This is a genomic window from Acinetobacter genomosp. 15BJ (assembly GCF_000400715.1).
GTDB lineage: Bacteria > Pseudomonadota > Gammaproteobacteria > Pseudomonadales > Moraxellaceae > Acinetobacter.
This window is the reverse complement of the sequence record NZ_KE007345.1, coordinates 72,351-303,036: the sequence shown is the minus strand read 5'-3', so window position 1 is coordinate 303,036 and position 230,686 is coordinate 72,351. Positions and strand designations below refer to the sequence as shown.

The 230,686-nt window shown below is 41.7% G+C and carries 215 protein-coding genes, 6 tRNA genes and 4 pseudogenes (1 of these 225 running past the window's edge); 153 read left to right on the top strand and 72 right to left on the bottom strand.

Annotated features, from left to right (window positions below):
- From F896_RS17855 to F896_RS17870, 4 genes are all read left to right on the top strand, one after another.
- Nucleotides 1-1,959: the 3' portion of a Tex family protein gene (locus tag F896_RS17855; protein ID WP_016162337.1), read on the top strand. The gene continues 396 nt to the left of window position 1, outside the view; only the last 1,959 of its 2,355 coding nucleotides appear in the window; its start codon lies off the left edge, out of view; it ends in the stop codon at nucleotides 1,957-1,959.
- A gap of 240 nt (nucleotides 1,960-2,199) precedes the next feature.
- Nucleotides 2,200-3,030: an AraC family transcriptional regulator gene (locus tag F896_RS17860; RefSeq protein ID WP_016162336.1), complete on the top strand. Its 831-nt coding sequence runs from the start codon at nucleotides 2,200-2,202 to the stop codon at nucleotides 3,028-3,030.
- A gap of 77 nt (nucleotides 3,031-3,107) precedes the next feature.
- Nucleotides 3,108-3,821 (top strand): AzlC family ABC transporter permease, encoded by a 714-nt coding sequence (locus F896_RS17865; RefSeq protein ID WP_016162335.1) that lies wholly within the window; start codon nucleotides 3,108-3,110, stop codon nucleotides 3,819-3,821.
- Nucleotides 3,818-4,135, top strand: a complete 318-nt coding sequence (locus F896_RS17870; protein ID WP_016162334.1) for an AzlD domain-containing protein — start codon at nucleotides 3,818-3,820, stop codon at nucleotides 4,133-4,135. Before F896_RS17865 ends, F896_RS17870 begins: the two co-directional genes overlap by 4 nt.
- 49 nt (nucleotides 4,136-4,184) lie before the next feature.
- Here the strand turns inward: F896_RS17870 and F896_RS17875 are convergent, their stop codons facing one another.
- Entirely contained in the window at nucleotides 4,185-4,940 is a 756-nt protein-coding gene (locus F896_RS17875; RefSeq protein ID WP_016162333.1) for an SDR family oxidoreductase, read from the bottom strand.
- A 108-nt stretch (nucleotides 4,941-5,048) separates the two neighbouring features.
- Here F896_RS17875 and F896_RS17880 point away from each other — a divergent pair, with 108 nt between their 5' ends.
- The gene (locus F896_RS17880; RefSeq protein WP_016162332.1) at nucleotides 5,049-5,933 is read left to right on the top strand and encodes a LysR family transcriptional regulator; all 885 of its coding nucleotides are present in this window, start codon (nucleotides 5,049-5,051) and stop codon (nucleotides 5,931-5,933) included.
- 89 nt (nucleotides 5,934-6,022) lie between these two features.
- Here F896_RS17880 and F896_RS17885 read toward each other — a convergent pair whose 3' ends face one another.
- A complete protein-coding gene (locus F896_RS17885; protein ID WP_016162331.1) occupies nucleotides 6,023-7,330 on the bottom strand; it encodes a CitMHS family transporter in 1,308 nt (435 codons plus the stop codon).
- Nucleotides 7,331-7,674: 344 nt separating this feature from the next.
- Between F896_RS17885 and F896_RS17890 the strand changes: the two genes are divergently transcribed.
- The gene (locus F896_RS17890) at nucleotides 7,675-8,451 is read left to right on the top strand and encodes an HD domain-containing protein (RefSeq protein ID WP_016162330.1); all 777 of its coding nucleotides are present in this window, start codon (nucleotides 7,675-7,677) and stop codon (nucleotides 8,449-8,451) included.
- Nucleotides 8,452-8,503: 52 nt separating this feature from the next.
- Here F896_RS17890 and F896_RS17895 read toward each other — a convergent pair whose 3' ends face one another.
- The gene (locus F896_RS17895) at nucleotides 8,504-9,796 is read right to left on the bottom strand and encodes an MFS transporter (protein WP_016162329.1); all 1,293 of its coding nucleotides are present in this window, start codon (nucleotides 9,794-9,796) and stop codon (nucleotides 8,504-8,506) included.
- A gap of 538 nt (nucleotides 9,797-10,334) precedes the next feature.
- Between F896_RS17895 and F896_RS17900 the strand changes: the two genes are divergently transcribed.
- Together F896_RS17900 and F896_RS17905 are read left to right on the top strand one after the other, a co-directional pair.
- The gene (locus F896_RS17900; RefSeq protein WP_016162328.1) at nucleotides 10,335-11,879 is read left to right on the top strand and encodes an esterase-like activity of phytase family protein; all 1,545 of its coding nucleotides are present in this window, start codon (nucleotides 10,335-10,337) and stop codon (nucleotides 11,877-11,879) included.
- 63 nt (nucleotides 11,880-11,942) lie between these two features.
- The gene (locus F896_RS17905) at nucleotides 11,943-12,824 is read left to right on the top strand and encodes a hypothetical protein (RefSeq protein WP_016162327.1); all 882 of its coding nucleotides are present in this window, start codon (nucleotides 11,943-11,945) and stop codon (nucleotides 12,822-12,824) included.
- Nucleotides 12,825-12,871: 47 nt separating this feature from the next.
- Here the strand turns inward: F896_RS17905 and F896_RS17910 are convergent, their stop codons facing one another.
- Both F896_RS17910 and F896_RS17915 read right to left on the bottom strand, forming a co-directional pair.
- Nucleotides 12,872-13,759, bottom strand: coding sequence for an SDR family NAD(P)-dependent oxidoreductase (locus F896_RS17910; protein ID WP_004803857.1), 888 nt, complete (start codon nucleotides 13,757-13,759; stop codon nucleotides 12,872-12,874).
- Between the two features lie 249 nt (nucleotides 13,760-14,008).
- A complete protein-coding gene (locus F896_RS17915) occupies nucleotides 14,009-15,286 on the bottom strand; it encodes an O-acetylhomoserine aminocarboxypropyltransferase/cysteine synthase family protein (RefSeq protein WP_016162326.1) in 1,278 nt (425 codons plus the stop codon).
- A 298-nt stretch (nucleotides 15,287-15,584) separates the two neighbouring features.
- On the opposite strand from F896_RS17915, the gene ettA reads away from it, so the two are divergent.
- Nucleotides 15,585-17,246 (top strand): energy-dependent translational throttle protein EttA, encoded by a 1,662-nt coding sequence (gene ettA / locus F896_RS17920; protein ID WP_016162325.1) that lies wholly within the window; start codon nucleotides 15,585-15,587, stop codon nucleotides 17,244-17,246.
- A 45-nt stretch (nucleotides 17,247-17,291) separates the two neighbouring features.
- Here the strand turns inward: ettA and F896_RS17925 are convergent, their stop codons facing one another.
- Complete coding sequence (locus F896_RS17925) at nucleotides 17,292-17,669, bottom strand: tetratricopeptide repeat protein (protein ID WP_004803862.1); 378 nt, start codon at nucleotides 17,667-17,669, stop codon at nucleotides 17,292-17,294.
- Nucleotides 17,670-17,842: 173 nt separating this feature from the next.
- On the bottom strand, nucleotides 17,843-18,529 hold the full coding sequence (locus F896_RS17930; RefSeq protein ID WP_016162324.1) for a YidX family protein: 687 nt from the start codon (nucleotides 18,527-18,529) through the stop codon (nucleotides 17,843-17,845).
- Nucleotides 18,530-18,682: 153 nt separating this feature from the next.
- Between F896_RS17930 and F896_RS17935 the strand changes: the two genes are divergently transcribed.
- The 5 genes from F896_RS17935 to F896_RS17955 all read left to right on the top strand — a co-directional run bounded on the left by F896_RS17935 (nucleotide 18,683) and on the right by F896_RS17955 (nucleotide 26,011).
- Nucleotides 18,683-19,078, top strand: coding sequence for a cation efflux protein, CzcI-like (locus F896_RS17935; RefSeq protein ID WP_212750003.1), 396 nt, complete (start codon nucleotides 18,683-18,685; stop codon nucleotides 19,076-19,078).
- 54 nt (nucleotides 19,079-19,132) lie between these two features.
- A complete protein-coding gene (locus F896_RS17940; RefSeq protein ID WP_005156647.1) occupies nucleotides 19,133-20,551 on the top strand; it encodes a TolC family protein in 1,419 nt (472 codons plus the stop codon).
- A complete protein-coding gene (locus F896_RS17945; RefSeq protein WP_005156646.1) occupies nucleotides 20,551-21,783 on the top strand; it encodes an efflux RND transporter periplasmic adaptor subunit in 1,233 nt (410 codons plus the stop codon). Before F896_RS17940 ends, F896_RS17945 begins: the two co-directional genes overlap by 1 nt.
- The gene (locus tag F896_RS17950) at nucleotides 21,773-24,940 is read left to right on the top strand and encodes an efflux RND transporter permease subunit (protein ID WP_016162322.1); all 3,168 of its coding nucleotides are present in this window, start codon (nucleotides 21,773-21,775) and stop codon (nucleotides 24,938-24,940) included. Before F896_RS17945 ends, F896_RS17950 begins: the two co-directional genes overlap by 11 nt.
- A 126-nt stretch (nucleotides 24,941-25,066) precedes the next feature.
- Nucleotides 25,067-26,011 (top strand): cation diffusion facilitator family transporter, encoded by a 945-nt coding sequence (locus tag F896_RS17955; protein WP_016162321.1) that lies wholly within the window; start codon nucleotides 25,067-25,069, stop codon nucleotides 26,009-26,011.
- Nucleotides 26,012-26,038: 27 nt separating this feature from the next.
- Here the strand turns inward: F896_RS17955 and F896_RS17960 are convergent, their stop codons facing one another.
- Entirely contained in the window at nucleotides 26,039-26,377 is a 339-nt protein-coding gene (locus F896_RS17960; protein WP_016162320.1) for a hypothetical protein, read from the bottom strand.
- Nucleotides 26,378-26,605: 228 nt separating this feature from the next.
- Here F896_RS17960 and F896_RS17965 point away from each other — a divergent pair, with 228 nt between their 5' ends.
- Nucleotides 26,606-28,216, top strand: coding sequence for a hypothetical protein (locus tag F896_RS17965; protein WP_016162319.1), 1,611 nt, complete (start codon nucleotides 26,606-26,608; stop codon nucleotides 28,214-28,216).
- A gap of 179 nt (nucleotides 28,217-28,395) precedes the next feature.
- Entirely contained in the window at nucleotides 28,396-29,331 is a 936-nt protein-coding gene (locus F896_RS17970) for a hypothetical protein (protein ID WP_005201368.1), read from the top strand.
- 43 nt (nucleotides 29,332-29,374) lie between these two features.
- On the opposite strand, the gene F896_RS17975 is transcribed toward F896_RS17970, so the two are convergent.
- The 7 genes from F896_RS17975 to F896_RS18005 form a co-directional block, all read right to left on the bottom strand.
- A tRNA-Glu gene (locus tag F896_RS17975) sits at nucleotides 29,375-29,450 on the bottom strand.
- A gap of 105 nt (nucleotides 29,451-29,555) precedes the next feature.
- Nucleotides 29,556-29,631 (bottom strand) — tRNA-Glu (locus tag F896_RS17980).
- 211 nt (nucleotides 29,632-29,842) lie between these two features.
- Nucleotides 29,843-31,249 (bottom strand): amino acid permease, encoded by a 1,407-nt coding sequence (locus F896_RS17985; protein ID WP_016162318.1) that lies wholly within the window; start codon nucleotides 31,247-31,249, stop codon nucleotides 29,843-29,845.
- Nucleotides 31,250-31,359: 110 nt separating this feature from the next.
- Nucleotides 31,360-31,435, bottom strand: a tRNA-Glu gene (locus F896_RS17990).
- Nucleotides 31,436-31,504: 69 nt separating this feature from the next.
- Nucleotides 31,505-31,580, bottom strand: a tRNA-Ala gene (locus F896_RS17995).
- A 58-nt stretch (nucleotides 31,581-31,638) separates the two neighbouring features.
- The gene (gltX, locus tag F896_RS18000; protein ID WP_016162317.1) at nucleotides 31,639-33,147 is read right to left on the bottom strand and encodes a glutamate--tRNA ligase; all 1,509 of its coding nucleotides are present in this window, start codon (nucleotides 33,145-33,147) and stop codon (nucleotides 31,639-31,641) included.
- A 107-nt stretch (nucleotides 33,148-33,254) separates the two neighbouring features.
- Nucleotides 33,255-33,497 carry a DUF4179 domain-containing protein gene (locus tag F896_RS18005; protein ID WP_374755504.1) on the bottom strand — a complete coding sequence of 81 codons (243 nt, stop codon included), beginning with the start codon at nucleotides 33,495-33,497 and terminating at the stop codon, nucleotides 33,255-33,257.
- 472 nt (nucleotides 33,498-33,969) lie between these two features.
- On the opposite strand from F896_RS18005, the gene F896_RS18010 reads away from it, so the two are divergent.
- The 8 genes and pseudogenes from F896_RS18010 (at nucleotide 33,970) to F896_RS18045 (ending at nucleotide 43,188) form a co-directional block, all read left to right on the top strand.
- On the top strand, nucleotides 33,970-34,965 hold the full coding sequence (locus F896_RS18010; protein WP_016162316.1) for a sulfate ABC transporter substrate-binding protein: 996 nt from the start codon (nucleotides 33,970-33,972) through the stop codon (nucleotides 34,963-34,965).
- Between the two features lie 197 nt (nucleotides 34,966-35,162).
- Entirely contained in the window at nucleotides 35,163-36,083 is a 921-nt protein-coding gene (gene rsmH, locus F896_RS18015; protein WP_016162315.1) for a 16S rRNA (cytosine(1402)-N(4))-methyltransferase RsmH, read from the top strand.
- Nucleotides 36,084-36,085: 2 nt separating this feature from the next.
- Nucleotides 36,086-36,424, top strand: a complete 339-nt coding sequence (locus tag F896_RS18020; RefSeq protein WP_004803889.1) for a cell division protein FtsL — start codon at nucleotides 36,086-36,088, stop codon at nucleotides 36,422-36,424.
- Between the two features lie 10 nt (nucleotides 36,425-36,434).
- Nucleotides 36,435-38,268: pseudogene (gene ftsI, locus F896_RS18025) on the top strand (penicillin-binding protein PBP3).
- Nucleotides 38,269-38,271: 3 nt separating this feature from the next.
- Nucleotides 38,272-39,771 (top strand): UDP-N-acetylmuramoyl-L-alanyl-D-glutamate--2,6-diaminopimelate ligase, encoded by a 1,500-nt coding sequence (locus tag F896_RS18030; RefSeq protein ID WP_016162313.1) that lies wholly within the window; start codon nucleotides 38,272-38,274, stop codon nucleotides 39,769-39,771.
- 22 nt (nucleotides 39,772-39,793) lie between these two features.
- The gene (locus F896_RS18035) at nucleotides 39,794-41,191 is read left to right on the top strand and encodes a UDP-N-acetylmuramoyl-tripeptide--D-alanyl-D-alanine ligase (RefSeq protein ID WP_016162312.1); all 1,398 of its coding nucleotides are present in this window, start codon (nucleotides 39,794-39,796) and stop codon (nucleotides 41,189-41,191) included.
- On the top strand, nucleotides 41,192-42,310 hold the full coding sequence (gene mraY, locus F896_RS18040) for a phospho-N-acetylmuramoyl-pentapeptide-transferase (RefSeq protein ID WP_016162311.1): 1,119 nt from the start codon (nucleotides 41,192-41,194) through the stop codon (nucleotides 42,308-42,310).
- Between the two features lie 59 nt (nucleotides 42,311-42,369).
- On the top strand, nucleotides 42,370-43,188 hold the full coding sequence (locus F896_RS18045; RefSeq protein ID WP_016162310.1) for a putative RNA methyltransferase: 819 nt from the start codon (nucleotides 42,370-42,372) through the stop codon (nucleotides 43,186-43,188).
- Between the two features lie 15 nt (nucleotides 43,189-43,203).
- Here F896_RS18045 and ponA read toward each other — a convergent pair whose 3' ends face one another.
- Nucleotides 43,204-45,798 (bottom strand): penicillin-binding protein PBP1a, encoded by a 2,595-nt coding sequence (gene ponA, locus F896_RS18050; RefSeq protein WP_016162309.1) that lies wholly within the window; start codon nucleotides 45,796-45,798, stop codon nucleotides 43,204-43,206.
- A gap of 162 nt (nucleotides 45,799-45,960) precedes the next feature.
- Here ponA and F896_RS18055 point away from each other — a divergent pair, with 162 nt between their 5' ends.
- The 20 genes from F896_RS18055 to F896_RS18150 all read left to right on the top strand — a co-directional run bounded on the left by F896_RS18055 (nucleotide 45,961) and on the right by F896_RS18150 (nucleotide 71,110).
- Nucleotides 45,961-47,019, top strand: coding sequence for a pilus assembly protein PilM (locus F896_RS18055; RefSeq protein ID WP_016162308.1), 1,059 nt, complete (start codon nucleotides 45,961-45,963; stop codon nucleotides 47,017-47,019).
- The gene (locus F896_RS18060; protein WP_016162307.1) at nucleotides 47,019-47,669 is read left to right on the top strand and encodes a PilN domain-containing protein; all 651 of its coding nucleotides are present in this window, start codon (nucleotides 47,019-47,021) and stop codon (nucleotides 47,667-47,669) included. The genes F896_RS18055 and F896_RS18060 overlap by 1 nt, the downstream gene beginning before the upstream one ends.
- Nucleotides 47,666-48,409: a type IV pilus inner membrane component PilO gene (locus tag F896_RS18065; RefSeq protein ID WP_016162306.1), complete on the top strand. Its 744-nt coding sequence runs from the start codon at nucleotides 47,666-47,668 to the stop codon at nucleotides 48,407-48,409. Before F896_RS18060 ends, F896_RS18065 begins: the two co-directional genes overlap by 4 nt.
- Nucleotides 48,410-48,411: 2 nt before the next feature.
- Nucleotides 48,412-48,939 carry a pilus assembly protein PilP gene (locus tag F896_RS18070; protein ID WP_016162305.1) on the top strand — a complete coding sequence of 176 codons (528 nt, stop codon included), beginning with the start codon at nucleotides 48,412-48,414 and terminating at the stop codon, nucleotides 48,937-48,939.
- A gap of 61 nt (nucleotides 48,940-49,000) precedes the next feature.
- Entirely contained in the window at nucleotides 49,001-51,130 is a 2,130-nt protein-coding gene (gene pilQ, locus F896_RS18075; protein WP_171069635.1) for a type IV pilus secretin PilQ, read from the top strand.
- A 10-nt stretch (nucleotides 51,131-51,140) separates the two neighbouring features.
- Entirely contained in the window at nucleotides 51,141-51,710 is a 570-nt protein-coding gene (aroK, locus tag F896_RS18080; RefSeq protein WP_155765771.1) for a shikimate kinase AroK, read from the top strand.
- Nucleotides 51,711-51,730: 20 nt separating this feature from the next.
- Nucleotides 51,731-52,813: a 3-dehydroquinate synthase gene (gene aroB / locus F896_RS18085; RefSeq protein ID WP_016162302.1), complete on the top strand. Its 1,083-nt coding sequence runs from the start codon at nucleotides 51,731-51,733 to the stop codon at nucleotides 52,811-52,813.
- Nucleotides 52,814-52,832: 19 nt separating this feature from the next.
- Entirely contained in the window at nucleotides 52,833-53,696 is an 864-nt protein-coding gene (locus F896_RS18090; RefSeq protein WP_016162301.1) for a hypothetical protein, read from the top strand.
- 453 nt (nucleotides 53,697-54,149) lie between these two features.
- Nucleotides 54,150-58,628, top strand: a complete 4,479-nt coding sequence (gene gltB / locus F896_RS18095; protein WP_171069631.1) for a glutamate synthase large subunit — start codon at nucleotides 54,150-54,152, stop codon at nucleotides 58,626-58,628.
- Between the two features lie 71 nt (nucleotides 58,629-58,699).
- The gene (locus F896_RS18100) at nucleotides 58,700-60,121 is read left to right on the top strand and encodes a glutamate synthase subunit beta (RefSeq protein WP_005185515.1); all 1,422 of its coding nucleotides are present in this window, start codon (nucleotides 58,700-58,702) and stop codon (nucleotides 60,119-60,121) included.
- A gap of 181 nt (nucleotides 60,122-60,302) precedes the next feature.
- Complete coding sequence (locus F896_RS18105; protein ID WP_016162299.1) at nucleotides 60,303-61,697, top strand: MFS transporter; 1,395 nt, start codon at nucleotides 60,303-60,305, stop codon at nucleotides 61,695-61,697.
- A 129-nt stretch (nucleotides 61,698-61,826) separates the two neighbouring features.
- The gene (locus tag F896_RS18110) at nucleotides 61,827-62,717 is read left to right on the top strand and encodes a metal-dependent hydrolase (RefSeq protein ID WP_032882013.1); all 891 of its coding nucleotides are present in this window, start codon (nucleotides 61,827-61,829) and stop codon (nucleotides 62,715-62,717) included.
- 177 nt (nucleotides 62,718-62,894) lie between these two features.
- Entirely contained in the window at nucleotides 62,895-63,485 is a 591-nt protein-coding gene (locus F896_RS18115; RefSeq protein WP_016162297.1) for a LemA family protein, read from the top strand.
- Nucleotides 63,486-63,521: 36 nt separating this feature from the next.
- Nucleotides 63,522-64,592, top strand: a complete 1,071-nt coding sequence (locus tag F896_RS18120; protein ID WP_016162296.1) for a TPM domain-containing protein — start codon at nucleotides 63,522-63,524, stop codon at nucleotides 64,590-64,592.
- The gene (locus F896_RS18125; protein ID WP_016162295.1) at nucleotides 64,586-65,146 is read left to right on the top strand and encodes a TPM domain-containing protein; all 561 of its coding nucleotides are present in this window, start codon (nucleotides 64,586-64,588) and stop codon (nucleotides 65,144-65,146) included. The genes F896_RS18120 and F896_RS18125 overlap by 7 nt, the downstream gene beginning before the upstream one ends.
- A 422-nt stretch (nucleotides 65,147-65,568) precedes the next feature.
- Nucleotides 65,569-66,099, top strand: coding sequence for a pilin (locus F896_RS18130; protein WP_416201940.1), 531 nt, complete (start codon nucleotides 65,569-65,571; stop codon nucleotides 66,097-66,099).
- 104 nt (nucleotides 66,100-66,203) lie between these two features.
- Entirely contained in the window at nucleotides 66,204-67,892 is a 1,689-nt protein-coding gene (locus F896_RS18135; RefSeq protein ID WP_016162293.1) for an O-antigen ligase family protein, read from the top strand.
- Nucleotides 67,893-68,108: 216 nt separating this feature from the next.
- Nucleotides 68,109-68,621 carry a pilin gene (locus F896_RS18140; protein WP_016162292.1) on the top strand — a complete coding sequence of 171 codons (513 nt, stop codon included), beginning with the start codon at nucleotides 68,109-68,111 and terminating at the stop codon, nucleotides 68,619-68,621.
- Between the two features lie 34 nt (nucleotides 68,622-68,655).
- On the top strand, nucleotides 68,656-69,387 hold the full coding sequence (gene tfpZ, locus F896_RS18145; RefSeq protein ID WP_016162291.1) for a TfpX/TfpZ family type IV pilin accessory protein: 732 nt from the start codon (nucleotides 68,656-68,658) through the stop codon (nucleotides 69,385-69,387).
- Nucleotides 69,388-69,469: 82 nt separating this feature from the next.
- Nucleotides 69,470-71,110, top strand: coding sequence for a PglL family O-oligosaccharyltransferase (locus F896_RS18150; RefSeq protein WP_016162290.1), 1,641 nt, complete (start codon nucleotides 69,470-69,472; stop codon nucleotides 71,108-71,110).
- A 69-nt stretch (nucleotides 71,111-71,179) separates the two neighbouring features.
- On the opposite strand, the gene bfr is transcribed toward F896_RS18150, so the two are convergent.
- The 6 genes from bfr to gmk all read right to left on the bottom strand — a co-directional run bounded on the left by bfr (nucleotide 71,180) and on the right by gmk (nucleotide 76,242).
- Complete coding sequence (gene bfr / locus F896_RS18155) at nucleotides 71,180-71,644, bottom strand: heteropolymeric bacterioferritin subunit Bfr (RefSeq protein WP_004803950.1); 465 nt, start codon at nucleotides 71,642-71,644, stop codon at nucleotides 71,180-71,182.
- 245 nt (nucleotides 71,645-71,889) lie between these two features.
- On the bottom strand, nucleotides 71,890-72,084 hold the full coding sequence (locus F896_RS18160) for a bacterioferritin-associated ferredoxin (RefSeq protein WP_004776027.1): 195 nt from the start codon (nucleotides 72,082-72,084) through the stop codon (nucleotides 71,890-71,892).
- Nucleotides 72,085-72,267: 183 nt separating this feature from the next.
- The gene (locus tag F896_RS18165; protein ID WP_004657462.1) at nucleotides 72,268-72,648 is read right to left on the bottom strand and encodes a RidA family protein; all 381 of its coding nucleotides are present in this window, start codon (nucleotides 72,646-72,648) and stop codon (nucleotides 72,268-72,270) included.
- A gap of 166 nt (nucleotides 72,649-72,814) precedes the next feature.
- Entirely contained in the window at nucleotides 72,815-74,932 is a 2,118-nt protein-coding gene (locus tag F896_RS18170) for a RelA/SpoT family protein (protein ID WP_016162289.1), read from the bottom strand.
- A gap of 337 nt (nucleotides 74,933-75,269) precedes the next feature.
- Entirely contained in the window at nucleotides 75,270-75,548 is a 279-nt protein-coding gene (gene rpoZ, locus F896_RS18175) for a DNA-directed RNA polymerase subunit omega (protein ID WP_004803954.1), read from the bottom strand.
- 70 nt (nucleotides 75,549-75,618) lie between these two features.
- Nucleotides 75,619-76,242: a guanylate kinase gene (gmk, locus tag F896_RS18180; protein ID WP_004803956.1), complete on the bottom strand. Its 624-nt coding sequence runs from the start codon at nucleotides 76,240-76,242 to the stop codon at nucleotides 75,619-75,621.
- A gap of 103 nt (nucleotides 76,243-76,345) precedes the next feature.
- On the opposite strand from gmk, the gene ispH reads away from it, so the two are divergent.
- The 29 genes from ispH to madM all read left to right on the top strand — a co-directional run bounded on the left by ispH (nucleotide 76,346) and on the right by madM (nucleotide 105,473).
- Nucleotides 76,346-77,296 (top strand): 4-hydroxy-3-methylbut-2-enyl diphosphate reductase, encoded by a 951-nt coding sequence (ispH, locus tag F896_RS18185; protein WP_005317749.1) that lies wholly within the window; start codon nucleotides 76,346-76,348, stop codon nucleotides 77,294-77,296.
- Between the two features lie 140 nt (nucleotides 77,297-77,436).
- Nucleotides 77,437-78,000, top strand: coding sequence for a pilus assembly FimT family protein (locus F896_RS18190; RefSeq protein WP_016162288.1), 564 nt, complete (start codon nucleotides 77,437-77,439; stop codon nucleotides 77,998-78,000).
- The gene (gene pilV, locus F896_RS18195; protein ID WP_016162287.1) at nucleotides 78,000-78,542 is read left to right on the top strand and encodes a type IV pilus modification protein PilV; all 543 of its coding nucleotides are present in this window, start codon (nucleotides 78,000-78,002) and stop codon (nucleotides 78,540-78,542) included. Before F896_RS18190 ends, pilV (F896_RS18195) begins: the two co-directional genes overlap by 1 nt.
- A gap of 1 nt (nucleotide 78,543) precedes the next feature.
- Entirely contained in the window at nucleotides 78,544-79,524 is a 981-nt protein-coding gene (locus F896_RS18200; protein ID WP_016162286.1) for a PilW family protein, read from the top strand.
- A gap of 11 nt (nucleotides 79,525-79,535) precedes the next feature.
- Entirely contained in the window at nucleotides 79,536-80,291 is a 756-nt protein-coding gene (locus F896_RS18205) for a pilus assembly PilX family protein (RefSeq protein WP_016162285.1), read from the top strand.
- 11 nt (nucleotides 80,292-80,302) lie between these two features.
- A complete protein-coding gene (locus F896_RS18210) occupies nucleotides 80,303-84,457 on the top strand; it encodes a vWA domain-containing protein (protein WP_016162284.1) in 4,155 nt (1,384 codons plus the stop codon).
- A 1-nt stretch (nucleotide 84,458) separates the two neighbouring features.
- Nucleotides 84,459-85,031, top strand: coding sequence for a type IV pilin protein (locus tag F896_RS18215; protein ID WP_016162283.1), 573 nt, complete (start codon nucleotides 84,459-84,461; stop codon nucleotides 85,029-85,031).
- Entirely contained in the window at nucleotides 85,031-85,465 is a 435-nt protein-coding gene (locus F896_RS18220; protein WP_016162282.1) for a type IV pilin protein, read from the top strand. The genes F896_RS18215 and F896_RS18220 overlap by 1 nt, the downstream gene beginning before the upstream one ends.
- A 374-nt stretch (nucleotides 85,466-85,839) precedes the next feature.
- The gene (locus F896_RS18225; protein WP_016162281.1) at nucleotides 85,840-86,487 is read left to right on the top strand and encodes a GspH/FimT family pseudopilin; all 648 of its coding nucleotides are present in this window, start codon (nucleotides 85,840-85,842) and stop codon (nucleotides 86,485-86,487) included.
- Nucleotides 86,484-86,972 (top strand): type IV pilus modification protein PilV, encoded by a 489-nt coding sequence (gene pilV / locus F896_RS18230; protein WP_016162280.1) that lies wholly within the window; start codon nucleotides 86,484-86,486, stop codon nucleotides 86,970-86,972. Before F896_RS18225 ends, pilV (F896_RS18230) begins: the two co-directional genes overlap by 4 nt.
- Before the next feature lies 1 nt (nucleotide 86,973).
- Nucleotides 86,974-87,999 carry a PilW family protein gene (locus F896_RS18235; RefSeq protein WP_016162279.1) on the top strand — a complete coding sequence of 342 codons (1,026 nt, stop codon included), beginning with the start codon at nucleotides 86,974-86,976 and terminating at the stop codon, nucleotides 87,997-87,999.
- On the top strand, nucleotides 87,996-88,748 hold the full coding sequence (locus F896_RS18240) for a pilus assembly PilX family protein (protein WP_016162278.1): 753 nt from the start codon (nucleotides 87,996-87,998) through the stop codon (nucleotides 88,746-88,748). The genes F896_RS18235 and F896_RS18240 overlap by 4 nt, the downstream gene beginning before the upstream one ends.
- A gap of 12 nt (nucleotides 88,749-88,760) precedes the next feature.
- Complete coding sequence (locus tag F896_RS18245) at nucleotides 88,761-93,269, top strand: pilus assembly protein (RefSeq protein WP_016162277.1); 4,509 nt, start codon at nucleotides 88,761-88,763, stop codon at nucleotides 93,267-93,269.
- A 124-nt stretch (nucleotides 93,270-93,393) separates the two neighbouring features.
- Nucleotides 93,394-93,828, top strand: a complete 435-nt coding sequence (locus F896_RS18250) for a type IV pilin protein (RefSeq protein ID WP_241333868.1) — start codon at nucleotides 93,394-93,396, stop codon at nucleotides 93,826-93,828.
- A gap of 163 nt (nucleotides 93,829-93,991) precedes the next feature.
- On the top strand, nucleotides 93,992-94,249 hold the full coding sequence (gene rpsP, locus F896_RS18255; protein ID WP_004660208.1) for a 30S ribosomal protein S16: 258 nt from the start codon (nucleotides 93,992-93,994) through the stop codon (nucleotides 94,247-94,249).
- Between the two features lie 16 nt (nucleotides 94,250-94,265).
- Nucleotides 94,266-94,814, top strand: a complete 549-nt coding sequence (gene rimM, locus F896_RS18260; RefSeq protein ID WP_016162275.1) for a ribosome maturation factor RimM — start codon at nucleotides 94,266-94,268, stop codon at nucleotides 94,812-94,814.
- A 45-nt stretch (nucleotides 94,815-94,859) separates the two neighbouring features.
- A complete protein-coding gene (gene trmD / locus F896_RS18265; protein WP_016162274.1) occupies nucleotides 94,860-95,600 on the top strand; it encodes a tRNA (guanosine(37)-N1)-methyltransferase TrmD in 741 nt (246 codons plus the stop codon).
- 194 nt (nucleotides 95,601-95,794) lie between these two features.
- Entirely contained in the window at nucleotides 95,795-96,166 is a 372-nt protein-coding gene (gene rplS, locus F896_RS18270) for a 50S ribosomal protein L19 (RefSeq protein WP_004803988.1), read from the top strand.
- 137 nt (nucleotides 96,167-96,303) lie between these two features.
- Complete coding sequence (truB, locus tag F896_RS18275) at nucleotides 96,304-97,197, top strand: tRNA pseudouridine(55) synthase TruB (protein ID WP_016162273.1); 894 nt, start codon at nucleotides 96,304-96,306, stop codon at nucleotides 97,195-97,197.
- 11 nt (nucleotides 97,198-97,208) lie between these two features.
- On the top strand, nucleotides 97,209-97,982 hold the full coding sequence (locus F896_RS18280) for a sulfite exporter TauE/SafE family protein (protein WP_016162272.1): 774 nt from the start codon (nucleotides 97,209-97,211) through the stop codon (nucleotides 97,980-97,982).
- A gap of 157 nt (nucleotides 97,983-98,139) precedes the next feature.
- Nucleotides 98,140-99,819, top strand: a complete 1,680-nt coding sequence (mdcA, locus tag F896_RS18285; protein ID WP_016162271.1) for a malonate decarboxylase subunit alpha — start codon at nucleotides 98,140-98,142, stop codon at nucleotides 99,817-99,819.
- The gene (locus F896_RS18290; RefSeq protein ID WP_016162270.1) at nucleotides 99,819-100,703 is read left to right on the top strand and encodes a triphosphoribosyl-dephospho-CoA synthase; all 885 of its coding nucleotides are present in this window, start codon (nucleotides 99,819-99,821) and stop codon (nucleotides 100,701-100,703) included. The genes mdcA and F896_RS18290 overlap by 1 nt, the downstream gene beginning before the upstream one ends.
- A gap of 2 nt (nucleotides 100,704-100,705) precedes the next feature.
- On the top strand, nucleotides 100,706-101,005 hold the full coding sequence (locus F896_RS18295) for a malonate decarboxylase subunit delta (protein WP_016162269.1): 300 nt from the start codon (nucleotides 100,706-100,708) through the stop codon (nucleotides 101,003-101,005).
- Nucleotides 100,998-101,849, top strand: coding sequence for a biotin-independent malonate decarboxylase subunit beta (locus tag F896_RS18300; protein ID WP_016162268.1), 852 nt, complete (start codon nucleotides 100,998-101,000; stop codon nucleotides 101,847-101,849). The genes F896_RS18295 and F896_RS18300 overlap by 8 nt, the downstream gene beginning before the upstream one ends.
- Nucleotides 101,846-102,673 (top strand): biotin-independent malonate decarboxylase subunit gamma, encoded by an 828-nt coding sequence (gene mdcE, locus F896_RS18305; protein ID WP_016162267.1) that lies wholly within the window; start codon nucleotides 101,846-101,848, stop codon nucleotides 102,671-102,673. Before F896_RS18300 ends, mdcE begins: the two co-directional genes overlap by 4 nt.
- Nucleotides 102,664-103,272, top strand: coding sequence for a malonate decarboxylase holo-ACP synthase (locus F896_RS18310; RefSeq protein WP_155765770.1), 609 nt, complete (start codon nucleotides 102,664-102,666; stop codon nucleotides 103,270-103,272). The genes mdcE and F896_RS18310 overlap by 10 nt, the downstream gene beginning before the upstream one ends.
- Nucleotides 103,273-103,284: 12 nt before the next feature.
- Nucleotides 103,285-104,229: a malonate decarboxylase subunit epsilon gene (mdcH, locus tag F896_RS18315; protein WP_016162265.1), complete on the top strand. Its 945-nt coding sequence runs from the start codon at nucleotides 103,285-103,287 to the stop codon at nucleotides 104,227-104,229.
- 41 nt (nucleotides 104,230-104,270) lie between these two features.
- A complete protein-coding gene (madL, locus tag F896_RS18320; RefSeq protein ID WP_005317825.1) occupies nucleotides 104,271-104,672 on the top strand; it encodes a malonate transporter subunit MadL in 402 nt (133 codons plus the stop codon).
- Between the two features lie 39 nt (nucleotides 104,673-104,711).
- Nucleotides 104,712-105,473, top strand: coding sequence for a malonate transporter subunit MadM (madM, locus tag F896_RS18325; protein WP_016162264.1), 762 nt, complete (start codon nucleotides 104,712-104,714; stop codon nucleotides 105,471-105,473).
- Between the two features lie 54 nt (nucleotides 105,474-105,527).
- On the opposite strand, the gene F896_RS18330 is transcribed toward madM, so the two are convergent.
- The 4 genes from F896_RS18330 to serA form a co-directional block, all read right to left on the bottom strand.
- On the bottom strand, nucleotides 105,528-106,445 hold the full coding sequence (locus F896_RS18330) for a LysR family transcriptional regulator (RefSeq protein ID WP_016162263.1): 918 nt from the start codon (nucleotides 106,443-106,445) through the stop codon (nucleotides 105,528-105,530).
- Between the two features lie 36 nt (nucleotides 106,446-106,481).
- A complete protein-coding gene (locus F896_RS18335; protein ID WP_005317836.1) occupies nucleotides 106,482-107,339 on the bottom strand; it encodes an EamA family transporter in 858 nt (285 codons plus the stop codon).
- 53 nt (nucleotides 107,340-107,392) lie between these two features.
- Nucleotides 107,393-108,274 carry an EamA family transporter gene (locus F896_RS18340; protein ID WP_016162262.1) on the bottom strand — a complete coding sequence of 294 codons (882 nt, stop codon included), beginning with the start codon at nucleotides 108,272-108,274 and terminating at the stop codon, nucleotides 107,393-107,395.
- A gap of 104 nt (nucleotides 108,275-108,378) precedes the next feature.
- Nucleotides 108,379-109,611, bottom strand: coding sequence for a phosphoglycerate dehydrogenase (gene serA / locus F896_RS18345; RefSeq protein WP_004803998.1), 1,233 nt, complete (start codon nucleotides 109,609-109,611; stop codon nucleotides 108,379-108,381).
- Nucleotides 109,612-109,958: 347 nt separating this feature from the next.
- Here serA and F896_RS18350 point away from each other — a divergent pair, with 347 nt between their 5' ends.
- Together F896_RS18350 and F896_RS0119580 are read left to right on the top strand one after the other, a co-directional pair.
- Complete coding sequence (locus F896_RS18350) at nucleotides 109,959-111,368, top strand: FAD-binding oxidoreductase (RefSeq protein WP_016162261.1); 1,410 nt, start codon at nucleotides 109,959-109,961, stop codon at nucleotides 111,366-111,368.
- Between the two features lie 74 nt (nucleotides 111,369-111,442).
- Entirely contained in the window at nucleotides 111,443-111,670 is a 228-nt protein-coding gene (locus F896_RS0119580; protein WP_016162260.1) for a hypothetical protein, read from the top strand.
- Nucleotides 111,671-111,774: 104 nt separating this feature from the next.
- On the opposite strand, the gene F896_RS18355 is transcribed toward F896_RS0119580, so the two are convergent.
- Entirely contained in the window at nucleotides 111,775-112,563 is a 789-nt protein-coding gene (locus tag F896_RS18355) for a hypothetical protein (protein WP_016162259.1), read from the bottom strand.
- Nucleotides 112,564-112,699: 136 nt separating this feature from the next.
- On the opposite strand from F896_RS18355, the gene F896_RS18360 reads away from it, so the two are divergent.
- Nucleotides 112,700-113,464, top strand: coding sequence for a nucleotidyltransferase domain-containing protein (locus F896_RS18360; RefSeq protein WP_032882009.1), 765 nt, complete (start codon nucleotides 112,700-112,702; stop codon nucleotides 113,462-113,464).
- An 86-nt stretch (nucleotides 113,465-113,550) separates the two neighbouring features.
- Here F896_RS18360 and F896_RS18365 read toward each other — a convergent pair whose 3' ends face one another.
- From F896_RS18365 to F896_RS18375, 3 genes are all read right to left on the bottom strand, one after another.
- Nucleotides 113,551-113,865, bottom strand: a complete 315-nt coding sequence (locus tag F896_RS18365) for a putative quinol monooxygenase (protein WP_016162257.1) — start codon at nucleotides 113,863-113,865, stop codon at nucleotides 113,551-113,553.
- Nucleotides 113,866-113,878: 13 nt separating this feature from the next.
- Nucleotides 113,879-114,469 (bottom strand): NAD(P)H-dependent oxidoreductase, encoded by a 591-nt coding sequence (locus F896_RS18370; protein ID WP_004657552.1) that lies wholly within the window; start codon nucleotides 114,467-114,469, stop codon nucleotides 113,879-113,881.
- A 112-nt stretch (nucleotides 114,470-114,581) separates the two neighbouring features.
- On the bottom strand, nucleotides 114,582-115,457 hold the full coding sequence (locus tag F896_RS18375) for a DUF4349 domain-containing protein (RefSeq protein ID WP_016162256.1): 876 nt from the start codon (nucleotides 115,455-115,457) through the stop codon (nucleotides 114,582-114,584).
- A gap of 181 nt (nucleotides 115,458-115,638) precedes the next feature.
- Between F896_RS18375 and F896_RS18380 the strand changes: the two genes are divergently transcribed.
- Both F896_RS18380 and F896_RS18385 read left to right on the top strand, forming a co-directional pair.
- A complete protein-coding gene (locus tag F896_RS18380; RefSeq protein ID WP_016162255.1) occupies nucleotides 115,639-116,010 on the top strand; it encodes a hypothetical protein in 372 nt (123 codons plus the stop codon).
- Nucleotides 116,011-116,371: 361 nt separating this feature from the next.
- On the top strand, nucleotides 116,372-117,607 hold the full coding sequence (locus tag F896_RS18385; RefSeq protein ID WP_416201939.1) for a chloramphenicol efflux MFS transporter CraA: 1,236 nt from the start codon (nucleotides 116,372-116,374) through the stop codon (nucleotides 117,605-117,607).
- 20 nt (nucleotides 117,608-117,627) lie between these two features.
- Here F896_RS18385 and yccS read toward each other — a convergent pair whose 3' ends face one another.
- The 4 genes from yccS to F896_RS18405 all read right to left on the bottom strand — a co-directional run bounded on the left by yccS (nucleotide 117,628) and on the right by F896_RS18405 (nucleotide 122,575).
- Nucleotides 117,628-119,778, bottom strand: coding sequence for a YccS family putative transporter (gene yccS / locus F896_RS18390; RefSeq protein WP_016162253.1), 2,151 nt, complete (start codon nucleotides 119,776-119,778; stop codon nucleotides 117,628-117,630).
- A gap of 244 nt (nucleotides 119,779-120,022) precedes the next feature.
- The gene (gene sodC, locus F896_RS18395) at nucleotides 120,023-120,604 is read right to left on the bottom strand and encodes a superoxide dismutase family protein (RefSeq protein WP_016162252.1); all 582 of its coding nucleotides are present in this window, start codon (nucleotides 120,602-120,604) and stop codon (nucleotides 120,023-120,025) included.
- Between the two features lie 108 nt (nucleotides 120,605-120,712).
- Complete coding sequence (locus tag F896_RS18400) at nucleotides 120,713-121,807, bottom strand: AI-2E family transporter (RefSeq protein WP_016162251.1); 1,095 nt, start codon at nucleotides 121,805-121,807, stop codon at nucleotides 120,713-120,715.
- A gap of 123 nt (nucleotides 121,808-121,930) precedes the next feature.
- Nucleotides 121,931-122,575 (bottom strand): ParA family protein, encoded by a 645-nt coding sequence (locus F896_RS18405; RefSeq protein WP_004657565.1) that lies wholly within the window; start codon nucleotides 122,573-122,575, stop codon nucleotides 121,931-121,933.
- A 130-nt stretch (nucleotides 122,576-122,705) separates the two neighbouring features.
- On the opposite strand from F896_RS18405, the gene F896_RS18410 reads away from it, so the two are divergent.
- A complete protein-coding gene (locus F896_RS18410) occupies nucleotides 122,706-123,176 on the top strand; it encodes a Holliday junction resolvase-like protein (RefSeq protein ID WP_005317883.1) in 471 nt (156 codons plus the stop codon).
- Here F896_RS18410 and F896_RS18415 read toward each other — a convergent pair.
- Nucleotides 123,170-123,805 (bottom strand): class I SAM-dependent methyltransferase, encoded by a 636-nt coding sequence (locus F896_RS18415; protein WP_016162250.1) that lies wholly within the window; start codon nucleotides 123,803-123,805, stop codon nucleotides 123,170-123,172. The two genes, F896_RS18410 and F896_RS18415, sit on opposite strands and share 7 nt — an antisense overlap.
- 162 nt (nucleotides 123,806-123,967) lie before the next feature.
- Here F896_RS18415 and F896_RS18420 point away from each other — a divergent pair, with 162 nt between their 5' ends.
- On the top strand, nucleotides 123,968-124,531 hold the full coding sequence (locus F896_RS18420) for a hypothetical protein (protein WP_016162249.1): 564 nt from the start codon (nucleotides 123,968-123,970) through the stop codon (nucleotides 124,529-124,531).
- Nucleotides 124,532-124,589: 58 nt separating this feature from the next.
- On the opposite strand, the gene F896_RS18425 is transcribed toward F896_RS18420, so the two are convergent.
- The gene (locus tag F896_RS18425) at nucleotides 124,590-125,153 is read right to left on the bottom strand and encodes a hypothetical protein (RefSeq protein ID WP_016162248.1); all 564 of its coding nucleotides are present in this window, start codon (nucleotides 125,151-125,153) and stop codon (nucleotides 124,590-124,592) included.
- Nucleotides 125,154-125,172: 19 nt separating this feature from the next.
- Complete coding sequence (locus F896_RS18430; RefSeq protein ID WP_016162247.1) at nucleotides 125,173-125,952, bottom strand: class I SAM-dependent methyltransferase; 780 nt, start codon at nucleotides 125,950-125,952, stop codon at nucleotides 125,173-125,175.
- Between the two features lie 121 nt (nucleotides 125,953-126,073).
- Between F896_RS18430 and F896_RS18435 the strand changes: the two genes are divergently transcribed.
- Complete coding sequence (locus F896_RS18435; RefSeq protein ID WP_016162246.1) at nucleotides 126,074-127,345, top strand: hypothetical protein; 1,272 nt, start codon at nucleotides 126,074-126,076, stop codon at nucleotides 127,343-127,345.
- A gap of 65 nt (nucleotides 127,346-127,410) precedes the next feature.
- On the opposite strand, the gene F896_RS18440 is transcribed toward F896_RS18435, so the two are convergent.
- Entirely contained in the window at nucleotides 127,411-128,019 is a 609-nt protein-coding gene (locus F896_RS18440) for a hypothetical protein (protein ID WP_016162245.1), read from the bottom strand.
- Nucleotides 128,020-128,431: 412 nt separating this feature from the next.
- Here F896_RS18440 and F896_RS18445 point away from each other — a divergent pair, with 412 nt between their 5' ends.
- From F896_RS18445 to F896_RS18455, 3 genes are all read left to right on the top strand, one after another.
- Nucleotides 128,432-129,400: an IS30 family transposase gene (locus F896_RS18445; RefSeq protein WP_014538385.1), complete on the top strand. Its 969-nt coding sequence runs from the start codon at nucleotides 128,432-128,434 to the stop codon at nucleotides 129,398-129,400.
- A gap of 325 nt (nucleotides 129,401-129,725) precedes the next feature.
- Nucleotides 129,726-130,037, top strand: coding sequence for a hypothetical protein (locus tag F896_RS18450; RefSeq protein ID WP_016162244.1), 312 nt, complete (start codon nucleotides 129,726-129,728; stop codon nucleotides 130,035-130,037).
- A 76-nt stretch (nucleotides 130,038-130,113) separates the two neighbouring features.
- On the top strand, nucleotides 130,114-131,469 hold the full coding sequence (locus tag F896_RS18455; protein ID WP_016162243.1) for a S8 family serine peptidase: 1,356 nt from the start codon (nucleotides 130,114-130,116) through the stop codon (nucleotides 131,467-131,469).
- A 94-nt stretch (nucleotides 131,470-131,563) separates the two neighbouring features.
- Here F896_RS18455 and F896_RS18460 read toward each other — a convergent pair whose 3' ends face one another.
- The 5 genes from F896_RS18460 to glyQ all read right to left on the bottom strand — a co-directional run bounded on the left by F896_RS18460 (nucleotide 131,564) and on the right by glyQ (nucleotide 136,455).
- Complete coding sequence (locus F896_RS18460; RefSeq protein WP_016162242.1) at nucleotides 131,564-131,974, bottom strand: hypothetical protein; 411 nt, start codon at nucleotides 131,972-131,974, stop codon at nucleotides 131,564-131,566.
- A 223-nt stretch (nucleotides 131,975-132,197) separates the two neighbouring features.
- Nucleotides 132,198-132,620, bottom strand: a complete 423-nt coding sequence (locus F896_RS18465; protein ID WP_016162241.1) for a hypothetical protein — start codon at nucleotides 132,618-132,620, stop codon at nucleotides 132,198-132,200.
- Nucleotides 132,621-132,909: 289 nt separating this feature from the next.
- Entirely contained in the window at nucleotides 132,910-133,320 is a 411-nt protein-coding gene (locus F896_RS18470) for a hypothetical protein (RefSeq protein WP_016162240.1), read from the bottom strand.
- Nucleotides 133,321-133,396: 76 nt separating this feature from the next.
- Complete coding sequence (gene glyS, locus F896_RS18475) at nucleotides 133,397-135,466, bottom strand: glycine--tRNA ligase subunit beta (RefSeq protein WP_016162239.1); 2,070 nt, start codon at nucleotides 135,464-135,466, stop codon at nucleotides 133,397-133,399.
- Nucleotides 135,466-136,455: a glycine--tRNA ligase subunit alpha gene (gene glyQ, locus F896_RS18480; protein WP_004775941.1), complete on the bottom strand. Its 990-nt coding sequence runs from the start codon at nucleotides 136,453-136,455 to the stop codon at nucleotides 135,466-135,468. The genes glyS and glyQ overlap by 1 nt, the downstream gene beginning before the upstream one ends.
- A 784-nt stretch (nucleotides 136,456-137,239) precedes the next feature.
- On the opposite strand from glyQ, the gene F896_RS18485 reads away from it, so the two are divergent.
- Nucleotides 137,240-138,502, top strand: coding sequence for a putative DNA modification/repair radical SAM protein (locus tag F896_RS18485; RefSeq protein WP_016162238.1), 1,263 nt, complete (start codon nucleotides 137,240-137,242; stop codon nucleotides 138,500-138,502).
- A gap of 2 nt (nucleotides 138,503-138,504) precedes the next feature.
- A complete protein-coding gene (locus tag F896_RS18490; protein ID WP_016162237.1) occupies nucleotides 138,505-139,296 on the top strand; it encodes a TIGR03915 family putative DNA repair protein in 792 nt (263 codons plus the stop codon).
- A gap of 50 nt (nucleotides 139,297-139,346) precedes the next feature.
- On the opposite strand, the gene F896_RS18495 is transcribed toward F896_RS18490, so the two are convergent.
- The gene (locus tag F896_RS18495; protein ID WP_016162236.1) at nucleotides 139,347-140,759 is read right to left on the bottom strand and encodes a DASS family sodium-coupled anion symporter; all 1,413 of its coding nucleotides are present in this window, start codon (nucleotides 140,757-140,759) and stop codon (nucleotides 139,347-139,349) included.
- A 519-nt stretch (nucleotides 140,760-141,278) separates the two neighbouring features.
- Between F896_RS18495 and F896_RS0119570 the strand changes: the two genes are divergently transcribed.
- The 3 genes from F896_RS0119570 (at nucleotide 141,279) to F896_RS18505 (ending at nucleotide 143,313) form a co-directional block, all read left to right on the top strand.
- Nucleotides 141,279-141,479 carry a hypothetical protein gene (locus F896_RS0119570; protein ID WP_032881983.1) on the top strand — a complete coding sequence of 67 codons (201 nt, stop codon included), beginning with the start codon at nucleotides 141,279-141,281 and terminating at the stop codon, nucleotides 141,477-141,479.
- Nucleotides 141,480-141,675: 196 nt separating this feature from the next.
- Nucleotides 141,676-142,092, top strand: coding sequence for a lysozyme inhibitor LprI family protein (locus tag F896_RS18500; RefSeq protein WP_016162235.1), 417 nt, complete (start codon nucleotides 141,676-141,678; stop codon nucleotides 142,090-142,092).
- 120 nt (nucleotides 142,093-142,212) lie between these two features.
- On the top strand, nucleotides 142,213-143,313 hold the full coding sequence (locus F896_RS18505; RefSeq protein WP_016162234.1) for an HPP family protein: 1,101 nt from the start codon (nucleotides 142,213-142,215) through the stop codon (nucleotides 143,311-143,313).
- A 73-nt stretch (nucleotides 143,314-143,386) separates the two neighbouring features.
- Here F896_RS18505 and F896_RS18510 read toward each other — a convergent pair whose 3' ends face one another.
- Nucleotides 143,387-143,656 (bottom strand): PspC domain-containing protein, encoded by a 270-nt coding sequence (locus tag F896_RS18510; protein WP_004804053.1) that lies wholly within the window; start codon nucleotides 143,654-143,656, stop codon nucleotides 143,387-143,389.
- A 345-nt stretch (nucleotides 143,657-144,001) separates the two neighbouring features.
- On the opposite strand from F896_RS18510, the gene F896_RS18515 reads away from it, so the two are divergent.
- Nucleotides 144,002-144,673 (top strand): hypothetical protein, encoded by a 672-nt coding sequence (locus tag F896_RS18515; RefSeq protein WP_016162233.1) that lies wholly within the window; start codon nucleotides 144,002-144,004, stop codon nucleotides 144,671-144,673.
- 66 nt (nucleotides 144,674-144,739) lie between these two features.
- On the opposite strand, the gene F896_RS18520 is transcribed toward F896_RS18515, so the two are convergent.
- A complete protein-coding gene (locus tag F896_RS18520) occupies nucleotides 144,740-146,563 on the bottom strand; it encodes an acyl-CoA dehydrogenase C-terminal domain-containing protein (protein ID WP_016162232.1) in 1,824 nt (607 codons plus the stop codon).
- Nucleotides 146,564-146,801: 238 nt separating this feature from the next.
- Here F896_RS18520 and F896_RS18525 point away from each other — a divergent pair, with 238 nt between their 5' ends.
- The gene (locus F896_RS18525) at nucleotides 146,802-149,129 is read left to right on the top strand and encodes a hypothetical protein (protein ID WP_016162231.1); all 2,328 of its coding nucleotides are present in this window, start codon (nucleotides 146,802-146,804) and stop codon (nucleotides 149,127-149,129) included.
- A gap of 62 nt (nucleotides 149,130-149,191) precedes the next feature.
- Here F896_RS18525 and aroE read toward each other — a convergent pair whose 3' ends face one another.
- Nucleotides 149,192-149,980 (bottom strand): shikimate dehydrogenase, encoded by a 789-nt coding sequence (aroE, locus tag F896_RS18530; RefSeq protein WP_016162230.1) that lies wholly within the window; start codon nucleotides 149,978-149,980, stop codon nucleotides 149,192-149,194.
- Between the two features lie 58 nt (nucleotides 149,981-150,038).
- Entirely contained in the window at nucleotides 150,039-151,520 is a 1,482-nt protein-coding gene (locus F896_RS18535) for a MocR-like pyridoxine biosynthesis transcription factor PdxR (RefSeq protein ID WP_016162229.1), read from the bottom strand.
- A gap of 114 nt (nucleotides 151,521-151,634) precedes the next feature.
- Here F896_RS18535 and F896_RS18540 point away from each other — a divergent pair, with 114 nt between their 5' ends.
- Nucleotides 151,635-152,090 carry a GNAT family N-acetyltransferase gene (locus tag F896_RS18540; RefSeq protein ID WP_016162228.1) on the top strand — a complete coding sequence of 152 codons (456 nt, stop codon included), beginning with the start codon at nucleotides 151,635-151,637 and terminating at the stop codon, nucleotides 152,088-152,090.
- Nucleotides 152,091-152,131: 41 nt separating this feature from the next.
- On the opposite strand, the gene hemF is transcribed toward F896_RS18540, so the two are convergent.
- Together hemF and ribA are read right to left on the bottom strand one after the other, a co-directional pair.
- On the bottom strand, nucleotides 152,132-153,073 hold the full coding sequence (gene hemF, locus F896_RS18545) for an oxygen-dependent coproporphyrinogen oxidase (RefSeq protein WP_016162227.1): 942 nt from the start codon (nucleotides 153,071-153,073) through the stop codon (nucleotides 152,132-152,134).
- 131 nt (nucleotides 153,074-153,204) lie between these two features.
- Nucleotides 153,205-153,807: a GTP cyclohydrolase II gene (gene ribA / locus F896_RS18550; RefSeq protein WP_016162226.1), complete on the bottom strand. Its 603-nt coding sequence runs from the start codon at nucleotides 153,805-153,807 to the stop codon at nucleotides 153,205-153,207.
- A gap of 306 nt (nucleotides 153,808-154,113) precedes the next feature.
- Between ribA and dxs the strand changes: the two genes are divergently transcribed.
- The 9 genes from dxs (at nucleotide 154,114) to F896_RS18595 (ending at nucleotide 163,698) form a co-directional block, all read left to right on the top strand.
- Nucleotides 154,114-156,009 (top strand): 1-deoxy-D-xylulose-5-phosphate synthase, encoded by a 1,896-nt coding sequence (gene dxs / locus F896_RS18555; protein WP_016162225.1) that lies wholly within the window; start codon nucleotides 154,114-154,116, stop codon nucleotides 156,007-156,009.
- Nucleotides 156,010-156,142: 133 nt separating this feature from the next.
- Nucleotides 156,143-156,973: an inositol monophosphatase family protein gene (locus F896_RS18560; RefSeq protein WP_016162224.1), complete on the top strand. Its 831-nt coding sequence runs from the start codon at nucleotides 156,143-156,145 to the stop codon at nucleotides 156,971-156,973.
- Nucleotides 156,974-157,047: 74 nt separating this feature from the next.
- Entirely contained in the window at nucleotides 157,048-157,617 is a 570-nt protein-coding gene (locus F896_RS18565; protein WP_016162223.1) for a shikimate kinase, read from the top strand.
- A gap of 480 nt (nucleotides 157,618-158,097) precedes the next feature.
- The gene (locus F896_RS18570) at nucleotides 158,098-160,056 is read left to right on the top strand and encodes a DEAD/DEAH box helicase (RefSeq protein ID WP_016162222.1); all 1,959 of its coding nucleotides are present in this window, start codon (nucleotides 158,098-158,100) and stop codon (nucleotides 160,054-160,056) included.
- Between the two features lie 419 nt (nucleotides 160,057-160,475).
- Nucleotides 160,476-161,294: an ABC transporter ATP-binding protein gene (locus tag F896_RS18575; protein ID WP_016162221.1), complete on the top strand. Its 819-nt coding sequence runs from the start codon at nucleotides 160,476-160,478 to the stop codon at nucleotides 161,292-161,294.
- Nucleotides 161,291-162,070, top strand: a complete 780-nt coding sequence (mlaE, locus tag F896_RS18580) for a lipid asymmetry maintenance ABC transporter permease subunit MlaE (protein WP_005201238.1) — start codon at nucleotides 161,291-161,293, stop codon at nucleotides 162,068-162,070. The genes F896_RS18575 and mlaE overlap by 4 nt, the downstream gene beginning before the upstream one ends.
- Nucleotides 162,070-162,747 carry an outer membrane lipid asymmetry maintenance protein MlaD gene (locus F896_RS18585; RefSeq protein WP_016162220.1) on the top strand — a complete coding sequence of 226 codons (678 nt, stop codon included), beginning with the start codon at nucleotides 162,070-162,072 and terminating at the stop codon, nucleotides 162,745-162,747. Before mlaE ends, F896_RS18585 begins: the two co-directional genes overlap by 1 nt.
- Nucleotides 162,748-162,766: 19 nt before the next feature.
- Complete coding sequence (locus F896_RS18590; protein ID WP_004804079.1) at nucleotides 162,767-163,399, top strand: MlaC/ttg2D family ABC transporter substrate-binding protein; 633 nt, start codon at nucleotides 162,767-162,769, stop codon at nucleotides 163,397-163,399.
- A gap of 11 nt (nucleotides 163,400-163,410) precedes the next feature.
- Complete coding sequence (locus F896_RS18595; RefSeq protein ID WP_016162219.1) at nucleotides 163,411-163,698, top strand: STAS domain-containing protein; 288 nt, start codon at nucleotides 163,411-163,413, stop codon at nucleotides 163,696-163,698.
- Between the two features lie 46 nt (nucleotides 163,699-163,744).
- On the opposite strand, the gene F896_RS18600 is transcribed toward F896_RS18595, so the two are convergent.
- The gene (locus F896_RS18600; RefSeq protein ID WP_032882008.1) at nucleotides 163,745-164,761 is read right to left on the bottom strand and encodes a CorA family divalent cation transporter; all 1,017 of its coding nucleotides are present in this window, start codon (nucleotides 164,759-164,761) and stop codon (nucleotides 163,745-163,747) included.
- Between the two features lie 168 nt (nucleotides 164,762-164,929).
- Here F896_RS18600 and F896_RS18605 point away from each other — a divergent pair, with 168 nt between their 5' ends.
- Nucleotides 164,930-165,514 (top strand): LOG family protein, encoded by a 585-nt coding sequence (locus F896_RS18605; RefSeq protein WP_005317951.1) that lies wholly within the window; start codon nucleotides 164,930-164,932, stop codon nucleotides 165,512-165,514.
- Between the two features lie 10 nt (nucleotides 165,515-165,524).
- Nucleotides 165,525-165,920 carry an NUDIX hydrolase gene (locus F896_RS18610; RefSeq protein WP_016162217.1) on the top strand — a complete coding sequence of 132 codons (396 nt, stop codon included), beginning with the start codon at nucleotides 165,525-165,527 and terminating at the stop codon, nucleotides 165,918-165,920.
- Here the strand turns inward: F896_RS18610 and F896_RS18615 are convergent.
- Together F896_RS18615 and recG are read right to left on the bottom strand one after the other, a co-directional pair.
- On the bottom strand, nucleotides 165,874-166,557 hold the full coding sequence (locus F896_RS18615) for a ComF family protein (RefSeq protein ID WP_032881982.1): 684 nt from the start codon (nucleotides 166,555-166,557) through the stop codon (nucleotides 165,874-165,876). The genes F896_RS18610 and F896_RS18615 overlap by 47 nt on opposite strands.
- Entirely contained in the window at nucleotides 166,550-168,595 is a 2,046-nt protein-coding gene (recG, locus tag F896_RS18620) for an ATP-dependent DNA helicase RecG (RefSeq protein WP_016162215.1), read from the bottom strand. The genes F896_RS18615 and recG overlap by 8 nt, the downstream gene beginning before the upstream one ends.
- An 18-nt stretch (nucleotides 168,596-168,613) precedes the next feature.
- Here recG and F896_RS20975 point away from each other — a divergent pair.
- The 4 genes and pseudogenes from F896_RS20975 to F896_RS18635 form a co-directional block, all read left to right on the top strand.
- Nucleotides 168,614-168,709, top strand: a pseudogene (locus tag F896_RS20975) (SDR family NAD(P)-dependent oxidoreductase); the annotation flags it as partial.
- 346 nt (nucleotides 168,710-169,055) lie between these two features.
- A complete protein-coding gene (locus F896_RS18625; protein ID WP_016162213.1) occupies nucleotides 169,056-170,699 on the top strand; it encodes a hypothetical protein in 1,644 nt (547 codons plus the stop codon).
- Nucleotides 170,700-170,755: 56 nt separating this feature from the next.
- Nucleotides 170,756-173,533 carry a type VI secretion system Vgr family protein gene (locus F896_RS18630; protein ID WP_016162212.1) on the top strand — a complete coding sequence of 926 codons (2,778 nt, stop codon included), beginning with the start codon at nucleotides 170,756-170,758 and terminating at the stop codon, nucleotides 173,531-173,533.
- Nucleotides 173,534-173,539: 6 nt separating this feature from the next.
- Complete coding sequence (locus F896_RS18635) at nucleotides 173,540-176,482, top strand: hypothetical protein (protein ID WP_016162211.1); 2,943 nt, start codon at nucleotides 173,540-173,542, stop codon at nucleotides 176,480-176,482.
- A 57-nt stretch (nucleotides 176,483-176,539) separates the two neighbouring features.
- Here F896_RS18635 and F896_RS18640 read toward each other — a convergent pair whose 3' ends face one another.
- A complete protein-coding gene (locus F896_RS18640) occupies nucleotides 176,540-177,505 on the bottom strand; it encodes a formylglycine-generating enzyme family protein (protein WP_016162210.1) in 966 nt (321 codons plus the stop codon).
- A gap of 154 nt (nucleotides 177,506-177,659) precedes the next feature.
- Complete coding sequence (locus F896_RS18645; protein ID WP_171069630.1) at nucleotides 177,660-178,637, bottom strand: formylglycine-generating enzyme family protein; 978 nt, start codon at nucleotides 178,635-178,637, stop codon at nucleotides 177,660-177,662.
- A 188-nt stretch (nucleotides 178,638-178,825) separates the two neighbouring features.
- On the opposite strand from F896_RS18645, the gene F896_RS18650 reads away from it, so the two are divergent.
- Both F896_RS18650 and F896_RS18655 read left to right on the top strand, forming a co-directional pair.
- A complete protein-coding gene (locus F896_RS18650; protein WP_016162208.1) occupies nucleotides 178,826-179,644 on the top strand; it encodes an NAD-dependent epimerase/dehydratase family protein in 819 nt (272 codons plus the stop codon).
- 125 nt (nucleotides 179,645-179,769) lie between these two features.
- Nucleotides 179,770-180,747 (top strand): putative solute-binding protein, encoded by a 978-nt coding sequence (locus F896_RS18655; protein WP_016162207.1) that lies wholly within the window; start codon nucleotides 179,770-179,772, stop codon nucleotides 180,745-180,747.
- Nucleotides 180,748-180,785: 38 nt separating this feature from the next.
- Here F896_RS18655 and plsB read toward each other — a convergent pair whose 3' ends face one another.
- Nucleotides 180,786-183,332 carry a glycerol-3-phosphate 1-O-acyltransferase PlsB gene (gene plsB, locus F896_RS18660; RefSeq protein ID WP_016162206.1) on the bottom strand — a complete coding sequence of 849 codons (2,547 nt, stop codon included), beginning with the start codon at nucleotides 183,330-183,332 and terminating at the stop codon, nucleotides 180,786-180,788.
- A 298-nt stretch (nucleotides 183,333-183,630) separates the two neighbouring features.
- Between plsB and F896_RS18665 the strand changes: the two genes are divergently transcribed.
- Together F896_RS18665 and F896_RS18670 are read left to right on the top strand one after the other, a co-directional pair.
- Nucleotides 183,631-184,503, top strand: coding sequence for an acyl-CoA thioesterase (locus F896_RS18665; protein WP_004804100.1), 873 nt, complete (start codon nucleotides 183,631-183,633; stop codon nucleotides 184,501-184,503).
- A gap of 129 nt (nucleotides 184,504-184,632) precedes the next feature.
- Entirely contained in the window at nucleotides 184,633-185,874 is a 1,242-nt protein-coding gene (locus F896_RS18670; protein WP_016162205.1) for a dicarboxylate/amino acid:cation symporter, read from the top strand.
- A gap of 61 nt (nucleotides 185,875-185,935) precedes the next feature.
- Here the strand turns inward: F896_RS18670 and F896_RS18675 are convergent, their stop codons facing one another.
- The 6 genes from F896_RS18675 to F896_RS18700 all read right to left on the bottom strand — a co-directional run bounded on the left by F896_RS18675 (nucleotide 185,936) and on the right by F896_RS18700 (nucleotide 192,518).
- The gene (locus F896_RS18675; RefSeq protein ID WP_016162204.1) at nucleotides 185,936-186,880 is read right to left on the bottom strand and encodes a metal-dependent hydrolase; all 945 of its coding nucleotides are present in this window, start codon (nucleotides 186,878-186,880) and stop codon (nucleotides 185,936-185,938) included.
- 129 nt (nucleotides 186,881-187,009) lie between these two features.
- The gene (gene yihA, locus F896_RS18680) at nucleotides 187,010-187,786 is read right to left on the bottom strand and encodes a ribosome biogenesis GTP-binding protein YihA/YsxC (protein ID WP_005201214.1); all 777 of its coding nucleotides are present in this window, start codon (nucleotides 187,784-187,786) and stop codon (nucleotides 187,010-187,012) included.
- An 83-nt stretch (nucleotides 187,787-187,869) separates the two neighbouring features.
- Nucleotides 187,870-188,322, bottom strand: a complete 453-nt coding sequence (locus F896_RS18685; protein WP_005147145.1) for an RrF2 family transcriptional regulator — start codon at nucleotides 188,320-188,322, stop codon at nucleotides 187,870-187,872.
- 79 nt (nucleotides 188,323-188,401) lie between these two features.
- Nucleotides 188,402-189,613 (bottom strand): NO-inducible flavohemoprotein, encoded by a 1,212-nt coding sequence (gene hmpA, locus F896_RS18690; protein WP_016162203.1) that lies wholly within the window; start codon nucleotides 189,611-189,613, stop codon nucleotides 188,402-188,404.
- Nucleotides 189,614-189,757: 144 nt separating this feature from the next.
- Nucleotides 189,758-191,305: a helicase HerA-like domain-containing protein gene (locus F896_RS18695; RefSeq protein ID WP_016162202.1), complete on the bottom strand. Its 1,548-nt coding sequence runs from the start codon at nucleotides 191,303-191,305 to the stop codon at nucleotides 189,758-189,760.
- 19 nt (nucleotides 191,306-191,324) lie between these two features.
- Entirely contained in the window at nucleotides 191,325-192,518 is a 1,194-nt protein-coding gene (locus F896_RS18700) for a PLP-dependent transferase (protein WP_016162201.1), read from the bottom strand.
- A 169-nt stretch (nucleotides 192,519-192,687) separates the two neighbouring features.
- On the opposite strand from F896_RS18700, the gene F896_RS18705 reads away from it, so the two are divergent.
- The 32 genes and pseudogenes from F896_RS18705 to F896_RS18855 all read left to right on the top strand — a co-directional run bounded on the left by F896_RS18705 (nucleotide 192,688) and on the right by F896_RS18855 (nucleotide 210,316).
- Nucleotides 192,688-193,416 carry a type 1 glutamine amidotransferase gene (locus F896_RS18705; protein WP_004804112.1) on the top strand — a complete coding sequence of 243 codons (729 nt, stop codon included), beginning with the start codon at nucleotides 192,688-192,690 and terminating at the stop codon, nucleotides 193,414-193,416.
- Between the two features lie 227 nt (nucleotides 193,417-193,643).
- The gene (gene rpsJ / locus F896_RS18710; protein ID WP_000070912.1) at nucleotides 193,644-193,955 is read left to right on the top strand and encodes a 30S ribosomal protein S10; all 312 of its coding nucleotides are present in this window, start codon (nucleotides 193,644-193,646) and stop codon (nucleotides 193,953-193,955) included.
- A gap of 59 nt (nucleotides 193,956-194,014) precedes the next feature.
- A complete protein-coding gene (rplC, locus tag F896_RS18715) occupies nucleotides 194,015-194,653 on the top strand; it encodes a 50S ribosomal protein L3 (RefSeq protein WP_004775888.1) in 639 nt (212 codons plus the stop codon).
- Between the two features lie 11 nt (nucleotides 194,654-194,664).
- Nucleotides 194,665-195,267, top strand: coding sequence for a 50S ribosomal protein L4 (gene rplD / locus F896_RS18720; protein WP_004804113.1), 603 nt, complete (start codon nucleotides 194,665-194,667; stop codon nucleotides 195,265-195,267).
- A complete protein-coding gene (gene rplW, locus F896_RS18725; protein ID WP_004641070.1) occupies nucleotides 195,264-195,584 on the top strand; it encodes a 50S ribosomal protein L23 in 321 nt (106 codons plus the stop codon). Before rplD ends, rplW begins: the two co-directional genes overlap by 4 nt.
- An 11-nt stretch (nucleotides 195,585-195,595) precedes the next feature.
- A complete protein-coding gene (gene rplB / locus F896_RS18730) occupies nucleotides 195,596-196,420 on the top strand; it encodes a 50S ribosomal protein L2 (RefSeq protein WP_004804114.1) in 825 nt (274 codons plus the stop codon).
- A 13-nt stretch (nucleotides 196,421-196,433) separates the two neighbouring features.
- Nucleotides 196,434-196,709, top strand: a complete 276-nt coding sequence (rpsS, locus tag F896_RS18735; protein ID WP_004641066.1) for a 30S ribosomal protein S19 — start codon at nucleotides 196,434-196,436, stop codon at nucleotides 196,707-196,709.
- Between the two features lie 11 nt (nucleotides 196,710-196,720).
- Nucleotides 196,721-197,050 (top strand): 50S ribosomal protein L22, encoded by a 330-nt coding sequence (rplV, locus tag F896_RS18740; protein WP_004657676.1) that lies wholly within the window; start codon nucleotides 196,721-196,723, stop codon nucleotides 197,048-197,050.
- 1 nt (nucleotide 197,051) lies between these two features.
- A pseudogene (rpsC, locus tag F896_RS18745) lies at nucleotides 197,052-197,868 on the top strand (30S ribosomal protein S3).
- On the top strand, nucleotides 197,808-198,221 hold the full coding sequence (gene rplP, locus F896_RS18750; protein WP_004657678.1) for a 50S ribosomal protein L16: 414 nt from the start codon (nucleotides 197,808-197,810) through the stop codon (nucleotides 198,219-198,221). The pseudogene rpsC and the gene rplP overlap by 61 nt, the downstream one beginning before the upstream one ends.
- Nucleotides 198,221-198,418 (top strand): 50S ribosomal protein L29, encoded by a 198-nt coding sequence (gene rpmC / locus F896_RS18755; RefSeq protein ID WP_000849927.1) that lies wholly within the window; start codon nucleotides 198,221-198,223, stop codon nucleotides 198,416-198,418. The genes rplP and rpmC overlap by 1 nt, the downstream gene beginning before the upstream one ends.
- Nucleotides 198,415-198,672: a 30S ribosomal protein S17 gene (rpsQ, locus tag F896_RS18760; protein ID WP_004657679.1), complete on the top strand. Its 258-nt coding sequence runs from the start codon at nucleotides 198,415-198,417 to the stop codon at nucleotides 198,670-198,672. Before rpmC ends, rpsQ begins: the two co-directional genes overlap by 4 nt.
- A gap of 92 nt (nucleotides 198,673-198,764) precedes the next feature.
- The gene (rplN, locus tag F896_RS18765) at nucleotides 198,765-199,133 is read left to right on the top strand and encodes a 50S ribosomal protein L14 (protein ID WP_004657680.1); all 369 of its coding nucleotides are present in this window, start codon (nucleotides 198,765-198,767) and stop codon (nucleotides 199,131-199,133) included.
- Between the two features lie 9 nt (nucleotides 199,134-199,142).
- Nucleotides 199,143-199,460 (top strand): 50S ribosomal protein L24, encoded by a 318-nt coding sequence (rplX, locus tag F896_RS18770; protein WP_004804115.1) that lies wholly within the window; start codon nucleotides 199,143-199,145, stop codon nucleotides 199,458-199,460.
- A 15-nt stretch (nucleotides 199,461-199,475) separates the two neighbouring features.
- Nucleotides 199,476-200,012, top strand: coding sequence for a 50S ribosomal protein L5 (rplE, locus tag F896_RS18775; protein ID WP_004804116.1), 537 nt, complete (start codon nucleotides 199,476-199,478; stop codon nucleotides 200,010-200,012).
- 9 nt (nucleotides 200,013-200,021) lie between these two features.
- A complete protein-coding gene (rpsN, locus tag F896_RS18780; protein WP_004641050.1) occupies nucleotides 200,022-200,327 on the top strand; it encodes a 30S ribosomal protein S14 in 306 nt (101 codons plus the stop codon).
- A gap of 11 nt (nucleotides 200,328-200,338) precedes the next feature.
- Nucleotides 200,339-200,734 carry a 30S ribosomal protein S8 gene (rpsH, locus tag F896_RS18785; protein WP_016162200.1) on the top strand — a complete coding sequence of 132 codons (396 nt, stop codon included), beginning with the start codon at nucleotides 200,339-200,341 and terminating at the stop codon, nucleotides 200,732-200,734.
- 13 nt (nucleotides 200,735-200,747) lie between these two features.
- Nucleotides 200,748-201,281 (top strand): 50S ribosomal protein L6, encoded by a 534-nt coding sequence (gene rplF, locus F896_RS18790; RefSeq protein WP_004804118.1) that lies wholly within the window; start codon nucleotides 200,748-200,750, stop codon nucleotides 201,279-201,281.
- A gap of 14 nt (nucleotides 201,282-201,295) precedes the next feature.
- The gene (gene rplR / locus F896_RS18795) at nucleotides 201,296-201,646 is read left to right on the top strand and encodes a 50S ribosomal protein L18 (RefSeq protein ID WP_004775881.1); all 351 of its coding nucleotides are present in this window, start codon (nucleotides 201,296-201,298) and stop codon (nucleotides 201,644-201,646) included.
- Between the two features lie 2 nt (nucleotides 201,647-201,648).
- Complete coding sequence (rpsE, locus tag F896_RS18800) at nucleotides 201,649-202,146, top strand: 30S ribosomal protein S5 (RefSeq protein WP_004657688.1); 498 nt, start codon at nucleotides 201,649-201,651, stop codon at nucleotides 202,144-202,146.
- A 6-nt stretch (nucleotides 202,147-202,152) separates the two neighbouring features.
- Complete coding sequence (rpmD, locus tag F896_RS18805; protein ID WP_004804119.1) at nucleotides 202,153-202,329, top strand: 50S ribosomal protein L30; 177 nt, start codon at nucleotides 202,153-202,155, stop codon at nucleotides 202,327-202,329.
- A 3-nt stretch (nucleotides 202,330-202,332) separates the two neighbouring features.
- Nucleotides 202,333-202,773, top strand: coding sequence for a 50S ribosomal protein L15 (rplO, locus tag F896_RS18810; RefSeq protein WP_004804120.1), 441 nt, complete (start codon nucleotides 202,333-202,335; stop codon nucleotides 202,771-202,773).
- Nucleotides 202,774-202,818: 45 nt separating this feature from the next.
- Nucleotides 202,819-204,138 (top strand): preprotein translocase subunit SecY, encoded by a 1,320-nt coding sequence (secY, locus tag F896_RS18815; protein ID WP_171061115.1) that lies wholly within the window; start codon nucleotides 202,819-202,821, stop codon nucleotides 204,136-204,138.
- Nucleotides 204,139-204,159: 21 nt separating this feature from the next.
- The gene (gene rpmJ, locus F896_RS20260; protein WP_000867907.1) at nucleotides 204,160-204,276 is read left to right on the top strand and encodes a 50S ribosomal protein L36; all 117 of its coding nucleotides are present in this window, start codon (nucleotides 204,160-204,162) and stop codon (nucleotides 204,274-204,276) included.
- Nucleotides 204,277-204,383: 107 nt separating this feature from the next.
- Complete coding sequence (gene rpsM, locus F896_RS18820; RefSeq protein ID WP_004804122.1) at nucleotides 204,384-204,740, top strand: 30S ribosomal protein S13; 357 nt, start codon at nucleotides 204,384-204,386, stop codon at nucleotides 204,738-204,740.
- 19 nt (nucleotides 204,741-204,759) lie between these two features.
- The gene (gene rpsK / locus F896_RS18825; protein ID WP_004281491.1) at nucleotides 204,760-205,146 is read left to right on the top strand and encodes a 30S ribosomal protein S11; all 387 of its coding nucleotides are present in this window, start codon (nucleotides 204,760-204,762) and stop codon (nucleotides 205,144-205,146) included.
- Between the two features lie 12 nt (nucleotides 205,147-205,158).
- Nucleotides 205,159-205,785 carry a 30S ribosomal protein S4 gene (gene rpsD, locus F896_RS18830; protein ID WP_004657698.1) on the top strand — a complete coding sequence of 209 codons (627 nt, stop codon included), beginning with the start codon at nucleotides 205,159-205,161 and terminating at the stop codon, nucleotides 205,783-205,785.
- 18 nt (nucleotides 205,786-205,803) lie between these two features.
- Entirely contained in the window at nucleotides 205,804-206,811 is a 1,008-nt protein-coding gene (locus F896_RS18835) for a DNA-directed RNA polymerase subunit alpha (protein WP_004804125.1), read from the top strand.
- Nucleotides 206,812-206,829: 18 nt separating this feature from the next.
- Nucleotides 206,830-207,195 carry a 50S ribosomal protein L17 gene (gene rplQ / locus F896_RS18840; protein WP_004641032.1) on the top strand — a complete coding sequence of 122 codons (366 nt, stop codon included), beginning with the start codon at nucleotides 206,830-206,832 and terminating at the stop codon, nucleotides 207,193-207,195.
- 154 nt (nucleotides 207,196-207,349) lie between these two features.
- Entirely contained in the window at nucleotides 207,350-207,847 is a 498-nt protein-coding gene (locus F896_RS18845; protein ID WP_016162199.1) for a GNAT family N-acetyltransferase, read from the top strand.
- A 350-nt stretch (nucleotides 207,848-208,197) separates the two neighbouring features.
- On the top strand, nucleotides 208,198-209,688 hold the full coding sequence (locus tag F896_RS18850) for a flavin-containing monooxygenase (RefSeq protein ID WP_016162198.1): 1,491 nt from the start codon (nucleotides 208,198-208,200) through the stop codon (nucleotides 209,686-209,688).
- A 127-nt stretch (nucleotides 209,689-209,815) separates the two neighbouring features.
- Nucleotides 209,816-210,316, top strand: coding sequence for a DUF2059 domain-containing protein (locus tag F896_RS18855; protein WP_016162197.1), 501 nt, complete (start codon nucleotides 209,816-209,818; stop codon nucleotides 210,314-210,316).
- A 49-nt stretch (nucleotides 210,317-210,365) separates the two neighbouring features.
- On the opposite strand, the gene F896_RS18860 is transcribed toward F896_RS18855, so the two are convergent.
- A complete protein-coding gene (locus F896_RS18860) occupies nucleotides 210,366-211,538 on the bottom strand; it encodes an acyl-CoA dehydrogenase family protein (RefSeq protein WP_005209075.1) in 1,173 nt (390 codons plus the stop codon).
- Between the two features lie 187 nt (nucleotides 211,539-211,725).
- On the opposite strand from F896_RS18860, the gene F896_RS18865 reads away from it, so the two are divergent.
- The 7 genes from F896_RS18865 (at nucleotide 211,726) to F896_RS18895 (ending at nucleotide 219,981) form a co-directional block, all read left to right on the top strand.
- Nucleotides 211,726-211,983, top strand: coding sequence for an FAD assembly factor SdhE (locus F896_RS18865; protein WP_004804137.1), 258 nt, complete (start codon nucleotides 211,726-211,728; stop codon nucleotides 211,981-211,983).
- Nucleotides 211,976-212,365, top strand: coding sequence for a hypothetical protein (locus tag F896_RS18870; protein ID WP_016162196.1), 390 nt, complete (start codon nucleotides 211,976-211,978; stop codon nucleotides 212,363-212,365). The genes F896_RS18865 and F896_RS18870 overlap by 8 nt, the downstream gene beginning before the upstream one ends.
- 207 nt (nucleotides 212,366-212,572) lie before the next feature.
- Entirely contained in the window at nucleotides 212,573-212,779 is a 207-nt protein-coding gene (locus F896_RS18875) for a hypothetical protein (protein WP_016162195.1), read from the top strand.
- 359 nt (nucleotides 212,780-213,138) lie between these two features.
- Nucleotides 213,139-214,254 (top strand): hypothetical protein, encoded by a 1,116-nt coding sequence (locus F896_RS18880; RefSeq protein WP_016162194.1) that lies wholly within the window; start codon nucleotides 213,139-213,141, stop codon nucleotides 214,252-214,254.
- A 76-nt stretch (nucleotides 214,255-214,330) separates the two neighbouring features.
- Nucleotides 214,331-214,909: a rhombosortase gene (rrtA, locus tag F896_RS18885; protein ID WP_016162193.1), complete on the top strand. Its 579-nt coding sequence runs from the start codon at nucleotides 214,331-214,333 to the stop codon at nucleotides 214,907-214,909.
- Nucleotides 214,910-215,055: 146 nt separating this feature from the next.
- Entirely contained in the window at nucleotides 215,056-217,266 is a 2,211-nt protein-coding gene (locus F896_RS18890; protein WP_016162192.1) for a TRAP transporter large permease subunit, read from the top strand.
- A gap of 510 nt (nucleotides 217,267-217,776) precedes the next feature.
- Complete coding sequence (locus tag F896_RS18895) at nucleotides 217,777-219,981, top strand: TRAP transporter large permease subunit (protein WP_016162191.1); 2,205 nt, start codon at nucleotides 217,777-217,779, stop codon at nucleotides 219,979-219,981.
- A 75-nt stretch (nucleotides 219,982-220,056) separates the two neighbouring features.
- Here the strand turns inward: F896_RS18895 and F896_RS18900 are convergent, their stop codons facing one another.
- From F896_RS18900 to F896_RS18910, 3 genes are all read right to left on the bottom strand, one after another.
- A complete protein-coding gene (locus tag F896_RS18900) occupies nucleotides 220,057-220,599 on the bottom strand; it encodes a hypothetical protein (RefSeq protein WP_016162190.1) in 543 nt (180 codons plus the stop codon).
- A gap of 102 nt (nucleotides 220,600-220,701) precedes the next feature.
- Entirely contained in the window at nucleotides 220,702-221,580 is an 879-nt protein-coding gene (locus F896_RS18905) for a DMT family transporter (protein ID WP_016162189.1), read from the bottom strand.
- Between the two features lie 89 nt (nucleotides 221,581-221,669).
- Complete coding sequence (locus tag F896_RS18910) at nucleotides 221,670-222,440, bottom strand: AraC family transcriptional regulator (RefSeq protein ID WP_016162188.1); 771 nt, start codon at nucleotides 222,438-222,440, stop codon at nucleotides 221,670-221,672.
- Between the two features lie 117 nt (nucleotides 222,441-222,557).
- On the opposite strand from F896_RS18910, the gene F896_RS18915 reads away from it, so the two are divergent.
- Nucleotides 222,558-223,472: a DMT family transporter gene (locus F896_RS18915; RefSeq protein ID WP_016162187.1), complete on the top strand. Its 915-nt coding sequence runs from the start codon at nucleotides 222,558-222,560 to the stop codon at nucleotides 223,470-223,472.
- Nucleotides 223,473-223,520: 48 nt separating this feature from the next.
- On the opposite strand, the gene F896_RS18920 is transcribed toward F896_RS18915, so the two are convergent.
- The 5 genes from F896_RS18920 to rnr form a co-directional block, all read right to left on the bottom strand.
- Nucleotides 223,521-223,976, bottom strand: coding sequence for a hypothetical protein (locus F896_RS18920; protein ID WP_016162186.1), 456 nt, complete (start codon nucleotides 223,974-223,976; stop codon nucleotides 223,521-223,523).
- Nucleotides 223,977-223,986: 10 nt separating this feature from the next.
- On the bottom strand, nucleotides 223,987-224,193 hold the full coding sequence (locus F896_RS18925; protein ID WP_016162185.1) for a YheV family putative metal-binding protein: 207 nt from the start codon (nucleotides 224,191-224,193) through the stop codon (nucleotides 223,987-223,989).
- Nucleotides 224,194-224,231: 38 nt separating this feature from the next.
- Nucleotides 224,232-226,271 carry a M3 family metallopeptidase gene (locus F896_RS18930; RefSeq protein ID WP_032882006.1) on the bottom strand — a complete coding sequence of 680 codons (2,040 nt, stop codon included), beginning with the start codon at nucleotides 226,269-226,271 and terminating at the stop codon, nucleotides 224,232-224,234.
- A 76-nt stretch (nucleotides 226,272-226,347) separates the two neighbouring features.
- The gene (locus tag F896_RS18935; protein WP_016162183.1) at nucleotides 226,348-226,935 is read right to left on the bottom strand and encodes a hypothetical protein; all 588 of its coding nucleotides are present in this window, start codon (nucleotides 226,933-226,935) and stop codon (nucleotides 226,348-226,350) included.
- Between the two features lie 87 nt (nucleotides 226,936-227,022).
- The gene (gene rnr, locus F896_RS18940; protein WP_016162182.1) at nucleotides 227,023-229,443 is read right to left on the bottom strand and encodes a ribonuclease R; all 2,421 of its coding nucleotides are present in this window, start codon (nucleotides 229,441-229,443) and stop codon (nucleotides 227,023-227,025) included.
- Between the two features lie 260 nt (nucleotides 229,444-229,703).
- Between rnr and F896_RS18945 the strand changes: the two genes are divergently transcribed.
- Together F896_RS18945 and F896_RS18950 are read left to right on the top strand one after the other, a co-directional pair.
- Nucleotides 229,704-229,793 (top strand) — tRNA-Ser (locus tag F896_RS18945).
- An 11-nt stretch (nucleotides 229,794-229,804) separates the two neighbouring features.
- A tRNA-Arg gene (locus tag F896_RS18950) sits at nucleotides 229,805-229,881 on the top strand.
- 121 nt (nucleotides 229,882-230,002) lie between these two features.
- Here F896_RS18950 and F896_RS18955 read toward each other — a convergent pair.
- Nucleotides 230,003-230,686: pseudogene (locus F896_RS18955) on the bottom strand (agmatine deiminase); the annotation flags it as partial.

Sequence of the window (230,686 nt, the reverse complement as noted above, 5' to 3'; positions counted from 1 at the left end):
GTTGATCCAACTGAGGCATTGGCTGGTTTTAGTCATGAAGACTACCCAGATGCCGAAAGTCAGCTTGATGCGATTCAGCATATCTTGATTGATGATTGGGCACAAAATATTGCATTAACCACTGAATTAAAACAAACTTTTGCTAAAACTGCGGTATTGAAAAGTGCGGTTGCTTCTGAAGAGAAAAAAGAAGTTGGCAAAAAATTCCGTGATTATTTCGAGTTCTCTGAAAACTTTAATAAAGTCCCTTCACATCGTTTATTGGCGATGCTGCGTGGTCGTCAAGAAAATGTATTGGGTTTGAAAGTGGATGGTGAAGATGATGCACCATTGGCTCGTATTGAAACTGAATACAATCTTGAACAAATTCAACCACAAACGCGTCAAGATTATTTAAAGCAAACGGCTAAACTGTTTTGGCTAGGCAAGATTCGTCCACAAATCGAACATTCTTTATTAACCGATAAACGTTTGGCTGCTGAAGCTGAAGCTATGGATGTGTTTGCTGAAAACTTACGCCATTTATTACTTTCTGCACCTGCTGGTGGCCGTACGACTTTGGGTGTTGACCCTGGTATTCGTACAGGTGTGAAGCTTGCAGTGGTGAGTAATGCGGGTGATGTTCTTGCTCATAGCACGATTTATCCATTTGCACCGAAAGAAGACAAAGAGGGTTCTATTGCGGAACTTGCTCGTTTATGTCGAGAGTTCCACGTGGAACTTATTGCGATTGGTAATGGTACTGCAAGCCGTGAAACTGAAGCGGTTGTTGCTGAAATGATGGCGGCCAATACTGATCTGCAATTGACACGTATCACCGTAAGTGAAGCGGGTGCTTCTGTTTACTCTGCAAGTGAGTTGGCTTCACAAGAGTTACCTGAGTTGGATGTGTCAATTCGTGGTGCGGTTTCAATTGCACGCCGTTTACAAGATCCGTTGGCTGAGTTAGTAAAAATTGACCCTAAATCGATTGGTGTAGGTCAATATCAACATGATGTGAATCAAGCTGGTTTGGCAAAAACATTAGATGCCGTGGTTGAAGACTGTGTGAATGCTGTAGGTGTGGATGTGAACACCGCTTCTCCGGCGATTCTGGCTTATATTGCTGGACTAAATAAAGCAATTGCACAACAAATTGTTGAATACCGTAAAGAAAATGGTCGTTTTGATAACCGTCAAGCTTTGAAAAAAGTGCCGCGTTTGGGCGAACGTACCTTTGAACAATCTGCAGGTTTCTTACGTGTTCAAGATGGTTCTGAACCATTAGATGCATCGGCAGTTCACCCTGAAAGCTATGGCTTGGTGGAAAAAATTGTTGCGGCAAAAGCAACCACGGTAAAAGACATTATTGGTAACACTGAAATCATTCGCCAAGTGAAGGCAGATGAGTTTGTGGATGACAAATTTGGTTTACCGACTATTCAGGACGTTTTAGCTGAATTGGAAAAACCAGGTCGTGATCCACGTCCTGAGTTCCGTACTGCGAAATTCCGTGAAGATATTACCGAAGTTGCACAATTGACTGAAGGCATGCAACTTGAAGGCGTTGTCACTAACGTAACCAATTTCGGTGCCTTCGTGGATGTTGGTGTACACCAAGATGGTTTAGTGCATATTTCTGAACTTGCCAATGAATTTGTTTCTGATCCACATAAAGTTGTGAAACCAGGTCAAATTGTGCAAGTACGTGTGATGCAAGTGGACGTGGAACGTAATCGTGTTAACTTGAGTATGCGTGCTGAAGGTTCTGCACCAGCGAAAGCACCACGCCAACAACGTCCACAACAAGATCGTACTGAACGTTCAGAACGTAAACCACAAGGTCAACGTCCTCCGCGTAAAGAGGGTGACTTTAAGCGTCCGCAAAATAACAAGCCAAAAACTGAAAAACCACAAGAGCAAAAAATTGGTGGTTTAGGTGCCTTGTTGTTACAAGCAGGGATTAAAGGTTCTAAGTAATTAATTTAATAAATAAAAGCCTCTTCGGAGGCTTTTATTTTGAGCGTGTTATTGTGCCTTGTTCTAAGCGTGGAGATTTGTATGTCACTTCGCGCAATCATCGATATTAATTAAATCATTCTTTATAAATTAAGAAATATGTAAGAATTCAGATAAAATCAACAAACAGCAATTTTGTTCTATAAATCTATCTAAATCGCGTTAACCTGACACAATGCAAAGAATTCAAAGGAGGTCTTGATGTCGCGAAGACCTCGTGAACAAGTCGATTACTTACATCTAGAAGAACTAGGTGGTCTGGAAATGCTGAAAGCAAGCTACTATCAGCAGGAATTCTCACGGCATGTTCATGAAGGATTTTGTATTGGTGTAATTGAAGAAGGGGCACAACGTTTCTATCGTACAGGGGGCAATCATGTTGCACCACAGGGCGATATTATTTTGGTCAATGCCGATGAGGTTCATACAGGATCTTCTGCTGTAGAAACGGGATGGCGCTATCGTGCAATCTATCCAACCCCAGAAGTATTTCATGAATTGACAAGAGACCTCACGACCACACATGGCACAGCACCGTGGTTTAGAGAGGCGGTACTCCATGATGAAGGCTTAGCTCAACAATTTCGATTACTGTTCGATTTATTGGAACAGCCGAATAATACCTTGCTCAAACAGACTCTATTTTTATCCACCATTGCTTGGCTCGTGTCCAAGTACAGTCAGGTCAGGCCACAAGCAGTGGATTTAAGTAGTGCCAAACAGCGGATCCTCAATATCAAGGATTTTATGGCAAGTATGCCTGAGCAAGAGTTTTCATTAGCCACACTTGCAGAAATGGCCAATCTCAGCCAATGGCATTTCTTACGCCAATTTAAAAAACACGTCGGGCTATCGCCGCATGCATGGTTGGTACAAGCTCGGTTGCAAAAGTCACAAAAATTGTTAAGACAAGGGCTTAATTTATCTGAGGTTTCACAGCAATGTGGTTTTTCGGATCAGAGTCATTTTAGTCGTCATTTTCGTCAGACTTTCGGTATTACCCCTGGTGGTTATATTTCTTACCTCAAATAAAACAGCAATTTTATACAATTCTCTCTTATCAAATTTTGGCATAGTCATAAGGTCTTTTATGAGCAATTGTGATTTTGATGTTAAGTGAAAGCATAACCGATGATATACCAATGACGGTGTCACGGGCATTTCTAAATGGGGTGATTAAAATACTGCCGTTGTGTTTTGCAGTATTGCCTTGGGGGCTATTGGCAGGCTCGATGGCGATACAAGCAGGGTTGAGTACTGGACAAGCGATTGGCATGTCGGCTTTAGTCTTTGCAGGCGCAGCGCAGTTGATGACCTTAGGTTTAGTCATGGCAGGAACGCCTGCATTTACCATCATCATTTCAGTATTTCTGATTACCACACAGCATTATTTATATGCGCTGTATCTGCGGGAAGATATTTCCAAACAGCCTTTAAAACATCGTTTGCTGTTGGGCTTTTTGCTGACGGATGAATTGTTTGCGGTGAGTATTAAAAAACAGCAACACTATATTTATTATTTATTGGGTGCTGGAAGCTGTTTTTATCTGTGCTGGGTCTTGTTTAGCATTTGCGGGGTGCTGCTTGCCTCATCGGTGCCGAATCTTGATCAATATCATTTGGACTTTTCTATTGTTGCGACTTTTATTGCCATCGTGATTCCGTTTATTAAAAACATAAATACTTTGGTCGGTGTGTTGGTATCCGTGCTGTTGACCTTGGTTTTTCTGAGTCTAGGCATTAAAAGTGCCGCGATCTTGGCAGGAGTGATCGGTATGTTGACCGCGACTTGTTTACAGAATCTACGGGAGCGTGTGGCATGACTTGGTTCCTTTTGATTCTTCTGGCTGTGGTGGTGTTTATGAACCGCTATATTTTGCTAGAACCGAATATCCCGTTGCGATTACCGAAATGGTTTCAACAATCCTTACAGTATTCTGCCCCGTGTTTATTGACAGCGATTGCAACGCCGATTGTGTTTATGGATGAACATGGCGCATTTCGTTCGACTTTATTGAATCCGTATTTTTTGGCCACAATTTTAACCGTCATCATTGCATATAAGGTTAAACATACCTTATTGACCATTATCCTCAGTTTGGTGTGTTTCTATGCTTTGGTGTTTTTCTTGCCTTAGCGGGTTTGGGCATTGCGGTGTAATGCCCAAACCGTTGTCAGTATCGGACTTAACGGGTGGTATAACCGCCATTGGCAAAAATGGTTTGTCCAGTAATCCACCAGCCATCCGTAACCAAGAAGCGAACCAAGGGTTCAATATCTTCGATCTTGGTTAAGCCACCTAAAGCAGATGCTGATTTATGATAGGCCACGGCTTCTGGCGCTTCTTGACCGTAGAAAAAAGGCGTATCCATTGGGCCTGGTGCGACCGCAGTAACCGAAATGCCACGTTCACCAAACTCTTTGGATGCCGCACGGGTATAATGCTCGACGGGTGCTTTTAAGCCTTCATAGGTCGAATACAGCCCTGTATAAGCTGCAAGTAAACTGGTCACAATAGTACAGATTTTTCCATTGTCATTCAGATGACGACCTGCTGATTGAATAAAGAAATAGGCAATTTTGTTGTTGATATCATTCATACCATCGAACTCTTGTTCGGTGGTGTCTAAATAGGGTTTTTTCAGCACACGGCCCACAGTATTAATTGCAATATCGATTCCACCAAAGTTTTCTTTGGCGGCGATAAACAGCTGCTCAATATTTTGAATATCGGATAAATCAGCTTGTACCAAAACCGCTTTTGCACCGAGTGCCTGTACGTCTTTTAAGGTTTGTTCGGCATCGGCTTGGGTGGCAGCACTGTTGTAGTGAATCAATAAATTTGCACCTTGTTCAGCGAACTTACGTGAAATCAAACCGCCTAAGTTTTTTGCGCCACCTGTAATCAGTACGGTTTTTCCATTTAAATGATGCTGTGACATGGGGTTTTCCTTGGGTTGTTTTTGTATAAAAATGATCCTAATTGAATTTATTTGTTTGAAATAGTTGTTAGTATTGAATTGATTGTGCAAAAAAGTTGAACAATAAAAATGGATAAGATTGATCGTTTAAAAATCTTCTGTTTGGTGGCAGAGAAGCAGTCTTTTGCACAAGCCGCGCTGCAATTGGGTTTGCCACGCTCCAATGTGACTTATGCGATTCAAACACTTGAAAAAGAATATGAGGTATTACTGTTTTATCGCACCACACGTAAGGTGGCTTTAACTCATGAAGGTAGTTTGTTTTACGATGAAGCCATACGTTTGGTGACACAGTTAAAAGAGTTGAACCGTTTTAACACCCATGTGCGTAGTCAGGAAGGGAAGGTCAGTATTGGTATGCCGAAACGCTTAGCCACACAAGTTCTGATTCCTCATTTATCCGCGTTTTATCAGCACTATCCCAAGGTCAAAGTATTGATTAATGGCAGTGATGATTTCTCTAATTTGATTGAACAGCAATTGGATTGTGTCGTGCGTGTTGGGCAGGTGAAGGATGAATATTTACTGATCAGACCGATTACCCAAACCCAAATCTGGACTCTTGCATCCCCGCAATATTTGGCAGAATTTGGTGAACCGAGTCATTTTGATGAGCTGCAACAGCACTTCGCCGTGGATTACCATGTCGCTAAACATTATCGAGAGTGGAGTGAGCTTTTATTCCAAGCGCATCGGGTCAAAATGCCTTATCGTTTATTGGTCGAGAATACTGAGGCCTATATTCAGGCAGGTTTAGCAGGCATTGGCATGATTCAAATTCCTGAATTTGATGCAGCGCCTTATGTACAGCAAGGGCAGTTACAGCGATTATTTACCGATATTCCAAGCTTACAGTTACCCGTCAGTCTGTTGCTAACCGACCGCCAATACCGTCCTAAATATTTTCAGGACTTTATTGACTGGTTAGATGCATTGTTAAAAACCAAACTGTAATCGGAAAGCGAATGCTCGATTTAGGTGGGTGACGCATGCAGGCAATAAAAAAAGCATACCCGAGTATGCTTTTTTTATTTTGGCAAGAATTAATATAGGCCCAGCAAGAAACCAGCGCCTAAGGTGAAGAAGCTAAATAGCCAAATCCAGCCAAATGAATAGCGCAAATGGCGTCCCATATCAGTGCCTGTCAGTCCGACTGCAAGCCAAGTTGCCGGTGAGAATGGACTCACAAATGTTCCTGCATTGTTGCCAATCGCCATGGCGTACACGACCGAGTCAGCATTTACTCCAGCGGTAGCGGTAACCTCTTGCACAATCGGTAATAGCGCAAAGTAATAGGCATCGGTACTGGTAAAGATGTCCATCGGTACACCTAAGATCCCGACTAGAATATGTAAACTCCCGATCCAAGTGCTTGGTAGAATTTTAATTAAATCCAAGGCAATCGATTGCAACATACCTGACTCAGACAAGATCCCGAGAAATGCACCTGCAGCAAAAATAATGGCAACCATGCTCAATGCTTGTGGTGCATGACGACCAATCACTTCAATCTGTGTTTTCGGCTGTGGGAAGTTGACGATCAAGACCAATGCAAGGGCGATCATAAACACATAAGGCGCAGAGAATAGACCAAACGCCAAGCAAATGATTGCGGCAACGATCAGACCGAGGTTGAACCATAGATGCTTTGGTTTGGCATCTTCCTGAATATCTTCGGCAAGGTCTTTGGCCATGCAGTCTTGCTCAAATGGTGTGGTACCGAGAGCTTGTGCTGCGAGAATGCGTTTTTTCTCACGTAATCCCATAAATACGGCAAATACCATCATCCCTGCAACACCCACCACTTGAACGGGAATCAGACTATGCCAGAGTGTGGCAGCATCTAAACCTGTCGCGGCGGAAGCACGTCCCAAAGGTCCGCCCCATGGCACCATATTCATTACGCCCATACTACCCGCCATCAGCAATAGCATCAGATAGGGACTCATACCGAGCTTACGGTACAGGGGAAGTAAGGCAGGAATAATAATCAGGAAGGTTGCAGCACCAGAACCATCCAGATGCACAATTGCGGCAATCACAGTGGTCATCACGGCAACAATCACCACATTGCCACGCGTCATTTGCACCATGCGTTTAATCATCGGGTCAAAGACATGTAATTCTTTTAATATACTGAAAAATAAAATAGCGAATAAAAACATCGTCGCTACTTTGGTCACTTTGGCTAGACCAGCTTCAAAGAAGCCAGAAATCTCGCTAATCGAAAAACCAGCAATGAGGGCGCCAATAAGAGGAACAATCGACATGGCTACAATCGGACTGGTTTTTCCAGACATCAGTAGCACGACAATCGTCACAATAATTAAAATACCGATCAGCGTCAGCATTATTTACTCCCTTAAGTTGTAACCTCTTGTCATTGGAAAAGTGTTAAAAAATACACCAAAAATAAAAAAATAAAGCGCCGTCCATTATGCATAAAAACTTAATTAATTCTTATAAGTATGAATAAAAACTATGCAAAAAGCGGATTAAATGAACAAAATGTTTAATTTTAGCCAATAATATGACTAAAGTTACTTTCTGAATCATGTGATAGGTATGATAAAAATGTCTGTTAAATACAGATGTCGCGATGAGAAACGAGAAAACTGATCGCTATAATTTTGACTTTCGTAATTCTTTTGAGTAAAAATTAGAGTAATTGCTCTAATTTTAGAGAGGAACGAAAATGCAAATTGGTCGACAAGCTTGGATGGCTCAAACCTCAGGTGATTTATTCTTAAAAGATCGTATGCTGCTGTTGAGTCATAGCCTTTTTCCTGTGTTAAAACAAAGTATAAAAATGTATAGTTTGGCGAAGCGCAGCAGACCGAATGCCCAGCATGAATTGCATCTGGATGATCTTATCTTGCCTGATAGTGTAGATGTGCAGCGGGCTTTAGAGGAGATGCAGTCCTGTAGCTCAGCGTCTCTGCAAAATCATTGTCTTCGTACATGGTGTTATGCCATTGCTTTTGCCAAGATGCAAAACATGCAATGTGATGATGAATTATTAGCAGTTTCATGCTTATTGCATGATTTAGGTATGACAGAACCACATTATCAGCATCATCAAGATTGTCGTTGTTTCGCTGGACAAGGGGCGTATGCAGCAAAAGATTGGTCGCTTGAACAGGGTTGGCAACCACCCCGAGCGGATCAACTTTTTGATGTGATCAGTATGCACATGAATCCTTATGTTGGTCTCGATGAGGGGATAGAAGCGCATTTGCTGCAACAAGCGGCCAGTTGCGATGTGATTGGTAGTCGTGGTTTTGAGTTTTCTCATCAGTTCAGACAACAATTACAGCAGCAGTATCCTCGTTTGAATTTTAATCAAGCCATGATTGAATTTACGCAGCAGGAAGCACATGAACGACCAAAATCTCGTACCGCAATGTTAGTGAACAGCGGTTTCAAACAGTTAGTGAATTTAAATCCGTATGTAAAAGAATACCGTAAATAAAAAAACCACCTTTGCTTTTACAAAAGTGGTTTAGGTTTAGGACACAATTTATTTAGTGATCATGTTCCAGATATTCTGGTTTTTTCGGTAAGGCTAAGCTACAGAAGAAACAGATAATCAGCATGATAATCACGTAGACGAAGAAGGTATTTTCAATGCCCGCATCTTTAAATAATAACGCCACGGATGGCGCAGAACCACCAAAGAGCGCATTACCCACTGCATAGGAAAAACCGACACCTAACGCACGGACATGCGGGGGGAACATTTCAGCTTTGACTAGACCGCTGATTGAGGTATAGAAGCTCAGCAACATCATCAAGAAAATCAGTAACAGGGTGATAATGACAGGGGAATCAGCAAAGCTGCGCATACCTGTGACCATCACTGGATAAATAAAGATTGCGCTGAGTAAACTGAATGCCAACATGGAAGCACGACGACCAATGCGATCTGACAACATGCCAAACAACGGTTGCGCCAACATGAATACAAATAGCGCAGTGGTCATGATAAAGCCAACGGTTTTGCCATCCATACCAATATTGGTGAGGTAGGTTTTTGAATAAACCGTGACAACATAGAAGGTCAGTGAACCTGCTGATGTATAGCCGACAACCAATAGGAAGGTTTTCCAATGCTGTTTGAGCAGGGCAACTAAGCTACCTGATTCTTCGCGGTCAGCATCTTCATGTGACAAGGTTTCTTCTAAACGACTACGCGCAAGTAAAGAAAATAATGCAGCAATACCGCCGATGACGAAAGGAATACGCCAGCCACCATCATTCAATTGCTGTTCAGTCATAAAGCCCAGCAAGATCACCCCGAGTAAGCTTGCAAGTAACTGACCACCTGAAAGGGTGACGTACTGGAATGATGCAAAGAAGCCTCGTTGCCCTTTTAAGCCGAGTTCACTCATATAGGTCGCAACTGCACCATACTCACCACCAACGGAGAGACCTTGCAGTAATCGAACCATTAACAGTAAAAAGGGTGCCCACATTCCGACTTGATCATAAGTAGGTAAGGCTGCAAACAGAAATGAACTGAGTGCCATTAAGCAGATGGAAATGACCATAGACTGCTTACGGCCTTGACGGTCAGCAATACGTCCGAATAACCAACTCCCGATTGGGCGCATGAAAAAGCTAGCACCAAACACTCCCCAAACATAAATGGCTTTGGTGGTTGGTTCCATATCTGGAGCGGTCAATGCATGGGTAAAATAGGCAGCAAAAACGGCATAAATATAGAAATCGAACCACTCAACTAAATTCCCTGATGCCGCACCGACAATACCTTTGATACGACTTCTTTTTTCTTCCTTGCTATATGTCTGACTCATATATGTTCCTTTTCAACCAAGCAAGATTCTGTAACTGAATCTTTACAGAATGTTATATACCGCTAAAAAAGCATGAAAATGACACTATTTTGTATGTTTTTTATGAATGCATTTTTAGATAGAGAGAATAATGCTGGTTTTTAGCTAAATCATTGACAGATAAAGAATGTCAAAATGGTCAATATTGAGAATTTAATGTTTTTAAAAGCAATTAATTGGGTTATATAAGCGGACAATTCTATTTTTTGAATCATCTGATGTTGTGTAAAAGGATTGTAATGCAAGCAGATGGGGAAGCTTGATCCCTTTATTCTCATTCACGTTTTGGTAGGATCCATCTCACTTAAAATAAAGGAGCCAGAAAATTTTCTTGTGGAGAAATTAGCAGGCAGCATTGCTGATAAATGCAACAAAGCTGTGGATAAGTCTTAGTTTATACACACGTCTGATTGGTGCAATTTAATGATTGTTTTTTCATCGGTTTGTCATTTTTACTTTTTAGCATAAAGCCATCTTTTGATAATGATATTGAAAAACAATGAAAAAAACATCGCTTGCGTTAATACTCTTGGCAACAACTTTTATAACTGCCTGCTCAGATGGTGATGATGGTCAAAATGGCTTAAATAGCTTGGTGATGCAAACCCCATTGGCTTTAGGTAACGATGCGTGTTGGAGTGCAGGGACACGTTTTGACAGTGGGCTGGATAAAAATAGAAATAGTCAGTTGGATGCAGATGAAATCCAGCAAAGTTCAGTACAGTGCGGCTCGAACATCTTTGCCCAAGGCAGTGTTCTACCTTATCAAGTGTTGGCCCACTATCAGGCAAACGGTACAACCATCGATAGCCCCTTCTCTATTCGACAAGGTGGTTTCGGTTCAGATGTTGCCGCACATCCAAGCAATAAAAAACAGTTCTATGCGCTGACTGATCGTGGTCCAAATGCGGATTATGATGATGGAGTACATGGTGCAGGCAAGATTTTTCCGCTTCCCGATTATGTACCTAAAATTGGTTTGTTCGAGGTACAGGATGACGGTTCCGTGAAATTGCTGAAAACCATTTTGTTAAAAGATCGGAATGGTAAAAATATTAGTGGTTTGCCGAATACCGCTGCACTTGGCGGTACGGGTGAAACACCGTATGACATCAATGGTCGGGTGATTACCGTTGATCCAAATAAGCCTTACGACCCTGTAACCAATCCAATCAAACTGGATGATTATGGTCTTGATAGTGAAGGGCTGGCTGCTTTAAAAGACGGTACCTTCTGGGTCAGTGACGAATATGGGCCGCATATTGTGCATTATGACGCCAATGGGAAAGAGATCGGGCGAATTAATCCCTTCCCGAATGATGCACGTAATAATTTCACCTTACCGCAAGAGTTTAGCTATCGTCGTGCCAATCGTGGTATGGAAGGTTTAACCATTACTCCTGATCAGAAGACATTGGTCGGTATAATGCAGTCGACGATGGATTTACCGACAAAAGCTGTGAATAAGTCGACACTGACACGTATTGTGACCATTCAACTGGAAACAGGAAAAATTGGACAATATCTCTATCGTCAAGAGATTGAGGCTAATTCAAATTCTGCGATCGTGGCCATCAATGATCATGAGTTCTTGGTGCTTGAGCGTGATGGCGCTTTCTTAAAAGATGAGCCCAATATTATGAAGCATGTCTATCGTATCGATTTACGCAATGCGACCAATTTGGAAAGTGTGGTTGCACAGGGAGATCTTCTACAAGATCCAAAACTCGGTTTGACCATAGCAGGAAAAACACTGGAACAGTATGTCTTGGCTCAAGGGTGGGACAAACTCCAAGCTTTGAATATTCAGCCTGTAAGCAAAACATTGGTACTCGATATGGCGAAACGTGTCAGCTATGCACATGACAAAATGGAAGGCTTGTGGCTGATTGACCAACATCATCTCGGTGTCGTCAATGACGATGACATGGGAGTATGGAAAAACAGCAAGGGTCTGGAAGCAAAATATTTAGATCAGGCACGAACACGTATTGATGCATCGACATTGTATGTGATCGACAAACTGAATCTTTTTAATCCATAAGCTCCAACCACAAGATGCAAGTTTTGGCGGCTTTTTTGATATTATTTTAATGGAGGAATAAAAATGAAAATCAATCCATGTATGTTTGGGTTTCTGATCAGTGTAGTGATTTTGCCGAGTATCAGTCATGCAGCACCGAAAGTGACGACTCGTGAATATAAACTGCTTTTAGACCCGAATAACTTTAGCTATGCAACAGAAGCGGGCAACATCAACAGCTATTTTGCTCAGGCAAAAACGGCAATTGAAAACAAGATTGGTCGTGCCGTGACGGGAAATATGAGCTTAGATGCACAGCGTGAAATCCGTTTTTATGATACGCAGGGCAGTTGTCCCTTAAACAGCATGGGGTATAGTCTGAGAGAGCGGATTGAAACGGGTACGAAAGAAGTCACGCTGAAATACCGCGGCTATGATCATTATATTACCGATTTTGAAGATCTCAGCAGCAGTGTGGCAGGTGCGAAAACCAAATTTGAAGATGATATTACCCGTAAAGATAATTTGGGTTTTTTGGTGGTTGCAAGTAAGTCTACCACTGTGCCGACCACACGCACGATCAATGATTTTGAGGATATTAATACCTTATTTTCAGGTTTTAAAAATAACTACAGTTATAGCAATAGTCAGGCATTGCAAGTGGTGAGTGGCTTAACCATTTATGAACGTAAATATGCCGGCGCAACGATTGATTTGGGTGAGTTTGATGCAGATATGGAGCTCAGCTTATGGTATACGCAAATACCTTATACTGGGCTAAAACCAGCGGTGGCAGAAGTTTCATTTAAATATGCAGATTCCAACGCAAATTACACCAAGAAAGTGGTATCACGCGCAGCCTTAAGTTTCAGTGCCTTAAAAGCGCTGACGCAATTTAATGCACCCAGCTCAACTGCGACTAAAACACAATTCGTCTATGATTATCAGCCCAATTTCTGTCAATAGCACAAAAAAAACCTCCCCATTAGGGAGGTTTTTTTTGTCTGATTTATTTACCAGTGCTCGCCAGGGAACAAACGCGCATAAGCACGTTGGATTAGGTTCAACTTCTCTTGTTCACCGACAGAGGCGGTAGAGCTTGGGAATAAGTTGAAACCAATCGACATTAAAATGTTGTTAATGTCTGGTGCAATTGCATAAGTAATCGATGCAAGTCGACCTAAGTTAGTCGCAATCTTTTTCGGACGCTTCACGATCGCATAAGCAATTAAATCAGCTGCTTCTTCAGGTGAAAGCGTCGGTACATATTTATAAATTTTGGTTGGTGCAATCATTGGTGTGCGGACCAAAGGCATATAAATAGAGGTAATCGCAATTTTGTGTGAGTGAACTTCCGCAGATAAACAACGACTAAATGCATCCAATGCAGCTTTAGACGCAACGTAAGCAGAAAAGCGAGTTGCGTTGGCAAGAACACCAATCGAGCTGATGTTAATAATTTGACCGTCTTTACGCTGCATCATGTGCGGTAAAACATTCAAGACTAAACGTACTGCACCAAAGTAATTTAACTGCATGGTACGTTCGAAGTCATGGAAACGATCAACCGACTCATGTACCGCACGACGGATTGAACGTCCCGCGTTATTTACAAGAATATCAATGTGATCTACTGCGGCTAAGATTTCTTTTGAAACTGCATCAATAGATTCCATATCATTGAGATCACATGGAAATACCGTCGCTTTTCCACCTTCAGCCTCGATCTCAGCTTTGACCTCATCTAACTTCTCTTTAGTACGAGCGAGCAATAAGACATGGGCACCTGCTTGAGCAAGGTATTTTGAAACCGTTAAACCAATACCACTTGATGCTCCTGTGACAATGATTGTTTTACCGTCGACTTTTTGCTGAAAAAGTTTTTTGAGTTTTGCATTCATGTAAGTTACCTACATTAATCACGCTGTTGTTTGCAATGCCTTCTTATTACGATTAAACACTGCACTTTATTTTGGTGTAATATTAACCGATATTTTTTGTTTGTCTAGTGTAAATGTTTGAAAAATAATGTCTTTTTTAGAGTAAATGCTCTAAAACAAGATCTTGTAATAGTTGAAAAAGCAATTATATTTTTTAGCTTTTGCACAAAAAATAAGCCCCTGATGAGGGGCTTATTGATTTCATTAAAATTAAACTTGTGCAAGGGCCTGTTCTAGGTCTGCAATCAGATCATCGACATGCTCAATCCCAATAGATAAACGCACTAAGTCTTCACTGACACCTGCTGATTTGAGCTCTTCTGCATTGAGTTGGCGGTGGGTTGTTGTGGCAGGGTGACACGCCAAACTTTTGGCATCTCCGATATTCACCAGACGGGTAAATAGCTGTAATGCATCAATAAAGCGGGTACCGCCTGCTAGACCATCCTGAACACCAAAGGAAAGGATTGCAGAAGGTTTACCTTTCACATACTTTTGTGCCAAATGATGCTGCGGATGGTCTTTTAGACCTGCATAATTTACCCACTTCACTTTTGTATGTTGTTTTAAATATTCGGCAACTTTGATGGCATTTTCGGTATGACGCTCCATCCGTAGATTTAAGGTTTCGAGCCCTTGTAGGATCAAGAATACGCTTAATGGACTAATTGCTGCACCGGTATTACGTAATGGCACCACGCGCGCACGCGCAATAAAAGCAGCTTCACCCAATACTTCGACATAATTCACGCCATGATAGCTTGGGTCAGGTGTATTTAAAGCTTTAAAGCGTTCAGGATATTTACCCCAAGGAAACTTACCACTATCGACAATCACGCCACCGATGCTATTGCCATGTCCGCCGATATACTTGGTCAAAGAATGTACAATAATGTCGGCGCCAAATTCAAATGGCTTCAATAGGGCAGGTGTTGCTACGGTATTATCAACAATCACAGGGACGCCGTACTCATGGGCGATCTTGGCAATCGCTTCAAGGTCGATGATATTGCCAAGAGGATTCCCAATCGATTCAACAAAGACTAGTTTGGTCTTTTCATCAATAATCTGGCGTAATGCTTCAGGATTTTGATAATCGAAGAAACGGACTTCAATGCCTTGCTTTGGGAGTGTGTGGGCAAATAAATTATAAGTTCCGCCATATAAGGTAGACACTGACGCAATATTGTCGCCTGCTTCGGCAATGGTTTGAATCGCGTAAGTAATTGCTGCCATACCGGATGCCAAAGCCAGTGCTCCAATGCCACCTTCGAGAGCAGCTATACGCTGTTCAAGTACGGCAGTGGTTGGGTTCATAATACGGGTATAGATATTGCCTTGAACTTTGAGATCAAACAAATCTGCCCCATGTTGTGTATTATCAAAGGCATAAGATGTGGTTTGATAAATCGGCACCGCTACTGCTTTGGTGGTTGCTTCTGGTGAATATCCCGCATGAATGGCCAACGTTTCATCTTTATAGGTCATGATTACATCATCTACGTGTGTTAAATATTGATCGAGTCTAGCGCATATTTTATCCAAAATGGTGCATATTTTTTGCGCTTGATAGTGATTTTAGTGATATAGCGTGTCTTTAGCAGTTGCAATTATTTTTGAAAATGACGAAATAATTCAAACCTGTAATGTCTTGCAAAAGAAAATCCTTTGATCCAGACAAACAAATGTCATCTTAACTTCAAGTCAATTGGGTTTTCAGCGTATAATACTCCGATTATTTTATTCGCTATTTTGCGATGTATTCGTTTTTCTTGAGGAGTCCTGCGTGGCCCAATATATTTATACGATGAATCGAGTGTCGAAAATGGTTCCGCCGAAGCGCGAAATCTTGAAAGACATCTCTTTATCATTTTTCCCAGGCGCAAAAATTGGTGTGCTTGGTTTGAACGGTGCTGGTAAGTCAACCTTACTCCGTATTATGGCTGGCGTAGATAAAGATTTCTCAGGTGAAGCTCGTGCACAACCAGGAATCAAGATCGGCTACTTAGAACAAGAACCGCCACTCGATCCAACCAAAGACGTTCGTGGTAACGTTGAAGATGGTGTACGTGAAGCACTTGATGCTTTAGCTCGTCTTGATCAAGTTTTTGCTGAATATGCTGAGCCTGATGCAGATTTTGATGCGCTTGCAAAAGAGCAGGAAAAATTAGAATCAATCATCCATGCTTGGGATGCGCATAACCTGAATAACCAGCTTGAAATTGCTGCTGATGCATTGAACCTTCCAGCTTGGGATGCAGATGTATCATTGCTTTCAGGTGGTGAGCGCCGTCGTGTTGCATTATGTCGTTTATTGCTTTCTAAGCCAGATATGTTGCTTCTTGATGAACCGACGAACCATTTAGATGCTGAATCAGTATCTTGGTTAGAGCGTTTCTTGAAAGACTTCCCAGGCACAATCGTTGCGATTACGCATGACCGTTATTTCTTGGATAACGTCGCTGAGTGGATTCTTGAACTTGACCGTGGCATGGGTATTCCTTATCAAGGTAACTATTCTTCTTGGTTAGAACAAAAGAATGCGCGTTTAGAGCAAGAAAACAAGCAAGAAGAATCTTTTGCCAAGGCATTGAAAAAAGAACTGGAATGGGTTCGTTCAAATGCCAAAGGTCAGCAAAAGAAAAACAAAGCGCGTATGGAGCGTTTTGAAGAACTTAACTCACGTGAGTTCCAACAGCGTAACGAAACTTCTGAAATTTATATTCCACCTGGTCCACGCCTAGGAAATAAAGTTGTAGAAGTTGAAGGGATCAGCAAATCATTTGATGGTCGTCTATTGTATAAAGACTTAACCTTCACAATACCACCAACTGCGATTGTTGGTATTGTCGGTCCGAACGGTGCGGGTAAAACCACGCTATTCCGTATGATGACTGGCGAACAGCAACCAGATACGGGTACTGTGACTTTAGGTGAGTCAGTTAAAGTGGCTTACGTGGGTCAGATCCGTGATACTTTGGATAATAATAAAACTGTTTGGGAAGAAGTTTCTGGCGGTTTGGATATCCTAAGAATCGGCGAATACGAAATTGCATCTCGTGCTTATATTGGTCGCTTTAACTTTAAAGGCCAAGATCAGCAAAAACGTGTAGGTGAATTATCAGGTGGTGAGCGTAACCGTTTACAACTTGCGAAAATCTTACAGTTGGGTGCAAACGTGATCTTACTGGATGAGCCATCAAACGACTTGGATATCGAAACTTTACGTGCACTTGAGGATGCAATTCTTGTATTCCCAGGTACAGTTATGGTGGTATCGCATGACCGTTGGTTCCTTGACCGTATTGCAACGCATATCTTGTCATTTGAAAACGAACAGCCTGAGTTCTACGAAGGTAACTATGCTGAATATGAAGCATACCGTCAGTCGCGTTTAGGTGATACAGCGGTCGCGAAACGTTCTAAATATAAAAAGATTACAGGTTAATTCCTGTCAATAAAAAAACCAGCTTCCGAGCTGGTTTTTTTATGCTTATGAAAAAGCTAATTCACTGAATGCACTATATAAATAGGCTTTCGCTTCAGGATGCCCTAAATGGGCTGCGCGTTCTAACCAATATTGAGCTTTGCCATAATTTTTGTCTAAACCTAACTCGCCATGCAAATAGCTTTCGCCTAGTTTAAAAGCGGCATCTGCATTGCCACGTAAGGCTGCACGAAGGAAATACCAAACCGCATTGCGGTCATTGGCTGAGATAAAAGGGTGGCTGTCTTGCTCGTGTTCATGATGTGCCAATGTTTGAAAAAACTCAGCTTTATGAATTTCTCGTTCAGACTCAGAGATGATGTTCTGTTGAACCAAACCAGAACAATAGGAATGCAACCGCTGTTTGATACTTGCAATATTCATCATGCAACTCCTTGAGCTAAGTTTTTCATTATTATGTTTTTAATATATGTTTTTTCTTTGCAGCTATTGTTCTATTTGTGTATTCCACAGCAGTGAAAAATGCGATAAGAAATAAGCCAATACCTGATTGTTTAGGTCATTGGCTTATCTAACGTGTAGCAATTTATTTGTGTCTATTTATTAAAATCACCTCGTAGATCCGACCACATCAGTAGCGGTGCAACAGTGACCACATCGAAGACCATCGCCAAAGGATAGAGCACCATACGGGTTGCTCGTTTGACTGGATGTTTGGTCGTGATAGTGGTCTCTTGTTGTAAGGTAATTGGATAGGGTTGCGCCAATTTTTGTTGGATTTTTTGCTGATCAAGTGCTTGATACAGCTGCCCTTTAAAAAACACATTGATATAAGGATAAGGCGCAGTTTCTTGATTCTGAATCAAGTCAAAATTTTGTCTAAAACCTAAGGATTTCAATAATTCTTTTTGCTTTGGATTGAGATCGACCATACGGGTGTGATAGCGAATTTGTAATACGCCGCGAAAATGATTCGGGTCATCCATGGTCAGTACCAGTGGGCTAGGATGACTAAAGCTGCGTTGTTCTGCTGGAATGGCATGCAAAAGTTTTAGGAGTTCAGTACTACCATCGGTCATTAAGTAATTGAAATCTTGTCCAATAAATACCAGACCTTGGCTTTTTTCATTTTGAATGGCTTGTCCGAGAGCCACAATCTGATCGGTTTTCAGAGTGGTGGTTTGAACCTGAGTGCTTTCATTGGGTAAGGCAGTGGAAAGTAGGTTGGTTGCACATCCACTTAAGGCCATGGCTAAGACCCAAAGAGAGAAGATTTTATACATAAAATACCCGCAAGAGAGAACATTATTATCATGAATGAGAATCAAAAAACGTTTTAAATCAGTGAGAAATTGACTGAAAATCGTTTTGTAATTTTATTACATTGGCATAGCCTGCTATAGTGCCTTTGTGCAATTTACTGTAAGGGTGTGCTGTTGCAACGCTCAACTGTTTTCGTGACCGTCTTGCTGAGTTTGTTCATGTTCCAAAGTTTCTGGAATGTGGCGGCAGCTTTTTGCGCGCATGAAACGGTCAGTGAATACAGCACATTGAATCATTTAGGGCATCATGTTGCTGAAAAGAAACACAGTTCTGAACAAGGCGCTGTCTTCGAAAAAGTCGCAGCAGATTTACCAATGCCATTAAACTTGCAAGATCATCATGACCATCTTCCATCTTGTTTTCATGTGGTGGTGGCTGAAGTTCAGCAACGTATAAATGAACCAATGTTGCACAGTCAGGATGTAGAACAAAAATATTACTGGTCCAACTCCTACCAGTCTCCACATCTTTCAGGGCTAAATCCGCCGCCTTTATTAACCCCGCTATAGGTGGGGTAGCCGAAAAATAGCCCACCGTAATCTTATTACTTTGCGGGGCTTTATATGTCTTCTAGTTTAAATCAGCGTATTCATGCAGTTGAGCAGCATACGCGAAAAAATCGTACTCAATTGTCATTGAAGTGGTCAGTGTTGGCACTTGCCTTAAGCACTGCCATTTTGAGTCCATCCATTGCCGCAGAATCTTTACTTGATGCAAATCAGCCTGCAACCAAGGCTGCACAACGTAATCTGAATTTTGAGCAAATTTTGCAGGATGTGAAACAATATCAGGCAGGCACAGGGGTGTGGCAAACCCAGCAAGGGATCGCTGAGGCCAATGTGAAACAAGCTGGGTTGTGGTCGAATCCAAGTATTTCTATTCAGCAAACCGACTTTAGGTCAGGTAAAGACAAAGAGCTGGAATTTGGTGTTTCACAAAAATTAGACATTTTTGGTCAACGCCGTGCTGCGGTTAAGCTTGCCGATGTACAAGCATCTCAAGTGGGGCTTAATCAGGAGCTCTACAATGCGCAACTTGAGTTAGCAGTTAAATATCTGTGGTCGCAAGTGGTGGTGCTAGAGCTGGAACATGATGTGGTTCAGGCACAGTTAAAAACCAGTCAGGATACTTTGGATGCAACGCGCTTAAGACTCAAAGCGGGCAGCATTGCGCAGGTTGATTTAGATCGTACCTTGATGGCGCATATTGAAAATCAACGGTTATTTCAACAAACCGAACTCTCTTTAGCCACTGCAAAGCGTCAATTGGCAAATCTGTGGGGTAGTACCGATAACCGTTTCTCTACTCAGGCAAGCAATGTCTGGCCACAACAAAATGATTTGCAAGATTATTTGCAGAACAATTTATTTGAGCGTGCTATTCAACTCGATATTGTACGCCAAAAAGCCAATATCGATTATTTAAAAGTTTCTAATCGACCGAATCCGACGGTCAATTTAGGTATGGTGCAAAGTAAAAGCGCTGATACAAACTCGACCGATAACAAATTCAGAGTGGGCATCGATATCCCTTTGAATATTTTTAATCGTCAGCAGTATTCATTACGAATTGCCAATGCCAAACAAGATTTATTGGTCAAACAGCAACAGTTTTACAAACAGCAAAACTTAAATGCCATTCAGACCTTAACTGCAGAGTTGGCTGGGTTGAAACAACAGTTCGATTTAGTCAATCAACGACAAATTCCATTGTCTGAAACGGTGCAAGAAAAAATGTTGCTCGGTTTCAAAGTCGGTAAATATGCCATTACCGATGTGCAGCAAGCCACCATGCAATTGCAAGATCAACGTTTAAATAAAGTGCAGTTACTCAAGAGTGCATGGCAAAAGCAAATTGATGCAGAGAGTTTAGCACTGGGAATTGAGCCGAGTATGGTGAGTTCAAGTGATGCTTTAAACCAGATTAATCAAACCCTTTGGAAAGATACCAATAACCTTCCCACTGTAGTAGGAGCAGAATAATGTCGACAAATAAATCTAAAAAACAGTGGTTTTGGGTCATTCTGGTTGTTGCCATTGGCTTAGTTCTCAGCGCGTTATTATTTTTCACTGGCAAGAACAAAGCCAGCGGTGATGCAACTGCGGCTGATAGTCATGCTGAAGGTGAGGAAGGACATACAGAAGGTGAAGCTGGGCAGGGTCAGGAAAGTGAGGAAGGTAGCTTAAACCTAAGCCCAAAGCAGATGACTGAATATGGTGTTAAATTGGCTCAAGTCGGTGTAGGTGAAGTCGGACAGCAATTTGCTTACCCAGCAAAATTGGTGACCAATACCGATCAGCAAGCGCATGTTTCAGCCACCTTTGCTGGACGAGTGGAAAGTGTCAATGCCGTACTGGGTCAGCAAGTAAAAAAAGGGCAAGTTTTAGCGACCTTATTTATTCCAGATTTGGTTGATCAGCAAGCCAATTTAAGTATTGCACAAGAAGCTTTAACCCTTGCACAGCAAGACTATCAACGTGAAAAACAACTTTGGGAACAAGGTGTTTCCGCACGTCAGGATTATCAACGTGCCTATAATGCTTATCGTCAGGCACAGATTCAGGTACAAGCCGCGCGTAGCCGTTTATCTGCCTTGGGTGCATCCAGTGGCAGTCAGGGTCGTTATGTGTTGACCGCACCTTTAAGTGGTGTGGTGAGTTTGAAAGATATTGTGGTGGGTGAGCAGATTACCGCAGATAAGCAGTTATTTGTGATCGATCAATTGGATCAACTGTGGATTGAGTTTATTTTACCGAGCGTCAATAACATCAATGTCCAACCGGATCAGCAGATCGAGTTTAAATCGCTACAAACCAATAATAGCTTTAAAGCGAAAATCCAGACCTTAACTACAGCGGCAGATACGCAGACTGGTCGTTTGCAGGTTCGTGCCAAAGTGTTAACCCCAGCCAAAGAATTACGACCTAATTTGATGGTGAATGTGCTGTTAGATGGTACGGATAAGAAGCCTGTGCTACGTGTTGCCAAAGCGGCCATTCAGCAGATCGAAGGCAAAGCCACGGTTTTTGTCGCTAAGCAAGAGAAAGACCAAATGCATTTCACTCCAACACCTGTACAACTGGGTAGCTACTCAAGTGATGGACTGTGGGTGGAAATCCAATCTGGTCTGACTGAAAAGCAACAATATGTCAGTCAAGGCAGTTTCCTTTTGAAATCTGAGATCGAGAAGGGAGAGGCTGAGCATGGACACTAAAGATAAGTTAGAGCTTCCTCCCGCGGAAGGCCTATTTGACCGGATTATTCAATTTTCCATTCGCAACGCGATTTGGGTCATGCTGTTTGTCGTCGCATGGATCGGGGTCGGCATTTATAGCTATCAAAAGCTTTCGATTGATGCCGTGCCTGACATTACCAACGTACAGGTACAAATTAACAGTCAGGCGGGGGGATTTACCGCACCTGAGGTTGAACAGCGAATTACCTATCCGATTGAAAATGCCATGTCGGGTATTCCGAACTTGGAGCAAACCCGTTCGATCTCCCGTTACGGCTTATCCCAAGTCACGGTGATCTTTAAAGATGGTACCGATATCTATTGGGCGCGTCAGCTGATTAACCAGCGTTTACAGGAAGCCAAGAGTGCTTTGCCTGATGATATTGATCCACAAATGTCACCGATTTCAACTGGTCTGGGTGAGATCTATCAATGGGTAATCAAGGCTGAACCGAATGCCAAAAAGGCCGATGGTACACCTTATGAAGCCATGGATCTTCGTGAAATTCAGGACTGGATTGTTCGTCCTCAATTACAGCGTGTGCCGGGTGTTGCAGAAATCAACACCATTGGTGGCTATAACAAGACCTATGTGGTTTCTCCTGATCTGAAACGTTTACAGCAACTGCAAATTCCGTTAACCGATTTGCAGACTGTACTCACTGAAAATAATGAAAACCGCGGTGCGGGTTTTATTGAAGAAAATGGTCAGCAGCTTACGGTGCGTATTCCAGGTATGCTGAAAACCGTACAAGATATTGAGAATGTCACGGTCAGTACCAAGAATGGTTTGCCGATCCGTGTTGCCGATGTTGCAACGGTTTCGATTGGACATGATCTGAGAACAGGTGGTGCCACCTATAACGGTGAAGAAACTGTACTGGGTATCGCGATGATGATGATGGGTGAGAACAGTAAATCCATCGCTCAAGCGTTAGACAGTAAAATGCAGGAAATCAAGCGTTCATTACCTGAAGGGGTGGTGGTCGAAACGGTCTATAACCGTAGTAATTTGGTTGATAAAGCCATTAAAACAGTGGCCAAGAACCTGATCGAAGGTGCAATCTTGGTGATTGTGATCCTGTTTGTATTCTTGGGTAACTTCCGTGCGGCATTGATTACCGCCTGTATTATTCCCTTATCAATGCTGTTTACCCTGACAGGGATGGCGGAGCAGAAAATCAGTGCCAACCTGATGAGTTTAGGGGCATTGGACTTCGGGATTATTGTCGATGGTGCGGTGGTGATTGTCGAAAACTGTATCCGACGGCTGGCAGAGGCACAGCATCATAAAGGTCGACTCCTGACCCGTTCAGAACGTTTTACCGAAGTCTTCTTGGCTGCAAAACAGGCACGACGTCCGCTGATTTTTGGACAAATCATTATTATGGTGGTGTATTTGCCAATCTTTGCACTGGCAGGTGTAGAAGCGAAAATGTTCCACCCAATGGCAATGACTGTGGTCTTGGCCTTGATTGGTGCCATTATTTTATCCGTTACTTTCGTCCCTGCTGCGGTGGCGTTATTTGTTACAGGTGAGGTCAAAGAGAAAGAAAGTCGTTGGATGGCTGCATTAAAAAGCGGTTATGAAGCCTTGCTGGATAAAGCCTATGCTTTCCGCTATGTGGTAGTGGCTGGTGCGGTGACTATTTTGATACTCACAGCTGCGATTGGTTCGCGTGTCGGTAGTGAGTTTGCGCCACAACTGAGTGAAGGTGACTTTGCTTTACAGTTGATGCGTGCACCAAGTACAGGAATTGAAGAATCACTGAAGATTCAAGAAAGTGTTGAGAAGCAATTACTCGCAGAGTTTCCAGAAATCAAAGCGATCTTTGCCCGTACAGGTACGGCCGAAGTGGCAACTGATGTGATGCCTCCCAATATTTCTGATGCAATCATTTTGTTAAAGCCGCGTGATCAATGGCCCGATAAATCGGAAACCATTGACGAGCTTAGAACCAAAATGTTGGCCTATGTTGAGAAAATTCCAGGCAACAACAGTGAGTTTTCTCAACCGATTGAATTACGTTTCAACGAACTGATTTCAGGCGTACGTAGTGATATTGGGGTGAAAATTTTTGGTGATGATATGCAAGTATTGAATCAAGAAGCAGAAAAAGTTGCCCAAACCCTGAGAACCATCACAGGTTCAAGTGAAGTGAAGGTTGAGCAAACGGATGGTTTACCGTTACTCAATGTCGATATTGATCATGCGCTGGCTGCACAATATGGTTTATCCGTGAAATCCATTCAGGACTTGGTTGCTGCAAGTATTGGTGGACAAAGTGTTGGGCAGATTTTACAGGGCGACCGTCGTTTTGATTTTGTAGTGCGTTTGGACGATGTGATGCGTACGCCTCAGCAATTGGCCATGCTGCCGATTCAACTGCCGAATGGTGGCTTGATCAAACTGCAAGACGTGGCAAAAGTGGAGAATATTTTAGGCTTGGCACAAGTCAGCCGTGAAAATGGCAAGCGCCGTGTTGTGGTCACCACCAACGTACGAGACCGTGATTTGGGCTCATTTGTGGGTGAGATGCAGCAGAAATTATCTCAGCAAAAATTACCAAGCGGTTATTGGCTTGGTTATGGCGGTCAGTTTGAAAATCTGGCCTCGGCAAAAGCCAGAATGCAGATTGTGGTGCCATTGGCATTGCTGATGATCTTCGTTCTGTTGATGGCGGTGTTTAGTAACTTTAAAGAAAGCTTGCTGGTATTTAGTGGCGTGCCATTTGCCCTATCGGGCGGTTTGGTGGCGCTGTGGCTGCGCGATATTCCATTGTCGATGTCTGCGGGTGTCGGTTTTATTGCGCTCTCTGGCGTGGCGGTGCTGAATGGTCTGGTGATGTTGAGTTTTATCAAAGAGCTGCGAGAGCAATATGATGTTCACTATGCCACCTGGCATGGTGCCGTATTACGCTTACGTCCTGTCTTGATGACCGCTTTTGTTGCATCGCTTGGCTTTATTCCAATGGCAATTGCCACGGGTACAGGGGCAGAAGTACAGCGCCCACTGGCAACTGTGGTGATTGGTGGGATTATTTCATCTACTTTACTGACCTTGCTGATCTTGCCGGTGGTGTATCGTTGGATGAATGAAGCCAAACAGAACAAACGTCAGGAAAGTGCAATTTAATCTGTTTATGCTATCTTCTTAATGAAGCACTTTATTAAGAAGAATCTGAACCAGCCAAAGCAATTTTCGCTTTGGCTGACTTTAAGACTGCAACAGGTCTTATTCAATTATGATAAGGAGTCCAACATGGGTGGACATCAAGGGCATGACCATAGTCATGCAGCGGTCACTGAAGGTAATATCAAAAAACTCACCATTGCGCTGATACTGACTTCAACCTTCTTAGTGGTTGAAGTGGTTGCGGGTTTAATCACCCAGAGTTTGGCGTTACTGTCCGATGCAGCACATATGTTTACCGATGCGGCTGCATTGGCGATTGCTTTAGTGGCAATTAAAATTGCCAAACGTCCAGCAGATAACAAGCGTACGTTTGGCTATCAGCGCTTTGAAATTCTAGCAGCCTTGTTTAATGCGTCAATGTTGTTCTTTGTGGCAATGTACATTCTGTACGAAGCTTATCAGCGCTTTACGCAACCACCTGAAATTCAAAGTGTCGGTATGCTGATTGTGGCGAGCTTGGGTCTGATTATTAATTTAATTTCTATGAAATTGTTAATGTCCAGTGCTGCTGAAAGCCTGAATATGAAAGGCGCATATTTAGAAGTGCTGAGTGACGCATTGGGTTCAGTCGCTGTTATTGTAGGTGCTGTGGTGATCTATTTCACCAATTGGTATTGGGTCGATACCATTCTTGCGGTTGCGATTGGTTTTTGGGTATTGCCGAGAACATGGATTCTGCTCAAGCAAAGTATCAATATCTTATTGGAAGGTGTTCCAGAAGAAGTTGATATTGAAAAGCTGCGTAATGATTTACTTGCGCTAGAGGGTGTTGAAAGTATCCATCAATTGAAGGTGTGGGCAATTACCTCGAAAAATATTCATCTGACTGTACATTTATTTGCACCGCAGGCCGATCGCAATCAGTTGCATCGTGTTGCAACGGAAATGTTGTCACATGAGCATGGGATTGCTGAGGTGACCTTGCAGATTGAAGATGATGAAGAAATGAATTGTAAGCATACCCATCAACCTGCTGAAACAGAGCAACAAGAGCATTCACATCAGCATTAAGCTGATGTGAATATCTATTTTTTTATATTAGTTCTGCCACTCATTATTACAGTCACGGCATTTCCAATATTTTTGTGCTTGCATAAAGGCTTGCATTGAAATCTTAAAATCAGGTAGATCACGCCAGAACAGAACCCCTGCAATCACACAGATCGCAAATACGACAACCGTTGCGATTTGGAGACCTTGACCCTCACCATTGCCAAAAATCCACATTGCAACGCTAATCAACACCAAAATTAATAAAATAAAAATGGCAGGAACCAGAAGCACTAAACTTTTTGGTACGTTAGGACGAGGGCTGTTAGCACCCTGACTGACAGGCATAATTTTCACGCTTTGACATTTAGGGCAACGGTATTGCATAAAGGATTCCTATTGTGTTTTGCCCATTTTAGCGAAAATTATGCAAAAGCAAAAATCTTGAGCCTTTCAAATACATAAATTTACTTATTTTGTTGTTTATGATGTCACAAAGCCGACTCTTATATTTGCTCAAAAGCCTTGCTACAGCTCGTCTAAAGCCATTCGCAAAAGTCAGGGCAGTCTGCTAAGTTGCAATATGAGTGGGTTGAATAATGCGAAAGGAAACGCATGTTAAGCACCAAGATTCTAAAATTGCGTTTATCTCGTATTCAGAAGGGCAAAGAACATCTCTCCAGCCAAGATAAGTTGATGTTGGTGACGATGGAAAGCCCTGACCTCAGTGCGCATTTCCTGCTGCGTTTATTTAAGGTGACTTTACCCAAGCAATGGCAATTCAGGCATGAGAATGATGAAGACATTCTCTATGCCAGCCAATTGATTCAGTTGGTTGAGGATGAACTGCTGAGCGCTTATGAGTCACATGCGCGTAAATATGCATGGTATGAGCAGTGTTTGGTTTATCGTCTGAATTTCATTGTGAAACAGCCGAATCAGCAACACATCAATGGCTATCTACGTCAGTTGGATCGCTGTCTAGATCAACAACCGAAAATTGATCTTTTGCATTATTTCCAGCAACATTATCCAAGTGCGCAACATGCCATCGCACTGGCCAAAGCCTATGCAGGGGCGACACAATATAACCAAGCAATTGAATACTATGAATGGGCGGCACAACAATCACAGCAGCGTAATGAAACTGCCTTTTATACTTATATTGATTGTTTGTTGAGTCGCAATCAGCCTGAATATCAGCCACAGTTGAGTGATGTTGAATATGCGCTGCATCTGTTGCTACATCATCTGAAACCGATTGACCAGAAAAACCAGATCCAACGATTACAGCGTGCGGTCAGCTTATTATTACCCGAGTCGATACGGTGGACACGAGCTTCAAATACCAATCTATTGGCAGATATGGGACGTGGCCTAAATTCACTGGGGAAATCCTTAAATGGCATTTTTGGCGCTAAGCAATCGCATATCCCTTTTAGTCAGGACGTGATTGCAACTGCACCACAGCTTTTAACAGTGCAGCGTGTGCTCACAAGCTTGGTTCAGCAGAACACGATGCAAGCTGCATGGTCACGTCTTCTGGAGCCGGATACGGCCAGTACAGGGCAGGCCGATCTACCGCTTGCTTGTTTATGGCAGACCATCCAGCAGAATGCAGAGATTTTGCGTCTATTACAGCAACCTGTCCACTATGAGGAATTGCTTACTCAACTGACTCCAATTGAATCGAAGCCAAAACCTGATTTTGATCTGGGGCATATTCAGATGATCTTGGAACAAGGGCTGATGGCGTATTTAGGTGACATCCGTTTGAATAAACAACATCCCGAACGGAGTGTACTCTATGTGCAACGCGATATGGTTGTTCAGGATATGGTTGCTTTTGCCGTCTGGTTCAATCAGGAGGTTTTAGCTCCATATTTGCAACAACAACGTCAGCAGTTTGAGCAAGTGCGAAACGGATTGAGATTATTGGATGCATCCGCCTTAAGCAGTGGATTATTTGCCTTGCAGTTTGAAATGCAAAAATGTGGGCAGGATCTGTCTGATTGGATGACTCTAAAACTGCTAAAAGGCAGTGAGTTTGAGCAGATGCAAGCCGCATGGGTGGCATTACGTGAATTACCCAATTTTGGCATTGGACAAGAGAAAGTACAGCAGCTTGAATCGGCATTAGCACAATATAAAGCACTGCGTTGGAGTCAGATGCAGACGCTGAGCGCCGAAGATGGGCAGGCACCTATTCAAGCTGATGAGTCATAGAATTTTATGTAAAAGCGATGTTGGTCCGAAGCAACAAATAATTTGAAGCGATGCAACAAAAATAAGCAAATTGCTGTGCAGAGCATGCTAATCTACAGAAAAACGTCTAATAAGTTCAGAAAGCAGATCGACGCTCATAAGAAAAATGAGCCAGTAGCAAAGGGAAGAGGGAGAGCATCTTGAATCGACAAGATGATAAAAAGGCGATGTTTGATATTATGCCAGCAGATGTATCTTCATCTGATGATAAACCATCATTATCACGTCGACTAATTAATAAAACATTGCAACATGCACAAGATGCGGTTGAATTTGCCAGCGATACTTCTCGTAACATTGCAGGTGTGGCAGATGCGGCTCTAGACGCCTTAGATCATGTCACACACCAGACCAAGCGCGGTGTTGAAGGGGTGCGTAATACGGTACGCGATATGGTGTCAGAAACCAGCGAGGTCGCACGTCAGGTTGCTCTGGCGATGGCAAGAACATCTTTGGGGAAAAGCAGTCTCACCTTATATTTACCTGAAATGCTGCTGAATAATCAAATTCGAAAAAGAATGGATCGCAGCGAAATTGATGATATTAAAATTGAATGTGGTAATGATCGGTTCCATATTGAACTCGATGGGCACTATCGTCGTTTTCTGTATCGTCTTTCGCTTGAATTTAATGTCTTAGAGTGTCGTATTGGGCAGGAAAAGTATTTACGTCTGCGCCAAGTCGATGAGCATCTTGATCTACAAATTCGACATGGTGGCACCTTAACTAATTGGGCGGCACGTCGTGTTGGTAATGTGAGCTTCGAGTTAATTAATTCTTTGCCGATTCCGTTTTTGATCAATCATCTGATTCGTGATGTGCCAGGCATTCAAAAAGAAGGGCATCGCTTGTGGTATATCGATTTAGAAGAAGCGGGCTTTATTGATTTCATTAATAACCGTTCGTGGATGGTAGATAAGTTATTAAACCTGACTGATTTTAGTATTTTGCCAGGTTTGAATATCTTGCAGGAAAGTCGCGAGTTGGTACAACAGCTGGTTGATCAATTCGAGATCCGTGGCCTACGTGTGCAGTCTGGACGACTAGAAGTTCAGGTCGGGATTGGAACTGAATAGGCAATAAAAAAGCCACTGTCAATGCAGTGGCTTTTTCAGAATTTGGCGTCCCTACGGGGATTCGAACCCCGGTTACCGCCGTGAAAGGGCGATGTCCTAGGCCTCTAGACGATAGGGACATATCTGAGGAAATTTACCTGAGGATCGTATGTAAAACATATTGATCGCTAGGCCTAAATTCTCGGCAAAGATAAATTATAACCTTTGCTTTTCCTCGAATTTAGTGGCGTCCCTACGGGGATTCGAACCCCGGTTACCGCCGTGAAAGGGCGATGTCCTAGGCCTCTAGACGATAGGGACGTTTCAGAGGTGGGCGTATATTAGGGTGAATTAGATAGGGTGTCAAACACTTTTCTGAATAAAATCTAAAAAAAGTGGATAAGTGTCTAAAAATAAAACATGTTGCAGAATAAATAATCAAAAATAAGCAGTTAAGCAAAAAATATCGAGAAAATGCTGTTTTTAACAGACATAAAAAAATGCAGTCTGAGCTGCATTTTTTGCGTTTTGCTTATTTACGATGACGATAAAAAACGTAATGGCTTAAATAGCAGGCTGCGATAAACAATAAGCAGCCAATAAAGCCCGCTTGCATTTCAGGGTCTGCTGCCATACTTAAACCTGTAATAAAACAGAAGATAAAGCCTAGGATTGGTACGATAGGATAAAGCGGTGCAGCAAATTTTAAATCTTTTGCTGTATGGCCCGCTTTGTACCATTGGCGTCTAAAGTTAAATTGACTCCAGCAAATACTCATCCACACGATGACCATGGTAAATGCGGCAACACCCAGCAAATTCTTGAAAATCGTTTCAGGCGCAAAGTGCTCTGATAACAGCCCCGGAATCGCACCAAACATGGTCACGACCAGCGCAATAATCGGTGTGCCACTTTTTGATAAGCGTGAAAATACACTTGGTAACTGACGCTGATCAGACAAAGACCACATCATACGTGATGCAGCATAAAGACCCGAGTTTGCAGCAGAGAGTAGTGCAGTAATAATTACGAAACGGATAATATCATCGGCATAAGGAATACCAATGTAGTTAAATACCGTCACGAAAGGACTGCTACTCACCCCTTCACCACCTAAGCCCGCGACTTGGAATGGAAGTAAAGCACTGATCACCACGATTGTGCCGACAAAGAAAATCAATAAACGCCAGATGGCTGCATTGATTGCCTTTGGAACATTCTCAGCAGGGTCTTTGGTTTCACCTGCAGCGACACCAATCAATTCTGTGCCAGAAAAGGCAAAGTTAACAATCAACATCGTGGTAAAGATTGGTATAAGCCCTTGCGGGAACCAACCGTGTGCAGTCAAATTATGAAATAGCGGTGCTGATTCATAACCTTGGAATGGAATGAAACCAAAAATAGCCATCAAGCCTAGAATGATAAAGGCAATGACAGTGACCACTTTAACTAAGGCCAACCAGAATTCGGATTCGGCAAACATTCGGGTTGAGGTGAGATTTAAACCCAAAATGGTGACAGCAAAGATAATGGTCCAAATCCACATCGAAATGTGTGGAAACCATTCCTGCATCAGTAAGGCTGCAGCTGTAAATTCTGTACCTAAAGTTGCGGTCCACGTGAGCCAGTAGACCCAAGAAATCATATAACCTGTGCCTGGACCAATATATTTTTGAGCGTATGCACCAAAAGATCCAGCAACAGGCATGTGTACTGCAAGCTCACCTAAGCAGAGCATGACCATATAAGCAATTAAACCACCTAAAACATAGGCAATAATTGCACCCACAGGGCCGGTTTGAGCGATAACTTCGCCAGAACCTAAAAACAAGCCTGTACCAATCGCGCCGCCTAAAGAAAGCATGACTAAATGGCGAGTGCTCATGGCACGCTTTAGCGTTGTTGGTTCTGAATTCGCATTTGAGTTGGAAGATTGCATACGACAATTTGTCCAAGCATAGAGAAGCGGCTATTTTATGGAAAATTCGAAAATGTGCAATCTGATTGAGAAAGATTGTGAGAAAAATATAATTATTATATTTGAGAATATGGCGTCCCTACGGGGATTCGAACCCCGGTTACCGCCGTGAAAGGGCGATGTCCTAGGCCTCTAGACGATAGGGACAGATGAGGCAATACATAAATGACTGAAAATCTAGCGTCATCTCGGAAAAGCATTGCGATTTCGAGAATCTGGTGGAGCCAAGCAGGATCGAACTGCTGACCTCTACAATGCCATTGTAGCGCTCTACCAACTGAGCTATGACCCCAGAATGTGTGAGCGCAATATTAGGGGGAATGCGCTCACACGTCAATCATTAAACTGAATTAACTCTCACTATTTGCATCATTTTTCGGCAATTTTAGTGATTCATTTAGCTTTTCCCAAACTTTCAGCTCTTTCTTGCTTGGTCCACCCACAAGTTCTAGGGCATGACGTAAACGTGCAAAGGTCAAGTCTGGACCCAAAGTCACCATCGCTTGCATGACAGGCGTTGAACTGGTTGAGCCGGCAATTGCAATAAAGAAGGCTGGCATGAAATCACGTAATTTGATTTCCATCTGATTAGCCAAGTCCATCAAGGTCTGGCTGACAGTGTCATTATTCCAAGTAAACTGACTTTCTAAACGCCAAATTGCAAATTGTAAGCTTTGACGAACCTGTTCTTCGGTCAATTTTTTGCTTTCAAACTGCTCTTTGCTGATTTGTGGCATATGGTTGAAGTAAAAACCAGCCCAATTTACGGCTTCAGAGAGTAAATTGATACGCGGTTGAATTGCTGCTGCGATGTCTTCAAGCGTTTGACGATCACTTTTCCATGCCAATAAACGATCTAAAAGCTGTCCAGGCGTCAATCCTTTGATCCACTGACCATTGAGCCAGTTGAGTTTTTCAACGTCAAAGATTGGTCCACCCAGCGAAACACGTTGTACATCAAAGTTTTTAATCATGTCTTCTAGAGTGAATACTTCACGCTCATCAGGCATTGACCAGCCCATACGACCTAAATAATTTAATAACGCTTCTGGCAGAACACCGATATCACGATAGTAATTGATTGAGGTTGGGTTTTTACGTTTAGACAGTTTTGATTTGTCTGGGTTACGCAATAATGGCATGTGGCACAACGTCGGCATGTCCCAACCGAAATATTGATACAGCAATTGATGCTTCGGTGCAGATGGTAACCACTCCTCACCACGTAACACGTGTGTAATTTCCATTAAATGGTCATCCACCACATTGGCAAGGTGGTAGGTTGGTAAGCCATCTGTTTTTAACAGCACTTGCATATCGACTTGTGCCCATGGAATCTCAACTTCACCACGGAGTAAGTCATTAATTTTACAAATGCCTTCCTCTGGTACTTTCATACGGATGACATGGGGTTCACCCGCAGCAAGGCGATGTTGTACTTCTTCTTGTGATAATTTTAAGCCACGACCATCGTATTTTGGTGTTTCGCCGCGTGCTTGTTGTTCTGCACGCATTTGATCAAGTTCTTCTGCGGTTGCAAAACAATAAAAAGCGTGACCTTTTTCAACTAATTCAAGCGCGTATTGCTTATAAATACCCATACGTTCTGATTGGCGATAAGGGGCATGTGGGCCACCCACATCTGGACCTTCTGACCAGTTCAGGCCTAACCAGCGCAAAGAATCTAAAATCATTTTTTCAGATTCAGGCGTTGAGCGAAGTTGATCCGTATCTTCAATACGTAAAATAAACTCACCGCCATGCTGTTTGGCAAAACATAGATTAAATAACGCAATATAAGCTGTGCCTACATGTGGAAAACCTGTAGGAGAAGGCGCAATACGGGTACGAACTTTCATAAATTATCGAAGCTTAAATTTAAATTGAAACTATTATAACGAAAAAGCCTAGTCACAGCATGACTAGGCTTGATTTAAACATGTGAAGGGGCACATATTTAAAAATATTAAGAAGTATGTGGCTGGAATATGGTTTGAACGAAACGTGAAAAACGTTCATGTTGGCTGGCAAAGAAGGTCTGTGTTGGTGTGGTACGAATCGTATTCAACATTTTTAACTCATCGTCTGACGATGGTAATAAACCCGTATTACGTTTTTGCTGGTCAAGCGCTTTGACAATTAAGCTTGAAGATGATTTATCAATTGTTTTTATGTTATTGCTTTCTTTAATTGCTGCCGCATGCCCCATTTGAACAGAAGCTGCTAAAAATAAGCTTAAGCATAGTGCTTTTTTCAATTTTAATGCTCGCATTGCTCACATCCCCTTCATGATTTTGAGTCTACAAGACTAACCAAACAACTATAGTATTGCTTTAATAATACGATTTAAACATAAATCTTAATAAAAAAGTATAACTACGTCACACTTTTTACAAAAATCTTAAAATTTGACACATCTTGATATGTATTTATAGCAAAATGCCTACTTTGTGTGCAAGTTGAATTTAGCAAGCAAATGTGTAGAAAAAGTGGAGAATGATAATTTTTCTCATTTTGTCATAAAAATAAAAGGCTGGGTATTGTTTTAATACAAAAAATACGGGCTAGGGCTATATCTTAAAAATAGAATAGCAATAAATTTATTGATATAACTATATGATTGTAAATTCTTTTTAAAGAAATATAGTGGTGACAAACGGGGCGAAATGAGTAAACAATAAATGAAAACTGTCATCGCAGCAGCATTGTTGGCGTTGGGCTTAAATGGTGTAGCACAAGCGGCAACTACTTTTTTAAACGTGTCTTATGATCCAACACGTGAGTTTTATCAAGAATATAATCAAGCATTTGGTCAGTACTGGAAGAAGAGAATAGGACAAGATGTTGACTTCAAACAGTCGCATGGTGGCTCGGGTAAACAGGCGCGTTCAGTAATAGATGGCTTACAGGCAGACGTTGTAACGCTCGCATTGGCCAATGATATTGACGAAATTGCCAATGCCGGTTTGATTCGTAAAGATTGGCAAAAACAATTCAAGGATAATTCTGCACCTTATACCTCAACCGTGGTATTTCTAGTGCGTAAGGGCAATCCAAAGAATATTCGTGATTGGAATGACTTGACCAAGTCAGGCGTGGAAATCATCACTCCAAACCCAAAAACGGGTGGTGCACCGCGTTGGATTTATTTATCTGCTTGGGGGTATGCATTGAAACAGCCAGGTGGTAATGATGCCAAGGCACGTGAGTTGGTGAAAAAGCTTTATCAAAATGTCAAAGTCTTAGACTCAGGTGCGCGTGGTTCACTTACCACTTTTGCTGAACGTGGCATTGGCGATGTATTGTTGTCTTGGGAAAATGAAGCGTTATTGGCAACTCAAGGCTTAGGGAAAGATAAATTTGAAATTGTGTATCCTTCAATTTCGATTTTGGCTGAACCTTCTGTGGCAATCGTTGATAAAACCGTAGATAAAAATGGCAACCGACAATTGGCGCGTGGTTACTTAAATTTCCTTTATTCACCTTTGGGGCAAGAGCTGGCTGCGAAATATTATTTCCGTCCGCGGAACCCGCAAGTTGCTGCTAAATATGCTCAGCAATTTCCAAAGATTAAACTCTTCAAGATTGATGATGTGTTTGGTGGCTGGGCAAAAGCACAAAAAACACATTTTGTGAATGGTGCGATTTTTGACCAAATTTATGCGGAAAAACCATAAATTCAGTTCATACTGAGATTAAAGTGAACGATCGAAAAGCAAATACTGAAGGTGTTTGCTTTTTTATTGAGTGAAAAATGATAAGAAAACGGTTTTATCTATGAAAAGTTAAGAATTCTCTACAAAAAGTCGTTTGGTGCTGGCATAAAACAAGGTGATAATGTGCAGTTACATTTTCAGCTGTTGATTCATTTCTTATGTCGCATATTTCTGTCTTACTTCATGAAACCGTTGATGGCGTATTGGCAGGTCGCGATACTGGTGTTTTTGTCGACGCGACTTTTGGTCGTGGTGGACATACCAAGTTATTACTTTCAAAATTAGACCAAAATGCACGTGTTTATGCCTTCGATAAAGACCCACAAGCCCTTGAAGTTGCAGCACAATTAGAACAAGAAGATCCACGTTTTAAAATTATTCATGCCAGTTTTGCAGATATTCAATCCGAGTTAGCTCAAATTGGTCTGACTGAAGTTGATGGCATTATGGCTGACTTAGGTGTGTCATCACCACAATTGGACCAAGCTGAACGTGGTTTTAGTTTTATGCAAAATGGGCCGTTGGATATGCGAATGGATAATTCGCAAGGTTTAACAGCAGCAGAGTGGCTGCTTAAAATTGAAGAAGAAAAACTCGCAAACATTATTTACCAATATGGCGAAGAACGTTATAGCCGTCGGATTGCCAAAGCCATTAAACTGGCAGGTGAAATGACAACGACTGCTCAACTGGCAGAAGTGGTTAAAACCGCACATCCAAAATGGGAAAAGCATAAGCATCCTGCAACGCGTACGTTTCAGGCGATTCGTATTGCCATTAACAAAGAACTCGATGATATCGAGACATTTTTACCGCAAGCTGTCACATTATTAAAACCAACTGCGCAGCTGGCAGTGATTAGCTTTCATTCTTTGGAAGATCGTTTAATCAAGCAGTTTATTCAAAAAGAATCGAGTTTGGCTGAAGACACGAGCTGGGGTATGCCTCAAGCACAGGTCGATACTCGACGTTTAAAGAAAGTTTCTCGTATTCGTGCGAGCGAAGCAGAAGTAAAAGCAAATCCTCGTTCGCGTAGTGCATGGCTACGTGTGGCTGAGCGTTTAGAGCAAAAAGGCTGAGAATGAACAACAAGAATGATGACGACGTTAAACCAAGCAGCAGAAAAGGACTGAAAAAGGTTGTTGTGTATGCTGTACTCGTTGCATTGGTGTTTACAAGTGCGATGATGGTGGTGTTCCAAGTGTTTGAATACCGTCATGATTATCGCGACTTGAGTGCATATATGCGTGAAAGAGATGATTTAAACGCTGAATGGGGGCGTTTATTGATTGAACAGCAAACCTTTGGTGCAACCGCACAGATCGGTTCTCGCGCAGTTACACAACTACGTATGTTCTCACCTCCAGCAACGCAGACGGTTGTGATTTCTTTACCTATGACTTCAAAGCAAGATAAATAAGGCATGCTGTATGGCAGATAAGCGAAGTAAACCAATACGAAAAAAACAGCAGTCTATTTCTGAAAGACCGACCCTTGCTTTGGATATGTGGCGCTTTTATCTGCTTTGGGGAACGGTACTCCTTTGTTTTGTTGTGTTGATTGCACGTGCGTTCTACGTACAAGTGGTCAATAAGGACTTTTTGCAAAATAAGGCCAATGCCAATATTTTAAGGACTGAGCGTTTAGAGGCGATGCGTGGTGTGATTAGTGATCGCCATGGTGTACCTTTGGCGATTAGTACTCCGATCATGAAAATTGTGATGGACCCAAGAGATTATTGGGAAACCAAACAGCAATTTGATGACATCACGGCAGAACTCAAAAAAGACCCAAATAATCGTAAATTAAAACGTCAATTGCCTGATAAAAACTTGAACCTAGATGAATTGGCAGATGCAGTTGGTGTAGATCGTGCAGATTTAAAGAAACAAATGCAGGCACGTCCACGTTCACGTTATTTAGTTTTGCAAAAAGAAATTCCACCACAACAAGCTGATTTGATTACCAAGCGTAATTTCCAAGGCGTTTATGCCGAGAAAAGTTATAAACGCTACTACCCACAGCCGCAGCCGAATGCACAGATTATTGGTTTGACCAATAGTGAAGGGGTGGGGATTGAAGGTTTGGAAATGCAACTGAATAAGCAGTTGTCAGGCATGGATGGTGAACAGAAAATTATCCGTGATAAAAAGGGTAATCGTCTGAAAGTTTCAGAAGTGATCAAAGAAGTTGAATCAGGTGAAAATGTCACCCTGAGTATCGACTCACGTTTGCAATATATTATGTACCGTGAACTGACTGCTGCTGGTGTCGCCAACAATGCACGTTCAGCAACTGCGATTGCGGTTGATGTTAAAACGGGTGAAATTTTGGCGATGACCAGTTGGCCGTCGTATAACCCGAACGATAAGAAGGGTCTCAGCAATAAAGATGCGATGCGTAACCGTGGCGCGATTGATATGTTTGAACCAGGTTCAACCATGAAGCCATTTACAGTGGCTGCTGCCTTGGAAAGCGGTAAATACACGCCGAATACGATTGTAAATACTTCACCAGGATCGATGCGTTTAGGTTGGCATACCATTCGAGATACACATAACTATGGTGCTTTAACCGTTTCTGGAGTGATTATCAAATCCTCAAACGTCGGTTCGGCTAAAATCGCCCTGTCTTTACCAAAAGATACCGTCCCGTCTTTTTTTAGACGTGCAGGTTTTGGTCATCGTTCAGCGGTGAAATTTCCAGGTGAAAGTTCTGGTTTGCTCTATTCAGGTGATAAGCTCAATCCATCGCAGTTGGGAACGATGGCTTATGGTTATGGTTTGAATGCGACAATTTTACAAGTTGCACAAGGCTATGCCATGTTGGCAAATCATGGCGTACAAATGCCATTGAGTTTGCGAAAATTGGATAAGGCCCCAGAAGGCACACAGGTGTTGAGTCCTAAAATTGCGGATCAAGTACTGACTATGCTTGAGCAAGTGACCATGCCAGGCGGAACCGCGAAACAAGCGGTGATTCCAGGTTATCGCGTTGGCGGTAAAACGGGGACGGCACATAAGTTGCGTGCAGACCGTAAAGGTTACTCAAACAGTGAGTATCGTGCTTTATTTGCAGGTGTTGCGCCGATTAGTGATCCGCGTTTAGCCATGATTGTGGTGGTTGAAAACCCACAAGGTCGTTATTACGGTGGCTTGGTTGCTGCACCTGTATTTGCGCGTATCATGCAAGAGTCTTTGCGTCTTTTGAATGTGCCTTTAGATAAACCACTTGATACTTCTATAAAATCCAATCCGTAGGTAAATTATGTCGATTCGTTTTCAACAGATACACCCGATCAGCATAGATGCGGCTTGGTATACCCAACCTTTTCAGGGTTTTTCTTTGGATAGTCGTAAGGTTGAGAAAGGGCAAATTTTTATTGCTTTAAATAGCTATAGCCAACCTGAAAAAACACGCCAGTTTGCGCAAAATGCTTTGGATGCAGGTGCATTGGCCGTGATCAGTGAGGCACCATTGGGTCTCGAAAATGAATGGGTTTGTGCTGATGTCCGTTATCAAATGGGCGAATGGCAAAGGCAGTATTTACAAGCGACTGTTCCTGTTCAACCCTTGCGTGGTATTGCGGTGACAGGAACCAATGGAAAAACTACGATTTCACGCCTCATTGCGGAGCTGATTAGTTCACAAGGTAAAGGCTGTGCGGTGATGGGGACGACAGGTAACGGTATTCTGCCAAATTTAACGCCATCTACACATACCACCTTGGATGCACTGCAACTACAGCATGCGTTACATGATTATGCCAAACAAGGCGCAAGTTTTGTCGCACTGGAAGCCAGTTCACATGGTTTGGAGCAAGGGCGTCTTAATGGTTGTGAGCTTGAAATTGCAGTGTACAGTAATTTAAGTCGTGACCATCTGGATTATCACGGTACTTTGGAAGCTTATGCTGAAGCCAAAGCCTTATTGTTTAAATTTACAACTTTAAAAGCCGTAGTGATTAACTTGGATGATGCACATGCACATCTGATGTTGGATGCTGCGAAGGCTAATCCAGCACAACCTAAAATTCTGACTTATTCTTTAACTCAGACGACAGCGGATTATTATATTGCGGATTTGCAATATCGCTTGAGTGGAGCAAGTTTTACATTAATCGCTCCGACAGGTCACTATGTGGTGCAAAGTCCATTACTTGGACAGTTCAATGTTGAGAACTTATTGGCAAGTTTGATTGCAGCAGAGTCGGCAGGTTTTGCCTTGGCGGATTTGGTCCAGTTTGTTCCACAACTGAAAGGCGCACCAGGCCGTATGCAGGTTATTCAAGATGCTGATCGTCTATTTGTGGTTGATTATGCGCATACACCAGATGCCTTGATCCAAGTGCTGACGACATTGAAACGTCATGTGACTGGACAATTATGGGCTGTGTTTGGTTGTGGTGGCGATCGTGATCGTGGCAAACGTCCACTTATGACTCAAGCTGCACTTGATCATGCTAATCCCGTTGTGCTTACTTCGGATAATCCGCGAACTGAAAATCCTGAACAGATTTTTGCGGATATGAAGCACAGCATCAGTTTCGCAGAACATGAGATGCATGAAATTCATGATCGTCGTGAAGCGATTAAATTTGTGGTGGCGCAGGCCCAAGCTGGTGATATTGTAGTGATCGCGGGCAAAGGACATGAAAACTATCAGGAAATTGATGGGGTTCGCCATTGGTTTGATGATGTGGTTGAGGTGCAGTCTGCGATTGATGCACAGCCACATCCTGTCGATTCAGCCTATCCTGCGCAATAAGGTTAAAAGGTAAATAAAGCGTATGCATACTTCAACGACCAGTACTGTTCCATTACAACCTTGGACCGCAGAACAATTACAACAAGCGACACAAGGGCAGTGGCATAAACAGAAGCTTCCGCAAGGTGAAATTAAACGTATTTTAACTGATTCACGTCATGCGGAAGCAGGCGATGCTTTCCTTGCCTTAAAGGGCGAACGTTTTGATGCGCATAGTTTTGTCGCACAAGTAGCTACACAAGGGTGCCAAATAGCGATTGTTGATCATCCTGTCGATGCTGATATTGCGCAGTTGGTTGTCAAGGATACGCGTTTGGCTTTGGGGCAGTTGGGGGCTTATCGTCGCCAACACAACCCACAATTGAAGGTGATTGCTTTAACAGGCAGCAGTGGCAAAACCACCACCAAAGAAATGTTGGGCAGTATTTTATCTCGCTTGGCGCCGACCTTAATTACCCGTGGCAACCTGAATAATGATCTCGGTGTCCCAATGATGTTATTGGAATTACGTCCAGAGCATCAATATGCCGTGATGGAGTTAGGGGCAAGTCATCAGGGTGAAATTGATTACACTTCGGATCTAGTGCAGCCGCATGTGGCAGGGATTTTAAATATTGGTACAGCACACTTGGGGGAGTTTGGTGGACGCGAAGGCATTTGTCGCGCTAAATCAGAAATCTATGCGCATATTTTGCCTCAAGGTACTGCAATCGTTCCTGCACAAGATGATTTCTCTGAAACGATTCGTGAGAATGCGCAAACACATTCAATGCTGAGTTTTGGTGAGGGTGGTGATATTTTTGCTACAGATATTCAGCTTCATCCTCAATCGGCACAGTTCAACTTGCATACACCACAAGGTGTTCGTGCAGTAAACTTGCCATTTGCTGGTGCGCATAATGTACAGAATGCCACTGCAGCGACTGCATTTGCTTTAGCGATTGGTATTGCATTGGATGATATTGTGCAAGGCTTAGAGCAAGCACAAGGTGCCAAAGGTCGTTTGAACTTTATTCAACACCAACATCATTTGTTTATTGATGATACCTATAATGCCAATCCGACTTCGATGCGTGCAGCGGCACAGGTATTGCTGCAACAGCAGGGCTTAAAAGTCATGGTGATGGGAGATATTGGTGAGCTGGGTGACAGTAGCTGGCAAGAGCATCATGATCTCGGCCGAGACTTGGCACCGTTACCGTTACAGTATCTGGTTGTGGTCGGTGAATTCGCTGAAGCAGCGCAACAAGGTTCATCTCATTCAGAAAAGTTACATGCCTTTGCAACACAGGCAGAAGCATTACCGTTTTTAATTAATTTAGTCCAAACACATCAACCCCAGTCAATGAGTTTCCTATTCAAAGGGTCTCGTTATACCCACATGGAAACGTTGATGGCTGACTTGATGGAGAAAATTTAAATGTTGTTATGGTTATTTGAGCAATTGGCGGACTATAACAGTTCGTTTCAGGTTGTTCGTTATTTAACATTGCGCTCTTTGTTGAGCTTACTGACGGCCTTGACGATCGGACTGGTTTTAGGGCCAGTGATGATTCGTAAATTACAAGCATTAAAATATGGTCAGGCTGTGAGTTCTTTTGCGCCTGAAAACCATGCAAAAAAAATGGGAACCCCAACCATGGGCGGGATTCTTATTTTACTCTCCATTGGGATTAGTACCTTGCTTTGGGCTGATTTATCTAATCCATATGTTTGGATTGTGCTCGGTGTCATGGTGGTATTTGGTGCAGTGGGTTGGGCGGATGACTGGATTAAAGTCCGTTATAAAGACAATGCAGGTTTGCCAGCACGTAAGAAATTTTTCTGGACTTCGGTGGCGTCTTTGGGCGCAGGTATTGCCTTGTATGTCATTGCGAAACAACAAGATAGTGTTCAGCATACGGCAGATATGCTGGATCTGCTGCTCCCATTCTTTAAGAATCTGTCCATTCCGCTTTCGGCTGTGCCATTAGGTTTAGCATTTATCGGCTTCACTTATCTGGTGATTAATGGTGCATCCAATGCGGTCAACTTGACCGATGGTTTGGACGGTTTGGCTATTATGCCGATTGTGATGGTGGCTGCCGGTTTAGGGGTATTTGCTTATTTGTCAGGCGACATTCGTTTTGCTGAATATCTGCATATTCCTTATGTAAAATATACCTCGGAACTGGTGGTAATTTGCTCTGCTATGGTCGGTGCTGGTTTAGCCTTCCTCTGGTACAATGCGCATCCAGCCCAAGTCTTCATGGGCGATGTGGGTGCATTGGCGCTTGGCGCTATGCTTGGTACGATTGCGGTAATGGTTCGTCAGGAAATCGTATTTGCCATTATGGGCGGTGTTTTTGTAATGGAAGCAATTTCGGTCTTCTTGCAAATCGGTTCATTACGGATGCGGAATAAGCGCGTATTCTTGATGGCACCTTTACATCACCATTATGAAAAGCAAGGCTGGAAAGAAACTCAGGTTGTGATTCGTTTCTGGATTATCACGATTTTCCTCGTCGTGTTAGGCTTAATGACCTTAAAATTACGTTAAACCAAGATTCAAGAAAGAAGCTGGTATTGACCAGCTTTTTTTATGTTTGGAGAAAATAGATGAGTTTGTTGATGTGTCCTGTTTGTCGCCAATCCTTGAATTTGGTTGAGAATTCTTGGCGTTGCGAGAAAGGACATCACTATGATGTAGCGAAACAGGGCTATGTTAATTTACACGTGGTGCAGCATAAGCATAGTAAAAGTCCAGGGGATACCCCTGAGTCAGTGCTGGCACGTCGTGAATTTTTGCAAGCAGGTTTTTATCAGCCTTTACAACAGGCTGTGGTTGAGATTCTACAGCAACTTAAACCTCAAGCCATTTTAGATATTGGTTGTGGTGAAGGCTATTACACCAGCGCCATGCAAGCACATACCCAGCAGTGTATCGGTGTGGATATTGCCAAAACAGCCGTACAGCGCGCAGCAAAGTTAAATGCAGAGGTTGTATGGGTGGTTGGAACAGGTGCAACCTTGCCCGTACAAAATCATTCTATTGACATTTGTACCAGTCTATTTAGTCCGATTCCACAAGATGAAATCGTGAGAGTCTTGCGGGATGATGGTTATTTAATTGTGGTAACGCCTGCACCTAAACATCTCTTTGATTTGCGTGAAGCGTTATTTGAGCAAGTGAATTTGCATGAACCTCAAAAATTTGTAGAACAGCTAGATGCTCAGTTTGAGTTAAAGCAAGCACACCTTGTTGAAGCGCCACTGCAATTGGATCAAGTTGCCTTGAAGAATTTAATCGCGATGACGCCTTATGCTTATAAAGCGAATCTTGAACGACGCAAAGGACTTGAGCAAGCGCAGCAATTTACAGTGACTGCCGCCTTTCAGATTTATCTATTCCAAAAAAGAAAGAAGCCATCAATGTGATGGCTTCTTTTTTATTTACTGGATTTGATTGATCAAATGTTCAATCCCATCCTTTTCTTTTGGCGGTGGGTTCTGTGAATTTGAACCCATTGCAGGCGGTTGCTTTTTCGCTGGGACAATAGGCTGCTCGTCAGTCACTGGTGTTGTTCCAGGGAGGTCTGAGAAATCATTTTGTGTTGAGCGAACGGGTGCAGGTGGTGCAGGGCGATAAAGTGGGCGCGCCAATGGAGGAGAGGCGCGATACTCTTTTTTATCTTCGCTTTGCTGGATTTGTAATTTATCACGAGAGATTGGATCTTTCGCTTCTTTATCCAAACGTACCCAAGCTGATGGCGTATCTTTTAAAGATTTACCCATAAAATTGGTCCAGATTGGAAGTGCAGCAACGCCACCATATTCACGACGACCCAGTGTACGTGGTTGGTCAAAACCGACCCAAGCAATTGCAACCAAGTTACCATTAAAGCCTGCGAACCAAGCATCTTTAGCATCATTGGTTGTTCCTGTTTTACCACCGAGGTCATCACGACCAATTTTAAGTGCAGCACGACCAGTACCATGTTGGATTACATCCCGTAAGATGTTGGCCATGTCATAAGCGGAACTTGATTTTAAAATACGTTGTGCTTGACGATAATCACTATTGGCTTTTGCTGTTTGTGCCGTATCAGCAGGCGTTATTTGTGCTTCAGAGGCTGCGAATGCTTCATCTAAAGTTTGGTTGCTAATTTCTGTCACCTTGTCTTTAGATTCATCAGCTTTCACTGTTTGCTGTTGGTTATTCGTATTTGGATTGCTGATACATGGAATGCACGCGTACTCAGGCTTTGCTTCATAAATCACTTTGCCAGCCGCATCTTCGATACGTGTAATGAAGTGCGGTTGAATACGATAACCACCATTGGCAAAAGTTGCATAACCTGTTGCCATCTGAATTGGCAGTACCTGCGGTGTACCTAATGCAATGGTATAGTTACGTGGAATCTGATCTTCTTGTAAACCAAAATCCATAAATAGTTGACGGGTACGTTCAATCCCTACGTTTTGTAATAAACGCACTGAAACGGTGTTACGGGATAAATAAAGCGCACGACGTAAAGGGATCATACCCAAATAGCGACCATCAGAGTTTCTTGGAGACCACTTACCAATGGTGATGGGACTGTCATTGACCATGCTGTATGGGGTCATGCCGCGTTCCAAAGCCAATGCGTAGACAAAGGGCTTAATGGTAGAGCCAGGTTGTCTCCAACCTTGTACGGCACGGTTAAATTTAGATTGATAAAAGTTATAACCACCGACAACGGCTTCAATTGCGCCATCATTGGGGTTAATGGCAATCAATTGTCCTTGGACTTTTGGAACTTGAACCAAAGACCAAACCGTTTTGCCTTCATTTGGACGTAGACGAATAATATCTTTGACTTTGACAATTTGTGAGGCGTTCGAAGGCGCTCCACCGACGCTATTGGCATTGCGGTACGGGCGAACCCATGACATCCCAGACCAGTTGACCGTTACTGTTGAACCATCTTGCATTAAGGCATCAAAAGAATTGTTGTTGACCTTGATGACTTGGGCTGGGTAAGTGTTTGCATAAGCAATAAATTGTTTGAGTGGTTTGTCATGTGCTTCAGGACCACGCCAGCCATGACGACGGTCATAAGCCTCTAAGCCATCTTGAATGGATTGTTCTGCATAACGTTGACGGTTGCTGTCAACTGTCGTGTATACCTTATAACCTGAGTCAACAGCTTGTTCACCAAAATGTTCAACCAGTTCTGAACGAACCATTTCACCAACATAGGGGAATACGTTGCTGACCGAGCGATCAATCATATTTAAGTTGATGGGCTCTGCAACAGCTTGTTGGTATTGATTTTGGTTGATATAGCCCAGTTGTAACATACGTCCTAAAATCCAGTTACGACGTTCAAGTGCACGCTCAGGATTAACCACTGGATTATATTTTGAAGGTGCCTTAGGTAGACCTGCAATCATTGCCATTTGTGCTGTGGTCAGCTCGCCAATATTTTTGTTGTAATAGACACGTGCCGCAGCAGCAATACCATAGGCATTTTTACCTAAGAAAATTTTATTCACATAAGCCGCTAAGATTTCTTGTTTTGTTAAGTTTTGCTCGATTTTTCGCGCCAAAAACACTTCAGTTAGTTTGCGTCGAAGAGTTCGGTCTGGGCTTAAATAATAGTTCTTTGCCACCTGCATGGTAATGGTTGAGCCCCCAGTTTGGACATCAGACCCTGTAACAGATTCAGTAAGCGCTCGCCCAAGCCCTTTAAAACTAATACCATTATGTTCAAAAAAAGATGAGTCTTCCGCTGCTAAAAAAGCATGAATAAAGGTTGGAGGAATCTGCTCATACTTAACTGGAATGGATAATTTTCCGCCATATTCTGCAATTAACTGATTATCTGCCGTGTAAACTTGCAATGGTTTTAGTAAAGGCGCTTTTTTAAGTGAACTCATATCTGGCAGTGAAGGTGCGAGATAGAGATACATGCCATAAAATCCCATTGGAAGTGAGACTAAGATAATAATAATGATCAAAAAAAATGGGCGAACAATACCAGAACTGGATAGCTTTTTCATAATAAGTAAGTTTTAATAAGAGCGAATGGCAAACTAATTGTGGTCAGTATATCCTTTAGACATGCGGATTGTTAGATGAGTTATTGTATCCGTATCAATTAAAGACCAAAACAAATTAGTGTGTTGTATTTTTGGGGATAAAAAAATAAATAGGAAAGTACTGTGCTCAGGTTATATCGTAAACCAAATAAGGGGTTAACGGGTGTCGATATTAGTTCGACAACTGTTAAATTATTGGAGCTCTCTGTAAAGAACGGTAGATATTGGGTTGAAAGTTATGCAGTGATGCCATTGCCTGAAAGCAGCGTGGTTGAAAAAAGCATACTGAATCCAGAGGCGGTAGGGGATGCGCTTGAGAGAGTGGTAAACCTTGCAAATCCTCACACCATGAATGTTGCGATTGCAGTACCGACATCGATGGTCATTAATAAGATCATCGAGATGGATGCTGACATGACGGATGAAGAACGAGAAGTTCAAATTCGTATGGATGCTGAGCAATACATTCCGTTCCCATTAGATGAAGTGAGCCTAGATTTTGAAGTTTTACCTGATCGTTTGGCCAATCCAAACCGGGTAAATGTGCTCTTGGTTGCAACGCGCACCGAGAATGTAGACACGCGTGTAGAAGTGCTTGAACTGGCGGGTTTAACTGCAAAAATTGCAGAAGTTGAAAGCTATGCTATGGAACGTGCGTTCAGTGTGTTTGCAGATACGCTACCAATGGGCGCAAATACGGTAGGTATTTTGGATATTGGTCATACAATGACCACTTTATCTGTCATGCAAAAAGGCAAGATCATCTATACACGTGAGCAAGTGTTTGGTGGTCGCCAATTGACCCAAGATGTTCAGAGTCGCTATGGCCTTTCTTTTGAAGAAGCTGGTCGTGCTAAAAAAGAAAGAAGCTTGCCAGATGATTATGACACAGAAGTCCTTGAACCCTTCTTGGATGCTGTCGTACAACAAGCCGCGCGTTCACTCCAATTTTTCTTTTCATCTTCTCAATTTAATGAAATTGATCATATTTTACTGGCTGGTGGGAATGCCAATATTCCAGGTCTAGCTAAGCTATTACAACAAAAACTCGGTTATCGCGTCACCATTGCCAATCCATTTCTACAAATGGGTTTTTCTCCCCAAATTGATATTAAAAAAATTGAAAACGATGCTTCCTCTTTGATGGTTGCATGTGGTTTGGCATTGAGGAGTTTTGATTAATGGCAAAGATTAACTTACTCCCTTGGCGTGATGAGCTAAGAGAACAAAGAAAGAAACAGTTTGTCGCATTTTGTGTTGGGGTTGCTGCATTAGGGGTTGTATCAGTTTTTTCGGGGTGGATGTATTTCGATCACAAACTGAATGATCAGGAACAAGCCAACCAACTGATTGTGAGTACCAACCAGAATTTAGATACCCAATTAAAAGCATTGGATGGCTTACAAGAACGACGTAATGCGATTATTGAACGCATGAAACTGATTCAAGGCTTACAAGGACAACGTCCTGTTACCGTACGTTTGGTCGATGAATTGGTACGCGTCACTCCTCCAACTATGTACTTAACCAAGTTTAGTCGTACAGGGGATAAATTCACGATTGAAGGAAAAGCTGAAAGTCCAAATACGGTGGCTGAACTTCTACGTAATCTAGAAGCTTCTCCTTGGTATCGCAATGCCTTTATGAATTCCTTCCTTGCCGTGGATGAAAACAAAAATAAAGACAAAACAGCAAGTTCTTTGGTGCCTCGTGTTGAGGAAAATTATGGAAGCTTTGTTGTCACTGTAGATTTAGGTGAAATCGGGACAACTGCTGAGGCTGCACCAACGTCAGACGTTGCAGCATCAGGGGCAGTAGAGGTGACAAAATGAAGTTAGATAAATCGGATGATTTAAATCAAGACACCGTTGCTGTAAAGAAAAAGAAAATGACGGTCGACCAATTCTTCCAGCAATTTAATACGCTGGATATGAATAACTATGGCAGTTGGCCATTATCGGTCAAAATTACCTGCTGGATTTTTGTTTTCTTGGCGGTTGCAGCATTGGGTTATTTTGTGGTGATTAAGTCTCAGCTTGAATCGATTGCAAATGCCGAAGCTCAAGAGCAAAGCTTGTTGAATGAGTTTAAAGAAAAAGATTCAAAATTGCGTAATCTGCAACAATATCAAGCGCAACTGCAAGAAATGGAAGCTAACTTTAACCAACAGTTAGAGCAATTGCCTAAAGAGACTGAAATTCCAAGCTTGGTTGAGGATATAAACTTAACCGGTGTGAACTCAGGGTTGAAATTTAAAAATATTCGTCTTGAGAGTGAAGTGAAGCAAGAGTTCTTTATTGAACAGCCCATCAGTATTGATGCGACGGGTGATTATCATGCTTTTGGTGCCTTTGTGACAGGCATTGCCGCTTTGCCGCGTATCGTGACCTTGCATGATTTTACGGTTGAAGCAAAAGAAGATACACAGAAAAAATCTGATATTCCTGTTGTCAATTATACGGTTAAAGCAAAAACATATCGTTATGTTGGGGCGGATGAGCAAACAAATAATGCTGCGGGCGCAGCTACGGCTCAAACAACAGCTACTCCACCTGCGCAAGGAGGAAAATAGTAGTGAATAATTATAAATTATTACTGGGTTTATTAATTGGGGCGACTTTGGTGGGATGTGATTCACGTATTGATGCGGTGAATCAGAAGATGGCAGACATTCGTAATCAGCCACCTTTGCCGATTGAGCCAGCACCAGTTTTTACCCCTGTGCCATTGTTTAACTATTCAGCTCATCAGCTTAAAAGCCCATTTATGCCAAGCTCATTGGCTGCTGAATTGAAGATTATGGCGGGGAAACGGGTTTATCCGAATTTTAATCGCCAGCCACAGCCTTTAGAGAGTTATGCGTTGGAATCGTTGAATATGAAGGGCAGTATGCGCGGTAAAACCAGCAATACCATTGCCCTGATTCAGACACCAGACGGTCAAATTGAACGTGTGCAAGTCGGAAGTTATTTGGGTATGAATCAAGGGCGTATTATTAAAATTAGCCCAACCCAAATCGATTTGGTGGAGATTGTACCTGATGGTCGAGAAGGCTATGTCGAGAGACCTCGTACACTCGTTTTAATTGGACCAGCGCCGTAAGATTAAGGGAATAAAAATGAAAAAACAGTTTAAAGATTCTTTATTTGGGGAAGCGAAGACCATGAATCATGCATTCCGTCAATTTTCTATGGGTGCGATTGCGATTGCGGTGATGCAAGTGGCATCAGCGCAAGTGAGTATGACCAATATCGTACCAATGAGTTTGGGTGATCAGGGCACGGAAATTCGTGTGATGTTTAATGGCCTTCCACCACAACCGCAAGCTTATCAACTTGAACAACCTGCTCGTTTAATTCTGGACTTTGATAAGTCACAACAAGGTCTAAAGCAAAACTCGATTCCAGTATCAACCGCTGAAGCGAGTTCGATTGAGGTTGCATCGGATGATCAGCGTTCACGTGTGATTGTGAATTTAAAAGATGCGGGTGCATTCACAACACGTGTTGAAGGCAATACCTTTGTTCTTAAAATTAACTCAGCCAAACCTGCTGCGATAAATACACCTGCTGCCGCTGTGCGTCAGGTACAGCAAGGCATTTCCAATATTGGTTTCCAACGAGGGAGTCAGGGCGAAGGTTTGGTTGTGATTGATTTGCTGGGTAATAACACCCCTGTGGATGTACAACAACAAGGTAGTAAAATTGTGGTGCGTACAGCAGGGAATAAAATTCCGACACATTTAGCCCGTCGTTTAAATACCAATGATTTTGCAACACCTGTGGCCAGTATTGATGCTTATAATGATAAAGGCAATGGTGTGATTACCATTCAATCTGCTGGAAGCTATGAGTATATGGCTTACCAAGCAGAGAATAAGCTCACTATTAGTCTGAAACGCCCTATAGATAATTCTCCGGCCAAAGCCAAGGCACAAACTTATACCGGCAATAAAATTTCTTTAGATTTCCAAGATATTGAAGTACGCCGAGTATTGCAGTTATTAGCTGATTTTACTGGTATTAATATGGTAGCTGCGGATACGGTACAGGGTAATATTACTTTACGCCTTAAAGACGTACCATGGGATCAGGCACTTGATATTGTGTTAAAAACTAAAAATCTAGATAAGCGTCGTAATGGTAATGTGATCTGGATTGCACCTGTTTCTGAGTTGATTAAGGCAGAAGAGGAAGAAGCCAAAGCCATTGCACAAAGTGTAAAATTAGCACCACTACAGACTGAGTATATTCAGTTGAATTATGCTAAAGCCACGGATATTGAAAAATTAATTACTCAGGGTAAGAGTAGTAATAGCAATAATAATGTCTCAGGTTTAGGTGGCAGTGATGCATTAGTTGGAGGTTTATTAAGCCCACGAGGAACAGTATCAATTGATCCACGAACCAATACTTTAATTGTGAATGATACTTCACAAAAAATTGATCAGATTCGCAAGATGGTTGATTTACTGGATGTTTCAGTTAAGCAAGTGATGATTGAAGCGCGTATTGTCAGTGCCAGTACTGATTTTACCAAAGAGATGGGCGTAAAATGGGGTATTTTATCGCAAGGGATTACCAATAATAATGATCTATTGGTAGGGGGGAGTGATACAACGCTTTGGAATTTGAGAGATCCACAAAAAAATGATAATGGCGGTGCGAAATATGAAATTGAGCGCCCAGATAACCTGAATGTCGATTTAGGTGCGGTAACACCAGGAGCAAGTCGTATTGCTTTTGGTCTGATTAGTCTGTCTGATTTTATGTTGGACCTGGAGTTATCAGCTGTACAAGCGGATGGCTATGGTGAAGTGATTTCTACACCAAAAGTCATGACTGCGGATAAGCAAGCTGCAAAAATTGAGTCAGGTACTAAAATTCCATATGCATCATCTTCTGGCGGTGGGGCAAATGCAGTACCTAAAACCGAGTTTATTGATGCAACTTTGAGTTTGGATGTTACGCCAAGTATCACGCCAGAAGGTAAAGTCATGATGAAGTTGAATATTACTAAGGATTCACCAAGTAGCCCAACACCAACAGGTCAACTGACAATTAATAAAAACTCGATAGATACCAATGTTCTGGTTGATAATGGTGAAACCGTAGTATTGGGTGGTATTTTTGAACAAGAAAATTTGAATAGTCAAACCAAGGTGCCATTCTTGGGGGATATTCCGTATATTGGTCGATTATTCCGTAGAGATATGAAAACGGATAAAAAACGTGAACTGCTTATTTTTGTGACACCGAGAATTGTTAATGACACTTTGACCAGAAATCATTAATATATTTTCAATAATTGCATTGAATATAGGTGGCGCGTTGCCAAGCAAAGCGTTTGAAACCCTACCAAATGTTTATTTGGTAGGGCCGATGGGGGCAGGGAAAACAACAGTTGGTCGGCATTTAGCAGAATTGTTAGGCCGAGATTTTATTGATAGTGATCATGAGATCGAACGTAAAACAGGCGCGACCATTCCATGGATTTTTGAAAAAGAAGGGGAAGTTGGATTTCGTTTGCGTGAAACCAATGTTTTAAATGATCTTACCTCCCGTTCATTATTGGTGTTGGCGACAGGTGGTGGAGTTGTTACTCAAGCGAAGAATCGTGAATTTTTAAAACAACGTGGTATCGTTGTTTATCTTTATACGCCTGTAGAGCTACAGCTACAGCGAACCTATCGCGATAAAAATCGTCCATTATTACAAGTTGAAAATCCAGAGCAAAAATTACGTGATCTACTGACGATCCGCGATCCTTTATATCGCGAGGTTGCACATTATATAATTGAAACAAATCAAGGTGCAGCACGGGATTTAGCGCAACGTATTTTGCACGTCATTTTATCTAAACAAGTTAAGTAGTCTCTGGTTGGTTTAAGTTTATGCAAACGTTACATGTCGAGTTAGGTGATCGTCGTTATCCGATCTTTATTGGCAGCCATTTAGATCCTAAAAGTTTACTTGAGCCATATCTACATGGTCGGCAAGTGATGTTGGTATCCAATACAACGGTTGCACCACTCTATTTACAACATTATTTGGATGCATTGACTCTGTTGGATAAACAAGTGGCGCAATGCATTTTGCCTGATGGCGAAAAATATAAAGATATTCAACACCTGAATTTAATTTTTGATGCCCTGCTCGAAGCAGGATTTAACCGTGATTGTACGGTATTAGCATTAGGTGGTGGCGTGATTGGGGATATGGCGGGTTTTGCATCGGCTTGCTTCCAACGCGGTGTGAATTTTGTTCAGGTGCCAACCACTTTATTATCACAGGTTGATTCCAGTGTGGGGGGTAAGACGGGAATTAATCATCCTTTAGGTAAAAATATGTTGGGTGCTTTCCAGCAACCACAAGTGGTACTAGCAGATATGGCGCAATTGGATACCTTGCCTGATCGTGAACTGTCTGCAGGTTTGGCTGAAGTGATTAAATACGCTTTATTGGGTGATACTGATTTTCTTGTTTGGTTAGAGCAAAACATGGATGCTTTGGTTGCTCGTGATGCAAATTTACTGGCTGAAGCAGTTTTTCGTTCATGTGCGCATAAAGCACGTATCGTGGCCAATGATGAAAAAGAACAAGGTGAGCGTGCGTTGCTCAATCTTGGGCATACTTTCGGTCATGCAATTGAATCTTATCTAGGCTATGGCACATGGTTACATGGTGAGGCGGTAGCAACAGGGATGGTGATGGCTGCAGATTTGTCGCAGCGTTTAGGTTGGATCTCTGCGGAAGATCTGCAACGTACAAAAAATATCATTCAATGTGCTCATTTACCGATATCATGTCCGAAAATTCCGTTAGATGAATTCTTGGCTTATATGTCGCACGATAAAAAAGTCTTAAATGGTCAATTGCGCTTGGTTTTATTGAAGAAATTAGGGCAGGCCGTGATTACCAAAGATTTTGATGTTGAGCTGATGAAACAATCTATTCTTGCAAATCAATCTGCATAATTAATCATTTGGGAAAAGCATGGCTGTATCACGATCAATTTGGCAAAATATTCAACAATATAGCTGGCTGGTTTTTGCCGTAGCTTGTTTAATAGCTGCATTGATATTTTGGGGTATTACCGATAGTCAAGTGTTGGTCAAAGAAGAGCAGCCATCCCAAACCGAAACCCAAGTCCAAATTCAGCCAGAAAAGGTTGCTGCGACAGCGCATTTAGGCGCTCTTTCGGATGAAGTTAAGCCCTTGGATTTAACCACACGTGTCGTGGTTTCCAATGATCATGCACCTGAATTTCGTGGCACTAAATTTATTAAAGAAAATCAGCAACGATGGACCATGGAAATTTTCCGTAGTTCAGATGAAGCAATTGTTAAAAATTTTCTATTGAACCGCGAAGATCGCAGAAAGTTTATATATTTCCGTTTGAGTGGTGAAGATCAGGTTGAACAATATGTTCTCGGCTATGGTGTATTTACAAATGCTGAAGATGCAAGTCGCCAATTTGCACAATTAAATCTAGCCCTACCAGAATCTGTTCAGCCAACGGCTCATCAATTCTCAAGTTATACTGCTTTAGTGAATGATCTAGGTGCTGACGAAATGAAGTCAGCAACCAATCAACTCTATGCGGTTCAGTTAAGACCAGCAGCATTGCCTAGAGTAGATGAGAGTTTACTGATGGGAAGTAGTGCATCTCAGAGTACGACTGCTGTACGTAGCGCGGAATCATCGGCGGTGAAGACCACAGTCACACAGCGTGATGCGCAGGGTAATGTAGTCAATGTAAAACAAACTCAATCGACACCAAAACCACCTGCAACTGCTGAAAAAATAAAAGAAAATTCAGATGCTTCAAAGCGTGAAGTGAGTGATCCTTTTAATTAATATTGCACTATAATTGTGCATTAGTGGTTCTTTTTATAGCACCATGGAATTTTTTGGTGCATTTTTATGCGCAAAAATGAGTGCATTCTTCTCCGTATCTTGGTGTTATTTTAACTTTTTTAATGATTTAGTAAAAACATGCATATATGGCATGTTTTTTGCTTTTTTGTGGTGCTAATTTGTCTGCTCATTGCCCTGTTTTGTGCTAAACAGTTCATTAATTGGGTGAAATGGAAAGTTTTTGTGCTTTACAAACCTAGGTGAAGGTGTAATAACTGAAAACACTTTATAGAGTGCAATCTCGTAGGGGAAAGACGTATATTGCAAATTCGCCATGATAAATGTTTTCGCGAAGCATTGAACTTTGTATGAGTTAATCGGCAATATCGCAGAAAATGAATTGATTGTTTGTTGCTCGAAAGAGCCATGTTGAAAGAAGGGTACGCTATGCACATGCCATCGCCTAATACTGTAGCTCCCGCTCAAGGTTTATATCAGCCTGATGAGTTTAAGGATAACTGTGGTTTTGGTCTGATTGCCCATATGAAGGGTGAATCAAGCCATCATCTGGTCGAAACTGCGATTCACAGTTTAAGTTGCATGACGCACCGTGGTGGTATTGCCGCGGATGGTAAAACGGGAGATGGGTGCGGATTGTTATTGGCGATGCCAAAACAATTTTTCCGTGATGAAGCTCAAAAGTTAGGTACTAATCTGACCGAGATTTTTGCTGCTGGTACGGTATTTCTAAATATTGATCCTGCTTTAGCGCAAAATGCAAAAAATATTCTAAATAAAGAAATTGAAGCTGCAGGTTTGACTGTTGCAGCATGGCGTGTCGTTCCAACCAATAATGATGCTTTAGGTGAAATTGCACTGCAATCTTTGCCTGCATTTGAACAAATTCTTGTTAATTGCCCAATGGGTTTAACTGAGGTTGAGTTTAATCGTAAACTCTTCTTAGCACGCCGTCGTGCGGAACAATTATTACAAAATGATCCACTTTTTTATGTGACGACTTTAGCAACGACTGTTATCACCTATAAAGGTTTGATGATGCCAGCGGCAATTGCTGACTTCTATACCGACTTGGCGGATGAGCGTTTAAAATCACATATCGTGGTATTTCACCAACGCTTCTCAACCAATACCTTACCGCGTTGGCCATTGGCACAACCATTCCGTTACCTTGCACACAATGGTGAAATCAACACCATTACTGCAAACCGTAACTGGGCTTTGGCACGTACACCAAAATTTGAAAACCCACTACTACCAGGTTTAACTGAGTTAAATCCAATTGTGAACCGTACTGGTTCGGATTCATCAAGCTTGGATAACATGCTTGAGATCTTGGTTGGTGGTGGTATGGATCTCTTCCGTGCACTACGTATGTTGGTTCCACCAGCATGGCAAAACGTTGAAACTTTAGATGCTGATCTACGTGCATTCTATGAGTTCAACTCGAAGCATATGGAAGCTTGGGATGGTCCTGCAGGTCTAGTGATTCAAGATGGCCGTCATGCGATCTGTATGTTAGACCGTAATGGTTTACGTCCAGCACGTTGGGTGATTACCAAAAATGATTACATCACGCTTGCATCTGAGATTGGTGTGTGGGGTTATGAACCTGAAGATGTAGTATCTAAAGGCCGCGTTGGTCCAGGTCAAATTTTGGTAATTGATACTTTGACTGGCAAAGTGCTTGAGACGAAAGATGTCAGCAATCACTTAAAAAATATGCGTCCATATCGTGAATGGTTGCGTGATCATGCGATTCGTTTACAAGCCAATCCACAGCTTGAAGAGCAATTGGTTGATCAAGGCTTAACTGGCGATGCATTAAAAGCAGCTCAGAAAATGTTTATGGTGACATTTGAAGAGCGCGATCAATTATTGCGTCCAATCGCAGAAAGTGGTCAAGAAGCAGTTGGCTCGATGGGTGATGATACGCCAATGGCGGTATTGTCTCGTCAAGTACGCCATGTTTCTGACTACTTCCGTCAGCAGTTTGCACAAGTCACCAACCCACCAATCGATCCATTACGTGAATCGATCGTGATGTCATTGGAAACCTGTTTGGGCCGCGAACAGAATGTGTTCGAGCAAGGTCCAGAGCATGCGGACCGTATCATCATTTCAAGCCCTGTATTGTCTAATTCAAAAATGCAGCAGCTTCGCGATGTTGAAAAAGAGCGCGAAGGGTATGGCGTTGTAGATATTGATCTGAACTATGTCGAAGCTGAAGGGCTGCAAGCAGCAATCGCACGTATCTGTGAAGAATCAGCACAGGCTGTACGTGATGGTAAAACCTTAATTGTATTAACGGATAAAAATTTCCGTGAAGGTTTCTTACCTGCAAACGCAGCATTGGCAACAGGTGCGGTACACCATCATTTGATTAAAACGGGTTTGCGTACCGATGCGAACATTTTAGTTGAAACTGGTTTTGCACGTGATCCACATCAATTTGCAGTATTGCTTGGCTTTGGTGCGACAGCAGTTTATCCATATCTGGCTTATGATGTGATCAATGATTTGGTTGCAAAAGGCGAGTTATTGGGTGATCCAATTCAGGCGCAAGCAAACTTCCGTAAAGGGATGGAAAAAGGCTTACTGAAAGTCCTTTCTAAAATGGGGATCTCTACGGTTGCTTCTTATCGCGGTGGTCAGTTATTTGAAGCGGTGGGTCTATCATCTGAAGTGGTGGATAAATGTTTCCTTGGTGTACCGAGCCGTATTCAAGGTGCAACATTTGCAGACTTAGAGAAAGATCAGAAAAAACTAGCAACCACAGCTTGGCAACATCGTAAACCGATTGATCAAGGTGGTTTGCTTAAATTCGTATTTGGTAAAGAGTACCACGCGTTCAATCCTGACGTGATCAACGCTTTGCACAAAGCGGTACGTTCAGGTCAATACGTTGACTTTAAAGAATATGCAGAACTGGTGAATAACCGTCCTGTCGCAACGATCCGTGACTTATTTAAGTTAAAAACAACAAATTCGATTGCACTGGATCAAGTTGAAACGATTGAAGATATTCTTCCACGCTTTGACTCTGCGGGTATGTCTTTAGGTGCATTATCACCAGAAGCACATGAAGCGATTGCAATTGCCATGAATACGATTGGCGGTCGTTCAAACTCGGGTGAAGGCGGCGAAGATCCTGCGCGTTATGGCACGATTCGTAACTCAAAAATCAAACAGATTGCATCAGGTCGTTTTGGTGTAACTCCTGCGTACTTAACCTCTGCTGAAGTTTTGCAGATTAAAGTTGCACAGGGTGCAAAACCAGGTGAAGGTGGTCAGTTACCAGGTGGTAAAGTGAATGGCTTAATTGCGCGTTTACGCTACTCAGTGCCAGGTGTAACACTAATCTCTCCACCGCCACACCACGATATTTATTCGATTGAAGATTTATCGCAATTGATCTTTGACTTGAAACAAGTCAACCCTCAGGCGATGGTATCGGTGAAATTGGTCTCTGAGCCAGGTGTTGGAACGATTGCAGCAGGTGTTGCAAAAGCTTATGCCGACTTCATTACCATTTCTGGTTATGACGGTGGTACAGCAGCATCTCCACTGTCATCCATTCACCATGCAGGTTCGCCATGGGAACTTGGTTTAAGTGAAGCGCATCAGGCGCTTCGTGTGAATGATTTGCGTGGTAAAGTCCGTGTTCAAACTGATGGTGGTTTGAAAACAGGTTTAGATGTAGTGAAAGCGGCAATTTTAGGTGCGGAAAGCTTTGGTTTTGGTTCAACACCGATGATTGCATTAGGTTGTAAATACCTGCGTATTTGTCACTTAAATAACTGTGCGACCGGTGTTGCAACGCAACAAGACCATTTGCGTCAAGAGCATTATATTGGCGAGCCAGAAATGCTGATCAACTTCTTCAAGTTTATTGCTGAAGAGACACGTGAATGGTTAGCTGCACTTGGTGTTGCATCATTGAAAGATTTGATTGGCCGTGTCGATCTACTTGAAGTTTTACCAGGTGAAACAGACAAGCACGCGCATCTTGACCTCAGTGCACTATTAACGTCGCATCCTTCTGCTGAAGGCAAGGCACAATATTGCCAAGTTCAAGGCAATGCACCATTCGATAAAGGTGTGTTGGCGGAGAAAATGGTGGCAGAGATGTTACCGGCAATTGAAGCAGGTGCTGGCGGCTCATTCAACTTCACAGTAGGTAACTGTGATCGTTCGATTGGCGCACGTATCTCAGGTGAAATTGCGCGTCGTTATGGCAACTTGGGTATGGAAAACAGCCCAGTGGTAATGAACCTTGTTGGTACAGCAGGTCAGTCGCTTGGTGTTTGGAACGCAGGTGGTTTGCATATCAAACTGGAAGGTGATGCCAACGACTATGTCGGTAAAGGTATGGCGGGTGGCCGAGTATCGATCTTCCCACCAAAAGGTTCACCATTCCAAACGCAAAATACCGCGATTATTGGTAACACCTGTTTATATGGTGCGACTGGCGGTAAAGTCTTTGCGGCGGGAACTGCGGGCGAGCGTTTTGCGGTTCGTAACTCTGGCGCATTTGCTGTGATTGAAGGTGCGGGCGACCACTGTTGTGAATATATGACGGGTGGTGTGGTAACAGTATTAGGTAAAGTGGGTCATAACTTCGGTGCAGGTATGACTGGTGGCTTTGCTTATGTACTTGACCTTGATAATGACTTTGTTGACTACTATAACCACGAACTTATTGATCTAAATCGTATCTCTACAGAAGCGATGGAAGACCACAAAGAAAACTTACTGCGTATTCTTGACGAACATATTCAAGAGACGGGTAGTGCTTGGGCCTACAAGATCCGTAATGAGTTCGACTTCTATAGTCGTAAGTTCTGGCTGGTAAAACCAAAAGCTGCTAATTTGCAAACGCTTTTGAAAACTACCCAAGCTGATCCACAATAATTCCACGACTGCATAGACATAGGCAGGTGCAGAGATGAGGGACATCGCTGCGCCTACCCACGGAGAGAGACATGGCAGAGCGCCTGAATAATGACTTTCAATTTCTGGATGTAGCACGCCAAGATCCAGAGAAAAAAGATATTACTGTCCGCAAGGCAGAGTTTGTGGAAATTTATAAACCTTTTACTGCGGAAGTGGCTGCGAATCAGACCCACCGTTGTTTAGGTTGTGGTAACCCGTATTGTGAATGGAAATGTCCTGTACATAACTACATTCCAAACTGGTTAAAGTTGATTGCAGAAGGTCAAATTTTCCAAGCAGCTGAACTTTGCCACCAAACTAATACCTTGCCAGAAGTATGTGGTCGTGTTTGCCCACAAGACCGTTTGTGTGAAGGTGCTTGTACCTTAAACGATGGTTTTGGTGCAGTGACCATTGGTAATGCTGAAAAATATATTAATGATACGGCTTTTGCATTAGGCTGGCGTCCAGATATGTCTGGCGTTAAATGGACTGATAAAAAAGTTGCGATCATTGGTGCAGGTCCAGCAGGCTTAGGCTGTGCAGATATTCTTGCGCGTGGTGGCGTAAAACCAGTGGTATTTGATAAACGCCCTGAAATCGGTGGTCTTCTCACATTTGGTATTCCAGAATTCAAAATGGAAAAAGATGTGATGAAACGTCGTCGCGAAATCTTCACAGGAATGGGTATTGAGTTCCGTTTAAATACCGAGATTGGTGTTGACGTAACGATTGAACAACTTCTGACTGAATACGATGCCGTATTTATGGGTATGGGAACTTATACCTATATGAAAGGTGGTTTCCCAGGTGAAGATCTCAATGGTGTGCATGATGCATTAGATTTCTTGATTGCTAATGTGAACCGTTGCCAAGGTTGGGAAAAAGATCCAAGCGAATACATCAATCTAGACGGTAAAAAAGTAATTGTTCTAGGTGGTGGTGATACCGCGATGGACTGTAACCGTACTTCATTACGCCAAGGTGCGCATGATGTGACATGTGCTTACCGTCGTGATGAAAGCAACATGCCAGGTTCTGCACGTGAAGTGAAGAATGCTTATGAAGAGGGTGTAAAATTCCTGTTCAACCGTCAGCCAATTGAGATCGTTGGTGAAAATGGCAAAGTGACTGGCGTTAAGGTTGTAACCACACAAATGGGTGCACCTGACAGTCGTGGTCGTCGTAGCCCTGAACCAATTCCGGGTTCTGAAGAAGTGTTACCAGCAGATGCGGTATTACTTGCATTCGGTTTCCGTCCAAGTCCAGCAGATTGGTTTAGCACTGCAAATGTAGGATTGGATGGTTCAGGTCGTGTGGTCGCGGCTGAACAACAAGAGTTCAAATTCCAGACCTCGAATCCAAAAATATTTGCGGGTGGTGATATGGTACGTGGTTCTGACTTGGTTGTGACGGCAATCTGGGAAGGTCGCCAAGCAGCTGAAGGTATTTTGGACTACCTTGGCGTGTAAGCTCTTTTAATCTTTAAGTTTTAAATGCCCAAGCCAAGTGCTTGGGCTTTTTTATTTTGTCGATGTTTGATGGTATTTGCTCTTATAGCCAAAGAAAATAAAACTTTAACAAGCAGTCAATAAATTGCTATGCTATTAATGATAATAATTCTCATTTTTGTTGTGCTGAGTGGATAAAATAATGACATCGAAACTCAATGACAGGCTATTAATTGCTGCGCTGTATACCAGTACTTTCCTTTGCTTGGTGGATTTGAGCAGTGTGAATTTGGCTTTAACCGCAATTCAAAATCAGTTCAATAGTCATCTTGCCGATTTACAATGGGTGATCGATAGCTATGCACTGAGTATGTCAAGTTTAATGCTGGCGGTGGGAGCTTTAAGTCAGTGGTTAGGGCGCAAACGTCTGTGGTTGACGGGTGTTTTGATATTTATTTTTGGCTCGGTGATTTGTGCCGCTGCGCCAGATTTTAGCTTATTGATTGTTGGGCGAGTGATTCAGGGCGTTGCGGGGGCGATGCTGATTCCTTTAACCCTTGCAATCATCGTACATCACTTTACCCAAGTTGATCGAAGAGCACGCGAAATTGGCAACTGGAGTTCATTCAGTGCTTTTGCCTTGATTGTTGGGCCATTAATGGGTGGCCTCATGGTGCATTATTTAGGCTGGCAGAGTATTTTTTGGTTAAATCTACCCGTTGGATTATTGGCTTTAGTTTTAGGCTGGAAAGGGATTGAACCAGATTCAAACCAGCAAAAAGTAAGTTTTGACTATTTAGGACTGATTTATAGCGTGATTGCAATTGCAACACTGACTTATAGCATTATCATGGTACAGCAAGCCCATATCGGCTATCTGATTAGTTTTAGTTTTCTCATCTCGATTGCCTTTGCTCTAATTTTTATTCGACATCAAAATAAAGTCTCGCACCCTCTGGTGCCACGTCACTTATTCCGTAACCACATTTTCTTGCGTTTTAACCTGATTTCATTTTTATTGGGATTTGCAGGGTATAGCTCTTTATTTGTCTTTGCGCTGTTTTATCAAGAACAAGTTCATTTAAGTGCGGCGCAAGCAGGCTGGGTGATCGCTCCGCAATTCCTAATGCAGGCCGTGGTTTCCATTTGGTTCGGACGCTTACAGCAAAGTTATGGAGCATTGTTATTGCTTCGGATCGGTTTGCTGATCTCAGGCGTTGCATTGATCGCGATGGTCAGCTTCCAGAGTAATTCTTCATATCTGCTGTTTATTGGCTTAAGTGGCATGATGGGTGCGGGCATTGGATTGATCGTGCCGAGTTCGAGTACCTTGAGCCTACATGCGGTATCGCAGGCAGATGCCAGCTTTGCCGCTGCAATTTTAAATATGCTCAGACAACTTGGACTGACCTTTGGGATTGCGGTATTAGGGACATTAACTGCATTTCTGATTAAATGGACTGTTGTGAGCTTGCATTATTCGATGGCTGAGGCGCAGTTATTGGCATTTCATATTGTCGTGGTAATCATGGGTGGACTGTTTCTTGCAGCTGTATGGAGCTTGAGAAAAATTAAACAACAAGAATGTATCGCCTAGATATCATCGGTATAGACCAGTCATCTTTTTGGTAGTTTTGGCAAACTTTATAAGCTTTTTTGCCCTGTCATTACAATTTTCTCGGCGCAATACTCAAACCCAGTCTAGGAAATGATGCAGGCAATCGAGATGGCTCTTGCAAATGTGAATGTGGAAAAAAATTATTTAAATCGCCCTAAAGCATTGGGAATTACAGTACGGCGTTTGCAATTTAATCCGAAAAAAATCAAACGTCATTATTTTGCCAATTCTCCAGTAATGTCACATCTATTAACAGCACTGTCTTCAACATTTCCAATTGGAGAACAGTATTTTGTGAATAGTGTTCGCAATGTTCGAGATAAAGTACAAGATCCTCAGCTGCAGGCGCAGATTGCGGCATTTATTGGGCAAGAGGCAATGCACTCCAAAGCACATACTGAGTTTAACGATGCTTGGCGACGTGAGGATTATAATCTCGATCGTTTTCAGGCGTGGTTGGCGAAACGGGATGATATGCTGCGAAATATTCACCCGAAATTACAACTGGCCTTAACTTGCGCTTTTGAACATTTCACAGCGATGTTAGGCGGTTATATTTTAAAACACCCAGAAATTCTCAGTACGCTAGATGATGATGCGATGAAACTCTGGGTTTGGCATGCAATTGAAGAAATCGAGCATCGTTCGGTGGCATTTGATGTCTACCAAGAAGTATATGGTGATGATCGTATTCGCCGTTTACTGATGCGGAGTGTGACGACAGGCTTTGCCAGCCTGACTTTTTATGCCACTACGCGATTGATCTGGCAGGATAAATGGAAAAGCTTACCGAAATTGGGTGGCAATCTGTTTGGTATGTATTTACTGAGTAAAATGCTATTACAGTTGATTCCTGAATATTTATCTTATTATCAAGCCGATTTTCATCCTGCCAAACATGATTACACGCAGTTAGTGAATTACTGGAAAGCCCGTATGGCAGACGAATATGGGATGGCAAGTTTCCAAGAGGAAACTTCTTCTAAAATTTATAGTTAATCATCATCCAATACCATCAAAGTTGCTTAGCATGGCATTACATCAAGATTCTTGAGTAATGCCTTTTTTATTTAAATTCAGATAAAGCAACTTTAATAAATGTTACACAGCCGACAAAAAATCTCATTACAATGAATTATCGCAAAAATATAAAGAAAAACTTGAGGATAAATTTTTATGAAAATCATCAAACAAACCGCATTGGCAACTGTATTGGCAAGCACCTTGTTATTTACGGGCTGTGGTTATAACACTTTGCAAGTCAAAGACGAGGCAGTGACAGCTTCTTGGTCTGAAGTTCAAAACCAATACCAACGCCGTGCTGATCTGGTGCCGAATTTGGTCAATGTGGTGAAAGGCTATGCCAAACATGAAGAGCAAGTTTTGGTTGAAGTCACTCAAGCGCGTTCTAATGTCGCAGGCTTAAAAGTTGATAAAGAAGTGTTGGAAGATCCAGCACTATTTGAGAAATACCAACAAGCGCAAAGCCAATTGACGGGTGCATTATCGCGCTTGATTGCGGTTTCAGAAAGTTATCCTGACTTAAAAGCCAATGAGCAATTCCGTGATTTACAAGCACAACTTGAAGGTACTGAAAACCGTATCGCGGTTGCGCGTAACCGTTATATTACCACGGTTCAAGATTACAACGGCTACGTACGCCAATTCCCTCAAGCGTTGACTGCTAAAGTCATTGGCATGAAAACCAAAGAAAACTTTAAAGCGGAACAGTCTGCACAGCAAGCGCCAACAGTTTCATTTAATTAATATCTGAAATTGTTTTGAACTGTGAGGAGTTACCGTATGTTGAACGTGTTTAAGCAGAGCTTAAAGCAGAGAATCCTACCTGTTTTAACCATTATTTTTGCGACACTGTTTTTCCAACATACGGTTTGGGCTGAAGTCGCGACCGCAACCGATCAAAGTGATGTGCTTGTTGCGGGTAAAATTATCCAAGAACAGCAAAAGAATAAAACGACGACTACACCAGCCACGCCAAATGCTGAAACTCCTGCATTGCCACAAGTGGCGAATGACATGGCAGAGGGCGAATCGATTCGTGGTTTGCCAACTTTAAATCAACCCGTGATTGATCAGGCCAAAGTATTGAGTGCTGCTGAAATGCAGCAACTCAATCAGAAAATTCTCAGTCTGTATCAGCAAGGCAAAGCGCAAATCGGGGTAATTATCGTACCAACCACTGGGCAGGAAGCCATTTTTGATTTTGCTTTGAGAACGGGTGAAAAATGGCAGCTTGGCTCAGCAAAACGTGATAATGGCTTACTGATGGCGATTGCAGTCAATGATCGTAATATCCAGATCTTGACGGGTTATGGTTTGGAGGGCGTACTGCCTGATGTGGTATTGAGTCGGATTATCCGCAATCAAATTACCCCGTATTTTAAACAGGGGCAATACGCACAAGGTATTTCTGCGGGATTAGATGAAATCAGTCGCATAGTCAATTTAGACCCAGAGATTGCGCAGCAAGCCGCACAAGAATTGAAAGATCGGCATGAACAAGCGATACAAGCGCAGCAAGCCAAAGACAATACTTTGACTATGGCTTTATTCATTCTGGTAGCAGGTGTCGTTGGTTCATTTATTGTTGGTAATCGTTTAAGTGCTTCCACTGCAGCCGTTGCTGCAACTGTTGCTGGTTTGGTTAACGGTGCGGGTCTGGTCATGAGCTTATTGCTCGGTGTCGGGATTTTCTTTTTATTGATTACTTCATTGGCACAACTTATTTTCCAAGCCTTCCTGTCAGGTGGTGGTCGTGGCGGCGGAGGTGGAGGATTCGGTGGCGGCAGCGGTGGTGGTTATAGTGGCGGCGGCGGTAGCTTTGGCGGGGGAGGAGCATCAGGCTCATGGTAACCAAGACAGATACAACACAGATTATTACCCAACCTAAATTGGATGAGCATGTGCAACCGAGTTTAAAACGTTGGTTCAAGCATTTTCTCTACGTCTCTTCTGCGCATCGTTATTTTAGTAAGCAAGATCGATCAGAGATTGCCAAAACCGTCCAGCAGGCGGAAAAGGGCCATGTGGGTGAGATTCAGGTGGTGATTGAAGGACATATCCCTTGTTCACAAGCCTATCATCAAAATACCCGTTTACGCGCGCAACAACTGTTTGCCGAGTTGGGTGTTTGGGATACTGAACTGAATAGTGGTGTACTACTCTATCTCAATTTATGCGAGCGTAAAGTCGAGATTGTGATTGATCGCGGTTTAAAAAATGCCACACCGACTGAAACTTGGAATAGGATCTGTCAAAGCATCGTACTGTTGTTGGCTCAAAAGCAATATTTACAAGCCGTAAATAATGGTGTTGCAGAGGTTGGTCAGGTACTAGACCAGTATTACGTGAAAACAGACCTCAATGATCAAAATGAATTGCCGAATGAACCGATTATTCTAAATTAAAACGCGATCTTGCCATTTAAAAATGGGGCTTGTTGTTTTGTCTAAAATCAATTAATGTGCAGAATGTTCTGTACATTAAATCTATTATCGGCCGATTGTGCCAAATATCTTCTGATAAGCGGTAAAAAAAATATTAATAAATTTTTTGTGAATTGAGTCGCTCAATTTACATACAAGTAGAAAATAGTCAAATTCATTAGCTAAAAAAAAGAATAATTAAGCAGTAAAGATGACGTTATTTGTCATTTTTTTTCTTAAAGTGTCTGAATTGCTTTGATTTTATCCAACATGAAATTTTTTTAAGTCCCTGTTTTTTTAGGTTAAAATTAGCTAAGCTAAGGACTGGCATAAAACATGCTAATTACTAAATAGCTGAAAAAAGCTTATAAAAAAATATCCATTGGAGAAATGTTATGAAATCAATGCAAAAGGGTTTTACTCTTATCGAATTGATGATCGTTGTCGCGATTATCGGTATCTTGGCGGCAGTTGCGATTCCTGCATATCAAGATTATACGGTACGAGCGAAGGTTTCTGAAGTAATTGCTGCGGGTGCTGCTGCGAAATCTGCAATTTCAGAAGGCTTCCAAACTAATGGTATGGTGGGTGTTGCATCTGCAGCGGGTGCAGTTTCAAAAGGTTCTGCTACTGCGCCAGTAAGTAAATATTTACGTTCAATTAGTGCTGCGAGTGCTACAGGTATTATTACGCTTACAACAACTAACGATACAAGTTTACCTACAGCTGCTCAAGTTAAAACTATGAAAATGGTTCCTTATGTTTCTGATGCGACAGGCACAGCTGTTGTTTTGGCTAATGGTGTTGAAGGTTCTGTACAGTGGGCATGTGGTACTGATTCAATTACACAAGCTACGGCTCGTGCTGGAGCTACTATTGCTGGTACAGCGACAGGTGATTTACCATCTAAATTTGCGCCTTCTGAGTGTCGTTAAGCTCAGCGTTGCATAAAAAAAGACTGGCAGTTTGCCAGTCTTTTTTTATTCGCAATTTTTAGTTGTGATTAAAAAATAATGTTTAATCGTTTTCAGGGGCAAAGATGGGAAATATATTGCAGTTAAAGCAAATGGACGAAAAAATTTTTACTTTTTTTATTGGATTTGCTTTTCTATATGGAATCTTAAGTTATCAGCATTATGCCCCGAGTTATCATGACTTTTATATACATAGTATTGTTTTTTTTCTATGCTCGGTCGGTGGTCTCTTTGCATTTCATCGAGGGAAAGTTGAAATTTATTTCAGTAATTTCCTTTGGATCTTAATTTTCTTTGTTTTACTGTTACAGCCAATTTTAAATAATATTATTTATATCGATGGTCTTATTTTTCCATTAGCTGTTGTGCTACTTGTATTTTTTTTATCTGTTGCTGCTTCTAATATTATCGATAAAGAGAGGCTAATTAAAAATATGGGAGGTATTTTAGTGGTTGGTGCTATTTTGTTGCTACTAACACAAATGCTTCATGTTTTTAAGCTTTTAAACATTGTTGATCTAATGAAGCTTCCATTGCAAAAAGAGCGCTTCTCTGGGAATTTATTTCAGCCTAATCAAGCAGCATTTGTCTTTGTTTTGGGTGTTATTTCTTCAATGTCTTATATTAAGAGTAATGTTATAAAATACATTATTATATTTTTCTTAAGTGTGGGGGTTGCTTTTACTGTAAGTCGGAGTGGATTTTTAATGCTTATTTTTTGTGTAGGCATGTTTAATGGAATGCAGAATTATTTTACAAAAAATTATTTATTAAAATTAAAAGATCTATTTTTTTGTTTGGCTGGATTATTCTGTGGAATTTTAGCATATCCATTTTTTTCGCAAACAACAGGCCTTGTTGAGAGGACAACATCGGCTTTAGATGATCCTAGGATTTCTCTTTTATACCAGTCGTGGTTAAATATTTCTGAGCATCCAATTACAGGGGTTGGTTGGAAGAATTTTACTGGAACAGGGTTAAATCATTTTGAACAAATAAAATGGTTTAGTTCAGCAGATCACTCTCATTTTTTTATTAGCCAATTGATAAGTGAATTTGGTTTTTTAGGTTTAGCTGTTATTGCTTTTTTTGTATATGTATTTATTAAAAATATAAAAATATCTAACATAAAAGAAGCCTATGTTTTTATGATATTGCTGGTTTTTTTAATTTATTCGTGCTTTGAATTCCCTTTGTGGGAGTTGAAATACTTAATGATTTTTTCTATTTTCCTTTCTCTTTTTGTTAGTGAGAATAAACCTTTTTATTGGGTGAAAAGAGGGTATCTATTTTCTTTGGCCTTGAGCGTACTCGGCTTCCTTTCATTGTATTATTCTTTTCAATACAGAGAGTTGGCAAAAGTTTTTGACCTGATGGCTAATGATAATGTGACTTTGGAAAAAAAAGCAGAAAAAATTGTTGAGTTAAAGCCAGTTTTTGGTTTCGGATTTTTTAATGACATAATGGTTTATGAAATTATTGCGGAAGGGAATTTTAGTTTAAAGGAAAAAATAGAGTTAGGCGCAAAAGTTGTAAACTATTTCCCTACATATCCTTATTTAGTTAGGCATGCTACTTTCTTAGCTATGAATAAAAATACGGAAACCGCTATTTATTATTTTAGTGCTTCTTGCCAATATGAGTTCAGAAGCAACTGTGGTGAAACAAAGCAATACTTAAGAGCTCTTTCTGAACAAAATCCAATTGAATTTAAAGAGATTTATGAGGTTATTAATAGGAAGTATAAAAATTAGACTATTTTAGGGTAGTAGTTTTATATTTTGCCTCTCATATACAGTAAGAAAGTAAGAGGGGCAAATACGTTTTAAAAGGGAAAAAATTGTCACTTTTTTTAAAAAAATGGATTTTCTATTTTCTTGTTTTATTTTAAAGTATTGTTTTTTATTTGTTTTATTTTTTGGCATGTTTTTTGATTATCTTATTAGTAAGAAATTTATAGAGATACCATAATGAAAAACAATCATGGTTTTACGTTGATTGAACTCATGATAGTTGTTGCAATTATTGGGGTGTTAGCGGCAGTGGCGATTCCTGCATATCAAAATCATGTAGCACGAGCTAAGATTGGTGAGGCTTTGGTGATCGCAAGTGCGGCAAAAACAATGGTGAGTGAATCTTTCTTGGTAGGAGGAATTGCTATGGTTGTAAATACGGCAACAGATTATAGTGCAAGAGCTGCAACTGAAAAGCAAACAAGATATGTTTCAGATATACAAATTGCGAATGATGGTGTAATTACTGTTAAATTAACAACAGATTCAAATGTGGGGTTACCAACAGCCGTTTTGGGGCAAACACTTGTGCTGACACCAAATGTTGCCCGAGCCAAATTAACAGCAACTTCAAATGGAACGATTGACTGGGCTTGTGCAACACTTACATCTACAGCAGCGACAGCAAAAGGATTGGTCGCTGATTTAGGGACTTTACCTTCCATGTATGCGCCATCTGAATGTAGATAACTATTAATGGATTCAAATTTTCTAGGTGATTTTTGTGTCGAAACGCTTTAAGTTTTTTTTAAGTCATTTAGCAATTTCTTTCTTTATTGTTTTAATTGTGGTCGGTGTTGTTTTCTTTATTTGGTACCCCGATCCACTTGCTCAAGCAGTAGGGGTGACGCATATTTTTCTTATGATGTTAGCCATTGATGTAGTTGTTGGACCATTATTGGGCCTACTGGTCTATAAAGAAGGAAAAAAGAATTTGACAATGGATTTAAGCATTATTATTTTAATTCAATTGAGTGCATTGAGTTATGGCGTATATAGTATTGCTCAAGGGCGGCCCGTATGGCTTGCTTATAATGTAGATCGTTTTGAGCTTGTACGTAATAATGAAATTCTAACGGAGCATATTGCACAGGCATTGCCTCGATATCAAAAGCCTTCTTGGCAGCCTCAGTTTGTAGGGGTTGAATTTGCAAAAGATAAAGATGTTCGTAGTAAGGAAATGTTCGCAGAGTTATTGGGAGGGATTTCAATTGCTCAAAAGCCCGAGCGCTACGTACCATTAGAACGAGTAAAGCAAAAAATTCAGCATCGTGCTCAAGATTTAAAATTATTAAGCCAATTTAATGATAAGGCTAATGTACAGACTGTACTAGCAAAATACCCGCAGGCGACGGCTTTCTTACCGTTAAAAGCGAATGCAGTTGATATGACGGTTCTCATTAATAAAGAAAAAGGAGAAGTGGTTAAAATTGTCGACCTACGACCTTGGAAGTAAATTGTAGTTTTTATCTTATATTTAATTTGTAGCTTAAGGCTTAGAGATATAATTCACTAAGCTTTTTTCTTATGTATAAAGTATGCAATTTTTATGCTTTTTTCTTGCCAGTGTTCTGATCAGCTTTGCTTGGCTTTCCCCATTTCATACTTATCCTTGGGTGACTTTTTCAGGGGAGCTTGCTAGTTTTGCAGCTGGCTTGGTTTTACTTGCTGTTTTTCTCAATAAAAAAATGATTATTCCCAGAGTTCAACTCTGGATCGCACCGATTATTGCTGCTCCATTGCTACAATGGGGCTTTGGGCTAGTCAATGACTTTAGCACGTCACTATTAAGCTCACTCTATGTATTCGCTTTTTGGCTGATGATCGTCCTTGGTTATAACCTTTCGCTGCAAGTGGATCAGCGTGAAGTGCTGATGCAAGAGACCTCTAAGCTGCTATTTGGTATTGCGATTGTCTGTAGTGTGATGGCAATTGTGCAATGGTGTGGGCTTGGTGGTGTGGTTAATGGCATTATGCAGCTCAAAGGGGATCGCCCTTATGCTAATTTTGGACAGCCCAATCATTTGGCAACATTCCTGATCATGGGGCTTATGGGAGCCTTATATCTGTATGAAAAAAGAGTCGTAGCTGCATGTTGGCTAGTGCCATCTAGTCTATTGATCCTATTTACCATTGCTTTAACCCAGTCTCGAACTTCATGGGTGGTGTGTTTATTTATTCTATTTTATTGGATGTATAAGCAATACAAGCAGCAACCACGCTTCAACTTCGTTCAGCTTTGGATTTGGTGCGTTGGTTTTTTTGTGATTGCAGCATGGGGCTTACCACTGCTCACAAATGCCATTGATACGTTCTCAAACTCTGAAGTCATCCAAACAACCAGTTTGGCTGAACGGGCGAGTTCAGGCTATTTACGTTTTGATATCTGGACGCAGATGCTTTTGGCGCTGAAAGAGCAGCCATGGTTTGGTTATGGCTGGAATCAAACCAGTATCGCGCAGATTAGTATTTTTAATTTACATCCTTCACATGAATGGGTGATCAGTGCGCATAATGTATTGCTCGATATCTTGGTCTGGAATGGCTTACCACTTGGGCTTTTGATTATTGGCTATATGGCAGTCTGGTTTTTTTGGTTAGATCGAAATGCCAAAGACACCACTTCAGTAGTTGCAATTATGATGGTTGCGGCAATTCTGATTCATGCCATGCTGGAGTTTCCGCAACGTTATGCGTATTTCCTACTGCCTATGGGCTTTTTATTAGGTCTAGTTCAAGCACAAACACCTCAGCTAAAAGCAGTGACTTTAAATAAAAATGTCATTCGCTTTATCTGGCTGATTGGTATCGTACTGCTGTTATTGATCTGGCGGGATTACAAGCTATTTCAGGAAAATAGTCGTTTAATTTTTAAAAATCAGCAACCTACAGTAGAGATATTGGGAAGTTCTAAAATTCTGTTATTGACTCAATTTCAACAACGGCTTGATTGGATTGGTCTAAAACCGAAAACACGAATGTCAGAGAGCGATTTGAAGCAGATTGATGCCTTAGTTAAAAATAAGGCAACGCCTTATAACTTGAAGAAATATGCACAGCTGCTTGCTTATAATCACAAATTTGAAGAGGCGGAACAGCAACTTTTCATTTTACAGCAGCTGTATGGACAAACACTCAGCTTGCCAGAAGTGCTTGAAATGAATAAGCAAGCGAGATAAAAATAAAGCCCTCATCAGGGCTTTATTTTTTGATTCAACTCAATAAATAGTTTGGGTTGAAGAGAAGAATTAGATTTGGCTTTGAATATAGTTTTCGATACCCACATTCTCAACAAGATCGAGTTGGGTGTCGAGCCAATCCCAATATTCTTCTTCTTTCTCTAAAATTTCTTGGACCAAATCACGGGTCACATAATCCTGTTCTGCTTCAGCAAGTTCAACAGTTTGTTTGATTGCCTCAATATTTTCTTTGACCTTACGGATATCGCAGTTCAGAACTTCTTCAGTATGTTGACCGATATAGAGCTTGCCTAGATGTTGTAGATTCGGTAAGCCTTCTAAAAATAAAATACGCTCAATCACTTTATCAGCATGTTTCATTTGACGAATAGATTCTTTATATTCGGCTGAACCGAGTTGCTCAATTCCCCAGTCATTAAACATACGAGAATGTAAGAAATATTGGTTGATCGCAGTTAAATGATGGTACAGCACCTGATTCAGCTGATTGATAACTTCGCGATTGCCTTTCATTGCGCTTACTCCAAAAACACCACATGATGCCCTAGTTGCTAAGGCAATTTATCTTATCTTAATCAAGAAAGAAGTATCTGGCGAGTAATTTATAGAACGGCAAATGAAAATCACAATCAAAAACATCCTGATATGATTATGATTTTTATAAAAAAACCGCTTAAATGAGGAACTTTTTAAGTTCTACAGGAAGCGGTGGAGTCGTAAAACACGAATTGAATTGGAGGAGTAATTTTAAAGATAAATCAGGCAGCTATAGAAATACGTGCAGCGATTTCAGCAAGTTCATCGCTGATAATAGCGCGGGCTTCAGGAGCACAACGACCACAACATGTTCCTAGATCGAGTAGGTCACGGATTTCACGATAGCTCTCTGCGCCATTTGCAACGGCGTCTTTGATATCCTGATCTGTAATTCCACGACATAAACAAACATACATGGGAGTGAGCCACAAATATAAATGCGATAATTGATATTATTGATAATTATTATCGTTTGTCAATGAATTTCATTCTAACAATGAGTATATTCTTATTGGGAATTTGAATAAAAAAATACCGCCTGATCGGCGATATTTTGGATAACTTATAACTTTTTGATAAATATAAATTTAAAAAAGTGCTTAGGGAATGATCACAATCCCATCCATTTCCACCAAAGCACCTTTTGGTAAGCTGGCAACACCAAGCGCTGCACGTGCAGGGTATGGTTGTGCAAAGTATTCACCCATAATTTGGTTTACCAATTGGAAGTGTGACAAGTCAGTTAAAAAGATATTGAGTTTGGCAATATCGGCTAAACTGCCACCAGCTGCAGTACAAACAGCTTTAAGGTTATCAAATACGCGACGGATCTGAGCTTCAATGCCTTCTACAAGTTCCATACTGTACGGATCTAAACCAATTTGACCTGAAAGGTAGAGCGTATTGCCAACAAGAATTGCTTGAGAATATGTTCCGATAGCAGCAGGGGCGTGTTCAGTATGAATAACTTGGCGTGACATTTAGCTCTCCTAGGTTGTTTTCTCTATCTTAAACCATGCGACTTTAACACAAAAATTCGGGTACGAAAGTCTTGAGTACTGTGTAGTCGCAGTTGCATGGATATATTATTAGAACTTTTATGTCGATAAAATGCTTTAAATATTCATTTTACAGCTGGACTTGTATTTAATTGGTGGTTGCCAATTTTGCGATTTCAGGCTGTACGATGGGCATATTTAGGCGTTCAATACGAGGGAAACCAAAGTTCATGCGTAAGTCACGGATAATTTGGGCGATTTGATTTCGGTTGCTGACCACGATGTTGACATAGGTTTTTTGGTCTTGTGAGTGAACCATTTCTACCCCCGTTTTGGCTTTACGGCATTGATAGATTAAATCAGAGATCTGCTCATCGTTCATTGCCATGTGAATACATAAATAAGCACTGAAACGGACATCATCAATTTCTTCGGATTGCCAATGCAATGGCATGATATTTTCTGGATGCAGATGTTGTTCATGTAATAAATTACGACATCGTGAACGATGCACGATCAAACCCCGTCGGGAGAGGTGTCCTTGGATTGGATCACCCAAGACTGGATTGCAGCAATGTGCATATTTTACATCGACACCTTCTGTACCGACGATTAAACGATCGGAAGCGTCATGATGCTGTGAATGATAATCCTGAGCAAATAAATGATTTGCGACCAGTTGTGGTAATAGATCACCCACTGCAATCTGTTCGAACAGGGTATCTTTACTACTTAAATGACGCCATTCCAGCACATTCGTCCAATCCGTTGGAGATAGATCATCAATTGAACGCTGGAATAGTTTTAATGCACGGTTTAGCGCTTGCTGACCAACTAAGCGCTGTTCATCAATATCCTGCTCTCTAAGCATATTTTGCAGTGCGCGACGTGCTTTCTGCGTGTTAATGAAGCTGAGCCAGTCTGGATTTGGAGTTGCTAAAACATCGGTAATGATCTCAACCACTTGTCCACTGTGCAATGGTGTCGATAGTGGGCGAATTTCACCATCTACTTTGGCACCAACCGCGTGGTTACCTAAAAATAGGCTGGCTGAATAGGCAAAATCAACCACGGTTGCGCCTTGTGGTAATTCATGCAATTGCCCATGCGGGGTATAGACCCAAATTTTTTCTTGGTGGAGATAATCAAGCAAATCACTAAAGGTGGTTTTGGCACAGCCGCTATCAATTAGAGTATTCAAGTTCTGCATAGACGCTTGAATGGCCGAGCGACAGGCTTGCGGTGCATTTTCACCAAGCACTACACCAAAACGTGCTGCTTTACGCATTAGCTCAGTTTGGATCGTCAATGAAAGTGTGGTCTTTTCACCTTTAAGCTGGATCATGAGTGATTGGTTGCCACCTGGTAAAGGGCGGCGGATATGATCGCTATATTGTAAAACTTGGAAATTGTCTTTCAGTGCATCAACTAGACGGTCACAGTCTGCGATACTTTGTAAAATAATTTCAAAGGCATGGCTGTGACTGAGTTCATTTAAGTCGATTTCATTTTTAATAAAATGGCGCAGTAATTCGATATTATTGTTTTTCTTCTTGATTCGGCCTTTGAGGTCATATGCTTTTAATAACTCAGAGAGTTTTTGTTCCCATACTGCTTGGTATTCGCAACGTTTCGGCTTGGTCTCAAGAAGTGCAGTCTGAACATCATTAAACATGTCTAAATCAAGATTCTGATAACACAGGTGTTCAAGGTTATCCGCCATCTCATTCATACCAACAAGACGAGCCATAGGTACAAAAATATCCAGCGTTTCTTGTGCAATACGAGCACGCTTATCCGGACGCAGGGCGCCTAAGGTGGTCATATTGTGATAGCGATCGGCTAATTTAATAATAATGACACGAGGGTCTTGTAACGTTGCTTGCAAGATTTTTCGGAAGGATGCGGCTTTATTATATTCTTTATCGCTGGAATGGCTGAGTTTGGTGACACCATCGACCAGTTCGGCAACCACTGAGCCATATTTTTGTCCAATTTCGTCTTTGGTAAAGTCGGTATCTTCAATCACGTCGTGAAGTAAGGCAGCCATTAGCGTATCGGCATCAAGACGCATATGTGCCAAAATGCAACTCACCGCAATAGGATGCAGTACATATGGTTCACCACTTTTACGAGTGATACCACTATGCGCTAAATCAGCAAAATCGCAGGCAGCAAGAACTCGTTGAACGTCGCTATCCTTGAGATAGGCTTCAATGATTGCTCTGAGCTGTTGCTTGGCTTGGCTGACCTCTTCGCCTGGCATATAACACCTTTTATAACCTAAATTCAGTAATGGTATGTCTGCTGATACTTCAGCGATATAAAGATATATTGCGTTGATTGTTCACGTATTCAATGCTGATTAAATCTCGTAAACCAGATTTGATCCCATTGAAAACTTACATTGATCGCAAGTGTTCGCAAACATTACGCTTATCTTCTAATGAAAAGCAAATTGAGAAACTTGTCAATTTGTTCATTATAAAAACTCGTAATTTTTTTCAATGACGGATATTGCTTTTATCAATATGTATTGAATTTTGCAAGAAAGAAAAAAGCCCAGAGTCTTCACAATGGGCTTTACGCATAACAAATTCGATTTAGAAAGTAAAACCTTCTAAGTTTAGTGAATTTGTAGACAGTACCATATCAAGGTTTGATGTTTGGTAGTCTTGATCGCGTTGTTTTAAAATTTCTTTAGTCACATGACCAATTGCAATTTCACGCAGCGCAACGACTGTTGGCTTATCATTGTCCCATTCTACAGTGGGTTCCATACCTTGACGTGCTAATTGACGTGCACGTTTACTCGCCACCAGTACTAACTCGAAGCGGTTATCTACATGGTCTAAACAATCTTCAACGGTTACACGTGCCATAAGTTGTCTCGTTTGAACATTACATTTGAAAAGACTGAGTAGTATAAAAGGCTTTTAGTCCAGACTCAAGTTATTCACGATCAAGGGTAAGTAAGTTTTCGATTAATTGTTGATGACGCACACTTTGTTGCAAAGTAACCAAACGATTTGCAGCGATAATTGCTTCTAAATCATGTACTGCTTTATTGAAATCATCATTAATGATGACATAGTCAAAACTGGCAAAATGACGCATATCTTCAACTGCACAACTTAAACGATGTTCAATGACATCAACAGAATCTGTGCCACGATTTGAAAGACGTTGTCTTAAATCATATTGTGTTGGAGGGAGAATAAAGATTTGTTTCGATTCAGGAAAAAGTCGACGAACCTGTTCAGCACCTTGCCAGTCAATTTCGAGTAAAACATCATGACCTTGTAGCAGTTGTTCTTTGACCTTGGCTTGAGACGTACCATAATAATTTCCGAATACTTCTGCATATTCGATGAAACCGCCTTCATTAACTTGTGCTAAAAAGCTTTCTTTATTGGTAAAATGGTAGTGAACACCATCAAGTTCACCAGGGCGTTGACCGCGTGTAGTGTGTGAGACAGAAACGTGTAAGTTGCTGACTCGATCGAGTAGGGCTTTGACCAAAGATGTTTTGCCTGTTCCTGAGGCTGCAGAAACGACAAACAATAGACCCGACATGATATTTTTCCTGAATATGATAAAATATTTTGGCTATTGTAGTGTAGCGTGTCATTAAACGAAATAGTTTGGTGTAAAAATTCAGATCATGAGAGAGGATGTTATGGAAATCGTGTTGGCCAATCCACGAGGCTTTTGTGCTGGAGTTGACCGTGCTATAGCAATCGTCAATCGAGCACTGGAATGTTTTAACCCACCTATTTATGTACGCCATGAAGTGGTGCATAACAAATTTGTGGTCGATGATTTACGTCAGCGTGGTGCTGTATTCGTCGATGAGTTGGATCAGGTCCCTGATGATTCAATTGTGATTTTTAGTGCACATGGCGTATCGAAAGCAGTACAGCAAGAAGCTGATCGCCGTGGTTTAAAAGTATTTGATGCGACCTGCCCATTAGTGACTAAAGTTCATATTGAAGTGACCAAATATGCACGCGAAGGGACTGAAGCCATCTTGATTGGACATGAAGGTCACCCAGAAGTGGAAGGTACGATGGGGCAATATGATAAATCTAGAGGTGGTGAGATTTATCTGGTTGAAGATGAACAGGATGTTGATGCTTTAATGGTAAGACATCCTGAAAAAGTCGCTTTTGTCACGCAAACCACGCTTTCAATTGATGACACGGCTAAAGTGATTGATGCGCTTCGAACTAAATTTCCAAAAATTCAAGGCCCGCGTAAAGATGATATTTGCTATGCCACCCAAAACCGCCAGGATGCAGTGCGTGATCTAGCTGAACAGTGTGATGTGGTTCTTGTGGTCGGTTCACCAAACTCGTCAAACTCGAATCGTTTACGTGAGTTGGCTGAGCGTATGGGTAAGTCTGCTTATTTGGTCGATAATGCAGATCAACTTGAAAAAGATTGGTTTAAAGCGGAGAGCAAAATTGGTGTCACTGCAGGTGCATCAGCACCAGAAATTTTAATTAAACAAGTGATTCAGCGCTTACAAGATTGGGGTGCGACACCACCAAAAGAACTACAAGGACGTGAGGAAAACATTACCTTTAGTCTACCAAAAGAGTTGCGTATCCAAGTGATACAAGCCTAATTTTATTAGAAAAATGTGAAATAGAAACGGATGGATGACACTCCATCCGTTTTTTTTTGGTGCTTATCTGCTTTGTATTGGTTCTGTAAAAATAAAATTTAATATAGAGTAGTGAATTTTAATAATTAGGTGCAGAGGCAATGGGGAAAAGTCAGGGGTTCACCTTAATTGAATTGATGGTGACGATTGCCGTATTTGCAGTTATTGCTACTTTAGCTGTTCCATCATTTGGTGATCTAATTAAAAGAAAACAGTTAGATACCACAGCTAAAGATTTTGCACTTTTTTTTGGTGAGGCACGAGGGCAGGCAATCTCCTTACGTAAAAATATTACATTAAAATTAACCTGTCCAACCGAGACAGACCCCGTCACTGCTCAAACAAAAATAGTATGTCCACAAAATACAGCAACACTATTTTATTGGGTTTCTCCTCGTAATGATATTGAATTAACCAGCGATAAAATTGATGTTGTATTTTCAGGGCTAGGTAGTGCAAAACAAAGAACAAAAGCTGTGAATAATCCAGTATGTAATGCTCCTACACCAAATTTATGCGATACAGATCCAACAAATAATCCTCGTCAGATTCCTGAAATTGTCCCTTTAGAATTTACTTTATGTAATGCGAGTATCCATGAAAGTCGAACAATTCTTGTATCAAAGATTGGAACTGTTGATGGGATTCGCACGGGGACATGTTAATGAAAAATAAAAATTATCAACAAGGGGTCGGTTTGGTCGAAGTCTTGGTTGCTCTCATCATTTTAGCATTAGGTGTATTGGGTTTCTCTGCTCTGCAACTTAGAGCACTGGATGCGGCACAAGAGGCGACAGAACAAACGGTAGCAATGAATACTGCTCGAGATTTGGTTGAAAGAATCCGAGTTAATAGAACAGCTTTAGCTAATTACAGAACAACGATCAATACTAAGACAATTGATAATGGAAAAATGGTGTGTATCGGGACTACAAGTCGTGACGCGAATCCAGTTACTACAAAAATAGACCTGCCCAAATGCAATCCTGTTGCAATGGCGGAACATGATTCGACTGAAATTTTAAGAAAAGCAAATGACCATGGTCAGGTCATTGTCATGGCAAACTGTGTGGCTAGTTCAATGAATTGTGTTTATGTCGCTTGGGGACCAACGACAATTACAGCAACGGATATTAGTCAATGTGTTAATACAACTACAGGAACTTATATTGTGGATGCTAAATGTTTAGTGATGGAGGCATTCTAAAATGAATAACCATATAGCTAAGCAACAAGGTTTTACTTTAATTGAGTTAATGATCTCACTTGCACTGGGGCTACTTATCAGTGCAATTGCAATCCAATTATTTCTGACAAGTCAGCGTAGTGCGACAACGCAGCAAGGAATGATGAACTTACAAAATTCAACTCTGTTTGGATTGGGGGAAGTAGTGAATCATTTACGTGTGGCTAATCTTAATGCATCACAGCCTTTTATTGACGATACCGTTTTATATGGAGGGATCGTACTTAAACCCGATAATATTTCGGCAAATCTTTCTAAATTTTCGATTAACGCAAATCTGTTAACACGTGGTGGTATTGGTTTATCAAACTTAAAAGACCAGAAAAGTGATCAATTGGTTATCCAGTATAAAGTTAATACTCCAAATCAATTCGATTGTGAGGGCACTGGTTTGACTGTGAGCGATTATGTTGTAGAGCGTTATTTTTTAAGAGCAGATACAAATAATGCGAATGATCCAAATCAGCCGCTCGCTTTAGCTTGTAAAGCTGCTCGTTATACGACAGAGTCGGCAAAAACAAATACGACATTGGCCTTAAGTGGGAATGGTGAAATTTTAATTCCCCGCGTTGATCATTTTAGCGTGCGTTTAGGTGTTGCCTATGATGGTGCAAATTCAACTTGTAATGCAGTGACAGAAACGGATGCGAGTGAGGTTGTTACAAATATTGCTCCAGATACTCGTTTAGACTGTTTTAGCTATATGGATATAGAGGATTACAGAGCTTTAGCAGGAAAGAAACCACAAATTGTTTCTTTACAAATTGGTTTGCTGTCTCGCTCTACGGATACGGTCGGAAATAACCCATTTTTTGATGAAAATCAAAATTATCAAGTTTTGAATGTGAATGCAAAGTTGATTACACATGCTCGAAATAAATTATATCTACGCAATGTGGTTACACAAACTATTGCGATCCGTAATGGCTTTGGTATCGAGTAAGGGGCTGTGAGATGAAAAGAATAAGACGAAGAACTCAAACTGGCTCAGTCCTAATTGTGGTCTTAATTATGCTTGTGCTTTTAACGTTAGTGGGTACATGGGCTATAAGGGGAAGTATAACTTCCTTAAAAATTGCAACGAATTCACAAGCTCAGGCTTTACTTAAACAAACAAGTGATTCTGTATTTTACACGTTAGAAAACAAAACTGATGATGCATTGGCTTTTACTCAAATGCGTATTGGTGACGGTATGTTGAACTACACCTTACGTCCTGAAAATAAAGGTAAAGAATTAGTCTTTTGTGTGCGTGGTGCTGTTGTAGATAATTTTGCAGGAAGTCGTTTAGCAAGTGTTGCATATTGGGATGATAGTGGTGCAATTAATAATACAGAAATGGGGAAGAATGGTTTCTGTCAAAAAAATCGTATTACTGATTTCTTGAGTGGACGAAATGCAGTAATGACGCAGGTTACAGTGAGAGCAGCTTCGAATGATAGGGATTGGGAGCATATGATGGAAGCTGACGATAAAGAAAGTTCAAAAAGTACAGGAATTCAAAAGGTTGTTGTCACGGCAACCTCTATTTTACCTAACTTTAGTGAGGCAACAACAAGCGATATTAATACTTGTTTAACGGATTTCACCAGTTTTGTGGATGAGGCTAAGAATAATATTACTGTTACTGATTGTTTGTCGAATAAGAATGTTCCATACAGCACGCAAGAAATGGAATATACCATCAAAACTGTAGGCGCATCCTCATAAGGAGAACTCATATGAAAATGCTAAAAATAGAAAAAGTTTGCCAAGATGATGCACAAAAGATGCAAGGGGAAAATTGGGCTAATCAGTTTAAAGTCAGTACGATTGCGGCTGCAATCACCTCATTGATTTGTGCAAGTGTCCCAAGTTATGCTGCGGACTTGGAAATCTATAAGATTCCAGAGGATAGTGTGGGTTCGACAACATTAATGCTGATGTTGGATACTTCTGGGAGTATGTCATGGAATATGGGGAATACAAACACTGCCAGTGCAGGAAATAGCCGTTTAGATATTCTAAAAAAGGGTCTAAATGATGTTTTGCAAGGGACAGCGACCATACCACGCGTAGATGGTAAAATCGTAATGGGGTTATCTGATTTTAGCGGGGACACTGGACGAGTTTTAGTTCCGGCAAAGGCTCTAAGTACATTAACTGGTGGGCAAATTGCTGATGGTTTATATAAGAAACCACTTTGGCAAAGCTATAATAAAAAAATCCAAACAGGAACGGATCGTCAAGGACGACCAACTTATACTAAAACACCCTATTACAATTCCTGTACCAGTTGGGATGCAAGTAATGATAATTGCTTAGCATGGAGTGGAGAAACGAAAGATAAACCTTCCGGTTATAAAACATCAGGTTATAAAACAGATACGAACACTACCTGTACTTATGGTGATTATTCGGATTGCTTGTCGATTTGGTCTGAACGTATAAAATATCGAGATGAAACACACCGTGATATATTGATTACAGCCGTTAATAATTTACAAGCAGGAGGTGGTACACCAACACCCTATGCTTATGCCGAAGCCGCTGCATATTTAATGGGACAATCACCGTTAATGGTCCGCGATGTGAACAATGCTCCTATTTATTTAAATCTGACAGGGGGGAACTCTAATTATTGGACAGCCTGCAGTGCTTTGAATACAGGAAAAACAGATTGTTCAAGTTGGAATAATGGATGGGTGACTACTGCTTATAATGTTTCTGGTCTAACTAAAAAATCGTGTTCTGTATACGCAAATGGTTCGAATTGGTCTGGGAATTGTTATTACGCAACCGGAAATGTTGTTATGCCTAATAAATATTCTGGTTTTCCCCAATCTGTGGCTGAATCAAAAGATGGTGACGTATATGCAGCACCTACATCGATAACTGCACAGTTAGGAACAAGTGAGACAGCTAGGGCAAAACGAGAATGTAGTGGACAAGGGGTTTACTTTTTAACCGATGGTGAGCCAGAGCCTAATGGTAGTGCTCCAGGAACTGATGGAAAAAGTGGTACTGCATACGATTTGATGAGTAAAGCTCTGGGTAATAAAGGTGACTTATTCAGTTGTAATAATAGCCAGTTAGGAAAAAGAACCCCTTATAAGAATAGTTCAAACTCATGGACTTGTATTGGAAACTTTGCAGAAAGCTTATTAACATCAACAAAAAACCCTGTTGGTTTAGAGATTAAGACAGCTGTTGTCGGTTTTAGTTCGAGCTTTAGCAGTAATACAAATAATGATGTAAATGATGCAAAAGATTGGGGTACGTTAGGTAAGGGGAAATGGTATGTTGGAACTAACTCACAAAGTGTCGTAGATAGTATTAATAATTTCATTAATGAAATTAATAAAGATATCCCGAGTATGAGTACGGGTTCCTCAACGGTTCCAATCGATACATTAAATCCTGAAATTATTCAGCCGCATGCTTACTTTCCTCAATTTGAACCCAAAATTAAGCCAGAAGATTCTCAACAATTATGGTTTGGAAACGTTAAAAAATACTATGTTGTTAATAATGGCGTATATTCCAATGAAAATGGGGGGGCGAATTATACAGTAGTTAAAAAGAGTGTCTTACAAGATCTAATCGATATTTGGGCAAAATCAGGTATTAGCTATCCTGATAATACTCCGATTTATAAAAAAGGGGGATTGTTAAGCCAGCAAATATTAGGAACTCAAACGACAACAAGTAATGGTAGTACCACAACATCTACAGGACGTAAAGTCCTGACGGATTATGTGTTTGATGGAACCAAAAGTGCTGATAACCAGATCAGTCGTAATTTTGATTTAAACCAAATTCGTTATACTTATACTACAGATCGGACAACTCAAACAGATGCGGCTCCAAAAGTCAGAGGGCTGATGGCACTGTTGGGGTATAACATTAGCGCTGACACCGATACAAATGGTTTAGACCTTACCAATACAACAGCAAACTTACGTCAAATGGGAAGTGTCTATCACTCATTGCCTGTACTTCTGACTCAAGAAGGTAAGGCGGTTGCAACTCGGAATGCAACTACAAACAAGATCCAAATTAGTACAGTTGGTCGTAAAGATTATGTGATGTTTGGTACAACACAAGGTCTGCTCAGTGTTGTAGATGCCTCTTCAGGTATCGAGAAATTTAGTTTTGTTCCAAGTGAAATGATTGAAAAGCAGTCTGAGACATTTAAGGAGAATGCAGGAAATCTAGTTGGTGGTAAAAATGCTCTTTACTATGGAATGGATGGTGAATGGGCTGCGCACACTATTTATGTGACTAAACCTGATGGAACGCTGACTGTAAGTGGGGCTGTACGTAATGTTGTGGGCGGAACAGCTGAAGATAAGGAAAATCTAAATGGTAAGCAATGGGTATATGGTGGTATGCGTATGGGTGGGCGTAGCTATTATGCACTAGACGTAACTGATATTGATAATCCAACACTTAAATTTCATATTGATCCAAGTACAGGTAAGGTATATTCCAAAGCCAATCCAGCTGGTAAGGCATTTCCTGTAATTGAAAACATGGCACAGAGTTGGTCTAAGCCAAAATTAGATTATGTGAACTGGAAAGGTAAGCGTAAGTTAGTGATGTTTGTTGGGGGAGGATACGATGCTGGCGGTGATGATGGCGATGGTTTGAAATCAAATGGTATCCGTACAGGTTATGCTGGTTATGAAAACTATAATTATGATCAGACCAATAAAAAAGGTGCAGGCGTCTATATGTTTGATGCCAATAATGGTGACTTACTTTGGTATGCAGATTCAAATGCTTCAACTGATGATAATACTCCACCAGCTTCAGATGCAGGCAGTTCAACGACAGAGGCTATTCCGCATTTAGTTAACGATGATTTAAAGTATAGCGTCGTTAGTGAAATAAAAACTGTTGATCGCAATAACGATGGCATGGTTGATCATATTTATTTTGGTGATCTAGCTGGACAAGCTTTCCGTGTAGATTTTGCCCGAAGTTCAACAAAATTTATCACTCAATCGACTAAAATTTTGGATCTACATCAAACAACAACCGCAAAAATTGGTAAAAGTCCGCGTTTTTATTTACCGCCTGTTTTTACGGCACATCATAGCGCAGCTCGTAAGGAAGGAGCTGATGTGGTTATTGCGACTTTTGTGTCTGGAAATAAAAGTTCACCACTTCTAGCAACAACTGATTCGTCACTGACAACAGGGCAACGTGATTCCGATAATTTGCAATATGATGGTGTCTATGCAATTTATGACTATGATATCCATCCAGATGGAACTTTTTTTCCGAATACGAATAAAGGGGCTAGAACTTTAGCCGCTACAGATGCGACTACAGCATCGACCTCCCAGTTAAAATATATTAGTAATAGTGATGTTGCTCGTAATGATACCGACGCTACTCTTGTAAAAGGGGCTTTGGCAAATTCATCAACAGGTTGGGGCGGGTGGTATTATCGTTTTGATAAAAAATTTAGTGAAACAGGAATTAATCGAGAAAGTGCAAATGCTGCCATTATCAAGGGGCTAACACCATTGATTGCAATGGAAGGAAGTTTGTATGTCACAATGTATGATGCTTCGAATAACGGTACATCTTCAAGTTGTGGTGCAGGGGTGAAAGGCCATAGTTTTACTCAGCGTTTATGCTTGCCAACAGGGGTTTGCGGTCAGGATGCCAACTATATTTATAACTTAGGTGCAGGTATTGTAAATCTTAATGTAGGATCTATTGATGGTGGAAATAGAAAATCAATTATCGTACCTGATCCTGCAGATATTGGTAAAGGTTGTGTAGGTACTGCTTGTCAAACAGATAAGAAATTCCTTACAGCGGGTGGTGATTTACGCTTTATTCCAAATCGTTGGTATGAGCGCTATGCGAAGGTTGAGTAAAATGATAAATGTAAACCTACCAGCATTTCAGCATCCGAATAAATTCAATCGAGGTTTTACCTTGATTGAATTGATGATAGTTCTTGTTATTGTTTCAGTTTTTGTAGCAATTGCTATCCCGAGCTATCAATATTTTACTCGCCGTGCTGTGGCAGCCCAAGCACAACAAGAAATGTATAAAATCGCCGAGCAGTTGGAACGGCATAAGCTAAAAAATTTTACTTACCGTGGGTTTAATGCGCGATATTTATATCCCCAACCACCATCTCCGAGAGTGGATAGTTTTGTAGTGATAACACAAACTCTTTCCTTACCATTGGAAAGCAGCAGTCCGCAATATACACTCAGGATTAAAGATGGTGGGAGTGCAAATCCTTTACTTACAGATGCCGGAGCATTGGGGCAGAGTTGGGTGATTACTGCAACGAGCAGTGAAATAAAAAATTTCTCGTATTTGTTAACAAGTACAGGAGTTAAATGCAAAACACTTACTCCTGCAAATATCAACATAAATCCTGGAACAAGCACACCTCCAAATAAAGTTAATTGTGGTGTGGGCAGCGAGGACTGGTAGTGAATAATAAATATGGATTTACCCTTATTGAATTAATGATTGTTGTCGCCATAGTTGCGATTTTGGCGGCAATTGCTTATCCGTCATATCAGCAATACGTCAAAAGAACAAAACGGGCAGATGCACAATCTGAAATGATGTTGATTGCACATACACTTAGTCAGTTTAAAGTGACTCGAGGAACTTATACTGATGCTACATTGACTGGAACATTTGGAGTATACGGAAGTTCGGTAACACCGAGATCTGGAGCGCCATTATATGATTTAACACTTACGACGACAGCATCTACATGGACATTAACAGCCGCCCCTAAAACTAATGCGGCGCAAATGGGTGATGGAAGTATTGTATTAAATTCTTTAGGCCAAAAATGTTGGACCAAAGGTTCTAGTTGTACTCCTACCGCTACTTCAAATTGGGATGGGCGTTAACGTTTGATAGTCTTCTAGTACATAAAAAAAGCAAACCTCAGTGTTTGCTTTTTTTATGTATCTCCTTTTGTGAACTATTTAATATTTTTAATAACAATAATTAATGAATGTGACTCATTTATCATTTATCTGTCCTTACCTACCTTTTATCTCTTAAAGGTGGATTTAAGTGCATTTTAGACGGAAATTGGTATTAAACATGAAAACAATCACGAAAATAACGTTCATCTTATTAATATAACGATTTGATTTTACTGATTTAAAATTAAAGACCTGTAAAGGGTTTGTAAAAATAATTTGTAAAATCAATGCTTAATAAAAAATTAATCAAAATGTTCGTTAAAACAAAAAGATTTGTGCATATGGAGGACTGTATGCAACAAGCACATGATGACTTACAGTCTCGCGCTACAGTTACTCGTCTTGCGATAGGATCGAGTGTTGTTCAACTCCATCCGTTCAACTTCGAGCGTAGCTCTCCATCTTGCGCTCAGACAAAGCATAGCTTTGTTCATCTTCGTACTCGAAGCCTAGCTTCTCGTCTTGCGATAGGATCGAGTAATACTCGACTGTTTCCTATCTCAGGATTTACGTTGGTTGAGCTCATTATCACGATCGCTGTTTTAGCCATCATTGTTTTAATGGCAGCTCCTTCATTTGCAACCATGTATAGCCGACAAAAGCTTGAGTCTTCAGCACGTGAACTGGTGATGAAAATTTCAGAAGCTCGTAGTCAGGCTGTTTTGTTGAGACAAAGTACAGGAGTCTGTCTCGCGTCTTTATCAGAAGATGATTGTGCAACTGCAATTGCAATTCCAAAAGTGGAAACACAACGAATCTTTATTGCACGTTTAGATAATGGTGTGACCAATGCCAATACCTCCTCGACCAATCTTAGCTTTAGACGAAATGGCAGCCTTGCTGCACAAAAGAATTTTATTTTAGAACGGAAAAATCTTTCTTACTGTATTCAGGTTGGGGTGATTGGCGATACCACAATCAAAGAAGGAGCTTGCACATGAATATTCAAAAACAGAAAGGTGTTGGGCTCGTGGAAGTATTGGTTGCTCTTGTTTTATTGGCAATCAGTGTATTGGGTTTTGCTGCTTTGCAGTTAAGAGCAATTGATTCCAGTTTTGAAGCGAATAAACAGGTCTTGGCAACCACCATCGCGCGGGATCTTGCAGAACGTATGAGAGCGAATCCACAAGCAACTCGTGCAGGAAAATATAAGGTTAAAGCAGTGGAAGTTCCTAAAACTGATGTTTCAACTGTAGCAGATAAACCTGAAAACATTGCCCTACAAGATTTACAAAATGCGGCACTAGAAGCAAAAAACAATGGGATGAACCTTGCCATCGATCAGTGCCCGACTGGAAATAATCGACAATGTATTTATGTCGCTTGGGATGAAACCAATCTAGCAGGTGATCAAGGCATTGCAGCATGTATTAAAGACGGTGCTTATGTTTCTGGATCACATTGTTTGTTCTTGGAGGCATATTAAAATGGAAATAGGTCTCTTAAATCTAAAACATAGTAAGGGTCAGGCAGGATTTACCCTGATCGAGCTGATGATTTCACTGACATTGGGTTTACTGATAGTCGCTGCTGCGATTCAACTTTTCATTACGGGAATCACCAGTTATAAGCTACAAAAAGCAATGGCGCATATCCAAGACAATGCCAGTCTGGGTTTAAATTTCATTGTGGATGATATTCGTAAGGCCAATCTCAGTTCACCCATACCTGCGATTAATGATCAAACAAGTTATGCAGGAATTTTGCTCAGCTCAAATAATGTGGGTGAAAAAATTGACCTGAATTGTACGGATTGTTTCTCGAATAATCAGATTGCTAGTTTTGGTAATGCCAATGTTACTGGACTAACCAATGACCAATTGCTGATTCGCTATCAGGCACCTCAAGGTGGGATTGATTGCTCGGGACAGGATGTTGCAAGCGGAACTTTTGTGGTACAGCGTTATTATGTTGGTTCGACCTCAACGGATGCACGTCAATCTTTACGTTGTCAGGCTGCACAATATACGCAAGCAGTACTTGATAGCAAAACCACAACAGATCGTTTGAAGCTCGCTTGGAGTACAAGTCAGGTGATTTTGCCGAATGTGGATCTTTTCCAAATTCGTTTGGGATATATGGATGGAGATCTCAACAGTGCGAACAGTATGTTGGCCTATACGGATGTTAAAAACTATATGGCTTTGACGGCCGCCAAAAAGAATGTAGATGGTGTAACACAGACGGTTCGTCCTTATGTTCATGCGATTCAAATTGGCGTTTTAGTTCGCTCTGATGATAAAACCGGCAATCAGTCAGTCATTAAACAAAGAAATAAAGAGCCATTCCAGATTCTTGGAACAAAAGTCAATCTCACACCAGCTTCTCAGGATAACTATTTACGACAGGTCGTTGATCAAACGATTGCTTTAAGAAATGCGATGGGGTGGGTTTCAGAAGGCTGTGACAGTAGTAAAAGCACAAGCTGCACAAATGGGGGGGCTGGCACATGAGGTATGCTCAACGCGGTTCAACATTGATCGTTGTATTGATGATCGTACTGATGATTACGATAGTTGGAACACTGGCGATTCGTCAAAGTATCAGTTCACTCAAATTGGTGAGTAATCAACAAATACAGGCGCTCTTGGCACAAAATGCAGATGCGGCATTGATGTATTTTCAAGATCCAAATACGCAGCAGAATTTGGCTTCGGCCAATGGCGTTGTCGGGTTCTTTAAAAATGAAAATAACAAAAATGCGGAACTGGTGTTTTGTTTCTCGGGTTCAGAACCATTTGCATTAAGTAAAGCGGCTTACCGCTTAAATAGTACGACTTTTGAGCCGATAGCAACCAATAGCGGTGCTTGTAAAGTTGATCCTAGCAATGCCACGAATGATACAGCATCTCAGTCGAGTGGTCGTAAACAGGTGGTTACACAGGTTTATATTAAAAGAGAAATCGGATCTACAGTTCCTTTTGCAGATTTGTCCCGTGGGACAGAGGTGTTGGGTGCAAAAACTGAAAATAATATTCGCTTACGTGTCTATGTTGTATCTGTAATGCAGGGCTTACTCACCTCTGATGCTTTATTTACCGCAGATAACGATATTAAAAAGGGCTGTTTAACCAAAAGTATTGATAACAACGGCGCAAATGATGTTGCGACCTGCTTAAAACAAAATACAGAAAAACCGATATATAACATACAAGTCGCAGAATATCGTTTCTTGTCTGACTTTGAACCTTCGAGTTCATAAGGGAGAAAGGTCATGAATAATAATAAGATAAAAAATCAGATCAAACATGAGCGTCTACAAGAACACAGAACCAAAGCATTATTGTTGAGTTGTACGATCGCATCTAGTTTTTTGATTTTTTCATCAGTGGCTTCTGCCAGTGATATTGAGATTTACCAACCAGCAGCAGGCAATAAAAAACGTCTCATGTTGATGGTCGATCAGTCTCGTAGTATGGGCGGTGCAGGTCTTTTGGACTTGGTGAAAGATTATCCCTTGTGTATCGATCAAGGGGTTACCGATGTACTTGGCAAAAATGGTTTGAATTTGGGGATTAAGGTTGCGGGTCAGACGGATTTAATTAATGTGACCAAAGAGGCGACTGATCTGATCAATAAAGCTATTTTAAAAGGTTTACTCGGCAATGGACAAGGTCAAGGACTTCTTGATTCGATTGCTGAAATTAAAACAGAACAGCCCAGTACAGCTTATCCCTTTCCTCGCCAATCTTGTACGGTAGTCACTACGGATGCGACGGTTAAGTTATTAGATAACTTACTCAATGGTTTATTGGGAGTAAAAACAGGTTTATCTGCTGAACAATATATTCGTGAAACTTGTGATCCGCTGATTGATATTAGTTTGCTTAAATCGATTACCAATTCATCTACGGTAGGAATTTATCGCTGCTATGATAAAAATTCACGTGTTCGTATGGCGCTCACTGATGTTCTGAAAGGTAAAAAGGGTGAGGCTGGTCTGCCTGATATAGATCAAATTCCTGATAGCACCATGGTCGGGTTATCTATTTCACCTTATAACCAAACCGTGAATGATCGTGCTGGTGCAATTGTATTTGAACCCAAATTACTTAGTGATACTTATTTGTATAACGGGAAAACCCAGACGCATCGCCAGCATATGATTGACTATATCGCTAGTTCAAATATGGATTCAAAAGGTGAGTTCAATTTGCAAAGCTTACTCTCGATTGTACCGAAGCTAGTCAGTGGTTTGTTGAATGATGTGGTTGCCACCCTAGGAAAAATTTTAAGTAATCCACTTGATGCGGTGAGTGAATTATTGAATTTGGAAAATACCAATAATGCCTTAAATGATGTGCTTACCATGTTGGGACTTGGTGGCAATAATCCAATGGCAAGTACCTATGCGGAAACAGGCGCCTACTTGTTGGGGAACACTACCAAGGGGACAGGTGCAAGACAATATGCTAAACGTAATGCTTTATTAGGGCTTGGTGGGATATCCCTGCTATGGACTGATTATGAGTGTAATGCTTGGAAAGCCGATGGTATGACTTGTGCTGATTGGAAATATGCAGGTCTGTTGGGGGCAAATACCAGTGGTTATAAAAAAGTCGATGGGAATTTATTAAACTTGTTAGGCATTTTACAAGTGGGTAAGCAAGAGATTTTCTATGAATATCGTGCCGATGTAGATGCGAAATATAGTGGTTTTAGTGATAGCCAAAAAAATAATAGCAGTATTAATCCATTGATTAAAAGTAATGCTAATTTTTATCAAGCGCCATCGACAGCGCCGCAATGTGATGCCAATGGTTTAATGGTGATCGCAGGTGGAGTACCAACCATTGCACCGACTTTAACAGACTCTTTATTGCAACCTCAAGGTAGTCAGTCAGATGCAACCAAAGTTGCGATGGAACGCTTGATGGCACGTTCTCTGGATAATAGTCAGACTCTAAGTGTGCAATATAAAGATGGACGTTTGAATGATAGTTGGGGATTTAGATGTAATTCCACAGATTTGAGATCTACGACGTTAGGAAATAATAAAAACTCAAATGATAATACTGATTTTGCAACATGGCAGTGTATTGGTGCCTATGCACGTGACATTCGGGCATTAAAAGCCAACCCAATTAAAACCGCAGTGATCGGTTTGGATCGCTCATTTTTACAACTTCCAGCGTATATTGCGGGACAGGAAAATAGTACTGATACCAAAGGCCTAACTCAAATTTCAAGTACCAATGTGGCACAGGATCAACTGTTAACAGGTATTGTACCGAAAGCAGTGCGTGATTTACTGGGCGCCACGGGTGCACTTTTAGATGGTCTATTGCCAAATAGTTTGATCGGCAGTGGTTTAACCACAGGGATTACCAGTCTGTTAGACCGTTTATTACCAAGAAATCCAGAAGATATTAAAAATATGGCACGTTGGGGCGTGATCGGTGGTGGTGGTTGGTATAACGCTGCGAATAGCCAAAATATTGCACAAAGTATCAAGGATTTTCATGATGACTTAGGTGTGACAGATGGCGACCCAATTGGTCTGCAAACACTGCCTGAAGACCCACTTACACCATATCGGATGAGTAATGAAGTTTATAAAAGTATGTTTGAACCAACGGAAAAAGCCAGTTGGTTTGGGAACTTTAAAAAGTATTATGTAGAAACCGATAATTCTATTAATAAGCTCAAAGACGCATGGGATGCCAGCTCAACAAGCTACGATGTACAAGATTGGAATAAGGGAGGGGTACTGGCCAAACTTAAAAATTTAAAAAATAAGACGGATAACTCGGATCCAACTAAACCGATTATTACCGAGCGTAAAGTATTGGTTAACCGAGATTGCCAACAAATTGGAAATACGACAACGTATCAATTTACAGAAGTAGGTGGGTTGAAAACGGTTGATAAGAAATATTTAGATATCCAATGTGGTTCTGGAAGCTCTGCTTTTACAGATGCAAAAGGCTATTTGTTAATGAACTTGTTGGGCTATAACGTAGGCAATGCCGCATCAACAGCTGATTTGACTGAAGCGAATCGGACCAACTGGCAAGTAGGCATGAATCTACATTCAACTCCGATTAAATTGACACAGGAAGCCATTTTTAATACAGACAATAGTGTGAAAGAACGCAAAGACTATATGTTGTTTGGCACAACTCAAGGTCTATTACATGTCGTTGATGCCAAAACTGGTGAGGAAATATTTGCCTTCGTACCGAATGAGATGCTGGAAAATACGCAACAAAGTAAAGCATTTTTGGAAAAGCCATCAGGTGTAAAGGCCAATATGGCCTATGGGATTGATGGTGCATGGACGATGTATAGCGAATATGTCTATGGCATGAAAGCAGTGAGTAGCGGCAGTACCAGTAGTGAGGCTATTGCAACGGTTGGTGAGATTAAAAAAGACAGTAAGGTTCTCGCGAAAGGGAAGCAAATGGCTTATGGTGGTTTACGCATGGGTGGACGTAGCTACTATGCTTTGGATTTAGGTGATATCACTCAGCCAAAACTAAAATTCCACATCGATCCAGATAATAACCGAATTATTAGTCTACAAGCGAATGGGACCTATAAAACTACAACTAATGCCGCATTAGCTTCCATGGGGCAAAGTTGGTCTAAACCGACGATCACCACCATTATGTATAAAGGCGCAGCAAAACGTGTGATGTTGGTGGGTGGTGGTTATGATATGGAGTATGAAAAAGTCGTTCCAACGATTACCAGTGCAACCAAAGGTCGGATGATTTATATGTTTGATGCTGATAATGGTGATTTGATTTGGTATGCAGGTGGAGATAGCCAAACGACCTCATGTAATCCAGATGATGCGAGCTATGGATTGAAAATGAAAGATCTATACAGCGTTGTGAGTCGTATCAATGCGGTTGATCGTGATGGAGATGGTATTACAGATCACCTGTACTTTGGTGATCTTGGTGGGCAGGTTTGGCGGATTGATCTAACTAAAGACTTTGGTACAAAAGTTGGTAGTTGTGGCGGTTATAGCGTGTTGTTCAAGGATAGCAATAGTCGCTTCTATGAAGCACCAAACTTTAGCGTATACGGCTATGAACAACCGCTTGCAGTGGTCAGCATTGCGTCAGGAAATCGTAGCCTTCCATATAGTGACAAGGCTTCAAGTAGTACGATTTACAATCTCTTTGATCAAGATGTAGTGCGTAGAAATTTCACCGTTACCAGTAATGCTACACCAAAACTGTTAATCACAGACCTTAAAGCAATGCTGACAGCGAATGATTTGAAAGGAAAAAATCTGGTTCAAGTCAAAGCGATGCTGCCAAATGGTTGGTATGTACAGGCCAATAGCATTGTTGGGAAAGAGCTGGATGCACAGGGCAAAGAGGTTAATCTCACCAATCAAACAGGTAGTAAGGTTTTAAGCGAGATGGTGGTGATGAATAAGAGCCTTTATGCAAGTGTCTATAATCCCAATACGACTATAGGCAATGGTTGTAAAATTCAGGCCAATGGCGCGACCACAGTTCAACGTTTCTGCTTACCGTTCGGTGTTTGTGAACAAGATGTCAAAGACGTGACGATGAGCTTTGGTGCAGGGCATGGGATTGTTGATTCGATGGTGGGTGCTGGAATTGGTCTAAGTGACAAAAATGGTCTGACACGCCAGTTACTGAATCCAAATGCAACAGATAAAATTGGCAATAGTAAACTTCCAATGAATACCATGCGTCGTCAATTAGTGCCACTCACTTGGTATGAACGTAATGAATAAAATGCAGTTATGTCGATGTGTGGCTTCGGAAGTGGTAAGACCTCGTGTTTCTTATCACTTCCGACCAAGCACTTGTCCTTGTGTAACGAGGAAACATTGCACAGGTTTTACTCTAATTGAACTGATGATTACGGTTGCAATCGTGGCAATTATTGCTGCGATTGCGATTCCGAGTTATGACACCTATATCCGCCGTGCAGACTTATCTACAGCACAACAAGAAATGCTTAAAGTTGCAGAGCTTTTGGAAAAACATCGAGCACGAAATTTTAGTTATGATGGTTTCGTGCTGAAAGGAACCGCGACGAATCAAGGCGCTTATTACACAGTACCAAGTGCGACCAACACCACCTTGCTTCTACCTTTGAATGCAAGCAATGGCAATCAAAAATTTACGCTAACGTTGACTGTTAACGCTCAGGCATGGTCTTTAAAAGCTGTGAGTCAAAGCCCGAGAAATTATTCCTTACTGATGACCAGTGCGGGCTTTAAATGTAAGACCAAAACAGCAGCTAATATTACTGCATCAAGTTGTGGTAATGAGACAGAAGACTGGTAACTCAGCAGATTTTATAAATTAAATTCAGAGCTGTGGATAACCCGAAATTTAATCTTTCTTTCAAAGCAAATATAACGTAGAATATCGCCCTCTATGAAAGGGGTTTGAAGTGTTGCCGATGGTCGGTGCAGGGATAATCCGTAAAAATTATAAGGTTGTTCTCATGGTTGTTATTCGTTTAGCGCGCGGTGGTGCAAAAAAACGTCCATTCTATCAAATCATTGTAACTGATAGCCGCAATGCACGTGATGGTCGTTTCATTGAGCGTATTGGTTTCTTTAACCCAACTGCACAAGGTAAAGCTGAAAAAGTTCGTTTAGATGCTGACCGTTTTGCTCACTGGGTTGCACAAGGTGCTCAACCTTCAGATCGCGTTGCTTCTTTAGCTGCTCAAGCTAAAAAAGCTGCAACTACTGCATAATTGTAGTAGGTAGCCCATGACATCGACACAGAATGTGCCAGAAGATCGTATTCAGATTGGACAGTTACGTTCAGCTTATGGATTGAATGGGTGGCTCTGGGTTTACTCTAATACAGAACCTATGAGCAATATGTTTGACTACCTTCCTTGGTACATTGAAACCAAGGCAGGTTGGCAAACTATTGATGTAAAACGTTGGAAACCACATGGCAAAGGCTTGGTTGTTGCATTAAAAGACGTGAATGATCGTACTGGTGCAGAAAATCTGGTTGGCGCGAATATCTGGATTGCCAAATCTCAGCTTCCAAAAGCAGATGTAGACGAGTACTACTGGTCTGATCTTAAAGGTCTAACGGTGTTAGGTCTTGATGATCAAGAACAAGAAGTCAATCTCGGTCAAATCTACGAACTGTTTGAAACAGGTGCCAATGATGTCATGGTCGTAAAAGCGACGCCTGATAGCATTGATGCTGAAGAGCGAATGATTCCTTGGCATAAAGATGTGGTACAACGCGTTGATCTTGAAGCTGGTCGTATTTACGTCAATTGGGGCGTAGACTACTAATCCTTTCGGGGAAGGTAGCGCAGCAGGAAAATAAAGGAGTCTGCGGTGTTTTTTGCAGTCATCACATTGTTTCCTGAAATGTTTGAAGCGATTACAGCGCACGGGATTAGCGGGCGTGCAGCAAAGCGTGACATCGTGCAAGTGACTTGCATTAACCCACGAGATTTTGCTGAGGGCAACTATAAACGAGTGGATGAACGTCCGTTCGGTGGTGGTCCTGGTATGGTGATGATGGCTGAACCTTTGGCACAAGCAATTACCCATGCTAAACAACTTGCAATGCAAGCAGGCTGTGTTCATGCGCCAGTGGTGTATATGTCACCGCAAGGCAAAACCTTAAATGAACAGGCAGTACAACAATTCGTTGATTATGATGGTTTGATTGTATTGTGTGGGCGTTATGAAGGGGTCGATGAGCGTTTAATCCAGCATTATATTGATCAAGAATGGTCAATTGGGGATTACGTATTATCGGGTGGTGAACTTCCTGCCATGGTATTGCTCGATAGTATTATTCGTCGATTGCCAAATGTCATGTCTGACGAGCAATCTGCGATACAAGATTCTTTTGTAGATGGTCTATTGGATTGTCCACAATATACCAAGCCTGACTGTTTCGAAGGGTTGGATGTGCCTGAGGTACTTAAATCAGGACATCATGCCAATATTGAAAAATGGCGTTTTTTGCAGCGTTATCAACGTACTTTAGACCGTCGACCAGAGTTGGTGGAAAAAGTGGAGTTGAGCAAACAGCAAATTAAATGGTTAAAAAATTCAAAAGGTTAAACTGGTATCAGTTTGTCTTTGCACCCAACGAGAAGCTTTGCTTCGAGTTCTACTTAAACCTAGTTTAAGTTAAAAATAGGCTCTTTAAGGCAATTTTGCCCTAAAGGGAAAGTTAAACGGGAGATATGCGCTTTAGCCTCTATTCCCAGCGGTGTCAGAGACCTCTTCTCTCCCGCACATATTGGAGATTCCACATGAGTGGTAAACATCCTTTAGTTCAAGCTGTTGAAAATGCACAGTTAAAATCAGACATCCCTGCTTTTGCACCGGGCGATACAGTTATCGTTCAAGTTAAAGTAAAAGAGGGTGAACGTGAACGTCTTCAAGCATTTGAAGGTGTTGTAATCGCGAAGAAAAATCGTGGTTTGAACTCTGCTTTCACAGTTCGTAAAATCTCTAGCGGTGTTGGTGTTGAGCGTGTTTTCCAAACTCACTCTCCAATCGTTGCTAAAATCGAAGTGAAACGTCGTGGTGACGTTCGTCGTGCTAAACTTTACTACCTACGCGAGTTGTCTGGTAAAGCTGCACGTATTCGTGAAAAGTTACCAGCTCGTAAACAAGGTTAATTTTAACTTTGTTGTAAAGCAAAAAAATGCGCCTTTGGCGCATTTTTTTATGTCTGTTTGCGGCTAAAAGCCAATCCTTTTTTAAATCCTAGGCCGAGTTTTGCTAAAATAGGCCTTTATGCTTTGACTTTTCTTTTATGAAAAAAAGTTCTTATCGCCATTTAAGCGGTGTTTTCCTATTAAATAAACCTTTAGGTTTAAGTTCTAATTCTGCCCTACAGAAAGTGCGTCGACTTTTTAATGCGCAAAAAGCAGGACACACAGGGGCGCTCGATCCATTGGCGACAGGTTTATTGCCGATCTGTTTAGGTGAAGCAACCAAGTTTTCACATTATTTATTGGAATCAACCAAACGTTATCAAACCACGGTCAAATTGGGGCAGACCACAGCGACAGGTGATGTTGAAGGTGAAATTCTTCAGCAGAGAGAAGTACCGGCTTTAACAGAAGCATATATTGAGCAAGTTCTGGCACAGTTTCGTGGTGATATTCAGCAAGTGCCACCGATGTATTCGGCCTTGAAACGTGATGGTCGTCCACTTTATGAGTTGGCACGTAAAGGCATTGAGATTGAGCGTGAAGCACGTCCAGTGACCATTTATAACTTAAGCTTGCTTGGCTTTACTGAAGATAGCTTAACGTTGGATGTGACTTGTTCCAAGGGGACTTATATTCGTGTCTTAGGTGAAGATATTGGTGAAGCTTTGGGTTGTGGTGGGCATTTAACCCAATTACACCGTACCCAAACAGGGCATTTTGAGCTTAATCCAAGCTATACCATTGAATATTTAGAAGGTCTTTCGCTCGAAGAGCGGGATGCATTATTGCTGCCAGTCTATGCGCCTGTTGAGCATTTTCCTCGTGTGCAATTGCCTGAAGGCCGTGAAAAGTATTTTGGTAACGGTCAGGAAAGCAATATCGATCATGAAGCTGCAGCTGAAGTGTTGGTTTTTGATGGTGAACGTTGCCTAGGTTTGGCTGAAATCACGGATAAAAAACGTCTAGTACCAAAACGCTTGTTAAATCTATAAGGGTATCGCCAATGGAATGGGAACTGATTCTAACACTGGTGTTCTTTGCATTTTGTGCGGGAACCATTGATGCTGCCGTAGGTGGCGGTGGTTTGATTCAGATCCCAGCCTTGATGGGGGCTTTACCACAAACTGCACCTGCCACCTTATTTGGAACCAATAAACTGGCCTCCATTTGTGGCACAGGTTCAGCAGCATTTTCATTTGTGCGTCGGGTCAAATTGCAATGGTCACTACTCGGTGTGATTGCACTATTTGCTTTTATCAGCTCCTTTATTGGTGCGGCGTGTGTATCGTTAGTACCAACACATATCTTAAGACCAATTGTTTTGGTCATGTTGATCGTGATTGCGATTTATACCTTTATGAAGAAGCAATTTGGGCAAGTGCATGTCGATCAACAAATCACGCCTAAGTTACTGATACTGGCTGCGATTGGTAGCTTAGCCATTGGTTTCTATGATGGTATTTTTGGTCCAGGGACAGGCAGTTTCTTTATTTTCTTTTTCATTCGCTTTTTACAGGTCGATTTTTTACATGCTTCGGCATTGTCAAAGATTGGTAACTTTATGACCAATCTGGCAGCGCTGAGTTTCTTCATCCCAACAGGGCATGTGTTGTTTGCCTTGGGACTGATGATGGCGGTTGCCAATATTGCAGGATCATTATTGGGTGTGCGTTTGGCTCTAAAATACGGCAGTGGCTTTATCCGTATTTTATTTTTGATTTTAGTGAGTATCTTGATTTGTCGATTGGGCTATCAGATTTTGAGCGGAGCATCGTAAATATTTTAATAGATAAGGGTTGAAGTCCTGCGATCACAGTTATTACTGAATAACCATTAACTTCAGGTTAATAATTAGCACTGTAGGTTGATTGATCAAAATTCCATAAAGCGCTTTTATAGATTCAGAATAAAACTGTGATCTATAGGTAATACACATGGAAGGCTCAGTTCAGAATAAAGAACGGTTATGGACAAAGCGGCGTCATGCGAAACAGCTAAAGCTGGACATGGCAAACCAATATACCGATGGTGTGATCATTCCAACTCAAGACATTATTAAAGTCTTGGAAACATTGATTACACCGGGTGATAAAGTTGTCCTCGAAGGCAATAATCAAAAACAAGCAGATTTTTTATCACGCTCTTTGGCACAAACCAATCCAGATGTTTTGCATGATCTGCATATGATCATGCCGAGCGTAGGTCGTTCAGAACATCTCGACCTATTTGAGAAAGGTATTGCTCGCAAATTGGATTTTTCTTTTGCTGGTCCACAGAGTTTGCGTATCAGCCAGCTGATTGAAGATGGGTTATTAGAAGTTGGTGCGATTCATACCTATATCGAATTGTATTCACGCCTGGTGGTCGATCTCATTCCAAATGTGGTGTTATCGGCGGGCTTTATGGCAGACTGTCAAGGCAATATTTACACGGGTCCAAGTACGGAAGATTCTCCTGCACTCATTGAACCTGCGGCTTTTAGCGATGGGATTGTGATTGTACAAGTTAACGAACTGGTCGATGACGTTTCAGAGTTACCACGTGTCGATATTCCTGCTTCCTGGGTTGATTACGTGGTTGTGGCGGATCAGCCTTTTTATATCGAACCACTATTTACTCGTGATCCAAAACATATTAAACCCGTTCATGTACTTATGGCGATGATGGCCATTCGTGGGATTTATGAAAAGCATAATGTACAGTCTCTCAATCATGGCATTGGTTTTAATACTGCGGCAATTGAGCTGATTTTACCGACCTATGGTGAGTCTTTAGGGTTAAAAGGAAAAATCTGTAGAAACTGGACACTGAACCCTCATCCAACTTTAATTCCAGCAATTGAGACAGGTTGGGTAGAAAGCGTGCATTGCTTTGGTACCGAACTCGGTATGGAAAAATATGTCGCTGCTCGGCCAGACGTTTTTTTTACTGGCCGTGATGGGTCATTACGCTCCAACCGCATGATGTGTCAGCTTGCAGGTCAGTACGCAGTTGATTTATTTATTGGTGCAACGTTGCAAGTCGATGGTATGGGACATTCTTCGACTGTCACTAAGGGGCGTTTGGCTGGTTTCGGTGGCGCGCCGAACATGGGGCATGATCCTCGTGGCCGTCGTCACGATACCCCTGCATGGCTAGATATGCGATTGCAAGGTGCGAATGAAACGGAAACCTATTTGGCACGTGGTAAAAAACTGGTTGTGCAAATGGTCGAAACCTTTCAAGAAGGTGGAAAACCAACTTTTGTGGAACGTCTTGATGCGATTGATGTTGCTAAAACAGCAGGTCTACCTTTAGCACCGATCATGATTTATGGTGATGATGTCACGCATTTACTCACCGAAGAAGGCATTGCTTATTTATATAAAGCAAGTAGCCAAGAAGAGCGTCAGGCCATGATTGCTGCTGTGGCAGGCGTGACCAGTATTGGCCTAAGCCAAGACCCTAAAACTACGGCACGTTTAAGACGTGAAGGTTTAGTGGTATTTCCAGAAGATTTAGGTATTCGTCGTACCGATGCAACACGTGAGCTGTTAGCTGCAAAAAATATTGCCGACTTGGTGACATGGTCAGATGGTCTATATCAACCCCCTGCAAAATTCCGGAGTTGGTAATGATGGCACAAGTTCAATATCAAATACTCAGCAATAGTCAGCTTTTAGCTGAGTTCGCTGTAGAAGCGTTGATTGACGAAGTAAATCTGACACCAAAACCAGCCTTGGTTGATCGCCGTGGCAGTGGTGCTCATGATGACCTGACACTGGAATTAATGGAGCGCTCTGCAAAAAGTTTACAGCCCATGTTCAAGATGATGGCTCAAGCCGCAGTGCATCACGGAAAAGTTTGTTTAGCTTTGCGTGAAGAGATTGGTGAAATTGGTCGTCAGGGCGAAAAGGCTATGATGTTGGCGACAGATGGCGTCAATACACATCGCGGTGCAATTTGGGCCTTGGGTTTAATGGTGACTGCGGCAGCATTGGCACGTACCAATCAACAATATTTATCGGCTGTTGAGCTATGCCAGTTAGCAGGTCAGATTGCTCAGCTTGCAGATCGTTTTATTCCTGAGCAGGCATTGAGCCATGGTCAGCAGGTACAGAAAAAACTAGGCATCTTAGGTGCAAAAGAACAGGCACAACAAGGCTTTCCAACGATTGTGAATTTTGGTTTAAAGCAGCTTTATCAAAGCCGCAGTCAACCTATGAAAGAAGAGTTCGCTCGCTTAGATAGCTTACTTGCCATGATGACTAATTTGACCGATACCTGCGTGCTTTATCGCTCGGGCAAACAGGGTTTAAAGCGTATGCAACAAGGGGCACAGCACGTACTCGATTTGGGTGGCAGCTCAAGCTTGAACGGTCGCCGTGCTTTGCATCTTTTAGAGATTGATCTACTTCGGATGAAAGCTTCTGCTGGCGGTGCCGCAGATTTATTAGCCGCAACTTTGTTTATAGATCGTGTAGCGCAATCATCTTTAAAGAATAAACAGGGATTTTGATTATGGAAACACTTCATTTTGAATTTGTGGCGACAGAGCCACCTGTAAAAAAAGCGTTGGTCGGATGTGTGGGTTCGGGTGATTTAGAAATTTTGATGCAACCTGGTGAAAAGGGAAAAGCTTCTATTCATGTCGTCACTTCGGTAGATGGCAGTGCAGCACGTTGGCACAATTTGTTCGAACGGATTTTTACTGCGCAGATCCCGCCAGCGGTCAAAATTGATATTCATGATTTTGGTGCAACGCCTGGAGTGGTTCGCTTACGTCTCGAACAAGCATTGGAGGAGATTGCGCATGACTGATATCCAGAGCTTGTTAAATAAGCAAGATTTTATTGAACTCAGCGCAAGGGAACGAGCCAAAGCATTGTTAGACGAAGGCACTTTCCGAGAGTTGCTTGACCCATTTGCACGCGTCATGTCACCTTGGCTTATTCAGCAAAATATTGTGCCGCAAGCAGATGATGGCATGGTGATTGCAAAAGGTTCTGTTCAAGAGCATCCCGTGGTTTTAATTTCTATCGAAGGTTTATTTCAAGGTGGAAGTTTAGGAGAAGTGGGAGGTGCCAAAATTGCGGGCGCTTTGGAGCTTGCCGTTGAAGATAACCTTAATGGTATTCCCACTGCTGCAATTTTACTGCTCGAGACAGGTGGTGTTCGCTTACAAGAGGCAAATCTGGGTTTGGCTGCAATTGCTGAAATTCAGGCTGCAATCGTGAATTTACGCCAGTATCAACCCGTGATTGCTGTAGTTGCTGGAAGTGTTGGATGCTTTGGTGGCATGTCGATTGCTGCCGGATTATGCAGTTATATTGTGATGACGCAAGAAGGAAGATTGGGACTGAATGGCCCGCAAGTGATTGAACAGGAAGCAGGCATACAAGAATATAACGCCAAAGATCGCCCATTTATTTGGAGTGTTACAGGTGGTAATCAGCGCTTCGCCAGCGGTTTGGCCGATGCTTATGTGGATGATGACCGCAATAAAATCCGTCAGCAAGTGATTGATTATTTGCAGCAAGGTTTACCTCTTCAACATCGGAGCTCAAATTACTCATTCTATTTAGCACAGCTACAACAGGTCGATACCGCTGAGCAGATCACTCCAACACAGGTTCAGGCTTTGTATCAAGGAGAGCAAGCATGAATATCGCCATTGATACATTAAAAGCATCTACTCGGGGTGCAGCTTGGTTTAAGGCCTTCACGCAGGGTTTTAAATTGGTTGAAGACTTTCCTGCTTCTGTTTTGGTTGCAGATGGTCAGCTTGGTCAACAAGCTGTACGGGTCATTGCAGTTGTCCCAGACAGCAATAATCTGTTCCCGCGTGCAAGACAAGGTGAAGTTGGATTGCTTGAGGGTTGGAGTTTGGCAAGAGTCGTCGATGAAGTGATTCAAGCCGATGCAGACGCTGAAACTAAACGTGGCATTTTATGTCTGGTGGATGTGCCTAGTCAGGCTTATGGACGCCGTGAAGAATTGTTGGGTATTCATCAAGCCTTAGCAGGTGCAGTAGACAGCTATGCCAGAGCTAGATTGGCAGGTCATCCTATTGTGAGTTTATTGGTTGGGAAGTCGATGTCAGGTGCTTTCTTGGCGCATGGTTACCAAGCCAATCGTATTATTGCCTTAAAAGACTCAGGTGTTATGGTGCATGCAATGGGTAAAGAATCTGCCGCACGCGTTACACTGCGGTCGGTTGATGAGTTAGAACAATTAGCCTCAAGCATTCCGCCAATGGCGTATGACATCGAGAGTTATGCAACACTGGGTTTGTTATCTGAACTGTTATCTGTTGAAAACCCTGAACAACCGACAAATGATGATCTTTCATTCGCAAAGCTGGCTGTTGAACAGGTATTTAAAGAGATTCATGCTGAACCGTCTAGAGGGCTGGAACAAAGGCTTCATGGTCAAAATCGTCAGATGTCTAAACAGGTGCGTGAATTATTGCGTGAGCAATGGTCATGAAACTTGATCCTGAAGCCCATGATTTACTCTGGGGCATGACGGTCGATTGCTTGGCTGATGATGCTCCTTTATGGGTGAAAGAGGTGTTACTGCGAGGTGATCCTGTTGTGGTACGACGGGCGATCACTCCTGTTGATCAGGTCGCGGTGGGCGTAAGAGGGCAATTCCGTCATCAACGTTATGCTACTCAAATGCCACGATCTGCCATTACTAGACAACTTAAACCCGAAGCGCTGACTGAGCTAAGGACAGAGCAGTTTGAACACTTGGCAGAACGTTTGCAGCGTATTTCCAGCATCATGAAGAGCTTTTCAGGGTATTGGGGATATACAGGAAGTTTCGGATTTGAGCTGGCAACGGGTATTGAAACAGTCACTCTGTACAGTGACATCGATTTGTTGATGAGAACTGAACAGCCTTTTGCAAAAAAGCAGGCAATTGAGTTACTCGAAACTTTTCAGCAAGCAGGGCTGAATGTGGATATACAGCTACAACTGCCAAAAGGTGGTCTAGCGTTAAAAGAATGGGCTGGGAATAGGGGGAAAGTCCTATTGAAGCGTCCTGATGGTGCGGTTTTAGTAGAAAACCCATGGAATTAGGGAATAGATATCATGGCTTCGATTTGGGTGTATCCGGGGCAGGGAGTGCAAAGAAGCAATATGTTGCACGACATGCCACAAACCGCTTTGGTTAAAGAATACCTTGAGCGTGCATCCGATGTACTTAAAGAAGATGTCTTGTTGTTGGATAGTTCGGCTGCATTGCAGTCGACACGGTCAGTACAGCTATGTTTACTGATTTCAGGTGTAGTGAGTTCAGCCCTATTAACTGCCGAAAACTTAAAGCCTGATTATGTCGCAGGTCTATCAATAGGCGCATGGTCGGCTGCGGTTGTTGCAGGTGTTTTAGTATACGAAGATGCGATTCGCTTGGTTGCCTATCGTGGTGAACTCATGCAAAACGCCTATCCAAGGGGATATGGCATGACCGCATTAATAGGTACAGATCGCACATCTGTTGAGAAGTGGGTGAAACAAATTTATCAAATAACGCCAGAGGTATATGTCGCCAATATCAATGCACATAATCAGATCGTTATTTCTGGAAGCCATGAGGCCATGCGGCAAGTGGTTATATTGGCAAAGCAGCATGGTGTAATAGAAAAAAAACTAGATGTATCAGTGCCTTCGCATTGTGAATTATTAAGTCAGCAAGCCGAGCAACTTGCAGCGTCTATGGAGGGAGTCACTTTAAAGCAGCCTAAAATTCGATATTTAAGTGGTACAACGGCGCGCACGCTTGCTAAGCCAGAACAGATTGGTGATGACTTGGCTTTTAATATGAGTCGCACTGTAGATTGGGAAAGCACGATTCAGGCTGCATGGGAAAGAGGTGTCAGATTACAGATTGAAGCTTTACCCGGCACAGTACTCACGACGCTTGCACGTCGTACATTTAAAGAAGGGACCGTATTGTCATTGCAAGGAACGCGCATCGATAGCATTCGAATGGCAATGCAAAAACAACAGGAAAATCAGATTCATATGGGAATTTGATTTAAAAAACGTAAGTAATCCAAGGATATGAGGGATTTACAATGATTATATATGGAACAGCAATTTTAGCGATTTGTCATTTACTCGGTGATTATCTTGGCAATACCTTAGGTGTCCTTATCGGGGTAAAAGCCAATGTGGGTGGTGTGGCCATTTCTATGATTCTTTTGATTCTCTCTAAAGAGCTATTAGCAAAAAAGGGTTATTTACCGCAGGTAACACAATTTGGAATCTTATATTGGTCCGGTATGTATATTCCAATTGTGGTGGCGATGTCAGCGGGACAAAATGTGGTTGCAGCTTTATCGGGAGGTATGTTGGGTCTGATTGTTTCTGTTGCTTCTTTGGTCGGGACGGTTTTAGTCATTCGTTATTTGAATCGATTAAGTGGTGATTATGAAACCTATGAGTGGACAATAGAAGGAACTGAAAAAGTAGCTTAAAGCCGCATCACGATAATGAATAACAAAAGGATTTAAAGAATGGAAGACTTAATTACGGTACTCACCAAAAATGCTTTGGTGACTGCACTAGCGGTCACAGGTTTGATGATGTTTTTATCTCACTTGCTTTCAAAATATTTGACCAAAGGAAAACTACAAAGCTCTGCAATCGCAATTACTTTGGGACTTGTTGTGGCCTATTTTGCGGGGGTGTATACACAAGGTACAAAAGGGATTTCTGATATTGCTATATTCTCTGGTTTTGCTCTATTGGGCGGTGCAATGATCCGTGATCTGGCAATTGCATCTACTGCATTTGAAGTGGATGTTAAAGAAGTCCAAAAAGCAGGAAAAATTGGCTTAATTGCGCTTACGCTGGGCTGTATTGTTCCTTTTGTAATTGGTGCAATGGTTGCTTGGATGATGGGATATAGAGATCCGATTTCCATGACCACGATTGGCGCGGGCGCTATGACTTATATTGTCGGTCCAATTACAGGAACAGCCATTGGTGCAAGTTCTGATGTGATCGCGCTTTCGATTGCAATTGGACTCATCAAATCGGTGTTCTTTATGGTCGGCACACCATTGCTTGCAAAATTCATGTATCTAAAAAGTCCACGTTCAGCCATGGTATTTGGTGGGCTAGCTGGGACAACAAGTGGTACAGCAGCAGGATTGGCAAGTACAGATGTTCGATTAGTTCCCTATGGTGCATTAGTGGCAACCTTTTATACAGGTCTCGGTTGTTTACTTGGGCCCTCAGTATTTTTTCTGACGGTAAATGCGATTTTTGGATAAGTGATAAAGCATGAATATTTGCAACTTATTCATTGGTTATAAGTTGCTTATTATTCATTTTTGTACATGAGAGGCAAACATCCGGCATTCTGCAATTAATGCCAGCAAATTGGGGTCACGTTCCTTACTTTTTAGAAAGACCAACCCAATGTCCTGTTGCAGATGATATTGCTGTTTCAAGGGGATAAGTTTAACTGAGCTTTCATATACCGCAGAAATACGACCGGGCAAAAGTGCAAAACCAACACCTGAACTGACCATACTAATTAAAGTAAAAATATCATTAAGCTGTAAGGCAACCTTAGGTGAAAAACCAGCCTTTTTAAAAATGAAATCACTGTCATTATGGGTGGCAAAGCCTTGCGTTAAAGTTAAAAAAGTTTCTTCTTTGAGTAGACTGAGATCAATCTCCTCAAAATCAACATATTTAGAGTCTTTATTTACCGCTAAAAAAATATCATCACAGAACATAGGCAAAATTTCAAAGTCATCGTCTTGCGTTGTTTCATTCAGTGCCACAATAATGGCATCAAGTTCCGTCGTTTTAAGCTTTTTAACCAGATCCTGATTGGAGCTAAGAAGTAATTGAATATCGAGTTCACTACGTCTTAATTTGAGTCCGCTAATCACATTGGGAATCGTTTTTACGGTTAAAGAATAAAGAGAACCTAAATGTAGAACTTTTGCTGCAAAGCCCGCAGCTTCTCTGGTTTTATTCACCGTAATAAAAATGTCCTGTACGATTTTTTGCGCACGTTCTTCGAATACATAAGCGCTTTTTAACGGAATTAAATTACGACCTTCATTTTTAAAAAGAGGGCAACGTAGGGCACTTTCCAGTGAGTGTAAGGCTTTATGAACACTGACATTACTGAGCTGCATTTCCGTTGCTGTTTTGGAAAGATTTCCACAGCGCATAAAAGCCAAGAATATTTGTATTTTTTTAAGAGTGAGTTCTTCATCAATTTCCATATCAATCTTCCGTTACTAATGATTTTCCTTAAAAAATTATGCTTTCCCTCCGCGTAAGGTAACACCAATCGAAGCCACCATAATACAGGCCAATGCCACCCATTGAATCAAGCTAATGCGCTCATGTAACAGCACCAGACCAGCTAAGGCCGCCAATGCAGGCGCAAGGCTGGAAAGTGTCCCATAGCTCAGTTTGGTCAGCCGTTTGAGTGCCATTAAGTCCAAGGCATAAGGAATTGCAGTTGCCATTAGGGCAATCACGAGGGCTTTGCCCCAATATTGAGTATCTAGTAGCACAGGCGCGTTATTCCATAGACCAAAAGGAAGTAAGGTCAGTGCAGATAAACCGATGGCAATGGTCAAGGCATGCATGCCAATATTTTGCTGTACGACCCGATGCCCATAATAAATATATAAGGCCCAGAAGAACCCTGCACCAAGTGCACAGGCCGCGCCAATATAGGAAAAGTGCTGTGCATGAGCATCGTGCCACGGCACCATCAGTGCAATGCCTAAAATCGCAAATGCCACCCAAATATAATCACTGCGCTGTTTAATTGACAGCAATGCTAAGCCGAGTGGACCGATAAATTCTAAGCCCACCGCAATCCCTTGAGGTAACTTACCCAAAGAGGTATAGAACAGAATATTCATACAGCCCAATGCTGCGCTATAACAGAGGAGATCTCGCCATTTCAGTTCTTTCAATTTGGAAATGATTTTCCATGAACGGAACATGATCGCGACCAGAATGGTTGCAAAACACAGTCTTAAAATTGTCACCGTCAATGGATCAAGTGTGGCAATCAATTGCTTGGCAAAGGATGCACTGATCTGATAAGACAGCATGGACAATACCATGTACAGCACGGCGACCAGTTGGAGATTTTTCATCTAAGATCTCCAAGATAAGCGAGAGTGTTTTTCTGATTTTGAGACAACATCTTTTATTTTGCCTCTTTTTGCTGCCGAGCCTGTTGTGTGGTAAAGGTACAACCAATCGAAGCAATAATAATGGTGCCCAACGCTAACCATTGATTCCAAAGCAGCATTTCACCAAGGAAGATAAAGCCTGAAAGTGCGGCAACCGCAGGTTCTAAACTCATCAAGGTGCCAAAGCTAAGCGGGGTTAAACTACGCAATGCAATCATTTCTAAGGTAAACGGCAAGGCGCTGGCTAATATCGCAAGACCGATAAAATAATATAAATTAGGCAGTTCAAACACTCGATCGATTGCGCCTGAAAAGAGTGCAAAGGGCAATAAGCAGAGCATACCAATTGACATGCCTAAGCAAACGGTATGGTTGCCTGAGATTCCCGATGGTTTTTGTCCTGCAATAATATACAGTGCCCAACACGCACCTGCACTGATGGCAAAGAATACGCCAAGCATGTCGAGACCTTGTTGTGCCTGTTGCAACGGAAAGAGCAACATTAAGCCCAGAATGGCACAGCCAACCCAGATGAAGTCATATTTCTGACGGGCATGATAGAGGGCGACACTTAAGGGACCAATAAATTCAAAGGCAACGGCAAGGCCTAGTGGTAAGCGTTCAAGTGATAAATAGAACAGTGCATTCATGCCAGCAAGCGCCACCCCATAGGTGAGAATGGCTTTCCAACGCACCACTTTGAAATTGATGGTCCAGATCTTAAAAATCACCGCCAATATGATCGCACCAAAAAATAGGCGCATGGCGGAAACGGTCAATACAGGAAAGCTTTGAAACAGAATTTTGGCCAAGGAACCACTGCCTTGTACACACAACATGGCAATCATCAACAGCAATAAAGCATGGAGTGGTGTTTTCAGTACAGGGCTAGACATCTTATTTTTTTAACATTCAGTATAATATTCACATAATAAGTCAAACGCCCATAAAAAAGCCACAGTATCAACTGTGGCTTTTTCTACATTATTCTAAATAATGCTTAGAACAATACGCGAACGCGGATAGTACCTTCAACGTGGTTCAAAGTATCAAGCGCTTCTTGAGATGCAGATGCGTCAACATCCATCACCAAGTAACCGATATCACCTTTAGTCATTAACGACTGACCAGAGATGTTGATGCCTTGTTCAGCGAACAATGTGTTGATCTTCGATAACACACCCGGAACGTTTTTGTGGATGTGAAGCAAACGGTGCTGACCATCAGAAAGAGGCAATGCGATTTCTGGGAAGTTCACCGCAGAAAGTGTCATCCCTTTGTCTGAATAAGCAACGAATTTTTCAGCCACTTCTAAACCGATGTTTGCTTGCGCTTCCATGGTCGAACCACCCACGTGCGGGGTTAAGATCACGTTGTCTAAACCACGAAGTGGAGATAGGAACTCTTCACCATTGGCTTTTGGTTCTTTCGGGAATACGTCAACCGCTGCACCAGCGATGTGACCTGATTTAATCGCATCTGCTAAATCTTCGATCACGACACATGTACCACGTGCTGCGTTCAAGAAGATTGAGCCTTTTTTCATTTTCGCGAATTGTTCTTTCTTGAAGAAGTTACGCGTAGATGGAACATCTGGAACATGTAGAGTTACTACATCCGCAGTTGCTAAAAGTTCATCTAAAGAGCCAACTTGACGTGCATTACCTAATGGTAATTTGGTCACAGCATCAAAATAGATCACTTTCATACCTAAGCTTTCTGCCAATACAGAAAGTTGTGAACCGATCGAGCCGTAACCGACGATACCTAAAGTCTTACCACGAGTTTCAAACGAACCCACCGCAGCTTTATTCCAGCCGCCCGCATGTGTATCTTTCGATTTTTCAGGTACACGACGAAGCAACAGAATCGTTTCAGCAAGAACCAATTCTGCAACCGAACGCGTATTTGAATACGGTGCGTTGAATACAGGGATACCACGAGACATCGCCGCTTTTAAATCGACTTGGTTTGTACCAATACAGAAGCAACCGACTGCGATCAGTTTGTTCGCAGCTTCAAAGATTTCTTCAGTTAATTGCGTACGGGAACGAATACCAATGAAATGAGCATCTTTAACTGCTTCTTTTAAAGCGTCGCCTTCAAGCGCAGTTTTGTGATAATCGATGTTGGTATAACCCGCTGCATTTAAAGTATCGATGGCATTTTGATGCACACCTTCTAACAGAAGGAAACGGATTTTGTCTTTAGGTAGTGATAGATGTTGGCTCATTACGGCTCCGCTACAAAGGCCAAAATTTAGTTGCAGTACTATAGCATAGAGCTTTGAGATATAAATATTTGGTTTAAAATTAGCGCAGCAGAATTATTGATAATTTTTCAGCTAAAGCTGAATTTTATTGGTTATACACATTTTGTTATTACAGTATCTTTATCCTAAGCTTTATCCCATGCCTGCTTCTATGTAAAATGCAGAGATCTGATAGTCAAATCTGAAAACATCAGGTTTGCGCTGTTCTGCCGAGTTTCTATATGTTGAATACTGCATTTTAAGATATTGAAAAATATTGTGTTGTTATTCAAATGCTCTATCTTTACTTCTTGCTAGGCCTGTAAACGATGAATGCTTCAGTCGCTTTAACACCTGAGTTATTGACCCAATTAACGGCAATTGTGGGTGAAAACCGAATTAAAACCGATGCCGACAGTTTGGAAAATTGGGGACGAGATCATACCAAACATTTTGATCCGAACCCATCAGTCATCGTTTTCCCTTCAAGCACTGAACAAGTTCAGGCCATTGTCAAATTAGCCAATCAATTTAATGTCGCGATTACTCCATCAGGCGGTCGTACTGGTCTTTCAGCGGGAGCTGTCGCAACCAATGGCGAGATTGTGATTAGCTTTGACAAGATGAACCAGATTCTTGAGTTCTTCCCAGCAGATCGTATGGTTCGTGTTCAAGCAGGTGTGGTGACTGAGCAATTACAGAATTATGCCGAAGAACAAGGCATGTATTATCCAGTCGATTTTGCTTCAGCAGGTTCAAGCCAGATTGGCGGCAATATTGGTACCAATGCGGGCGGTATTAAAGTCATTAAATACGGCATGACCCGTAACTGGGTACTCGGTTTAACCGTGGTGACAGGTAAAGGTGATGTGCTGCGTTTAAACAAAGGCATGATTAAGAATGCGACAGGTTATTCGCTGCAACACTTGTTTATTGGTGGTGAAGGTACACTTGGTTTAGTCACTGAAGCTGAAATCAAGCTTGAGCGTCAGCCACAAAACTTACAAGTCATGGTATTGGGTGCGCCTGACTTTGAAGCAGTGATGCCTGTATTGCATGCTTTCCAAAACGCAATTGACCTGACTGCTTTTGAATTCTTTGGTGAATTGGCAATGCAGAAAGTGTTGGATCGCGGTCATGTACAACGTCCATTTGAAACGCAATGTCCGTTCTATGTGCTATTGGAATTTGAAGCACCATACGAGCCAATCATGGATAAGGCAATGCAGATTTTTGAGCATTGTATGGAACAAGGTTGGGTGATTGATGGGGTGATGAGCCAAAGTCTTGAACAGGCTCAAAGCTTATGGCGTTTGCGTGAAGATATTTCAGAATCGATTGCGCCGTTTATTCCATACAAGAATGACATCTCTGTATTAATTACCCATGTACCTGCATTTATTGCAGAAATTGATGCGATCGTTGCCGACAATTATCCAGACTTTGAAATTTGCTGGTTTGGTCATATTGGTGACGGTAACTTGCACTTAAATATTTTAAAACCTGAAAATTTGACCAAAGATGAATTCTTTGCCAAGTGTCAGGTGGTGAATAAATACGTGTTTGAGACCGTGAAAAAATATGATGGTTCGATCTCTGCCGAGCATGGTGTGGGTATGACCAAGAAACCATATTTAGAGTATTCACGTTCGCCTGAAGAAATTGAATATATGAAAGCATTGAAGTTGGCGTTTGACCCGAATGGGATTATGAACCCAGGAAAATTATTTGATCTTTAATGCTTGATTAGATAAAAGAAGCTCTGTTAAAAGCGTATCGAAAGATGCGCTTTTTTGTTATTAGGAAAGAATAAATGATAGAAAAACAAATGATTTGTCAGGGATATATTTGCTTACATCGTAAAGACATTGCTGCTGACTACGTTGATTTTAATAACAAGAATAATGATTTATATATCAGTATGATCTTATTTATGAAAATAGAAGATTCAACTCATATGATACGCCTATATTTGAAAGATGAAGAAAAGAAAATTCTGAATGAGTTTTGGTCTGTGAAATCCTATTTGGGCAAATCCTAGATGAAATTATTTTGATGAAAAATTATTCAGTATTGGATTTTCAAGGTAAAAGTGTAGGGACAGCGTATATAACAACAATTAAAGAATAAACAGCAATAAAAAAATTATTTCTTGTACGCTTTCCAACCCGTCAAAATATGATAAATCAGCGGTAAAAGACAGAGCGAAAAGAAGCTACAAATCGCAGCAGCCCAGACAGGTATATTCTGTGGATTACCCAAAAAGAAATAAGCAAAAACCGAATAAGACAGCATCCCAAACATCGCCATAGTGCCGAGTGGAAGGGTAATTCTAAAAATTAAGAAGTTAGTAAAGGCTTTGTAAGGATCCATCTTCCGATTCAAAGCATAGGCAATAATCATGACCAAGATATAGCCCATAATAAACAGCATAAACAGGGTAGCGGCAAACAGCAGACCCGTCCGCCAACTCTTTTCTTGTGCGGAATGATCACCAGCCTTATAAACAACTTGGATATGATCTCCGACTACAGGCACATCACCTGAACGGACTGAATTATCCAAGACCAATGTTCTATTTTGATCATCTTTGAATTGCACCTGAGCCGTATGCATTAAGGTTTGGGTTTTATATTTACGACCGTTGGAATCCGTACGTTCGGTATCGACCCATTCTGAGGTATAGCTCACGATGGTTGCATCATAGCTCGGTTTGGTTGCTAAACCATACACAGCTTGTGAGACCCAATAAGTAAAAGGGAAAAATAGGGAGCTGATGCTAAACACCACCACAAATAAATAAGCAAATTCAAACTTACTGCTGTCACGATTCTTGGCTAAACGTTTTAGCCAAAACTTTGTCAGGACAAAAGACCAGACACACAAGATCGCAACCACCACCAAGAAAACCTGTCCCGCATAAGTCAGTTGCATGCATGATCCTATTTGTTATATTGAATAGAGATTGATTTTATCAAACGATAATTTTTTTAAAATCAAATTAATGAGTACAGTGAAAAAGAGTATTGTCTCTCACAAATATAAATTTTTAAATAATGAAGCCATCGCAATGAATATCCATCACGAAATCGAAAAACTATTTCAACAACGCCAAGATATCCCATTATTTTATATCGAAAGTGGCAGCCGTTTATGGGGCATGGCCAGCCCTGACAGTGACTATGATGTACGCGGTTTTCATCTACCGAGCAAAGACCAATATTTTGATTATAAAAAACATCGTGACTTGATCGAGATCATGGATGGCGATTTTGATTTTGTCTCTTATGACCTCGATAAAATGTTTGGTTTATTGGCAAAAAGTAATCCTACTGTTTTGGAGTGGGTCAGAGCACATATTGTGTATTTTAATGTCTTTCCAGAATGGCAAATCTTTCGTGATGGATTGCTTGAGCGAATCGACTATAGCGCGTTGTATCACCACTATTTATCGCTGGCAAAAGGCGGCATGAAAGTGATGCAAAGCGCAGATAACTTTACCTATAAGAAAGTGTTTTATTCGATTCGTGGTTTGATGTCGGCTGAATTAGCGACCCAAGAACAGATGCCTGAATTACTCATTACCGATCTATTTGCGCAAGTGGATGCAAATGATCCATTACGGCATTGGGCGGAAGATTATCTGGAGATTAAAAAACAGCAGCAAGAAAAAGCACAGCTACCCCAAGCGGAGCAAGCTGCAATTCTTCAACTGTTGGAAAGCAAGATCGAGCAACTGGCAGCAAAGTCGATGCCGAAGGCGGATCGTCGTGCCAGTTTGGAAGCCTATTTAACAGATTATAGCCGTCATTTAAAACAGCATTATTATCAGTAAAACCATGCATTTACTCATCAGCTGAGTTCGACTTAAATATTCAATGATTTCATATTTTGTCGGACTCAGATTTAGGGTGTTATCTGTTAAATCCCACTGTTTAGAATACGGATTTTTACATCCGCAACATGGTCTTTGGTTGCTTCAAAATGTTGCTGCATATGTGCAGTTTGCATATGCGCTTCTAAATGAGCAGTACTCTGCCATTTCTCTAACATGACAATCGTATTCTCATTAGTGGCCTGCATCTCAATCGCAGGAAGATGATCAATCAATGGCTCATAGCCCTGACAACCTTCTTCTGCCAGTACCGTTGGAATAATTTTTTCAAAGGCATCTAAAACGGCTTGGCGATGCTCAGCGCCTGAATGCGTATAAATTTCAGCAATAATGGTTAACATATTATTTTCTCACTTAATGGCTTGCTGCAAAAAGTTGGTCTAAATGGGTTTTATACGCTTCGATATAACTTGGTACGTTTGGCGCTTTGATCACATCATTGACGATAAATGTAGGCAGTGAATCCATACCCAAGAATTGATTAGCTTTATGGAAAGGTAAATAAACGCCATCCACACCAACGCCGTGGAAGAACTGGTCAGGATCGGTGAAGGCTTCCATCGGTGCATTCCATGTCAAAGACAACATGTATTTTTTACCTTGGATTAAACCACCTGAACCATATTTTTTAGATGCATCTGAACGACTACGACCATCACTGGCATAAAGCGAGCCATGTCCAATCGTGAAGATATCATCGATGTATTTTTTCATGGTCCACGGTGCACCCATCCACCAACCCGGCATTTGGTAAATCACCACATCTGCCCATAGGTATTTGGCAATTTCAGCTTGAATGTCATAGTCACTGTCGGTACGGGTAACTTGTACCTGATGACCTAAGGTGCTTAGATGTGCTTGAGAAAATTCAGTCAGGGTGTCGTTCAACTCACCATTCGAATGTTCAAACTGTTTGGCACCATTAATAATTAAAATATTGCTCATGCGATTACTCAAAAATAAATCTCTAAAAACTGGAAAGCATTTTAGAAAATCTATTCATGAGTAAAAATGCATAAATGAGCAAAATACTATTGATCAAAAATCAACAATTGAACTATTCCGCTTTGGATTTTTTAGCTTTATACCAACGACGGATGCCCCATAAAATCGCAATCGCTACATACAACGGCCACAGCATCACGAGCCAAATGATAGTTTCTCTAAAACCGTACAAGCCCACTTTAATCGCTTCCCAAATTCGGCTGAATAATGGATCACTGTCTAAGGTGGCAATACGGTTGATATTGAGATCATGGGTTTTACGCACTTGTGACTGTTGGAAGAATTCCAGTCGAATAGTGCTATAAGCCAAACGGTCTTTAACTTCTAAATTGGTCAGTTGCTGCAACTGATTGTTAACTGCGTTTAATCCACTGTTACTTTGATTGGCGGTATTCAGTTTTTCTTCGAGCAATTTTAATTCATAACGTTTGGCTTCATAGCTCTGGGTATTAAAGTTCAGCATGAGTGGCAATAAATTATTTAAGAAGCTGGTCACCTGTGCATTGGGGATACGTACTGTGAGTTGGACAGTTGGGGTGATCTTTTCATAGATGTCGACACTGCCATCAATACGGCCACGTTCAGAACGGTCACTGACTTGATAATTAATCTGTTTTTCTTCGATATAACCATTGTATTGCAATAACTGCTGTTCCAGTGCCGATGTGGTTTTTAATACATCTTTCACTTCAAATTGCAATTGTGCGCTTTTGACCAATTGACGATTTTGTTCTAAAGCACTCTGTTGATTGCTAACCAGTTGTTCTGGATTTTGAATGGCATTTTCTTGAACAGCAGTGCTGTCCATTGCAGCACTTTCAGTTGCAACTGCAGCATCGTTTGCTGCACCTTCAGGATGTTTGGAACAGGCAGCCAGAGTGCTACCCAAGATTAAAATAATGCTTAAATTTTTCGCTAAATCTGACATATCGGCATGTCCAAACTAAGGTGATTTTGATGTTATAAACTGTGTTTTTTTAATCATTTGTTATGATCATCATCATTAGACAATGACAACAAATTTAATGCACGCCACATACATTTTGTTGCGTGGCAATTCAGTTTTGCATAGTAGCATAAATGAGCTAAATGGATTGGATGGGTACAAAATGCATAAAATTGCACTGATATTGGGATCTGCTGTATTCCTCACAGCATGTAATCAGCCGACAACACCTTCACAGCAGCAAGCTGCGGTTCAAAAAAATACAGTGATGCATGTGATTTTATCGGATCAACCGAATTTGTTTCATGAAGACAGCAATTTAAAAATAGACCAGCAATTCAATAGTGCCGAGAATCCAACCGATGCACAGGTGACGGTTGAGCAAGCACAATTAGATGATTCGGTGATTGCTGTACGGACAGAATATCAATTAAAACGTAATCAAGATGTTTGGAAAGTGGTCAATAAAAAGCAAAGCTATCAATGTGCCAGAGGAGAGAACACCGAGACGTTCCAATTTGATCTCTGTCCATAAGCATGGGCTCTATATAGAGCGACGTATAAAATATCAGCAAAGATGTGGATAACTTTTTGGTTATGCACATCTCAATATGAGCGTTATCGGCTGTTTAAATTGCGGTCATTTTGAAAAAGTGCTACAGTTGCGCGTGGCAATTTAGCCAAATGGTAAAACATTTACCAATCTCACGTAAATAAATTGTTTTTCTTATATACACCTAGTGAATACGGTGTTTTCACATTTATCACGTGCTTTCTCACAGCATGAAATCAAAATTTAATTTAAATCTAAGCCATAAAATCTTGTGGTGATGATCCCTTTTTCGTTTTGAAAAATGGGACGCACACGAGTTGGTTATTTTTGTGAATAAAACATGATGACGAATAATCAGAACATGACGTTAAACCGTATAACGCTCATGTTTCCTTTAGCTTTAGTGCTATTTGAATTTTCAGTTTATATCGGTAATGACTTGATTCAACCCGCGATGTTGTCGATTACAGAACAATTTGCGGTCAGTGCAACGTGGGCACCGTCGTCAATGTCATTTTATTTGTTGGGTGGTGCCAGTGTCGCATGGCTGTTGGGACCGCTTTCGGATCGTCTCGGGCGTAAAAAAGTACTCTTAGCTGGTGTGGCATTCTTTACGGTTTGTTGTTTGTTGATTTTACTGACGCACAATATTGAACAATTCCTGACACTGCGTTTCTTACAAGGTATGGGGTTAAGCGTCATTTCTGCGGTTGGTTATGCAGCCATTCAAGAAACTTTTGAAGAGCGTGATGCGATCAAAGTCATGGCACTGATGGCGAATATTTCTTTATTGGCGCCTTTACTTGGCCCTGTATTGGGTGCATTTCTGATTGATTATGTGTCATGGCATTGGGGCTTCGTTGCCATTGCCGCGGTGTCTTTTATCAGTTGGTTTGGCTTAAAGAAATTTATGCCCGCGACCCAAGAAAGCCGTAAACAACCGAAGCAGCCTTTTAGCTATATCTTTGATGACTTTAAAAAGGTATTGAGCAACCGTCGTTTCTTGGGCTTAAGCATTGCCTTACCGATGGTGGGTATGCCGTTGATGTTATGGATTGCTTTATCACCAATCATTTTGGTTGATGAGCTGAAATTGAGCAGTGTGCAATATGGCTTGGCACAGTTTCCGGTGTTCTTTGGCTTAATTGCAGGCAATATCATCCTGATCAAGATTATTGATCGCTTCCCGCTAGGTAAAACTATTCTATTTGGTTTGCCGATCATGTTATTAGGTACTGCATTCTTGGTGCTCGGTGTAATTTGGCAAAGCTATTTGGTGCCTTGTTTATTGATTGGTATGACCTTAATCAGTTTGGGTGAGGGGATTAGCTTCTCGGTGATGTACCGTTTTGCACTGATGTCTTCGGAAGTCTCAAAAGGAACAGTCGCAGCCGCGGTATCGATGTTGATGATGGTGAGTTATTTTGTCGTGATTGAATTGGTTCGGGTGCTGTATACACATTTCCATATTTGGGCGTTTGCTTTAGCCAGTCTGGTCTTGATCGTGTTTTGGTTTAGTTCGCCACGTCATGCCTTGAAACAACATATGCTGGCACGTCAGCAAGACGGGTTGAATTAATTTCTGTCTCCATAAACTGCTCACTTAATTTCTAAGGCGAGCAGTTTATTTTTTAACAGGACTAACTCAGGCAAGGTCTCGAGCAACAGACTCATTTGTTTTAAGAGCAAAGGGTGTTTTGCAGAGACCTGATGTTGTTGATTTAGGTTATTAATATCTTCGAGCAAGCGTTCTACTCGCTGTGGCGGAATAGCGGCTTGTTCGATCAGACTTTGCTTCAGCACATTCTCAATTTTATCTAGTAATTCTAATAATGCCTGATCTTCGATTTTTTCCCGTTGATGTCCCAAGGCTGAGACATAACTGAGTTGGCTGTGGCTATAGACCAAATAGCGAAACGCATATTGAATGAGTTCTTGGTTGGGCTGAGGTTCGGTACTCAGACTTGAGATCATATTAGACAGCTCGATCTGGGCATTATGTGCTGCACGTCGAGTGGTTCGGTATTCCAGATCGAGTTCACGCCCTTGATGATACTGCTGTACCACCACATGAAAATAATCGAAAGTGGTTTGATTGTTTTTCTTGATGTTGCTGGAGATATTGCGAAAATTCCAATCGGGCCAAATGAAATTGACCGCAAGCCATGCAATTGCACAGCCAATAAAAGTGTCAATAATACGTGGCAGGATAATACTAAAACCTGCACCTTTTAAATTAAAAATCAATAACACCATTAAGGTGGCCATGACCGTGGCAAGTGCATATTTCTTTTGTCTTAAATAGAAAAAAGAGACCCCACAGATGACGGTTAATAACAATTGGCCTTCAATACTTGGCACAAAATAAAGAATGGGGATACCTAATAACACCCCAAGTAAAGTGCCGATGGTTCTGAGCTTGAGACGGCTTTTGGTGGCAAAGTAGGTGATCTGGCAAACAAATAAACTGGTGAGTAGAATCCAGTAGCCATTTTGGGCAAAAGGTAATAAGGAAATGGCATAACCCACTACAAAGATCACAGCCAAACGCACGGCATGGCGGAACAGCGCCGATTGCGGGCTGAGTTGCTGTTTGATTTTTAAAATTAAATCCTGAACCCCCTGAATATCATCATCGAGTAAGTTCAAATGATCTTGATGTTGCTGAGGTGAAAGCTGTTCGATATTTTGATTGAGTTGCAGTTGAGCAAACTGCTCATGCACACTTTTTAAATTATTAAGGATCAATTCCAGATTTTTAACTTCAAGATTATTGGGATGCTGTTGCACCCAATCCCGCATCGACAATTCGAGATTTTCTAATGCTTTACTGGCAGATTCACGGGGCTGATAGCTTTGATGATCTAAGATCGCTTGGCTTAAATCATGACATGCCAAGGCTTGTAGCTGCATATTTTTTTGAATACGGAAAATTAAATCACTGCGGCTAAAGTTCTGATGAATCTTTTCATAATGTAGATAACTAGATGTGACCTGTTCATGCATGTCCTGGGCAAAATAATATAAGTTCAGCCAATAAATACTGGTGTTGTTAACCCGAGACGCTTTTAAGCGCGTCAGTAAGGAGTTTTTGGCTTGATTCAAACTACTGACCACTTGGCTATTTTTTTGTGAGAGTTCGAATAGCAGTGTTTCGACATTATCGATATTATCTGGGTCGAATAAACGTGATTTGGCTTGTCGTAATTCAGCAATATCCTGAAAAATAGTTGAGATCTTTTCTTGTAAAGGCAAGGTTGGGCGAATAACAAAAAATAAGATTGATGTCAGCCCATACCACAAGGCACCCAATACAAAATAACTCGGTTGCTGATACCAATCTGGATACTCTCCTAAACCAAACATGGTATAGATCGAAAGTAAAATCGTACCGAAGGAAATGGTGGCATAGCGTTGCCCAAGCGCACCCATCATGACCAGCGCTGCACTCGAGAGGCTGAGATAAACAATGAACCAAAATTTATAGGGGGCGAGAAACTCTAAAATAGTACTGACCGTAAAGAACAGCACGCAGACATAAATCAGATTGCGTAAACGGATACTGAGACGATCATCAAAGTCGGTCAGTGCGGTCGCAATTGCCCCTAAAGTGACAGGAACAATCAGTTGCCCGAATCCAAGCTGATATAAGCCTAATGTTGTACCGCAAAGCACAATCAGGATTTGTAAGCAATAAAGAAGAATCGAGTTGGAGCGAAAACGATTGAACAGGAGGGATAAATTTTTCACGATTCTTATTCTTTAATATGTTCTGGATTCATCATACAAATAAATTTCCCAAAGGAAAGCATTGTTAGCCAACAAGCGGCACTATTTTTTAGCATAAATATTTGCTTGATCTTTCAAATAATAGATAAGATGCAAAATTCATGCTCAGTTGTATTTTTTTATGATGAGATTAAAGAATACGTAAAAAATGATTAAAAACAAAGCAACTGTGGATAACTCGGAAGATACCCACAGCGCATTCAGCTTACTTAATTACACCACATGCAATACGGTCACCGCCACCGCCTAATGGTTTTGGTGTATCCGAATAATTGTCGCCACCGACATGGATCATGATCGCACGGTTCTGGATATCAGCCAGTTTTAAACGTGGTGCAATCACTGGAGTGGTTGCAAAGCCTTTTTCATTCACCACCAATACGGGTAAATCGCCTAAGTGGCCCGTTTCAGGTGTACCATGATGCGCGACTTTTTCAGGATTTAAGTGACTGCCTGCTGCCAAGGCTGCGCCCATTTTTCCATCTTTTAATGCAGCTTCACAGGATGGGTTTTCATGGATGTGGAAACCATGTTCGCCAGGAGAAAGTTTCCAAAGTGCAGGCGTAATTAATAAACCTTTAGGTGTTTGTTGAAAAGCAACCGTTCCGATTGAAGTACCAACGCCATTGGCATCGACTTGATAGACTTGGATCAATTGCTTTTGATCGGTTGTACTGGTCTTGGTCTGGATTTTAGCCGCATTGTTATCTAAAGAAACTGAAGAACAGGCTGCGATACTTAAACTCAGACAGCCGAGCAGAGAAATTTTTTGAAGCATTGAAGTCATTGCGAAGATATCCTTATAAATTATCTTTATTTGACGATTCAAACAAAGTAAGCGATATCTCGCAAGCAACATTAATCAATTCATGACAAAAAATTAAACAAAACAAACCTATTTATTTTCGGGAGGAGCTTCCAAAGCCGCAACCGGCTCATCGACATTTTCATGCAACCATTCACGCCAAATCGCTAACAGAATGGCTAAAATCACTGGGCCAATGAATAGGCCAACCAGACCAAAGCTAGCAATACCGCCCAATACCCCAAACATAATCAAGATAAATGGAATCTGGGTCGCGCCTGAAATCACCAGTGGACGAATGACGTTATCCGAGCTACTCACAATCACAACGCCCCAAACCACAACACCAATAGCTTCCATGGTTTGTCCTTGAGCAAATAACCACAGGCCTACCCCAAGATATGAAACAGGTGTTCCAAAAGGAATCAGCGCCAAGATAAAGGTGACCATGGTCAACAACATTGGATTTGGAACGCCTGCAACAAAATAGCTGAGGCCGGCTAATAGGGCTTGAGCAACTGCAGTTAAACCAACGCCGTATACGACAGCACGAGTCGTTTCCGAAATGGTATCTAAATAATGATGGACACGCGGACCAATCACCATTTCCAAGGCACGACTCACTTGTGCCAGAATCATTTGCCCATCACGGTAGAAGAAGAACAACGTCATCAGTGCAAATGTCAGTTTGACCAAATTACGGCTAATCTCACTCAACACAAAACGACCATAACTCAGGTGGCTTTGAATCCATTCGGCAATATTCTTGGTAATGCTGTTCGGATCACTACTCAGTTCATTGACAGTACGACTGATGTCGTTGCCAATAATCGGTAGATTTTTGATAAATTCAGGAACTTGGACATGACCTGAAAATAGTTGTCGCTGTAAATTAAAATATAAATTACGACCTTCAAGTTGCAACATAAAGATTGCACAAATAAATGGCACACCAATCACGATAATCACCAAGCTAATCATCAGTGTGGCATTCAGTGTAGGTCGGTTTTCACCAAAGAAGCGACGCTGTACCCATAGATATAAGGGCCAAGTCATATAGGCAATAATTGCGGCCCAAAGGACAGGGACAATAAAGTATTTGAGAATACTGAATCCCAAAAAGAGCAGGACAAAGAACAGTCCAAACAGCAAAACGCGTTGTAATATCGGAGCGTATTGTTGCACGATAGTATTTCTCAAGTGCTAGAAATTGAATAAAACCATCTTAACTGAAAAAGTAGGCGAGGGAAATTTTCATTTCCCAGTTTTAATATCTGATATCAAAAGATTACGTTTCTTTGCAAAGCCTTAGAACCACTCGCTCGGATCATCGACCAATTGATTTAAAACAGGCTGCCATTGGCTTTGGATGCTGACAAAGTTTTTCTGAGTTTTATCAAACACACTCAGTCCTTGCATCGCCAAGGTACCATAAGCACTACGTTCGGAAATCCAAGCCACAGGATCTTGCTCAATCTTGCTAAAGAAGTCCTGAATATCTTTGGAACTGGCACTGTTCGGTTTGACGCGATTGGCAATCAACAGGATTTGTACCTTACCTTTACGAATACGCTTAATGTCTTGTAAATGTTTTAAGAAGCGACGGGTACTGTCGATATCAAAGAACGATGGCTGCAACGGTGTCACAATCGCATGTGCCTCGCTGACCAGTTGTTCGGCATGTTCGCCTGAGAGCGCACCAGGCGCATCGATAATTAAATAATCTAAATTCTTGGGTGCTTCGCCAATGGATTTTTCATGTCGCCAATCCAGACTTTGAATACCTGTGACGGTTTCAGGACGTTGCTTGAGCCATTGCAAAGACGATTTTTGGTTGTCAGCGTCAGCCAGCGCAACCTTATATCCTTTTTGAGATAATGCTGCAGCAAGTGTAATAGCTGTCATGGTCTTGCCACAGCCACCTTTTTGATTTGCGATTAATATGGTTTTCATGAAATTAGATTTATTAACTAGGCTCTCGTATTCGTTTATACCTTAGCATCTTTTTCGGTCAAGTGTGTTACACATGACAAAAGTTTAATGTTGCAGTTAAATAGCTGCATTCAAGAAAAGGAAAGTTGATATGTCTGTTTGGCTTGCGATGCTGATTGGTGGTTGTATTGGTGTCGTGATTACGACGATTATTTTATCCAGTACACGTAATGGTCGGATTCAGGCTGAGTATGAAAAATATATCGCCGAACTAGAGTTAGAACATAAACAGGCTTTGCTTGATGCTCAGAAGCGCAGCGTCAATACCAGTCGCGCGGTATTGAAAGGGAAAATGGCAGAGCAGTTTGCACCGATCCTGCCTGAGTTCCGTTATTTACCAAGCGATGCTAAGTTTTTAGGTGATCCAGTCGACTACGTTATTTTTGATGGTTATACCGATTTTCGCGATGGCGATGGTACAGCCGAAGATATTGAAGTGATTTTACTGGATATTAAAAGCGGTGGCGCACGCTTAAGCAAAGGACAGCAGGCGATTGCTCAAGCGGTCACAGAGGGGCGTATTCGTTTTGAAACCTTGCGAATCGATTTTGAAGGTCAATGAGCAATATCTAATTTTTGTACACGCGCCAACAGCATTGTTTGTGCGACAGCAGGAATACCTTCTGCATCAAAATATTCTTTTTCGATGAATTTAAATTTGGCTTGTAAGAGCTGGCGTTCAATGTCTCGGTTTAGATGACAACCATCGGCAATACGTTTTTGAATTGGAGTCAGCAGCGTTTGCAAAGATTGTATTTTTGTTGAGTTTGGATGTTTGACATGCTCAACAAGATGGAAGGTTCCTGTTGGTTTCAGCACCCGATGTATTTCAGCCAATGCTTGGTCTAAATGCGCAATACTGCATAAGGTCCATGTTGAAACAATATGATCTAAAGACGCATCTGCAAAGGGGAGTTTTTCTGCACTGGATTGTACATGTTTCACATAAAAGGGAGCATGTTGTACACGATCTACTGCCAGTTGATAAATATCCGAATTGGGTTCTAAGGCGTACACTGAATCAACATTACCATAAAAGGGAATATTGAGCCCTGTACCAAAACCAATTTCGAGTACTTCACCTTCGAGTGGAAGTAATAATTCACGACGTCGATCCATCAAGCTGGCGGTTTGCATGACCTGATTGAGCAAATGAGGAAAGATATGACGTTGGTAGAATTGGTAAATCATAGAGATCCATTCGTTGGTTTTAATAAAGAGGATACTTCACTAACAGCACAAAAATATGACTAAAATGAATTTGACTGTTACCAAAAAAAGCACTTTTTTTCACCATCTCAGCATACTATCAAGGGAAAGGCTTTTCTAATATTTTTCGAGGATAATCGAGCCATGAAAAAACGTCTATGGATGAGTTTATGCATGGTGGCTGCAATTGGGCAAACACATGCATCAACGGGTCAGGCAGAATATAACATTGCCAATGGCTTAGCGCCTGTTGTGGAATATCAATCGATTTCGGTGTTAAAACCTTTTGATGGTAATTTCCGTATTCTCGGATCAAAAGTTTATCACGACGATGAGCAAGCCAAATTTTCTCCAATTGATTATGCGGTGAGTTTGGGGTTGTTTACTGATCCTGCGATCGCACGGACGATTGATGTACGTCAATATGACCGTTATCTAAATTGGAAAATGAATACGCTGCCTGTGCCACCTGATCAAGCGATCAAATTGGTGTCCAATATGCATATTATTCCTGCCAATCCGGAAATTGCCAAACAAATCAAGCAAGTAAAACGTGGTGACTTGGTTCAACTCAAAGGTGAGCTGGTTGAGGTCCGTGATAAGGACTTGGTGTGGAAATCTTCTTTAACCCCAGGTGGGGTTGGCGATGGCGCATGTGAATTATTTCGTGTGAGTTCTATTCAGTGGATCGAAAAACAAAATATTTAATTAGATAGCGATCTAAATAAAAAAGAGGGTAAGAAACCCTCTTTTTTATAGCTGTGAATTATTCAGCCTGCATCTTGGTTTCAGGTGTTTGCGCATTTCTCCAATGATGTAATTGGCTTTGCGCATGTAAATATTCATTCAGATGATTGACTTGTTTGTTTGCGTTAGTCTGATTCGATACATTTCCTTGTTCTAAGACTTTGGCTTGTTGTTCCCAATAGTCGTAGAGCAAGCCTTGGATATAACGCCCTTGTTCAGTTTTTAACTCTAAATCTTTCAGCATGGCAAGCGCAGATTTTACATTGTCCTTTTGGCGCTGCTGTTCAAATTCAGGTGTTAACGTATTGGCTTCTTTCATTTTGGCCAATTCAATTTCCATACTATCGCTCATGTCGGTAAAGCGATTGTCATAATCTTCTAAAATCGCAATATCATGACCATCATCTGCTGTGGCAGGGAATTGCTTGATTGGCGTTTGATTCAGCTGGCCAATCGCATCATTACTTGCACTGCTTTGCTGTTCTTGCTTTGCAGTCGGCTCTTTGTCCTTATTACAAGCACTGAGCATCAGCGCTGAACTGAGTACACAGGTGATGGCAAATGTGGTTTTTAGGTTAGGCATAGCGCGACTCGTTCAAGAATTAATTGGATATTTTCTGAAAATGGTAGGCAAAGGTGGTATAGGGGAAACTAATCTGATCTTGCGCAGTTAAGCCAGTAAAATCAAATACAATTTGTTCAAACTTTGCTTTTAACTGTTGTTGCTCTGTTGAGGGCATCGCGGCAATAAAACTGGTAGACAGCAAGCGTTTACTCACTACCTGTTCGACAGTGCCCTGATGCGCCTGTTGAAAGGTCGTTAATCCATCCAGTTTAAATAAGGATTGTCCTTCAAAAACCTGTTTCCATAATTCACTATGATAACGAGGGGTATCGCCTTCTAAAGGTGCAATTTCATCGGCTAAGGCTTTGACCCAATTAACAGCGGTATCGCGTTGATTCCAGATCAGCCCTAGATGGCCTGATGGCTTAAGTACCCGATATATTTCATTGAGCGTTTCGATATTGGCAAACCAGTGGAATGATTGAGCACAGAGAATTGCATCAATTGACGCATCGGCGAATGGTAGTTCGCTACTGAATGCTTGCAGACAATCGACTGTCGGATAAGCTTGTTGAAGCTGCTGCAACATTTCAGTAACAGGCTCGATAGCGATCACTTTTGCCTGCGTTTGAATTAGATAAGGTAAGAATTTGCCAGTCCCTGCACCGAGGTCTATAACAGTGGAACTTTCACCTATTTGGAGGCGATCTTGCAGCCAAACCGCTATTTCTTGTGGGTAACTGGGACGAACCTGTTGGTACAGTTCGGCCCCTAAACTAAAGCCTTTTTGAGCAGCAGGATGTAAGGATTGTGTCATTTTTTGCGCTTTTTAATCTGTTTTATCTCTATAAAATAAGATACTCCGCAATTATGGTTTGGCAAAGCCATCATTTGGTGACTTTTTGCTACAGACCTAGGATTAACTTTTCAGTGTGAGCATGGATAAGCAAATAATATTTGAAGATGAGCATATTCGCGTTATTTTTTTAAAAGGTTCAAGTGACACTTTAGTGATTTCGTTTGGCGATTTGATTAGTCGCGCTAAAGGCATGTCAATTAATGCTGAAAAATCCTTAATAAAATATCAATACAATGTGATCGGCATTATGCCGAAGCAAAAATCATGGTTTCCGAAAAGTAGCATGTTGCAGATGCAGCAGCAGATTCAACCGATTTTGCAGCAATTTAAAGGCATTGTCGGCTATGGCGGCTCAATGGGTGGTTATGCTGCAATCAAATATTCAAATTTATTGAATATGCAAAAGATTGTGGCTTTTGTACCGCAGTATTCTATTGACCCTAGTGTGGTACAAGATCGCCGTTATGCTGAGTTTTTTGATGCGTCTATCCATCAAGACATGCAGATTCAGGTAGATGAAGTAGATTCATCGCGTGAATATATTATCGTCTATGATCCTTACTATGCCGAAGATAAAGAGCATTTTTTAAAGATCCAACCCTTATTGCCTAAAATGCATGTGATACATTTGCCATTTACAGGACATGAAGCACTTTCGGTCTTGGCAAGTTCTCAGTTGTTGAATGATTTTGTGGTTAAACCATTTGAAATCACTTATTTCTATAAGCGGGTTCGAGAGGTTAAAAAGCAAAGTAAGTTCTATTATCGACATGTGTTGGATGCTTTGTTGCCGCGCCATAATCAGGCTTTATTAAAAATACTGCAACAGAACGACATTGCCTTAGATGAGCGTTATTTTGATGCTGCTCTCAAACAAAAACTGGTACAGCAGCTGTTTAATCTAAAACAAGGCACTGAACAGAATTTACATAAGCTGGGCGTACATCTGCATTTTGCACAACATAGCGAGACTCAAGCCGCCAATGTGGTGAATGTGCAGAATCAGTTTTTGGTCTTTAATTTGGCAAGCTTGAAATTAGAGAGTTATAACCCTGAGATCATTGCGGCCAATCCAGCCTATCTATTGCCATTAAACCTGACTGCTAATAGTTTGGTGAAGCTCAGATTGAATGATGAATATTATTTACTGAGCATGAATGATCGTGGAATTCACAAATTGGTCAAAGAGGGCGAACCTTTTGCGCTGGATCAATCGCCGTTGGTGTTTAAACACTACGCCGATTTTTATAGTTTGAGTTATAAGCAACTGACCTTAAGTTGTGATGCATCTGGCTTTACTCAATTCATTGAGAATAATGCGGACGAGCAAACCAAGCTACAACTTTGCTGAGCGTTGCAATGACAATAAAAAAGCCCTTTGAACGTTCAAAGGGCTTTTTGATATTTTACAGCGTATTAATTCGCACCAATTTTTGCATTGGTATTGACGTTGGCATTTACACCTAATACTTTAACGCCAACATTCGCACCTGTTTGCAGGTTCTTTTTATCAGCGTTCAAACCTGTTTTTGCATTTACGGCAGTTGTTTTGCCATTCAATTGTGCTTTGGCATTGGTTTGTGCTTCCAAATTCAATGATTTAGAAGTTGCCTGTTTATCCGCAATGCGCTGTTTTACATTTGCAGTCGTATCTGCAGCGAATTCTTTACCATCAACCGCCTTCTCTACAGCATAGTCTTTGGTATTTTTTACGACTTCACCTGTTTTATTCGCGACTTTAGCACCAACATTCGTTGCCGTGTTAACGGTTTGATGCGTGGCTGCAACGCCAGTATTTAACGCAGCATGACCGACATTATGTGCAGTATGACCAACACCTTGAGCCACTTGACCGACGCCTTGTGCTGTACCTTTCACTGCACCTGTGACACCTTTAAGTAGGCCACCTGATTGTACATTGACTTCAGCTGAGCCACTGGCATTTGCGCCTACGTTCTGCGCAAAAACTGAAGCAGAAGCGAGGATAGAGGTTGTCACGATAGCTGTTTTGATCATTTTTTTCATTGCGATTTCCTTAAGCGATGTACCGTATTGGGGTACTTCATTAACGCAATTGCATCATAGCCAGCAAAAAGTAGAAATCTATGGATTTCATCAAAACGTTACAACCTGATTACAGCTTAAAAACACTTTAGAAGGGAATTATGGAGAGCGATTACACGCATAAGAACGTGAAAAAGATCATTTTTAAAATCATATAGGCTTCTGTTACTCATCAGTTTCGGAAAAAAATTAAGATAAAAAGTAATCGTGATTTGGTTATGTTTTAGCAAAAATAATATGAAAATTATGAATAAATAAATAGGGCAGAGTAAAACTTGAAGTGCGACATAAACCACCTAATTAATTTAAAGGGTTTATGGAGTATATAAAATTGTCATACCATCATCTTAACTTTGAAGATCGTACTGCATTAATGCTTGAGTCAAGAAAAGAAGGCTTTTCAGCCAGAAAATTTGCTGAACTCATTAAAAGACATCCTAGTACGATCTATCGTGAGCTTAAAAGAAATAGCATCAATGACGTTTATCAAGCTCGATATGCTTCTGATAACACCTTCGCTAGACGTAGACGTGGTCACAGAAAACTCAAAATCGATTCAATCCTCTGGAAATTTATTGTTGAAGCGATCCGTTGTTTATGGTCTCCTCAGCAAATAGCAAAGCGTTTAAAGACATTTCCTGATTTGGATCAAACAATGAATGTAAGCCATACAACGATTTATTCAACGATACGAGCATTACCAAAGGGTGAGTTGAAAAAAGACTTATTATCCTGTCTGCGTCATGAAAATAAAAAGCGAAAAGCTAACGGTGAACCTAAAAAAGATTCTATATTACAGGATATTAAAACTATTCATGAGCGCCCAGCCGAAGTTCAAGAAAGAAAAATACCGGGTCATTGGGAAGCTGATTTAATTAAAGGTAAAGACAATAAAAGTTCGATAGCAACACTTATTGAACGAAATACACGGCTCTGTATCTTGGCAACATTACCTGATGCAAAGGCAGAATCAGTGCGCAAGGCTTTAACTGAAGCTCTGAAATATTTACCTGCAGAACTGCGTAAAACGTTGACCTATGACCGTGGACGCGAGATGGCAGAACATAAAATACTTGAAGAAGATTTAGGCATAGATGTATATTTCTGTGACCCACATTCACCCTGGCAAAAAGGCACATGCGAAAATATGAATGGTTTAATTAGGCAATATTTACCTAAAGGGATTGATTTAAATCAGGCAGATCAGCATTATTTAAATCAAGTTGCCATGTCACTGAATACTCGTCCTAGAAAAGCGTTAGATTGGCTTACACCATTAGAGAAATTTGCTCAGCTTGTTGATTATCATAAGACTTTTCAAACTGTCGCACCTCATGTTTGAATTCGCCCAGCTTTAAACCGATTCAAAAAAGATCAAAATAATGGCATTTTTATTGCTTGGTATAACTATGTGAAATTGTGATTGCACTTTTTTAGTCATTTCATTTTTTTCATCGTGTTTGCTGTGCGTAGAAATTTTGCACTAGGAAGCACAAGATTAAACACCATGATGCCGCTATATTTTTTATAAACCCACGATTCAGATCGTATTTTATTTAAAGATATATGTGAAATATAAAGTGAATCTTAAATTGTATTCGCATTATTTATAGAAAAAGAATTGAAAACCAAGTAATGGCCAGTAAATAAAGCGCTGGAGAATATGAATGAAACAGATCGCAGCATTTTTAATTGTATTGATTGCACTGGGTGTGGTGGTTTTCTACTTTGAACCTGCCGAACCGACCAGTTCAACAGACGATACCGCAATTTATCAGATCAGCCCTGATCATTCAGGGAATATTTCAACCGTTTTAACCAAACAGGAGGTGAACACAACCGAACATACCACATCACATATGTTGAAAAAATTGGAGACAACTCAAAAAGATACCCAATTTTATGATACGAAAAGCGATCCTTCGATACAACCGATTGATCCTGACACTGATCCAGCCAATGAAATTAAAAAACTTTAAATCGTCTGGGTTTCTTTTATCCAAGAAAAACAGATATTAAGAACCGTTCTTTATCCAAGAACGATGGAGATCAATAGTGAACAATAAAACCTTACTACTTTTAAGCTTGTGTGCTTTTTATACCACCACAACCTCTGCCGCAGCACTCGATGCTGTTCAACTCAAACAACGACTCAGCACCGCAGCATTAAATAAAGTGTCGAATGGCAAAATTAATATTGATGCCTTAGTCGACAATGATTCAAATGATCTACTGATTGAATACGATAGCAGTGCAACGAGCACTACTTTAGGGCGAGAAAAACGTAGCCTGATCGCGGATGGTAAAAGTCAGTTCAAAAATAAATTTAGCAACGCAGCAGGTTTTCAAACCTTACGCGAGTTTAATGGCTTGCCTTTGGGCTTATATCGTATTCAAAATCGTGAAACCTTAGCGCAAGTGTTAAATGATCCGACGGTAAAAGGTGTTTATCCAAACCGTAAAAATGTCCCGACCACAATGGAAAGTCTACCTTTAATTAACCAACCTCAAGCGGTTACAAATGGCTTTACTGGGGAGGGTTCGAGTGTGGTGGTGATTGATACTGGGGTGAATTATAAACATGCTGACTTTGGCTGTACTGCAGTCAATACCCCAGCTTCAACTTGTCGTGTGGTCTATGCCTTTGATAGCGCACCAGATGACAATAGCTTGGATGATGATGGACATGGCAGTAACGTTTCTGGGATTGTTGCCAAAGTTGCATCTAAAACCAAAATTATTGGGATTGATGTGTTTAGAAAAGTTCGATCACAAGGGCAATGGGCAAGTACAGCATATGACAGTGATATTCTGGCAGGCATTAACTGGGCCGTAAATAATGCACAAACCTATAACATTAAAGCGATTAATTTAAGCTTGGGTGTACCTGGGGTGAAATATACCTCTGAATGTAGCAATAGTAGCTATAGTACGGCTTTTGCCAATGCGCGTGCAGCAGGTGTTGTACCTGTAGTGGCTTCGGGTAATGATGCCTTCGCCGATGGGATTTCTTCACCAGCCTGTGTGAAAGGTGCAGTACGAGTAGGTGCGGTGTACGATAGTAATATTGGTGGGGTGTCTTGGGGCAATCCATTGAAATGCTCTGATCCAACCACAGCTGCCGATAAAATCACATGCTTTAGTAATGGTGGCTCACTGGTGACTTTATTGGCACCAGGTGCAATGATTACCGCGGGTGGTGAAACTCAAGGTGGAACTTCACAGGCAGCGCCTCATGTTGCAGGGGCAATCGCATTATTACGTGCCAATGGCGTGACACCATCAGAGACCATCGATCAAACCGTAAATCGTTTAAGAGTTACAGGTAAACCGATTACCGATACGCGAACTGGTTTGGTGTTCCCACGTATTGATTTACTGTCTGCAACCAGTGGACTCAGTTCGAATTAAGATTATTTTATAGTTTAAAGATCGATCCAAAAAATAGTTTAAAAGCCATGACGCGTTGCAGCTAGAGATAGATGCAACGCGTTTTTTTATAGGCTTAATGACATTGTGCTAGCTTATCCGCACTAAAGTTACTTTGTAGTTTGTGAAAATTGGCTTGAACAGTCGCATCTTGCACATCAAAGGCTGTTGCGGTTGTTGGTTGAGCAAGCATTTTATCTTTATAGTGTTTAGTGGTAGAGCTTGCTGAAATTAAACCATTTTGGTTAAAGCTCCAATGTTCAACCGCCTGACCGCCATCAAAATATCCCGTAAATTCGATGTTGCAGTGTTGGCCTTGTTTGCTTAGTTTTGCAATATTACCTTCAGTGGATGGTGTGGCACCAATATTGTTCACTTGCTGTAATGTTTGTGTGCCATTGTTCTGTGTAGAGAGTACTGAGCAAGCAGTAAAACTGATTGCACTGATGCAGGAAAGAAGAATGATTTTGAAAGTGCGTTGCGTCATGTGCAAAATTCCAGTCCGATGAATTTATAGGATTTAGTCTGTCGGCAAAACCCGTGAAGTTCAATGAATGTTTTGAGCGTACACTGTAAATTTAAAGCCTATTTTTCAAATCACTATAACCGAAGCAATATAAGCGAATTGTTTGCGTCAGATTTTAATAGAGCACTATTTCATTCAATTGCCCATTATAAAAAAAGCCTCTACATTGTAGAGGCTTTGGGATTTAGTTTTTTGAAGACTGACTCAGTTCAGCTCGTTCGATCGGGACATTGCCTTCATTGGTGCCAACCACAGCATCTTTGGTGTCTTGCCATTTCTTAGCTGTGTATTGCTTGGCTTTTTCGGTTTGGGCTTGTACAACTTCAGATTGTTCTTCCGTATATTTCTTGGTGTCTTGCCATTTTTCACTCATCTTTTGCGATGTGTTCTCTGATGCACCTTGGATTGAATCACCGAGATTCTGCATGCCTTTACCTGTTTTATATAGCAGGATACGACCTAGACTTGGATTGTCGCCATAGGGCATGGCTTTTTCAGGGACAGCATTAGATACATTGCTTGTGGTGCTAGTTGTGTCTGCTGCCCAGAGAGAAGAAGATGCAATCAGTGCAGTGGTTAAACATAATATTTTTACTTTATTCATCATCTTTTCTGTCCTTTCTGCGATAGCATCGCAATCGAGATTTTATATCTTATCGTTCGTTAGAAGAAAAGAGTGGGGATGATATGAAATTGATACAGTTATGTACAAAGGATGAAGTTTTATTTTAAAAATAATGACGGGAACTTTCATAGATCTCTTCATTAGAGAGCCATTTATTGTTTAACCCTGCAATATAGCTACATTCGTTATTACGATGGCCTCTTTAATGAATGCAATAATTGTGGGTGCATGAGATTGCGCAAATTGAGACAGTACCAGTTTTCAAATTGATTTATTGGATTCTTACAACTTTTTCGACACGATCTGATGAGTCATAGATCACTTGAATAATTGCTGTGTCTCCTCTAAACGCTGAGTCTGGGATTGATACCTTTTCTTTTAGTGAATCAAAGGGCAATGTACTTGCGACTAAACCACTATATAACGCTTGCCCATATAGCTTAGATGCGTTACCTCTCTTATAGAATATAAAAGTATCAATTCGTTGATCACCAATTAATTTACTTGAGCTTGGTGTAATCACTTTGGTAATAAATTCACTTCGAGCCATTCCGATAGCGATAGGATCTTGTACATTTTGATGATTCTCTATCTCTGGCTGAGCCCTAGAACTAGGATTTAAAGAACAAGCACTTTGCCCAATAGCTAAAAGAATCAGGAATAATAAAGCGTATTTTTTCATGTCGTTATAGTCTTATAAAAAGTGTAAATAAAAAAAAACCTGCTATTTCTAGCAGGTTTTTTTAATAAATACAGGCTTAACCCTGCAATACACTTACATCTGCAATCGCTGTGAATAAATCACGCAACTGAGCCAATAAACGTAAACGGTTGGCTTTTAACTCTGCATCATCTGCCATGACCATTACACCTTCAAAGAAGGCATCAATTGGTGCACGAAGCGCAGCAAGCTTAGACAATGCTTCGGTATAATTACGCGCAGCAAGTAAAGGCTGAACCACAGGCGTGAGGGCAGACAATTCGGCATAAAGCGCTTTTTCAGCAGCTTCAACTAGATTGGCTTCAACCACAGCACCTTCTGGTGTCGCTTCTTTAGCAAGAATATTGGCAACACGTTTATTTGCCGCAGCCAATGCAGCCGCTTCTGGCAATGTACGGAAATGATTGACCGCAGTCACGCGCTTGTCAAAATCAAGAGGAGACTTCGGTGCAAGTGCTTGAACCGCTTGAATCACATCAACGGCAACGCCTTGATCTTCATATTTGGCACGGTAACGACCTTCAAGGAATGCAACTGCATCCGTACGGGTTTTATCGTGATCTTTAATGATGTCGCCATAGCCTTGCAAGGCAAAGTTAACCAATTCTTCAATGGTCACATCAAGTTCATTTTCGATGATTAAACGCAAGATACCGATTGCAGAACGACGTAATGCAAATGGATCTTTAGAACCTGTTGGTGCTTGACCAATACCGAAAATACCCACTAGCGTATCTAAACGATCCGCAAGGGCAATGGTTGTACCTGTCTTAGTTTGCGGTAATACATCACCAGCAAATTTAGGTAAGTACTGTTCACCTAAAGCTTCTGCAACTTCATTATTCTCACCTTCAAGGCGTGCATAGTAAGTACCTGCAATCCCTTGAAGTTCTGGGAATTCACCCACAAGTTCAGAGGTTAAGTCACATTTCGCAAGTAACGCAGCTTTCTCAGCATCAGTAACATTTGCACCTGTAATTGGAGACAATGCCACCGCTAATTTAGCAATACGTTCTGATTTATCCCAAAGTGTGCCCAATTGCGCTTGGAATACCATGTTGGCTAATTTTTCTTTACGTGACGCAAGTGGTTGCTTTTGGTCTTGTAAGAAGAAGAATTCCGCATCAGACAAACGTGGACGTACAACTTTCTCATTCCCTTCAATAATTTGAATCGGATCTTTCGACTCAATATTTGAAATGGTAATGAAGTAAGGCTGTAATTTACCTTCGGCATTGATTAAGCAGAAATACTTTTGGTTATCCTGCATGGTGGTAATCAAAGCTTCTTGAGGAACAGCCAAATAACGCTCTTCAAAGGTCGCACGTAAAGCAACAGGCCATTCAACCAGACTTGTTACTTCATCAAGCAAGTCAGCTGGCACAATGGCAGTGGCGCTCACTTCATCAGCTAACTTCTTCACTTGTTCTTGAATGGTTGCTTGACGCTTTTCGAAGTTCGCAACCACATACGCTTTTTCTAAAGTTGCCAAGTAGTCATTTGCATGCGCCAAAGTCACTGCTTCAGGTGCATGGAAACGATGACCATAAGTCACATTACCTGCTTTATGATCTTGAATGGTTGCTTCAACCACTTGATCATCTTTCAGCAATACCACCCATTTTACTGGACGTACAAATTCAGTACGGCTTGCCGCTGAACGCATACGTTTTGCGATTGGCAAGTTATCCAATGCAGTCTGTAAAATTTGTGGCAGTAAAGCATCAAGACTTTGACCTTTGACATCTTTCAAGAAGCAAACTTTTTCAACTTTACCTGCTTGGAAAGTTGAAAGCTGGTCAACGGTAATGCCTTGACCACGCATAAAGCCATCTAGTGCTTTGGTCGGTTTGCCTTCAGCATCATAAGCAGCTTGTACCGCAGGGCCATCAAAACGTTTTTGTGTGTCCGCTTGAGCCGCATCAATATCAACAATTTTCAATGCTAAACGACGTGGAGCAGCATAGGCTTCGATCGCAGCGAAGTTTAAGCCTGCATCTTTTAGGCCTTTTTCGGTTTCTGCTTTAAGTGCATCACGCAAAGTTTTTAAGCTTTTTGGAGGAAGTTCTTCACAGCCAAGTTCGAATAAAACTGTATGTTGAGTCATTATTTATTCTCCTTCGCTTTTTCAGCTTGGGCTGCTTCTGCTTCAACTTGTGCTTTAAGTTGAGCCAATACTTCATCACGTAAATGAGGTTCTGCCATTGGGAAACCAAGTTTCGCGCGGGCCGCTACATAACTTTGTGCAATTGAACGCGCCAAAGTACGGACACGTAAAATATAACGTTGACGTTCAGTTACCGAAATCGCACCACGTGCATCCAACAAGTTAAAGCAATGAGATGCTTTGATCACTTGCTCATAAGCAGGAAGTGGCAATTCAGCTTCGATTAAACGAGACGCTTCAGCTTCATAGAAGTCAAATAATTCAAACATTTTATCGACTGGCGCGTATTCGAAGTTATAGGTTGATTGCTCAACTTCATTTTGATGGAATACGTCACCATAGGTTACGGTACCGAATTGACCTTTGGTCCAAACCAGATCGTAAACTGAGTCTACACCTTGCAGGTACATCGCCAGACGTTCTAAGCCGTAAGTGATTTCACCTGTCACTGGGTAACATTCAATACCACCGACTTGCTGGAAGTAAGTGAACTGAGTCACTTCCATACCATTTAACCAAACTTCCCAACCTAAGCCCCATGCGCCAAGCGTTGGAGATTCCCAGTTATCTTCTACGAAACGAATGTCGTGAGTGAGGGTATCAATCCCGATGGCTTTTAATGAATCGAGATAAAGCTGCTGGATATTGTCTGGATTTGGCTTAAGTACCACTTGGAACTGATAGTAGTGTTGTAAACGGTTCGGGTTTTCACCATAACGACCGTCTTTCGGACGACGTGATGGTTGAACATAAGCCGCGTTCCAAGTTTCTGGCCCCAATGCACGTAAGAAGGTTGCAGTGTGGAAAGTACCTGCGCCCATTTCCATATCATATGGTTGTAATACGACGCAGCCTTGCTCCGCCCAATAGTTTTGTAGGGCAAGAATTAAGCCCTGAAAGGTATCAATATGCGATATAGCACGACTCATGGTGCATCCACTGGAATCAAACAAAAATTGTGCTTAAGTATAAGGATTTTGTAGAGGAGTGGCAAAGGCTACTTAGGGAATTTCAGCTTTGAAGCTCTCTGAGCTTTATGGATGCTTCTCAGTAATAAAATCCAGTTGGTGATAGCAAAGGTGAGAGAGAGGCAACAGAAAATCAGAAAAAATCTAAATGAGATGATATTGATTTGGGCTGTATTGAAAATGATGATTAGGCTAGGGACAACAGTAGTAAATAAAAGGGCATAAGCCATAATGGAAAAGAAATGCAGCACTTGGTATTTTCGTAGCAACAGCTGCACAAAATAGGTTGGAAGAAAAACAAGAATGAAATAGATCAATGCAATGTACAGGACAACCAAGAACATCTCATAGAATACTTTGAATATTTCTATGGAAAAGTAATGATCAGGTGCAAAAAAGCGACAAATATAAAATAGATGGGAACACCTGCATAGAAGGGTGTTTGGATCAAACAGCGCCAAATTTGTGCTTTACTAACAATCAGTTTTTGAGTGAATGGTTGAGCAAGTTTTTGAAGTTTGGGTTTCATGATTTTTTAAATCTTTAATTATTTCAAATTCTTATGTTTTTCCATGAAGTTAATCAAGCTATTACATTGAATTATGTTAAGTTTTGGTCATAACAAATCCTCGATCCATAACTATACGTCAGCTCATGACGTATTGCATCTGACATGCTCTTAATTTCACAACTTTGAAATGCTAATTTTAAAACGATATTCTCTGTTCTCCTCAGGTCGTTTGAAATGTCTGATCGCATTCGTGAAAAGCTGCAAATTTTAGCGGACGCTGCCAAATATGATGTGTCCTGTTCATCCAGTGGCAGTGACCGTAAAAATAAAGACAAAGGTCTAGGTGATGCCAGTCGGGCAGGGATTTGTCATAGCTATACCGAAGATGGACGTTGTGTTTCTTTGCTGAAAATCCTGTTTAGCAATGTCTGTATCTTTGACTGCGCCTATTGTGTGTCACGCCGTTCCAATGATGTGAAACGGGCGGCATTTACGGTACAGGAAGTGGTTGATCTCACCATCAATTTTTATCGACGTAACTATATTGAAGGGCTGTTTCTGAGCTCAGGTATTTTTAAGTCGGCCGACCACACTATGGAACGCATGCTTCAAGTGGTCAAGAAACTGCGTCTGGAAGAGAATTTTAACGGCTATATTCATCTCAAAACCATTCCGGGAGCTTCACCTGAGTTGATTCATGAAGCGGGTTTGTATGCCGACCGCATGAGTATTAATTTAGAAATGCCAACCGAGGTCGGTTTAAAAGCCTTTGCCCCTGAAAAATCACATCAAGAAGTACAAAAAGATTTGGGACTGGTTCGAGATCGCTTGATTCAACTTAAAGATGAGCGTCAGATTATCAAGCATGTGCCAAAATATGTCCCCGCAGGGCAGACCACACAGATGGTGGTTGGTGCACATCAGGAAACCGATCAAGATGTATTATTCATGGCAGATCGCCACTATAAAGAATTTAAATTAAAGCGAGTCTATTTCTCGGGCTATATCCCGATTAATACCGAGAATAATTACCTACCTGCGGTGGGTTCTACACCGCCTTTACTTCGTGAAAATCGACTTTATCAGAGTGATTGGTTGATGCGTTTTTATGGTTTTCAGGTCAATGAAATTGTCAATGAACGATTCCCGCATCTAGATCTGGATGTCGACCCGAAACTCAGTTGGGCATTACGGCATCCAGAGCATTTTCCAGTTGATTTAAATCGTGCTGACTATCATATGATTTTACGCGTGCCTGGCATTGGGGTGAAATCTGCCAAGAAAATTGTACAGGCGCGTCGTTTTGGCAAAATTCATGTAGATTTATTAAAGCAGTTAGGTGTGGCCTATTCACGTGCACAGTATTTTATTCGTTGTGAAGACAGTCCTCGCTTTCAGAAAGAACTTTCTGCTGGTTTTATTCGTCAGCAGATTTTAACCCAAGGCTCATCTAAATATATCAAGCCACTTTCACCTCAGTTGAGCTTGGGGTTTTAACAATGTCGAATGGGCAACTAAGCTATTATTTTGATGGTTCAATGGCAGGCTTACTGAGCTGCGTATTTCGTGCTTTTCAATTTAAAGAGTTTCAGGTTCAGCTTTGTTTATTGAATGCAGCACAACATGGCTTGTTTTCTGAAGTTATTGAGGTTTCGAGTCATGAGCAGCATGCACAGCGGGTTTGGTCTGCTTTACAACAGAAACTGTCTAAAGCGGCATTAAAGCAGATTTATTTTGCTTCTCTATCTGAGTCACTTGATGCCTATCAGCATTTATTTAATTACTGTATTTATGTCTTTCAACAGCAGCATTCTATAGAAAAAGATTATTTACATCCGAGTGTGTTGGCGATTTCGCAGTGGACCAAAAAAGTAGGGCGTGAAAAGCATCGGATGGAAGCTTTTGTACGGTTTAAGAAAACCACAGATGGGCTTTTTTTGAGTTTAGTTCGACCCGATTTTAATGTATTGCCATTGATTCAGCCGCATTTTAAACGTCGATATCAGGATCAGCGTTGGCTGATTTATGATGAACAGCGCAAATATGGACTTTATTATGATTTGAACGATGTCCATGAGATTGGTATGGATGCAAATGAGATTGATCGTAATATTCACAATGGCGGCAGTCAAAGCTTTCAACTGCAGCTTGATGATCAGGAGGTTTTATATGATCAGCTTTGGAAAGATTACTTTAATAGTATCAATATTAAAGCACGTCAAAATATCAAATTACATGTGCAATATCTGCCGAAACGTTATTGGCGTTATCTGAATGAAAAATATGTTTGAGTAACGACGTATCTATTTAAAATATAAAAAAAGCGCCGAAGCGCTTTTTATTAGAGAAAGAATAGATAAACAAAACTTGAAATGAGCGCAACACAAAGCACATTGAGGATAATGCCGACTCTCATCATCTCACTTTGCTGTACAAAGCCCGTACCAAACACGATCGCATTTGGTGGTGTCGCAACAGGCAGCATAAAGGCACAAGAAGCACCAATACCAATGACGATCACTAAAATTTCTTTAGGCATCCCCATTTGATCGGCAATGGCCGCAAATACAGGGACCAGTAGCGCAGCGGACGCTGTATTGCTTGTAAATTCGGTTAAGAAAATAATAAATGCAGCCACAATAATAATGATCACTAAAGGAGAGGTATCGCCAAAGGCATTGGCTAAGGTCTGACCCAGTACTAAAGAGGTTCCAGAGTCTTTAAGGACAGCACTTAGGGTTAAACCTCCCCCGAATAGCATTAAGACCCCCCAATCGGTATTGTCAGAGATGTCCTTCCATGTCGCAGTTCCTAAAATTACAACTAAACATGCTGCACTCAAGGCCACCCAAGTATCTGGCTGACTAACCCCAAACATTTCGCTGATACTTTTACTGAAAATCCAAGCCATTGCCGTACCAATAAATAACAGCATGGTGGCAATACGCATTTTAGTCCAAGGAATATCTTCTGTTTTAAACTCAACTTTATGATTGAGTTTTGGACGTAATGCCAAATACAGGCTCACTAACATGGCAGGTAAGATCACTAGCATCATCGGCAGGCCGATTTTCATCCAGTCGGTAAAATCATAGCCCAGTGCTTTGGCAGCAATGGCATTCGGCGGAGAGCCGACCAGCGTTCCCAAACCGCCAATGCTAGCAGAATAGGCAATTCCAAGTAGAATAAAGACAAAAGTCTTACGTTCTTTGGCGATATCTAAATGTGATAATAAGCCTAGTGCCAAAGGAAGCATCATCGCTGCTGTCGCAGTATTAGAAATCCACATCGACAAAATGGCGGTAACGATAAAAATTGTCAGAACGGAAAGACCTAAATGCCCTCGGGACATAGAGATAATCCACATGGCAATTTTGCGATCAAGCTTTTGGATATGCAGTGCTGTTGCAAGTGCAAAGCCACCAAAAAACAGAAAGATAATCGGGTCAGCAAAAGTGCTTAATGCCTTACTGGTACTAATAGGCACCAGCTCACCATTGCTGTCTGAGGGCATTCCGATCAGTACAGCCAAAACAGGTACCAGCAGGGCGGTAATGGTGATGTGAATTGCTTCTGTTAGCCACAAAATGGCAATAAACAATAAAAGACTCAAACCTTTATTGGCATGTTCATCATAAGGTAAAATTTGATAGAGACCCAAAGATAGCAAAGTTGCAATGCTAATAATGATCCAGCCTTTTAATAGACCTTTGGGCATTGCATTGGTTGGGGTTTCCAAGTGAGGTACATTCATACAATATCCTTATTAAAGCGTGAAGATACAACCATTTTTAAAACGCTTTGATGTGCTAAATGAAATAGAGAATAAAAAATAGGCATTAAAAATTAAAAGAAGCCTAAGCAAATCAGCAAAATAGAAGTAACTTAAAACAGAGTCCGTGAACTCGCCGTCAGATCATATGGGCTCCTAAATCATGGGAAATAAAAATAACAACTGGCTCGACGGTGGCTAGAGGTATTTTGCTTATGCTGGGTGTTCATTACACACATGTTGTTGAAAGTATCAATAACCCTGAAAAAATCAAAATGATAGATACATAAAGACATATCTTTTATTTAAATATGACCTGAATTAGTAAAAATGAATTATCCCAGTGGTTCGATTTGCGTATGGTTAAAAAAATACAATTTAAATACGCCTTAATGGCACCTGGGCGTATACTTTTGCATCGAGTAGAACTACGCGATTCCAGATAGCGCTGGTGTGGCGCATGTGATTAATAGTTAAAACTGGAAGCGTCTGCAAATCAAGGTGATCGCAAACGTCAATTCGACAGAACTTGCGAAAAGCCATTTAGTGGTTAATGCAGCAGCAGATACCGTTTTCCTTAATGATACACAAGTAAAAACCATTGTAGAGCTGGATTTAAACAATCTAAAAATCAAGCAGATTATTCAACTCAATTGCGTAGCAAATATCTTTACATGGTTGGATGTGGCAAAAGTTTCTTAACACTATCATTTTGAATAAGCAGCTCATGATTTGAGCTGTTTTTGTTTAATAAATATCTATAATGTTTTGATCCATTGTTGTATGGTTTTATAACAAGAAGAAGGTAAAAGTTTATCCGCCACAAAGTTTTAAAAATAGGCCGTGTATATTTCTTAGAGACTATTTTTGGAAGATGATTAAAACAAAGAGCAGATCCATGACTAAATTAATGTTCACAGTTGTATTGCTTGCAATGACGTGTTTGAGTGCTCATGCTTTTGCCAAAGCACAGGATAAAACCACTGATCCCTATAGCCAATGTGTTGACGAAACCATTCAAGAATTAAAGTTGGGTAACATCAATAATGCAGTGGTGGAAATCTGTAGTACAAGGGCTAAAACACGCTATACCAAACAGATCGTACAATTACTGGATCAAATTAAAATTCAGAGCAAGCAATATAAGCAGCCTGAACGATATAACGACATCATGAAATCACAACAGCTCTGGAAAAATTTTGTAGATCAAGAGTGCCGGAATGCAGGTGCTTATATTGGTTCACCGATGTATGAATTTTGTCCGATGCAGAAATATGCAGAGCGAGTGGAGCAGCTAAAAGAATATTTAAATTAATGAGATTTAGGCTGAGCAACTTTAGTTATTATTTAAAACTGTAATTTAAATACACCTTAAGCCGGAGTAAGCGTATACTGCTGCATCGAGTAGAACCACGCAAATCCAGCAAGGTGCATTGTGAGCTTGACCCAATCAGACTGGCTAAATTTTCTAAAACCGAATTATAAAGTACTGCCTTTAAAAGAGAGGATGCTCTCTGGTCTCGGGGCTTTATGTGGTTTGGCGATTTCCTCCTTGATTAGCTGGTATGTCCTAGGTGGCATGAATGCATGGTATATCGCCCCGATGGGTGCATCTTCTGTGCTGCTATTTGCAGTACCCAACAGTCCGTTGGCGCAGCCTTGGAATGTTATTGTGGGTAATACGCTTGCAGGATTCATTGGCGTCGCCTGTACACAATACCTACCCGATTTAACCAGTGCTTTTAGCGTTGCGGTTGGGTTGGCGATATTCTTGATGATGACAACAGACTCTTTACATCCACCCAGTGGTGCAGTGGCGATTACTGCGGTATTGGGGGGAGAAGCAGTCCATCGCTTGGGGTTCCATTTCATTTTGTACCCAGTATTACTGAACTCGATTTTATTATTGTTGTTTGCAGTGTTCTTCAACCGGTTGATTGGACGCTATTACCCACTCACCGCCCATGTGAATGAGCGATCTAAAGACCCGACACCCACCCAGAAAGTCTCGATTCAACCGAAAGATATTGAATATGCTTTAGAGCATCACACTGAACTCTTGGATATTAGCCAGTACGATTTAGAAAAAATTATTTTAGAGGCACAATCGCATGCCAACGAGCGCTTGATTAACTCATTCGTCTGCCAAGATATTATGAGCCGAGATGTGATTAAACTGCATGAGCATGATGACATTCATCAGGCCTTAGACAAGTTCAAAGCAGTGAATTTAATGAGTTTACCAGTGGTGAATGCGGAAGAGCATTTGGTTGGGACTTTGGCCTTATATGAAGTGGTTGAATGGTTTAAGGGTGCAACAGATCCAAGAAACTCTTGGCAGCATTATGTGCGACAAATCATGAGCCATAAAGTCGTGACGGTCAGCCCTACGCAGCCAATTCAGGATTTGGTGCCTTACTTTGTAGAAAAGTCATTCAACTATATTCCCGTGATTGAAGAACAGCGCTTGATTGGGATTATCAGCCGTGCGGATATGATTGCGGCTTTGCAACAGTTACTCAATCGTCAAGCCTAAATTTTAGGTAAAAAAAAGCTACGGTTGGATTAGGGGTAATTTCAACCGTAGCGACCAAAAAGGTAACCGAAAATTAACGTTTTATGCCTTGGTCTTCATACACTGTTTTTACAGGTTGTGAATAACCTTGTACGTGATCAATACGCGCTTGCTGCTGTTTTGGAATCACCAACCATAAAATCAAATAGACTAAAATACCCGGGAAGGCTGCACTCATGAGTGAGATCACAACAAAGATCAGGCGTAATAAATTTGCGTTCCAACCAAATCGTTCCGCAATACCGCCCATCACACCAGCGATCATGCTTTGTTGGTTTGAGCGATATAAACCAGAGTTGGCCATCGAGTTTTTCTCCTTAAATTCGTGAAACAGCAGTAAAAAATTAAATTATTTCAGTTTAGGATGCTGTTAATTAAGAAATAGGGTCGAACTGAGTTTTTTAAAGTTTAAACAGATGGGAAATTAGTTAAGTTGTGTAAATCCTTGATGGAAAAACCAACAGTATCGCCTAAAATGCACCGAATTAAAGCATACTGCTTTGTCAATTTGCTATTTCAGTCCTATCGCATTGGCTATTACCCATTTGGGGAATAGACGAGCACGGCAATGATCCCTATATTTTCCGAGCTTCGGGGTCTGTTTGTGAAAAGCACGCGATAACGATATTGATGTTAGAGATTTATGAATATGCAGTTCAGGTTATTCTTACAGTATGTGAGTGTAGGAGTTCTATTGAGTCTTGGTTTGAGTGCTTGTGATAGCCATCATCCCGAGCCAATGAAGCAACAAGCCCAGATGCAATCGAGTCGTAATGCGAGCGAAGTACTGGCCGATGAACAGGAGCCAGTTGCATCTGATACACAAGGGTTGTCATTGACCCAAGTGGCTGGTCAAGCAACATTGCCGTATTCTGCGGATCGTAAAAATAATTTGAGTAAACCTTCAGAAGCCGATTTGGTGTATGCGGGTCGTTATCATGCGCGTATTCCATGTAGCGATGCATTTGCGGGCTGTGTCAATAACGAGAAAGAAGCAGAATATATTCTGAATTTAATGGATGATGGCTCTGTATTCTGGACCAATACCAGTTTTAGCCGCCTTGGCTCAGATCCGTCACGTAATATTGCCAAGATTGAGCAGACCTGTAAGCAGGTCCAGTGGCATGTGCATAAAGAACTGAATGAAATTATGATTCGCTGTGATGCTGCGGATGTTAACTTGTATTATCAAGTCAGTCCGAATCAGGACTTGGTGATGGATCTGGATAAGATTTGGAATGGCGATAATGGGCGTAACCGTAAGTTTTTTAAAGAGTATCCATTCCCAGAACAAGCCTATGTGTTTAAGAAAGTTGAATAATAATCTGTATTCAAAATCAAAAAGAGCGCATTAAGCGCTCTTTTTGATTACAGTGTCGATTAGTAGTTAGTAGTCGAAGCTGAAGTGTTCAGGTGCAAGTGAAGTCAAAGTGCGAGAGGTTGATACCATAGATTCTGCATGTCCTTGCGCACGAGGCAATAGACGGTCGAAGTAGAAATCTGCAACTTTGATTTTTGCTTTATAGAATTCAGGTGTTTCGATGCCATCACCTGCTTCTAATTTCTCAGAAGCAATCACTGCTTGTTGTGCCCAGAAGTAAGCCATCATCACATAACCAGAGAACATCAAGAAATCAACAGAAGCTGAAGAAACGATGTCACGGTCTTTGCGTGCAGCAAGCATGATACGGACAGTTAGGGTATTCCATTGTGCGCAAAGCTTAGTTAAGTCCCAAGCAAAACGACGCAGATACTTGTTACGTGCATGTGCAGCGCAGAACTTTAAGATTTCAGCAGTATAGTCACGAACAACTTTACCTTTTGAGCTTAAAAGTACTTTACGACCAATTAAGTCGAGTGCTTGAATACCTGTGGTACCTTCGTACAAGGTTGAGATACGAGCATCACGTGCGATTTGTTCCATACCCCATTCACGGATATAGCCATGACCGCCGTATACTTGCATACCGTGGTTTGCTGCTTCTAAGCCAAGCTCAGTCAAGAAGCCTTTAAGAATAGGTGTATAGAAACCAAGTTTGTCATCATAAGCTTCATATGCTGCTTGATCGCCATTGACCAATGCATCTGTCATTTTGTCTGCAAGTTTTGCAGCATGATAGATCATTGAGCGGCCGCCTTCAGCAATTGCTTTTTGCGTTAACAACATACGACGAACATCAGCATGGTGAATAATCGCATCACCTACACGCTCAGGCTCTTTCTTGCCAGAAAGGGCACGCATAGACATACGGTCTTTTGCATACGGTAAAGCACCTTGGAACGAAAGTTCAGCGTGTGCAATACCTTGAACTGCTGTACCGATACGAGCAGTGTTCATAAAGGTAAACATGGCATGTAAACCTTTGTTGATTTCACCGATCAGGTAACCTGTTGCATTGTCAAAGTTAAGCACTGCAGTTGCAGAGGCTTTGATCCCCATCTTGTGTTCGATTGAACCACAAGAAACAGTATTACGCTCACCTACGCCACCATCCGCAGTTGGGATGAACTTAGGTACGATGAATAAAGAAATACCACGTGTACCTGCTGGCGCATCTGGAAGGCGAGCCAATACGATGTGAATAATGTTATCTGTTAAATCGTGCTCACCTGCAGAGATGAAGATTTTAGTCCCAGAGATTTTGTAGGTGCCATCAGCAGCAGGTTCTGCTTTAGTTTTAACTTGACCTAAGTCTGTACCACATTGTGGTTCAGTTAAGCACATCGTGCCTGACCAAGTCCCTTCAACCAGTTTAGGCATATAGGTATTTTTTTGCTCATCTGTACCAAACTGCATGATCGTGTTCATACAGCCAGTACTTAAACCTGGATACATGGTGAATGACCAGTTCGCCGTTCCCATCATCTCAGATTTGATCAGGTTTAAAGACATCGGCAAGCCTTGACCACCAAACTCTTCTGGATAAGAAAGACCTTGCCAACCACCCATGACGAATTGGTCATACGCTTCTTTAAAGCCTTTTGGCGTTGTCACTTCGCCGTTGTTAAAAGTACAGCCTTCTTCGTCACCTGATTGATTGAGTGGAGAAAGTACGTTTTCGCAATAATCTGCCGCACCTTCAAGAATCATATCAACTGTTTCAGCATCCGCATTTTGACCACTTGTCAAAGTTTGGTAATGTGCTGGATAATCTAACATTTCGTTCATTAAGAAACGAATATCACGGAGCGGGGCTTTATAAGCTGGCATAATCTTAATCCTGTATTTGAATCATTTTGGATTATCTGTTTCGATACTTTGATTATTCATAATGGTGATAAAAATACATTGATAACCACTAGGGAAAAGAATGTCAGAAAAGCGAATTTCCTAAAAGGGAGATTTGTAAAAAATCACTTTTCTATTGGTCTCAAAACTGATTTTAAACGTGAAAAGTACTCAATTTTATACTTGAAAATATAATGATATAAAGGTGTTTGGTAAAGCTATGCGTATAAAATATTTAACTTTATGCTTAATGGGTCTAAGTCTTTCTGCATGTTCACAACATGTCATTAAAACCAATTCAGCATCTACTAATCTGGAACAGAAGGCAATTAATAGTATTAATGCGATGTATGAATATCCAAGCTATGATTACCGTGGCAAATTTAATATTCAGGTTGAACCGCAGCAAAATAACACAAATACCAAAGTAGACAATGCACCTTTAGATGCAGTGCTCAAACAAAAAGTTGATCAGTATCTACGAGATCAAAAGGTTAATTTAAACAGTAAACAGAAACAGGCGTTGTATGTTGCGCTTGAACAAGAACAAAAAAGCTATGGTCAATCTAAAGTCGATAAGTTCACCCAAATTATGGCCAATGTTCTCAATGACATGCAGTTTGAGTATGATGGTTCAGTGCATTATCGTCAGAAAATGGGCTCATTTAACCTGACAGCACGTTATGAAAAGCCAACTTTGCTGGTACAAGCTAAAATACCGATGGTATTAGATTTAAATAACTATAAGTTTTATATCAATTACTTTGCTTTGATGCCCTATTTAGTCAATAAAGATAGTCAAAATAATCTGGCTTATTTAGATTTTTCCAAGTATCAGGATATGTTCAAGCAAGTGGATTACAAGAAATTTGCTGAATATGTGAAAGCTTCTGGCGCTGTCTATTACCGTCTTGCAGATCAAAATAACATTCAAGCCCTATCGGTTTCTTCTGCTGATCAAGCAGCTGGTGTGGTCGAGAAAATCCGTTTAAAAAGCTCAATTGAAGAACTGATTTTACAAGCCAATTTGTATAGCAAGGTCAATGAAAAATACTTCATGCAAAGTGTTCTCAATATTAAAGAAGAGAATCTTGAGAAACTGATTGCCAATGAAGTTGATGCTGCAAGCTCATCTAAATCAACTAAAGCCGCTTCATTGTTGGATAAGAAAGATTCGGCTGATGATGCTAGTGTGGTGAGCCAAGAACTGTATCGGTTGGTGAATAAACATTTTGGTGTTGAAGATGCCGAAGAAGATTATGCTGATGAGAGCGCAGATGCGGCGGAAGATGTAACACAAGCAGCGCAGAAGGCCTATGCCGAGGCTGCTGCGGATGATAGTACGGTTGATGCCACTGTCGCTGAAGATGAACAGGCGGGTTTAACTGAGGAGCAATGTACAGCCCTGCAAAATACGCCGAAAATCACATATGGTGATGCGCAATATTGCCAAAGTATGTATGACATTGATGTCTTTGGTGAGCAGAAAGCAGAATCTGGTTTCTTGAGTTATATCACTAAATTACAAGCTGTCGAAAAACAGTTTGCTGCATATGATCAAAATCAATTTATTGATGATCAGGCATTTAAGGCGCTTTGGATTAAGCATCAAGCGGATATTGCAAAAGCATTGCCACCAGTTGAGAAACGAAATCCATTTGTTATGGATGTCGGCTTGGATGCTCAAGGGCGTGCGGTTAAATTAGACTATGATTTGAACTATGGCTTATCTGAATTGAAGTCACGGTTTAGTGTCAAAGCAGATATGTTGATTTCAAATTATGGCAAAGCCACCCCAATTGATCAGGCACAATTGAAACGCGCGAAGAGTTGGTCAGAAGCAAGCAAAGGCTCGATGCTGGAACAAGCAGTGAACAGTTTCTCTGAGAAATTAGGTCAAGCAGGGGTTCAAGAACGTTCAGCAGAACCATATACCATGTCTTTGGAAGATCAACTGAAAGTAATTGCGGAACAACGCTATGATGCAACGCATGCTTATGATCAAACCTATAAAGCAGTATTCATTGCGAAATTGACAGAAAGTGCACCACAAATTGTACAGCGTTATTCAAGTCAAGAGCTGCAAGAAATTGCTACTGTATATGCATACTGGTATGCCAATGAAGAGGTTTATAATCCAAAAGGGAAAGCCCTGCAAAGCATTGAAGCTTTACAGAAGAAACATCATCTTGAAAACGAAGATCAGTTTGATGACAAACTGGGGCAAGCAGTGAATCGTATTGTACTGGATGCTATGCGTGGTGATACAGATCGCCAAGCGTGGAAAAAGCTACAAGCGCAATATAAGCAACCACAGCAGTTATTTGCCAAGCAATATCAAATCCAGTTCGAACAAGAGAATGGCGCTTCAAGTGAGGAAAAAGTCTTACTTGGACAAACCGCAAATATCTTAGGGCAAGTGTATGTGGATGCCCGTAGGAATAAATTGTCTGAAAAGTCGATTCAGTCTTTAAAAATCGAGCATAACGAATTTATTGATTATGAGATTTTCAAAGAGGTTTATCAGAAAATGCTGACAGTTAAATAATTTCTTTATCCTTCATAAAAAAACCTGCAAAGTGCAGGTTTTTTATTTTTGTGCTTTGAAGATTATAAAAAGTCTTTTAGTTCTGGTTTTACCCCGTTCCAGATCGAAAATGCTTCAATTGCTTGGCCGACCAGCATACCGAAACCATCAGTAGAAGGGATTTGGCGTTGTTTGGCCTGATCTAGAAAGCTGGATGGTTTGCCATAAGCCATTTCATAAGCATGATGGAACACTAAGCTTTCAGGCAGTTGTAGTGTATCTCCAGTTAAACTTGCGGATGTCGCATTAATCACAAGATCAAATTCACCTGTCAATTGATCTAAGCCAATGGTTTTTAGCTCTGTTTGCGGGACTGCATCTTTTAAATCTGCATGCAATTGCTCAGCACGGGCGAGGGTGCGGTTAGCAATAACAATCTGTTTTGCACCTGCCTGTACCAACGGATAGATCACACCACGGGTTGCACCACCAGCACCTAAAATTAAAATACGGCTCTCTTTAAGTTCCCAGCCCAACGCCTGAATTGCTGCAACTAAGCCTTGGCCATCGGTATTATCACCATACAGTTTGCCGTCCTGCATCCACAACGTATTTACTGCTTTGGCGATCTTGGCACGTTCAGTCAGTTGGTCGCAAAGAGCAAAGGCTTGTTCTTTAAAAGGTACAGTTACATTCATGCCGATGCCGTTATGCGCAAAGAAATCTTTGGCGACATTTTCAAAACCATCTAAGGGTGCAAGGATTTTTTTATAGTGTAGGTCGACCCCAGTTTTTGCTGCGAACGCATGGTGAAGTTCAGGTGAGCGGGATTGTTCAATCGGATTTCCAATTACAGCAAATTGTTTGGTCATGAGTGATCAGTATGCTAGAGAGTGGTTAAAGTTTATAAAGTTATTGATCTGATCGCAATCAGATCATGGATACTTTGATGGCTTCAGCCAGCTTTTGAATATTGCGCCAAATTTCATCAGGTTGATGTGCCGCATAACCAAATAAGACTGCGCTTTGGGAATCATCGGTTTGGCAATATCGAGAAAGGGGTTGAACCGCTAAATCAACCTTTAAGCAGTAAGCAATAAACTCTTGTTCTGTCCAATCTGGATTTAACCAACAGAGTAAATGTATTCCAGAGTCTGTCACCTGAATCGTTAAAATATCTGCGAGATACGTTTGGATCGCGTGAATTAATACCTGTTGACGCTCATAACATGCTTTACGGATTTTGCGGACATGCCGTGCGTAATGGCCCTCTTGGATAAAAAGACTTAAAGCAACTTGTTCTAAATAAGAACATTGGCTGTCAATTTGCTTCTTTGCAAGACTAAATAGTTCGATTAATGCCTCTGGTATCACCATAAAGCCTAAGCGAAACTCGGGGAACATCATTTTGGAAAAGGTACCTGAGTAAATCACACGTTGCTGATGATCTAATCCTTGTAAGGCTTGAATAGCACGAGAGCCATAACGAAACTCGCTATTATAATCATCTTCAAAAATCCATTTTTGCTGTTGCGCAGCCCACTCCAATAGCATTAAGCGGCGTCTTAAACTCAATGTACCGCCTAATGGAAAATGGTGTGAGGGTGTTGTATAAACCAGTTTACTTTGTGCATGATTTTGAATGATATCTGGAATATTCATCCCTTCATCATCACTTAAAATGGAGTGTATTTTTGCTCCAAAACTCTCAAAAACTGCTAAAGCTGCATCATAACCTGGTTCATCCATGCAGACTTGATCCTGCTTCTGCAATAAGGCGAAAGCGGTTAAATGGATGGCTTGTTGGGTTCCGTTCACAATCAAGATTTGCTGTGTTGTGCAATTTAAGCCGCGTGTTGAACGGACATAGTCACAAATTGCTTGTCGTAGGGGTAAATAACCACGAGGGTCATAAGCTTGCCCGAGTTGGTGGTATGACTGTCGCCAGGCTCGGCCAAGCAGTTTTCCCCAAAGTGAGTGTGGGAAAAGATCAACACATCCGACACCCACATGAAACACTCTTTTTTCTTGTGATGCTTGCTGTAATTGCCAAGTTTTAAGAAGTTGTGCAAGGTCTCGATTAATATCTAATTTTTTAGTTGTTATTGAAGAGTTGATGGTAGGTTGGGTTGGTACTTGAATGAGTTGGTCGGGGATGACCGCGCTGACGTAGGTTCCAGAACTTGGTCTGGTGATGAGGTAACCTTCATCTAATAATCGCTCTAATGCTGCTAAAACGGAATTACGAGAGATGGACATCATTTCTGCTAATGTGCGACTTGATGGAAGTTTTGTTCCAGCATGGAGCCTTCCATCTAGAATGGCCGTATGTAAGGCTGTGTATAAGGCGTCTTTAATGTTGCCTTGAGCTAAGACCAGATGGGGGAAATGTGCAGCAGATGAATTTTTCATTTCTCGTAAACTGGTACTGTCAAATAAATCAAAACTGTATCTTATAAACCATCCACAATCAAAACTACACTGTTAACTCTCATTTCCAAGACCATAAAATTTAAGGAAAATTTCATGCAGCATCAAGACATCCAAGTGACTCCTGTGCAACAAGATGATTATCAACAGTGGATACCATTTTGGCTTGCCTATCAGAATTTTTACAAGGTGGAACTGTCTAGCACCATCACACAAACCACATGGCAACGTTTTTTTGACCAAACCGAACCTGTCTATTGTGCGGTTGCAAAACAAGGAGATCAGCTTTTAGGTTTTGTACATTATGTCATTCACCGTTCAACTTGGGCGAAAAATAGCTATTGTTATTTAGAAGATTTATTCGTTTCACCAGCGCAAAGAGGGCAGCAGATCGGAAAGCGATTAATCGAATACGTGCAGCAACAAGCAAGGGAGCATCAGTGTGATCGCTTATACTGGCATACACAGGAAACGAATCATACTGCACAGAAACTCTATGACTGGATTGCAGAAAAGCCAGGGATCATTGAATATCGGATGCGTTTAGACTAAGAAAAAAAGCCAAAGCAGATGGTTGCTTTGGCTTTAGATTGTTAGGCATTCAAACCTAACCAATCTCTTGGTTTTAGATAATAATCGGTAAGGCGCTTTTCTGCTGAGTCCTCATCCCACTCAGGGCGATATGACCAGCCTGCCAAATTCGGTAAACTCACGAGGATTGACTCGATACGACCACCTGTTTGTAGGCCAAACAAGGTACCACGGTCATAGACCAAATTATATTCGACATAACGACCACGACGATACAGTTGGAATTCACGCTGAGCTTCAGTGTATGGCTGCTCACGGTGCTTTTCAAAAATCGGTAAGATCGCTGCTAAATAACCGTTGCCTACAGCTTGGATATATTTAAAGCAGGTTTCAAAGTCCCATTGATTTAAATCATCAAAGAATAAACCACCGACGCCACGCTGCTCATCACGATGCTTTAAGTAGAAATAATCATCACACCATTGTTTATGTTCAGCATAAACATTTTCGCCAAAAGGCTGACACAGGTCATAAGCAGTTTGATGCCAGTTGAGAACATCTTGCTCATCTGGATAAAACGGGGTTAAGTCAAAGCCACCACCAAACCACCACACTGGATCCTGACCTTCAGGCTCCGCGACAAATAAGCGGACATTGGCATGCGAGGTCGGAATATTTGGGTTTTTCGGGTGAATCACCAGTGATACACCCAAAGCTTGTGCTTTCGCCCCAGCGATTTGAGGATGACGTTCAGTCGCAGAAGCAGGAAGTTTGCTGATATTGATGTGGGAGAACATAACCCCACCTTTTTCAATCACTTCACCATTTTGCAAAACACGAGAGCGACCACCGCCACCTTCGGTTCGTTGCCAATCATCAATGATAAACTCAGCGGTACCACCGCCTGCACGTTCCTGCTGCTCTAGTCCTGCACAAATCCGTGCCTGTAGATCGAGTAAAAACTCACGAACACGTTGAATATCAACTGAAGTGGGATGCTGCATGATGATCCTCTGAAAGTGATCTAGGGATTTTTTATATCAAAACACAAAACCCATAAAAAAAGTAAGGGTTTTTTATTTTTTACAATAAAAACCCTTTAACTGATTTATTTTTAAACGTTTTGAAAAATGAATTAAAAGTCATCTTTTTTATACAGATGATCCATACGCTCACGTTTGGTTTTTAAATATTGTTCATTGAAAGGATTGCGACCTACCGTTAATGGAACACGCTCAACCACATTGATGCCGAGATCAGTTAAGGCTTTTAATTTAAGCGGGTTATTGGTTAGTAGTTTCACTTCTTTAATCTGAAGGTGATCCAACATAATGCTACACATATCATAACGACGCGCATCGGCAGGCAAGTTCAATAACAGGTTCGCATCAACGGTGTCATGTCCTTGATCTTGCAAGGCATAAGCACGAATTTTATTGGTTAAACCGATACCACGACCTTCTTGACGAAGATAAAGAATCACGCCTTGACCAGCTTCATTGATTAAGCTTTGTGTGGCTTGTAGTTGCGGTCCACAATCACATTTTAATGAAGCGAAAGCATCGCCAGTTAAGCATTCTGAATGGATGCGGACAAGTACAGGCTGGTCTGGAACCGTTTCTAAACCTTTAGATAGCGCCACATGTTCTTCACCTGTTGCAGGGTCTTGAAACACGGAAATATTGAAGTCACCAAAAGCGGTGGGTAGCTTTGATGTTGCAATAAATTCAATCGGCACAGAGAGCTCACTATGATAATAAAAACAGTTCGAGTATAGCCTAATGTATGAAGATTGCGTGAACTGGAATTTCTGATTTTTCACATAACTTTTTCTTTTTCATACAAAGCACACAATAATGGTTGATAAACAGTGACATAATTCAGGATAATCTACGGGTCATTCTTTAAAATTTGCATGAGAATGTTCAGCACTACATCATTCGCACGTGTGGCTGATTGAAGGTAGATCATATTTAATTGTATGATTGCCCCCATTTAAAACCCAGCTTCGGACTTGCCAGGCTTAAAAAGGCTTTGCCACATTATGTTGTATACCGAAATTCCAACTCAGCGCCCTGTTACGCCATTGTTAGATGATATCGATCATCCACAACAATTACGTCAGCTCGAGCAAAGCCAACTCGCACAAGTGGCGGATGAGTTGCGTCAATATATTTTGTATGCGGCAGGGCAAAGTGGCGGTCACTTTGGCGCAAATTTAGGTGTAGTCGAACTGACCGTTGCGCTGCATTATTGTTTTAATACACCAGACGACCGTTTAGTGTGGGATGTGGGTCATCAAGCTTATCCTCATAAAGTACTCACTGGTCGTCGTGATCGAATTACCACGATTCGAAGTAAAGATGGTTTGGCTGCATTTCCAGCGCGTGATGAATCTGAGTTCGATACCTTTGGTGTTGGACATTCATCTACCGCGATTTCTGCTGGTTTGGGCATGGCCTTGGCGCGTCGTTATCAGCAAAATCCGTGCGACGTTGTTGCAATCGTTGGTGATGGCGCAATGACTGCGGGCATGGCTTTTGAAGCCATGAATGATGCAGTTGCACATGATGCGGACTTAATTGTTGTATTAAATGACAATGATATGTCGATCTCGTGCAGTACAGGTGGTTTTGCCAAACACTTGGCTGCGATTTGGGAAACGGGTCAATTGGTCAATGTTAATGAACAAGGTGAAGCCTATGTTCAGCCACATCCAAAGTGGACCTATAACTCTCGTTTACACCAATCTGCGACAGATGCAGCTGATAATTTATTTAAAGCAATTGGTTTTGATTATTTTGGGCCATTTGATGGTCATGATGTGGATCAGTTGGCGCAAGTCTTCCAAGCACTGAAAAAGCGTAAAGGTCCACGTCTGGTTCATATTTATACTAAAAAAGGTAAAGGATTCGCGCCAGCGGAAGCAGATCCGATTACCTATCATGCGATTACCAAAATAGCACCTACAGCGTCTGCGCCTGCAAAAAAATCACCGCCTAAATATTCAGATGTATTTGGGCAATGGTTATGTGATGAAGCAGCTCAAGATGATCGCTTACTTGCGATTACCCCAGCGATGTGTGAAGGTTCTGGTATGGTGCAATTCGCACAGCAATATCCAGAGCGTTTCTTTGATGTGGCCATTGCAGAACAGCATGCAGTGACTTTAGCTGCAGGTATGGCTTGTGAAGGTCTTAAACCCGTTGTTGCAATTTATTCAACCTTCTTACAGCGCGGTTATGATCAATTGATCCATGATGTTGCCTTGCAAAACTTGGATGTTACCTTTGGTATTGATCGTGCAGGTTTAGTGGGTGAAGATGGTCCAACCCATGCAGGTGCTTATGATTACGCCTATATGCGTACCGTACCTAACATGGTGATCATGGCACCGAAAGACGAAAATGAATGCCGTCAAATGCTACATACAGCTTATCTCTATAAAGGGCCAACGGCAGTGCGTTATCCACGTGGCGTAGGTACAGGCGTTGAGATTCAACAGCAAATGACAGCGATGGAAATTGGTAAAGCTGAAATCGTTGCTGAATTTAATGTGGATGCTGAACAGCAGATCAGTATTCTTGCATTTGGTAGCCGTGTTGCGGCATCTGTAGAAGCAGCTCAGCAATTTGCGAACAAACACTCGATGGGTGTACGTGTCGTGAATATGCGCTTTGTGAAGCCTTTAGATGAGCAAATTCTTCGTGATTTGGCTCCACGGACCCAACTCTTTGTAACCGTAGAAGAACATGCTGTGATGGCTGGTGCGGGCAGTGCTGTGAATGAGTTCTTAGCACATGCGAAGATTCTTAAGCCAATTTTGAACATTGGTTTGCCAGATAGCTTCTTACATCAGGCAACCCATCAGCAAATGTTGCAAGATTGTGGTTTAGACAGTCAGGGAATTTTAACTTCAATTGAGCAAGCTTGGTTTTAATCTATAAGCTCATGTAAAAGCGAAAATAATTTTTCGCAACATTTTTCCCCTAAAAGCGCTTATATTTGCTAGAATATACGCGCTTTTATGCATTATTCTTTGTCAAAATCTTCAAATTTGTAGTGGGTGTTCAATGGAACCTATGGTGGTTATGGCTGCGCGTGCGGCTCAAACAGTTGGTCAAGAGCTTTTAAAGGCACATCAAAATCGTCATAAACTCGATTTGCAAGTTGAAGAAAAAGGCATCGATGGTCCAGTAACACGTGTCGATCGTTACTTGGAACAACTTACAATTGATACCCTCCGTAAAAGCTATAAAAACCACAGCTTCCTTGGCGAAGAGTTTGGTATGCAAGAAGGTAAAGGTCACGATGCAGATTGGTGCTGGGTGATTGATCCTTTAGATGGCACACAAAACTTTATTAATGGTTTTCCACATTTTTGTATTTCGATTGCTGTACAACATAAAGGTATTACTCAACACGGTGTGATCTATGATCCTGTGCGTGATGAATTATTCTCTGCAAGCCGTGGTCGCGGTGCAGTGATGAACCAACGCCGTATCCGTGTCAATGTAAAAGAAAGCTTAGAAAACACTTTCCTTGCTGTTGGTCATCCATACCGTGCAAAACGTAATGGCGAAATCGTTTCTTATGCAGAACAGCATTTTGCTTCATTATTGGCTGTAACTAAATCTGGCGCACAAATCCGTCGTGGTGGTTCAGCTGCACTTGATTTGGCTTATGTTGCTGCAGGCCGTTTTGATGGTTTCTTTGAACTTGGTTTAAAACCATGGGATATCGCTGCTGGTGAGTTGATTGTGAAAGAAGCGGGCGGTGTTATTGTTGATGCTCGTGGTGGCAATGATTCATTGGATAATGGGCAAGTTATTGCTTGTTCACTTAAAATGTTAAAACCATTGATGCAAACAGTAGTTCCTGCTTGGGGCGATGCTGCAAAATAATTTGCCGAATTCTAAAAAAAGCCCTCAATATTTGAGGGCTTTTTTATGCGTTATTCGAAATAAGGTAAAATCAATTGCTGATCTATTTTATTGGTCCAGGTGGTGCTGATAAGACTACGGCAGCCAAGTTGCTCTCGGCGGAGTTTGGTTTTGACTACTATGATTTAGATGAATATTTTATGCAGAGAGAAGGAGACATTACTCAGTACATTATTCAACATGGTTATAAAGAATATGCTGCGCGTAACATTCAGCTTTTTATGCAGCTTCAAATAAAATACGATTTGAATAAAATAATGATCATTGTATGTTCTTCTGGATTTATGACCTATCCCTATGATACTCACCAAGACTATATAAAAATCAAAGATGAAATAGAGAGCCATATTTTTACTTTTTTAATGTTACCTTCACTCGTATTGGAAACATGTGTCCAAGAAATCGTAGCAAGGCAAATGAGTCGAGTTTACTTGAATCCTGTTCGAGCAAAAGAAGAATTAAAGCTTAGGCAGAGATTTCAGTTTTATTCGAATTTGAAGAGTCGGTTACTTTTGATGGATCAGATTCCTGATCAAGTTGCTGCAAATGTGAAACAAATACTGGATACCCTTAATAAAGTAAAGCAGGGATCTAATAAATCTTAGTTTAACTATACAATAAGAATGTTAAAAAATGAGGAGGTATAATAAAGTTTTAACTTGCTGATAATTATGTTTATATTGAAATATAAATTATTTTAAATGCGTTGTTTTGAGGTCGTCATTATCGTCTAGATACAAATAATAAAGGTGACGAAATAGAAAAACCTATTAAAAAGGGTGACTTTTAAAATTATTCTGCTATAATCCGCCCACGCACTTAAATTCCAGTTCATTACCTGAACATTCAGTTCTATTCATTATTAGCGCACGCTGTCCGTAGAGAGGACCACATCTTGCGCCCAAATCGCTTAGCGATTCTTCAGGTTGAAGCAGTAATCAAGCGTGCGTTAAGTCCACATCGTCGTTATTCGGATCGCCGCTGAACTTCATCTATTTTTCAGCTTGAGTCGCTTTGCCGCTTGTTGCCGATGTCTATTTTTTAGCATTTATTAAAATGGAGCACCCATTAGGGTGAAACTCTCTATGAGCAAAACTTTTGCCGAATTTTCTTTACACGAAACCTTACAACAAGCGCTTGAAGGTTTAGGTTTTACTACGCCAACTCCTGTGCAAGAACAAGCGATTCCCGCTGCATTAGAAGGGAAAGATTTATTAGTTTCGAGCCAAACTGGTTCAGGTAAAACTGCCGCATTTTTATTACCTACGTTAAATGCGTTGGCGGGCGAAGAAGCATTTGTTTCTTTTAAAGACCGTATGAAAGCAGTCACTCAGCCTACAATTTTAGTTATTTCTCCTACACGTGAATTGGCTCAACAAGTTAGCCAAGACGCAATTGCATTTGTACGTCACATGAAAGGTGTTCGTATTGCTGCGATCATGGGCGGTATGCCTTTTGGTAAGCAAATTCAACAGCTTAAAGGTGCACAGGTTGTCGTTGCGACTCCAGGTCGTTTACTTGATCTTGTTAACCGTCGTCAAATTAAACTTGATAAAGTTGAATCATTAATTGTTGATGAAGCAGACCGTATGCTTGATCTAGGTTTCTCTGAAGATCTAGAAGCAATTGGTGAATTAGCTGCAAACCGTAAACAAACATTAATGTTCTCTGCAACATTTGCGGATCGTATTATTCGTCTTGCTGAACGTATGATGAATGATCCACAACGTATTGCAATCGAAACTGGTCACAGTACCAATACTGATGTAACTCAAACATTGCATTGGACTGATGGTTTCGAACACAAGAAAAAATTACTTACGCATTGGTTATCTGACGAATCAGTAGATCAAGCTGTTGTATTCGCAAGCACGCAAGAAGATACAGATATGCTTGCTGAAGAATTAGCTGAAGCTGGTCACTCAGTTGTTGCGTTGCACGGTGCAATGCCACAAACAGTTCGTAACCGTCGTTTACGTAGCATTCGTGAAGGTCGTGCAAAAATCTTGGTTGCAACTGACGTTGCAGCGCGTGGTTTAGACGTACCAACAATTTCACACGTAATCAACTTCGGTTTACCGATGAAAAACGAAGACTATGTACACCGTATCGGTCGTACAGGTCGTGCTGGTCGTACAGGTCAAGCCGTTACTTTAGCGACTTACCGCGAGCGTGGTAAAATCCGCGCGTTAGAAGATTACTTAGATGCACGTTTAAATGTATCTGAAATTGAAGGTCTTGAGCCATCTCCACCTCCTGCTCGTTCAGGTCGTGATGGTGGTGGTCGTGGCCGTGATGGCGGTGGTCGTGGTCGTGGCGGCCGTGATGGCGGTCGTGGCGGTTTCGGCGGTGGTCGTCGTTTTGAAGGTGAAAGCAATTTCAAACGTCGTGAAGGTGGTGATGACCGTCCACGTCGTAGCTTCGATGACAAGCCTCGTGGTGAACGTCCATCATTTGGTGGTGAAGATCGTCCACGTCGCGAATTTAATTCAGATCGTCCACGTCGTGAAGGTGGTTTCGAAGACCGTCCACGTCGCGAGTTCAATTCAGATCGTCCACGCCGTGAAGGTGGTTTCGAAGACCGTCCACGTCGCGAGTTCAACTCTGATCGTCCACGTCGTGAAGGTGGTTTCGATGACCGTCCAAAGCGTAGTTTTGGTGGTGAAGACCGTCCACGTCGCGAGTTCAACTCTGATCGTCCACGCCGTGAAGGTGGTTTCAATGATAAACCGCGTTTTGATTCGAATGATGACAACCGTGGCAACCGTGTAGATTACAAACCACGTCGTGAAGGTAGCTTCGGCGACCGTCCAAAGCGTGATTTTGGTGATCGTCCTGCTCAACGTGAAGGTGGTTTTGGCGACCGTAAGCGTAGCTTCGGTGGTGATGACCGTCCAAAGCGTAGCTTCGGTGGTGAAGATCGTCCAAAACGCAGCTTCGGTGGTGAAGATCGTCCAAAACGTAAGTTTGGTGAAGATAGCCCAGCACGCGGTACACGTGAAGAAACTTTCGGTGGTGACCGTCGTCGCAAAAACGATTTTTAATCGTTAAAAACCGATGAAAACAAGAAGCCAGTTGAAAAACTGGCTTTTTTATTTTGTGTTAGTCATGTAAAATCTTAAAAATGTGTACTAATTCAAATTTTATATAAGAAATGAATAGGGTTAAGCAAAATAAAAGTCTTTTGAGTCAAATGTGGTCTTTCATGTGTAGTGAAGGGCTGCCGTGTCTATTCGTCATTCTGATGCTTTGTAATGGTTTATTCTTTGCCTATGCACTTTTTGATACCAGCCACTCTGATTCTTTTAATGTCAATTCTCAACATACCACCAGCCAAACTGTTTCGAAGAATAACTACATAAATTAAATAATCTTCGTACCATCGGTTATCAAAATAAAAACAAGCGTTTAATGTTTCAGTGTATAGTATGCGTGCATAAAAAGTGCAGGAATGAATGCCATTATGAATAACAAATCTCCTCTCGATACCAAAGCCTTAATTGAAGTTAAAAACTTGAGCTTTAATCGAGGAGAACGCGTCATTTATGACGATATCAGTCTTAAAATTCGACGTGGTCAAATTACTGCAATTATGGGACCGTCTGGTACGGGTAAGACTACTTTATTGCGTTTGATTGGTGGTCAATTACTTCCTGATCATGGTGAAGTGCTGCTTGATGGCAAAGATATTGCGACAATGTCGCGTCAAGAATTATTTGCTGCACGTGCCCGTATGGGAATGCTATTCCAAAGTGGTGCATTATTTACCGATATGTCGACCTACGAAAATGTGGCTTTCCCAATTCGTGCACATACCAAATTACCTGAACATATTATTGCAGAGTTAGTTGCATTAAAACTCGAATCAGTGGGCTTGCGTGGAGCTGAGCAGTTAATGCCATCAGAGCTTTCAGGCGGTATGAACCGTCGTGTTGCTTTGGCACGTGCGATTGCGTTAGACCCTGAACTGATTATGTACGATGAACCATTTGCAGGCCAAGATCCGATCGTGATGGGCGTTTTAACCCGTTTAATCCGTTCTTTGCGTGATGCTTTAGATTTAACCACGATTATCGTCTCGCATGATGTTGCAGAGACCTTATCGATTGCTGATTATATTTATGTAGTTGCTGAAGGCAAAATTCAGGGTGAAGGTTCACCTGAACAATTAAAAAATCATGCATCGCCATTTGTACGCCAGTTTTTAACAGGTTCGATTGAGGGGCCTGTCGAATATCAATTTACTCACCAAGCATATTTAGATAACGAGGTTCGTCCATGAATGCGATTGCCTGGTTAGGTAGACTCGTTATTGAGCGGATAAAGGGGATTGGTGCTGCGGCACTGATGCTTCTGCAAGTTTTATTTTCCATGCCATCGAAAGGTGGGTTTCAGCGCTTTATTTACCAAATGTATCGTGTCGGGGTCATGTCCCTGCTGATTATCGCTGTTTCGGGCTTGTTTATTGGTGCTGTTCTTGGTTTGCAGATGTATAGCATTCTGGTCACCTTTGGTAGTGAAGCAATGCTAGGTACTGCGATTTCATTGACACTATTGCGTGAATTGGCTTCTGTGGTCGCTGCATTGCTATTCGCAGGTCGTGCCGGTTCAGCATTAACCGCTGAAATTGGTTCCATGAAACAAAGTGAACAACTTGCCAGCATGGAAATGATCGGGGTTGATCCACTCAGACAAATCGTGTCGCCACGTTTATGGGCGGGGATTGTTAGCTTGCCAATGCTTACCGTGATTTTTGCAACCATTGGTATTATTGGCGGCAAAATGGTGGGTGTTGATTTCTTGGGTGCAGATGAAGGTTCATTCTGGGGAGGTATGCAAAGCAGCGTACAATTCTGGCATGACGTTTTTAATGGCACCATTATCAAAAGCATTGTATTTGCTTTAATTTGTACATGGGTAGCGGTATATCAAGGTTATGCTTGTGATCCGACGCCAGAAGGTATCGCGACTGCAATGACCAGAACGGTCGTATATTCTTCACTTTGTGTATTAGGTTTTGATTTCGTGTTGACTGCGGTCATGTTCGGAGGGATTTAATGAAATCACGTACTAGTGAGCTGGCCGTAGGTATTTTTGTCATTATCTTCGGTATCGCTCTATTTTTTCTTGCGATGAAAGTCAGTGGTTTAGTTGGTACTAATTTACGTGATAGCTACAGCATGACAGCGCAGTTTGATAACGTAAACGGTTTAAAAGCACGCGCAAAGGTCACTATGAGTGGTGTAACCATTGGCCGTGTTGAGTCGATTACACTTGATCCAGTGACACGTTTGGCAACTGTAAAATTTGATCTAGATGGTAAGTTGACTAGCTTTAGTCCAGAGCAACTGAAAGAAGTGCAAAAGAATGCACTTGAAGAATTGCACTATAGCGCTGATTATCAACAAGCTGATGCTGCGAAACAAAAAGAAATGGAACAGCAACTTATTGCAAACATGACCTCCATCACCAGCCTTGATGAAGATGCTTATATTATGGTTGCAACCAATGGTCTATTGGGTGAGAAATATTTGAAAGTTGTCCCAGGTGGTGGTGTGAACTACTTAAAACGTGGTGATGTGGTTTCAAATACCCAAGGTACAATGGATTTAGAAGATTTAATCAGTAAATTTATTACTGGTGGTGCTGGTAAAGCCACATCGAGCTCAACAGCGACAGAAAGTCCAGCTTCAAAGCCAGCGGCTACTGAAGCAGAACCCTCTTTTGTTGAGTAATTCAGGTTAGGAGATTGAAGTGAACACATTATTGAAACAAACTCTAACAGCAAGCGTATTATCAACAATGCTTGCAAGTGCAGCATTTGCGGCACCAACAGAGACCCCACCTGATTTTGTTAAGCGCGTAGCTGATGGCTTGATTACTCGTTTAAAAGCAGATAATGCAAAATTACAGAATAATCCAGCTCTGGTCAGAACGATTATTCGTCAGAATCTTGACCCGTATGTGGACTCACAAGCATTTACCCGTATTGTGTTAGGTACTTATGCGAATAACCAATACACCAATGCTGCACAACGTGCGCAGTTTGAGCAAAACTTCCGTGCGGTCATTATTGAGAACTATGGTGGTGCTTTCGCTAAATATACCAACGAAAGCTATACGATGCGTCCGTTTAAATCGACCAACAGTAAAAATCCTGTGGTCACTTTAGACTTCTTGCACAATGGCGAAAAAATTCCAGTATCGTTCCAGTTAACCGACAAAGGCGATCAATGGAAGGTACGTAATATCAATGTGTCTGGTATTGACCTTGGTTTGCAATTCCGTAATCAGTTTGCGGCAACAGTTCAACGTAATGGTGGTGACATCAACAAAGCGATTGCGACATTTAAACCAGATGCAGACGCTGCTGTTAGCAAAAAATAAGTAGGTGACGGGTGATTCAATATATTGATCAGCAATTAATTGTGTCGAAGACAATTAATTTTGAAAATGCAGAACAGATCTATCAGGCTGGTTTAAAGCATATTCAGCAACATCAGAATTTTCCTTTGGTTGTTGATTTGGCGCAGCTTGAACAAGGCAATACTTTATCTTTGGCGGTGTTGGTGCAGTGGTTGCGTCAAACACCTGAAAATAACGGCCTGCACTTTAAAAATGTGTCTGAGAAGATGTTGAAAATCATCCAAGCTTGCCATTTACAAGATGATTTGAAATTGATTTGATGAGATCTTGTTGATATAAAAAAAGCACCGAAAGGTGCTTTTTTTATTAAATCCACTTTTTCCAGCGGAAGTAAATTGTTGGTCCAATTAAAAAAGTCAGCACCAAGGTAATCACAATGCCAAAACTGGTGGCCCCATGTGCAAAAGGCAGTACTTCAGTATTCATGCCATAGATACTGGCAATCAGCATTGGCGGCGCAAGCATGCTGGGTAAAATAGAGAAGCGTTTGAAGGTTTCGTTCATCTCTGTATTGGCAAAACCAGTGGTAATATCCAATAAGAATTTTAGTTTTTGGAATAAGAACGTGTTGTGCTCAAGTAAGGAGCGCACATCTTCACTCATTTCTCGAATATCGGCGTCGTAAATATGACTACCTAGGGCACGTGGTCTAGAAAGAAAAGATAAGACACGGCGAAGATCTGTCAGGCAGAGCTGTGCTTTTCCTAACATGTCCTCTTGATGCGCAAGGCGTGTAATCATATCGTCTAGATCAAGGATTTGTTCACGATGGTGATCGTTTAATACCTCGGCCGAGTATTCCTCTAGATATTTATGTGTATCTTCTAGAATGTCTGACAGTTCATCGAGTTTAGATTCAAGTAGACCTAATAAAATCCATACTGGTTCTTTGTAGTCGATACTATAGTCATTGCGTCTTGCCCTAGCACGAAAGGCTCGGAAGGCAACGAGTTTTTCACCACGCAAGGTGATGAGTTGTTTTTTGTCGAGTAAAAAAGCAACTGTGTGGACGGTTGCAGCGAGCGTGTTTTCGAGGTCGTCTTGCTCACGGTCGGATTGCAAATTTTTATTCTTTGTTAAAAAATATGTGCTGATATGCAAAATTCCATCATCATCGCGGTAAAATCGTGCGGATGAGGAAATGTCCTCAAGTGACTTTAATGTTGGCAGGTTTCGCTCATAAGCATCAAAAACCCATTGTTGTTCTTCTTGAGATGGAGCAATAAGGTCAATCCAGACCAAATCTGGATGGAGGTCAAAACTTCCGTTGATGGTTGCGTCTTCTAGACTACCGCGCTCTGTGGCATAAAAGGCTTCAAGCATGTCTTTTTCCCTTGCACGGTCGAGGTCAGGTTTTTGGCCTTTTACCGAAAGCATGTATTTTAGACAAGGATGAGATGAAAAACACTTGCCTAAACGTTATTTTCACAAAAAATTTGTTACATAGCCTACTTTATCAGCATGACAGTTATATAAAACGGTTTTAATTGTATGAATTCAATCTGTGTTTTCTGTGGTTCTTCTCTCGGTAATGATCCCATTTATCAGCAAATGGCGCAGGCAACCGGTCAGGCAATTGCGGCACAAGGTCAAACCTTAGTTTACGGTGGTGGTCGTTCAGGTTTAATGGGTGTGGTAGCCAATAGTGCATTACAGGCGGGTGGGCGAGTCATCGGGGTGATTCCTGATGCTTTGGTCGATCGAGAGCTAGCACATACGGGTTTAACTGAATTGCATATCGTTAAGAATATGCATGAGCGTAAAACCAAAATGGCAGAACTATCCGACGCCTTTGTGGCTTTACCGGGTGGTGCAGGAACACTGGAAGAAATTTTTGAGCAATGGACCTGGAGTCAGTTAGGAATCCATCAGAAACCATGTGCGTTTTTAAATGTTGATGGCTTCTATGATGGCTTGATCCAGATGATTCAAGGCTCGGTTGAGCGGGGCTTTAGTCAGGAGCGTTTTGTCGATAAATTGATTGTGGCGGAACAAATTGAGGATATTCTTACAGCATTTTCAAATTATCAGCCAGCGACACCGAAATGGATGTCGACTGCTGAAATTCAGGCTTGAGGATCAATGAGTGAAAATTATCACCGTAGCGGCTGCCGTGATTTTGAATGAACAAAATCAATTGCTGTTAGTACGCAAACAAAATACGCATGCTTTTATGCAAGTGGGCGGCAAATTGGAAACGGATGAGGCGCCTGAAATCACAATGCAACGTGAGATCTTGGAGGAAATTGGTTGTGAATGTGAGCTGAAACAATTCATTGGTCGTTTTGAAACAGCTGCAGCCAATGAACCCGATCATGTTTTAGTGAGTTATGTCTACGCAGTTGAATTAAAACAACCACCGCAAATTGCGGCTGAAATCGCAGAAATGAAATGGATTGACTTAGATGATCAATCAACCTTGCTTGCACCTTTGACTAAAGAAATTGTGATTCCGTGGTGTCAGCAAAATCAAGTGAGTTAGTTTGTTGTACTTGTGCGGCTGCTATGCAGGCACTATAGATTTGTTGGCAGCCGAGTTGGGTAAGTACCTTAGATAAAGCACTAATCGAACTGCCTGTGGTCAGTACATCATCGATAATGAGTACTTTTCGATAACGAATTGAGTTAGGTGGTGCTGCCACAAATTGTTGCTCAATATCTTCAAGACGTTCTAAACGGGATAAGCCTTTTTGTGAGTGTTGAGCCAAGCGTTGTACTGGTTGCCAAATGGGTACATTTATACTTTCACTCAATGCTTTGGCGAGTAGAAGGGCTTGATTAAAGCCACGTTCAATCAAGCGATCTGTAGAAATGGGCATAGGTACAATTGCATGTACTTTAGGAAGTCTGAGCTGTAATAGCAAACCATTTAACAGTCTTTGATGATGAAGTTTTTGCTCATATTTAAACTGTTGAATGATCCGATCAATCGGATAGTCATAATGGCAAGCAACAAAGACCTGTTGTTGATTGCGCTCGATACTTTGTTTTAGCCAAGGTAGTTGTTGCCAGCAACTTTGACAAATACCAAATTGGCGTTTCATGCCGATGTCGCAGAGACTGCACGGTGTAAAATAATCAAAAACTTGCTGTGCTGATGTGCCAAGTCGTTTAAACATAGGCATATCTTGGGGCTTCAGGCAGCCAGCGCTTTAATAGTCCTTCCGCATGTTGTGGATAGTCTTTTAGAATTTGCTCGGCCACATAATGCGCTTGGGTAAGCAGATGATCATCTCGTTCTAAACGTGCCACTCGAAAGCCCATATCACCTGTCTGTTTAGTGCCTAACAGTTCGCCAGGACCTCGAATTTCTAAGTCTTTTTCTGCAATGATAAAGCCATCATTGCTCTCGCGTAAAATTGAAAGCCGTTCCTGCCCATTTTGCGATAATGGGGTTTTATAGAGAAGTGCACAAAAACTAGCGGTTGCGCCACGACCCACGCGACCACGAAGTTGATGCAGTTGTGAAAGCCCCAAACGCTCTGCATTTTCAATCACCATGATCGATGCATTAGGGACATCGACCCCGACTTCAATCACTGTGGTGGCAATTAAAAGTTGGGATTGATTGTCTTTAAACGCTTGCATAACACTTTGCTTTTCATCAGCCTTCATTTTGCCGTGTACTAGACCAATGTTAATGTCTGGAAAACGCTCTTTAATTTCTTGATAAGTGGCTTCTGCAGCTTGCGCATCTAGCGTTTCAGATTGTTCTACTAGGGTACAGACCCAATAGGCTTGTTTGCCTTCACGACAATTGCTGGCAATGCGTTGCAGCACCTGTTCACGCCGTTCTAATGGAATCGTTACCGTTTGAATCGGGGTACGTCCAGGCGGAAGTTCGTCAATAATCGAGGTATCCAAATCCCCATATGCACTCATGGCTAAAGTACGAGGAATCGGTGTTGCGGTCATCACCAATTGATGGGGGGTAAATTGATCGGCACCTTTATTTCTTAAAGCGAGGCGTTGATCAACACCGAAGCGATGCTGTTCGTCAATAATCACCAAACCAAGCTTGGAGAAACCGACTGTATCTTGGAACAAGGCATGAGTACCCACGATCAGTTGGGCATGGCCTTCTTTAATCTGTTGTTCGGCATGAGTTCGCGCCTTACCTTTTTGTTTGCCTGACAGCCATGCGACCTGAATGCCCAAAGGTTCAAACCAGCGTTTAAAGTTTAAATAATGCTGTTCTGCTAAGATTTCAGTCGGTGCCATGAGGGCCACTTGCCAATCCGCTTCTAAGGCATGGCATGCCGCGACTGCTGCTACTAAGGTTTTACCTGCACCCACATCACCTTGCACCAAGCGTAGCATCGGTTGATCTTGTTTAAGATCTTGCAGAATTTCTTTGGAAACCCGCTTTTGTGCATTGGTCATTTGGAAGGGCAAGCCTTCCAAGAGTTTCTTCGCGAGTACTTTACTGCTGCTAAAGCGTGGTGCAGCAATCTGGCGAATATAAGCACGTCGGGTTAATAAACTGATTTGATGTGCAACCAGCTCTTCAAAAATCAGACGTTGTTGTGCTGGATGTGAACCTTGATTGAGTTGCAACATATTGGCATCAATCGGTGGCTCGTGGATGTAATGGAGCGCTTGTTTCAGTTCATAGCCATTGCTGTATTTGCTTGGCAATAATTCAGGTAAGTCATCACTATGATGCTTAAGTGCTTGACGTACGTATTCACGTAGCTTGGGTTGAGTCAAGCCTTCAGTGCTGGGATAAATCGCAGTGAGTTGCGTCTTGGGTAATGCAGTATGCTGCTGAATGACTTGAATTTCAGGATGATACAACTCCAAACCCCGTGCACCAACGCGAACTTCACCAAAAATTCGTAATCGTTGCCCCATTTGGACACGATCAGTCAGACCTTTATAAATATGGTAAAAGCGCAAAGTTACTTTGCCAAAATCATCTTGCACGAGTGCCGCAAGAGACTTCTTTTTCCCTGGGGGAAAATCGACGGAACGGACTTCACCTTCAAGTAAATAACTTCGTCCAACGATCAGCTGATTCATTGGAATAATAGTGCTACGATCTTCATAGTCACGGGGAAGATGGAATAACAAATCATCCGTGCTAAAAATATGAAGCTTTTCTAAGAGGGTCGCTGCGGCAGCACCAACGCCTTGTAATTGCTGAACTGATGTCATCTCTGCTCAAAGGTGTGTATGCATATTTTATTTATTGGTTATGGTAAAACATCTCAACGTGTCGCTAAACACTTATTTGAGCAGGGTCACCACATTAGCACAATTAGTCACAACAGAGCGTTATTATTCGCCCAAGTGGTATTTATGGTAGTTCAATTGTGCGATTAACCAAGTTATCACAGCAGAGCTAGGTGTATCCAACGGTTTATTTTAGTAACCAGATTTATCTTGATGACTTCGCAATTTTTAGTTTTATTAATTAATTTATCTAATGAGTTTAAGGTTTCAGTAGTGATTGAATTTACCAGAGTTTGTTTTGCAAAGTGACATATTTTAAGGTAAGCGAATTTCTGCAACAACAATGGCGGCCAGTAATTTTCAGTTGGAGTGTTTCGATTTCTTTCTGGACCCTCTGGATAAAATTTAACAGAATTAAATTGATTCAGTGAAGTTATAAGGTATGGGAAAATACAAATTATATCCGATAAGAACCATTAAAGACTGGCAAGGTGAAGATTGGGACGTCTACGAAGAGCGTAAAACAGCAGCAGGAATTATCCTGTACAGTGGATGGTTATATGGATCGAACAGACCGGGAGGTGCTAAGTCCTTCATTATTACTCAGGAGTTAGTCGAGTTTATTGAAAAAACTAAACGGAGTGAGGCGATACGAGAGTTAGGTGTATCTGGTTCAGCAGTCAGCAAAATGAGGCGTATGTTCAGTTTCCAGCGAGCACATACAAAATATGATTATGCCTGGGTGCTGAAGCGCAAGGAAGACATACTGTATAACAGTTTTCAGGAGTTATTTGAAAAATATAGTTTGCGACAGCACGAAGTAAATGCTTGTGTTGCTATTCTGAGAAGTGAGTTTGGTATAAAGCGCAGCAGAAAGCGGATAATGGATTATGAAAAAGAACAGAATTTTCATAAAAACAAAGAAAAAATAGCCAGATGTCAGACATTTGAGCAAGTTATGGCCGTTGTTTTAACATCAGATTATTACGTGGCCTGGAGGTTTCACGAACGGGCATGTAAAGAACTTGGGCTGCCAACCATTAATGAACGGATGCAGGAAAAGGCACAAGAGCGTCAACAGTGGCTTGCAGATCATCAGGAGCTGCTGCTCAGTCCAGTGCTTTCGGTTAGAGAGATTGCCCAGAAATTACAGCTGAATGAAAAACAAGTTGTACATATCCGTTATTCATTGCGCAAAAAGCTGAAGCTGCCTCAAACGAAGTGTTTACCTATAATGCGAAAATGGACTGAGGAACACCGAGCATGGCTGGTCGAACATCAGGACGAAATACTTTATGACAGTTTCTTAGAATTGCAGCAGAAATATGGATTCACCCAGTATCAGGTTACAGCTTATGCAGAATATCTGGTCAAGGCGGCTGGTGTGATCAGGAAAAAGGCTGCACGCTCTAGCCAGGCAGATATTGTTTGTGAACAGTGGTATCAGGAAAATAAGCATGCAATGCTGCAGATGAGTCTGAAAGAGATACGGCAACTCTATAATGTTTCGCCGCAGATTGCACAGAAAGCATATCAAAGAATATGCAGGGAAAATCAGTTGCCAAATTTGGCTGAGCAGGAAAAACTGAGAATGCAGCAGCGTCGACAATGGCTGTATGATCATCAGCATATTTTGCTTGACCCAGATTTGAGCAGGGCAGAAAAGGCGGTACAGCTGAATATGACTCAGCTACAGGTCACCCGCAACAGAACGCTGTTGCGGCAGCTACTGGGACTGTCTGGTGATCGTGAAGAGCTTGCTGCATGGCGTTTACAGCATCAGGAGATATTGATGAGCACTGATCTGAGCATTGCAGAAATTGCAAAGCAATTGAACCGTAGTACAGCATACATTGTGAAAACTCGGAATATTTTAAGGAAGGCACTCCATCTGCCTTCTGTAAAGAAGCAAAGCTGGAAATGGGTTTTGGAACATCAGCAGGACCTGATGGATTTAAGCATTGGACAACTGCAGCAGAAATACCATCTCAGCTATGATCAGGTCAGATATCGGCGTCAATTACTGAAACAGTTCCAGCAGGAACAACAAACGAAGTTACAAAGTGGTGACAATCCTCAAGGCTAATGCCAGCAGAATATACTGTATAGTCAATCTTAATATTGGAAAATAAATAATAACCTATGCTGAATAATATTTATACAGCCTTGGATCGGCTGGGTCTAACTGCACAGAAACGCGCTCTACATATACAGTTTTCGAATCCAATAATTGGCGCACAGGTATTGCTGCAGAGGATTGATGGCAGCCATGAAATGAATGGTGAAAGTCGTGCAGAGCTCATTTGTTTGTCTACCAGTCACGCTATTGCGCTGAAGAATTTCATTGGCCTGCGGGTCGCCGTAGACCAGCTCACGGACACCGGAATATTCAGAACTACAGGGCTGATTACCGCTGCCAGCGTAGGGGCTTCAGATGGTGCACTGACGGTCTATAAGTTAACCATGCAGGATGCCACGGCTTTATGGACAAAGCGCAGAAACTCCCGGGTGTTCTTAAATAAATCTGTTCCGCAGATACTGGATGTGTTGTTTAAGGAGTGGCAACAGCGTAGTCCATTGTTCGCCGCCAGTCTGACACTGGATAAGAGCGGCTTAAGTCGCGATTATGATGTACGCCCATTCATAATGCAGGTTTCTGAAAATGATCATGACTTTCTAACCCGATTGTTGAGAAGTGAGGGAATTAACTGGCTGATCGATGAAGTCCAGCCAGATGTGAGCGGTTTCAGAGACCCGCTTCAGCCACAGAGACTCAGGCTGATTGATGATAATTCACAGTATCAGTCCCTGCCACGCCGCAGTATTCGCTACCACCCTGAGAGCAGTGCGGTACAGGCCACAGACAGCATCACTTCTCTGATTTCAGCACGCAGCTTACAATCCACCGCTGTACATATCCAACGCTGGCAGGCTGATGTGCTGCAACAGGAAGAAGGTGCAGGCTCAGTGCTGAGTCCGCATCAGCATTCCAGCCAGTATGATACAGCCTCACTCGGGCTTGAGGATGCATGGAGTGTTTCTCCTGCTTGGATCAGCGATTTAAACGCTGAGGATGGTGCAACAGCGTCCGGCAATACCCAGATTGAACGCCTGAATGATCAATTCAAGGCTTATCACAATCAAGAGGCCAAAAACTTTAGTGCTGACTCTACAGTACGTAATGCTCAGGTGGGCTATTATTTTGTACTTACGGATCATCCAGAAATCAATGAAAGTGCTGGGAGTGACTGCGAACTACTGATTACCAGCAAGCATTACTTTAATCAGAATAATTTACCGAAGGACTTGAACGATCAGCTGAATCAGTTACTTATGCGTAGTGACTGGGAAATACCACAGCTTCAGGCAACTGAGCAGCGTCAGGGCAATCGTCTGACCTTGCAGCGGCGCAGCATTCCATTGCAACCTGAATACAATCCACTACGACATCGGCCACAGACCCATGCAATGATTGGACGTGTGGTGGGGCCAGCTGGTGAGGAAATTTATACAGATGAATGGGGTCGGGTCAAGGTACGCTTCCTGTTTACCCGTGAAGAGGACCACGCACATGATGGTGGTGCTGGTGCAAATGGCAATGATACTGACTCAGCATGGGTGGATGTGCTGACCCCGTGGGCTGGTGAAGGCTATGGGGCACGCTTTCTGCCGCGGGTTGGAGAGCTGATTGCAATAGACTTTTTCGGAGGGGACCCAGACCGACCTTTCATAATGGGACGTCTGCATCAGGGGCAGCGTTCGCCGTCGAAGTTTGATAACAAAGGCCAGTTACCAGAGACCCGTAGACTGTCGGGGATTCGTTCCCGTGAAATTGGTGCTGAAGGATACAATCAGTTACGGCTAGATGACACTCCTGGGCAGATTTCAGCACAACTGCAAAGCAGTCATGCAGCGACCCAGCTCAATCTGGGGAATCTCAGTCATCCAAAGGAAACCGAGGAAAGTGAAGGACGTGGTGAAGGCTTTGAACTGAGGACGGATCAGTGGGGTGCGGTGCGGGCTGGAGAAGGCTTATTGATTAGTACTCATCCACAGGCACGGGCACAGGGTCATCATCTGGATGCGGCTGAAGCGAAGTCTCAACTGGACGCCAGCCTGAATAGTGCCAAAGCCTTAAGTGAGGTAGCTAAGAACCAGCAGACCGATCCGTTGGCGGTGTTAGATAATTTGAAAGCTTTTCTGGAACAAATTGAACAGCAGGATCAAGGCAAGGCCAAAGCTTTTAAACAGGCGCTGATGATTCTGACCTCCCCAAATAGCATCGCTTTAAGCAGCAATGAAGACATCCATGTTTCAGCACAGGGTCAGATCAGCCAGACCGCCGGAGACAGCATTAACCTAAGTACCCAGAAGTCGCTGATTGGTCATGCCCGCGAGAAAATTAGTGCCTTTTCGGCCCAGGGCGGCATCAGTGCCATTGCTGGTCAGGGCAAAGTGGAGATGGTGGCACAGAATGATGTACTGGATGTGATTGCCCGGAAGCAGTTACAGATTATTTCCACAGAAGACACAGTTTATATCACCAGCCCGAAAGAGATTGTGCTTAAAACAGAGGGTTCGGAATTAAGGCTAAATGGCTCAGGGGTTTCTGTAACCACTCCCTTTCCATTTGTAGTCAATGCCGGGCAGCATATCTTTAAGGGTGGGGCGAAGGTAGACATGTCGCAAAGAACGTTTAATTCCTCACCCTGCTATCTGACTTATAAGGCGAATGACTTATCTGGTCAGCCAATTGCAAATAAAAAATATGTGATGCTGCTGGAAGACGGCAGTGTGATAAAAGGTGTGACGGATAATCAGGGCAAAACACAAAGGGTTCAGACTAAGGGCCCACAAAAAGTTTCTGTGTATATAGATGACCCGAATGTTAAAGGGTTTACGCTGGATATTGAAGGATAAATAATAATGACATTTTTTGACCAGAATCCTGCGGGTCTTGCCCGATTAAAAAAACAGTGGGGTGTAAGTGATGTTATTCAAAAGTTCAGGATTATTTTTGTTATTAAAAATAATGTGGATAGCCCATTGGCAAACTTGTCCTATGAAATCTCTGTAAAGCCGAAAGATGGATCAGGCAAGGCAACCGCTAGTCAGCGTTTCAGTAATAAAACCAGAGCCAATGGTGAAACAGTTGAAATTACGCTGGAAGATAAGGATCAGGATTTTTTATTAAAGATCAATGGCCGGACTATTGAGGCACGTGACGGCAAAAAGGGGAAATACAGTTTTAGTGAAGACGGCAGCTTTTCAGGCCTAGTCTTTGAAGAGAAAGGCGGTAAAAAGTACAGTTATCACAGCAAAAAAATTGAAGTCAGACTGAAGGCATTTACTGGCTATCAGATCATGCTGCATAACAAGCCACTGGTTGGTGTCAGTTATAGCATTTATGACAAGGACAATAAGAAAATACTGTCAGATAAGACCACTGCCAAGGGAATGACTGGATTTCCATATGTAGGCTCCTCCAATTATGTTGAAGTGAACTATTTTGGACAGAAATTTAAATCGCCACTGAATCTGCCACTGGCGACCTCTTCAGCTGCCACATATCACGTATTTGCCCTGCCACTCAGCAGCACATCGACACATCCTAAGGAAACCTATACAGCCAGTTTAGGGAGTAAGGAAATCCTGCCGATTGTGATCAGTCCACATACCAACGAAATTTATGTACTGCCACAGGAAGTGTTTGAGCCTTTTGATAAACTGTCGAAAGATTTTGAGCGTTCAATCAGTAAGATTTATGGCGCTCGGGAAGAGCTAAAGTTAAAACTGGAAGCGAAAGATCCCACAGATATTAAAAAAATTGAAGAGAAGTTGGGGATTGCACAGAAAGAGGTATTGCAAAAGCTGAATGGTGAATTTCGTAAACCAGCTGATATCCGGGAAGTATTTGTGATTGAGGCTTCTGGTTCCAATGGTCAGCCGAATCTGTTAAGGCGTTATATCAGTGTACAACGAGCGGAAGACCTCAGGGGGAAAAAGATTAATAAATTTGCAACCTCGCTGAAAATGACGGGTCCAGTTTCTTCGCGTCAGGGGGCAGAGAAAATATCTTCAGCAACGCCACAGGAATTTAAAGACAGCTTAAAGAAGTTTACAGAAGATTTTAATCTGGAACTGGCCAAGGCAAAAAGTAAGCCGTCCAAGGCGATTTATGACCTGTATTTACCTGTGCTGGGACGGCTTGGCGGAGAATATGCCAATCAGTACAGTATTATGGGTGAAGATGATCTGCTCACAGTTGAAGCGCAATGGTTACGTTTTGTCGGGACCAATGGGGCAGAGGCGTCACTCAGCATTTCAAAAAAACATATTTCGGGTAAGGCCAAAGCACAGGCCGCGGCCAAACTGGTGTTGTTTGAAGGTCAGGCCGACTGGAATTTTTTCTTCCCGTCAAAATACGGTTGGGGGATGCAGTTTTTAGAGCAGGAAGATGTTTGCCGTATTCGCTTTATTGCGGGTATTGAATTGAATGGTTTTGCAGGTGCCAATATTGCCCTGAACGGGCAGGTTGCGGTGGAAGTCGGGCAGGAAGACGGCAAGCAGGTGCTCAGAGCTATCCGTAATGACCCTGCTGCGACCATGCAGAATGCGGTAAGACGCGGCAGAGGGGCAATTTCCAGTATGGAAGTGACCGATAAAAAGCCAGGAGACGATGTCGGTAATCAGGCCTCGGTGACGGTGGATGCTTTTGCCGGGGCGCAGGTGTCCGCAACGCCTAAACTTGAGTTGCAATGGTTTAATGTGGACAGTAATGCAAAGGAACAGGATGGTATCAATTTTAAATACAGTACCCTGGCCAAAGCCTCCTTTACCCTCGGTGCCAGTATTGGTGCGGCAGCCGGTTTTAACTTATATGTGTATTTGCATGAGGGGAAAATCAGGTTAAAGGTTGCAGCGCATCTGTGCTGGGGCGCGGGGGCCAAGGGAAAGCTGGACTTTACCGTAGACTCGGCGCAGTTATTGGAATTTGCCAGCTTTATATACTTTCAGTTGCTGAAGGCCGGGTTTAAATTACTGACCTATATTGCCAATGATGCCTTTATGCTTTTGTCACAGGTACTGGCTATGCTGGCTGCGACCACCGATATTGAGTGGTTAAAGGATGCGGCAAAATATATGCAAAATGGGCAGAAAAAATTTGCTCAATGGCTCAAAACTGTAGAAAAGGAAGAAGAGAAACTCAAATGTGCCCAGAATATTAACAATAACTTAGCCATGTTGGCACGGTTGACCCCGAATGCCAAGGGCATACTGGTACATAGCTTGTGTCACTGGAATACCCGCTTGGCGCATGTAGATGATCTGCCTGCGGTGGATATGGATGGGGTGCATTTTATGGATCAGCGTAAGACTGCGATTGTGAATATTTTTAAATCGGTACTCAAGGTCGAGGAATGGCGTAATGTGATTCAGCATACTACGGCTCTTGGTCTGGATTGCAGAACAGCAGGTAAAAGTCCTGGTGAAATAGAACGGCATATTATTAACTTTCTGGCCTATGGCCTGAGCTGGAAAACCGGCAGCATGGAAACCTTTAATGTACAGCAGGTGGTGGATGCACTGAACACAGGTGCACCCTATACTGGGCCGACCAATAAATGGATTGTGGATTTTATTAAAGCGCGTCGGGAACTAGAAGGTGTGGTGGACTGGCCACTGCATCAGATTGCCCTGAATCAGGATGATCCAGTATTTAAACAGGTGAAAATGATGCAGGGCTATGCCAACAGTGATGAACAGGTGTATTTAGCAGTGGCCAATGACATACCGCAGTTTGGCGATGACTATGGCAGACGGGATGGCTCTGGCCGATCAGGCAAAGATGATAGTTGGATGGTCTAAATAGCATAGAATCCGAATCAGGGCTCTAAATGAGCCCTTTTTTAGTTACGTGTGAATTTATTTTAACGGCTGCGCTGAATTAACCACACAGCGGGCAGAGTTATTAAAATTGGTATAGTCTGGTGTCATACCATCAGACTTCGATTCTGGATCAATGACAGGATCTTTTGCATAACGGTTAATGCTGAAGCTGGAGGTATATTTAAAATAGAATTCATCTTCTACATGAGCACTGCGCAGGACCTTCTTACTGCCACTAGCCGGGCCCTGAGGGTTATGTTCTGGTGAATGTGCATAGTAGTTACGGTCGTACCAGTCCTGCATCCATTCATAGTTTTCAGAAATCAGGTCATAGAAACCCAATGGTGTTGGTTTAAACTGTCCTGGGTTGGATAGGGTTCGAGGGGTTCTATATTTAGAGGAAAAAATGCTTCTTCGTTCGAATGTTGGAATGTTAGTCGCTTCATCAAATTTACCATTGTCAGTGGCATAGAGGACATTCTGGCCACGGTTACGTGCCACATATTCCCACTGGGCTTCGGTGGGCAGACCCATTGGCAGTTTTAGCTGAGTACCCAGCCACTGACAGTAGTCCTGTGCCTGCTGCCAAGTCATGCCTGCTGCTGACTGTGGTAAGCGGTCATCTGCAAGATCTTCAGAATTAGAAACCCGAGGCTTACCAGTGACCTTGCTGTAAATGTCCAGTTCGGCAAAGGTGGCTTTATGGGCACTCATGCTAAAGCTGTCCAGAGTGACCTTATGTAGTGGGTCGATATCTCCTGAAGTGTCAAAGCTGAATGTTTTCAGCACTTCTGGGGAAAGTTGTTTGGTGAAATTTCCCATCATATAACTGCCGCCCTGAACAAAAATCATGTTTTTGCGGGTCTGATCCAACAGTTGCTGGAGCTGCTGCTGAGTTTCAGCATCGAGGGTGGGTTTTGTGGCAGACTGAGTCGCAGGGGCTTCCTTGGCACAGGCGGTCAGTGCAGTACTGACCAGCAGCAGACCTAGTAGTTTATTCATCATCATCTTGTTTTAAGTTCTGAAATCATTCTCTTAGCCCAATAGTGTAAAGGGCTTAGGATTTGCAGCAAAGTGATGAAATGTTAATTTACTAGCTTATCAGGTTGAATCTGAACGAGGGCTCTGAATGAGCCCTTTTTTAGCTGCGTGTGAATTAGTTTAAAGGCTGTGCTGAATTGACTACACAGCGGGCAGAATGATTAAAATTGGTATAGTCTGGTGTCATGCCATCAGACTTTGATTCTGCATCAATGACTGGGTCGTCTGCATAACGGTTAATGCTGAAGCTGGAAGTATATTTAAAATAGAAGTCATCCTGAGCATGGGCACTGCGTAGGACCTTCTTGCTGCCACTGGCCGGGCCCTGAGGATTATGTTCCGGTGAATGTGCATAGTAGTTACGGTCATACCAGTCCTGCATCCATTCATAGTTTTCAGAAATCAGGTCATAGAAGCCTAATGGTGTCGGTTTGAATTGGCCAGGATAGGACAGCGTTCTGGAGGTTTTATATTTAGCCGCAAAAATTGCTTGCTGTTCATATGAGGGTACATTAATGCCGAGTTCAAACTTGCCATTGTCCGTGGCATAGAGAACATTCTGGCCACGGTTACGCGCCACATATTCCCACTGGGCTTCGGTGGGCAGGCCCATTGGTAGTTTTAGCTGAGTACCCAGCCACTGACAGTAGTCCTGTGCCTGCTGCCAGGTCATGCCTGCTGCTGACTGCGGTAAGCGGTATCTCATTACATCCTCAGAATTGGAAACCCGAGGTTTGCCAGTGACCTTGCTGTAAATGTCCAGTTCAGCAAAGGTGGCTTTATGGGCACTCATGCTGAAGCTGTCCAGAGTGACCTTATGCAGCGGGTCGATATCTCCTGAAGTGTCAAAGCTGAATGTTTTCAGCACTTTCGGGGAAAGCTGTTTAGTGAAATTTCCCATCATATAACTGCCGCCCTGAACAAAAATCATGTTTTTGCGGGTCTGATCCAGCAGTTGCTGGAGCTGCTGCTGAGTTTCAGCATCTAGGGTGGGTTTTGTGGCAGTCTGACCAGAAGTTTGCGTAGCGGGAGCTTCCTTGGCACAGGCGGTCAGTGTAGTACAGACCAGTAGCAGGCCCAATAGTTTATTCATCATCATCTTGTTTTAAGTGGTGAAATCATTCTCTTAACCGAACAGAATAAAATGCTTACTGTTTCCGAGAAAGTGATGAAATGTTAATTTAATAGCTTATCAAGTTGTTGCTGCTCAGTGAGGGTCGCTGCGGCAGCACCAACGCCTTGTAATTGCTGAACTGATGTCATCTCTGCTCAAAGGTGTGTATGCATATTTTATTTATTGGTTATGGTAAAACATCTCAGCGTGTTGCTAAACACTTATTTGAGCAAGGTCACCACATTAGCACAATTAGTCGCAGTGAAAAAACAGATTGTTACGCGACGCATTATATTCAGGATGTGCAGCAACTGGATTTGGCCGACTTAGCACCGATTGAAATGGTCTATGTGATTCTGGCACCCTCAGAAAGTGGGATTGATGCTTATCAAGCGACTTATGTTGAGAGCATTGCACCGATTGTTGCAGCGCTTAAAGGACATCCGGTGCAGCGCATCGTGATTGTGTCTTCGACTCGGGTCTATGGAGAAAATGCAGGGCAAAGGATAGATGATGAATCGCTGATACAGCCTGCTGATGAGCAAGGACACATTCTTCGAAAGATGGAGTTACTTTGGCAAGTGCATTATCCGCAGCAGAGTATTATTGTTCGTCCGACTGGTATTTATGGGACATCGATTGCACGGTTAACAAAGTTGGCCGTACAAACATCGACTTACCCAACGATTCATTTTAGTAATCGCATTCATATTGATGATTTAGCAAACTTTTTAGCACTATTAGTTAATTTATCTAAAGTTGAAGCAAGTTATATCATTAGCAATAATAGACCACTACCAATGCACGAAATATTAGGGTGGTTTCAACAGCAACTTCATGTAAAACCCTTAGAACTAGTATCAGAACGACACACTGGCAAGCGAATTTATGCCACACGATTAGTTGAGATTGATTTTAAATTTGACCATTTGATTTGCTTTAATGACTATGCAGCAGCTTTATTGGTACATAGTAATGAAAAATAATTAGATTAGACTGTAAAGAAAGTTTAAAGAGTTGGTATGTATTTTGAATTATAAATACCAATAGATTCCTGAAAGGAACCGCCTGAATTGAGCACATAGTTTGCGGCGAGGCGTAAAGGTGATACATGAGAAAAATAATTTGCATGGTTTTACTGGGATTGATCGCAACCACTAGCTGGGCTGTTGAACAGACATGGTGCGTATTTGATCCTTTAAGCACACAGGGTGATATCAGTCGCCGTCTACAAGATATTCGTTTGTATGCGCTACAGAATCAAGTTCAATTAAAATTTCAAACCTTTAAGAATGAAAAGGAGGCTATACAAGCTTTTGACCAGCGTAAATGTTCAGGCTTGGTGGCATCCAACTTTAATACCTATCGCTATAACCGTTTTATGGGAACAACAGGTGGAATTGGTTTGATTCCCAATAATCGTGTTGCCAGAGTCTTCTTACAGCTTTTAAATAATAGCAATGTGGAAAAGCGTATGATCGGGGCAGATTATGAAATGCTGGGTATGATCCCGATCGGTACGGCTTATATGATCATGAATACGCAACAGATCAATAAGGTGTCTCAATTAAAAAATAAGACCATTGGTATTTTAGAGAATAATCCACCACAGCAGGCATTGGTACAAAGTGTAGGTGCTAAACCCGTCTACGTAGATTTTTCCAATGCGGTGGAATCCTTCAAGCAGAAAAAAATTGATATTTTGGCTGCACCTGCCTATGGAATATTGCCGTATAACTTGAAAAAGGAGTTTGGTGCAGACACGCAGGTCGTCAACTTTCCTATGGCGTATTTTGCGGTGAATATCGTGATTCGGCCACAAGCCTACCCAGCGGGCTTCGGTCATCAAATACGATCTTGGTTTGTACGCAACAGCAATGTACTTGCTGCACAGGCCATCCAATGGGAAAACCATTTACCAGCCTATTACTGGGCGGATATCTCAGGTTATGAGAAACAGGGTTATGACGCGATGGTGGTTAAAATTCGGAATCGTTATGTCGACTCTGGTTATTATGATGCGTATTTTGTATCGCTCATTAAACGACTCAGATGTTTGGATGATCCAAAGTATTTAGAGTGTCGTTAAGGCATTAAAAAAGGCAACCGAAGTTGCCTTTTTTGTATTTAAGCTTTCTTGCGTTTTAAGCGACGTTTAGCTTGTTGAGATGCCATAGCCTCTAATGCTTCTGCTAATTCCTCATCACTGAATGTGGTGATGTGCTGCAACATTTGTAGTGTCGTTTCATCTAAGACCAGCTGTGCGCCTGCGGCCATTTCACTGAAGTTATCATCATATTCAATGAAACCTTGCTCATTATTACGAATATAATTTTGCTGAGTGAGGACTTTAATAAAGCTTTGGAATAAGGCTTTATCAAAGAATTCTGGCGAGTTGAATTCATACAGCACAGATAAGCGTTGACCTAAGAGGTGACTCAGCTCTTCAACTTGCTTGGTTGAAATGTTGCCTGAACCGCGCTGAGTAATCAGTGCCAGTGTCATATAATAGCGTTCTAAACTTTGCTTTACTGGTAGAGCTAAAGTGACAAGCTTTTGATGTTCTTCGCTATTTGGCGTTGGGCTGAATAAATTGCCATCATGATCTTGGAAAATCAAACCAATCTGAACCAAGGCATCGATATAATTATCAATCTGCTTTTGTAGGTCAGCAGCTTCCCATTTCATGAATAATTCAGCTTTTAAGAACGGATACAAGGTACGGATCACATTGCTTAAATCGTTCTTGTGAATTTTACCATTGTGCTCAACCAGCGAAGCTACCAATGACGGTAAAACAAGGGCATGTAAAATGTTATTGCGGAAGTAAGTCAGCAATACGGCTTGATTATCTTCAATCGCAATAATATCGCCTAGCACATGTTGTACACGTTTGATTAACTTGAGTTTGAGACCATAAGCAATAATCTCTTTACCTGACAATGAGGTCACTTGCGTGCGCTCATCATATGGTCGTTGTGTTGCCAAGTCACGGTAGATATCGAGCTGTTTCGCACAGATTTCTTCATCTAAAGTGTGCTTTGGTGTTGCCAATAGAATTAACGATAGTAATGACACCGGGTTGATGACGACGGCGCGGTTGATGTTCTCTAAAATCAGATTGGCTGAGCTTGCAACGACATTGGAAATCTCTGTGGTGCTCGCGGTATCCGCCTGAATATTCTCTGCACCCTGTTGTTTCAAAATATCATTCAGAAATACAGGTTCGCCAAAGTTGACATGCACTTTACCGAAGATACGTTCAATTTTACGTAAGGTTTTCACGATACCAAAAATGGATTCCGCTTCTTTCGGTTGGCCTTGCATTTCGCCCACGTAGGTTGAGCCTTCCATCAGGCGCTCATAACCAATATAGGTCGGTACAAAGACTATCGGCTTTGCAGGACCACGTAAATGACCTTGAATGGTCATCGCTAGCATCCCAGTCTTAGGCGGGAGTAAGCGACCTGTACGTGAGCGGCCACCTTCAATAAAGTATTCGATAGGCGTGTTGCGCGATAAAATACTGTATAAATATTCTTTAAATACAGAGGTGTAAAGTGCATTGCCGCGGAAAGAACGACGAATAAAGAATGCACCACCGCCACGTAATAACTGACCTACAAATGGTAGGTTTAAGTTATCACCTGCGGCAATATATGGAATCATCAAGCCACGTTTATAAATCACATAAGACAGTAATAGATAATCGATATGGCTACGGTGACATGGGGTGTAAACGATTTCGTAGTCTTTTGCCAGCTCACGTACGGTACTGAAATTATGTACTTCGACACCGTCATAAAGCTGTGTCCATAAACGGGTTAAGGCCATATCGGCAAAGCGTACCGCAGATGCCGAATAGTCAGACACGATTTCATTGACATAGCCAATGGCACGACGTTCAGCTTCGAGCATGCTGATTTTATGCTGAATGCTTTCACGACGAATGGCATCTTGTACCTCAGCTGACTTCACTACCGATTGCATCACATTGCGACGGTCTGATAAGTCAGGGCCAAGCACCACTTCACGTTGCTGATCTAGATAGGTATCTAAAGAACTTGCAATATAGGTTGCAGGCGAGATATTTGGATGGTTGGTCTTGGCATAATCTACCAACTCACGCAAAGATTGCGGCTCATGGAACTCTAAATAAGACTGGCGGCCATGCAAGCCAATATTCATCAGTTGTTTAACTGTCCCTGGTGTTGCCCAAGTATCTGAAAATAATAATTTGAACCAAGAGTCTTCTTTGTCTGGCGAACGCCCCCAAAGTACGGTCACAGGTACCAGCTGAATATCAATATCAGTTTGTTGTTCTAAGGCTTCGACCAGTTGTAACAAGCGAGGTGGGAACGTTTGAGTATTAAAAAAATTGTTTTCGTTATGATGTAAAAACAAGACTGAATTTTTTTCTTGATAGCTCCCAAAACTCAAGGGGTCTAATGCTGGTTTTAAATTGAGACGACGGGTTTCACCATCAACCACCAATGCATTACTACGCGAATAATTTTGTAAAACATAGCAAATTAACTTATTTGAGTCGGTTGTGTTTTGCTCTGTTGTGGTGGATTCTGTAGGAACTTCACCAAGAACATGTGGGGTTACCACAAGGTCAAGTAACTTACTCGAAAGTTGGCGATACATTTGACCAAATCCAGTCTTGGACATTACAAACTCCTAAATAATAATCCTGACATCGAGTCATGATGAACACGACATTCTGCGATATTCTTACATGAAACGGTATGTTATTTTCTGACAAAATATAGCGTATTTGGTAGATTTTATCGTTAAAAATCGTATTTTTAGCCGCTATAAATACATATTAAGATAATCAATACAGCATTATCGTGACGGATGAATCATTTTATCCTGACCATTGTCATTTGAATTTGTGGCACAATCAAAATTATCAACCCTGAATGGATTGGTTGATCTCTCCTCATTGATGTTGGAAGACTATTACATGAATGCGTTAACTCAAGAATTGGTAGAACTGTTGACTCTGGAAAAGCTAGAAGAGCATATTTTTCGAGGCAATAGCCGCAATTTGGTAGGCAAGCGAGTGTTCGGTGGGCAGGTGCTTGGACAAGCATTAAGAGCAGCGTCATATACCACGGATCGTCCAGCGCACTCTTTACATGCCTATTTCCTGTATGGTGGCGATGTCAATGCACCGATTATTTATGAAGTTGATCCACTCAGAGACGGTAAAAGTTTTGCCAGTCGACAGGTTCGTGCGATTCAACATGGCCGTACTATTTTCTCTGCAATGGTCTCTTTTGCCAATCCAGAAGAGGGCTTGAACTATCAACATAAAGAACCAGAGTACCCTGAACCAGAGACCTTAAAGTCTGAGAATGAGCTGAAAGAAAGTCTGATTAACTTTGTTCCTGAAAATGTACGTGCCAGTTTTATGCGGGAGCGTCATGTGGAAATCAGACCGACTCAGTTGATTAACCCATTTCAGCCGCAGCCTGAAGCGCCGTTTTATGCACACTACATTCGCACCCATGATACGATTCCAGCAGATTTAGATGAAATCTCGCTACATCAGGCGATTGTGGCGTTTTACTCAGATTTTACCTTAATGACCACGGCTTTACGTCCACATGGTTTGTCATGGATCTCTCCAAATTTACAATGTGCCAGTATTGATCACACCATTTATTTCCATCGCCCACTGCGTGCTGATGAATGGATGCTTTATGATATGGAAGCGACCATCAGTGCCAGCTCACGCGGCTTAAACTTTGGGCGGATGTGGCAAAATGGACAGTTGGTCTGTAGTACTGTTCAAGAAGGTTTGATTCGGCTCAGGGAAATTGAAACCCAGTAAAAAGTAAACCAGTACTAAGGCCATCATTCTGATGGCTTTTTTTATCATAAGGATGTGACAAAAAATTGCTCGATTCTTCAACATGAGCATGCCATAGTACCGATAAGTTAAATGTTTCCCCATTAAACAATGAATTTAAATACACAAATTTTAATTGCAGCAGTGCTTGGCGTGGCATTTGGTTTTCTATTGATTGCCTATCCGCAAACAGCATTTGTTGATCACAGTTTATATGGCTTGGGTATTTTAAGTAGCATTTTCATTGGTTTATTGAAAATGTTGCTGATCCCATTAATTTTTAGCTCGATTGTGGTTGGGGTTTCCAATTTACAGGCAGGCGGCCAATTCGGTCGTGTTTGGAAAATTACTGCACTGAGCTGTTTCACGACCACCACTTTGGCACTGATTTTGGGGATTAGTTGTGCGCACCTGTTTGATGTGGGTAAAGGCGTCGATATTCAGCTGTTTCAAGCAGCAATGGATAGTCACCAAACACCTGATACCTTAACGCCATCAAGTTTTGTCACCACCTTTATTCAAAACACTTTAATTAACCCATTTAAGGCATTTAGCGAAGGCAATGTGTTGGCTGTGGTCGTGTTTGCCTTATTCCTAGGGGTGGCGTTGGTCAAAGGTGGCGAACGTTTTAGTCTAGTTCGTAACATCAGCCAGCAATTCTTTGACATCATGATGATGCTAGTGGGCTGGGTCATGAAACTTGCACCAATCGGGATTTTTGCACTCTTAGCAAAGTTGATTGCGACTGAGGATCTGTCTGTACTGAGTCGGTTGGTTGAATTCGCGGCAGTAGTGACAGGGACGACCATTTTCCATGGTGTGGTGGTGTTACCTGCTTTGTTGTGGATTTTTGGTCGTATGAATCCGATCACCTTTTTTAGAGGGGCGAGAACTGCTTTAGTCACAGCTTTTGCAACCAGTTCCAGTTCAGCGACCATGCCGCTGAGTATGAAGTGTGCACAGGAAAACTTAGGTGTACGGCCGCAAACGGCAGGTTTTGTGATTCCTTTAGGCACACAACTGAATATGGATGGTACCGCTTTGTATGAAGCTGCGGCTGCCTTATTTATTGCCAATTTGATGGGCTTGGATCTGAGTTTAACGCAGCAGATTATTGTCTGTTTAACTGCCATGATTGCTTCTTTGGGCGCGCCAGGAATTCCGAGTGCAGGTATGGTGACCATGATTATGGTGTTACAGTCAGTTGGTTTGCCTGCAGAGGCGATTGCAATTTTACTACCGATCGACCGTGTGTTGGATACGGTCCGTACTGTGGTTAATGTACAGGGCGATATGATGATTAGTGTGGTGGTTGATCGCTACGCAAAACAGGCAGAAGCTGAATCAAGTTGATCGTATTGGACGCAAAAAAGCAGGAGATGTCTCCTGCTTTTTTTATTCTATAAAAGAATATTTATGCTGCGGGTTGTAAGGCGCGTTTTGCTGCAGGGGAATTATTTAAATAATTCACAGCATCTTGGGTATTGCCTTCTTTGACTGGGTCATACCAAGGCATGAGGTAATCAATCTGTTGTGCAACCAACCATGCGGGACCTGGTAGGATTTTAGCGTCTTTTAATGCGATCTTCGACCATTCGATCCAGATCCATGGCTTAAATAAGCTTGGTTTCTTGTCAGCAAAACGAGGGTCTTGGCTCATGATATGCGCTGCACCATCGACCCATAGGCCAAGTACACCGATAATAACGGCAACACTCATGTAGTAACGTGCGATGTAACCACCGCCCAAATGACGATAGAGATCAAATGCAACGGTACGGTGTTCAATTTCTTCAGAGCCATGCCATTTAATCAGATCGATCATTTCTGGATCTGCACCGAGTTCTTCCCAACGCTTGTTGTACAGTGCATATTTGCCCAGTACACAGGTCATGTGTTCAACAGTCGCAATCACACCGAGACGGAATAAATCCCATTGATGTTCGAGTGCTTTTGGAATTTCTTTATCGAAAGGCTTGTCTGCCAAGACCTTGGTGAATAAGAAATCCATGATGTCGAGGTTGCGCTGAATATCAATATTGCGTTGCGTCAAATATTCTTTATTGGCAGAGGTATGTGCAACGGCATGCATTGCTTCCTGACGAATAAAGGCTTGGACGTCTTGCTTTAATTTTTCATCGGTAATTTGAGGAAGGACTTTGTTATATAAACGGCAAAACCAAAACTCACCAGCAGGTAAAATATTGTTAATTTCATTAATAAAATAGCTGGCAAAAGGCTGGTTTGGAATCCAATCCACTGGCGTATTTTCCCAGTCAAACTTTACTTTGCGTGGGAGGATTTTATAGTCAATCGAAGAACCAAGAACTTTGTTCTTCACAAATGATAGTAATTTCATCGTTTAGTCCTAATCGATAGTGCAATGAACCAACACTAAGCAGTATATGAAAACTACCTAGTGTTTGTGTTTAGCAATTCGGGACAATTAAAAATTATTTTATGCAACTTGATGCATAAAATGCACTTTTTATTCTTGAATGTCAGTTTCTGAGGCTTCAGGGATTTGACTCAGGTCAAATTCCGTCGGTTGATCAAGGGTGTAATTCAAACGACCTGCCATGACAGTTGCCAGTTCTTCTAAGCCAATGCGATTGAGTGACGAGAACAATTGAATTGAGAAATCGAGTTTCATTTTTTTCAATTGCTGTTTTACATCAAATAAAACTTCATTGGCAGGACCGCGGTTCAACTTATCTGCCTTGGTCAGCAGGATATGTACAAATAAATGACGTGAATGCGCCCATTCCAGCATCATCAAGTCAAAGTGCTGTAAAGGATGACGAATGTCCATCAATAACACCAAGCCTTGTAAGCTTTTACGGTGAATCAGATAATTTTCAAGTTCTTTTTGCCAAACGATTTTCATCGCTTCAGGAACCGCTGCATAACCATAACCTGGTAAGTCGACTAAGCGTTGATCTGGATTGCCCAAGCTGAAAAAGTTGATCATTTGGGTACGACCCGGTCTTTTTGAAGCCCGTGCCAGTTGCTTTTGATTGGTTAAGGTGTTGATTGCACTTGATTTACCAGCATTCGAACGGCCAGCAAATGCGATTTCATAACCAGTATCTTCTACGCATAAAGCCAGTTTCGGCGCACTCATCAAAAATTCAGCTTGGCGTAACCAAGTTAAAGACTGTACTGCATATTCAGTTAATGCAGGGTCAGCCTTTTTTTCATAACTGATTTTTTGTTTAGGTGCGAGTCTGGCTTTGGTGTCTTTCGATTTTTCACTGCGACGCATAGAAGCTTACTTTTGAATAGGAATAGCAACGACCATTATAAAGGATGTGAGGCGTTCGTGCGAATCCTCATCTGTATGCAATTTTAAGCTTTCTGAATAAGCTCTAAAAAGTCGATATTTGAGCGTGTGGAAGAAGGAATAATACCCTGTTGCACGACTTCACCAAGCGTATATTGGTCCAGACTTTGATAAAAGCATTCTAAGGCTTGATCTAAAATTCCTTTCAGTCCGCAGTTGGCTCGAAGTACACAGGGAGGGGTATTACATTCAACAATTTGATGATTCCCTTGTAAGGTTCGAACAATCGCACCTAATTTCAGATTCTTGGCTTCTGGATTGAGGCGCAGACCACCGCCTTTACCGCGAATGGTCACAATCCAGTGTTGCTTACCCATGAAGTGCACGACTTTAACCAAGTGGTTTTGCGACACATGTAAGTCTTCTGCGATATCTGCAATCGTATAAGGTACATCACTCGGACGAGCGACATACATCAAAATTCTGAGTGCATAATCAGTAAACTTATTGAGTTGCATGTGGTTTCACTCAATCTAGTGCAAGAAATAGAAAGGGCTAGTCTAACATAGACTAGCCCTATGCAAAATCTAGTGTGGATTAGCTGAGTTTGACACCGCCTGTACCAAAGGCTTCGCTGTGAATGTTGGCAGCAGGAATACCACGAGCAACCAGTGCCTGATGTTGCGCTGCCATAAATGGCATTGGGCCACATAAATAATAATCAGCATTGGCGGGTAATAGTGCGGCATCGATGCTGCTTAAATCTAAACGTCCAGCAACATCGTAGTCTTCACCGAGGTTGTCATTTTCGTGTGGAAACTCATATGCCGTAAATGTGCTTAAACGTGGATAGTTGGTTTTAAGTTCTTGAATATGCTGCTTCATGGCATGTACTTGGCTGCTACGGCAGGCATGAATGAAGTTAACAGGTTGTGGCATATCCAATGTCACTAACTGGTTCAGCATCGCAATCATTGGTGTTAATCCTACGCCACCACTGATAAAGACATTACGCTTGCTGCTATCGAGCAGATAGAAATTACCTGTTGGTGCAGACACTTCAATTTCAGAACCTTCAGCTAGACCATGTAATGTGCTGGATACCCAGCCACCAGCGAGTTCACCTTTTTCATCTTCACGTTTGACCGAGATACGTAAATAATTTGCCTGTGGGCTAGTCGAAAGCGTGTATTGACGCGGTTGTCTTAAATTCAACTCAGGCACAAACACGCGAACTGAGATGTACTGACCTGCTTCATAGTGTGGTAATGCACCGCCATCAACAGGTGCTAAATAGAACGAGGTGATCTCATCACTTTCTACGACTTTCTTTGCAATTTTGAAATTACGCCAGCCTAACCAACTGCCTTGGGTTTGTTGATGTTGATCATAAATGGCTTTTTCTGTACTGATAAATAGATCAGCCAACTGACCATAAGCGGCAGCCCATGCGCCAATCAATGGATCTTCCATTGAAATATTGAGGACTTCACTAATCGAGTGCAGTAGGTTTTCACCGACAATACCGTAGTCAGGGGATTGAATATTTAAACTGACATGTTTATGCGCAATCATTTCAACCACAGGCAAAAGCACAGATGGGTCTTCAATATTTTCTGCATATGCCAAAACTGCACCCGCAAGTGCTTGTGCTTGAGCCCCACTGCGTTGGTGTCCCATATTAAAGGTTTCTTTTAATTCGGGATGATTACCTAACATGCGGTTATAAAAGTATCCAGTCAGTGCAACACCATTTTCGCGCAGGACAGGAACAGTGGCTTTTACTAGGTCAATTTGCTGTGGAGTCATGCTTGATCTCTCTTGGCTATCATTTATAAGATGTATTTAAAATACATCTTATAAAGTGTATTTGCAATGCATATTTAAATAAAAGCCATAAAAAAATTAAGGGATAATAAATTATCCCTTAATTTGCAAATTAGGTATAGTTTTTTATTTACCAAATAAAGAACCGAGTAAGCCGCGAACAATTTTTTGTCCAGTCGTCCCACCTAAACTGCGGGCTGCACTTTTAGCAAAAGTGCCTACGATGTCTTGAGTGAGTTTCTCACGATCACGCTGTGACTTTTCTGCGACTTTTTGCTGCTCACGAGCAAAACGTTCTTGTTCTTTGGCTTGTTGCTTGGCTAAAGCATCTTGCTCTTTGCTTTGCTGTTTGGCTAACTCGTCTGCCTCTTTTTGCTGTGACTGTTGCAATACTTTCTTTTGCAGCATCTCATAGGCACTGTCTCGATCCACTGCTTGGTCGTAGACACCTGCCACAATACTTTGCCCAATAATCACTTGGCGTTCTTCAGGCGTGATAGGGGTAAAGGAGGAGTAAGGAGGCATCACCCAACCGCGTTCAACAATCTGTGGCGTCCCTTGTTCATCTAGACAACTAATCAATGCTTCACCGACTGCAAGTTCGGTAATGGCTTGGTCGACTTTAAACTCTGGATTGGCACGGAAAGTATCCGCTGCGGTTTTGACCGCCTTTTGGTCTTTGGGTGTAAATGCACGTAAGGCATGCTGTACACGATTCCCCAATTGCCCTAAAACACTTTCTGGTAAATCCAGTGGGTTCTGGGTAATAAAATAAATACCCACACCTTTAGAACGGATTAAACGTACCACTTGTTCAATCTTTTGTTGTAAGGCTGGACTGGCATTGTCAAATAGTAAATGCGCTTCATCGAAGAAGAATACTAACTTTGGTTTGTCCATATCGCCTACTTCAGGCAACTGTTCAAATAGCTCAGACATCATCCAAAGCAGGAAAGTGGCATATAGCTTTGGGGTGTTCATCAACTTATCTGCAGCCAAGATATTGATATAGCCATGACCATTGGTATCAGTTTGGATGAAATCGAGAATATTCAGGCTTGGCTCACCAAAAAACTGTTCACCGCCTTGATCACCTAAAGCCAATAAATTACGTTGAATTGCACCAAGACTGGCAGGGGAAAGGTTGCCATATTCGGCTTTGAGGCTGGCTGCATTTTCACTGACATAGGTTAGCATGGCTTTCAGATCTTTAAAATCGATCAGCAGTAAACCTTGATCATCGGCCACACGGAACACAGCTGAAAGCACCCCTTCTTGTGTGTCATTCAGATTCAGCATTTGTGCCAGCAATAAAGGGCCAATCTCTGAAATGGTGGTGCGAATCGGATGGCCTTGCTGACCGAATAAATCCCAAAAAATAACCGGAGATGCTGCAAAAGGAATTGCATCCAATTGTAGGCTTTTCAGGCGCTCATCAAATTTAGGGCTGCTACTACCTGCCTTGGCAAGGCTGGAGACATCACCTTTGGCATCGGCAAGGAAGACAGGTACACCAATACGAGAAAAACTCTCAGCCATGACCTTAAGGGTTACGGTTTTACCTGTCCCAGTTGCACCTGCAATCAGACCATGTCGGTTTGCAAATTTAGAATGTAAAACAATATCTTGTGTTGTATCAGTAGTTTTTTTTGCAATAACGATTGGTGTACTCATTCTTCACCTGTTTTTAATCTCAATCGAGCAGTTTTAATGCGTTTTGAATATCTTGAATTAAATCTTCTGGATGTTCTAGTCCAATACAGAAGCGAACCAATAAACCTTGTTGTAAATGTGTATTTTCCAATGTGCGCATTTGTTTTAAGTCATACAACATTGCCAGACTAACAGGACCACCCCAACTAAACCCGAGTTTAAACAGCGTTAAGCTGTCGCAGAACTTCCGAATCGCGGCCAGATCATATTCTGGTTTGAAAATAACACTGACCAAGCCTGCACTTTTGCCAGTGCTGCAAATTTCTGCCCAGAATTGATGGCCTGCTGCATCTGGATCGCTTGGATGCAGGACTTGGCTAAACTGTGGTTGTTGTTTTAACCAATTCAACAGGGTGAGTGCACTTTGCGCTTGCTGTTCATAGCGTAAAGACATATGTGCCAAGCTGCGTTGGATCTGTGCTGTATCATCCCCTGAAACTGAAATTCCTTGGATGGCATGCATACGATAGAGTTTGTGATGGAGTGCTTGGTCATTTGTGACTACAGAACCCATTAAGATATCGCCACCACCGCTTGGATATTTGGTCAGAGCATGAACTGTAATATCAACAGTGAGATGCTCATCTGAGAAATCAAAAGCATTGAAAGCTAACCCTGCGCCCCATGTATTATCCAGTGCGGTCAGTACATTGGCCTGCTGTGCTTTTTTAACCAAGTTCTTTAAATCTGGAAATTCTAAAGTGACTGATCCCGCTGCTTCGAGCCAAATCAATTTCGCTTTTTCAGTCGGTTGAAAACTGTTGGCATCAATTGGATTATAAATTTTAACGGTGATGCCATAACGATCTTGCAGATGATTTAAATGCTCAAGATTAGGGCCATAAATATTATCGGCGACCCAAACCTCATCACCAGACCCTAAAACCGTACTATTCACGAGATTAATCGCAGATAAGCCACTCGGTGCAAGCAGGCAATAGCGGCCGCCTTCAATTTGGGCAATATTGTCTCCTAGTGTAAAAGTCGTCGGTGTGCCATGTGTGCCATAACTATAATCATAAGCATCAGTCCAATGGCGGTCAAAAAGGTGCGCCGTGCTTTTAAAAATAATGGTCGATGCACGAAATAAGGGAGGTTGAACGGTTTCAATGTATTGAGGGGCTTGGCGTGGTGCATGAATCAGATTGGTTTGTGCTTTATTGTGTGTTGTCATGGGGCATGGGCTAAATAAATATAATGACTTAGGTTAAGAGAAAATCAACAAAGCTGCTAGTGTTGTGCGGATTTTGTACAGAATCGGTACGGATTAAACTCATTGTTCAAAACTGGCTTTATTTTTGCTAAGAATAATTATCATTCTAACGATAAATAGGTTTTAGCGCATGAAGTCGCATTTAAGAGTGCATTATTTTCAGCACATTGCTGGCGAAGGTTTTGGCAGTTGCTATGACTTTTTAAAAGCACATAAAGCAAAAATTACCGCAACCGAATTTTTTGCATTACCTGTCGATTTACCACTGGAGTTGGAGGCCTTACCGCGAGTAGATGAAGTTGATCTACTGATTATTATGGGGGGAACTATGAGTGTGAATGATGAAGCCAATTATCCATGGTTAAAGCTCGAAAAAAGATGGTTGCGACGTTATTTGGCTGCGGGTAAACCTGCCATTGGGTTGTGCTTGGGTGGTCAGTTAATTGCCAATGCCTTGGGGGCAGCCGTGAGCCGCAATCCTTACCAAGAATTAGGTTGGATGGATGTGGGGCGTGCATCGCATGTGCCTGAGGATTATTTTCAGATTCCAGAACAATTGAATATATTGCAATGGCATAGCGAAACTTTTGAAATTCCAAAGGGTGGGGTTCGCTTAGCCGAGAATAAAGTCTGCCGAAATCAAATGTATCAGATTGGGCGTAATGTTCTTGGGTTTCAGTTTCATCCAGAAATGACACCACAGACCTTGGCGCTCTTGATTGAGAATGAAGAGGATATGGCAGTTTTTAATGGTGAATATGTACAACCGATATCTGAATTAAAAAGAACGATCAAAAGTAAATTTGAACAGGGCAATCGTTTGCTGAATCAGGCAATCGATTATGTTGTGAGTGCATAGCCGGATTGATTGCTTAAAAAATGAAAAGAAGAATTGCATAAGACTTAAACAATCGTTATAATGAGCGACCCTCAAATGGAGGGCGTTTACTACGAAGAAAGTAGTTAACGCATTACAGTCGTGGCATCGATCATGACCTTAGTGATTTTCACTGCCCTTGACACTTACCAGAATGGTGAGGTGCGTCATGGGTGATTCTTTATATATTTGGCTTGGAGTTTACTGGTATGTCTAACCAGAGAATTCGTATCCGTTTGAAGTCTTTTGATCATCGTCTGATTGATCAATCTGCTCAAGAGATCGTAGAAACCGCTAAGCGTACTGGCGCACAAGTGTGTGGTCCAATTCCGATGCCTACTCGCATCGAACGCTTCAACGTTCTTACTTCACCACACGTCAACAAAGACGCTCGTGATCAGTACGAAATCCGCACTTATAAGCGTTTGATCGACATCGTTCAACCAACAGATAAAACTGTTGATGCATTGATGAAGTTAGATCTTGCTGCTGGTGTTGATGTTCAGATCGCTTTGGGTTAAGGCTTTCGGTTGATTAACTTTATAAGTTAATTAGGCCGCTTTTTTAGAGGTTTATGCACATGGCTATTGGTTTAGTCGGTCGCAAATGTGGTATGACTCGCGTCTTTACAGATGCTGGTGTATCTGTACCTGTTACAGTTATCGAAGTCGATCCAAACCGCATTACGCAAATCAAAACACTTGAAACTGATGGTTATCAAGCAATTCAAGTAACTACTGGTGAACGTCGCGAATCGCGCGTAACTAACGCTCAGAAAGGTCACTTCGCGAAAGCGGGTGTTGCTGCTGGTCGTTTAGTTAAAGAGTTCCGTGTTACTGAAGCTGAGCTTGAAGGCCGTGAAGTGGGTGCTTCTATCGGTGTTGATCTGTTCACAGTTGGTCAAATTGTTGACGTAACTGGTCAGTCAAAAGGTAAAGGTTTCCAAGGTGGTGTTAAGCGTTGGAATTTCCGTACGCAAGATGCTACTCATGGTAACTCTGTATCTCACCGTGTATTAGGTTCTACAGGTCAAAACCAGACACCTGGTCGCGTGTTCAAAGGCAAGAAAATGGCTGGTCACTTAGGTGACGAACGCGTAACAGTTCAAGGTCTTGAAATTGTATCTATTGACGCTGAACGTTCTGTTTTAGTTGTTAAGGGTGCTATTCCTGGTTCAACTGGCGGTGACGTTGTTGTACGTCCTACCATCAAGGCCTGAGGGGAAATACTGTGAATTTAAAAACTGTTTCCGGCTCTGCTGTTGAATTGTCTGAAGTTGCTTTCGGACGTGAATTTAACGAAGCTCTTGTACACCAAGTTGTTACAGCTTATTTAGCTGGTGGTCGTCAAGGTACTCGTGCTCACAAATCACGTGCAGATGTTTCTGGCGGTGGTAAAAAGCCATTCCGTCAAAAAGGTACTGGTCGCGCTCGTGCGGGTTCTATTCGTAGCCCTATCTGGGTTGGTGGTGGTAAAACTTTTGCTGCTCGCCCACAAGATTGGTCTCAGAAAGTAAACCGTAAGATGTATCGCGGTGCAATGCAATGTATCTTAGCTGAACTTGTTCGCCAAGATCGTCTTGTATTAGTTGAAGAGTTTGCTGTTGCAGCTCCAAAAACTAAAGACTTGCTTGCAAAACTTACAGACTTGAATGCAACTCGCGCATTGATCATTACAGATGCTGTAGATGAGAACTTGTATCTCGCAGCTCGCAACCTTCCACACGTTGATGTGGTTGATGCTACTGCTATTGATCCTGTTAGCTTGATCGCATTTGATAAAGTTGTAATGTCTGTAGCTGCTGCTAAGAAAATTGAGGTAGAACTCGGATGAACAACGAACGTATCTATCAAGTCCTATTAGGACCAGTATTCTCAGAAAAAGCACAAGTTTTAGGTGATACTGCTGGTGTTCAAGTGTTCAAGGTTGCATTAAATGCAAACAAACTTGAAATCAAAAAAGCAGTTGAGCAGCTCTTTGGTGTTGAAGTTGTAAAAATCAATACAACGATCACTAAAGGTAAAACAAAACGCTTTGGTAAAACATTAGGACGTCGTTCTGATGTGAAAAAAGCATACGTCACCCTGAAAGCTGGCCAAGATGTAGAAATGGCTGACTTGGGCGATACCGCTGAAAACGCAGCGGAATAAGGACGAGAATTATGCCAATTCAAAAATGTAAGCCAACGTCTCCAGGACGTCGCTTTGTAGAGAAAGTGGTTCATGACCATCTTCACAAAGGCGCTCCTTATGCACCGTTGGTAGAAGCTAAAAAACGTACTGGTGGTCGTAATAACAATGGTCACATCACTACACGTCACGTGGGTGGTGGTCATAAGCAAAACTACCGTATTGTTGATTTTAAACGTAACAAAGATAGTATTCCTGCGACTGTAGAGCGTATTGAATACGATCCTAACCGTACAGCTCATATTGCTTTATTGAAATATGCTGACGGTGAACGTCGTTACATCATTGCGCCTAAAGGCCTACGTGCTGGTGATAAAGTTCAATCTGGTAACGATGCTCCAATTCGTCCAGGTAACTGTTTACCACTTCGTAACATGCCAATCGGTTCTACCCTTCATAACCTTGAACTTAAAATCGGTAAAGGTGCTCAATTAGCACGTTCTGCTGGTACTTCAGTTCAGTTGTTGGGTCGTGATGGTTCTTACGCTATCGTTCGTTTACGTTCTGGTGAAATGCGTAAAGTCCATGTTGAATGTCGTGCTGTAATTGGTGAAGTTTCTAACCAAGAAAGCAACCTTCGTTCATTGGGTAAAGCTGGTGCTGCGCGCTGGCGTGGTATTCGTCCTACCGTTCGTGGTATGGCGATGAACCCAGTAGACCATCCACACGGTGGTGGTGAAGGACGTAGTAAAGGTATTCAACCTGTAAGTCCATGGGGTCAAAAAGCTAAAGGGTACAAGACACGTACCAATAAGCGTACGACTAAGATGATTATTCGCGACCGTCGCGTCAAGTAAGGGAATCTGAATAATGCCTCGTTCATTAAAAAAAGGTCCATTCGTCGACGCGCATTTGTTCGCTAAGGTTGAAGCTGCGATTGCTGCTAACAACCGTAAGCCGATCAAAACTTGGTCACGTCGTTCAATGATCCTTCCAGACTTTGTTGGTTTAACAATTTCTGTTCACAATGGCCGTAACCACGTTCCAGTAATTGTTACTGAACACATGGTTGGTCATAAATTGGGTGAATTCGCGCCAACTCGTACCTATCGTGGTCACGGTGTTGATAAGAAGTCTAAACGTTAATAGGTGCTATGATGGAAGTAACTGCTAAATTACGCGGTGCCGCTATCTCGGCACAAAAAGCACGTTTAGTTGCTGATTTGATCCGTGGTAAGTCGGTTGCACGTGCGATAGACATTTTGAACTTCAGCAACAAGAAAGCAGCTGTGCTCGTTAAAAAAGCACTTGAATCTGCAATCGCGAATGCTGAACACAACAACAGCTTAGATGTTGATGACCTTAAAGTAACTACGATTTACGTTGATGAAGGCATGAGCCTTAAACGTATCATGCCACGTGCTAAAGGCCGTGCAGATCGTATTACTAAGCGTACTTGTCACATCACCGTTAAGGTAGGGGTTTGATATGGGTCAGAAGGTTCATCCAATCGGTATCCGCCTAGGTGTTGTGAAACGTCATAACGCTAACTGGTATGCGAGTCCGAAACAATACGCTGAATACTTGCTTAAAGATCTTCAAGTTCGTGAGTTTTTAACTAAAAAACTTAAAAACGCGATGATCAGCAATATTCTTATCGAACGTCCTACAGGCGCTGCTAAAGTAACAATTAGCACTGCTCGTCCTGGTATCGTTATCGGTAAGAAAGGCGAAGATATTGAGAAATTACAGCGCGAACTCACCAACATTATGGGTGTTCCAGCTCAAGTTAGCATCAATGAAATTGATCGCCCTGACTTGGACGCACGTTTAGTTGCTGAAGCGATTGCTTCTCAATTAGAAAAGCGTGTTATGTTCCGTCGTGCTATGAAGCGTGCGGTTCAAAACACAATGCGTGCTGGCGCTAAAGGTATCAAAGTTGAAGTTTCTGGCCGTTTAGGTGGTGCAGAGATTGCTCGTACTGAGTGGTATCGTGAAGGTCGTGTACCTTTGCATACGCTTCGTGCTGACATCGACTATGCAACTATGCGCGCAGAAACAACATACGGTACGATCGGTGTTAAAGTTTGGATTTTCCGTGGCGAGATCTTAGGTGGCATGAAACAAGTCATGAACCCTGCTCCTGCTGAAGAGCGTCCAGCTAAACGTGGTCGTGGTCGTGGTGAAGGTCAAGAGCGTCGTGGTCGTCGCGGTGACCGTGCTGCTGACAAGGGAGAATAATCCATGTTGCAACCTAAACGTACCAAATTCCGTAAAGTGCACAAAGGCCGTAACACTGGTCTAGCGCATCGTGGTAGTACAGTATCATTTGGTTCGATTGCAATTAAAGCAACTGAACGTGGTCGTATGACTGCGCGTCAGATTGAAGCTGCACGTCGTACCATTAGCCGTCGTATCAAACGTGGTGGTAAAATCTTCATCCGCGTATTCCCAGACAAACCAATTACCGAAAAACCATTAGAAGTACGTATGGGTAAAGGTAAGGGTAGCGTGGAATACTGGGTTTGTCAGATCCAGCCAGGTAAGATCCTGTACGAAATTGAAGGTGTTAGCGATGAGTTAGCGCGTGAAGCTTTTGCTTTAGCTGCTGCTAAACTCCCGTTTAAAACCACTATCGTGACTCGGACGGTGATGTAATGAAAACTAAAGATCTACGTGAAAAGTCGGTAGAAGAGTTGAAAGCTTTGCTTGATGAGCAACAGCTTAACCAATTCCGTCTTCGTATGGCGAAAGCAACTGGTCAACTAGGCAAATCGCATGAAGTGCAAATTGCTCGTAAGACAATTGCTCGTATTAAGACACTCCTTACCGAAAAACAGGGGAACGGACAATGAGTGAAAAAACAGTCCGCACGTTAACCGGCAAAGTCGTAAGCGACAAAATGGACAAGTCTATTGTTGTGCTTATTGAACGCCGCGTTCAACACCCGTTGTATGGCAAATCAATCCGCCGTTCAACTAAATTACACGCTCATGATGAGAACAATGTTGCTAAATTAGGCGACTTGGTAACCATCAAAGAAAGCCGCCCAATTTCTAAAACTAAAGCTTGGACTTTAGTGGAAGTAGTTGAAGCTGCTGCTGAGTAATTAGACGTTCTTGTTGCATCATCGGACAATTTCGAGTACTCTTTGAGCCTTTCGAAATTGTGACCGGTGATGCTCGGTTTTGGAGTAGGGCAATGATTCAAACCGAAAGTATGCTCGACGTAGCAGACAATAGTGGTGCACGCCGCGTACAATGTATTAAAGTACTTGGTGGTTCACACCGTCGTTATGCTTCAGTTGGCGATATTATTAAAGTTACTGTAAAAGAAGCAATTCCACGCGCACGTGTTAAAAAAGGTGACGTGATGAATGCTGTAGTTGTTCGTACAAAGTTCGGCATCCGTCGTCCAGACGGTTCAGTTATTCGTTTCGACGATAACGCAGCTGTTATTTTGAACAACAACAAAGCTCCGATTGCTACTCGTATCTTCGGACCAGTGACTCGTGAACTTCGTACTGAACAGTTCATGAAAATCATTTCATTGGCTCCTGAAGTTCTATAAGAGGCAATCATGGCTAAGATTAAAAAAGGCGATCAAGTAATTGTGATCGCAGGTAAAGAAAAAGGCAAACAAGGTATCGTTTTGTCAGTTTCTGAAGATCGAGTTAAGGTCGAAGGCCTTAACTTAGTGAAGAAGCATCAAAAGCCAAACCGTGTAACTGGCGCTGAAGGCGGCATCGTTACTCAAGAGGCTACGCTTCATATTTCAAACGTGGCAATTTTTAATGCTACAACCCAAAAGGCTGACCGTATTGGTTACCAAGTGATTGACGGCGCGAAAACTCGTGTTTATAAATCAAATGGTGAATCAGTGGCGGTAGCGAAGTAATAGGTTGAAAAGGCAATGGCCAGACTTAAAGCACGTTACAACGACGAACTTAAAGCAAAGTTACAAGAAGAACTTAGCGTTAAGAATGTGATGGATATTCCTCGCATCACAAAAATCACTCTTAACATGGGTGTAGGCGCAGCTGCAACTGATAAGAAATTATTAGATGGCGCTGTTGCTGATATGCAACTCATTGCTGGTCAAAAACCAGTTGTGACACTTGCTCGTAAATCAATCGCTGGTTTCAAAATCCGTGATGGTTGGCCGATCGGTTGTAAAGTTACTTTACGCGGCGACCAAATGTACGAATTCTTGGATCGTTTGATCTCGATCGCAATCCCTCGTATCCGTGACTTCCGTGGTTTCTCTTCGAAATCATTTGATGGTCGTGGTAACTACTCTATGGGTTTAAAAGAGCAAATCGTTTTCCCTGAAATCGATTTTGACAAGATTGATCGTATCCGTGGTTTAGACATCACTATTACGACAACTGCTCGTAGCGATGACGAAGGCCGTGCGCTTATGCGTGCATTCGGCTTCCCGTTCAAATAAGAGGTCGATATGGCTAAGAAAGGTATGATTAATCGCGAATTGAAACGCGAAAAGACAGTTGCTAAATACGCTGCAAAACGTGCTGAATTAAAAGCAACGATTGCAAATGTAAATGCAAGTGACGAAGAACGTTTCGAAGCGACATTAAAGTTACAGGCATTGCCGCGTAACGCATCTCCAGTACGTCTTCGTAACCGTTGTGGTTTAACTGGTCGTCCTCATGGTTACTTCCGTAAGTTCGGTTTAAGCCGTAACAAATTACGTGACACAGTAATGCAGGGTGATGTACCAGGCGTTGTTAAGGCAAGCTGGTAAGGAGCGACTAAATGAGTATGCAAGATACCGTTGCCGACATGTTAACACGTGTTCGTAACGCACAAATGGCTAAGAAACAAACTGTTTCTATGCCTTCTTCTAAGTTGAAAGTTTCAATTGCAAACGTACTTCAACAAGAAGGTTATATTTCAAATGTAGAAGTTGCTTCTGAAGAAGCAAAAGCTACTTTGACAATTACTTTAAAATATTTCGAAGGCAAACCAGTTATCGAAACCGTTAAGCGTGTAAGCCGTCCAGGTCTACGTCAATATCGCGGTAAAGATAAAATTCCTAGCGTTAAGCAAGGTTTAGGTATTGCAATTGTTTCTACAAGCAAAGGCATCATGACTGATCGCGCTGCACGTGCTGCAGGCGTTGGTGGTGAAGTTATTGCTTTTGTTTCTTAATAGGTGATTCCTCATGTCTCGTGTGGCTAAAGCCCCAGTAACTGTACCTAACGGTGTAACAGTTACTCAGAACGGCCGGCAGGTCGAAGTGAAAGGCAGCAAAGGTACATTGTCTTTCAACCTGCATGCGCTGGTCGAGCTAAAACAGGAAGAAGGTAAACTTCAACTTGCTCCAGCTAAAGAGTCGAAAGACGCTTGGATGCAGGCTGGTACTGCTCGCGCTGTATTGAACAACCTTGTAAAAGGTGTTAGCGAAGGCTTCGAACGTAAGTTACAGCTTGTTGGTGTTGGTTATAAAGCTGCGGTTAAGGGTACTTCTGTAAACCTTAACCTTGGTTACTCACACCCGATTGACTACGCTTTACCTGAAGGTGTAACAGCGGAAACTCCAACTGCTACTGAAATCATTTTGAAATCAGCAAACAAGCAGTTGTTAGGTCAAGTGGCAGCGGAAATCCGTGCATACCGTTCTCCTGAACCATATAAAGGTAAAGGTGTTCGTTATTCGGATGAAGTTATTCTTCGTAAAGAAGCTAAGAAGAAATAAGGCGCGAGGTTCTTATGAACGAAAAGAAACAAACCCGTTTGCGTCGTGCGAAAAGCACACGCTTGCACATTCGTGCATTGGGTGCGACTCGTTTGTGTGTAAACCGCACGCCGCGTCACATCTATGCGCAAGTTATTTCAGCAGATGGTGGAAAAGTTTTAGCGCAAGCTTCAACTTTAGATGCATCTTTACGTAGCGGTACTACAGGTAATGTAGATGCAGCTACGAAAGTTGGTGCTTTGATCGCAGAACGTGCTAAAGCAGCTGGTGTTACCAAAGTTGCATTTGACCGTTCTGGTTTTAAATATCATGGTCGTATCAAAGCCTTGGCTGATGCTGCTCGTGAAGGCGGCTTGGAGTTCTAATCATGGCGAAAGTTGAACAAAACGAAGGTCTCGTTGAAAAGCTGGTTGCCGTTGATCGTGTAGCCAAGGTTGTTAAAGGTGGTCGTATCTTCTCTTTCACAGCATTAACTGTTGTGGGCGATGGTAATGGTCGCGTAGGTTTTGGTCGTGGTAAAGCACGTGAAGTTCCAGCTGCTATTTCTAAAGCACTTGAAGCTGCTCGTCGTAACATGATTACTGTAGACCTTGCGGGTACTACTTTACAACACCCTGTGAATGCTCGTCATGGCGCAAGCCGTGTATACATGCAACCTGCTTCAGAAGGTACTGGCGTAATTGCTGGTGGCGCTATGCGTGCCGTTCTTGAAGCTGCAGGTGTACATAACGTACTTGCTAAATGTTATGGTTCTACAAATGCTGCTAACGTAGTGAACGCAACTTTCAAAGGTTTGCGTGATATGACTTCTCCTGAGAAAGTCGCTGCGAAACGTGGTCTTTCAGTAGAACAAATTCAAGGGTAATCAATCATGAAAACGATTAAAGTTACCCAGACTAAATCTTCTTCGCATCGTTTAAAAAATCATAAACTTTGCCTTAAAGGTTTAGGTCTGCGTCGTATTGGTCATACTGTAGAAGTGCAAGATACGCCTTCTAACCGTGGTATGGTCAACAAAGTTTACTATATGGTTAGTGTAGAGGAATAAGCCATGACTCTGCGTTTAAATGAACTTGCACCTGCAGAAGGTGCTAAGCGTGATAACCGTCGTTTAGGCCGTGGTATCGGTTCTGGCGTTGGTAAGACTGGTGGCCGTGGTGTCAAAGGTCAGAACTCACGTAAAAGTGGTGGTACTCGTCCAGGCTTTGAAGGCGGTCAAACTGCGTTATATCGTCGTTTGCCTAAATTCGGTTTCACTAGCCAAATCGCTTTGAAAACTGCTGAAGTACGTTTGTCTGAGTTGAATAAAGTTGAAGGTGATGTTGTTAGCCTTGAAACTTTAAAAGCTGCGAATGTTGTTCGTCGTGACCAAATTCGTGCTCGCATCGTTCTTTCTGGTGAAATCACTCGCGCATTCACTGTTAAAGGTGTTGTGTTGACTAAAGGCGCTAAAGCTGCTGTTGAAGCTGCTGGCGGTAAAGTCGAGGAGTAATCTCGAGTGTCTATGACTCCTAGTTCTTCTGGTCATGTAAACATGATGAAAGGCCAACCATTTCATGTGAAATACCGTGAAATTATTCGTCGATTAATGTTTTTGATTGGCGCGTTATTGGTCTTTCGACTAGGAGCGCATATTCCGTTGCCGGGGATTGATAATGTAGCGCTAGCACAGTTTTTTAAAGCTAATGAAGGTACCTTCTTAGGTTTATTTAACATGTTCTCTGGTGGTGCATTAGAACGCATGTCGATTCTGGCGTTAGGGATTATGCCGTATATTTCTGCATCGATTATCGTGCAGCTAATGTCTACGGTAGTCCCTTCGCTAGAAGCTTTGAAAAAAGAAGGCGAGCAAGGCAAACGTAAGATCAATCAATATACACGCTACGGCACCTTATTTCTTGCACTCGTGCAAGGTGTAGGGATGTGTGCTGGCTTGATCAGTCAAGGTATTACCTTAACTTCAGGTTTGGCATTCTATGTTCCAGCAGTAACTTCGTTAGTTGCTGGAACAATGTTCTTGATGTGGTTGGGCGAGCAAATTACCGAACGTGGTGTTGGTAATGGTATCTCGATGATCATTTTTGCGGGGATTGTGGCAGGTTTGCCAAATCTCGTAATTCAGTCGTTTACGTCTGTACAAAATGGTCAGGGTAGTTTAATAGGTTTAGCTGTATTCGGTTTACTCTCATTAGCCGTTTTAGCTGCGATCGTGTTTATTGAAAAAGCACAACGTCGTATCCCAGTGAACTATGCACAAAAACAGCAAGGTCGTCGTGTGTTTACTGCACAGCAAACACACTTGCCGTTAAAAATTAACATGGCGGGTGTAATTCCAGCGATTTTTGCAAGCTCATTGTTATTATTTCCAGCGAGCTTGGGACAATGGTTAGGAAGTGCTGATCCAAATGCAGGGATTGTGAAACGTAGCTTACAAGATCTGGCATTGGTGTTATCGCCTGGACAGCCGTTGTATCTAATGCTCTTTGGCGCGTTAATTATCTTCTTCTGTTATTTCTATACGGCGCTAGTTTTTAGCCCAAAAGAAGTATCAGAGAATTTAAAGCGTAGCGGGGCATATGTGCCTGGTATCCGCCCAGGTGAGCAAACGGCTCGTTATTTAGATCATATTCTTAACCGTTTGACCTTCATTGGTGCAATTTACATTACTGTAGTGTGTTTAATGCCTATGGTACTGCAAAGTTCGTTTGGTATTCCATTCCATTTGGGTGGAACATCTTTATTGATTGTCGTCGTAGTCGTAATGGACTTTATGGCGCAACTTCAAGCGCACCTTACTTCGCATCAATATGATAATCAAACGTTAATGAGAAAAACGACTGCTCATCCTAAGGGATAAGCGCACTTAGAAGGTTTCATCATGAAAGTACAAGCTTCTGTAAAGAAAATTTGTGGTAGCTGTAAAGTTATCCGTCGTAATGGGGTTATTCGCGTAATTTGTAGCGCAGAACCTCGTCATAAGCAGCGTCAAGGTTAATTTAATTAAGACCTGTTGATTTCAGTAGGCTAATTAGGTTATTATCCGCCCCTCAAGATTTTTGTGGGGCGGTTGATTATCTTGACTGCCTTTTTGGAGAAAATTGAATGGCTCGTATTGCCGGTGTAAACATTCCGGATAACAAGCATGCTGTTATCTCTCTCACGTATATTTTTGGTGTAGGTCGCCACACTTCTAAGAATATCTTAGCTGCTGTTGGTATTGCTGAAACTACAAAAATCCGTGAATTAGATGATGCTCAGCTTGATGCGATTCGTGCAGAAGTTGCTAAGGTTCCGACCGAAGGTGATTTACGTCGCGAAATTTCCATGAACATTAAACGTTTAATGGATTTAGGCTGCTACCGCGGTCTTCGTCATCGTCGCAGCTTGCCTGTCCGTGGACAACGCACCAAAACTAACGCACGTACCCGTAAAGGTCCGCGCAAACCGATTAAGAAATAAGATTTCTGGAAGCTAAAAGATGGCTAAAGATACTCGCGCACGCAAGAAGGTCACTCGTACCGTCTCTGAAGGTGTCGCACACATTCACGCTTCTTTTAATAACACCATTGTTACGATTACCGATCGTCAAGGTAATGCATTGGCTTGGGCTACCTCAGGTGGACAAGGCTTCCGTGGATCACGTAAATCAACACCGTTTGCTGCTCAGGTAGCTGCTGAAGTTGCTGGTAAAGCTGCTTTAGATTACGGTTTGAAAAACTTGGACGTCCTTGTAAAAGGTCCTGGTCCTGGTCGTGAATCTGCGGTTCGTGCATTAGGTGCAGTGGGTTATAAAATTAACAGCATTACCGATGTGACTCCAATTCCGCACAACGGTTGCCGTCCACCTAAAAAACGTCGCGTGTAAGGAGAAACATTCATGGCTCGTTATATTGGTCCAAAATGCAAACTCTCTCGCCGCGAAGGGACAGACCTGCAATTAAAATCTGGCGTTAAACCGTTTGACGTTAAGACTAAAAAACATGCTAAAGCTCCTGGCCAACATGGCGGAGCTCGTGGTAGCAAACAATCAGAGTACTCACTACAATTACGTGAAAAACAAAAAGTACGTCGTATGTACGGTGTGTTAGAGCGTCAATTTAGTAACTACTACAAAGAAGCTGCTCGTGTGAAAGGCGCAACAGGTGAAAACTTGTTGAAATTGCTTGAAAGCCGTCTTGATAACGTTGTTTATCGCATGGGTTTTGGTTCTACACGTGCAGAAGCTCGTCAGTTAGTATCTCACCGTAGCATCACTTTGAACGGTCGTCGTGTTAACATTGCATCTATCCAAGTTAAAGCTGGTGATGTAATTGCAGTACACGAAGGCGCTAAACAACAATTACGTATTAAAAACGCAATTGAATTAGCTGCTCAACGTGGTATCCCTGCTTGGATGGAAATTGACCATTCTAAGTTAGAAGGTACGTTTAAAGCTGCACCAGATCGTTCTGATTTACCTGCTGAAATCAACGAAAGCTTGATTGTAGAATTGTATTCTAAATAATCCTTGAGGTAGCAATAAATGACGCGTACTGCAAACGAGTTTCTAACTCCGCAAGCGATCAAGGTCGAAGCGGTGAGCGGGACCTCGGCAAAAGTGATTCTGGAACCTTTAGAGCGTGGCTTTGGTCATACTCTAGGTAATGCTTTACGTCGCATTCTATTGTCTTCTTTACCTGGCGCTGCTGTGGTTGAAGTAGAAATAGAAGGTGTCGAGCACGAGTACAGTACTTTAGAAGGCTTGCAGCAGGACATCGTCGAGCTCTTGCTGAACCTAAAAGGATTGTCTATTAAGCTGTTCGATCAAAACGAAGCATATTTGACATTAGAGAAACAAGGAGCAGGTGACGTAACTGCAGCTGACCTTCGTTTACCTCATAATGTTGAAGTGGTTAACCCTGATCATTTAATCGGTACTTTGAGTTCTACAGGTTCATTGAAAATGCGCCTTAAAGTTTCTCAAGGTCGTGGTTATGAAACATCTGACTCACGTTTCCCTGAAGGTGAAACACGTCCTGTAGGTCGTTTACAGTTAGATGCATCTTATAGCCCAATCAAGCGTGTTTCATACACAGTAGAAAATGCTCGTGTTGAACAACGTACCGATCTTGATAAGTTAGTGATTGATCTTGAGACTAACGGAACTGTTGATCCAGAAGAAGCAATCCGCAAAGCGGCAACAATCTTGCAACAACAAATTGCAATTTTTGTTGATCTTCAGAAAGATCAAACTCCTGTTGCTCAAGAGCCTCGCGAAGAAGTTGACCCAATCTTGCTTCGTCCAGTAGATGATCTCGAGCTAACTGTTCGTTCTGCTAACTGTTTGAAGGCAGAAAATATTTACTACATTGGTGATCTTGTTCAACGTACTGAAGTTGAGTTGTTAAAAACTCCTAACTTAGGTAAAAAATCGTTAACAGAGATCAAAGATGTTTTGGCTTCGAAAGGTTTACAACTCGGCATGCGTTTAGAGAACTGGCCACCAGCTAGTCTCCGTATGGATGACCGTTTTGCCTATCGTAGCCGTTAATTAAGTAGGACTATCACCATGCGTCATCGTAATAGTGGTGTGAAATTAGGCCGTACCAGCAGCCACCGTAAGGCGTTGTTCCAAAATTTAACGAATGCTTTAGTTGAGCACGAGTTAATTAAAACAACTTTACCTAAAGCGAAAGAACTTCGCCGCGTTGCTGAGCCTTTAATCACTTTAGCTAAAAACGATACAGTAGCAAACCGTCGTTTAGCGTTTGCTCGTACTCGTTCTGCAGCAACTGTTGGTAAATTATTTACCGTTCTTGGCCCTCGTTACAAAGAACGTAACGGCGGTTATCTTCGTGTTCTTAAAGCGGGCTTCCGTGCAGGTGATGCTGCACCGATGGCTTACGTTGAACTCGTTGACCGTGAAGTAAAATAATACTTCTACGTGTAGAACAGTCAGTTGTTCCAAAAAAGGCCGGTGTAATAACCGGCCTTTTTTATTGTTTATTTTAATTACTTTTGAGCATAATTTTAGATTGAGTATTCTGATAAATTAGGTCGCAGGACTATAAAAATTCAAATAGATAAATATGTTAAGTATTGAGATTAAAATTCTATGTGTGAAAGAACTGAATGATTTTAGAGCTATCAGACTTTCAGCATTAGCTAAAGCCCCTGAAATGTTTGGTTCTACATATAGTATAGAAGTAATGAAACCATTATGTTTTTTTGAGAGTTGCTTATCTAGTTCAACGATCTTTGGTGTTTATCACAAAGACAGAATTATTGGTTTAGCGACTTTAACTCGAGAGGTCGCAACAAAGCTTTCTCATAAGGCTTATTTATCAAGTGTATTTATTGAACCTGAGTTTCAAGGCTTAGGAATAGCAAATAGATTGCTCACGACTGTTATTGAACATAGTAAAGAATATCTAGAACAAATTTTACTTATTGTCGCAGATGATAATCAGCCAGCTATTAAGCTTTATCAAAAGTTTGGCTTTCAAACTTATGGGGTAGAGTCAAAAGCATTGAAAAATAACACAGAATATACTGATGAGATTTTGATGAAACTATTTTTACTCTAAAGGATCGATGACATCTTCTATATAGAGATTAAACCTACGATCTAAAATTGCTAAAACATCTATTTCCACATAACGTTTTATCCAGAACTATTTCTTTAAAAGTGGTTCCCTGCAAATATTGAATAGAACATGTTTATAAGTATTTAGAGCGTATATCTAATCTTATTCTTTACTAAAGCAAACCCGCTAATGGAAGAAATCCAAGCGGAAATCTCAGGATTTTTTAGCCCTCAATTTCTTAAAAATGTCCCGAAGTGATATGAAAAAACCGATGAATGACCAAACTTGACATTGCGTATTGTCAAATTTGTGCTTTAATAAAGTCATGGTTTATACAGGGTATAAAAAAAATGGAAAAGCAAGTTGATGTATTAATTATTGGTGCAGGTATCTCTGGGATTGGGCTAGCTGTACATCTCTCGAAGAACTGTCCACAACGTAAATTCGAAATCTTAGAACGTCGTGATAGCTTTGGTGGGACTTGGGATTTATTCCGTTACCCTGGTATTCGTTCTGACTCGGATATGTCAACGTTTGGTTTTAATTTTAAACCATGGGCAAAAGACAAAGTATTGGCGAGCGGTGCTGAGATCAAGGGCTATTTAAGTGATGTGATCAGTGAAAATCAGTTAAAAGATAAAATTCATTTCGGTCATCGCGTTCTTTCTGCAAACTACGATTCTGCAAAGAAAAAATGGTCGGTTGAAATTGAAGACAGTAACAAGAAGAAGCAAACTTGGTCAGCAAACTTTGTGATGGGTTGTACCGGTTACTATAACTATGATCAAGGTTATGCGCCGAAATTTCCAAAGCAAGAAGACTTTAAAGGTCAATTTATTCATCCACAACACTGGCCTGAGAATCTAGATTACACAGGTAAGAAAGTGGTGATCATTGGTAGTGGTGCAACTGCAATTACCCTGGTTCCTTCAATGGTGAAAGGTGGGGCAGGACATGTCACCATGTTGCAGCGTTCTCCTTCTTATATAGCAACAATTCCTTCAATTGACTTTATTTATGAAAAAACCCGTAAATTTATGTCTGAAGAAACCGCATATAAATTTACCCGTGCACGTAACATTGGTATGCAACGTGGTATCTATGCATTAGCGCAAAAATATCCGAAAACTGTTCGTCGCTTACTGTTGAAAGGCATTGAATTACAGTTGAAGGGTAAAGTGGATATGAAACACTTTACACCAAGCTATAACCCTTGGGATCAACGTCTATGTGTCGTGCCAGATGGCGATTTATTCAAGGCATTACGTGAAGGCCATGCCAATGTTGAAACAGATCAAATTGAAAAGTTCACGGCGAATGGTATTCAATTGAAATCGGGTAAACACCTTGAAGCAGATATTGTGATTTCAGCGACAGGTTTAGAAATCCAAATCTTGGGTGGCGTAAAAGGTACAATTGATGGCAAGCCAATGGATACCTCACAACACATGCTATATCAAGGTGTGATGGTAAGTGATGTGCCAAATATGGCGATGATCATTGGCTATATCAATGCATCTTGGACTTTAAAAGTTGATATTGCTGCGGATTATATCTGTCGTTTGCTCAATCATATGGACAAAAATGGCTATGACGAAGTCATTGCCCATGCGGATCCAGCATTGCGTGAACAAGATACCATTATGGGTAAAATGTCTTCTGGTTATATTGCACGTGCAGCAGATGTGATGCCGAAGCAAGGTAAAAAAGCACCGTGGAAAATCACCAATAACTATCTTGCGGATCGTAAAGAATTGAAAGATGCATCATTCAACGATGTAGTCCTACAATTCCATAAACGTGGTGAGCAAGTCGATCGTAAGCCAAAGCTAGTGTCGTAATTATTTATTGAATTTATTAAAAAACCCTATGCATAAGCATGGGGTTTTTTATTTGCAATCAGGCTTTAAATTCGATCAATATCGCGTATATTGAGCACATTAGAAAATTTTGATTAGGGATAATACGATGAAAAAAATCATCATCTTAGGGACATTATTATTCAGTACATTGGTGTTTGCCGATGATGCAAAACAAAAAGAAGTCATTGCGCAAAAGTTGGTATCTGTTGACGGGACTGAACAAGGACTGCAAAACACCGACAAAATGATTTTAGAGCAAATTCGTATGCGTTTGCCAAAAGACTTACCCGAAAGTTTTTATACCGATTTGAGCAAAAATTTGAATAGTGAACAGCGTAAGCAATTTATCGTGCAGCGTTATGTGGAAAGTTTTAGCCAGAAAGAGTTGCAAGCCGCATTGACCTTCTATCAATCTGTAGAAGGCAAGGCTTGGGCAAAGAAAGCCAGTGATGTTGGCAGTGAAGTCGCGCATTTCACGACACAAAATGCGCGTACTGCACTGAATACCACCATGCAACAATATATTGAGAATCCTAAAGTTAAGCAGCTGATGGCAAGAATGAATCCGCAGCCCGTTCAAACTGCTGAAAAACCTGAATCGAAATAAATAAAAAAGGGATCGCGCATCGGGCACGATCCCTTTGTTCTATCGATATTTAGAGGGTACGGGAAATGAGTTCTTTCATAATTTCATTAGTACCTGCATAAATACGATTGGCACGGTTGTCGATATAGGCACGGGCAATTGGATATTCCAACATATAACCATAACCTCCATGTAGTTGTAAGCAGTCATCTACAACTTTTGAGAACATATCTGAAATTTTGTATTTCGCAGCTGCTGCCGCATCCACACCTAAGTTTTCTTCAAGCTGTAGTTCCATACAGCGATCGAGATAGGTACGACAAAAGTCAATTTCAGTACGCAATTCCGCCAGTTTAAAGCGAGTATTTTGGAAGGTGCTAATTGCTTTGCCGAATGCTTTACGATCTTTGGTATATTGCACGGTATGTGCAAAGGCTGCTTCAGCACCTGCTTGACAGATAATCGCGACCAGCATACGTTCCCAAGCGAGCTCTTTCATCAACATGATAAAGCCCATGCCTTCCATACCTAGTAAATTTTCTTTCGGGACACGGACATTATCAAAGAACAATTCACAAGTATCTTGGCCTTTCATACCAATTTTGTTCAGTGGTTTACCTTTGCTGAAACCAGCACGATCCGCTTCTACAATGAGCAAAGATAAGTTTGCTGAGCCTTTTTCATTGTTGCCTGTTTTACACACCACAATTGCCATATCGCAAAGATAGCCGTTGGTAATAAAGATTTTAGAACCATTGATGACATATTCATCGCCATCCAATACGGCTGTCGTGCGTACAGCTTGTAGGTCGGAACCTGTACCAGGTTCAGTCATCGCAATCGCAGTCACGGCTTCGCCTGTTGCCATTTTGGGTAACCAGTGTTGCTTTTGCTCTTCATTGCCGAAGTTATTGACATAGTTGGCAACGATATCTGAATGTAAAGAGAAGCCTGTGCTTGAATCCATGGCGTAGGCTTGTTCTTCGATCAGAATCATACTGTAAAGACGATCTACACCTGAGCCGCCATATTGCTCTGGCATGGTGGTGCAAAGTAAGCCAAGTGCACCAGCCTTATTCCATAAATCACGATCTACATGTTGTTGTGTTTCATATTTTTCAATATTAGGCACAACTTCTTTCTCATAGAATTTACGGACTGTTTCACGGAATGCTTCGTGGTCTGAAGTAAACAGTTTGCGTGGGAGCATGTTTGGAATTGGACGAATAGCACCTGATTGCATTTGTTATTTTTCCCTAGTGTGTTGGATTTAAATCTTCTTCATCACCATACAAGAAATTGAAAATAGTGAACAATGTGATCAATGCTCAATTTGATTGATGTATTTGGTCACTTGAGAAAAATCTCTCAGAACTTCATCGGGGAGATCAGGTACACTATGGGGAAATTGTTGCATTGCGGAGCCAATAATGTCTGATGAAATGACACTGGAAGAGCGTAAGGTTGTGTATCGTGCGCGTCGCGGTTTAAAAGAAATCGATGTGTATTTTGATCCTTATGTTAAAAACCACTACCTGACAGCTGATATCGCTGAAAAGGCATTATTTGCGGAGTTGGTCGATCAAGAAGATCCAGATTTATTGGATTGGTTTATGGAGGTTGGGGAACCGCCTCGTGCAGAATTAAAAGATTTTATTTTAAAATTAAAACACTATGTCCATGGCTAATGGTGTTTTCGAGCTGCAACGCAGTCGTTTTGCGATGATACTGCAGCTCTTGATTTTCATTGCCATCCTTAGTTTAACCTATTCCTTACTCGCCTTATGGATTTGGCTACTATGCTTCTGCGTGATGGGCGTTGCTTGGTTGTTATTTTTGAAACAGCCACAACTTAAACGTTTTGAATATTTAGATCATCAAGAATGTTCGTTTGAATTTTATGATCCCAAATTAAAGATCCAGCGTAGACAGATCGTCAAAATATTAGATCACCAACTTTATATCGCGCTCTATTTTTCTCATCAAAAGAATAAAAATTGCATTATTTGGTGGGATCAATTGCCACATTCGCAATGGAAAAAGCTAAAATTACGTGCAAAACTGGGATAATTGTTCGACAATTCTACAACTGTATAAAATTAATAAAAATATAAATTTCAATGTATTAGTTTGAATTAAGGTTTATCTTGCTTAAATTGTTAGATTAAATACTCTAAAAAATAGTGAAAATTATGATTGTCAGACAATCTGGCGATCAAGTCCGATTTATTTTCGCTAAAGTACAAACACCAACGTAAAGTATGGTGGAGGTCCAAAATGGAAATTCCAACATGGTCGTTTCTGGTGATCGCAATTGTTTTTGCGATTGTAGTAGGAAGAGCAGGAACTTTACTCAGGGAATTTCTTGAATCACGCCAACCTCAAGTTGTAGTGACCAAGAGAAAGAGATTGAAAGTGTCATCAATATATCACTCTCCCGTGAATATCGATGATGAACGCCAATCTAGTATCTATCAAAAGTAGATACACAAGTGTAGGAGGTCTCTATGGAGATTTCAATGTGGATGTTTCTAGTAATTGCAATCGTTATGGCGATTGTAGTAGGAAGAGCTGGAACGTTACTCAAGGATTATTTTCAACAAAACTAAAATATAAAGAGTTTCACGATTTTACCAGTTAATAAGTAGCATGTGCTGAACCGTCGCAATGCTACTTTTTTTTGCCTGAAATTTCTGTTAAGCCGCTCAAGTGTCAATTCATTCCTCTGTGATTTGTGTCAAAATGTCTAGGTTAAAATTAGAGCAATTACTCTTTAATTCAGGTTATGCATCTGATAATGTACAGCTAAAAGGAAAAAACAAATTATTAGAGGGACAGGAAGTATGTCTAAACTCCAAAAAATTGGACAAGGTGTGGCGGTTGCTGTATTGACAACATCAATGCTATCAGGATGTTCATATGTGATTAAAACGGGTGCGAATGTCGCACTTGGTTTTGGTGAAAACCATATTGTTCCACCAATTTTGGCAATGGATGATGCTGAAATGGTGTGTAACTCAGGGAATGCTTTAACCCCTGCCGTGATGTCAACCAAAGATATGGGTGCTGACCCAACCCGCATGGCGGTATTGTTATATACCGCAGCGGGCGTTTGTGCTGAGAATCAAGCTTTAGAGGCAGAGTTACGTTACCTGCGTGCTTCTAAAGCAGGTAACGTTTCAGAAGCACAAGATGCACGTATTGAACAGAAACGTTGGGCGGGAATTGCTGCTGAACGTCAATACGCAGGTTATCAGCTGTTTGCTAACCGTTGGGAAACTAAATACAAATATAAGTTAGGCGATTCATGCCCAACCATGCGTAATGACCTAGACCAAACCGTTTATTTACTCGGTATGGTGAGTGGTTTGCAAGCCATGACCAACGATATTAACTCTGGTGGTGCGATCAATGTACCTAAAGATATTGCAGGTATCGTTGAACGTGGTATGGCGTGTTTGGATAATGAAAAATTCTGGGGTGCACCAATGGCAACCCGTGCTGTTATCTGGACTTTATTACCAGGTGCAGGTGATGGTAAGCCTGAACCATATGCGACCATGAAGCAGTCTATGGCAATTGGTGAGAAGAAGGGTGTTCGTTTAGCCCATGCACTCTATGCTGTTGCTGCACAAGCCAGTGGTGATGATGCCAAACTGCGGGATGCTTTCCGTTCATATGCTGCGGCAACAGGCGAAGATAAACCTGCAAATCCACAGTTTAGATTGATTGATAAAATGGCCGGCTTGATGGTTCGTGGTATCGCAGATCGTTATTGGACTGAAAATACCGGTGTCAGAGCCAGTGATGAGGGTTTAACTTCATTCTGGGATGACAAACAAGAAAGCTCAGCTGAGTTGGACTCGTTGTTTGACGGTGGGGAAGCAGCACCTGCACAGGATCAAGCTGCGCCAGCATCAGATCAGGCAGCACCAGCACAAGAAACTCCAGCGGAGTAACCTGAATTAAACGACCTTTTACAGATGAACTATCTAAACTTGTAAAAGGTCTGTTTTTTTAGGAGGCAGTCAGCCAATGAAAGATCAAGTATGGATAAGCAAAGTTATTTTGATTGCGATATGTATTTCCATATCGGCTTGTCTACAAGTTTTTGCTGATCATTTTATTTATTGGCGCCCAAGTTTACTCACCGAATTTTGGCGCTTATGGACTGCGCATTGGGTGCATGTAGGATGGATCCATTTTCTACTGAATATGATGGCTTTTGCCTGTTTACCTTTCATTTTTCCTCATGTTCGCAATTGGCACTTATGTGCACTGCTATTAGTCCTGCCACCCTTCATTAGTTTCATTTTCTATTTTTATCTACCTTATATTGATGCTTATGCTGGGCTTTCTGGGGTATTGCACGGTCTATATACCGCAGTGGGTGTGGTATATCTGCAATATAAAAATGAACGGAAATTTGCAATTTTGGTACTGGCCTTAATTGCTGTGAAACTGCTTTGGGAAAATACCTTTGGGCAAACAGGAACTGCCCAGTTAATTGGGAGTCCTGTCCTAACCGAAGCACATTTAATTGGTGCAATTGGTGGTTTGCTCTGTGGTTTAGGCTATTTGTTGATAAAAAAGATAAAAATTAGAACATCATGATCATTTGATTAAGACGCTTAATAATAATTTAGTGGGTACATAGAGGGATTGGTGATAGAGAAGGTAGGTGTATTCTTTATTCACCATGTACATTACAAGATTCAGCATCTGCGGAGGGATGTTGACCACAATGAATTGGAATCGATATGCAATATGATCAAGGGAAAAAATCTGGATTAGGTCTACTGAGCTATATTTGGACCGAGTGGATATCAACTTTTGTTATCCTTTTCTTATTACTCATGACACTGATTATTGGTACTGGAGAGATGATCCATGGTCAGTTATTACGTATGGGTGAACGTCTTTACGGTGATCCTGCGATTGGGATGCAGTATTCATTTCTGCGCGCTGAACCAGAAAAGCCAAGTTGTGATCAAAACCCCAATATAGATGCTCAAGTTCAAGAGCAAATGAAGATAAATGCCGCTGATGAATTTGCCAGTATGTTTGGCGTTGCTTCGGAAGCAGATGTTCGTGCATCCTTAATTGCAGCGCGACAACAATGCCAAGAAAAATATCAATTTTATGCTAAGGCAATGAAGCATATCGAAGCACATCCAAGTGTGCGGACGTATCGTAAAGTTGAGACCAGCTTTTTTGGTATCTTTAAATTTGGTACAGAGAACCGTTCTTTATTTTTAGTGATTATGGTGGTATTTGCTGCAATCAGTGCCACATTAAAAGCACATCATATTGGTTTGCGCAGCCCCGCGACGAAAATTGATTTCCGTATCTATAGCATTGCGATGCTCATTGGTAATGGTTTACTGACCTCATCGGTGATGAGCCAGTATCACTCTGTGATGAACTCGGGTGTGCCGATTAGCCCCGAAATGAAGATCATTTATTGGCTATGGATGATTTTGTTTGGAGTGCTCACGCTGATCAGTTTATATCAGCTGATTAAAGCACCGACACCGACTCGCGAGGGGGGTAATGTTGGTTTAGCGTTCCTGAGTGTGCCACTTTATGCTTATATGGCGATGATCACAGGGATTGCTTTTACTTTCTTTATGGACTATCCAATGGGGCAAGGAATTTATCTTGGTCAGTTGGTTGAGTTTTCAAATATTTTCTTAAACCTTGCCTTATTTATCTGGGCAGGGATGTTATTAAAACAAACGCGGATTGTGGATTTATTTCTAAATATCTTACGCCCGTGGAATTTAGCACCTGAGACCTTAACCTGGTTGATTCTCATCGCAGCAGCCTTACCTACAGCCTATACAGGCGCTTCAGGTATTTTTGTGATTGCAGCAGGGGCAATTATTTATAAAGAAGTCTGGAATGCGGGTGGGCGCCGTCAATTTGCTTTGGCTGCAACCGCGCTTTCGGGGTCTCTAGGTGTGGTACTACGGCCTTGCCTATTGATTGTCGTCGTTGCATCACTGAATAAAGAAGTGACGACAGATCTGCTTTATCGCTATGGTATGTATACCTTCCTTTTAACCTCTAGCTTATTCTTGGTGGTTGCCCTGTTCTTTGCAGAGCAGAAGTTTAGAATCGCGCCAATGAAGATGGCTTTACCGAAGTCTTTACGGGCATTCGTTCCAGTATCACCGTATATCGTGATTTTTATCCTGATTTGGTTGTTCTATAAACATGCTTTAGCGACAGATCTCAATGAATTTACTGCACCAGTGATGATGCCTGTCATTCTTTTACTGATGGTGTTATTTGATAAGTTACGTAAAGAGCCAGCCCCGTTAGCACCTGTTGGGCATTGGGATAGTACCTTGAATAGTTACACCATCCCTGCGGATGGCTCTCAACCTGCTGCGCCGATCAACCCAGCAGATGATCCGCGTAATCCTGTGCGCCGTGTTTCTTTCGGCAAAGCATTACATGCCTCCACCAGTGAGACGGTTGGACATATCGGGGCTTTGGTGATCTTGATGGCATTGTCCGTGAGTGTAGGGGGCTTCCTTGAGCAGATTCATATCATGGAAGCATTCCCACAAAATATTAGCAGCACTTATTTAGTGATTACGCTGATTGTCTTGCTGATGATTTTTGTGGGTATGATTATGGACCCATTTGGGGCGGTGATTTTAATTACCGCAACAGTTGCGCCAGTCGCTTATCAGTATGGAATTGATCCTGTGCACTTCTGGATGATTGCACTGATTGGTTTTGAGTTGGGGTATGTGACACCACCTGTTGCACTGAATCATTTATTGGCGAGACAGTCGATTGGTGATGCGGAAGTGGCAGAAGCGGATGCTGAAGTCCGTCATCTTTCCTTCTTCTACCGTTACGAGCGTTGGATTCTGCCGTTGCTGGTGATGGTGCCTGCGATTCTGATTATTGCCTATGTACCTTATGCTTTTAAGTTATTTGGCTGGTATAGCTAATTTATTTTAATTAAATAAAACAAGCACCTTCGGGTGCTTGTTTTATTCATTGAGGTTAAAGATGACTTTCATTGTGTTGGTATTACTGTAAAAGTGGCGCTAAAAAAATCACAACAGGTGAATTTAGAATACTAAAGATTATTATGTGATTAAAATAACATTTTGAGAATGCATTAGTTATGCTATAAATAGACTGAAAAGGTGGTATAGCCTACTTTAGAGCTGAATTCATCTTTCTGTAGGGGGGCTGTAAAAAGATTATTTTGGGCGTGAAATTTTTCATTATGATGATGATGGAAATAAAGCGTACCAGAGAGAACACATAAATTGATAAAAACAACCAACAAAAAAGTGATTGCAGTCATTCTTTTTTCTAAAAGTTTGCTGCAAATTTAAGCGGTTTAAAAGGGATTGGTGATTCAAAGGGTAAATTCATTTATCTATCAACCATGGACAGCGCATGATTCAACATCTTTGGATGGATGTTGATAACAATAAATTGGAATACACATGCAAAATGATCAAGAGAATAAGTCTGGATTAGCCCGGTTAGGCACTATCTGGAATGATTGGATATCAACCTTCATTATTCTTGCTTTGTTGCTAATGACGTTGCTTATTGGTACAGGCGAAATGATTCACGGTCAGATGCTTCGTATGGGGGAGCGTCTTTACGGTGATCAAACAACAGGGATGCAATATTCGTTTTTACGTGCGGAACCTGAAAAACCAACTTGTGATCGACATCCAAACATTGATGCACAAGTTCAAGAGCAGATGAAAGCCAATGCTGCCGATGAATTTGCAAGTATGTTTGGTGCGGCTTCTGAAGCTGATGTACGTGCGTCTTTATTGGCCGCACAGCAGCAGTGTGAAGAAAAATACCAATTCTATGATAAAGCAATGAAGCACTTGGAAGCACATCCAAGTATTCGTACTTATCGTAAAGTTGAAACGACTTTCTTCGGGATCTTTAAATTAGGTTCTGAAAACCAAACTGTTATTTTATTAATCATGGTGTTGTTTGCTTCAATTACAGCATCTTTACGTTATCACCACATTGGTTTACGTGCACCAAAAACTAAAATCGACTTCCGTGTTTATTCGGCGTTGATGGTTGCTGGTAATGCTTTACTCAGTTATTCGGTGATTAGCCAATACCATTCAGTATTGAATTCAGGTGTTGAAGTTGCTGGAAAAACAGCAGTCTTGTATTGGTTGTGGATTGCACTATTTGTGTCACTGACCATCATCAGTGTCTTCCAGTTCATCTTTATTCCGAAAACAGCACAACCGAAGGGTAACTTTGGTTTAGCGCTACTGAGCGTTCCTCTGTATGCCTTTATGTCTTTGGTGACAGGAATTGTATTTACCTTCTTCATGGATTATCCAATGGGGCAAGGGATCTACTTAGGTATCTTGGTTGAGTTCTCGGGTATTTTCTTAAATCTGGCATTGTTCATTTGGGCCGGTATGTTACTGACCCAAACACGTGTGATGGATTTATTCTTAAATATCTTACGTCCATGGAACTTGGCGCCAGAAACCTTAACTTGGTTAATCTTGATTGCGGCGGCGATTCCAACAGCATACACAGGTGCTTCGGGGATTTTCGTTATTGCAGCGGGTGCAATCATCTATAAAGAAGTCTGGAACTCGGGTGCTCGCCGTCAATATGCCTTAGCTGTATCGGCAATGTCTGGTTCTTTGGGTGTGGTGATTCGTCCATGTTTATTGGTTATCTTAATCTCGATGCTCGACAGTCGTCATGTAACGTCGACTGAATTATTTGATCATGGTATCTATGTCTTCTGGTTAACAGCCTTCATCTTCTTAGGTGTTTCTCTGATTCTTGCAGAGGAAAAGTTCCGTGTGAACTCACCTAAAATCGCGGTGCCAGGGATGTTACGTGCATGTGTGCCTGTGATCCCGTATATCATCATTGGTTTTGCTGTGGTGATGTTCTATAAGCTTGCTTTAGATACGTCAATCAATGAATTTACTGCGCCAATGATTTTACCGTTGGTATTGATTGCAATGATCTTGTTTGACAAGTTATTTGCTTCAAAACTTGCACCCGCACCAGTGGTCGATGCGAAACATGAAGCATTGGTTCGTGAGCATGAAAAGAAATCAGAATTCTTGAAATCGCATGATCCACACAGTAGCAAGAGCTTTGGTTTTGGTGGAGCATTACGTTTTGCAACATCAGAAACAGTTGGACATATCGGTGCATTAATTCTATTAATGGCATTGTCTGCAAGTGTCGGTGGCTTAATTGAACGTGCAGAAGTGGTTGAGTTATTGCCAGCACACTTGGGCAATATCTATATTTCTCTTGCCTTTATTGCGTTGTTACTTGCGATTATTGGTATGACGACCGATCCATTCGGTGCGGTGATCTTAGTTGCTGCAACCGTTGCACCTGTTGCTTACGAGAATGGTATTCATCCGATTCACTTCTGGATGATCGTATTGGTGGCATTCGAATTGGGTTATGTAACACCGCCTGTTGCCTTGAACCACTTGCTGACGCGACTCTCCGTCGGGGATGAAGAGGTCTCGGCCGCCGATAAGGAAGCGAAAGAGAAATACACCAGTTTCTACTTCCGCTATGAGCGTTGGTTGTTACCGATTATCGTCTTGTTTTCATCGTTGGTGTTGGTGACGTATGCACCGTATATTTTCCAGATGTTTGGCTGGTATAAACATTAACAGTTGAAAATAAAAAAGCACCTTCGGGTGCTTTTTTATTAATAGGATTTAAGAAAAATTATTTGAAAAGCTATTTTAGATAATTTTCTGATCTCTTAAAGCTTGTAATAGTTCTCCAATATTTGAAGAAATCGCTGAGCGTACAGCCTCAGAATCTGTTCCTCCAGCTGTTTTTGGAGCAGCTTTATGTGTTTTGATGGTGTTCTTATAAATCGTTTTCCCACCTTTGGTGACTAAATAATCGACGTCTAAATAGAAGTCGACTTCTACAAAGCCAATCCAATTATATTCAAATTTTTGAACATCTCCGGAGATTTTGAGATCGGCATCTTGGTTTGGGTTGAATCCTGAGGCAATTAATTCTTTAGTTAAAGATGATTTTAATAATACATCTGCTTTATCAGACATATACATGCTACCAAGCGCTGCTGCTGGTTTTTGAAACTCATTTTGTTTAACTAAACCTTTTTCAGCGGGGATATATTTGAATACACCAACACCGATATCGCCCTGTCCTCGAATAGATGGAGAGGCAATATAGTTAATAGGCATTGTGGTAGAGCAGCCAGAAAAAATTAAAACTGCCCCGATTAATGAAGTTAAAAATATTTTTTTCATGAGATATTTCCAATTGTTATAAAGTCGCACAATTTATCAAAAGGTCTAATAAAATAATAGGTGATCTTTCTATTAAGGATCCGTGATAAATAGGCGATTGGCTTATTTAAATAACGTCTTTCTTTGTATGAAAGGACTACATAACAAAATCGCTGAGAGAATAATGCCAAAACCAATCACACTGTATAAATCAGGCACTTCATTCCACAGTAAAAAGCCCCAGAGTCCTGCAAAAATAATCGCGATATAGTTGACGGGTGCAATCTGTCCAGCAGGGGCAAGACGGTAGGCATGCGACATAAAAATCTGGCTGACATTGGCGAGCACGCCTGCACCAATCAAGAACAATAATTCCTGTAAATGATAAGGTCGCCATACCCAAAACATCGGAATCACGGACAGCAAAGAACCAATCAAGCAGAAATAAAACACGATGCGTTCAGGAGGTTCGGTTTGCGTCAGGGCGCGCACGGTGACAAAGGCCATTGAAGCCAATAGGCTGGAACTGATCCCGACAATAGAAATCCAGTTCAATAAACCTTGATCGGGCTTAGCCACACAGAACACCCCAATAAAGCCGAGTCCCGCGGCACAAAGCATCGCCGTGGTGACTTTTTCTTTGAGAAACAGCCAAGCAATCAAAGGAATAAAAATGGGGGAAGAGTAGGTGAATACCATCGCATTGGAAAGTTTTAAATGCGCAATCGCGTAGAAAAAACCATACATGGCGGCAAGCCCAACAATACTACGCCATGTATGCATCCACAGTTTTTCTGTTTTTACAAAACTGGTTCCTTGTTTAAAGATAAAAGGCAAAAACAGGATCAACCCAACCACATTGCGGAAAAATACAATGGTGTAGTTATCTACGCTATGTGAAGCATAACGAATACAAATGCCCATCACAGAAAAAAGCAGCGCAGAAAGGGTGAGGCAACCAATCGCCATCATCAGGTTGCGATTGGTTTTTTGAGCATCCATAGTGATTCGAATATTGCGAGAGTGAGCTTATTTTATGCTGCTGTAGGGATGAAAGGAATGCGATTTTCAACTCAATGTTATTTAACTGCTTAGACAACTGTTTCAGAGAATTGTTTGAGATAATCACTCGGTGTCATGCTGGTTTCACGCTTAAACATGGCACTAAAGGCACTTGGACTGTCATAGCCCAAGTCTAAGGCTACATTTAAAACTGGTTTGTTTAGGGCCAAATCAATCATAGCTTGCATCAGTTTAGCTTGACGGACCCAATGAGAAAAATGCAGTCCCGTCTCTTTTTGAAAATGCCGTGCCAGTGTTTTACTGCTGATATGCAGTTGTTCAGCCGTATCTTCTAGATTCCAGTTTAAACTGAGATTGCTTTTGATCTGCTGACAGAGCTGTAGCAGGCGTGGATTTTGGGGATCTGGCAAATTAAAGGCAAGTGCAGGCAATACCCGAACTTCGTCTAAGATCAACTGTAACAGTCTTTCATCACGGCTATTTGGCTGGATTGCTGTTTTGATCTGCATCGCATTACTCATCAGTTCCCGTAGTAAAGCAGGAATGGTGACAACTCGGCATTCTGAACTTTGTGCTATGGTGTCAATGAAAATCCCCCGTGCCTTGACATCTCCACTGCTGAGTAAGGCATGTGGTTTATGCGCAGGAATCCAGACGCCACGTCCAGGTGGGGTAATCCAAATTCCTTCATGGGTTTGCACTCGAATCACGCCTGATAGGGTATGAATCAACTGGATTCGATCATGGCTATGCCAATCTTCAATATGCCCATGTGGGTAATTTTCTGAAAAAGCATAGATCGGATAATCTAAGTATCCATGTTCAAAGTTTTTCCCCATGTTTCAAATGTCCGAAAATAAGTTGTCCATTTCTCGATAGTAGTTGTCTAATTGTCGAGAAACAATAAATTGATTATTTTTTAGCATGATCGATACCGCAATGTAGAGGTCTAGCGCATGTTTCAAAAAGCTTTTTTTTATCCCTTATTCGCCATTTTATTTTGGGCAGGGAATGTGGTGGTGTCTAAAATGGCCAGTCATGCCATTTCTCCTGTGGCAATCACGTTTTATCGTCTGGTGCTGGCGCTCGCTGTGATGAGTACTTTTGTACTGATTCCCGTCTGGAACAATCGACACACCATCAAACAATATTGGAAGCAGCTGGCATTGGGTGGTTTTCTATCTGTATCTTTATTCCAGTTCTTGTCTTATCAGGCTGCATCAACTACCACAGCCACCAATATGGCGATTGTGACGGCATTGATTCCTTTACTGACCATGATCTTAAGTAGCGTGATGCTGAAAGATCGGTTGAGCTATGGCATGTTGTTCGGAGGCGCTTTGTCTTTTTATGGCATCTTATATCTGTTAAGTCATGGGGCAATTACTACGATCTGGAAACAAGGTGTGCATTTGGGTGATGGTTTAATGTTGATTGCTGCGGCAGGCTATGCCTTATATGGTGTGTTGCTGAAACGTTGGAAAATGCCAATTCCTGCTTGGCAATCGAATTTTGTGCAATCCAGTTTCGCCATTGTCTATGTACTGCCATTCTTTATATTTTTGCCAGCATCGCAGATGCAACTGAACCAACAGACCATTCCACTGATTGTTTACGCCAGTATTTTTTCGTCGGTATTGTTGTCTTATTTATGGATAGAGGGTGTGAGACATTTAGGACCGAATCGAAATAGTATTTTTATGAATCTATTGCCTTTATTTACGGCATTGATTGCGGTGGCTTTACTGGGCGAGCATTTGCAGATGTTCCATTATATTGGTGGTGGACTAACCTTGATTGGAATTCTGATTGCACAAACCATTCAGAAACCGATTCAACTGAAATCAGCGTCCAAACACATTTTAGATTAACGATGCCGGCAATAAAAAAGCTTTAACCGAGGTTAAAGCTTTTTTCGTTTAAGAATGATTTTGGGCCGCAATTTGGGCTTCTAGAAGTTTGATTTGATCTTCTTTCAGCTTCAGTAAAGTATCCACATCGCTATTCTGCTGTTTCAAATCATGTTGTTGGTCTTGCAGTTGTTGATGAATATCATCCAGTTTGGCAATTTCTTCTTTTGCCAAACTATCATTTGCAGGAAGTGGCGATTTCACAATTGATTCTTCAACCAATTGGATCGGTGCAGCGACATCACTGCTTGCCGTCGTTACTTCTTCAGCTGTAGCCGTTGCTTCAGTGGGTACTGGGGCAACGGTTTTTTCAGCAACGGGCTGAGCGGGTGTGGATGTTGTTGGTTGCTGATCTTTTTGAGCTAAGAACCATTGGACAGCAAGGAACAGCACCACGACAACACTTATTCCACCAATTATCATCCATAATAATTTGGAATTTTCTGTTTGGTATGTGGACATCATTTTTAACCTTCTAGTCAAAATGACGAGGTTTGAATTGTATCACCCCAATTTCATCTGGCTCAGCGGGTTGCGTCTGTTCCACATGGGTTGGCCGTTTTTCGCTATAAGCACATTCGATACATTCAATCCACTCGTCATCCATAGTGATGATCTTAACCACACGATCTAAGGCCCCACATTTCGGGCATTTTGCGCCCGCGATGAACTGTCTTTTCATGTCAGTTAATTACACCCTATGAACAATAATGACGTAGTTTAAGCGGTTTTATCGGTGTTCGTCCAACCTTGATGACGTAATAATGCATCTATTTTGGGTTCTCTTTTTCGGAAATTGCGAAACGCATCAAGTGCCGTATCTTTTCCGCCAACTGCTAGAATAAACTTTCTAAACTCTTTTCCAGTCTCGGTATTAAAAATACCTTCGCTTTCGAAACGGTCAAAGGCATCACTGGCTAAAACTTCTGCCCATTTATAAGAATAATAACCTGCTGCATAACCACCTGCGAAAATGTGGCTGAAGCTGTGTTGGAAGCGGTTATAAGGTACCGCGGGAACAACCGCAAATTTATCGCGAATATCATCTAAGGTGGCTTGGATTTGCTGACTGTTTAATGCCGGTGCTTGACGGTGAATAGTGAGGTCGAACAAAGCAAACTCAATCTGACGCAAGGTTTGCATACCTGACTGGAAGAAACGTGCATTGAGTAACGCAGATAACAATTCCTGTGGCAAAGTTTGTTTAGTTTCAGTGTGCTCGCTGAGTACATCTAGACTTTCATTGTCCCATGCCCAGAATTCCATAAACTGACTTGGTAATTCCACCGCATCCCACGCCACGCCGTGTGTCCCTGCCACAGAGATGTTATCTACTTCGGTGAGCATATGATGTAAGCCATGACCAAACTCATGGAATAAAGTAATCACTTCATCATGAGTCAGTAGCGCAGGTTGATCGCCAATCGGAGGGGTAAAGTTACATACCATGTAGCAAATTGGTTTTTGTAGGCCATTGGCTGTTTGTACACGAGAACGGAAACCGCTCATCCATGCACCACCACGTTTGCCGTTACGGGCATATAAATCAAAGTAGAAACCACCGACCACTTGGCCTTGATCTTCAATTTCGAAATAACGCACATCATTTTGCCAAACAGGGGCTTGGCGTTCGATGATCTGGATACCGTAAAGACGTTCTACGATCTGGAATAGACCTTGAACCACTTTCGGTGCAGGGAAATAGGGTTTAAGTGCTTCTTGAGAAAGATTGAACTGCTGTTGTTTCAACTTTTCAGAATAGTAGGTTGCATCCCACGGTTTGAGTTCATCAATACCCTCTTGTTGTGCAATCGCTTTCAATTCTGCGATTTCAGCAAGTGCTGGGGTACGCGCATGTTCTGCCAGATCAACCAAGAATTTATCTACGGTTTCGACATCAGGTGCCATCTTGCTAGCAAGTGAATATTCAGCAAAGTTGTTAAAGCCGAGCAGTTGCGCCATTTCTTGACGTAAGCTCAGGATTTCCTCCATCACTGGTGTGTTATCAAATTCAGTTTTGACAGATTGTTCTGAGGCACGGGTGACATAGGCTTTATACAGTTCTTCTCTTAACTCACGATCTTCGGCATAGGTCATAATCGCAAAATAGGCAGGGAAGTCGAGTGTGGCAACGGCTTGCTCAAGCTCACGCTGTTGTCCATATTGTTTTAACAGTTCAACACTGCTTTGTGGCAGGCCTTTGAGTTGCGCTTCAGCTAAAGGCTTGAAATAAGCTTGGGTTGCATCGAGTACATGGTTAGAGAAGTCTGAAGATAGCTGTGATAAACGTGCTGAGATTTCGGCATAACGCTTTTTGGCTTCGCCTTGGAGTGCAACACCAGACAGTTTAAAGTCACGTAGTGCGAGTTTAATCGCGCTTTGTTGTGCTTCGCTCAGCGTTTGAAATGCCGCGCTATCATGAGTCTGCTGATAGGTTTGATACAGCGCCGTATGTTGTCCAAGCTGTGTATAGTATTCACTTAAACTTGGTAGCAGTGCTTGATAGACTTCACGGGTTTCCGCATTGTTCATCACCGCATTGAGATGGGATAAAACACCCCATGCTTCACTCATATTATTTTCAAGTTGATCAACTTCGGTCAATGTTGCCAGTTGGCCTTCAGTCCCTTGTGGAACTTCATTGAGTTGATTTAAGAAGTTTTGACCGTTTTGAATGGTTTGTTCGATCTGTTGTTTTAAATCGGCAAGTTGAATTTGATCAAATTGAGGAACGGGAAGTGTCGCTTGCTGGAGTGTCATTGTATTTTTGCCATATTCATCTTTAAACATAGTTATAGATGTAGGGCTTAGCGAGGGAGAAATCAAGGTTGATTGATTATTTATTCGTTGGGCTTTGCGTTGCGACCTGAATTTCATCAATCGACATTACATATGTACCGAATGTGCTATGACGGGTAGACAGCTTTAATTTGAGTTGATGATTTTTATATACCTGATATTCAGTCGATGTCATTCTAAAGATTGGTATGTCGGAATAAGCTGTTTTAAAAAAATAGATATTTCCATGTCTCGTGTGCTTTTTTTCGGCAATCGCTGATGCCTCTATAATTTCCGAATCTCCAGTGATATATGTCCAGATCATTGGAAGCGTACCAGCCAAGTTGAGCCAGAGTACGGGAATAATGAATAAAGGGAAAATAAATAAAGCAAAACGTTTAGGTTGTTTTTGTACTTTTTTCCATTGTCTGGGAATCACCCATTCCTGTCTTTTTTTCAAATAGAGAAAATAAACAAGGAGTAAGGCATAGAGGAAACATGCAATGATCAAGGCGACAATTTCTACCGTAAAGCTAGGTGAAAAATCACTCCAAAATACAGAAATAGCAGCACCGATTGTGAGAAAGAAAAAGAGAATAGAAAAGTAATGGTGATAATAATATTTTGTGATGCGGTAGTGAGTCATTCGGATTTTATTTATATTTAGAAATAGTCTATTTTTTTATTATATAACAAAAGATAAGAGAGCCGAAGCTCTCTTATCTTGTAGAAATTACTCAGCCTTTGCTTTCGCATTCGACTTTTTCTTTTTCACTTTTTTCTTGGCCTTTTCTTTGCTTTCAGGCTTGGCTGAGGTTTTTTTTGCAGGTTTTTGGGTGTAAGAACTTGGTTTGTTCTTATCCTTTTTCTTGCGTACAGGTTTTTCGCCGTCCGTACTGACCTTAGCTGTGGTTTTGCTAAATACTTCTTCAGTGGTTTGTGTACGATTCGATGTGGTTGCCGTACGTGGTGCTTTCTGACGAATCACACGGCCTAAATGAGTCAGTTGTTGAACCAACTGGAAGTCAATTTTACGTTCCTCCAAGTTTACACCCGCAACTTGAATCTTCACTTCATCACCGAGACTAAAGGATTGTCCGCGATTTTGACCCATTAAGCTTTGACTCGCCTGATCGTAAATGAAGAAGTCATCACCTAACTGACTGACATGGATCATCCCGTCGACATAGAGGTCTTTGAGGGTCACGAACAAACCAAACTCAGTGACTGCACTGATTACCCCGATAAATTCATCACCGATATGCTGTTGCATATAGTGGCATTTCAACCACATGGTGACGCTACGTGATGCTTCATCAGCACGACGTTCTGTCTTGGAGAAATGCTCACCGGCATCATCTAACGCTGCACCTGACAGTGGATACACTTTTTTGTCTAAATACGCTTTGATCGCACGGTGTAATAATAAGTCAGGATAACGACGAATCGGTGAGGTGAAATGCGTATAGGCTTCATATGCCAAACCATAGTGGCCTGCATTCTTCGCACCATAGTAGGCTTGCATCATCGAACGTAACAACACTGCATGAATACTTGGTGCATCTAAACGATCTTTGGTCGCTTCAATGACGGCTTGATAATCTGCTTGAGTTGGCTGTTCAGGGAATGGCAGACCCAGCAATTTCACAAAGTCACGCACTTTCTGAATACGTGAAAACTCTGGTGCTTCGTGCACACGATACAGCATCGGAATATCATGTTCTAAAGCATATTCTGCTGCAGCAACGTTGGCCAGCAGCATACATTCTTCAATCAGTTTATGCGCATCATTACGTGTACGTGGCAAAATTTCCTTGATTCCGCCTAACTCATCAAAGGTCATGTAGGTTTCAACGGTTTCAAATTCCATTGCATGACGTTCAGCACGTAAGCCTTTTAGTGTTTGATAAAGCTGGAAGAGTGTATTGAGTGACTTATGAATGCTCTTATCTTCTGGGATCGCATTGGTTGCTCCCTCAAAATATTGCCCCACTTGGGTATAAGTCAGACGAGCTTTGGAATGCATCACCGCAGGGTAGAACTCATACCCTGTGACTTTACCTGCACGAGACAGTTTTAAATCACAGACCATACACAGACGGTCAACATGTGGATTTAAAGAACACAAGCCATTTGATAGCGCTTCTGGAAGCATAGGCAATACAAAGTGCGGGAAATAAACCGATGTACCACGTTCTTCTGCTTCTTCATTTAAGGGCGAGTCTAAACGCACATAATGGCTAACATCGGCAATTGCAACCACGACGCGGTAACCACCACCCGCACGTTTTTCTGCAAATACGGCATCGTCAAAGTCACGTGCATCTTCACCATCAATAGTAACCAGTGGTAGATCACGTAGATCAACACGCCCTTTAAGATCTTTTGCTGATGGTTCTTTAAAGCTTTCTGCTTCTTTCACCACAGCTTCTGGAAATTCGTAAGGCAGACCAAATTCTAGAATCGTTTGTGGAATGATAATCTCGGTATCAGCTTTATCTGCCATCGATTGAACGATATGGCCTGTCGCCAGTTCTTCGCGTGTTGGATAGTCATCAATTGCAACACGCAGCATATCACCAACTTTAGCATTGGCATGCTCAATCAATTCTTTTTCTAAAGTAATGGGTTGATGCTGGTTTGGATTAGCTGGTTGAATGAAGTATTCACCTTCATGCTCAGACAATTTACCAATAATTTGTTTAACGCGGTGTTGTACCACTTCACTAATAAAGCCCCAAGGCTTACCTTTACGATCAACTGAGGTCTGACGCACTTTAACGCGGTCGCCATTAAAAACTAGGCGTAGTTCACGTTCAGGTAAAAGGATATCGTCCTGACCTGCAATATTGGCAGTACCTAGACCTTTACTATTGATATAGACCGTTGCTTCATGAGTTGGCAGATCGGTTGCAGGTTGGTATTTAAAACCATCCTTCATAAGTTGCCCATCACGTACCATAGCGCTTAAACGGTGATTCAAGGCATCAATGCTTTTTTGATCAGGGATATTAAAGTGGTCAACCAGCTCTGCATGGGACTGTGCAGTTTGTAATTGTTTTAATGTAGTTAGAATAAGAGTTCGGCTAGGAATAGGATTATCGTAACGTTGCGCTTCTGCTTTTGCTTCGGGATCGGCCCAATTTTTAGTCATATCGTTTCAATTCACATCTGGCAGATCGGTTTAGCATAAGTCATTCAAACTCTAACTGCACGTCAAAGATTGCAAGATTCTGTTTATTGCTCCGATCTGAATAAAGGAGAGAACACTATATTAACAAGCGTTGAACCAAAAAATGCTGAAAAAATGTGGAAATTGATTAAAAAACATTTGATTGAACTTAAAAAGTAGAAAAAAACAGGAACATCCCTTGTGTAATGTGGTTTTAGTTTGTATTATTGCGCTCGTGTTACGGTGAGATGGGTGAGTGGCTGAAACCACATCCCTGCTAAGGATGCGTACGGGTAACTGTACCGAGGGTTCGAATCCCTCTCTCACCGCCACTTTACTTAAAGCGCTCATAGCTCAGCTGGATAGAGCACTTGGCTACGAACTAAGGGGTCGGGAGTTCGAATCTCTCTGAGCGCACCAATTTAATAGAAGAAACCGCTTAATTGCGGTTTTTTTGTGCCTGAGTTTTTTGATTGAATATGAATTAAATAATAAATATAAAAAAAGCCGCTGAGATCAGCGGCTTTTTAGTTGATCTATTTTAGAAGTGATTCACTGAACTGAATAGATGATCTGTAAGACTGCTGAGTGGGGATTGAAGAGATACAAGATCTGTTAAAGAGCCACCATTTGGATTTGGTTCACCGACAGCGATGCCAGAAGTGACGGTTCCAGTCAATGCATCTAAAATTCCGTCTACACTGCCATGAAGACTGTAGTCCCCATTTCCAACACTGACGCTAATTAGATTATTGATACTCTCTAATGAACCATCGCTGAATAGGGTACTGACATGATCTTGTAATGTATCTACTGCAATGTTGCCATTGCTAATGACAGTTTGAATCGGTTGAGCAATTCCTGCGATAACGTCTCCGCTATTTGCACCATTATTAATGGTTCCAAGAATATCTGTAATCACACTTAGACCACCTTCACCACCAATACCGCCAGTAATGCCACCGATAATGCCAGTAACTGCGCCTAAAGGACCACCTTCACCGCCACCAACTCCACCAGTGATACCACCAAGGATGTCAGAGATTGAGCCAAGAGGACCGCCATCACCACCACCGATACCGCCAGTAATCCCCCCAAGGATGTCAGAGATTGAGCCTAAAGGGCCGCCATCACCACCGCCGATACCGCCAGTAATGCCGCCGATGATGCCAGTGATTGCGCCAAGAGGGCCACCTTCACCGCCACCAATTCCTCCCGTAATACC

Bases quoted from the DNA above. Each gene is read 5' to 3' on its own strand.
- F896_RS17860 (WP_016162336.1), top strand. From the start codon at position 2,200: ATGTCGCGAAGACCTCGTGAACAAGTCGATTACTTACATCTAGAAGAA.
- F896_RS17865 (WP_016162335.1), top strand. From the start codon at position 3,108: ATGTTAAGTGAAAGCATAACCGATGATATACCAATGACGGTGTCACGG.
- F896_RS17870 (WP_016162334.1), top strand. From the start codon at position 3,818: ATGACTTGGTTCCTTTTGATTCTTCTGGCTGTGGTGGTGTTTATGAAC.
- F896_RS17875 (WP_016162333.1), bottom strand. From the start codon at position 4,940: ATGTCACAGCATCATTTAAATGGAAAAACCGTACTGATTACAGGTGGC.
- F896_RS17880 (WP_016162332.1), top strand. From the start codon at position 5,049: ATGGATAAGATTGATCGTTTAAAAATCTTCTGTTTGGTGGCAGAGAAG.
- F896_RS17885 (WP_016162331.1), bottom strand. From the start codon at position 7,330: ATGCTGACGCTGATCGGTATTTTAATTATTGTGACGATTGTCGTGCTA.
- F896_RS17890 (WP_016162330.1), top strand. From the start codon at position 7,675: ATGCAAATTGGTCGACAAGCTTGGATGGCTCAAACCTCAGGTGATTTA.
- F896_RS17895 (WP_016162329.1), bottom strand. From the start codon at position 9,796: ATGAGTCAGACATATAGCAAGGAAGAAAAAAGAAGTCGTATCAAAGGT.
- F896_RS17900 (WP_016162328.1), top strand. From the start codon at position 10,335: ATGAAAAAAACATCGCTTGCGTTAATACTCTTGGCAACAACTTTTATA.
- F896_RS17905 (WP_016162327.1), top strand. From the start codon at position 11,943: ATGAAAATCAATCCATGTATGTTTGGGTTTCTGATCAGTGTAGTGATT.
- F896_RS17910 (WP_004803857.1), bottom strand. From the start codon at position 13,759: ATGAATGCAAAACTCAAAAAACTTTTTCAGCAAAAAGTCGACGGTAAA.
- F896_RS17915 (WP_016162326.1), bottom strand. From the start codon at position 15,286: ATGACCTATAAAGATGAAACGTTGGCCATTCATGCGGGATATTCACCA.
- F896_RS17925 (WP_004803862.1), bottom strand. From the start codon at position 17,669: ATGAATATTGCAAGTATCAAACAGCGGTTGCATTCCTATTGTTCTGGT.
- F896_RS17930 (WP_016162324.1), bottom strand. From the start codon at position 18,529: ATGTATAAAATCTTCTCTCTTTGGGTCTTAGCCATGGCCTTAAGTGGA.
- F896_RS17940 (WP_005156647.1), top strand. From the start codon at position 19,133: ATGTCTTCTAGTTTAAATCAGCGTATTCATGCAGTTGAGCAGCATACG.
- F896_RS17945 (WP_005156646.1), top strand. From the start codon at position 20,551: ATGTCGACAAATAAATCTAAAAAACAGTGGTTTTGGGTCATTCTGGTT.
- F896_RS17950 (WP_016162322.1), top strand. From the start codon at position 21,773: ATGGACACTAAAGATAAGTTAGAGCTTCCTCCCGCGGAAGGCCTATTT.
- F896_RS17955 (WP_016162321.1), top strand. From the start codon at position 25,067: ATGGGTGGACATCAAGGGCATGACCATAGTCATGCAGCGGTCACTGAA.
- F896_RS17960 (WP_016162320.1), bottom strand. From the start codon at position 26,377: ATGCAATACCGTTGCCCTAAATGTCAAAGCGTGAAAATTATGCCTGTC.
- F896_RS17965 (WP_016162319.1), top strand. From the start codon at position 26,606: ATGTTAAGCACCAAGATTCTAAAATTGCGTTTATCTCGTATTCAGAAG.
- F896_RS17985 (WP_016162318.1), bottom strand. From the start codon at position 31,249: ATGCAATCTTCCAACTCAAATGCGAATTCAGAACCAACAACGCTAAAG.
- gltX (WP_016162317.1), bottom strand. From the start codon at position 33,147: ATGAAAGTTCGTACCCGTATTGCGCCTTCTCCTACAGGTTTTCCACAT.
- F896_RS18005 (WP_374755504.1), bottom strand. From the start codon at position 33,497: ATGGGGCATGCGGCAGCAATTAAAGAAAGCAATAACATAAAAACAATT.
- F896_RS18010 (WP_016162316.1), top strand. From the start codon at position 33,970: ATGAAAACTGTCATCGCAGCAGCATTGTTGGCGTTGGGCTTAAATGGT.
- rsmH (WP_016162315.1), top strand. From the start codon at position 35,163: ATGTCGCATATTTCTGTCTTACTTCATGAAACCGTTGATGGCGTATTG.
- F896_RS18020 (WP_004803889.1), top strand. From the start codon at position 36,086: ATGAACAACAAGAATGATGACGACGTTAAACCAAGCAGCAGAAAAGGA.
- F896_RS18030 (WP_016162313.1), top strand. From the start codon at position 38,272: ATGTCGATTCGTTTTCAACAGATACACCCGATCAGCATAGATGCGGCT.
- F896_RS18035 (WP_016162312.1), top strand. From the start codon at position 39,794: ATGCATACTTCAACGACCAGTACTGTTCCATTACAACCTTGGACCGCA.
- mraY (WP_016162311.1), top strand. From the start codon at position 41,192: ATGTTGTTATGGTTATTTGAGCAATTGGCGGACTATAACAGTTCGTTT.
- F896_RS18045 (WP_016162310.1), top strand. From the start codon at position 42,370: ATGAGTTTGTTGATGTGTCCTGTTTGTCGCCAATCCTTGAATTTGGTT.
- ponA (WP_016162309.1), bottom strand. From the start codon at position 45,798: ATGAAAAAGCTATCCAGTTCTGGTATTGTTCGCCCATTTTTTTTGATC.
- F896_RS18060 (WP_016162307.1), top strand. From the start codon at position 47,019: ATGGCAAAGATTAACTTACTCCCTTGGCGTGATGAGCTAAGAGAACAA.
- F896_RS18065 (WP_016162306.1), top strand. From the start codon at position 47,666: ATGAAGTTAGATAAATCGGATGATTTAAATCAAGACACCGTTGCTGTA.
- pilQ (WP_171069635.1), top strand. From the start codon at position 49,001: ATGAATCATGCATTCCGTCAATTTTCTATGGGTGCGATTGCGATTGCG.
- aroB (WP_016162302.1), top strand. From the start codon at position 51,731: ATGCAAACGTTACATGTCGAGTTAGGTGATCGTCGTTATCCGATCTTT.
- F896_RS18090 (WP_016162301.1), top strand. From the start codon at position 52,833: ATGGCTGTATCACGATCAATTTGGCAAAATATTCAACAATATAGCTGG.
- gltB (WP_171069631.1), top strand. From the start codon at position 54,150: ATGCCATCGCCTAATACTGTAGCTCCCGCTCAAGGTTTATATCAGCCT.
- F896_RS18100 (WP_005185515.1), top strand. From the start codon at position 58,700: ATGGCAGAGCGCCTGAATAATGACTTTCAATTTCTGGATGTAGCACGC.
- F896_RS18105 (WP_016162299.1), top strand. From the start codon at position 60,303: ATGACATCGAAACTCAATGACAGGCTATTAATTGCTGCGCTGTATACC.
- F896_RS18110 (WP_032882013.1), top strand. From the start codon at position 61,827: ATGGCTCTTGCAAATGTGAATGTGGAAAAAAATTATTTAAATCGCCCT.
- F896_RS18115 (WP_016162297.1), top strand. From the start codon at position 62,895: ATGAAAATCATCAAACAAACCGCATTGGCAACTGTATTGGCAAGCACC.
- F896_RS18120 (WP_016162296.1), top strand. From the start codon at position 63,522: ATGTTGAACGTGTTTAAGCAGAGCTTAAAGCAGAGAATCCTACCTGTT.
- F896_RS18125 (WP_016162295.1), top strand. From the start codon at position 64,586: ATGGTAACCAAGACAGATACAACACAGATTATTACCCAACCTAAATTG.
- F896_RS18130 (WP_416201940.1), top strand. From the start codon at position 65,569: ATGCAAAAGGGTTTTACTCTTATCGAATTGATGATCGTTGTCGCGATT.
- F896_RS18135 (WP_016162293.1), top strand. From the start codon at position 66,204: ATGGGAAATATATTGCAGTTAAAGCAAATGGACGAAAAAATTTTTACT.
- F896_RS18140 (WP_016162292.1), top strand. From the start codon at position 68,109: ATGAAAAACAATCATGGTTTTACGTTGATTGAACTCATGATAGTTGTT.
- F896_RS18150 (WP_016162290.1), top strand. From the start codon at position 69,470: ATGCAATTTTTATGCTTTTTTCTTGCCAGTGTTCTGATCAGCTTTGCT.
- bfr (WP_004803950.1), bottom strand. From the start codon at position 71,644: ATGAAAGGCAATCGCGAAGTTATCAATCAGCTGAATCAGGTGCTGTAC.
- F896_RS18160 (WP_004776027.1), bottom strand. From the start codon at position 72,084: ATGTATGTTTGTTTATGTCGTGGAATTACAGATCAGGATATCAAAGAC.
- F896_RS18165 (WP_004657462.1), bottom strand. From the start codon at position 72,648: ATGTCACGCCAAGTTATTCATACTGAACACGCCCCTGCTGCTATCGGA.
- F896_RS18170 (WP_016162289.1), bottom strand. From the start codon at position 74,932: ATGCCAGGCGAAGAGGTCAGCCAAGCCAAGCAACAGCTCAGAGCAATC.
- rpoZ (WP_004803954.1), bottom strand. From the start codon at position 75,548: ATGGCACGTGTAACCGTTGAAGATTGTTTAGACCATGTAGATAACCGC.
- gmk (WP_004803956.1), bottom strand. From the start codon at position 76,242: ATGTCGGGTCTATTGTTTGTCGTTTCTGCAGCCTCAGGAACAGGCAAA.
- ispH (WP_005317749.1), top strand. From the start codon at position 76,346: ATGGAAATCGTGTTGGCCAATCCACGAGGCTTTTGTGCTGGAGTTGAC.
- F896_RS18190 (WP_016162288.1), top strand. From the start codon at position 77,437: ATGGGGAAAAGTCAGGGGTTCACCTTAATTGAATTGATGGTGACGATT.
- pilV (WP_016162287.1), top strand. From the start codon at position 78,000: ATGAAAAATAAAAATTATCAACAAGGGGTCGGTTTGGTCGAAGTCTTG.
- F896_RS18200 (WP_016162286.1), top strand. From the start codon at position 78,544: ATGAATAACCATATAGCTAAGCAACAAGGTTTTACTTTAATTGAGTTA.
- F896_RS18205 (WP_016162285.1), top strand. From the start codon at position 79,536: ATGAAAAGAATAAGACGAAGAACTCAAACTGGCTCAGTCCTAATTGTG.
- F896_RS18210 (WP_016162284.1), top strand. From the start codon at position 80,303: ATGAAAATGCTAAAAATAGAAAAAGTTTGCCAAGATGATGCACAAAAG.
- F896_RS18215 (WP_016162283.1), top strand. From the start codon at position 84,459: ATGATAAATGTAAACCTACCAGCATTTCAGCATCCGAATAAATTCAAT.
- F896_RS18225 (WP_016162281.1), top strand. From the start codon at position 85,840: ATGCAACAAGCACATGATGACTTACAGTCTCGCGCTACAGTTACTCGT.
- pilV (WP_016162280.1), top strand. From the start codon at position 86,484: ATGAATATTCAAAAACAGAAAGGTGTTGGGCTCGTGGAAGTATTGGTT.
- F896_RS18235 (WP_016162279.1), top strand. From the start codon at position 86,974: ATGGAAATAGGTCTCTTAAATCTAAAACATAGTAAGGGTCAGGCAGGA.
- F896_RS18240 (WP_016162278.1), top strand. From the start codon at position 87,996: ATGAGGTATGCTCAACGCGGTTCAACATTGATCGTTGTATTGATGATC.
- F896_RS18245 (WP_016162277.1), top strand. From the start codon at position 88,761: ATGAATAATAATAAGATAAAAAATCAGATCAAACATGAGCGTCTACAA.
- F896_RS18250 (WP_241333868.1), top strand. From the start codon at position 93,394: ATGATTACGGTTGCAATCGTGGCAATTATTGCTGCGATTGCGATTCCG.
- rpsP (WP_004660208.1), top strand. From the start codon at position 93,992: ATGGTTGTTATTCGTTTAGCGCGCGGTGGTGCAAAAAAACGTCCATTC.
- rimM (WP_016162275.1), top strand. From the start codon at position 94,266: ATGACATCGACACAGAATGTGCCAGAAGATCGTATTCAGATTGGACAG.
- rplS (WP_004803988.1), top strand. From the start codon at position 95,795: ATGAGTGGTAAACATCCTTTAGTTCAAGCTGTTGAAAATGCACAGTTA.
- truB (WP_016162273.1), top strand. From the start codon at position 96,304: ATGAAAAAAAGTTCTTATCGCCATTTAAGCGGTGTTTTCCTATTAAAT.
- F896_RS18280 (WP_016162272.1), top strand. From the start codon at position 97,209: ATGGAATGGGAACTGATTCTAACACTGGTGTTCTTTGCATTTTGTGCG.
- mdcA (WP_016162271.1), top strand. From the start codon at position 98,140: ATGGAAGGCTCAGTTCAGAATAAAGAACGGTTATGGACAAAGCGGCGT.
- F896_RS18290 (WP_016162270.1), top strand. From the start codon at position 99,819: ATGATGGCACAAGTTCAATATCAAATACTCAGCAATAGTCAGCTTTTA.
- F896_RS18295 (WP_016162269.1), top strand. From the start codon at position 100,706: ATGGAAACACTTCATTTTGAATTTGTGGCGACAGAGCCACCTGTAAAA.
- F896_RS18300 (WP_016162268.1), top strand. From the start codon at position 100,998: ATGACTGATATCCAGAGCTTGTTAAATAAGCAAGATTTTATTGAACTC.
- mdcE (WP_016162267.1), top strand. From the start codon at position 101,846: ATGAATATCGCCATTGATACATTAAAAGCATCTACTCGGGGTGCAGCT.
- F896_RS18310 (WP_155765770.1), top strand. From the start codon at position 102,664: ATGGTCATGAAACTTGATCCTGAAGCCCATGATTTACTCTGGGGCATG.
- mdcH (WP_016162265.1), top strand. From the start codon at position 103,285: ATGGCTTCGATTTGGGTGTATCCGGGGCAGGGAGTGCAAAGAAGCAAT.
- madL (WP_005317825.1), top strand. From the start codon at position 104,271: ATGATTATATATGGAACAGCAATTTTAGCGATTTGTCATTTACTCGGT.
- madM (WP_016162264.1), top strand. From the start codon at position 104,712: ATGGAAGACTTAATTACGGTACTCACCAAAAATGCTTTGGTGACTGCA.
- F896_RS18330 (WP_016162263.1), bottom strand. From the start codon at position 106,445: ATGGAAATTGATGAAGAACTCACTCTTAAAAAAATACAAATATTCTTG.
- F896_RS18335 (WP_005317836.1), bottom strand. From the start codon at position 107,339: ATGAAAAATCTCCAACTGGTCGCCGTGCTGTACATGGTATTGTCCATG.
- F896_RS18340 (WP_016162262.1), bottom strand. From the start codon at position 108,274: ATGTCTAGCCCTGTACTGAAAACACCACTCCATGCTTTATTGCTGTTG.
- serA (WP_004803998.1), bottom strand. From the start codon at position 109,611: ATGAGCCAACATCTATCACTACCTAAAGACAAAATCCGTTTCCTTCTG.
- F896_RS18350 (WP_016162261.1), top strand. From the start codon at position 109,959: ATGAATGCTTCAGTCGCTTTAACACCTGAGTTATTGACCCAATTAACG.
- F896_RS0119580 (WP_016162260.1), top strand. From the start codon at position 111,443: ATGATAGAAAAACAAATGATTTGTCAGGGATATATTTGCTTACATCGT.
- F896_RS18355 (WP_016162259.1), bottom strand. From the start codon at position 112,563: ATGCAACTGACTTATGCGGGACAGGTTTTCTTGGTGGTGGTTGCGATC.
- F896_RS18360 (WP_032882009.1), top strand. From the start codon at position 112,700: ATGAATATCCATCACGAAATCGAAAAACTATTTCAACAACGCCAAGAT.
- F896_RS18365 (WP_016162257.1), bottom strand. From the start codon at position 113,865: ATGTTAACCATTATTGCTGAAATTTATACGCATTCAGGCGCTGAGCAT.
- F896_RS18370 (WP_004657552.1), bottom strand. From the start codon at position 114,469: ATGAGCAATATTTTAATTATTAATGGTGCCAAACAGTTTGAACATTCG.
- F896_RS18375 (WP_016162256.1), bottom strand. From the start codon at position 115,457: ATGTCAGATTTAGCGAAAAATTTAAGCATTATTTTAATCTTGGGTAGC.
- F896_RS18380 (WP_016162255.1), top strand. From the start codon at position 115,639: ATGCATAAAATTGCACTGATATTGGGATCTGCTGTATTCCTCACAGCA.
- F896_RS18385 (WP_416201939.1), top strand. From the start codon at position 116,372: ATGACGAATAATCAGAACATGACGTTAAACCGTATAACGCTCATGTTT.
- sodC (WP_016162252.1), bottom strand. From the start codon at position 120,604: ATGACTTCAATGCTTCAAAAAATTTCTCTGCTCGGCTGTCTGAGTTTA.
- F896_RS18405 (WP_004657565.1), bottom strand. From the start codon at position 122,575: ATGAAAACCATATTAATCGCAAATCAAAAAGGTGGCTGTGGCAAGACC.
- F896_RS18410 (WP_005317883.1), top strand. From the start codon at position 122,706: ATGTCTGTTTGGCTTGCGATGCTGATTGGTGGTTGTATTGGTGTCGTG.
- F896_RS18415 (WP_016162250.1), bottom strand. From the start codon at position 123,805: ATGATTTACCAATTCTACCAACGTCATATCTTTCCTCATTTGCTCAAT.
- F896_RS18420 (WP_016162249.1), top strand. From the start codon at position 123,968: ATGAAAAAACGTCTATGGATGAGTTTATGCATGGTGGCTGCAATTGGG.
- F896_RS18425 (WP_016162248.1), bottom strand. From the start codon at position 125,153: ATGCCTAACCTAAAAACCACATTTGCCATCACCTGTGTACTCAGTTCA.
- F896_RS18430 (WP_016162247.1), bottom strand. From the start codon at position 125,952: ATGACACAATCCTTACATCCTGCTGCTCAAAAAGGCTTTAGTTTAGGG.
- F896_RS18435 (WP_016162246.1), top strand. From the start codon at position 126,074: ATGGATAAGCAAATAATATTTGAAGATGAGCATATTCGCGTTATTTTT.
- F896_RS18440 (WP_016162245.1), bottom strand. From the start codon at position 128,019: ATGAAAAAAATGATCAAAACAGCTATCGTGACAACCTCTATCCTCGCT.
- F896_RS18445 (WP_014538385.1), top strand. From the start codon at position 128,432: ATGCTTGAGTCAAGAAAAGAAGGCTTTTCAGCCAGAAAATTTGCTGAA.
- F896_RS18450 (WP_016162244.1), top strand. From the start codon at position 129,726: ATGAAACAGATCGCAGCATTTTTAATTGTATTGATTGCACTGGGTGTG.
- F896_RS18460 (WP_016162242.1), bottom strand. From the start codon at position 131,974: ATGACGCAACGCACTTTCAAAATCATTCTTCTTTCCTGCATCAGTGCA.
- F896_RS18465 (WP_016162241.1), bottom strand. From the start codon at position 132,620: ATGATGAATAAAGTAAAAATATTATGTTTAACCACTGCACTGATTGCA.
- F896_RS18470 (WP_016162240.1), bottom strand. From the start codon at position 133,320: ATGAAAAAATACGCTTTATTATTCCTGATTCTTTTAGCTATTGGGCAA.
- glyS (WP_016162239.1), bottom strand. From the start codon at position 135,466: ATGACTCAACATACAGTTTTATTCGAACTTGGCTGTGAAGAACTTCCT.
- glyQ (WP_004775941.1), bottom strand. From the start codon at position 136,455: ATGAGTCGTGCTATATCGCATATTGATACCTTTCAGGGCTTAATTCTT.
- F896_RS18485 (WP_016162238.1), top strand. From the start codon at position 137,240: ATGTCTGATCGCATTCGTGAAAAGCTGCAAATTTTAGCGGACGCTGCC.
- F896_RS18490 (WP_016162237.1), top strand. From the start codon at position 138,505: ATGTCGAATGGGCAACTAAGCTATTATTTTGATGGTTCAATGGCAGGC.
- F896_RS18495 (WP_016162236.1), bottom strand. From the start codon at position 140,759: ATGAATGTACCTCACTTGGAAACCCCAACCAATGCAATGCCCAAAGGT.
- F896_RS18500 (WP_016162235.1), top strand. From the start codon at position 141,676: ATGACTAAATTAATGTTCACAGTTGTATTGCTTGCAATGACGTGTTTG.
- F896_RS18510 (WP_004804053.1), bottom strand. From the start codon at position 143,656: ATGGCCAACTCTGGTTTATATCGCTCAAACCAACAAAGCATGATCGCT.
- F896_RS18515 (WP_016162233.1), top strand. From the start codon at position 144,002: ATGCAGTTCAGGTTATTCTTACAGTATGTGAGTGTAGGAGTTCTATTG.
- F896_RS18520 (WP_016162232.1), bottom strand. From the start codon at position 146,563: ATGCCAGCTTATAAAGCCCCGCTCCGTGATATTCGTTTCTTAATGAAC.
- F896_RS18525 (WP_016162231.1), top strand. From the start codon at position 146,802: ATGCGTATAAAATATTTAACTTTATGCTTAATGGGTCTAAGTCTTTCT.
- aroE (WP_016162230.1), bottom strand. From the start codon at position 149,980: ATGACCAAACAATTTGCTGTAATTGGAAATCCGATTGAACAATCCCGC.
- F896_RS18535 (WP_016162229.1), bottom strand. From the start codon at position 151,520: ATGAAAAATTCATCTGCTGCACATTTCCCCCATCTGGTCTTAGCTCAA.
- F896_RS18540 (WP_016162228.1), top strand. From the start codon at position 151,635: ATGCAGCATCAAGACATCCAAGTGACTCCTGTGCAACAAGATGATTAT.
- hemF (WP_016162227.1), bottom strand. From the start codon at position 153,073: ATGCAGCATCCCACTTCAGTTGATATTCAACGTGTTCGTGAGTTTTTA.
- dxs (WP_016162225.1), top strand. From the start codon at position 154,114: ATGTTGTATACCGAAATTCCAACTCAGCGCCCTGTTACGCCATTGTTA.
- F896_RS18560 (WP_016162224.1), top strand. From the start codon at position 156,143: ATGGAACCTATGGTGGTTATGGCTGCGCGTGCGGCTCAAACAGTTGGT.
- F896_RS18570 (WP_016162222.1), top strand. From the start codon at position 158,098: ATGAGCAAAACTTTTGCCGAATTTTCTTTACACGAAACCTTACAACAA.
- F896_RS18575 (WP_016162221.1), top strand. From the start codon at position 160,476: ATGAATAACAAATCTCCTCTCGATACCAAAGCCTTAATTGAAGTTAAA.
- mlaE (WP_005201238.1), top strand. From the start codon at position 161,291: ATGAATGCGATTGCCTGGTTAGGTAGACTCGTTATTGAGCGGATAAAG.
- F896_RS18585 (WP_016162220.1), top strand. From the start codon at position 162,070: ATGAAATCACGTACTAGTGAGCTGGCCGTAGGTATTTTTGTCATTATC.
- F896_RS18600 (WP_032882008.1), bottom strand. From the start codon at position 164,761: ATGCTTGAAGCCTTTTATGCCACAGAGCGCGGTAGTCTAGAAGACGCA.
- F896_RS18605 (WP_005317951.1), top strand. From the start codon at position 164,930: ATGAATTCAATCTGTGTTTTCTGTGGTTCTTCTCTCGGTAATGATCCC.
- F896_RS18615 (WP_032881982.1), bottom strand. From the start codon at position 166,557: ATGTTTAAACGACTTGGCACATCAGCACAGCAAGTTTTTGATTATTTT.
- recG (WP_016162215.1), bottom strand. From the start codon at position 168,595: ATGACATCAGTTCAGCAATTACAAGGCGTTGGTGCTGCCGCAGCGACC.
- F896_RS18625 (WP_016162213.1), top strand. From the start codon at position 169,056: ATGGGAAAATACAAATTATATCCGATAAGAACCATTAAAGACTGGCAA.
- F896_RS18630 (WP_016162212.1), top strand. From the start codon at position 170,756: ATGCTGAATAATATTTATACAGCCTTGGATCGGCTGGGTCTAACTGCA.
- F896_RS18635 (WP_016162211.1), top strand. From the start codon at position 173,540: ATGACATTTTTTGACCAGAATCCTGCGGGTCTTGCCCGATTAAAAAAA.
- F896_RS18640 (WP_016162210.1), bottom strand. From the start codon at position 177,505: ATGAATAAACTACTAGGTCTGCTGCTGGTCAGTACTGCACTGACCGCC.
- F896_RS18645 (WP_171069630.1), bottom strand. From the start codon at position 178,637: ATGAATAAACTATTGGGCCTGCTACTGGTCTGTACTACACTGACCGCC.
- F896_RS18650 (WP_016162208.1), top strand. From the start codon at position 178,826: ATGCATATTTTATTTATTGGTTATGGTAAAACATCTCAGCGTGTTGCT.
- F896_RS18655 (WP_016162207.1), top strand. From the start codon at position 179,770: ATGAGAAAAATAATTTGCATGGTTTTACTGGGATTGATCGCAACCACT.
- plsB (WP_016162206.1), bottom strand. From the start codon at position 183,332: ATGTCCAAGACTGGATTTGGTCAAATGTATCGCCAACTTTCGAGTAAG.
- F896_RS18665 (WP_004804100.1), top strand. From the start codon at position 183,631: ATGAATGCGTTAACTCAAGAATTGGTAGAACTGTTGACTCTGGAAAAG.
- F896_RS18670 (WP_016162205.1), top strand. From the start codon at position 184,633: ATGAATTTAAATACACAAATTTTAATTGCAGCAGTGCTTGGCGTGGCA.
- F896_RS18675 (WP_016162204.1), bottom strand. From the start codon at position 186,880: ATGAAATTACTATCATTTGTGAAGAACAAAGTTCTTGGTTCTTCGATT.
- yihA (WP_005201214.1), bottom strand. From the start codon at position 187,786: ATGCGTCGCAGTGAAAAATCGAAAGACACCAAAGCCAGACTCGCACCT.
- F896_RS18685 (WP_005147145.1), bottom strand. From the start codon at position 188,322: ATGCAACTCAATAAGTTTACTGATTATGCACTCAGAATTTTGATGTAT.
- hmpA (WP_016162203.1), bottom strand. From the start codon at position 189,613: ATGACTCCACAGCAAATTGACCTAGTAAAAGCCACTGTTCCTGTCCTG.
- F896_RS18695 (WP_016162202.1), bottom strand. From the start codon at position 191,305: ATGAGTACACCAATCGTTATTGCAAAAAAAACTACTGATACAACACAA.
- F896_RS18700 (WP_016162201.1), bottom strand. From the start codon at position 192,518: ATGACAACACACAATAAAGCACAAACCAATCTGATTCATGCACCACGC.
- F896_RS18705 (WP_004804112.1), top strand. From the start codon at position 192,688: ATGAAGTCGCATTTAAGAGTGCATTATTTTCAGCACATTGCTGGCGAA.
- rpsJ (WP_000070912.1), top strand. From the start codon at position 193,644: ATGTCTAACCAGAGAATTCGTATCCGTTTGAAGTCTTTTGATCATCGT.
- rplC (WP_004775888.1), top strand. From the start codon at position 194,015: ATGGCTATTGGTTTAGTCGGTCGCAAATGTGGTATGACTCGCGTCTTT.
- rplW (WP_004641070.1), top strand. From the start codon at position 195,264: ATGAACAACGAACGTATCTATCAAGTCCTATTAGGACCAGTATTCTCA.
- rplB (WP_004804114.1), top strand. From the start codon at position 195,596: ATGCCAATTCAAAAATGTAAGCCAACGTCTCCAGGACGTCGCTTTGTA.
- rpsS (WP_004641066.1), top strand. From the start codon at position 196,434: ATGCCTCGTTCATTAAAAAAAGGTCCATTCGTCGACGCGCATTTGTTC.
- rplV (WP_004657676.1), top strand. From the start codon at position 196,721: ATGGAAGTAACTGCTAAATTACGCGGTGCCGCTATCTCGGCACAAAAA.
- rplP (WP_004657678.1), top strand. From the start codon at position 197,808: ATGTTGCAACCTAAACGTACCAAATTCCGTAAAGTGCACAAAGGCCGT.
- rpmC (WP_000849927.1), top strand. From the start codon at position 198,221: ATGAAAACTAAAGATCTACGTGAAAAGTCGGTAGAAGAGTTGAAAGCT.
- rpsQ (WP_004657679.1), top strand. From the start codon at position 198,415: ATGAGTGAAAAAACAGTCCGCACGTTAACCGGCAAAGTCGTAAGCGAC.
- rplN (WP_004657680.1), top strand. From the start codon at position 198,765: ATGATTCAAACCGAAAGTATGCTCGACGTAGCAGACAATAGTGGTGCA.
- rplX (WP_004804115.1), top strand. From the start codon at position 199,143: ATGGCTAAGATTAAAAAAGGCGATCAAGTAATTGTGATCGCAGGTAAA.
- rplE (WP_004804116.1), top strand. From the start codon at position 199,476: ATGGCCAGACTTAAAGCACGTTACAACGACGAACTTAAAGCAAAGTTA.
- rpsN (WP_004641050.1), top strand. From the start codon at position 200,022: ATGGCTAAGAAAGGTATGATTAATCGCGAATTGAAACGCGAAAAGACA.
- rpsH (WP_016162200.1), top strand. From the start codon at position 200,339: ATGAGTATGCAAGATACCGTTGCCGACATGTTAACACGTGTTCGTAAC.
- rplF (WP_004804118.1), top strand. From the start codon at position 200,748: ATGTCTCGTGTGGCTAAAGCCCCAGTAACTGTACCTAACGGTGTAACA.
- rplR (WP_004775881.1), top strand. From the start codon at position 201,296: ATGAACGAAAAGAAACAAACCCGTTTGCGTCGTGCGAAAAGCACACGC.
- rpsE (WP_004657688.1), top strand. From the start codon at position 201,649: ATGGCGAAAGTTGAACAAAACGAAGGTCTCGTTGAAAAGCTGGTTGCC.
- rpmD (WP_004804119.1), top strand. From the start codon at position 202,153: ATGAAAACGATTAAAGTTACCCAGACTAAATCTTCTTCGCATCGTTTA.
- rplO (WP_004804120.1), top strand. From the start codon at position 202,333: ATGACTCTGCGTTTAAATGAACTTGCACCTGCAGAAGGTGCTAAGCGT.
- secY (WP_171061115.1), top strand. From the start codon at position 202,819: ATGAAAGGCCAACCATTTCATGTGAAATACCGTGAAATTATTCGTCGA.
- rpmJ (WP_000867907.1), top strand. From the start codon at position 204,160: ATGAAAGTACAAGCTTCTGTAAAGAAAATTTGTGGTAGCTGTAAAGTT.
- rpsM (WP_004804122.1), top strand. From the start codon at position 204,384: ATGGCTCGTATTGCCGGTGTAAACATTCCGGATAACAAGCATGCTGTT.
- rpsK (WP_004281491.1), top strand. From the start codon at position 204,760: ATGGCTAAAGATACTCGCGCACGCAAGAAGGTCACTCGTACCGTCTCT.
- rpsD (WP_004657698.1), top strand. From the start codon at position 205,159: ATGGCTCGTTATATTGGTCCAAAATGCAAACTCTCTCGCCGCGAAGGG.
- F896_RS18835 (WP_004804125.1), top strand. From the start codon at position 205,804: ATGACGCGTACTGCAAACGAGTTTCTAACTCCGCAAGCGATCAAGGTC.
- rplQ (WP_004641032.1), top strand. From the start codon at position 206,830: ATGCGTCATCGTAATAGTGGTGTGAAATTAGGCCGTACCAGCAGCCAC.
- F896_RS18845 (WP_016162199.1), top strand. From the start codon at position 207,350: ATGTTAAGTATTGAGATTAAAATTCTATGTGTGAAAGAACTGAATGAT.
- F896_RS18850 (WP_016162198.1), top strand. From the start codon at position 208,198: ATGGAAAAGCAAGTTGATGTATTAATTATTGGTGCAGGTATCTCTGGG.
- F896_RS18855 (WP_016162197.1), top strand. From the start codon at position 209,816: ATGAAAAAAATCATCATCTTAGGGACATTATTATTCAGTACATTGGTG.
- F896_RS18860 (WP_005209075.1), bottom strand. From the start codon at position 211,538: ATGCAATCAGGTGCTATTCGTCCAATTCCAAACATGCTCCCACGCAAA.
- F896_RS18865 (WP_004804137.1), top strand. From the start codon at position 211,726: ATGTCTGATGAAATGACACTGGAAGAGCGTAAGGTTGTGTATCGTGCG.
- F896_RS18870 (WP_016162196.1), top strand. From the start codon at position 211,976: ATGGCTAATGGTGTTTTCGAGCTGCAACGCAGTCGTTTTGCGATGATA.
- F896_RS18875 (WP_016162195.1), top strand. From the start codon at position 212,573: ATGGAAATTCCAACATGGTCGTTTCTGGTGATCGCAATTGTTTTTGCG.
- F896_RS18880 (WP_016162194.1), top strand. From the start codon at position 213,139: ATGTCTAAACTCCAAAAAATTGGACAAGGTGTGGCGGTTGCTGTATTG.
- rrtA (WP_016162193.1), top strand. From the start codon at position 214,331: ATGAAAGATCAAGTATGGATAAGCAAAGTTATTTTGATTGCGATATGT.
- F896_RS18890 (WP_016162192.1), top strand. From the start codon at position 215,056: ATGCAATATGATCAAGGGAAAAAATCTGGATTAGGTCTACTGAGCTAT.
- F896_RS18895 (WP_016162191.1), top strand. From the start codon at position 217,777: ATGCAAAATGATCAAGAGAATAAGTCTGGATTAGCCCGGTTAGGCACT.
- F896_RS18900 (WP_016162190.1), bottom strand. From the start codon at position 220,599: ATGAAAAAAATATTTTTAACTTCATTAATCGGGGCAGTTTTAATTTTT.
- F896_RS18905 (WP_016162189.1), bottom strand. From the start codon at position 221,580: ATGGATGCTCAAAAAACCAATCGCAACCTGATGATGGCGATTGGTTGC.
- F896_RS18910 (WP_016162188.1), bottom strand. From the start codon at position 222,440: ATGGGGAAAAACTTTGAACATGGATACTTAGATTATCCGATCTATGCT.
- F896_RS18915 (WP_016162187.1), top strand. From the start codon at position 222,558: ATGTTTCAAAAAGCTTTTTTTTATCCCTTATTCGCCATTTTATTTTGG.
- F896_RS18920 (WP_016162186.1), bottom strand. From the start codon at position 223,976: ATGATGTCCACATACCAAACAGAAAATTCCAAATTATTATGGATGATA.
- F896_RS18925 (WP_016162185.1), bottom strand. From the start codon at position 224,193: ATGAAAAGACAGTTCATCGCGGGCGCAAAATGCCCGAAATGTGGGGCC.
- F896_RS18930 (WP_032882006.1), bottom strand. From the start codon at position 226,271: ATGACACTCCAGCAAGCGACACTTCCCGTTCCTCAATTTGATCAAATT.
- F896_RS18935 (WP_016162183.1), bottom strand. From the start codon at position 226,935: ATGACTCACTACCGCATCACAAAATATTATTATCACCATTACTTTTCT.
- rnr (WP_016162182.1), bottom strand. From the start codon at position 229,443: ATGACTAAAAATTGGGCCGATCCCGAAGCAAAAGCAGAAGCGCAACGT.